Raw genomic sequence first — 230,686 nt, 5'->3', positions numbered from 1 at the left:
GGTAGCCCGTCCGGGCCGGGCGGCGCACGGTGCCCGTGTCGGGGCGCAGGTCCCCGGCCAGCACGCGCAGCAGCGTCGTCTTGCCCGCCCCGTTCGGGCCGGTGACGAGCAGGCGCTCGCCGGGCGCGACGGTCAGCCCGTCGAGGCGCAGGCGGTCGCCGACGGTGATGCCGGTCAGTTCGGCCAGGAGCCTGTCCGCAGACTCGCCCCTCTCGTTTCCCGACCCGTCCGTGCCCCCGCAGCCCGTCGCGCTTCCCGGCCCGTCCGGGTGTCCGCACCCCTCCACGTGCCCGGCCTCGTCCGTGTACGTGCTCAGCTCCGCGCCGAACCGGAGCGGTACGGGAGGCGGCGGCACCGGGTGGCGCCGGAGCCGGGCCAGCCGCTGCCTGGCCGCCCTGACCTGGCCGGACAGCTTCGCCTCGTGGGAGCGGCGGTGTTTGCCGAAGCCCTCATGGGGGTCCTTGCCGGTGCCGGCCAGACGGCGGCCGGCCGATTCCGCCAGCTCGGCGGTCCGGGCCACGTCCGCGCGCCACTCCTCGTGGTCCTGCGCCCAGCGGCGGCGGGCCGCGGCCTTCGCCGTGCGGTAGCCCTGCCAGCCGTCGCCGTAGCGGGTGACGGTGCGCAGATCGCGGTCGACTTCGAGGATGTCCGAGGTCACCGCTTCGAGCAGTTCCCGGTCGTGGGTGACGACGACCAGCGTGCCGCGATGGGCCTTCAGATGGGCCTCCAGCCAGGCGGTGGCCTGCTGGTCGAGGTGGTTGGTCGGCTCGTCCAGCAGCAGGAGTTCGGGGGCGGCGGCCAGGACGCAGGCGAGCGACAGTCGCGCCCGCTCACCGCCGGAGAGCGAGCCGAGCGTCCGGTCGCGGGTGAGGTGTGCCAGGCCGAGGCCGTGCAGGGCGGCGTCCACGCGGGCGTCCGCCTGGTAGCCGCCGCGCTCCTCGTACGCGGTCAACAGCTCGCCGTAGGCGTCGAGTTCGTCGGGTCTGGCGGTGGCCAGGGCGGCTTCCGCCAGCCGTATCCGGGCTTCGAGGCCGCGCAGTTCGGCGAGGGCGGCGTCGACGGCGTCCTGGACGGTGTCGCCCGGGTCGAGGTCCGGGGTCTGGCCGAGGTGGCCGACGCCGCCGGGGAAGGACACGGTGATCTCGCCCGTGTCCGGTTGCGCGTCCCCGGCCAGCAGCCGGAGCAGGGTGGACTTGCCGGAGCCGTTGTCCCCGATGACGCCGGCTCTGCCGCCGGGGCGCACGGTCAGTGACACCTGCTCCAGTACGGCGCGGTCGCCGTAGGCGAGGGAAACGTCCTTCATGGTCAATTGGGCGCGAGGGCGCACGGGAAATCCCTGGGTACGTCATGGCCGCGCCGTGCGCCGTCGGGCACGGGGGCCGGATTCCGATATGAGGCCGGGGCGCAGCACGGCGGTACGCGCGGCTGCGGGGAGAAAGTGACCGGGAATCGACGCGGCGGCCCGGCAGGTGTCGCTGCACGGGCGGCGGGCGTCGCCGTTCCTGCGGTGGGACGGCCGGGATCAGCCGTCCGCGGTCACGCCCGGACTCAGAGGAAGTAGTACCAGGAAGCCATGGGCCCACTGTAACCGACGGACGCGGCGGGCGAACGGGAATATCCGCGCCGTGGCGCGGTCACCGGGCGTTGTCCGCCGGTCCCGCGGCGTCCCGGCATTCCGGGCGGCGGTCCCAGTATTTGAGACGCCGGAGCGTTACGTTGCGAGGACGCGGACGCCTGACGGAGACTCCGACCGGGAACGCGTACGACCGTTCCCGTACCCCTTGAGAGAGTTCGGAATACCCACCGTGAGTCTGCTGCGCAAAAAGCCTTTGGAGCGAGCCGTCAAGGAGGCTCGCGGAGAAGGCGAACAACGCCTTCGCCGGGATCTTTCCGCTCTGGATCTGACCATCCTCGGGGTCGGTGTCATTCTCGGCACCGGAATCTTCGTGCTCACCGGTACGGTGGCCCGGAACATGGCCGGGCCCGCCGTGGCGCTCTCCTTCGTCGTCGCCGCCGCGGTCTGTGCCTGCGCGGCGCTGTGTTACGCGGAATTCGCCTCCTCGGTGCCGGTCGCGGGCTCCGCGTACTCCTACTCGTACACGGCGCTCGGCGAACTGCCCGCCTGGATCATCGGCTGGGCGCTGAGCCTGGAACTGACCCTGGCGACGGCGGTGGTGGCGGTCGGCTGGTCCGGCTACTTGCAGTCGATGCTCAACAGCGTCGGACTGCACCTGCCCGCCGCGCTGAGCGGCGGCGACGACGCCGTGCTGAATCTGCCCGCGGCGCTTCTCGTGCTCGTGCTGGGGGCGGTGCTCGTCGTCGGCGGAAAGCTGTCGAAGGGTGTCACCAATGTGCTGGTCGGCATCAAGTTCGCGATTGTGCTGCTGGTCATCGTCGCCGGGCTGTTCTTCATCGACACCGACAATTACCACCCCTTCGTTCCGGAGGCCCAGCACACCGCGAAGGTCTCCGGCCTCCAGGCCCCGCTATTGCAGCTGCTGACCGGCATCACCCCGACGGCATTCGGTGTCGCGGGAATTCTCAGCGCCGCCGCGATGGTGTTCTTCGCCTACATCGGTTTCGACATGGTGGCGACCTCCGCGGAGGAGACCCGCCGCCCGCAGCGCGATCTGCCCATCGGCATCATCGCCTCGCTGGTCGTGGTCACCGTGCTCTATGTCGCGGTGTGCCTGGTGGTCACCGGAATGCAGCACTATTCAGAGCTGTCGGTGAAGGCGCCGCTGGCCGACGCCTTCACCGCGAAGGGCCATCCTTTCTTCGCGACGGTCATCAGTCTGGGCGCGGTGGTCGGGCTGGCCGCGGTGAGCCTGATCTGCTTCCGTTCGCAGAGCCGGGTGATCTTCGCGATGGCCCGGGACGGGCTGCTGCCGAAGGCGCTGTACAAGGTCGATCCGAAGCACGGCACCCCGAAGATCAACCTGGTGGTGCTCTCGGTGATCATGGCGGCGCTGGCGGCCTTCATGAAGTTCGACGTGCTCGCCGAGATGGTCAACATCGGCACGCTGTTCGCCTTCGCCGCGGTCTCGGCCAGCGTGCTGATCCTCCGCCGCACCGCGCCCGACCTGCCCCGCGCCTTCCGCACGCCGTGGGTCCCGTTCATCCCGCTGGTCTCGCTGCTGTGCTGCCTCTACCTGATGCTCAACCTCCAGCTGATCACCTGGGTCGGCTTCCTGGTCTGGCTCGCGGTGGGCCTCGCGCTGTACTTCGGGTACGGGCGGCGCCACAGCAGGCTCGCCGAACGGACGCCGGAGGCGGCCGAGCAGGCCGGCGCCACCGTGTCGTAGCCGCCCCTCACCGACGTCGAGGGCCCGCCACGGGCCGGTTCCGCACCGGCCCGTGGCGGGCCCTTCCGTGTGCTCACTTCGCCGCGGGCAGCTCCGCCAGGAACTCCAGCAGCGCGGCGTTGACCTCGTCCGGCCGCTCCTGCTGCGTCCAGTGGCCGCAGCCGGGCAAGGCCGGGGCCTGCCGTACGTTCGGCATCGCCCGCTCCAGGGCGGACAGCAGCTCGGTCATGGCGGGGAAGGCCCGGACCAGGTCACGGTCGCCCGCCAGGTACAGCCCGGGTACGTCGATGCCACGGCCCTGGAACGGCGCCGTCAGCTCCCAGTTGCGGTCGATGTTGCGGTACCAGTTCAGGCCGCCGGTGAAGGCGCGGTCGCCGTGCCGGGCGTACTCGCCCACGAAGGTGTCGAGGTCCTCCTGGCTCAGCCAGGCGGGCAGCTCCTCCGGCTGCGGCATGGTGTCCAGCAGCTTGCCGCCCTCCGGGATGACCCACGGCTGGGGCGGATCGGTGAACGGGCTGTCGCCGGAGCCGTTGACCAGCATGGCGCGGAAGGTGGCGTTCAGGTCCTGGGCCAGCTCGGCGTCGGCGACGCCCGGTTCCTGGAAGTAGATCTGGTAGAAGCCGTCGCCCAGCGCCTCGCGCAGGCGCGGCAGCGGCGCCACGGGCGAGCGCGGGGCCGGCGGCACGCTCAGCCCGACGACGCCGCGTACGACGTCCGGGCGCAGCTGGGCCGTCGTCCAGGCCACCGGCGCGCCCCAGTCGTGGCCGACGACGACCGCCCGCTCCTCCCCCAGGGCGTGGATCAGGCCGATCACGTCGCCGGTCAGGTGCAGCATCGTGTACGCGTCGATGTCGGCGGGCTGCTCGCTGCGCGCGTAGCCGCGCTGGTCGGGGGCCACCACGCGGTAGCCGGCCGCGGCCAGCGGCGCGAACTGGTGCCGCCAGGAGTACCAGCACTCCGGAAAGCCGTGCAGCAGTACGACCAGGGGCCCTTCCCCCTGGGCGGCGATGTGCAGCCGGACGCCGTTCACCTCGACAGAGCTGTGCTCGACCTCGCTGGTCACATGTCCTCCTGCGGTCGCTCGCGGGTCCACCGTTCGGTGCGGGCACTGTACGTTCCGCACCGAACGGTACGGCCAACGGCCGCCCGGGGAAACGCCCTTGCCCGGCGAGCCGCCCGCCCCTGGCCCGGCGGCCCGCCCCGGCTCAGCCGGTGTACTCGACCGTGACCGGCGCCGTGTCGTTCTCCCGGTCCGGATCGGCCCTCGGTCCGGAGAGGGCGCGCACCGATCCCCGGGCGCCTTCGACCCGCCTGCCGAGGTGCACGCGCACCCAGGTGCCGCCGACCTCGTAGCCGTGGCACTCGGCCGAACCGCGCCCGGACCCGCCGGGCTCGCAGTAGACCATGTCGCTCGTGTGCTCGCCGCGCGGCACGGTGACGAGGCTGACGCCTTCGGGCAGGGTCACCGCCATCTCGGGATCGACGAAGTTCCTCGGATACGGCACCTGGGCGTCGACGGTTTCGCCCACCTTGCCCTTGATGGTGAAGCCGACCGCCTGGAGGTCGTCGATCCCCGTGGTGTCGAAGTCCAGGTCGCTCCGGGCCGCGTCGGCGTGCGAGTACATCGACGGCGCGAAGTCGCTGCCGCCGCCGTCGACGGGGCGCAGGCCGAGCGGCGCTCCGGTGCCGCGCGGGGCCGAGGCGGGCAGCAGCCGGTGCTCGCCGAACGTCTCGTGGGCGCGGAGCACGGTGTAGGAGACACGCCCGTGCATCGCCGTCGCGTCGGCCTGCGCCGTGAACGGGGCGTCCGTCTCGTACGCCGCACCGGGCGGCAGCGGCCCGGGGAAGTCGCACTGCGCCCTGGTGGGCGCCACGGCCTTGTCGTACCGGCAGTTGCCGTGGAGGCGCCGCAGCGTCGCCTCGGAAGCCTCGACGAGCACGGTCACCCCGTCGTCGATGCCGGTGTCCCCCCTGTTCCCGAACGCGGGTGTCAGCTCCACCCCGGAGCCCGGCCGGACGCCGGTCCTCTTGGGGACCTGACGGGCCGTGATGACGGGCGCGCCGATGACGACCTGGGTGGTGTGCCGGACGGTGGGCGTGGTGGGGCTGGTCACGGTGACGGTGACGGCCCCGGCCGGTCCCGGGGCGGCCCCCGGCTGCGGCACCAGGGTGAAGGGGGTGAAGACCGCGCCCGGCTCGACGTCGACCGTGCAGGTCATGACCTGGCCCGTCATGCCGCACTTGTTGCCCTTGTCCGCCCAGACGGGGCGCGCCTTGCCCTTGAGCACGGACAGGTCGATGCTGACCTTGACGTTCTTGACGACCGGGTGCGACTCCCGGGCCTTCAAGGTGATCTCGTACTTCCCCGGCGTGTCGTCCCGGACCGGTGAGTCGGCCCGGGGGATGTAGTACGTGTTCCGCATGCCGCTGAGCGTCAGTGCCGGCCCGGTGGCGGGTGCTCCGCCATCGACGGCGACCACCGGCGCCTTGCCGCCGACCGTCACCGCCACGGCCAGCGCCACCAGCACCACGGCCGCCGTGGCGCCCGCCACGCGCTGCGACCGTGTCCCCGTTGTCGATCCGTTCATACGAGGCCAGACCAGCGCGGGCACCGGATGGTTGCACGCAAAACGAATATTCGGCGCGGCCGGACCGGTGCGCCGCCCCTCACGGCTCGTCGTCCCCCTCCCGGGGCCGGGTGCCCGGCATGATCTGGATCAGGATCGAGTCGTCGTCCTCGATGACGAAGGTGGGGTCGCTGCGGGCCCGCCAGCCGACCGGCAGGACGTAGTAGCGGCGGTCGCGCTCCAGGATCAGGCGCAGTCCGGTGTAGCGGTACCGGTAGTGCATGCCCGGGAGCGTCTCGGTCGTCAGCCCGGGGCCGGTGAGGCTGAGGCGTTCGGTGCTCAGGACCACGACGGCGGAGCGGCGCACCAGGTGCGCGGCGGCCGCGCGGGCGTCCTGCCGGCCGAGCTGGCCCGCGACGAGGGCGATGGCCCACACCAGGAACAGCCCGGCCGCGGCGACCGGCAGGCCCCTGCGCCACAGCCCGCGCGCGGGGCGGGCCGGGTTCGCCGCGCCGCTCTGGCTCAGGACCAGGCCGGTGGCCACGAGCAGGGGTGCCGCCCAGCCGTACGGCTGGATGCGCTGCCACAGCAGCATCAGGCCGACGCCGGCCGCCACGAACAGCGCGTACTGCCGGGCGACGGCCCGGCCGGCGCGGCGCACGCGGAGCGTGGCACGGCTCGGCACGCGCAGGGCCACGAGGAGGTCCGGCAGGCGCGGCCCCACGGCCAGGACGGCCAGGCAGACGAGGACCGGCAGGGTCACCAGCCGCAGGCTCCAGATGATCATCTGTGGGAAGCCGAAGCCGAGGACGGACGCGCGGACGTGGAAGTACCCGAAGTAGGCGCTGCTGTGCATGACGCCCGCGTAGAACATCAGGCCCCCGACCAGCGACCCGGCGCCGAGGACGGTGTTGACGAACTCGAACCGCTGGTCGGGCTGCGGTGGTGTGCCGGGGGCGGGGCCGGGGCCGGAGGCGCCCGGCGGCGGGGCGGGCCGGGGGATTCGCCGACGGCGCCGGGCACGGGCTCGGGCGCGGGCAAGGGCTCGGGTTCGGGCGCGAGTTCGGGCACGGGCACGGGCGCGGGCGACGTCCGGATCACCCGGTGCGGCGGGCGGGGCGGCCATCGACGGTCACGGGGTGCCGGAGGCGGGCGGGGTGGGGCCGGGGCGGGTGGTGTCCGGCTGCGGAGCCACGTCGGTCTGCCGTTCGGCCTTGCCCGTCATGGGGTTGGGCGAGCCGTCACTCGTGGGGGACGGGCTGTCCGTGTCGGAGCACGTGGAATCGCCGTCGGAGGGCCCGGTGCACGAAGGGCCGGTGGTGGGGAAGCCGCCGCTGGGCGTGTTCCCGACGCCGGTCGGCTCGGGGTCGTCCGTGTCCTCAGGGGGCTGCGACACCGGCTTCACCGGATCCCCGCCCTGACTGTACGAGGCCTGGTCGCCACCGCCACCGCCCCCGCCTCCGTGGCCGCCGCCTCCCGTCCCGTCGGACGCGGAAGCGCCGTCCCCCAGAGACCCGGCGGGCGACGCCGTCCCGGTCGGCGCGCCACCGGGACCCGTACCGCCGCCAGGCCCCGTACCGCCGGGCTGCCCGCACGCCGTGACCCCGGCGAGCACCGTCAGGGCCACCGCCGCTGTGAGACGACCGGCTTTCGCTGCTGCGGACCTCATGTCGGACCCCCGTCCCCCGCGCGCCGCTGCTGTGAGGCTAGCAGCGGCCCGGCGGCCGGTCACCGGATCGCGACCACTCATGCGCCGCCGCTTGACACCACCGCGAACAGCGCTTCCCGGAAAGCCGGTTGGCCTAGCCTGAGCATGGGGCTGGGCCGCTTGCCGTGGAAGGGACGGGGCAGCGTGGACGGGTATCTCGTGACGGGGGATCTGCTGATGGCCGCCGCTCTGTTCGGCACGGTGCGGCGCGGCCGGCCGCTCGCGGGGCGCCGCCGTGGCACGCAGGCCGCCGCGCTGGTCGTCTTCGGCGGCCTGCTGCTGGGCGCGGGACGGGACCCGGCCGTGATGGTGTGCGCGGTCCTGGCGCTAGGCGCGGCGGCCGTGCTGCTGGCGGACATGACGACGGTGCGCCGGTCGGTCCTGGCCGTCGCCTGGGCCGTCGCCGCCGCGGCCCTGACGGCGCTGAACATCGGGCAGGAGCCGGGCGGTTCATGGGTGGCGGAGCGGAAGCCGTGGGTGACGGTCTCCGCGCTCGCGGTCCTGGGAGGGCTCACCGCCGCGGCGGTCGCGACCGCCCGGCTGGCGCGGGACCCCGATGTCGGGCCCGGGGGTGTGTGATGTCCGCCGCGCCCTCGACGGTGCTCCAGGTGGCGCTGGTGGTGCTCTTCGTGCTGCCCGGGGTCACCTACCAGTTCCTGCGCGAGTTCTGGCGCGGCCCGGTCCCGGGCGAGCGGAAGCTCGGCGAGCGTGTCCTGCGGGCGGTCGCCGCCTCGGTGGTGCTCGACGCGCTGTACCTGATCGCCTTCGGCCCCCACCTCGTCTCCCTGGTCCGGGGAGCCGGGCAGGACGGCTGGTCCCGCCTGGCCGCCGGGCCCCGGGCCGCCGGACTCGCGGGGCTGGCGCTGTTCGTCGTGATCCCGGCCGCTGCCGCCGCGGCCGTGACGTACGGGCAGCGGCGGCGGTTGAGCACCGTGCGCTACCGGGGCACGCCCACGGCGTGGGACCAGATGTTCCGGCAGCGCGGCTCGTGCTTCGTCCGGCTCCGGCTGCGCGACGGGGTGTGGATCGGCGGCTGGTACGGCACCCGCTCGTACGCCACCTCCTATCCGCACCCGCCGGAGCTGTATCTGGAGTCGGCCTGGCTGATGCGCCCGGACGGCAGCTTCCACCGCCGGATCGAGAACAGCGGCGGCCTGTTCGTACGGGCCGAGGACACCGACGTACTGGAGATCCTGCTGCCGCCCCGGGATGGGCCACAGGAGTGAGGCCGGAGCGCGGACACGACGGCACGGGCGGGGCCCGCGCCACGACGGACGGCCCGGACCGCGGACCGGAAGGAGCACCGATGGACACCGCCGATGACAGGGAACTGACCCCCTGGGAACGGGAGTTGCAGCAGGCGGACGCCTGCGAGGGGCGCGGGCACGTGCCGGACGACGGGGTGGCCGAGCCCTCCGCCGCACCCGCCGACCCCGCGAGTGCCTCGGCCCGTGCCGCGCGCGAGCCGCTGCCCGCCCCGGCCGACACCGGGGAAGCGCCGGACGACGAGTGACGGCGGGCCACCGGATCGACCGGCGGGCCACCGGACTGACGGGCGGTCAGGGGCCGACGTGCACCAAGGCCGCCCACACCCCGGGCAGGCGCGGGAACATCTCGTAGCGGGCCCGGCGGGTGACCGCGTGGACGGCGGCGGCCACGCCCTCGCCGGCCGCCAGGCGCTCTTCGAGAGCCTGGTACATCTCCTGGGCGAGTACGTACGCGGCGCGGTCGGGCAGTTGCCACAGCGTGGAGATCACATGGGGGAACCCGGCGAGCTGGAACGCGGCGGCCAGGTGGATCGCCTCGTCCCGGTAGCGGGGCCCGGCCACCGCGGTCTCGCAGGCCGACAGGTACGCGAGCCGGGAGCCGCGCAGGTCGAGGGCGGAGACATCGGCCACGGTCAGCGGCGTGCGGGCGTGGTCGTGCAGCAGCAGCCGGCTGTGTGAGGGCGCCTTCGGGTCGGGTACGGCGTGACAGGCGAAATGCGCCCAGGCGTGCCGCGGCAGTTCTTCCAGTACGCGTTCGCGGACCGCCGCCGTGTCCGTCAGCAGGGTGGTGGCACCGGGCGCGCGGCCGCGGACGAACTCCGCCTCCCGCGCGGCGCCGGCCAGCGGGGGCGCGCCCGGCGGCGCGGGCACGGCGACCACGAGCCGGCTGTCCCGGTCGGCCCGGGGGCCGGGCCGTGCGCGGGCCGCCATCAGGGCGTGCGCCGTGGGCGTGTACGACGAGACCGCCCGGTCGATCAGGGCGGGGCCGCCCTCGCGGTGGTGCCCGGCGGCGTGCAGCGGCAGCGCGGTCAGCGGCCCGGTCGGCACCCACCACACGTGCGGGAGCGGCCCCTCCGGCGCCTGCCGCGGCAGGGCCGCGTCGAGCGCGGGGGCGACCAGCGTGTCCCACATCCAGGCCAGCACGCGGTAGGCCGGTCCCTGCGCCTCGACATCGGCGACGGCCCCGGGGACGAAGCAGCGGTGCAGCACCCGCGCTTGTTCCTCGACCTCTTCGGGAGTGGTGTCGAGCGGCACCGAGCGGATGCCGTCGGGGGTGACGGCGATCGCGTCGCAGCGCCGGCCGGTCACGTTGAGATGGATCAGCGGGCCCCGCGTGCTCTGGGCGCGCAGCCGGGCGGCGGTGGGCGGACGCGCGAAGTCCTCGAAACCGGGCTGCTCGTGGATGCGCTCCAACAGCCGCTCCCAGCGCTCCTCCTGCTCACGGCGGGTCTGCCGGAGCAGTTCCGGGGTTCCGACGGGACCTTCCCGGGCGGGGCTTTCCCTGGCGGGGCTTTCCTGAACGGGGCTTTCCCTGGCGGGGCTTTCCCGGGCGGGGCTCGTGGGGTGGCCGCCGTCCGTGCCCGGGGCCGGGAGCGGTGCCGTGAGCTGCCCGCGCACGTCCTCCAGTTCATCGGCCAGCCGGGGGTGCGCGGCGCGCAGCGCGCCCAGGTCGGTGCGCAGGGCGAGGGTCCGGGCGAGGAGCACGCCGCGGCCGTGTTCGAGCAGGACGGCGGCCCGGGCGGGCTCGCCCGCCTCCAGGGCGCTGGTGGCGGCCGCCCGTGCGATGCCGGGCCACCGCACGATCTGCTGTTCCTGGTCGGCCCGCTCCAGCTCGTGCGAGGCCAGGCGCGGCAGCAGCCCGATCACCTCCTCGAACGCCGTGACCGCCGCGGCGTGCAGCCCCTCGCCGGCGGCGATGTCGCTGAGCGCGAGCCCGGCCCGTACCCGGGTCGGCACCTCGGCCGTGGGGTGCCGGGCCGCCGCGCGCGCGGCCTTCAGGGCCCGCTCCAGCCGGTCCGCGGAGGGCTCGGCGCGGTGCAGGCCGTGGAGGACGAGGGCATGGTTGAGGTGGTAGCGGGCGCCCTCGGGCGCGTCGTCGGCGACCCGCAGCAGGGCCTGCCGTGCGAAGGACTCCGCCTCCTCCAGGGGCGGGTCGGCGCTCCTGATGCGATACGTGCGGTGCGCGGTTCCCGGCGGGGCCGCGGGGGCGCCCGTACCAGCCGTGTGCAGGTCGTGGGCGGCGCGGAGCGCGACGGACAGGTGGTGCAGGCACGAGGGGTACAGGGGGTCGGCCGGGGCGATCCGTTCCAGGGTGCGGCGCCCCTGGGCCACGGCCTCGGCGAGGTCGTCCGGGTCTCCGGCGGTGCGGCCGCGCACGGTGAGCAGGTAGCAGAGGCGGATCTCGTCCGCCGTACGGCGGTAGCCGCGCTCGGCCGCCGAGCCGATGCCGCGCCGTATCCCGGCCAGGGCGGCGTCGAGGTCGCGCGGGTCGCCGCTGTGTTCGTACGAGCTGAGCAGGACCGCGCTGAGGCGGGAGCCGCACAGCGGGAAGTACAGGTGCCGGTCGTGGAGGAGGGACAGGGCGGACCTTCCGCAGGCCCGGGCCTGTACGAGGTCCGCGGAGGCGCCGGTGTGCTCGTGGCGCAGCCGCAGCGCCGTGCTCAGCTCGGTCAGCAGCAGCGCGCGGTGTGCTTTCGGGCCGCGCAGCGAGCGGGCCGTGCGGCCCACCCGGACGGCGTCGTCGAGGTCGGCACGGTTCCGGAGGCGTTCGTAGCGGATCCGCAGGGCCTTCACCAGGTCGGCGTGGTGGCGCAGGTGGGGACCGCTGCCCACGGTGTCGCGGACGGCCAGCCGGAAGGCGTCGACGGCGGCGTCCAGGGCGGCGGTGCTGTCCCGACCGAAGTACCGGCGCAGGTGCGCGGCGCCTTCGGCGGCGTGCAGCGGGCCGTCGTCACCGCTGTCGTGGCCGCGGCGGCGCCACTGGTGGCCCCGGTACAGGCCCGCCGCGCCGGCCAGGAGCATCGCCGCGGCGCCCAGCGGCTCGTACCAGGGCGGCCGGTCGCCCTCCGGTACGCCGAACTCGGCGGCCACCCAGGTCAGGAAGCCGCAGCCGAGCCCGAGCAGGCGGTAGCGCTCCAGGAAGGGGAAGCGCCAGTTGGCGCCGCCGAACACCCCCATGACCAGCGCGCCCAGGGCGCCGAGGGCCTGTGCCCACTGGGACACCGCCGCCTCACCCCACCGTCGGCGCGGCCACCCCGAGCAGCCGGGCCAGTTCCGTCAACTGCCGCCGGGCGCGGTCGAGTTCCGTACGGTGCCCGGGCAGCCCAGCCGCCAGCGCGGCGTGCAGGCGCACCGCTTCCCCGCCCAGCCGCAGCGCCTCGGCCTGCGGGTCCAGGCCCGCGCAGCCGGGCAGCACGGCGCGGCGGAAGCGCCGCCGGTCCCGGTAGACGGCCCGGAACCCGTCGCCCGAGTCGTCGCTGATGCACCACGGCGTGCCCGTGGCGCCGCGGGCGGGCGGCCGCTCGGCGATCACCGAGGCGAGCAGCAGCCGCACGTCGGCCGCGGCCGCGATCCGTTCCGCGGGCGGCACGTCCCCGGCGCCGTCGGGGTCGAAGCGCTCCAGGGCCGGGCCGTCCAGCGCCGCGCCGACCCGGCCGGGCTCGCCCCGTACGGGGTCGGCGAGGTGGGCGGCGGCCAGGGCGGTCCGGGCGTGCACCGCCACGTAGTGGGTGGCGCCCGAGGCCGCGACCTTCGGCACCGATTCGCGGCACAGGACGGACAGGGCGTGGCAGGTGGCGCTCAGCTCGTCCCGTACCTCCTCGCGGGGGCGGGGACCGGCCCGGAGCAGGCCGGCGTACATCTGCAGGTGGTTGACGGCTCGGTGGTAGGCGACGCCGGTGCGCCGGGGCGGGGCGCCGCTGCTCGCCGTGCTCCGCGCTTGCCGCCAGGCGGCGAGCGCGGTCTGCAAGGGGGCGCGCATGTGGTGTTTGCTCACTCCGGCCCCCGCTCCCGCCGACGTTTTCCTGTGCTTCGCTCCGGCACCCGGCCGCCTCCCGCTACGTCCTGCCCCGCTCGGGACGCGGCCCCGGGTCGAAGCCAGGAGCGACCCTGCGCAGCTCGGTGAACAAGGCGTCGGCCTCCTCCCGCAGGCGAAGGCGTTCGCGGATCTCGTCGAGCCCGGCGCAACTGGGCAGCACAGCCTGCATGTAGCGCTTCTTGTCCTGCCAGTAGCCGATCGGTCCCCGCCCCGTATCGCCGCCGCTGCCGATCGGCCAGAGCCCCTTGGCGCTGGGCCGGGTGGCGGTCTCGTCACCGAGCAGGGAGGCCAGCAGATCGCGCGCGTCCGCGGCGCCGGCGATCCGCATCTCGGCGGTCAGCACCTGGTCGCGGCGCCCCAGGGTCAGCTGGTACAGCGTGTGGTCACGGCCTGCGCGCACCTCCCGCTCGACCAGCTCGACCTGGCCGCGCGTCGGGTCGGCGAAGTGCGAGGCGGCCAGGGCCATGCGGGCGTTCTGCAAGGCACTGTGCCGGTTCAAGGTGGCGCACAGACGGGCGGTCTCCCTGCCGAGCGCCCCGAACGCGTAGTAAGCGGCAGCCAATTGGCCGGTCCGGGCGAGCTTCACATACGTCAGGAAGCTCCCGAGACCGCGCGTGTATCTTCGGGCGGCCAGGACCGGCCTGCCCTGGTCCTCGAACCGCCGTCCCTGTTCCCAGAACTGCAGCGCGGACTGAACACTCCGCTCGGCACCGGGCATGGCCACACCCCCGAATCCAGCCCTCGCGCCCGCACGCCGCCCCCGGCCGCGCGGACGCCTCCCGGCAGCGCTGACGGGCCGGGCGTACCCATCGAGTGTAGGGGTCCGCAGGACACGGCAGGCAGGACCGGGAACGGCAACGCCCCCGTGCGCCGCTTGAGTTCTAGTGGTCGTCGCAACACCCCAGCTCAGGGGACGCGATGGACTTCGAGATCCGGAAGAACCGGGGGCCCGGGGGCGGGCGCCAACTGGCCCGCGAGCGGGCCGCATACTTCCTGCTCATGGAGCAGGGGTACAGCACTCGGGAAGCCGCCCGGATAGTCGGCATCAACCTGCGCACCGGCAAGCGGTGGCGCAACGGCTGGCACTCGCCGCCAGGCGGCCGGAAGGCAGTTCCTCCGATCTACCCGGTGCCGGGACAGGCCCCGGCGACGGGATCGGAGGAACTGCCTCCCGCGCCGTCGCGGTATCTCCAGGAGCACGACCGCATCCACATCGCCGACCGTCTCCGCGAGGGGGCCTCGATCCGGCAGATAGCCGTCGAGCTGGGCCGCAGCCCGTCCACCGTCAGTCGCGAAATACGCCGCAACCGGCACACTCTGCACAACGGCGGCTGGTACTACCGACCGAGCATCGCCCACAACAAGGCCAAGGCCCGCCGGTCCCGTCCGAAACCCGGAAAGATCGGCCAGAATCCCGAGCTGCGGGACTTCATCCAGGATCACCTCACGATGCGCTGGAGCCCCGAGCAGATCTGCCAAGTCCTGCGGGCACGTTTCCCCGACCGGCCGGAGATGCACGTGACCCACGAGACCGTTTACCAGGCCCTCTACGTCCAGGGCCGCGGAGAACTCCGCCGGGAACTGACCCGAGCGCTTCGCACCGGCCGGGCCCGCCGGCGCCCGCACCGCCAGGCCCACAAGCGTGCCTCCCGCGCCATCAAGGCCATGGTCCTGATCAGCGAACGCCCCGCCGAAGCCGCCGACCGGGCCGTCCCCGGACACTGGGAGGGCGATCTCATCATCGGCAAGGACGGCCGTTCCGCCATCGGCACCCTCGTCGAGCGGTCCACCCGCTACCTGATGCTCGTGCACCTGCCGGTCGGCCACAGCGCCATCGCCACCCGCAACGCGCTCGCCACGACCGTCCAGACCCTTCCACGGCACCTCTGGCGATCCCTGACCTGGGACCAGGGCTCGGAGATGGCCGCCCACCGGGCGTTCACCGTTGCCACCGACATCCCGGTCTACTTCTGCGACCCGGCCAGCCCCTGGCAACGCGGCTCCAACGAGAACACCAACGGCCTGCTGCGGCAGTACTTTCCCAAGGGCACCGACCTGGCCGTTCACACCCCCGGGGACCTGGCGGGCGTCGCCGCCGAGCTGAACAGCCGGCCACGCAAAACGCTCGGCTGGCAAACCCCAGCCGAGCGTCTCGCTAAGCTCCTGGCGACAGCCAGTTGACCTCTGTGTTGCAACGACCCCTGGAATTCGCCGCCGCTCCGGGGGCGCGCCCTTCGGCGGGAGGCTGCCGCCGGCCCGGGGCCCCTCCCCTAGTCCAGGTAGTCCCGCAGCAACTGCGACCGCGACGGGTGCCGCAGCTTCGACATCGTCTTGTTCTCGATCTGGCGGATGCGCTCCCGGGTGACGCCGTAGACCTTGCCGATCTCGTCGAGCGTCTTGGGCTGGCCGTCCTTGAGGCCGTAGCGCATGGAGACGACGCCGGCCTCGCGGTCGGCCAGGGTCTCCAGGATGGCGCGCAGCTGCTGCTGGAGGAACGAGAAGCCGACGGCCTCGGCGGGGACGACGGCTTCGGTGTCCTCGATCAGGTCGCCGAACTCGCTGTCGCCCTCGTCGCCCAGGGGGGTGTGCAGGGATATCGGCTCACGGCCGTATTTCTGTACCTCGATGACCTTTTCCGGGGTCATGTCGAGTTCCTTGGCCAGTTCTTCCGGGGTGGGTTCGCGGCCGGTGTCCTGGAGCAGCTGGCGCTGAATCCGGGCCACCTTGTTGATGATCTCGACCATGTGGACCGGAATGCGGATCGTACGGGCCTGGTCGGCCATCGCGCGGGTGATGGCCTGGCGAATCCACCAGGTGGCGTACGTGGAGAATTTGAAACCCTTCACGTAGTCGAACTTCTCGACGGCGCGGATGAGCCCGAGATTGCCCTCCTGGATGAGGTCCAGGAAGAGCATGCCGCGGCCCGTGTAGCGCTTGGCGAGCGAGACGACGAGCCGCAGGTTGGCCTCGACGAGGTGTTCCTTGGCGCGGGCGCCGTCCGCGACCAGGATCTCCAGCTCCCGGCGGAGCCTGCCGGTGGGCTCGCCGGTGTCCAGCTTCTCCTGGGCGAACAGGCCGGCCTCGACGCGCTTGGCCAGCTCCACCTCCTGCTCGGCGTTGAGCAGCGGGACCTTGCCGATCAGCTTGAGGTAGTCCTTGACCGGGTCGGCGGAGGCCCCGGCGCCGGCGACCTGCTGCGCCGGCGCGTCCCCCTCGTCACCGTGGGACAGGGTGAATCCGCCGGCCGCCTCGATCGCCGTACCGTCGGCGGGTACGTCTTCCGGGGCCGGGGATCCGGTTATTTCCTGCGGTCGCGTGATGGCCGAGGTGAGTGACACGAGGAACCTCTCGATACACATAGGCAAGGTGCACGGCGGGCACCTCTGTATTCATCGCGCACTTACCCATGGTTTGTTACACGGTAATTCCCGTGATCTGAATCACGGTTTTCCGGGCGGCGGGCCCCCGGCGGGCCGCAAGGTGATCATGTGGGTGGTGTGCCGTTCGACCGCGGCGCGGCCGTACAGCAGCGGAAAGGCGCGGTCCGCGGCCCAGTCCGCGAACAGGTCGCGGTAGTGCGGGCTGCCCGGCACACCGGACTGGCCGGGCGCGTTCATGGCCACCGAGGCGTCCCAGTCGCCGACGTCGATCACCAGCCGGAAGGTCGCCCCGCCGGCCTGCCGGAAGTCCGGACCGTACGACGTGGCGCCCACCGTGTCGCCGCTGCCGCCGCGCGGCGCGGGCCCGGCCCGGGTCCAGTCCGGGGCCCGCTCCCCCAGCCACGCGGCGAGCGGATGCCGTGGTTCCGCCCGGTGCAGCGCTCCCCAGGTCCAGCGGGCGCGGTCCGGCCCCAGCAGCCTCCCGAGTTCGGTGAGCGCGCCGGGGAGGGAGCCGAGGACGGCCGTGCGCACGGCGCGGTCCGGGTCGGGGCCGAGCCGGTCGCCGGGCGCGCGCAGCAGGCCGAGCTCGGCCCGCGGGTCGGTGGTGGCGGCTTCGCCGGCGGGCAGGACGCGTGCCAGGGCCGCGGCGCGCCGGTCCGGCGGCAGCAGGCGGGCCAGCGCCCGTTCCAGCAGGGCCGGGCGCAGGTGACGCCGGTACCAGACCTCGAAGAGCGCGGCGGGTACGGAGTCGGGCGTCAGCCGCGCGTCCCAGGCGCGCAGCCGGTCCAGCGCCCACGCCACGGCCGGATCGTCGCTGGTCAGGCCGGTCAGCAGCGGCAGGACGCGGCGGGCGGCCGGGCTGGTGCAGTCGGTCTGGAGGCGGACGCAGTCCGCGACGGTCCAGCCGGTGCGGGCGTCCAGCTCGGCGGCGATGCGGTCGTGGCGGGCGGGTGCGTACCAGTCGTAGGTGATCGTCCGCCGGGCGTTCGGGTAGCCGGGCGGGAGGTTCATCTCGTTGGCCGTGGCGAACCAGCCCCGGTCGGGGTCGCGTACGGACGGCAGCGTGTCCGCGGGGTGGAAACCGGCCCACTCGTAGCGGCCGTCGCCGGGCACGGGCAGGGTGCCGTCCCAGTTCGGCCGGGCGGGGACGCGGCCGGCGGGCTGCCATCCGATGGTGCCGTCGGGGGCCGCGTAGACCTGGTTCTCGCCGGGCGCGCCCCAGCGGCGCAGCGCGGCCACGAAGGCGTCGGGTCCCTCCGCCGTCAGGTACTCCGTACTGCCCAGGTACGGGGCCATGCCCGGGCCGAGCCAGGCGGCCCGTACGGCGAAGGCCGTGCCGCGCTCCGGGTCCTCGTGGATCACCGGCCCGTGCCGGGTGAACCACAGCTCGACGGTGACCGGCCGCCCGTCGCGCACCGGGACCGTCTCGGTGACGCGGGTCATCGGCTCCCAGCGGCCGTCGTAGCGGTACTCGCGGGGCGCGTCCGGGTTGGTGCGGTAGACGTACAGGTCCTCCTGGTCGATGGGGAAGATGGTCAGTCCGAAGGCGATCCGGCCGTTGTGGCCGATGGAGATGCCGGGCAGCGCGGGCTCGCCCGCGCCGATGGCGTCGATGCCGGGAGCCGTCAGGTGCGCGAGGTAGCGCAGCGCGGGCAGGGTGACGGCGCGGTGCGGATCGTTGGCCAGCAGGGGCCGGCCGGTGGCGGTACGGGACGGGGCGATCACCCAGTTGTTGCTGCCGTCCGGGCCCTGGCGCGGACCGCCGTCCTCCCACGGCGCGGTGGTGGCCAGCCGGTAGACCCGCAGCACGTCGTCGGGGATGAGGGACAGGTCCAGGCCCTCCGGTACGCGCAAGGTGTGCGCGGGTTCCCGGGCGCGGCGCAGGTCCTCGACGGCGGGGCCGTGGTCGCGCAGGGTCAGCGCGCGGGCGACCTCCTGCTCCAGGTTGTAGTAGAGGCCGTGGCTGCGGATGCGGGCCACGTCGGCGGGCTCCCAGTAGGCGGGCCGGTGACCGAGCAGCGCGAACTCGGGCGGCAGCTGGGCCGGGTCGGCGCGGCAGAGCGCCACGAACGCGTTGACGCCGCGCACGAAGGCGCTGATGATGCGCTCCGTACGAGGTCCGTAGGCGGCCCATTCGGCGGCCATGTCGCCGCGGTACAGGAAGAGCCGGGCCGCCCGGTCGTGTTCGAGGCAGCTCTCGCCGAACACCTCGGAGAGCAGACCGAGGCCGCGGCGCCGCCACAGGTCGATCTGGAAGAGGCGGTCCCGGGCGGCGTTGAAGCCCTGGGCGAGGAACAGGTCGTCCTGAGAGGCGGCGTACAGGTGCGGCACGCCCCAGCGGTCGACGCGGATCTCGACGGGGGCGGCCAGGCCGGGGACGTCGTAGAGGGTGTGGTCGGAGGTGGCGTGATCGGAGGTCGCGTGGTCGGGGGTGGTGCCGTCGTGGCTGTGCGGTGGCATGTGGCTCCGTGGGGGTCGCGTTCGTGCCGTGCGCCGGGCCGGCCGTCCTCAGAGCGACGGATCGAACCGGCCGTCCACCGCCGTCCAGCCGCCGTCGACCGTCAGCACGCTGCCGGTGACGAAGGTGGACGCGTCGGACAGGAGGTAGACCACGGCGCCCGCGATCTCGTCGGCGCGGGCCCAGCGGCGCAGCGCGGACGCCTGGGCGTACGCGTCGTACCAGTGCGGATCGGCGGCGATCTGGTCGGTGAGCGGGGTACGGACCACACCGGGCGCCACCGCGTTGAACCGGACGCCGCGCGGCCCCCACTCCGCCGCGGCCGTCCGCAGGAACTGCACCAGCCCGGCCTTCGAGGCGGCGTACACGCTCTGCCCCGGCTCGACCTGGAAGGCGCGCATGGAGGCGAGGCCGACCACGCTGCCCCGGCCCCGCTCGGCCATGGCGGGGGCGACGGCCCGCACGAGGGTGAAGGCGGCCCGCAGGTTGAGGCCGATGACCCGGTCGAACTCGGCGGCGGTGTAGTCGGCGATCCGCTTGCGCACATTGACGCCGGTGGTGACGACCAGCCCGTCCAGCGCTCCCCACCGGTCCGCCGCGGCCCGTACCGCGTCCTCGTCCAGCACGTCGAGGGGGCAGGCGGTCGCGGTGCCGGTGCGGCTGCCGGGGGCCGGGGGCTCGGCGGCAGCGGCCTCCGCTGCCGCCGCGGCACCGGCCGCGTCCAGGTCGGCGACGATCACTTCGGCGCCGTGCGCGGCCAGGGCGCGTACCGCCTCCCGGCCGATGCCCCCGGCGCCGCCCACCACCGCGACGCGCCGCCCGTCCAGGCGGAACAGCTTCGCGTACTCGACCGCCCGGCCGGCTCCGTGCTCCGTCGCGTGCTCCATCGCCTGCTCCTTCGCCTGCTCCTGCGACCGATGCGTCCGGCTTCCGCGTCCCGCCGCCGTCATGCGCCGGCGCCTTCGCGGCGGGCGCCGCCGCCGTCGAGGAAGTGCCGGGCCGCCGCGGCGTACACCCGGGCGTACTCGCCGATCTCCCGCACCTCGACGTACTCGTCCTTCTGGTGGGCGATCCATTTGCCGCCCGGCCCGTAGACGACGGTCGGCAGGCCCGCGTCGCGGGTCAGTATCGTCCCGTCGGTCGTGCCGGGGACCGCGCCGAAGGCCGGTGCGCTGCCGTGCACCTGCCGGTGACCGGCCACCAGCGCCGTGACGACCGGGTGGCCGGCGTCGGTCTCGATGGCCGGCCGGTCGTCCACGACGGTCAGCGCGACGGTCACGCCCACACCCGCCGCGGCGTCCTCGGCCGCCTGCCGCAGGTGGCCGATCAGCTCGGCGTGGTCGGTGCCGGGGACCGTCCGCACGTCGATGCCGACGACCGCCCGGGCGGGGATGACGTTGAGCTGGTCGGGGTCGCCGCCGTGCAGCACCGTCGGGGTGACGGTGACCGTTCCGGCGTGCGGATGGGTCCCGTACCGGCGTACGGCCCACTCCTCCGCCCCGGCGAGCGCGGCGACGATGCGCGCGGCGGCGACGAGCGGGTTACGGCCCTCCTGGGGCATCGCGCCGTGCGCCATCACCCCGTGCAGCGCGAGCCGGAGGCGGATGCCGCCGCGGGCCGAGGTGCACACCTCGTAGCCCTCCGGCTCGCAGACGATGACGCCGTCCACCCCGGCGGCCGCCGGGGACGCGGCGAACGCCTTGGCGCCCAGCATCAGGCCCTCCTCGTCGCACAGCACGCCGACGACGATCCGGCCGGGGAAGGGACCGGCCTGCTGGAGCGCCCGTACGCCGTAGATCATGGCCGCGACGCCGGACTTCATGTCGGCGGCGCCCCGGCCCCACAGCCTGCCGTCGCGGATCTGCGCGCCGTACGGATCGACGGACCAGGTCTCCGGGTCGCCCTCGGTGACCACGTCCGTGTGCCCCTCGAACATCAGGGTGCGGCCCGGTCCGCCGCCGCCCTCGACGACCGCGACGACATTGGGGCGGCCGGGCACCACCTCGGTCACCTCGTGCGGCCAGCCGAACGCGGTGAAGAGGCGGGAGACGAGGTCGGCGGCGGGCTGTTCGACGGCGGTGGCACCGGCCGCGTTGACCGTCCGCAGCCGGATCAGGTCCCGCGCGAAGGCCACGGCGGCCGGTTCGTCCACGCGCACGGCACCCTCCAACGCCCCGCGTCCGAGGCCGCGGGATCGGTCTGCCCGGACGGTCCTCCGTACTGTGCTGGCATGCTCGCGCACGGGTCAAGAGGGGCACGGCGGGGCAAGCGGGGGGAATACCGGTCGGTCCCGCGCGCCCTCCGGAGATGTCGGCCGGGCCCGCGCGCCCTCCCGATACCGGTCAGTTCCGCGCGTCCTCAGGAGAGCAGCGGTAGAGGCTCTGGTTCGCGCCGCCCCCTGCCTGCGGCTGCCGGGTTCCGGCTTGCGGCTGTCCGGATCCGGCTTGCGACGGCCCGGTTCCGGTGCGCGGTCCCGACCCGTTCGCCTTGCCCGCCCCGGCCCCCGTCTCCCCGCCGTACGCCGACGGATCGACCTTCTCGCACGCCGAGCGGACCCACCGGTTGATCCGTGCCGTCTGCGACGTGCCGGCCGTGCTGCGGTCGCCGACGAGCGCGAAGCGCAGCTTCCCGGACGCGACCAGCCGCCGGTACGTCTCCAGGGTCACCGGCTCGGTCCCGGCCGCGAACCCGCCGAGCGGCAGGACGGCGGCACCGCCGAGGCGGATGTACGGCTCGGCGGAGAGCAGCGCGGCGGAGAAGGTGTACTCGGCGGTTCCCTTGCGCCGTTCCACGTAGTCGAGGATCTTGCGCTGGGTGTCCGTCAGGTGCGCGGGGGTGCCGATGGTCGTGTCCTGCGGGCCCGCGGAGGCCGAGTGGGCCGAGCCGGTGTACCGCGGGTCCAGTACGGACAGCGACCAGGTGGCGGGGGCGGCCGCCATCGTGAGGCAGCCCGCGATGAGCCCGGCGGTCCCGATACGGCGAAGGTGTACGCCTTGTTTGGCGCTTGACGGTGTGTCAGCGGGCTTCGGTCCGCTTCCCTCATGGCGGGCGCGTACGGCCCCGTACACCAGCAGACCGAGCGAGGCGAGCGCGGCCACGACGATCAGGGGGATCAGCCACGGCACCCAGTCGGCATGGCCGGAGACGAGGTGAACCGCCCAGGCCGCCTGCACCGCGACGGTGCCGGGCAGCGCCCACGCCCGGAGCCCTCCGGGCCGGGCCGCGGCGCCGGTCCCCGCCCCCGTCCCCGTCCCCTTGCGGTAGGCGCGCCACAAGGTGACGACTCCGGCGGCGGACAGCGCGGCGAGGCCGGGCGCCAGGGCGGACATGTACGTGGCATGCGGGACGTTGATGGCGCTCATGACCGCGGCCGCCGTCAGCAGCCAGCCGCCCCACAGGAGATAGCCGCCGCGCACCGGGTCCGTACGGGGCTGTTTGCGGCGGGTGACGAGGCCGAGGACGAGTGCGCACAGCGCGAGCGGGAAGAGCCACCCGATCTGCTGCGTGAGCGGCGCGCGGAAGAGCTTGAGCCAGCCGGTGGTGGGGGCGCCCACCGCCAGTTGCGACCCGTCGCCGCCGGCCGTCGGCCGACCGGACGTCCCGGCACCGGACTTGGCATCCGTCTGGGCGCCGCCCTGGGTGCCGGCCTGAGCACCGCCGCCCCGCACCGCGCCGCCCTGACCCGTGGCCGCGCCCGCCTGCACGCTGTTGGCGGCGTCCATGTTCCAGCCCGCGCCGAGCCGGTCGAAGCCGTTGTAGCCGAACACCATCGACAGGGCGCTGTTGTTCCGCGAGCCGTCCACGTACGGCCGTGAGTCCTGCGGTACGACGGTCATCAGCAGGACCCAGGAGAGCGAGACCGCGCACAGCACGGCGCCCGCGGTCAGCAGGTGGCCCAGCCGCTTGCGCAGCGTCGCCGGGGAGACCACGAAGTACGCGACGGCCATGGCCGGCACGATGATCCACGCCTGCATCATCGCCGCCTGGAAGGCCAGCCCCACCCAGACCGCCGCCAGCAGCAACGGCCGCAGCCGGCCGCTGACCATCGCCCGCGCGCCCTGGTCGGCCGCCAGCACCAGGCACATCGTCAGCGGCGCCTCCAGGAGCGCGTGCCCGAACATCGACGCCACCACCGGGGTGAGCGTCAGCGCGCCGGCCGCGAGCAGCCCGGCCGCCGGGCCGCGCCAGCGCCGTACGGTGCGGTGGACGACCAGCACGGAGACGACGCCCTCGACGCACTGCGGGAGCGTGAGCGCCCAGTTGCTGAAGCCGAAGATCCGCGCGGACAGCGCCTGCGGCCACAGGAATCCGCCGGCCTTGTCCAGGGTGACCGTGGAACCGGGGTCGAAGGAGGTGAACAGGAACGCCTTCCAGCTCTCCGACATGCTGCGGACGGCGGCGGCGTAGTAGCCGGCGTAGTCGCTGTCGGCGATGTTCCACGCGTACAGCAGGGCCGCGAGTGCGGCGATGCCCAGCAGCGCGGGCCGCTCCCAGCGCGGCCGGCCCGCGGGCGTGTGCCAGAACCGCCAGCGGGCGTGCGGAGATCGGAGCGCGGGGGGCCGGTCCACGAAGGTTGTGGCGGACATGGAGTCTCTCCCGTGAACGGTGGGTGGTAGGGGCACCGCAGGGCGACGGTGGGTGCCCGGCCCGGGCGGTCCCGGGCCGGTACCGGTGTTCGGGGGATCGGCGCGTCACCGGCGGCGTCGGCAACGGAACAGCGGGGCTTCCCGCGGGAAAGCGCGACTTCCTGTGGAGAAACGGCACTTCCCGTGGGGAAAAGGTGCGTACGTCCATGGCTCCGATGCCGCCGCGAGCATGCCGATCCACCGTGTCACGCGAAGATGAGAGAAACATGAAGCCAGGAAGCGGAATGGCGAATCCTGCTTCGTCCAGGGCTTTTCCGGTCAATCCCCCGGGCGGGAATCGGCGACCGGCCCGACCAGGAATTCTCCCCGCGCAGGAACGCTTCTCCCGAAGCCCTGCCGCCCGTGACCACCGGCCGCGACCTGCGCTTCCGTCCACACGTCGGCTTCCGGCCGGGCGGCCGGTTGGCCCACACCCGCACGTCAGCAGCCGTTACCCGGCGACCGCACCTCGGGCCCGCCCGGCGAAAGGCCGTACAGAGCATGGCCGATACCGGCCCCTCACAGGAGGTGAATACTTCACGCACAGGAATTTCACAGCCAAGTTATCCCCCGCGTGCCGAATAACCAGTTGGACAGGTGCGGGAAGGACGGATCGGCGCGCCGTGCCAACAGACCGGGGGCTTCGGACCGAAGACGCGGAACTCGCGATCCGCGCGGTTCCGGAGCGGCGGAGCGGCGGAGCAGAGCTTCGTTCCGGCGCGGTCCGGCATGCCGGACCGGCGTGCGGCCGGGAAGAACACCCGCGTGGATGATGTTGTCCGCTGCGAAGTCCATCCGCACGTCCGCGACAGCGGTCCCGTAACGAGGAGCCCGAGCGTGAGCCTGTACGACATCCCCCTGCGCACCCTGAACGGCGAGCCCGCCTCGCTGGCCGACCACCGGGGCAAGGCCCTCCTGGTGGTCAACGTGGCGTCCCGGTGCGGCCTGACGCCGCAGTACTCGGGCCTGGAGCGGCTCCAGCAGCAGTACGCCGACCGCGGCTTCAGCGTCCTGGGCTTCCCCAGCAACCAGTTCGCGGGCCAGGAGCCGGGCAGCGCCGAGGAGATCGCCACGTTCTGCTCGACCACGTACGGGGTCAGCTTCCCGCTGTTCGAGAAGACGGACGTCAACGGCCCGGACCGGCATCCGCTGTACGAGGAGCTCACCCGCACCCCCGACAGCGTGGGAGAGGCCGGTGATGTGCAGTGGAACTTCGAGAAGTTCCTCATCGGCGCCGACGGCACGGTGGTGGGGCGGTTCCGGCCCCGGACCGAGCCGGAGGCGGCGGAGCTGACGGAGGCGATCGAGGCGGCGCTGCCGAACTGAGGCGCGCGGCCGGGGCGGCGCCGCCAGGCCCGGGGCGGCACCGCCGGGCTCGGGACGGCACCGCCAGGCCCGGGACGGCACCGCCAAGCCCGGGACGGCCGGAGCCCGGCCCGGCCTGCCTGACGCTCCGTCAGGCGACGGCGCTGTCCGTGGGGGCGCCCGGAGTGGCCGGGTGCCCCGGGCCCTCGGCGTGCGGACGGGTGCACGGGCAGCCGTTCTCCGCCCGAAGGTCCGCACCGGCCTCGCCGACGAGGCCGAACACCGGGTCGGCGCCCGGGTCGGCGCCCGGGTCGAGGCAGAGGTCGAAGGTGGACAGCAGGCCGGTCAGCCGCAGCAGCCGCAGCACGCTCGGGCTCTCGGCGACTCCGGCCAGACGCAGCCGGCCCGCCTTGACCTGCGTACGCCGCCGGGCGCGGCACAGCATGGAGATGCCGCAGCAGTCGATGAACGTCACGCCCCGCACGTCCAGCACGAGATCGGGGTGGCCGCTACCGGTGATCTCGTCGAGCCGCAGCCCCAGCGCGGTCGCCGCGAGGATGTCCACTTCGCCACCCAGTTCCACCACCGTGGTCGCGCCCACCACGCGCTCCCGGCTCGTGAAGCTCCATCCCTGTTCCACCATTGCCTGTCCCCACCTCCGTGCCCGGGCGCGTACTGCCGTCGCACGCTGACGGTGGAGACGTACGGAAGTTGGGGGACTCGCCCGGTGCGGCCCGGGCGGCGACGACCACCGTCGGCGTTCGGCATCCGCGCGGCGCCAGCCTCCGGCGGGGTCCGGGTCGTCGGCTGTGCCCTTACGTGTCTACGGCTTACCCGCTGGCACCGGCGTCAGTCCGGACGGCACATACGTAAAGAAGTTGTCTCAAACTCAGGTCATCGGGGCGGCCGGTGGACATGCCCGCCCGTGGAGCGCGCGCATGTGACAGCGGTCATGTCATCCGGCACGGGACCGATGCGCCGGTCACCGGGCGGGACGGCGGCGAATCCGGCGGCGGCCGGGGCGGAACGGCACGGTACCGCCCCCCGCTCCGGCCCTGCGTGTCGGCCGAAAGACCGAGCGGTTTCCGGCCAGCACTTATTCTTTTCCTACGCACTCCTTGGGTAGCGTCTGCGTGCCCGGCCCCGCCAATCGGTCACAAGTTCCTGCATTTGGACGAACTAGACTCAAATTCGCCAATCAGTCACCAGGAGCGCGTTACGGACACGTGACCGTCCCCCGGCCCCGTACGGCGCCCCCGGCACACGGCCGCGGAGTGCGGCGCGCGGTGCCGGGCGGAGCAGCGACGCGAGAGAACAGGGCGAACGCCGGACCGATGCCGCACCATCCGCACTGCCATGACCCCGCCGCGCCGCACGCGTCCGGCCACCCCGCGGAGGGGACCGCGCGGAGCCTGCGCGACCTCCCCGACAGCCTTCTCCCCCGGCTCCCGCAACTCCTCGAAGCCATGGTCACGGTCGGTGCCGACCTCGACCTGCCGGGCGCGATGCGCCGCGTCGCGGACACCGCAGCGGCCCTGACCTCCGCCCGGTACGCCGCCGTCGGCCTGCTCGACGAGGACGGCGTCGCGCTGTGCGACCTGATCGCCCACGGCGTCTCCCCGAGGACGAGCGCCGGATCGGCCGCCTCCCGGAGCGCAGCCGGATCATCGGCGCGCTGCTGCACGGCACCGAAGCCGTCCGCATCGCCGATGTCACCCGGGACCCGCGCGCCTGCGGCCACCTGCCGCCCGGACATCCGCCGATACGTTCCTTCCTCGGTGTGCCCATCCGGGCCCACGGCGAACGGTTCGGGACCCTCTACCTCGCGGACAAGCGGGACGGCGCGGAGTTCGACGCCGAGGACCTGCATCTGGTGCGGGTGCTGGCCACCGAGGCCGGCATCGCCATGAGCAACGCCCGGCTGTACGCGGCGGCCCGGCAGCGCCGCCGCTGGATCGACGGCGCCGCGTCCGTCACGACCGCGCTGCTGGCCGGGCCCACGTCCGGCACGGCCCCCGGGGACGCGGTCGCGGTCGTCGCCGAGCGGGGCCGGGAGCTGGCCGAGGCGGTGACCGGGGCGGTCCTGCTGCCGCACTCCGAAGGCGGCATGGAGGTCGCGGCGCTCGCCACGGTCCTGCCGGACCCGGTCCGCGACGAGGCGTACCGGGGCGTGATCCCGCCGGAGAGCCCGGTCGTCCACCAGATACGCGCCGGGCTGGCCGTCCACTCGGACGACTTCGCCGCCGACCCGCGTTCGGTCTCCCCGCTCGCCCGCCACTACGGCCCGGCCATGCTGCTGCCGCTGCGCAGCGAGACGGGGGCCCACCCGGCCGGAGGCTGGGGGAAGGTGCTGGGCGCGCTCGCGCTGTGCCGGGCCCCCGGCGGGCGGCGCTTCACCTCCTCCGAACGCACTCTGGCGGCGCAGTTCGCCGGGCAGGCCGCGCTCGCGCTCGTCCTGGCGGGCGCGCAGCGCGACCGCGAACGGCTGGCCGTCTACGAGGACCGCGACCGCATCGCCCGCGACCTCCACGATCTCGTCATACAGCGCCTGTTCGCGACCGGGATGCTCCTGGAGGGCACCCAGCGCCGGACGGTGGTGCCCGAGGTGCGGGAGGGGCTGGGCATGGCCGTGGACGAACTGGACGCGACGATCCAGGAGATACGCACCGCGATCATCGCCCTGCAACAGGGTCCGGTCGACACACCGGCGGGCCTGCGCACCCGCGTCCTCCGGGAGGCCGGTGCCGCGGCCCCCGGCCTGGGCGTCCGGCCGTCGGTCCGGTTCGTCGGCCCGGTGGACGCACGGGTCGGCGAGGCGAGCGGCGACGCACTGGTCGAGGAGTTGCGGGCGGCCCTCACACACGCGTGCCGGCAGCGGGAGACGCCGGCACCGCACCGTATCGACGTGGTGGTCGACGCGACGGCCGTCCTCGGTGACGGCCGGGCGGGGGTACGGCTGACCGTGACGGCGGACGGTGCCGAGGTGGCGGGCTGGGAAGGGGCGCTGTAGGGCGGGGCCGCCCTGGGCACGCACCAGGAACCGATTGCCACCGGGGACCGATTGCCACCAGGGCCCGATGACCGCTAGGACCCGATGACCTGCAACGCCCCCCACAGCGCCAGCGTCGACAGGACCAGGCCCGCCGGTACGGTCAGCAGGCCGAGCCGGGTGAAGGTGCCCACGTCCGGCGCGTTGCCGCGGTCGTGGAGGGTGCGCCGCCACAGGAGTGTGGCCAGCGAGCCGACGTACGTCAGGTTCGGGCCGAGGTTGACGCCGATCAGTACCGCGAGGACGGGACCGGCGCCGCCGTGCGCCGCGACCGGCAGCAGCGCCAGTACCGCGGGCAGGTTGTTGATGACGTTGGCGAGCAGCGCGGCGGACGCGGCCACGCCGAGGAGGGCGGGCAGTGAGGCCCCCTCGGGCAGCAGCCGGTCGACGGCGTCGCCGAGACCGTTGTCCACGACCGCCTGCACCACGATGCCCAGGGCCAGCACGAAGAGGCAGAAGTACGGTTTGGCCGCGCCCACGACACCGGTCACGGTGGTCTCCCGGCGCGCGAGCGCGCGTATCCCGAGGACCAGTACGCCGGCCAGGGCCGCCCAGGCGGGGTTCAGCCCGGCGAACGAGGTGACCACGAACCCGGCGAGGGTGAGCGAGAGGACCACGAGCGCGAAGACGGGCAGCGGCGGCGGCTCCGCGGGCATGCCGTCCTCGCCCCCGCTCGGTTCCTCGCCCCCGCTCGGTTCCCCGTCCCGGTCCGTGCCCGTACGCGGCGCCCCGTCCCCGGCCCCCTCCCGCAGTTCCGCCCCGAAGAACCGCCGGAACACCACGTACTCGAAGACCACCGCCACGACCCACGGCAGCGCCATCAGGGCAGCGAAGCGGGTGAAGGACAGCCCGGCGGCGCCGAGCGCCAGCAGGTTGGTGAGGTTGGAGACGGGCAGCAGCAGCGAGGCGGAGTTCGCCAGGTGGGCGCACGCGTAGAGGTGGGGCCGGGCGCGGGCGCCGGCGTGCGCGGCGGTGGCCACGATGACCGGCGTCAGCAGCACCACCGTCGCGTCCAGGCTGAGCACCGCGGTGACCGCGGCGGCGAGCACGAAGACACCGGCCAGCAGCAGCCGCGGCCGCCCCGCACAGCGCCGCGCCAGGGCCGCGCCGGCCGCCTCGAAGAGCCCTTCCCGGGCGCACAGATGCGCCAGCACCAGCACGGCGGCCAGGAAGCCGACGACCGGCAGCAGCGTATGGACCTGCTGCCAGGCGGCGGACGGCGACACCGCGCCGGCCACCACGAGCAGGCCCGCCGCCGGCACGGCCACCACCGCCTCGGGAGCGCCGCCCGGCCTCCGTACGGCGAAGACCAGGACGCAGACCAGCAGCAGGAGGGAGACGGTCTCGGCGACGGCGGTGCTCACCCCCGCAAACTACAGGGGCCGGTCCGCGGCCGGAGATCGCCCCGTTTAGGGTGGATTCGTGCCGCCTCGGAGGTGTCCCTCCACCCGTGCCCCGCTCTCCTCCGGAAGGAGCCCCGGCCATGTCCGCCCCGCCCCCGCACGACCCCGGGATCACCCTGCGCCCGCTGCGGCCCGAGCACCTTCCGGCCGTGCTGGAGCTGGGCTCGCGTGTCTACGACACCGACGCCATGCCGTACACCGGCTGGTCGCTGACCGCCGTCGCCACCCACCTGGACGCGTCCGTGCCCGCGTGCCGGGTCGCCCTGGCCGGTGAGCGGCTCGCCGGGTTCGTGCTCGGCTCGATGACCTTCGAGCAGCGCGAGGACTGGGGCTATCTGGAGTGGATCGCGGTGGACCCGGAGTTCCAGGGGCGCGGGGTGGCCGGCCGGCTGGTCGAGGAGTGCTGCACGGCGCTGACCGCGGCGGGCGCCTCTTCCGTGATCACCGATGTCGAGGTGGGCAACACCGCGTCGGCCGCGCTGATGCGCCGCAACGGCTTCACCGAGGGCGTCACCGTCACCCTCTTCGTACGGCCCGGCACCGGCGCGGCCCCGCACCGCGGCGGCATCTCCCTGCCGCACTTCGCCCGCACCGGGCGCCCCCGGCCCACCCACCGCGACAGCCGCTGATCCGGCGGGCGGTGCGGACGGGCCGCCCGCCCCGGTTTCTCACCCGGTCGCAGGAAGCACCCGGCGGGCGCGGTGGCGGGCCGCGCCGCCGCGTGTGAGCGTGGCCGGGAGCCGACACAGCTGCCGACAGAGGCGAGGACGCGTCATGGAACGACCCAGAGTCCTGATCGTGGGCGGTGGCTTCGCCGGAGTGGAGTGCGCGCGGGGCCTGGAGCACGGCCTGTCCGCGGAGACGGCCGAGATCGTGCTCGTCACGCCCAACAACTACGAGCTGTACCTGCCGCTGCTGCCGCACGTCGCCGCCGGCGTGGTCACCCCGCAGTCGATCGCCCCCTCCCTGCGGCGGATCCTGCGCCGGACGCGCCTGGTGCCCGGCGGGGTGATCGGCATCGACACCGCGGCGAAGGTCTGCGTCGTACGGCTGATCACGGGTGAGATCACGGACGTGCGCTACGACCGCCTGGTGCTGACGCCGGGCAGCATCACCCGCACCTTCGACATCCCCGGGCTGACGGAGTACGCGCGGGGCATGAAGACGCTGGCCGAGGCCGCGTACATCCGGGACCACGTCATCGCCCAGCTCGACATCGCCGCGGCCTCGACGGACCCGGAGGAGCGGGCGGCGCGGCTCCAGTTCGTCGTCGTGGGCGGCGGCTACGCGGGCACCGAGACGGTCGCCTACCTCCAGCGGCTGACCAGCGCGGCCGCGAAGCGCTACCCGCGGCTGGACCCGACCCAGATCAAGTGGCACCTCATCGACATCGCACCGAAGCTGATGCCGGAACTGGGCGAGCGGCTCGGCCAGAAGGCGCTGGAGCTGATGCGGCGGCGCGGCACGGAGGTGTCGCTCGGTGTCTCGGTCGCCGAAGTGACCGAGGACTGCGTGGAGTTCACGGACGGGCGGGTGCTGCCGTGCCGGACGCTGATCTGGACCGCGGGCGTGGCGGCCTCCCCGCTCATCGGCACGCTCGGCGCGGAGACCGTGCGGGGCCGGCTCATCGTGGACGCCGACCTGACCGTACCGGGCATGCCGGACGTGCTGGCCTGCGGTGACGCGGCGGCCGTACCGGACCTGGAGAAGGGCGCGGGCGCGGTCTGCCCGCCCACCGCGCAGCACGCCTCGCGGCAGGGCAAGCACGCCGCCCGCAACATCATCGCCGGGCTGCGCGGGGCGCCGCGCACGGCGTACCGGCACAAGGACCTCGGCCTGGTCGTGGACCTCGGCGGCATCGACGCGGTGTCCAAGCCGCTGGGGTACGAGCTGACCGGGCTGCCCGCCCAGGTGGCGGCGCGCGGCTACCATCTGCTGGCGCTGCGCACCGGTGTCGCCAGGTTCCGCACCGTCGCGAACTGGCTGATCAACGCCACCGCCGGGGACGACTTCGTACGCACCGGCTTCCAGGCCGAGAAGCCCGCGACGCTGCGGGACTTCGAGCGGACCGATGTGTATCTGTCGCAGGAGGACGTGCGGGAGCGGCTGGCGGCGCACGGCACGGGGTGAGCGCCGGCGCGTACGCGGGCAGGTGAGGCGCCGGGCGGCGGCCGGGAAGTCCCGCGCGGGTCAGCGGCCGAGGGGTTTCGCCTCGGCGCGGGCCCCGGCGCGGGCTCGGGCGGCCGCACCGGCCTCGTCGGCCTCTTCCGCCTCCGCCGTGTCGGGCAGGTCGCGGGCGCCGAGCCGCAGGTGCTCGATGTGGTAGACGGCCTCGTCGAGGAGCTGGGCGACATGGGTGTCGTACAGGCTGTAGACGATCCGGCGGCCCCGGCGGGAGCCGGTGACCAGGCCCAGCGCCCGCAGCAGCCGCAGCTGGTGGGAGACCGCTGACTGCTCCATGCCGACCGCGTCGGCCAGCTCGCCCACCGGGCAGGGCCCCTGCCGCAGCCGGGTGAGGATCATCAGCCGCGACGGCGTGGCCAGCGCCTGAAGGGTGGCGGCGATGGTCGCGGCGGCGTCCGCGTCCAGATGCGCTGCCGGTGTGGTCCTGCCGTCGACTCCGTGTCCCATACGCCTCATCGTATCTTCGGCAATACTTGAAGACGTCTTCATGTATTCGGTTATGGTGTGCGGGTCCCGTCCCCTCCCCCGCCCCGAGGTACCGCATGACGTCCACGTCCAGTCACGGCCGTACGCACCCGGCACCGACCGCGCCGGCCGACGCGTCCACCCGCAGCACACCGGCCCCGGCGCCACCGCCTCCCCCGCGCCGCGGCCGGCTCCTCGCCCTGCCCGAGGTGCGCTGGGCCGCCCTCGCCGCGCTCACCTTCCTGTCGGCCTTCCCCCTCGACCTGATGGGCGCCCCGGCCTGGACATGGGGGCCGCTCTACGCGGTGTGCTACGCGGCCGGCGGCTGGGAGCCCGGCCTCGCGGGGCTGCGCGCGCTGCGCGAACGGACCCTGGACGTCGATCTGCTGATGGTCGTGGCGGCGGTCGGCGCGGCGGCGATCGGACAGTTCCCGGACGGCGGCCTGCTGATCGTGATCTTCGCGGTCTCGGGCGCGCTGGAGGCCCTGGCCACCCGGCGCACCGAGGACTCCGTGCGCGGCCTGCTCGACCTCGCGCCCTCCACCGCCGTACGGCTGACGGCCGACGGCCGGGAGGAGACCGTCGAGGCGGCCGCGCTACGGGTGGGCGAGACCGTCCTCGTACGCCCCGGGGAGCGGCTGCCCGCCGACGGCACCGTGCTGGACGGCGCGAGCGAGGTGGACCAGGCCACCATCACGGGTGAGCCGCTGCCGGTGGACAGGACGGCGGGCGACGAGGTGTTCGCCGGGACGCTGAACGGCACCGGAGCGCTGCGGATACGGGTCGGCAAGGACGCTTCGGAATCGGCGCTCGCCCGGATCGTGGCGATGGTCGAGGAGGCGGGCCGGACCAAGGCGCCCACCCAGGTCTTCATCGAGAAGGTGGAACAGCGCTACTCCGCCGTGGTGGTGCTGGTGACCCTGGCGCTGTTCGCGCTGCCGCTGCTGCTCGGCGCGGACTTCACCGCGACCCTGCTGCGGGCCATGACCTTCATGATCGTGGCGTCGCCGTGCGCGGTCGTGCTGGCCACCATGCCGCCGCTGCTGTCCGCCATCGCCACCGCCGGACGGCACGGCGTCCTGGTCAAGTCGGCCGTGGCGATGGAGGCGCTGGGCGCGGTGACGCGGGTGGCGATGGACAAGACCGGCACGCTCACCGAAGGCGCGCCGCGGGTCGCGGGGGTGCGCCCGCTGGGCGGCGCGGACGAACGGCGGGTGCTCGCGCTCGCCGCCGCGGCGGAGCTGCCCAGCGAACACCCGCTGGCCCGCGCCGTGATCGCCGCCGCACGGGAACGCGGACTGCGCGTGTCCGGCGCGCGGGAGTTCTCGTCCGTGCCGGGGCGGGGTGTGCGGGCCGTGGTGGAGGGGCGCGTCGTACAGGTCGGCAGTGCGGCGGCGCTGCTGAGCGCGGGGGCGCCCGGGAGCACCGACGGGCTTGCCGAGGAGCTGGTGCGCGAGGCGCGCGCCGGCGCGGAGGAGGTGGCGGCCGCCGGTCACACCGCGGTGGCCGTCCTGGTGGACGCCCGGCCCGTCGCCGTACTGGCCCTCACCGACCGGCTGCGCCCCGGCGCTCCCGGGGCGGTGGCCCGGCTGCACCGCCTGACCGGCACCGACGTGACCCTGCTGACCGGCGACCACGCGCGGGCCGCCGCCCGTACGGCCGAGGAGTGCGGCATCACGGACGTACGGGCCGGCCTGCTGCCGCAGGACAAGGTGGCCGCGGTCCGCGCCTGGCAGGACCGCGGGGAGAAGGTGCTGGTGGTCGGCGACGGCGTGAACGACGCGCCCGCGCTGGCCGCCGCCCACAGCGGCGTCGCCATGGGCCGGGTGGGCTCCGACCTGGCACTGGAGACGGCCGACGCGGTCGTGGTGCGCGACGAGACCGGGGCGGTGCCCACCGTCGTCGCGCTCTCGCGCCGGGCGCGCCGGCTGGTGGTGCAGAACCTGGTCATCGCATCGGTGTGCATCGGCGCGCTGGTCACCTGGGACCTCGCCGGACACCTGCCGCTGCCGCTGGGCGTACTGGGACACGAGGGTTCGACCGTCCTGGTCGGCCTCAACGGGCTACGGCTGCTGCGCACCACGGCCTGGCGACGGGCCGAGGCGGCCTGAGGCGGCCTGAGGAGTGCGGGCGCCCGGCGTACGTGCGTGCGCGCCGGGCGCGCCCCCCGACACCCCCGTACGCCCGCCCCGCCGCCCACCCCCGGCGCGCCGACAAGGGAATCCGTTGACCTCAACATTGGTTGAGGTCATAGCTTCTGGCATGTCGCCGGGCAGCACGGCCCGCGCACCTCACTCATGCCGACCACGCCGCCCCGGAGGACCGCGATGGACATGGAAGTCACCGCCTGGCATTCGCTGCACAGCACCATGAACGCGCAGCGCGACCGGCGCCCGTTCTCCCGCGCGACACTGCGGCGCATCGTCGCCTTCGCGCGGCCGCACCGCCACGCGCTGGCCTGGTTCCTGGTGCTGAGCACACTGACCGCGATGCTCGCGGTGGCCACACCGGTGCTCGCCGGCCGGGTGGTCGACGGCATCGTGGGCGGCGCGGCGTCCGGCACCGTCCTCGCGCTCTCCGGGCTGATCGCCGTCATCGCGGTGGCGGAGGCGGGGCTGGGCCTGCTGGCCCGCCGGCTGTCGGCGGGGCTCGGCGAGGGCCTGATCCTCGATCTGCGGACCACCGTCTACGACCACGTGCAGCGGATGCCGGTCGCCTTCTTCACCCGTACCCGTACGGGAGCCCTGGTCAGCCGTCTGAACAACGATGTGATCGGCGCGCAGCGGGCGTTCAGCGACACGCTGTCCAGCGTGGTCGGCAACATCGTGACACTGCTGCTGACACTCGTGGTGATGCTGAGCCTGTCGTGGCAGATCACGCTGATCGCGCTGGTGCTGCTGCCGGTGTTCGTACTGCCCGCGCGCCGGGTCGGCCGGCGGCTGGCCGGGCTGCGGCGGGAGGCGGCCGACCACAACGCCGCGATGGGCACCCAGATGACCGAGCGGTTCTCCGCGCCGGGCGCCACCCTCATCAAGCTGTTCGGCCGCCCGGCGCGCGAGTCGGCGGAGTTCGCGGCGCGGGCCCGGCGGGTGCGCGACATCGGGGTGCGCACCGCCATGGTCCAGACGTACTTCGTCACCGCGCTCACCCTCGTGTCCGCCCTCGCGCTGGCCGTCGTCTACGGACTCGGCGGCTTCCTGGCGCTGCGCGGCCACCTCGAAGCGGGCTCCATCGTGTCGCTCGCCCTGCTGCTGACCCGCCTGTACGCGCCGCTGACGGCGCTGTCGGGCGCGCACACCGAGGTGATGAGCGCGCTGGTCAGCTTCGAGCGGGTCTTCGAGGTGCTGGACCTCAAGCCGCTGATCGAGGAGAAGCCGGACGCCCGCGCGGTGCCGGACGGACCGGTCTCGGTGGAGTTCGACTCCGTGCGCTTCGGCTACCCGGCCGCCGACAAGGTCTCCCTGGCCTCCCTCGAAGAGGTCGCGACCCTGGACACCCGGGGCGGCGCCGAGGTGCTGCACGACGTGTCCTTCCGCGCCGAACCGGGACGGATGGTCGCCCTGGTCGGCTCCTCGGGCGCCGGCAAGTCGACCATCGCGCAGCTGCTGCCGCGGCTGTACGACGTGGACGCCGGCGCGGTGCGGCTCGGCGGCGTGGACGTACGCGACCTGACCGCCGACTCGATCCGCGAGACGCTCGGCATGGTGACCCAGGACGGTCATCTCTTCCACGACACGATCCGCGAGAACCTCCTGCTGGCCCGGCCGGAGGCGGGCGAGGAGGACCTGTGGGACGCGCTGCGCCGCTCCCGTCTGGACGGCCTGATCGCCTCGCTGCCGGACGGCCTGGACACGGTGGTCGGCGAGCGCGGCTACCGGCTCTCCGGCGGTGAGCGGCAGCGGCTGACCATCGCCCGCCTGCTGCTGGCCCGGCCGCGGGTGGTGATCCTGGACGAGGCCACCGCCCACCTGGACAACACCTCCGAGGCGGCGGTCCAGGAGGCGCTGACCGAGGCCCTGGAGGGCCGTACGTCCGTGGTGATCGCCCACCGGCTGTCGACCGTACGGGCCGCCGATCTGATCCTGGTGGTCGAGGACGGCCGGATCGTCGAACGCGGCACCCACGACGCGCTGCTCGCGGCGGGCGGGCGGTACGAGGAGCTGTACCGTACCCAGTTCGAGCAGGCCGAGGCCTCCGGAGAAGGCGCCGTCCGGGACGCGGCGGAGCCGACCGCGGCACGCTGACCGGCCGTACCACCCGCGGGCCCCCGTCTCCGGGCGGGGGCCCGCGGCCGTGCCCGCCCGTCCCCTTGGCGCCGCCCCGCGCATGCCGAACACTGAGGCGATGACCCAGCGCGTGGAACACACCACTGTCATGGACCGCCTCGCCATCGACGACCTGGTCACCGGCTACGCGATCGCCGTGGACGACGGCGACTGGGCCGCCTACCGGGCCCTGTTCGTTCCCGGGGGGCAGGTCGACTACCGCTCGGCGGGCGGCATCGCGGGCAGCGCCGACGCCGTCGCGGACTGGCTCGCCGAGATGATGCGGCGCTTCCCCGTACGCCAGCACCTGATCGTCAACCGGCGCATCGGCATCGCGCTGCGCGACGGCGGCGCGCCCGGCGACACGGCCACCGTGCAGGCCGACTACCTGAACCCGATGCACCTCGCGGGCCCGCACGACGCCCCGCCCGGCCCGTCCGGAGGGGCGTCGGCCGCTCCGAACTACACCTGCGCCGGACGCTACGTCTTCGCCGCCCGCCGCGCCGCCGAGGGCTGGCGGCTGACCGAGGTCGTCGTCCACGAGAAGTGGCGCCAACTGCTTCCGGCGCACACCTGACGGGCCTCCGCTGTCCATGATCGGCCGACGCGCGCACACTGGTGCTGCGTTCCGACGGAGGGTCCCGAAGGAGGAGACGGCATGCAGGTGTCGCCCGACGGCCGGTGGGAAGCGGGCCCGGGGAGGGTGCGCGAAGGGCGGGGCCGCGGACTCCCGTCGGCCGTCCGGAGGGCGGGGCTCACGTCGCCCTGGGGACGCGGCGCCGCGGCGGTCGTGTCCGGAGCGCTGCCCGCGCTCGCGTTCCCGGCGCCCGCCCTGTGGTGGCTGGCCCACGTCGCCCTCGTCCCGTGGATCCTGCTGACGCGCTCGGCCCGGACGAACCGCCGCGCGGCGCTGGACGGCTGGCTCGGCGGCGCGGGCTTCATACTGGCCGTCCACCACTGGCTGCTGCCGAGCCTGCATGTGTTCATCCTCGTGCTGGCCGCGCTGCTCGGCCTGTTGTGGGCGCCCTGGGGTCTGCTCGTACGGGTGCTGCTGCACGGCACGCCGGGCGCGGCCCGGTGCGCGGCGGCCCTCGTCCTCGTACCATCCGGCTGGCTGATGGTCGAACTGGTCAGGTCCTGGGAGTACTTGGGCGGTCCGTGGGGGCTGCTGGGCGCCAGCCAGTGGCAGGTGCCGCCCGCGCTGCGGCTCGCCTCGCTCGGCGGGGTGTGGCTGCTGAGCCTGCTCCTCGTGTCGGTGAACACCGCGCTCGCCGTGCTCGTCGCGGTGCCGCGGGCCCGCGTCGCGGCCGTGGCGGGCCTCCTCGTGTGCGCGGCCGGCGGCGCCGCGGCGTGGCTGTGGGCGCCGGTGCCGCGGCCGGCCGGCGCGGTCCGCGTCGGCCTCGTCCAGCCGGGAGTGATCGTGGGCCCGGAACCGCGGATAGCGCGCGGCGAGGAGCTGACCCGCTCACTGGCCGGACGCGGCGTCCGGCTGGTGGTCTGGGGCGAGAGCAGCGTCAACCGCGACCTGACCCGGCATCCGGCCATGTCGGACCGTCTCGCCGCGCTCTCCCGGGACGTGGGCGCCGACCTCCTGGTGAACGTCGACGGCCGGCACGCCGGCCGGCCCGGCATCTACAAGAGTTCGGTCCTGGTCGGCCCGCGCGGCGCGACCGGCCACCGCTACGACAAGATGCGCCTGGTCCCGTTCGGCGAGTACATCCCGCTGCGCTCCGTCCTGGGCTGGGCGACGCACGTCGGCAAGGCAGCCGACCAGAACCGGATGCGCGGCACCCGGCAGGTGCTGGTGCCGGTCGGCTCGGCGGGCGGACTGCGCGTGGGGCCGCTGGTCTGCTTCGAGTCGGCGTTCCCCGACCTGAGCCGCCAACTGGTGCGGGACGGCGCGCAGTTGCTGGTCGCGCAGTCCTCCACCTCGACCTTCCAGGGCAGCTGGGCACCCCGGCAGCACGCCTCGCTGGCCGCGCTGCGGGCCGCCGAGACCTGGCGGCCGATGGCGCACGCCACGCTGACCGGGGTCAGCGCGGTGTACGGGCCGCGGGGCGAACCGGTGGGCGGCCGGCTGGGCACCGAGCGGGGCGCGGCGGCCGTGTACGACATCCCGCTGGCCGGGGGCACCAGCCCGTACGTGCGCTTCGGCGACTGGGCCCTGTACGGCGCGATGTCGGCGCTCGGCGCGTACGTGGTCGTGGCGGGGGCGCGGGCCCTGCGGTCCCGGCGAGCGGCGAAGGGCCGGTAGGCGCCACCGTCTCACCCCGCCTGTGCCAGCGCCTCCTCGATCACCCGCTCGCACAGTTCATGCGTACGCAGCGCGTCCTCGGCCGGGACGAAGCGGCCCGCCCGCACCTCGTCCAGGAAGGCCAGCACGATCTGCTCGATGCCGCGCTGCCGGGCCACCGGCACCCAGTCGCCGCGCCGCCGCACGCTCGGCTGTCCCTTGTGGTCGATGATCTCGGCGAGGTTGACGACCTGGCGCTTGGTGTCCTGGCCCGACACGTCGAGGATCTCCTCCGCGGAACCGCTCAGCCGGTTCATGCTGCCGATGGCGCTGAAGCCGTCGCCGGAGAGGTGCAGCACCACGTGGTGCATCAGGCCGTCGCGGATCTTCGCCCGTACGTCCACGTGCTCGACGGTGCCGGGCGCCAGGAACCGCAGCGTGTCGACGACGTGGATGAAGTCGTCCAGGACCAGCGTCCGGGGGTCCTCCGGCAGGCCGACCCGGTTCTTCTGCATGAGGATCAGGTCGCGCGGGTGCTCCAGGCACTGCGCGTACCCGGGCGCGTAGCGGCGGTTGAAGCCGACCGCCAGGCTGACGCGGCGCTCCTCGGCGAGCCGCACGATGCGCTCGGTGTCGGCCAGGTCGTAGGCGATCGGCTTGTCCACGTACGTCGGCACGCCGGCCTCCACGAGGCGGGTGACGATCTCCGGGTGCGCGGTGGTGGGCGCGTGCACGAACGCCGCGTCCAGGCCGGCGGCGAGCAGCCCGTCCAGGTCGGTGTGGCACCGGTCGGCGGGCAGGCGGTAGGTGGCGGCGACCCGCTCCGACGTGGCCGGCGTACGGGTCTGGAGGTGCAGTTCGACACCGGGCTGCGCGCCGAGCACCGGCAGGTACGCCTTCTGTGCGATGTCGCCGAGTCCGATGCAGCCGACCTTCACGAAGGGCTCCCTGGGTTGTGCCGCCGTTTCCGGTGACGCGCCGGTCAGCGCGCCGGATGCGCCGGGCGTGCGCCGGGCGCTCCGGAAGCATACGTGCCGCCCGGTGGCCGCCAGTCGGCGATGCCGTCGAGCGGGCGCAGCGCGAGATCCGGGGCGAGCCGCGCGGTGCAGGCGATGGCGGCCCCGCGCAGCAGGACGGCGGGCGCGGACCGCCAGGTGGTGAGGCGGCCGACGCGCTCCGCCCGGCGCACTACCTCCGTCGTCCGCGGCAGCCGCTCCCGTGAGTACGCGTCGAGAGCCGCCGCCAGGGGCCGGTCCGACGCGACGCGGTGCGCCAGCACGACCGCGTCCTCGATGGCCTGGCAACCGCCCTGACCGAGGTTGGGCGTCATCGGGTGCACGGCGTCACCGAGCAGGGCGACCCGGCCGCGGTGGCAGGCGGGCAGCGGCCGGGCCGCCGTACGGACGTCGTTGCGCAGGACGGCGGCCGGGTCGGCGGCCGCCAGGATCTCGGGGATCGGCCGGTGCCAGCCGCCGAACCGGCGCAGCAGCTCGGACCGTTCGTCGTCGGGCGCCCGGCCTCCGGGCGGCACGGCCGCGGTGGCGTAGGCGTAGACCCGCCCGTCGTGCAGCGCCACGCTCCCCCACAGCCCGCCGGGCCCCCACGTCTCGTGCGCGGCGTACGGGCGGCGGAGCGCCGGGACGACGAGGCGCCAGCTGGTGAATCCGGCGTAGCGGGGCTCGGGGTGGCCGGGGAAGAGGGCGCGGCGGGCGGCGGAGTGGATGCCGTCGGCGGCTACGACGAGGTCGGCGGTCAGGTGGGAGGGGCGGGCGCTTCCGGCCGGGGCCGGGAGGCGGACGCGGGCCGGGTGGTCCGGTCGCGCGGGGTCGCCCGGGTCCACGACCTCGGCGGGCGCGCCGGTCCGTACGGCCCCTTCGGGCAGCCGCCCGGCGAGCAGGGCGATCAGCTCCGCGCGGTGGGTGACCACGACGGGGCCGCCGAAGCGCCGCACGGCCGCGCCGTTGTCCGTACGGGCCAGCCGTCGGCCGCGCGGAGTCCGGATCTCGCCCCTGAACTGGGGGACGGCCATGCCGCGTACGGCATCTCCCACGTCGATGGTGTCCAGCGCGCGCTGGGCGTTGGCGGCCAGGGCGATACCGGCCCCGACGGGTTCCAGAGCGGCGGCCCGTTCCAGGACGGTGACCTCCCAGCCCTGCCGGTGCAGGGCGACGGCGGCGGTGAGGCCGCCGATCCCGCCGCCGATGACGATCGCCGTGCGCTGCCGCATGAGCCCTCCCGTGGCACCGGGCAGTCGGAGCGGACGCCCGGCGGACCCGCCGTCGCCCTCCTTCGACTACACCTGTAGTTGCATGCGTCGACGGTACTACACGTGTAGTCGCAGCGGTAGGCTCACCTGCCATGACCCGCAGTGCCGCCACTCCCGACAAGGCCACGGCCGACCAGGCCGCCGACGACAGGGCCACGACCGACCGGACCGCCCCCGGTGAGACCACGCCCCTCGGGGCCGCGACCGGCAAGACCACGTCCGGCAGGGCCACCCCCGGCAAGGCCGCTCCTCCCGGGGCCGCGACCGGCAAGACCCGCCACGACCGCGTCGCCGACGCCGCGCTGTCCCTGCTCGCCGAGCGCGGGCTGCGCGGGCTCACCCACCGGGCCGTCGACGAGGCCGCCGGGCTCCCGCAAGGCTCCACCTCGAACCTCGCGCGCACCCGCGCGGCCCTGCTGGAAACGGCGGTACGGCGGCTGGCCGAGCGGGAGGCGGCCGTCCTGACACCCCATGAGATGCCCGGCGCGGCGGACAGCGGCCCGGCGGCCCTCGCCGACGCCCTCTCCCTCGGCCTGCACCGTTCGCTGACCCGCCACCGGGACCTGGCCGTCGCCCGGTACGAACTGGCCCTGGAGGCCACCCGGCGCCCCGAACTGCGCGCCTTCTACGACCGGGCCGGACAGCGGTTCCGCGAGCCGCTGGTGGCGATGCTGACCGCGGCCGGGTCCACCGCACCCGAACGGCATGCCCTGAACGTGCTCGCCTGGTGCGACGGCATGCTCTTCTCCTGTATCGCCGGACAGTTCCACGCCACGCCGCCGACCCGGCGCGAACTGCGCACCGGTGTCGAGGAACTGCTCACCGGCCTGCTCGGCCGCGGCTGATCCGGCGTCAACGGCCGCTCGGACCGATCACTCCCGCGGGTCCTTCCCAAAGGGGGCCGTGATCGGCAGAGTTGGCCGGTGTTCCGTATTCCCGCAGCGGCGGCCCTCGCGGTGACGACGGCCGCGGTCGCCACCGGATGTGTCACCGTCGCCCACCGCCCGGCCCCCGAGAGCCTCCAGCCGCGCCCCGTGGCGCCCGCCCCGTCCGTGGAGCCCATCGGCCCGGAGGTCACCCAGTCCCCGCGCCGCGAGCGTCCGGGAGCGCCACCGTCCGGCCCGGCCGCGCGGCGTTCCGTACCGGCCGGTCCCCCGGCCTCCGGCACACAGCGGACGAAGCGGCCGCAGCGGCCGCAGCCGGAGTCCGCGCGGAAGGGAAAGGGCACGGGCCGGGAGGCGGAAGGCGGCCCGAAGACGGGGGCCGGCCCCCGAGACCGCCGCTTCGGCTTCCCGTGGCAACGCTCCAAGACCCGCCGCCCGGCCGCACCGGCCCCCGGCCTCTGCGCCTTGGCCCGGGAGTACGGCCGCTGGCAGGGCGACGACCGAACCGACGAGATCTGCCGCCGGGTGTACGGGGGCTGAGCGACGGGCGGCCGGGGCGCCGGAGTGGTCGGGATGCCGAGGTGGTCGGGGCGCCGGGGTGGTCGGGGCGCGGGGTGGTCGGGACGCCGGAGTGACCGGAACGCCGACGCGGTTGGGGCGCCGGAGTGGCCGGGACGCCGACGCGGTTGGGGCGCCGGAGTGCCGGGGCGCCGGGGTGGTCGGGACGCCAGCGTGGCCGGGACGCCGACGCGGTTGGGACGCCAGCGTGACCGGAACCCCGACGCGGCCGGGACGCCAGCGTGGCCGAGACGCCGACGCGGTTGGGACGCCAGCGTGACCGGAACCCCGACGCGGCCGGGACGCCAGCGTGGCCGAGACGCCGACGCGGTTGGGACGCCAGCGTGACCGGAACCCCGACGCGGCCGGGACGCCAGCGTGGCCGAGACGCCGAGGCGACCGGGACGCCAGCGTGACCGGAACCCCGACGCGGCCGGGCCGCCCCCGTCCGCGCCGCCCACCTCGCTCCCGGCTCAGCCCAGGTCGGGGATACGCCAGTCGATCGGGGTGTGTCCCTGCGCGGCGACCGCCTCGTTGATGCGGGTGAAGGGCTTGGAACCGAAGAACTTCTTCGCGGACAGCGGGGACGGGTGGGCGCCCTCCACGACCGCGTGCCGCTCGGTGTCGATCAGCGGGAGCTTCTTCTTCGCGTAGTTGCCCCAGAGCACGAACACCGCCGGGTCCGGCCGGGAGGCCACCGCCTTTATCACCGCGTCGGTGAACTTCTCCCAGCCCTTGCCCTTGTGCGAGTTGGCCTCGCCCGCCCGCACCGTCAGCACCGCGTTCAGCAGCAGCACGCCCTGCCGGGCCCAGGGCATCAAATAGCCGTTGTCCGGGACCGGGTGGCCCAGTTCCTCCTTCATCTCCTTGTAGATGTTGCGCAGCGACGGCGGCGTCTTCACGCCGGGCCGCACGGAGAAGCACAGCCCGTGGCCCTGCCCCTCGCCGTGGTACGGGTCCTGCCCGAGGATCAGCACCTTCACCTGGTCGTACGGGGTGGCGTCGAGGGCCGCGAAGACCTCCTCGCGGGGCGGGTAGACCGGCCCCTTGGCCCGCTCCTGCTCGACGAACTCGGTGAGCTCCTTGAAGTAGGGCTTCTCCAACTCCTCGCCGAGGACGCCGCGCCAGGACTCGGGCAGCATGTCGGTCATCACTGAGCAACCTCCGGTGTGCGTTCCGTTCTCGACTACGAACTTACCGGCGACCACTGACAACGCCGCACGCCCGCCCACCGGCCGGCCCGCCCGGGCCGACTGCCCGCCCCGCGCCCGCTCACGCCGTGTCGAGCCGCGCCCGCTGCGCCGCGTCCAGCCGCAGGTCCAGCGCCGCCAGGCTCTCGTCCAGCTGCGCCACCGAACTCACACCGAGGACGGGGACGACCGGCACCGGCCCGTCCATCAGCCAGGCGAGCACCACCTGGTTCACGGTGGCCCCGGCCTCCGCGGCGACCTCGCGGAGGACCCGCAGGCGCGCCACCGAACCGGGGTGGTCGTACCGGTCCGGCAGCGGCTGTTCCGGCCGCGCGTATCCGCCGTGCATCAGCGTCGAGTACCCCAGCAGCGTCACATCCTCGTGTGCCCCGGCGTAATCGAGGAGTTCCCCGTCCGTCTCCCGCTGGAGCCCGGAGTCCGCGTCGGGCCGCGGCCGCAGGTAGGTGTGCCGCTGCTGTACGGCGCGGTAGCCGGGCAGGCCCTGCGCCTCGGCGATGCGGCGGGCCTCGGCGAGCCGCCACGTGGCGTGGTTGCTGGCACCGAGCAGGCCCACCGAGCCGTCCCGCACCAGGCCCGCCAGCGCTCCGACGGTCTCCTCCAGTGGTACGCCCCGGTCCTCGATGTGCGCGTAATACAAGTCCACCCGGTCCGTGCCGAGCCGCCGCAGGCTGCCCTCGATCCCGTCCCGTACGGTCTTCTCGCCCAGCCCCTCCAGGTTGGCGGGCCACTCCGGTCCGCGGGACGGGTCGGGGCGCGCGCCGACCTTGGTCGCCAGCACCGTCCGGTCCCTGGCGCCCCGGCTGCGCAGCCAGCGCCCGATCAGCAGCTCGCTCTCGTCGCCGGTCGCGCCCGGCACCCAGCAGGCGTAGTTGTTGGCGGTGTCCAGGAAGGTGCCGCCCGCCTCGGCGAAGCGGTCGAGGACGGCGTGCGACGTCTCCTCGTCCACGGTGGTGCCGAACGGCAGGGTGCCCAGGCACAGGGCGCTGACCTCGGGTCCCCGGCCGCCGCCGAGAGTGCGGTACCGCATGGCGGTCTCCTTCGCGGAGTCGCGTCACGGGCCCCGTCCGGCCCGTGACAGAAGTGGTGCCGGCCCCTTCCGGACCGGCACCACGGACCCTGCCTCTTGGAGTGCACGCGAACGCAAGTCGCTGCGCGCGCTTCCGTACGCGGTGCGCCCGCACCCACGCGGGGCGCGCCGCCCGGCGCGCGCAACCCGCGTACGCCCGCCCTCAGCCTCCCGCGCCCGTCGGCATCCTCAGACGTCCGCCCCCGTCGGCACCTCAGACGCCCGCGCCCGTCGGCACCTCAGACGCCCGCGTTCAGGAACAGACCGCCGTCCACCTGGAGCGTCTGCCCCGTGATCCAGCCGGCCGCGTCGGACAGCAGGAACGCCGCCGCGCCCCCGATGTCCGCGGGGATGCCGAGGCGGCCCATCGGGTAGCCCGCGGCGGCCTCCTCCTCACGGTTCTCGTACAGCGCGGCCGCGAACTTGGTCTTGACCACCGCCGGGGCGATCGAGTTGACCCGTACCACCGGCGCGAACTCGTGCGCCAGCTGGAACGTCAGGTTGATCATCGCGGCCTTGCTCATGCCGTACGCGCCGATGAACGGCGACGCGGAGACGCCCGCGATGGAGGCGATGTTGACGATCGCGCCGCCGTTGTCCTTCTGCCACGCGTGCCAGGTGCGCTGCGCGAAGCCCAGCGCGGAGACGACGTTGGTCTCGAACACCTTGCGGGCGACGTTCAGGTCGAGGTCCGCGATCGGGCCGAAGACCGGGTTCGTACCGGCGTTGTTGACCAGGTAGTCGACGCGGCCGAACGCCTCCATGGCCCGTTCCACGGCGACGCCCTGGTGGGCCTCGTCGTGGGCCTTGCCCGCGACGCCGATGACGCGGTCGGCGCCCAGCGTCTCGACGGCCTCCTTCAGGGCGTCCTCGTTGCGGCCGGTGATGCAGACCTTGTCGCCGCGGGCCACCAGCGCCTTGGCGATGCCGTATCCGATGCCCCGGCTGGCGCCGGTGACCAGCGCCGCCTTGCCGGAGAACGCGGGCAGCGGCTTGTCCTGTGCGGTCATGTCCGTAACCTCCGGCGTCAGTTGAGCGGGCCGCCGGCCACGTACAGGACCTGGCCGGAGACGAAGCCGGCCGCCTCGCCCGTGAAGAAGGCGATGGCGTTGGCGATGTCGTCCGGTACGCCGACGCGCTGCACCGGGATCTGGGTGGCGGCCGCGGCCTGGAAGTCCTCGAAGCCCATGCCGACGCGCTCGGCGGTGGCGGCGGTCATGTCCGTGGCGATGAACCCGGGCGCGACGGCGTTGGCGGTGACACCGAACTTGCCGAGTTCGATGGCGAGGGTCTTGGTGAAGCCCTGGAGGCCGGCCTTGGCGGCCGAGTAGTTGACCTGCCCGCGATTGCCGAGCGCCGAGCTGGAGGAGAGGTTGACGATCCGCCCGAACTTGGCGTCGACCATGTGCTTCTGGCAGGCCCGCGACATCAGGAAAGCGCCCCGCAGATGCACGTTCATGACCGTGTCCCAGTCACTGTCGCTCATCTTGAACAGCAGGTTGTCCCGGAGCACGCCCGCGTTGTTGACGAGGACGGTCGGCGCGCCCAGCTCCGCCGCCACCCGCGCGACCGCCGCCTCCACCTGCTCCGCGTCCGAGACGTCGCAGCCCACGGCCAGCGCCCTGCCGCCCGCCGAGGTGATCTTCTCGACGGTGCCCTTGCAGGCCGCCTCGTCGAGGTCGAGTACGGCGACGGCGCGGCCCTCGGCGGCCAGGCGGACCGCGGTGGCCGCGCCGATGCCACGGGCCGCGCCCGTCACGATGGCTACGCGCTGCTCGGTGGTGGACATGCGGGGTTCTCCTCACCCTCGAAACCTCGACGAGCGGTCCGCCGCACCGCAACCACAGGTGAGCAACCGCTTAGTAGCTTCAGCAGGCCCGACGCTAGAAGCCGCGCCACCCCCTGTCAACGCCTCCTCGGCACTCCACCGCACTTCAGAAGGCCCACCGAGTCCGCGCGAACCGGCGGCCACCCCTCACCGGGCCCCCTCTCCCCGCTCCCTCACCTCGTACCTCTCCCGCCCCCGCCTCACTTCACCTCACCAACAGATCGAGCAACCGCTCCGCCTCGATCGACGGGTCCGCGGTCAGCCCGGTGTGCACCGGGCCGGGCTGGACGACGGTGCTGCGCGGCGCGATCAGCCACCGGAAGCGCCGCCCCGCATCGTCGCCCGCAGCCTGCCCGGCGCGCTCGCCGCCCACACAGATCCCCTCGACGGCACGCAGAGCCGCCCTGACCCCTTCGACATCCGCGTGCGCGTCGAGCGCCCGCAACCGCCCCTCGTCCAGATGCGTACGCGCCTCCACGAAGCGCCGGGCGCGGCAGTACACGACCACCCCCGCGTTGATCATTTCCCCGCGCTCGACCCGCGGTACGACCCTGAGCAGGGCGTACTCGAACACGTCACGTCCGTTGTGCAGGCCGCTCACTTCACTGTCCTCCGCGGCAACTCGGTCGCCAGCCAGCCCGGTACCCGGGAGGGCCCGTCCTTCGTACGTTCCCCGATGCCGATCCGGTCCCCGATCACCGCGGCACGTCCCAGCAGCGCCCGTACGTAGGCGCCGCGCAGCTCGTCCGGCGAGTCGAAGCCGGGCTCGTCCGCCAGCCACTCGTCCGGCACGGCGGCCGCGACCTCGGTCAGCAGCTCCTCGGTGACCAGCGGCGCGAACTCGGCCGCCGCGGCCTCGATGTCCGGCCCGAAGCTCGCCAGCACATGGTCAGAGGCGTCGTACGGCTTGGCCGCGGACTTCTCGGCGGTGGGCCAGTTGTGCTGCCAGATCATCGTGGCGCCATGGTCGATCAGCCACAGCTCCCCGTGCCAGACCAGCAGGTTCGGGTTGCGCCACGAGCGGTCCACGTTGTTGACGAGCGCGTCGAACCACACGACCCGCCCCGCCTCCCGCGCCGACACCTCGAACGCGAGCGGATCGAACCCGAGCGACCCCGGCAGATAATCCATCCCCAGGTTCAGGCCCCCACTGGCCTTCAGCAGCTCCTGCACCTCCTGATCGGGCTCACTCAGCCCGATCACCGGATCGAGCTGCATCCGCACCAACTCCGGCACCCGCAACCCGAGCCGCCGCCCCAGCTCCCCACAGATGACCTCGGCAACCAGGGTCTTGCGCCCCTGCCCCGCCCCGGTGAATTTCATGACATACGTACCGAGATCATCACCCTCGACGATCCCCGGAAGCGACCCGCCTTCACGCAAGGGCGTGACATAGCGGGTCGCGGTGACTTCGGACAACATGCGGATCAGGCTACTTCCTGGTCTTCGTCGCAGGTCAGCGACGTGCGGTCGGTTCAGCCCACGCTTACTGATGCAAGTATATCGATACGGTTGCATCGAATCCATCCCGGCCGCCCCGCTCGCCCGAGAGACCCTCCGGAGGGGTCTGGGGAGATTTCGGGGTGTCAATTTTCAACCACACGCCTCAAACCCCCTCACACCTCGGTGACCGCGTCTGCTGGTCGGAGGCCGTGGGTGTCGGTCAGGAGGTCATGAGGTGACGGAGTGTTGCATGCGTGCGGCGGCCTGGTGGAGGTAGGCGGTCACCTCGGGGTCGGCATCGAGGGTGTAGTCGGCGTCGAGGGCGGCGAGGGTTTGGGCGATGCCGGGGAGGTGGTTGCTGGAGCAGTCGACGGTGCAGGTGGTCTCGTCGCGGGGGCGGACGCGGGTGGCCAGGGCCCAGGTGCGGCGGCGGACGGTGTCGGCGGAGGCGTGCACGGTCGCGATGGCGCGGTAGCGGGCGGGAGCGGTGGCGATCTTGTCGGCGACGTAGGCGGCCGGGTCGTCGCCGGGGACGGGGCGGGGGGCGAAGTGGTGGCGGGTGGGGGCCGGGTCGGTGATGCGGTCGAGGCGGAAGATGCGCCAGTCGTCTTTGCCGGTGTCGTGGGCGAGGAGGTACCACAGGCCGCCGGAGGCGACGAGATGGTGGGGGTCGACGCGGCGGGTGCCGTGGCGGGTGGTGTAGTCGAAGGTGACGCTCTCGTGGTCGCGGCAGGCGGTGGCCAGGCTGCCCAGCAGTTCGGGGTCGGCGCGCGGTCCGCAGGTTTCCCAGCCGATGGTGGCCGTCGTCTGCTGTACGGCCGCGACCTGGGTACGCAGCCGGGCGGGCAGGATCTGTTCGAGTTTGGCCAGGGCGCGCAGTGAGGTTTCCTCCATGCCGGTGAGGTGGCCGGCGGCGGTGCTCAGGGCGACGGCGGTGGCGATGGCTTCGCCGTCGTCGAGGATCAGCGGGGGCATGGCGGTGCCGGAGGCGAGGCGGTAGCCGCCGGCGTGGCCGGTGGTGCCTTCGACGGGGTAGCCGAGGTCCCGCAGGCGGTCGATGTCGCGACGGATGGTGCGACCGGTGACGTCGAGGCGTGCGGCGAGTTCGGTGCCGGACCATTCGCGGCGGGTCTGCAGCAGGGACAGCAGGCGGAGCATCCGGGCGGGCAGGTCGGTCGTCATGCTCTCCAGATTGCCCCTCTTTACGGACGCGAGGTGTCCTAAAAGGGTCCTAGCTTGGGCGGCATGTCCGAGAAGAAACATCCCCGAATCGCCATGAATGCGGTTGATCCGCGCCGGTGGGCGGCGCTGGCCGTGGTGCTGATCGCCTCGTTCATGGACGCGGTCGACGTCACCGTCGTCCACATGGCCGTTCCGCACATCCAGCAGGACATCGGCGCCTCGTCGGCGCAGGTGCAGTGGATCACCGGCGGGTATGCGCTGGCGTTCGCGCTCGGGCTGATCACCGGTGGCCGTCTGGGCGACCTGTTCGGGCGCAGGCGCGTCTTCCTGTTCGGCGTCGTCGGCTTCACCGTCACCTCGCTGGTCTGCGGCGTCGCCGGCAATGCGGAGATGCTGCTGGCCGGGCGCGTCGCGCAGGGCGCGATGGCGGCCCTGATGGTGCCGCAGGTGCTGTCGATCATCCACGTCACGTTTCCCGAGCGGGAGCGGGGCAAGGTCTTCGGCATCTACGGCGCGGTGATGTCGCTGGGTACGATCGCCGGTCCGCTGGTCAGTGCGCTGCTCGTGCAGGGGGATCTGTTCGGGCTGGGCTGGCGGCCGATCTTCCTGGTCAATCTGCCGCTGGGCATCGGGGGGCTGATCGCCGGCGCCCTGGTGATCAGCGAGTCGCGGGCCGAGCGCGCCGCCCGGCTGGACCTGGTCGGGGTGGTGCTGGCCGGTGCCGGGCTGCTGGCGCTGGTGCTGCCGCTGACCCAGGGCCGTGAGCTGGGCTGGCCCGCCTGGACCTACGTATCGATGGCCGTGTCCGTGCCGGTGCTGGCGCTCTTCGTCGCCTGGGAGCGGCGTCTGCTGCGGCGCGGTGGCTCGCCGTTGGTGGTGCTGTCGCTGTTCGCCCGGCGCAGTTTCGCCGGCGGGCAGGGCGTGCAGCTGATGTTCGGCCTCGCCTCGGGGGTGTTCTTTCTGGCCTGGACCCTCTACCTCCAGTTGGGGCTGGGCTTCTCGCCGCTGAAGGCCGGGCTGTCGGGGCTGCCGCTGTCGGCGGCGATGATGGCCGGGGCGGGGATGTCCATGCAGGTCCTGGTGCCCCGCTTCGGCCGCGTGGTCCTGCAGGCCGGCGCCCTGCTGGCGGCGGCGGGCATGGTGCTGTTCGCCTGCCTGGCCCAGCACTACGGCTCCGGCATCGCGTTGTGGCAGGCCATCGTTCCGCTGGTCCCGATGGGCCTGGGCATGGGACTGATCATCGCTCCGCTGACCGACGTGATCCTCTCCGAGGTCCCCCATGAGCACGCCGGCTCCGCGTCGGGGCTGACCAACACCACCGTCCAGCTCGGTCAAGCCGTCGGTGTCGCCCTGTCCTCGGTGATCTTCTTCGCCCGCCTGGGCCACGGCGGCCCCGCCACCCAGGCCGCGCGGATGCCGCACGCCTTCACCGGCTCCCTGTGGTACGTGGCGGTCGCATTCGTCGCCGCGTTCGCCCTGCTGGCCGCTCTGCCCCGCACCGCCGGAACCAAGAAGCCGGCTGTCGGCCCGGCCAGGCCGTCAGAGCAGCAGGAGACCACCGTTCCGGTGGCCTGACCCGCTGCGGGCCCCACGCGGGGGCACTCATCCGCTCCTGCACGCGGGCCCGCGCCTGGGGCTGCGAGCCAGGCTCGACGCGAAAGACCCGCCCCGCGGCACATGCCACGTTCGCGGGCTCACGAAAGGAACAATCATGAGCTTCATGTCTCCCGGCCAGGTCGTCTGGTTCGAGATCGGCACCACCACCCCCGAGGCCGTCACCGACTTCTACGGCCCCCTCCTCGGCTGGACGTTCGAAGTCGACCCGGACTCCTCCGTCGACGGCCGCACCTACACCCGCATCCTCGCCCCCGGCGCCCCGTGGCCGATGGGCGCGATCCAGCAGGGCGACACCGGCGACGAGGCCATCAACCTCTCCATCCTGTCCACCGATGTCCACGCAGACGTCGACGCGCTCACCGACCTGGGCGCCACGGTCGTCGTACCGGCCACGCCGGTGGGGGACGTGACGGTCTTCGCGCGGCTGCAGGACCCGCGCGGCAACCTGTTCTCCCTCTTCTCCCAGTCCACCTCCCAGCGGTTCGAGGAGCGCATCGCCGGGACCGAGGAGTACCTGCAGCAGGCCGCCTTCACCCCGAAGCCCGGGTCGATGGCCGGCTTCGAGATCGGCACCACCGACGTCAAGGCCACCACCGACTTCTACACCCAGGGCTTCGGCTGGCGATTCGAGAAGGCCGGCGCCGATGGCGACGTGCCCAGCCTGGCCGTCTTCGGGCCCGACGCCGCGTCCCCCTCCGGTCTCCTGCGGGATCACAGCGGCGGCAACGGCAGTACGGCGGACTACGCCATGCCCATCTTCCTGGTCACCGACGTCGCCGCCACCGCCGCAGCCGCGCAGGAAGCCGGCGCACGAGTCGAGCAGCAGCCGCGCTCGGCGCCTGCCGGTCCGGCCCGCGCCCGTATCCGCGACCCCCGCGGCAACCGCTTCGGCCTCCTCTCCCAGCCCACGGCCCGCTGATCCCCTCACGCCCCGACCGCACACGCACCGCAAGGAGACGAACGATGAAGATCGCACTGCTGGGAACCGGCTTCGGGCAGGCGCACGCCGCCGTCTACGCCGCCCGTGACGATGTGGAAGTGGTGATGTTCGGCCGGGATGCGGCCAAGACCGCGAAGGCAGCGGGCCAGTTCGGGTTTGCCTCCTCGACGAACATGGATGCCGCGTTCGAGGACGGCTCCTTCGACCTGGTGGACATCTGCCTGCCCATCCCGCTGCACGCCGAATTCGTGCTGCGCGCCCTCAAGGCGGGCAAGCACGCGCTGGTCGAGCTGCCGCTGGCCGACGACATCGAGGACGCGAAGCGGGTGGCCGAGGCCGCCGCCCGCAGTGACAAGCACGTGTTCGTGGACATGTTCGAGCGGTTCATCCCGGCCAACCAGGCCCTGTTCGACGCGGTGGACCAGGGCGCCCACGGGCGCCTGGAACAGCTGACGCTGTGGAACCTGACCGCGCACCTGTGGCCGGGCGCCTCACTCGGGCTGAAGGTCCTGCCCCTGGAGGCGCTGCACAGCGACATGGACATCATCACCCGCACCCTCGGCCTGCCCCAGGCCACCACCGTCACCACCGTGGCACGCGGCGCGGACTCCGGGGCCATCGACGCCGCCTTCCGCTTCGACGGCGCGGCGGCCCGCAGCTCGATCTCCTCCCTGATGCCCCAGGCGTGGGGAGCCCGCGGCGGCTATACCGCCACCTTCGAGCACGGCGTCCTGGACGCCACGTCCACGATGGGCTTCGACGGCAGGCCCACCGGCACCGTCACCGCCTACACCGCCGAGGGCGCGCACGAACTCCAGCTGCCGGCCGCCGACCAGTACACCGCCATGATCGGCCACGTCCTGGACGTGGTGCGCGGCGAGGCGGACAACCAGATCGCCCCCGCGAGTGTGCTGGACGCTCTCCAGCTCACCCTCGACCTGGACCGCAAGGTCAACGACCCGCGCTGAGCCCCGCTCTCCCGGTGTTCGCCCCAGCGGGCCCCGGGAGAGCGGCTCATGGCGCACCCAGCCCGCGCCGCATCCCGGAAGGGCGGGTCCACGGTGGCGAACCGGTTCCTGCGCCGTATGCGGTGGACGACTGTGGCCGGTGCCGCTCAGCTCGTCAGCGCGTCCGGCTTGCTGGCTTTGGCCTTCGCCTCGCCCGACAGCGCCCACCTCCCGCACATCCTGCCCAGCCTGCTCGTTCTCGGTCTGGGAACCATGGTGGGCGCCGTCGCATTCAACGTGGCAGCCGGCAAGGACATCGACGCGGGCGACAAGGGCGCGGGCTACGGGTGTACGAAGCGGCCAAATACACGGCGGGTGTCTTCGCCGTCGCCGGCCGTGGCAGGGATGGATCACCCCATTCCTGCAATAGAAGTTCGCCGGCCCGCCTGTCACCGCCACGGCGCAACGGTACGGATACCGGATGCTGCCTGCCAATGCAGTTAGAGCTGATGGGAGGGTCCGGAGGACCTGAGCCTGTGCAGGCGTCATGCGGCGATTCTCCTGTGTCCCTGGAAACCCCCGGCTGGACCACGTTCGCCTACGCACAGTTCCTCGACGCCCTGGCGGCCGGGGAGGCGCTCCAGCCCAGCAGGCCGAACCGGCCCAGCCGAGCAAGCCGGACAAGCAACAACCCGTCAATCTCGAAGCTTCGCAGGCGACTGGCGATCTCTCCAGCTTGATCGCTGGTACCGCACTGGCGAATCTCACGGATGTCAACGGAAAACTCGTCAAGGGGCAACGGGACGAGTTCTACGTCAAGGACAAGAAAGTCGGCGCCGGTATCACCGACGGCAACGGCGACGTGAAGGTGGGGTCCCCCAATACGTCGGAGACCCGCAGACGCGGATCAAAGGACTCGCTCACGGCTATACGGCAAGGTTCAGAGGCAATGACGAATACGTGCCCGCGGAAGCGAACGCCACGGCCGGTGTCGGCATCGGCTGACACAGCAGGCGCGTCCATGGAGGCGACCATACTCACCGCGCAGTCAGCCTGGATGTGCGTCGACCGCTGAAAGAGGCGAGCAGACGGCCCGCGAAATTGTGTGGCGGTGGGCCGACGGCCGGGTTGCCCGAGGAGGAGGACGCGCGTGTATCGCCGTCCAAGGCGGGCAGCGCGAATGCGCCGCCCGCCCGCAGGTTTTCCGAGGCCGTGGTGGTCACGGCAGGCCTCCTGTCTGTCGGGGGTGCGCTGCGGGGTCTCCCCCGCCCCTCCGGTGTCCCGATCCCGACGGATGCCGCCCGCTCTCCAACTCCTCTCCGACCACCCCTTTTTCAGCGATATGATCGCATCAGCAGCCCAACGGTGACATGAGAAGTCGCGCCGACGGCAGTTGTGTGCGGGAGTTCTCCGAAGAGGACTGCCGATGCCGTCCGAACACCTTGCGCAACGCGTCGCCGACACCGGGACCACCGGGGACAAGTGATCATGTCCCGCTTCCCGCACCACCAGGAGATCCATGAACAAGCGCCTCCCCCTGCTCGCCGTCTGCCTCACGGTCGCCGTTCTGGGCACTGCGGCATGCGGCGGGCCGGGCGGTGATCGGGCGAACGCCTCGGCGACGGCCTCCGCGACCCCCTCCGTCGCAGGTACCCCCAAAGGCACCCCCGCAGGAAGCCCGTCGTCCAGCCCTGAGCGGGGACGCGAGCTGACCAAGGTGGAGGAGGCGTTCTTCCTCAAGACGATCCGGGACCATGTGCCGGAGCTGGCGGGCATCGAACCCGACTCACTCGTCAAGCACGCCAACGCGCTGTGTACCGCGCGCGGTCAAGCACTCAAGGACCAGCTCGAAAAGACCAGGGAAGAGCTGAAGCTGGACAGGAACCAGATGGCCAAGCTCACCGCTCACGCGCTCGTCCGCTGCCGGCCGGGCATCATGCGCTGAGAGACTTGCGCAAGTCGGCGTCTCTTCATCAGACGGACAGGTTGGTCAACGGGCAGGCTGGTCAGAGGGGCAGGCCGGTCAGGCGGGCAGGTGGTCAGGCGCGCAGACGGACAGGCAGGCCGGTAGTGGACGACGGCCCGGTGGGGGGCTCCCGTGGGCTTCTCCGTCGCCGGAACCGCTCCCGGCCGTCACCACCCGGCAGCCGAGACCGCTGCCCTGCCCGACGACAAGGCCCGACGACAAGGCATGACGGCAAGGCACGACGACAACGCGCGACGACAACGCCCGGCCCGGACGACGCGGCAAGCGGGTTTCACAACCTCGACGCCCGCGAGGTGCGCTACCCGCCCGCAGCCGCCGCGCCCGGTCCCGGACTACGTCCGCACCGCAAGCTCCACGATGCGCTCCACCAGCTCGGGGTAGTCCCAACCGGCTCCGGCCGCCGCGCGTGGGAGCAGGCTCGTCGCCGTCAGGCCTGGGAGTGCGTTCACTTCCAGGCACATCGGCGCGCCGGCCGCGTCGTTGCGGAAATCGGTGCGTGAGTACGTGTCGCTACCGAAACCCAGGGCCCGGTGGGCGCGTACGGCCAGTTCCCGCAGCCTGGAGGCGAAGTCGGCCGGGATCCGTGCCGGGCACACCTCGTTGACCGCTTCGGGCTGGTACTTGGCGGCGTAGTCGAACACGGGCGTCGTCAGCTCGATCTCCACGACGGGGAGCGCCTGGCCGCCGAGCACGCCGACGGTGAACTCCCGCCCGGGAAGGAACGGTTCCACCAGCAACTCGGTGCCATCGGCGCGCACCTCGGCCGCGACCTGGGCCAGTTGTGACAGCGAGTCGACCCGGTGGACCGACACGCTCGAACCGTCCGCGACCGGCTTGGCCACCACCGGCCCGGCCTCGACCAGCCGTCGTACGTCCTGCGGCGCGCCGTCCCCGCTCGCGCCGGGCCGCCACAGCACCCGATCGACCACCGGCACGCCCGCCGCGCCCAGTACCGCCTGCGCCCGCCCCTTGTGCCAGGCCGCCGCGCACACCGCGCTGCCGGCGCCGGTGAAGCGTACGCCGGCCATCTCCAGCAACGCCTGCACATGTCCGTCCTCGCCCCAGCCGCCGTGCAGTGCCAGGAAGACCAGGTCCGCGTCGCGCAGGAGGTCCAGGACCGGGCCGCCGGTCAGTGCGGTGTGCATGCGCCGCCGCAGTTGCCGCTGCGCCGACAGGGAGGGCGGTTCCTTGCCGACGGCCACCGCGTCGACCGCGTCACCGGGACGCAGCGGCCCGGCCAGGACCGGGTCAGCGGCGGCCGGGTCGATCAGCACCACCTCGTGTCCCCGCCCGAGCAGGGCGCGGGCGACCGACCACCCCGAGGCCAGGGAGACATCTCGTTCCGCACTCTCTCCGCCGCACAAAATCACGATTCGCATGCCGGGATTCTTACGCATTGGGCCGATTTACGCACGTATGCCAGTCGGCGCTTGTGCCTGTCTCGCGCATGCCTGCCGCCGTGCATGCCTGCCACTGTGCATGCCCGTCGCCATGCATGCCAGTCGTCACGCATGCCTATCGCCACGCATGCCAGTCACCGAGTACGGCCTGGAACATCACCGCACGGGGCGGGCCATCGCATCCTCACCGCGCTTCGCGCAGTCGCTCCGCCAGTTCGCCGTCCCCTGTCACCTCGATCCGGCCGGATCTCACCCCTTCCCCGAAGGCGAGCCGTCCGCCGAGAAGGGCTTCACAAGCGTCGGACCGCAACACCACCCGCGCGTCGGCCTTCTCGGCCATCCCGTCGCCGTACAGCGGAAAGCCGCCACCGGTACGCAGATGGAAGGTCCCCGAGTCCAGCACCACGTCCACGACGCCCGTGAGGCCGCCCGCCGCTTCGGTCAGCGGCCGGAGGAGCGGGAGGGCATACCAGTGCGCGCGCACGGCGTCGGTGGGCCGCCGGTCCGGTAGGGCCGGCGCGCCCCATTCCGCGAGTGCGGTCAGGACGGGCTGCAACTGCCGCCCACGTGGGGTGAGTTCGTAGACGTAGGAGGCGGCGGGCGGAGGGAGGCGGTGGCGGGCGGCCAGTTCCTCGCGCTCCATGTCCTTGAGGCGGGAGGCCAGGACATCGGTGCTGATGCCGGGCAGGTCGGCGTGGAGGTCGGTGTAGCGGCGGGGACCCGCGAGGAGTTCCCGGACGATCAGCAGGGTCCACCGGTCGCCGACGGCGTCCAGGGCCCGGGCGGCGGCGCAGTAGTGGTCATAGCTTCGACGGCGAGGCATGGCAGCAGTCTAGAGAAGACATTGGACTTGCCAAGCTCATACTTGGTAAAACCAAGTACGCAACGAAGCCTTGGGAGGCCACCGCATGGAATTCCGGCAGTCGAGCAAGCTGAGCGACGTCTGTTACGAGATCCGCGGACCGGTGATCGAACACGCCAACGCCCTCGAAGAGGCAGGGCACAGCGTGCTGCGCCTGAACACGGGCAACCCCGCCCTGTTCGGGTTCGAGGCGCCGGAGGAGATCGTCCAGGACATGATCCGGATGCTGCCGCGGGCCCACGGGTACACCGACTCGCGCGGCATCCTCTCCGCCCGGCGCGCGGTCGCCCAGCGCTGCCGGGCGCAGGGCCTCCCCGAGGTCGGCGTCGACGACGTCTTCCTGGGCAACGGCGTCTCCGAGCTGGTCAGCATGGCGGTCCAGGCGCTGCTGGAGGATGGTGACGAGGTCCTCGTACCCGCGCCGGACTTCCCGCTGTGGACGGCGGTGACGACGCTCGCCGGCGGACGCGCCGTGCACTACCTGTGCGACGAGTCCGCCGACTGGTACCCGGATCTCGACGACCTGGCCTCGAAGATCACGGACCGCACCAAGGCCCTCGTGATCATCAATCCCAACAACCCGACGGGCGCGGTGTACCCGCGCGAGATCCTTGAGGGGATGCTCGACCTCGCCCGCCGCCACCAGCTGATGGTCTTCGCCGACGAGATCTACGACCAGATCGTCTACGACGACGCCGTGCACCTCCCCGCCGCCTCGCTGGCCCCGGACCTGGTCGTGCTGACCTTCGGCGGCCTGTCCAAGACGTACCGGGTGGCGGGATTCCGCTCGGGCTGGCTCGTGGTCACCGGCCCGCGGCAGCACGCGCGGAACTATCTGGAGGGGCTGACCATGCTGGCCTCCATGCGCCTGTGCCCCAACACGCCCGCGCAGTACGCCATCCAGGCCGCTCTCGGCAGCCCGAACTCGATCCGCGACCTGACCGCCCCCGGCGGCAGGCTGTACGAACAGCGTGACCGGGCCTGGGAGAAACTGAACGAGATCCCGGGCGTGTCGTGCGTCAAACCGAAGGGGGCGCTGTACGCGTTCCCGCGCATCGACCCCGCCGTACACAAGATCCACGATGACGAGCAGTTCGTCCTGGACCTGCTCCTGCGCGAGAAGATCCAGGTGGTCCAGGGCACCGGATTCAACTGGCTGTCCCCGGACCACTTCCGCATCCTCACCCTGCCGCACGCCGACGAACTGGAATCGGCGATCGGCAGGATCGGACGGTTTCTGACGGGTTACCGGCAGGGGTGACCGGCGGGTTACCGGCAGGGGTGACCGGCGGGTTACCGGCAGAAGTGACCGGCGGACAACCGGCAGCGGTGACCGAGGGGCTACCGGCAGGGGTGAGCCCGGGGTGGCGCTGTGGCGCGGCGGCTTGAAGACGATGCGCAACCTGCCGTATCCGGTTCGGTCCCGGCCTCGGCGCGGCCCAGATGCCGGTACGGTCCTGACCTCGGCGCGTCCCCACTGCCGGTACGGCGCGGCCCCACTGCCGGTACGGCGCGGCCCCAGTGCCGGTACGGACCCGCCGACGCGTACCCCGTCCGATCGGCCGCCTGGCCGGTCCCCTTCGCCTTCTTCGAAGGAGAAGCTCGATGAACTGGACACTTGAGGTCGTCCCCATCCCGGTCACCGACATGGACCGGGCGAAGGAGTTCTACGCCGACAAGCTCGGTTTCCACGTGGATCTCGACGCCGAGGCGGCCCCGGGCGCGCGCATCATTCAGCTGACGCCGCCCGGCTCGCGGTGTTCGATCGCGATACTCGGCGGAATGCCGCCGCTGCCCGGCGCGAAGGAGATGGCCCCCGGCACGCTGCATGGCCTCCAGTTCTGCGTCACGGACATCGAGGCGGCCCACGAGGAACTGGTGGCCCGTGGCGTTGACGTCTCCCCCGTACGCCATCTCGGCGCCACGGGATGGGAAGCGGGAAAGGGCGGCACCTGGAACTCGTTCATGTCCTTCGAGGACCCGGACGGCAACGGCTGGCTGGTTCAGGAGGCGCCGTCGGAGCTGTCGGAACGCTGAATCGGCGGGCCGAAGAACGCCGGGCGCGCCCCTCAAAGGGTGGCCCTCGACAGGGGCGGGCAGCGTACGAGCAGCATCCACGGCCAGAACACGTAATCGGAGATGAGATCCCCCCGGAATTGCGTCGCCGCCGTCTCCGCGTCGTCGAGCCGGGCTGTGCCGGCGACGTTCTCCGCTGCCAGACAGCGGCGGAAATGAACCCCGCAGAAGAGGACCGTCGCGCCCGATAGGACGTAACACCTGAACACATGTACACTTGTCGCTACGAAGCCCTGCGGTTCCCCCGTCCGCGGGGCTTCGTCGTACCGTCGGCCCGCGACTCCCCACGGCCGGGCCGCGGTTTCTGCCCCCGCCGACCGGGCGGCGAAAGCGGTGCAGCCGGGGCGGGTGGAATGAAAGAGTCCCGTCATGACGCCTGTTGATGACTCTTTCGGATTGTCCAGGACCGCTTCCATGCCTTCCGGGGGCTCTTTCACGCCTTCCAGAGTCTCTTCCACGCCTTCCTGGACCGCTTCCGTTCCTTCCGAGGCCCCTTCCACGTCTTCCGGGGCCGCTCCGGATCACTCCGCTTTTCCTCGCCAGTTCGCGCTCACCCAGCGCTTCTCCCTCGGTGTGCCGCGCCGGTTCAGCGTTTCCCCGGACGGGCGGAGGGTGCTGTTCGCCCGTACCGGCGGCGGCAGCGATCCCGTGAGCCGCTTGTGGCGGTACGAGGACGGGGCGGAGCGGGTGATCGTCGACCCGTTGCTCCTGGGAGGGGAGCCGGATTCCGAGGGCCGGTTGCCCGAGGCGGAGCGGGCCCGCCGGGAGCGGGCGCGTGAGCACGCCACCGGCGTGGTGGCGTACGCGACCGACGCGGCGGCGCGCGTGGTGGCCTTCGCGCTGTCCGGCGTGCTGTGGGCCGTCCGTACGGACGAGGGCGCCCCCTTCCGTGTACCGGCCGCCGGGCCGGTCGTCGATCCCCGGCCCTCGCCGGACGGGCGGTACATCGCGTATGTGACCGACGGCGCGCTGCACGTCGTCGGCCTGGAGGACGGGGAGGACCGGCGACTGGCCGCCCCGGAAGGTGCGGACATCACCTACGGGCTGCCCGAGTACGTCGCGAGCGAGTCGATGGGCCGTACGCGCGGCTACTGGTGGGCGCCCGACAGCCGCCGCATTCTGGTGGCCAGGGTGGACACGTCCGGTGTGGCACGGCGCTACATCAGCGACCCGGCGCACCCGGAGCGGGCGCCGCGCGTCATCCCGTACCCCTCGGCGGGGACGGCCAACGCGGATGTGTCGCTCCACATCGTGGCGGTGGCCGGCTCCGGCTCGCCGCGTGTCGAGGTGGCCTGGGACCGGGCCGCGTACGAGTACGTGGTGAGCGCCGCCTGGGACGGTCACGGGCCGCTCGTCGGCGTACAGAGCCGGGACCAGCGGACGCTGCGGACGCTGGCGGTGGATGAGTCCACCGGCGCTACCGAGGTGCTGCACGAGCGCACCGACGCCGCCTGGGTCGAGATCGTGCCCGGGACTCCGGCCCGTACGGCTTCGGGAGCGCTGGTCCTGCCCGAGGACACGCCCGGGACACGGCATCTGGTGGTCGGCGGCAGTACTGTCACGCCCCGCGGGCTACAGGTGCGTGAAGTTGTCGCCGTGGCGGGCGAGGAGGTGTGGTTCACCGCCAGTGAGGAACCGACGACGACCCATGTGTGGCGGTGGAACCCGGAGGACGGCCTGCGCAGGCTGAGCGGGCGGCCGGGGGTGTTCACGGCTGTGGCCGGAGGCGGCACGGTGGTGTTGACCGGGCTCACACCGGACGGGCCGGTGACCGACGTTTACGAGCATGGACTCGGCTCCCCCTCCGGAAGCATCGCCTCACTCGGCGAAGACCCGGTCGTCGCTCCGCGGCCCGAGCACCTCGTCCTCGGGGAACGGGAGTTGCGCGGTGCGCTGTACCTGCCCTCCTGGTACGACCGCGAGGCGGGCGGCAAGCTGCCCGTGCTGCTCTGCCCGTATGGAGGGCCGAGCATCCAGATGGCCGTACGGGCGCGTGAGTGGTTCGCCTGTGTGGCGCAGTGGTTCGCCGAGGAAGGCTTCGCCGTACTGCTCGCGGACGGGCGTGGCACCCCAGGCCGCAGCCCTGCCTGGGAGAAGGCCATCCACGGCGACCAGCTCACCCCCGTACTGGAGGACCAGGTCGACGCGCTGCACGCGGCCGCCGCGCGCTTCCCGTGCCTCGACCTGACGCGGGTGGCGATCCGCGGCTGGTCATTCGGCGGCTTCCTGTCGGCCGCCGCCGTCCTGCACCGCCCCGACGTCTTCCACGCGGCGGTCGCCGGTGCCGCGCCCACGGACCAGCGGCTGTACGACACCCACTGGAAGGAGCGTTTCCTCGGCCACCCCCAGGAGGCACCGGACCAGTACGCGCGCTCCTCCCTGGTGGGCCTGGGCCACCTGCTGCGCCGCCCGCTGCTCCTCGTCCAAGGGCTGGCGGACGACAACGTGGCACCCGCACACACCCTGCGCTTCTCCGCGGAACTGCTGGCCGCCGGCAAGCAGCACAGCGTGCTGCCACTGCCGGGGGCCGGTCACTCGGTGGGCGACCCGGCGGTCCGCGAGAACCTGCTTCGCTTCGAGCGCGATTTCCTGCGCGGGGCCTTGGGCGGGGCCCTGGGTGGGAACTGAACGGCCATACCTCCGTATCCGTATGGAACTTCCACAACGCCCATGGGACGCACGGACCACGTGGCGCGCACCCCTCACCCCTCACGTGACGGCGCGGCACCCATGGGCCTGGAAGGCACCGGAAGCGGGAGGCACACCATGACCCAGCAGGCAGCAACGGGGCGAACGGACGCGGTAACGGGACGCCGTACGGTCGTCGCGGCGGTCGGCGCGGCGGGGCTGGCCGCCGCGCTCGCGGCGTGCGGGAACGGCTCGGACGGGTACGGCGCGGACGGGAGCGGCGACGGCGCGTCGTCCGCACCGTCCGGGTCGGAAACCGGGTCGGCGGCGGGGAGTGACGGAGCCGGGGGCGGCGCGTCGAAAGGCGGCGATGCGTCCGGGGACGTGCTGGCGAAGACCGCGGACATCCCCGAGGGCGGCGGCAAGGTCTTCAAGGACCGCAAAGTGGTGGTGACACAGCCGGCAGCGGGCGAGTTCAAGGCGTTCTCGGCGGTGTGCCGGCATCAGGGGTGCTTGGTGGACGAGGTGGCGAACGGCACGATCAACTGCCCGTGCCACGGCAGCAAGTACGCCATCGACGACGGCAGCGTCCGCAACGGGCCCGCCACTCAGGGACTGTCCGCGGCCAAGGTGAGCGTGGCGGGCGGGACGATCAAACTGGTGTGACGGGGCCGTCCCGACGGCGCCTGTCGGGCGGGTTCACCTGGTGACGGGCCGGCGCGGGCGCTTCCAGCAGGTGAGCAGGTCTTCGGTGGTCGTCACCGTGGCGACGAGCGCGAGGGTGTGCCGGACCATCGCCGCGGTGTAGTCGGCCGGTACGCCCGCGATGGCGTCGGCCGGCACCACCGCCGTGTACCCGAGGTTGACCGCGTCGAAGACGGCGTTGGGGATCGCCACGTTCGCCGACACCCCGGCGATGACGAGCGTCCGGCAGCCGAGGTTGCGCAGCAGCGGGTCCACGTCCGTACCGGCGAGCGGTGACAGGCCGTGCAGCCTGCGGACGATCAGGTCGTCCTCGGAGACGGGCACCGGGTCGGCGATCCGTACCGCGGTCGTACCGGCGAGCTGTTGTACGGGCAGGCGCTCGGCAGCCATGAACAGGCGCGCGTTGCGGCTGGCGCCCCGGCCGTCGGGGCGGCGCTCGGCGACGGCGTGCAGAACCTGTACGCCCGCGTCGTGCGCGGCGGCGGCCAGCCGGGCCACCCGGCCCAGCGCACCCGACGTGCGGGCCGCGTCGGCGAGTTCCGGCAGCGCGCTGTCCGGTCCGACGACACCGCGCTGGCACTCGACCGTGAGCAGCGCCGTCGTCGCCGGATCGGTCAGTTCGAGAAGGCGCTCGCCTGGTGGCACCGGATCAACCCCCTCCTGTTGGCATCGGATCGGCCCTCCCAGTGGCATCGGGTCGGCCCTTCTGATGGCATCGGATCGGCCCTCCCAGTGGCATCGGGTCGGCCCTTCTGATGGCATCGGGTCGGCCCTTCTGGTGGTGGTCGTACCGCCGCGGGCCGCGTGAGCGTAGCCGCCATTGCATCCGTAAGGAAGAGCCCCCAGCATGCTTCCTTGGCACTCGGACAGGCCGGTGCGGGCCGCGCCCGGCCGCCGTACAGCGGAGGTGGTCCACGGATGACCGGCACACAGCGGCGCGGGCGCCGCGTCATGATGACGCCGCGGGAACTGGACGCCTTCCTGGCGGAGCAGCGCACCTGCCGGGTGGCCACGGTGAGCGAGGACGGTACGCCGCACGTCGGCCCCCTCTGGTTCGTCTGGGACGGCGCGGCGCTCTGGCTGTACTCGGTCACCCGCAGCAAGCGGTGGGCCCAGTTGCGCAAGGACCCGCGGATCGCGGTGGCCGTCGACGACGGGCACGACTACGGGGAGCTGCGCGGGGTGGAGCTGAGCGGCAGCGCGGAGATCGTCGGCGAGGTGCCGCGGACGGGCGGTGCCTGTCCGGAACTGGATGCGCCGGAACGGTTGTTCGCCACGAAGTACTTCGGGCTGGAAGGAATGCCGCATGACGGCCGGCACGCGTGGCTGCGGCTGGTTCCGGACGCGGTCGTGTCCTGGGACTTCCGCAAGATGGGGGCTCCCGCGGGATGACGGGGTGGGCCGGGCGCGCCTGGGCTGTGGGCCGGGTGCGCCTGGGCGCAGCGCGACCGGGCCGCCCTGGGCCGGACCCGGTACCGCCCGGGGCCCCGCGGCCGCGGCGTGCTTCCTCGCGGTGCCGTGTGATCGCGTTGTCGGTGGTCTCTGCCAAAGTGGTGGGGGTCGGCCCGTTCCGGCGGTTCGGGGCGGGCCACACCGACGTGGGACGACGAGGACGAGGGAGACCTGGTGAACGTGCTCTTTCCGGCGCTGAGCGACGCATCGCCGCAGCCCGCACTGCGCTTCGGCGAGCGTGCGCTCAGCTACCGTCAGCTGGCCGCGGTGGCGGGCCGGCTCGCCGACCGGCTCGGCGACGTGCCCCGGGTGGCCGTCTGGGCCACCCCCACCTTGGAGACCGCCGTCGCCGTGGTGGGCGCGCTGCTCGCCGGGGTGCCCGTCGTGCCCGTCAATCCGAAGATCGGCGAGAGCGAGCTGGCGCACATCGTCTCGGACAGCGGCCCGGCGCTCGTGCTGACCGAGCGGGACGCCGAACTGCCCGGCGCGCTGGCCGCACTCCCCCGCCTCGACGTGGACCTGTCCGGCGCCGACGAGGAGGTGCCGCCGCTGCCGTACGAGCCGGACCCCGAGTCCGCCGCCCTGATCGTCTACACGTCCGGCACGACTGGCCCGCCCAAGGGCGTCGTCATCCCCCGCCGGGCCGTCGCCCACACCCTCGACGCGCTGGCGGAGGCGTGGCAGTGGACCGCCGACGACGTGCTCGTGCACGGACTGCCGCTGTTCCACGTGCACGGCCTGGTGCTCGGCATCCTCGGCCCCCTGCGGCGCGGCGGCAGCGTGCACCACTTGGGGCGGTTCAGCACCGAGGGCGTCGCCCGCGAGCTGGCCGCCGACGGCACGATGCTGTTCGGCGTCCCGACGATGTACCACCGACTGGCCGTCGAGGCCGGTGAGAACGAGGCGCTGGCCAAGGCGCTGGGCCGGGCCCGGCTTCTGGTGTCCGGCTCGGCGGCGCTGCCGCGCAGCGACCACGACCGGCTCGCCGCGGCCGCCGGCTGCCGCGTCATCGAGCGGTACGGCATGACCGAGACGCTGATGAACACCAGCGTCCGGGCCGACGGCGAGCCCGCGCCCGGCAGCGTCGGCGTGCCGTTGCCCGGGGTGTACGTCCGGCTCGTCGACGAATCCGGCCGGGCCGTCGAGGCGAGCGACGGCGAGACGGTGGGCGAGATCCAGGTCCGCGGTCCGAACCTGTTCGTCGAGTACCTCAACCGCCCGGACGCCACCGCGGCGGCCTTCGACGGCGGCTGGTTCCGTACGGGCGACATGGCGACCCGCGACGCGGCCGGCAACTACCGCATCGTGGGCCGCAAGGCCACCGACCTGATCAAGAGCGGCGGTTACAAGATCGGCGCGGGCGAGATCGAGAACGCGCTGCTGGAGCACCCCGGCGTCAGCGAGGCCGCGGTGACCGGCGAGCCGGACGAGGACCTGGGCGAACGGATCGTCGCCTGGGTCGTGCCCGCCCCCACGGCCGACGGCGCCCCCGGCCCGACCCCGGCCGAACTGGCCGACCACGTGGCCCGGCAGCTCGCCCCGCACAAGCGCCCGCGCGTCGTGCACTTCCTGGAGGCCCTGCCGCGCAACGACATGGGCAAGATCCTCAAGCGGGACCTCCGTGCGTAGGGACTCACCGCCGGGCGGGTGGGACGGCCCGGGCGGGTCCGGCGATGCGAGCGGGTCCGGCGACCTGGGCGGGCCCGGCGACTTGAGCGGATCCGGCGCAGGCGGCCCGGGCCGGTCCGGTGCGGGCGGCTCGGGCGGATCCGGTGCAGACGGCCCGGGCCGGTCCGGTGCGGGCGGCTCGGGCGGATCCGGTGCGGGCGGCCCGTACGGAACCAACGGGGATGGCTCGCACGGGGCCAACGGCGGCAGCTCGGGAGGAACCAACGGGAGCGGCTCGGGCAGAACCGGAGGCGGCTCGGGCAGAACCGGAGGCGGCTCGGGCAGAACCGGAGACGGCTCGCGTGGGCCGTCACCGCGCTGGTCGGCGCGCGAGGCGGTGGCCGTGGTGGCGGAGGACTTCACCGAGTTCCCGGCACCGGAGACCGAGGACTCCACACCGGCCGACGGGAGTCCGGGCCAGGACCGGGCGGCAACGGCCGGCACGCCGCCCGACAGCACATCAGGCCGCGCACCAAACAGCACGTCTGGCAGCGCATCCGACAGAACTCCTGACAGAACACCTGACAGAACACCTGCCAGCAGACCCGACAGCTCGCCGGAAACCGACGACGGGCCGCTCGGTTGGGACGGCTACGGCGCCGCGCGGCAGCGGGCCCGGGCCCGTACCGGCGAACACGAGTCCGTGATCAGCGGCATCGCCCGGATCGACGGCATGGCGGCCGTGCTGATCTCCTTCGAGTTCGGTTTTCTCGGCGGCTCCCTCGGCCGGCGCACCGGAGACCGGCTGGTGGCCGCCTACGCCCGCGCCCGTGAACTGCGCCTGCCCGTCGTATCGCTGATCGCCACAGGCGGCAGCCGCATGCAGGAAGGCATGCGGGCACTGACCCAGCTCCAGCGCGTGGCCGCCCAGTCCGCACGGACCCGCGCCGCGGGCCTGCCGCAGATCGCCGTGGTCCGCGACCCGACGACCGGCGGCGGCTGGGCGACGCTGGGCGCGGGCGCCGATGTCGTCCTCGCGCTCCCCGGGGCGCAGATCGGCTTCGCCGGCTCACGGGTCCGCCCGGCGGACGCCGACCCGCACGCGTACAGCGCCGAAGGCCAGCTGGCCGCGGGCCAGATCGACGCCGTCGTCCCGCCGGACCATTTGCGCGCGAGGCTCGGACGCTGGCTGCGGCTGTTGACGTCCGAGGTTCCCGGGCCCGTGGATGCGCTCCCGCCCCCTCCCCCACCGCCGCACGCCCTCGGGTCGTCCGGCCTCCCGGCCTCCGGCTGGGCGGCGGTGTGCGCGGCCCGCGACGAGCGGCGACCGCGCGCCGCGGCGTATCTGGACGCGTACTTCGACTGGCGGGAGGAGATCATCGGTGATCGCTGCGGCGGCACCGATACGGGCATACGCTGCGGGTTCGGCCGGCGCGACGGCCGCACGATCGCGTTCGCCGCGCAGTGCGGTACGGCCGTGCGCCCCGCCGGATTCCGTACGGCCGCCCGGCTGATCCGGTTGGCGGACCGGCTCGGCATACCGGTGCTCACGCTCGTGGACACACCGGGCGCGGACAACGGCCCGGACGCCGAGCGCGCCGGCGCGGGCGCGGCCATCGCGGACGTCTTCGCCGTGCTGGCCTCGGTCCGTACGCCCGTCACCTCGCTGCTCATCGGGGAAGGCGGGTCGGGCGGCGCGCTGGCCCTGGCCGCGCCGGGCGCGCTGTGGGCGACGCCGGACAGCTACTTCTCCGTCATCGCGCCGGAATCCGCCGCCGCCATCCTCAAGCGCGACGCGGACGCGGTGCGCGACACGGCCGACCAACTCCGCCTGCGCCCACAGGACCTGCTGGACCTCGACATCATCCAGGGCATCGTCCCGTCCGCCCCTGCCGACTAACCAGCGCTCCCCTTCCCCGCCTTTCCCCTTCTCTTGCCGCACCGCTGCCCCGCAATGCCCCTGCGGACAACATCGCCATCCGCCCCGCCCTCCCGGACGACCTCGATGCCGTCGCGGAATTCTGGCGGCAGTGGGTGCGGGAGATCCCGGACGGTCAGGCCGTCGGAGCACCGGAAGTAGCGGCCGTCCAGGTCTTCCCCGGTCCAGGACGGGGCGCTTCCGGACGTCCGGGCCGCGCTCTTCCCTACTCCCAAACCGGAACCGACGGCAGCCCCCGCTCCGCGCGGGCGCGGTCGGTCAGTTCCTGGATCAGTTCGGTCTTGGCCTCCGTGTAGGCGTCGGACGATGCGCCGGTGGCGGCGAGGGACTGCTTGAGCCGGGCGTAACGCGCGGCGTCCGCCGGATAGGTGCGCAGGTGGTCGCGGAGGATGCGCTGGTTGCGGGAGGGCCAGCTCTCCAGGGTGACCACGTGCAGGTGATGCGTCCGGCGGCGGTCGTCGCCGCGGACGTACAGGAGGCGGTCGGCCATGCCGTTGTGGTCGCGCCGGTACCCGAGCCGGGACAGGGCTTCCCCGCGGGCTTCGACGGCGGCGAGGTCCTCGGCCGCGGCCATCAGGTCGATGATGGGCTTGGCGGCCAGTCCGGGGACGGCGGTCGAGCCGATGTGCTCGATCTCCGTGACGGTCCCGGCCAGCGCCTCACGTACGTCCGCGATCGCCTCGGCCGCCTGCGCCGGCCAGGCCGGGTCGTACGGTACTACCTCGATGATCCGCTCAGCCATGCGCGTCATTGTGCCACCGGAGCAGTGCCCGGTCCCCTGATTTTCTCAGCGCCCCTCGACCTCCTTGCCGGCCTCGCGCAGCGCGCTGACCGCGGCGCGGATGGACGGCCGGCGGTCGGCGTCGGTGCGCCAGATGGCGTAGACGTGCCGCCGCATCGTGTGCCGTACGGGCACCACGCTCACCCCGGCGGGCACCGGACCGCGCCCCAGCCGGGGCGCCACCGCGACGCCCAACCCGGCCTCGATCAGCGCGAGTTGTGTGTGGTGCTCCTCGACCATGTGTGAGATGCGCGGCTCGATGCCCTGGCCGCGCAGGGTGAACATCAGCCAGTCGTGGCAGAACTCGCCCTGCGGCCAGGAGACCCACTCGTCGTCGGCGAAGTCCTCCAGGACGACCGAGCGGCGCCGCGCCAGGGGATGGCCGGCCGGCATGGCCACGTCGGCCGGGTCGTCCAGGATCGGCGCCTTCGCCAGGCCCTCGGGGAGCGAGAGCGGCCGGTTGTGCCAGTCCAGGACGACGCCCAGGTCGATGTCACCGCGCACCACACTGCGCACCGAGGCGTCCGGCTCCATCTCCCGCAGCTTCGGCCGGAGTTGCGGGTGCTCGACGCGGAGCCGGGCCAGCGCTCCGGGGAACAGACCGCGCGCCGCGGTGGGGAAGGCGCCGAGCCGCAGCTCGCCGACGGCCTGCCCGCGGTGCGCCTCCAGGTCGGCCTGGGCCAGCTCGACCTGCGAGAGGATGCGGGCGGCGTGGTCGGCCAGCAGCCGGCCCGCATCGGTCAGCCGCACGCCGCGCCCGTTCTTGGCCAGCAGCTGCTGGCCGGTCTCACGCTCCAGCTTGGCCAGCTGCTGGGACACCGCGGAGGTGGTGACGTGCAGTCCTTCCGCCGCCGCGCTCACCGAGCCGTGCCGGGCCACCGCGCTCAGGGTGCGCAGACGATCGAGGTTCAACATGTAAGCAATGCTAAGTGGTGCCTCCCATAAAATCTCGCTTGTGCTACGAAATGGCGCACCGCATCGTAGGGGCCATGAGCACCACCGCCCCTTCCTCGACCCACGCGGCCCCCGCCGCTCCCGGAGCTGATGCGGCTCCCGTTGCCCCCGGAGCCGCCGCGCCTTCCACCACGCCGCCGTCCCCGGCACCGCCGGGCACCCGGCGTCGCGCCCTCGACTGGCGGCTGCGGTTCGGCATCCTCTGCCTCGTCTGGGGCTTCAGCTTCCTCTTCATCAAGGTCGGCACCCAGGGGTACGCGCCGCTGCAAGTCACCTTCGGACGGGTCGTGTTCGGCTCGGTGGTGCTCGTCGCCGTCCTGGTGGCCAAGCGTGAGCGGCTGCCCCGCTCCGCGCGCACCTGGGGCCATCTCGCGGTCGCCGCGTTCTTCCTGAACGCCCTGCCGTTCTCCCTGTTCGCCTATGCCGAGCTGACCATCCCCTCCACGCTGGCCGGCATCTGCAACGCCAGTTCCCCGCTGTGGGGCATGGCGCTGTCGCTGGTCGCCCTCTCCGAGGACCGGCCCACCCGCCGCCGCGTCGCGGGTCTCGGGCTCGGCTTCCTCGGCGTACTGACCGTGCTCGGCGCCTGGCAGGGCTTCTCCGGCACGGATCCGACGGGTACGGCGATGGCCCTGGGCGCGTCGCTGAGTTACCCGGTCGGCTGGATCTACGTCCGGCGTACGCTCGCCGGCGCGAAGGACTCCAACGTCGCCCTCTCCGGCACCCAGATGCTCCTCGCCACCGCCCAGGTCGGCGTGGTGACCGCGCTCTTCACCTCCGTTCCGGCCGCCTTCCCCGTCGTCCCCCTGCTGGCGGTGGTCGCGCTCGGCGCCCTGGGCACCGGATTCGCGTTCCTGTTGCAGTACGGTCTGGTGGCGGAGGTGGGCCCCACCACCGCCCAGATGGTCACCTACTTCGTGCCCGTGATCGCCACCGCGGCGGGCGTCGCGCTGCTCGGCGAATCGCTCAGCTGGAACACCCCCGTCGGCGCGTTGATCGTCCTGGCGGGCGCGGCCCTTACGCAGAGCCGTCCGCGGCGGCGTGACCGGCCGCCTCGGCCGTGATCGCCCACCGTTCGTGGTCGCGCCAGGCGCCGTCGATGTACTGGAAGCGCGGGGAGTAGCCCTCGCGCCGGAAGCCGAGCCGTTCGACGAGCCTGATGGACGCGGTGTTGCCGGGCTGGATGTTGGCCTCCAGCCGGTGCAGCCCCAGCGCGGTGAAGGCGTACGCGACGACGAGGCGCAGCCCTTCGGTCATATAGCCGTGCCCGGTGGTGGACGCGTAGGCGACGTAGCCGAGAGCGCCGCTCTGGATGCCGCCCCGCACGATGTTGTTGATATTGACGCCGCCGACGATCGCGCCACCGGCCCGCAGACAGACCACGAAGCCTTTGTGGGCGGGCCGGTCGAACTTGGCGACGTACTCGCGGAAGGCGTCCGGTGTGGTCTCCCTGGCGGGGATCCACGGGCGGTGCAGCGCGGCGCTCTCCTGGTCGAGGGCTGCGATCTCCTTCCGGTCCTGGAAGGAGACACGCCGGACAGCCACCCGAGGACCATGGACGAGAAAGCTCTGATCAGACATCGTGCGATCGTAATCACCGGCATCGTTCCCCCTCGTGGCCGTTCACCTCGTGGCCGTTCACCCCATGGCCGTTCACCTCGTGGCCGTTCACTCATGGCCGTTCCTGGCCGTGGCCCTCGTGCCCGTTTCCGGCCGTTGCCCTCATCGCCGTTCCTGGCCCTCACCCCTTGGCAGCTCCCCTGCCGCGGTCGGCCCTGTGACGTGGTCGCCGCACGGCCGTACCCGACGTCTCCCTGCGCGTCAGTCGTACCGGCGTGCCTCCTTCGGTGCGACGGCGGTCGCGATCGCGTCGGCCAGTGCCGGCAGCTCGTGCTCCGCGAGGCCGGCGATGGTGACGCGTATGCCGGGCGGTGAGTGCAGGCGGAAACGGGCGCCGGGCGCGACGGCCCAGCCCGCGTGCAGCAGCCGGGCGACCGCGCCGGTTTCGTCGGGGACCGGGATCCATACGTTCATCCCGCTGCGCCCGCGGGCCCGGACGCCGCGCGCCGCCAGAGCGTCCATCAGGGCGTCCCGGCGCCTGCCGTAGGCGTCGGCGACCGCTTTCGGGTCCACCGCTCCCGTGCGCCACAGGTGCACCACCGCGTCCTGGAGCAGATGGCTCACCCAGCCCGGCCCGAGCCGCTGGCGCCCGCGCACCCGGTCCACGGTCACGGCATCGCCGGTGAGCACGGCGAGCCGCAGGTCGGGGCCGTACGCCTTGGCCGTGGAGCGGACCAGCGCCCAGTGGTCGGTGGCACCGGCGAGCGGGTGCAGCGGGAGGTCGACGATGTCGTGGCCGTGGTCGTCCTCGATGAGCAGCACGTCCCGGTGGTCCGCCAGGACCTCCCGCAGCTCCTGGGAGCGCCCGGCGCCGAGCACCGCGCCGGTCGGGTTCTGCGCCCGGTCCGTGACGACCAGCGCCCGCGCGCCCTCCCGCACCGCACGGCTCACCTGCTCGGGCAGCGGGCCGTCGTCGTCCACCGCGACCGGCACGACCCGCAGGCCGAGCCCGGGGATGAGGTCCAGCAGGCTCCCCCAGCCCGGGTCCTCGACGGCGACCGCGTCGCCGGGGCGGAGATGCGCGCCGAGCACGCGCTCCACCGCGTCCAGCGCCCCCGAGGTGACGGCTATGGCGCCGCTCGGCACCCCGTCGGCCTCGAAGGCGGCGCGAGCCATCCGCTCCAGCTCCGTGCCGACCGTGGGGGCGCCGTACAGCGTGGGGTGCCGCGCGCTGCGGGCGGCGGCCGCGGCCAGCGCCTGCCCGAGGGCGGGCAGCAAGGCCGGGTCGGGATTGCCGTCCGACGCGTCGCGCACGCCGGGCGGCACGGGCCCCAGCGCGGCTTCCCTGGGTGTGCTCGCCGGACGCGGGCGCACCCGGCTCCCCCGGCGGCCGGCCGTTTCGATCACACCACGGTCCCGCAGCGTCCGGTACGCGGACGCCACCGTATTCGGATTGACCTCCAGATAGACGGCCAACTGCCGCATCGGGGGCAGGACTTCGCCCGGTTGGAGCTCGCCCGCACCGATGGCTCGCTCGACGCTGGCGGCAATCTCCGATGCGCGCCGCCCTTCGATCCGATACTCTCCTAGCACAAAACTCATTATGTACTAGTGCAATGGAGTTCGCAATGCCCCAGGCCCAGGATCCGTCCTTCGCCCGGACGGAGCGCACCGTGCCGACCCGCGCCCGCGAGCGTGCCGCCTACGACCACGCGACCGTGCACGCGATCCTCGACGCGGGATACGTCTGCCACCTCGGATTCGTCCGCGACGGCGCCCCGGTCGTCCTGCCCACGCTGTACGGCCGCGTCGGCAACCGCCTCTACCTGCACGGTTCGACCGGTTCGCGCCCCCTGCGGAGGGCCGGGGAGCCGGCCGGCCCGGGGCTGCCCGTATGCGTCGCGGTCACCCACGTCGACGGCCTGGTCCTGGCCAAGTCCGCCTTCCACCACTCGGTCAACTACCGCAGCGTCGTCGTCCACGGCACCGCTTACCAGGTCACCGACCCGGACGAGAAGACCGCTGCGCTCGACGCCCTGGTCGACCACGTCCTGCCGGGCCGCGCCGCCGACTCCCGGCCCGCGAACGCCAAGGAACTGGCCGCCACCGCCGTCATACGCCTCGACCTGGAGGAGGTCTCCGCCAAGGTCCGTACCGGCGGCCCGAACGACGAGCCCGAGGACGAAGCCCTCCCCTACTGGAGCGGCGTCCTGCCCGTCTCCCCCGCGTACGGAGCCCCGGTCCCGGCCGATTCCCTGGACCCCGCCATCGCCGAACCCGCCTACCTCTCCGCGCGCTGAAGGAGGACCGCATGCTGATCCACCCGTGGGACGCCCCCACCGACGACGCCGAGTGGCAGGACTGGCTGGCCGGCCACGACTTCGGCCAGCTCGCCGTCAACGGGCCGCCGGGCGCCGCGCCCCTCGTCCAGCCCCTGCATTTCGCCTACGACCGGGCCCGCCGGGAAGTCGTCACCCACCTCGCCCGCCCCAACCCGATATGGCCGGCCCTGGAGGCCGCCCCGACGGTGCTGCTGAGCGTGGTGGACGACTACGTGTTCATACCCGGGCCCTGGCAGGCCGCCGAGGAGGACCCGCCCGAGCACGGCGTCCCCACCAGCTTCTATGCCGCCGTGCAACTCACCTGCACGGCACACATCGTGGACGACCCGCAGGAGAAGGCCGCGCTGCTGGAGCGCCAGGTAGGCCATTTCCAGCCCGAGGGCGGCTCGGCGCCGGTCACCGCGGACGGCCCGCCTTACGGACGTCAACTGCCCGGCATCCGGGGGCTCCGGCTCGAAGTGGCGGACGTACGCGCCAAGTTCAAGTACGCGGGCAAGCGGACCGAGGCCGTGCAGCAGCGGATCTCGGCCCGCCTGGCCGAGCGGGACGCGCCCCGCGACGCCCAGGCGCGCGCCCATCAGCAGCGGCGGATGGGGGCTCGGCGGGGTTGAGGGCGGGCGGCGCCGGGGGACGTGAGGCGTCACGAGGGACGTGAGGCATCACGAGGGAGGTAAGGCGTCACGAGGGAGGTAAGGCGTCAGGAGGGGAGCTAAAGCGTCATCAGGGAGGCAAGGTGCCGCAGTGCCGCAGGGGCCGTAAGGATCCTGAGGGGGCAGACAGCACGGCCTCTCAGGACACGATCGGCCTCTTCGGGCACGATCGGCCTCCCCGGGTGCGGTCGGCCTCCCCGGGTGCGGTCGGCCTCCCCGGACAGACCTGCGCCCACTACGAACAGCCCGTGAAGACAACGCTCGCCGCCCGGCGCCGTGGGCACCGGGCGGCGAGGATGGTCGGCAGCCGGTTCAGCAGCCCGTGTTGTGCAGCCCCGGCGTCTCGAAGTTGCCCTGGTCCGCGACGGCCAGGAGACCGTAGATCGTGCTGCAGCCCAGGTTCTGGTTCTTGAACTTGTACGTCTTCGTGTCTCCCTTCTTGACCGTGTAGGCGTTGCTGAGGTGCTTCGTGTTGCCCTTGCGGTAACCGAACTTCACGGTCACCGGGGAGCCGCCGGTCTTCCCGTACACGACGTTCACGGTGCGGCCGCCGTCGAGGATGCCCACGCACAGCGTGCCGTTGGAGAGCGAGGTGCAGGAGGGACCCGCGTTGCGCACCGCGGCGGCCGACCCGGCGGCCGAAGCCGGAGCCGCCAGGCCCGCGGCGGCGAGGAGGGAGGCGGCGAGCACGACGCCGGCCCGAGTGTGGTTGCGCATGGGGAGAGTCCTCTTCCTGCAGGTCACTGAGTTGATCATCGGCTAGGTTACCCAGGCGAAAATGAGACAACAAGACGGATGGGCGGGGAAAAATCGGACTCCTCCCTTCCGGGTGGGTCGCGATACTCGGACACGTCCCCACCAGCGCCGTCACAGACGAGATGGGTGGCTGCGGCCGCCCGTCAGCCTCAGGTCCGTTCCGAGGAGGAGCGCGTCCGGGTGTCTTGAATTCGACGCGAGGAGCCCTCCGCCGCAACGCTTCCGGCTCCGGGTCCGCCCTCGACGGCTCCGTCTGCCGCCTCCCCCTTCGGAGTCGCGGACTGCGCGATGAACGCGCCGGCCAGGACGACCGCCCCGCCCACGAGCTGCGGCGTGGTCAGGTGCTCGCCGAGCAGCACCCAGGCCAGTATGGTCGCGATGACCGCCTCCAGGCACGCCACCACCCCCGCCACCTGCGGGGAGAGCCGGCGCACGGACAGGATGCCGGTGAGGTACGCCAGTACCGTGGCGATCAGCACGAGCCAGCCGAGCAGCAGCACGGCGGGCACCCGAACTCCGGCCATGTCCGTGCTGCCGCCGAGAACTGCCCAGTCCATCTCCCAGGGCCGCGTGACCACGGTCAGCAGCACCGCGCCGATCAGCAGCCCGTACGCGATCACGCCGAGCGGGTCCGCCGCGTCCTCGCCGTCGCCGCCGTGGTCGGAGAGGACGAAGTAACCGACCTGGCAGCAGGCGGCGCCGAGGGCCAGGACGAGCCCGACCGGGTCGAAGCCCAGCCCCGACCACACCTCGACCACACAGGCCAGACCGCCGACCGCCAGGACGACGCCGACGGCGGCGGCCCGGGTGACCGGCTTGCGCTGGACGAACCGGACCCAGCCGAGCACCAGCGCGGGCGCGAGGTATTCGATGAGGAGCGCGACCCCGACGGGGATACGGGACAGCGCGGCGAAATAGCACGCCTGCACGCCCGCGACCGCGAGCAGTCCGTAACCCAGGAGGAGGCCCGGGCGGCGCAGCAGCAGGCGCCGGTGCCGCCAGGTGACGGGCAGCAGGACGAGTGCGGCGCCCGCGACGCGCAGCCAGGTGACGTGCAGCGGTTCGAGACCCGCCGATATCAGGGGCTTGGCGGCGACGCCGGAGCCGCCGAAGGCGAAGGCGGATATCAGCGCCAGGACGAGGCCGAGGTTCCGGGCCCGCGCGGTGCCGCCGCCGGCCGCCGGTGCCTCCGGCATCCCGGGCCGCCCCCGGTTCCCTTCCGTCGCCGAGACGGCCTGAACCCCGGCCTGATCCCCCGTAGTCACGCGCATCGGCACATCATGACAGGAGCCGTCAGCAGCGTCACCCCTGTTGGGCCTGTCATTCCTGGTCGGTGACGTTTGGTCGGTGACGCCTGATCGATGACACTTGGTCGGCGACGCCTGATCGATGACGCCTCATCGGTGACGCGGTGCCCGGTCATTCCTGGCCGGAGCGCTCCCCGTCCAGCCGGGCGGCCAGCCGTACCGTGTCGACCGAGGCCCGGCGCAGCACCTCCACGGCGCGCGACTCGGGGTCGTCCACGAGGGCCGCGAGCAGGTCGAGACAGGTGGCGTGGGTCGCGTAACGGGCGTGCGCGCGGTCGAGTGCGCCGTCCAGGGCGGCGGCCGCCGCGGGTGACCAGCCCGGTACGACGCCCTCGGTCACCACCGGTACCGCGCCGGAGTCCTCGACCGTGCCGTGCCACTGGAGTCCGTATCCGATGCTGCGCTGGACGAGGTAGCCGAGCAGCCGGGCGACCTGCGGCCCGCCCTCGAACGCGGCCCGTACCGACGGATCCGACTCCAGGAGTCCGTGCAGCAGGTGGGCGGTGATCTCGTTCATGGCCTCCCAGTCGACGCCGCGGCCGGCCTCTTCCCAAGGGGCGTCGGCGACGTTCTCCGTCTCCGTACGTCCCGCCTCGGTGAGCGAGAAGAGCTTCTTGCCGCCCTCGCTGGCGCTGCTGATCAGCCCCTCGTCCTCCAGGAGCTGGAGGGTGGGGTACACCGAGCCGGGGCTCGGCTTCCAGGTGCCGCCACTGCGCTCGGCGATCTCCTGGATCATCTCGTAACCGTGCATCGGCCGGTCCTTCAGCAGGGCCAGGATCGAGGCGCGCACATCGCCGCGCCGAGCCCGGCCGCGCGGCCCGCCGCCGCGCCCCCGGCCGCCGAACGGCGGCCCTCCGAAGGGGGGACCGAACGGTCCGAAGGCGGCGCGCCGCCCCTCGAACCGTCCTTCGTAGTCGCCCCGGCCGCCGCGCCGGCCGTGTCCGTGCTGTTCATGTCCGTGGGAACGCATGACAACGCTCCTTCCTCGTCCGTGTGCCGCCTGGCCGGCGGCGCAATCTTGATCACTCGCGACATCACTTTGATCGTTCGCGATGCTTCAACGATATATCGGAACTGTTCGGATGGCAAGACCCGACAAGGCCCATGGCCGCCACGCGCGCCTGTCCCGCCTCTGCCGACCCGGTCCCCGTCTCAGGCGATCCGGCCTCTGTCTCAAGTGGCCTGGCACGATTCGCCGCCGGCCTCAATCGCTGGTTCGCGCGGTGTACGGAACGGGTGGCCGCTCGACCGGGTGACGCCTTCTGGATACCGGGCGCGGCACCGCGCCGGGTGGCCGACGCTCACTTCGTCAGCACACTCCGGACCACTTCGCGCGGCCGGCCGACGGGACTGGCGTGGTGGTTGATGTCCGGCCGGAGAATTCCGGAGTCGATGCGCGGCCAACCCGCGCGATCAGCGGCGGGCTCCGATCCGGGCTGGGGCTGGGGCTGAGGCTGAGGCTGGAAGAACATATCGGGCTCCCCGGGAACATGGGCATCATGTCCCTGAGGAGCCCGACGCAACGTCACGAGCATCAACTGCCCGTCCAAGATTCCCGAGAGAGTCCTTCAGCGCAGATCCGACCGGACCTCGGTCATTCGACGCCTTCGACGATGCGGAAGTCGCGCTCGACGCCGTCGGAGAGGGCGGCCAGCGCCTCCTGGTAGGCCGCACTCTCGTACGTCGCGACGGCCTGCTCGAAGCTGTCGAACTCGACCAGGACGGTGCGCTCGGCGATTCCGGCGTCATACGCCACGACCCGACCGCCGACGACGAGGGTCCGGCCACCCCCGGCCTCGACGGCCAGAGGGGCCAGCTTGTCGTAAGCAGCCAGCTTCTCAGGGTCGGAAATGGTGCGGTAGACGCTGACCCAGTAGCCCTTGGGCATGGGACCTCCAGTGTGGGAATGAGTGCATCTGACTTACGGGGTGGTCTCGGACGAGCGTCGGCGGGCGAGCGCGAGGCTCGTCAGCGTCGTGATCGCCATGGCACCGACGCCGACCAGCGCCGCGGTGGTGTAGGCGCTGTCGTCGGGGAAGAGGTGGCCGGGACCGGTGCCCGCGGCGAGGATCAGGCCGCCGATGGCGCTGCCCAGGGAGTACCCGACGCTGCGGACGACGTAGTTGAAGCTCATGGCGCTCGACGTCTCGCTCCTGGGGGTGACGGCCAGGATGACGCCGGGCATCGCGGCCGAGAAGCCGCCCACGCCGAAGCCGAGCACGCCCATCGCCGCGAACAATCCGGCCAGGTCCGACCGGGCCGCCGCGAACAGGGCGAACCCGCCGCCGACCACGACGGCGCTGCCCGCCAGGAGCAGGGGGTCGGCGATCCGCGTCCGGACCCGCGGCGTGAGCTTGCCGGCGACGAACCCCAGCACCGAGAACGGGATGAGGACCAGCCCGGCGACGAAGGTCGTCAGCCCGAAGCCGTAGCCCGCGCCGTGCGGCGTCTGCGCGTACCGGGTGATGAGCGTGAGCAGGAGGTACATGCCGATCCCGCCGACGAACATGGCGAGGTTCGCCCCGGCGACCGCCGGGTGCCGCACCGCCCGCACATCGACCAGGGGCGCCGTGCTGCGCACCTCGATGACGGCCCAGACGCAGAGCAGCACCACCGCGACGACGGCGAGGCCCGCCGCCACGGCGAGGTGCCGGCTCCACAGATTCCGTTCGCCGGCGAGGTACAGCACCAGGAGCAGCGCGGCGGCCAGGGCGACCGCGCCTGCCACGTCCACGTGGGCGGAGCGGCCTTCGGGGGCTTCGGGCATGGAGCGCCACGCGGTCAGGAGGGCGGCGGCGGTGACGACCAGGCCGAGGCCGTAGGCGGCCCGTACCCCGCCGAGCTCGGCGAGCAGTGCGGCCAGCGGGTAGCCGACGCCGGCCCCGATGATCGAGACCACCGAGATCAGGGCGATCACGGCCGCGCTGCGCTCCTCGGGGAGGTGGTCCCGGGCCACGCCCATCATCAGCGCCGTCAGCCCGAGCCCGACGCCCTGGGCCGCCCTGCCGGCCAGCAGCCACGCGAACGGCAGCGGCAGCACGGTGAGCGCGCTGCCGGCGACGACGACCGCCAGCGTGGCGAGGATCGTGACCCGCCGGTGCGGGCCGGCTCCGAGCCGCCCCAGGACCGGCGTGGCGACGGCGCCGCTGAGCAGCGCGACGGTCAGCGTCCACTGCGCACTGCCGAGCGAGACGTGGAACGAGGTCGCCACGCTGGTGATGAGCGGCGTCCCGAGGCTGGCGACCGCCGCCACGACCAGAGCGATGAACATCAGGGCGGGGACCAGCAGCCGCGCCTCGGAACGCGCCGCCGGGAACGCCGTCCCCGCGACTCCGCCGACCGGCTGTCCGGTCACTGCTTCGGCCCTTCGCGGTCCTGGCTTTCGAGTTCTGCCAGATGCTTCAGCGCCGGAAGGGCCGCCACCAGCGCCTCGATCTCATCGCCGGTGAGCTCGCCGATCAGCCGCTCGAACGCGTGGATACCCGCCTGGCGCCGCGTCCGTACGTAGGAGGCGCCGGCCTCGGTCAGACACACCAGCGTGACCCGCTTGTCGGACGCGTCGCCCCGCCGCTCGACCAGGCCGGACTCCTCCATCACCCGGACCAGGGCGGTCATCGCGGGCTGGGTGACGCCCTCGACCGCGGCCAGATCGGTGATGCGCCGCGGGCCGGTCCGGTCCAGGGTGGCGAGGGTGGCGGCGGACGTCAGGCTCATGTCCCGGGGCAGGCGTCTCGCGGCCCTGGTGGCCAGGCCGTAGAGGGCTGCCCCGATGGCGGTGGACGCGCCGGGAGCGGTGTCTTGACGACTCATGCCCGAAGCATAGCTTCTTTATATTCATAGTCTATGGAAATGGTCGACCGCGCCGGCTCCACGGGCTCCGCCCGACCCCGGCGCACCTCGCTCCCGCTCAGGGAAAGGTGCTGGTCAATGGATACGAACCGGCACCGACGAAAGGCCCCGGCCCCACCATGTCCGTCACCGGCAACACCGACGCTTCGAACGGCACCAACTCTTCGAACGGCACCGACGATTGCGACGACACCGGGAGATCCGCGACCTGATCGAGCGGTGGGCGGCCGCGGTGCACCGTGGTGACCTGGCGGCGGTCACGGCCGACCGTGCCGACGACATCGTGCCGACCGTGCCGACGACATCGTGATGTTCGATGTGCCCCCGCCCTACTAAGACAGCGTTTCCTTTGGTGCTGGCGAGTCGTTGAGCGGTTCTGGTGGGCTTGGTGGAACGGCTGGTTCCCGATGAGTTGTGGGAGTTGTTCCGGCGGGTGGTGCCGCCCACGGAGGTCAGGCGTCCGCAGGGCGGTGGCCGGCGGCGGTCCGGGGACCGTGAGGTGCTGGCCGCGGTCATCTTCGTGGCGACCTCGGGCTGCACCTGGCGGCAGCTGCCGCCGGTCTTCGGTCCGGCCTGGCCGACCGTCTACCGGCGCTTCGCCCACTGGAGCCGGGGCCGTGTCTGGGCCAGGCTCCACCGGGTGCTCCTCGACGAGCTGGGCGCCCGCGGTGAGCTGGACTGGTCGCGGTGTGCGATCGACTCCGTCAGCCTCAGGGCGGCAAAAGGGGGCCGTTGACCGGACCGAATCCGACCGACCGCGGCAAGAGCGGATCGAAAATCCACCTGATCACCGACCGCAACGGGCTGCCGCTGTCGCTGGGCATCTCCGCCGCCAACACGCACGACAGCCTGGGCCTGCAGCCGCTGGTGCGTGGCATTCCGCCCATCCGTTCCCGCCGCGGGCCTCGCCGCCGACGGCCGGCCAAGCTGCACGCCGACAAGGGCTACGACTACCCTCACCTGCGAAGATGGCTTCGTGAGCGGGGCATCCGTCACCGCATCGCCCGTAAGGGTGCCGAGTCTTCACAGCGGCTGGGCCGTCACCGTTGGGTGGTTGAGAGAACCGTGTCCTGGCTGGCCGGCTGCCGCCGCCTGCACCGCCGTTACGAGCGCAAGGCCGAGCACTTCCTCGCCTTCGTCGGCATCGCCGCAGCACTCATCAGCTATCGCAAGCTCACCAACTGAAACAACGTCTAAGGAGGAGAGCTGGTCACGGGGCACCCGGGTGTTCCAGCGGCGCGACGGCGAGTGGCAGATGATCCACCAGCGCGTCTCGTACCCGTACGACCTGGAGACCGGCGCGGCGCGGGCCGATCTGCGGCCGTGACGCGGCCCGCAGAAAACCGCTTCCTGCGGCGCGGGGCGGGCGGCTAGCCTCCCGGGCACACGATCCTGAGGAGCGGACATGCCCGGTGCGCGGAGACGGGCAGCCGCACCCGCCTCCGGCTTCGGACGCCCGGCCGCGCCGAGCCTGTGGCGCGACCGCGATTTCCGCCGCCTCTGGGCAGGTCAGGCCGCCTCCCAGTTCGGGGAGCGCAGCAGTCAGGTGGTGCTGCCGCTCATCGCCGTGCTGGCACTCGACGCCGACGCCATGGGGCTGGGCGTCCTGCGGGCGGTGGAGCAGGCGCCGGTTCTGCTGCTGTCGCTCTTCGTCGGCGCCTGGGTGGACCGCCGCCGGTCCCGCGATGTCATGGTGCTGGCCGACCTGGGCCGGGCCGTCGCGCCGGCCGTCGTCCTCGGCTCGTATCTGCTCGGTGTCCTCGGCATGCCGACGCTGGTCGTCGCCGCGTTCCTCATCGGCGTCCTGAGCGTCTTCTTCGACGTGGCGTACCAGACCTCTCTCGTACGTCTGGTGAGACGCGATCAGCTCGCGCGGGGCAACAGCGCGCTGGAAGGCAGCCGGTCCGCGGCGCAGACCGGCGGGCCGGCACTCGGCGGGGCGCTGGCGTCCCTGCTGCCGGCGCCCTTCGCCGCCGCGGCCTGCGCGTTCTTCTTCGCGCTGTCCTTCCTGTCGATACGCGGCATCCGCCGCCGGGAGCCGATACCCGAACATGCCGGGCGGCCCGCCCGCGTCCGGCACCGGATCCACGAGGGCCTGCGCCTCGTCTTCGGCCACCCCGTGCTGCGGGCCGTGTGCCTGGCCTCCGCCGCGTTCCAGTTCTTCTTCGCGGCCATGATGACCGTCTACCTGCTCTTCCTGCCGCGTGGACTGCACCTGTCGGCCACTGCCGTCGGCCTGGCGCTCGCCGCGACGGGCCCGGGGGCGGTCGTGGGGTCGCTGCTGTCGGCGCGGCTGCCGATGCGGTACGGCTACGGTGTCGTCCTGATGTGCTCGGCGGTACTCGCCGACGGCGTGCTGCTCTGTGTGCCGGCGCTGCACGGCCCGTCCGCCGTCACGGTCCTCGTCCTCGTGGCCGTCAACTTCCTCTTCGGTGCCTGCGGTCAGCTGGTGAACGTCACCATGATGTCCGTACGGCAGGCCGTCACCCCGGTGCCGGTACAGGGCCGGGTCGTCGCCACGGTCAACTGCGTCGGCATGGGGCTGGCCCCGCTGGGTTCGCTGCTGGGCGGGCGGCTGGCCGACCAGTGGGGGTTGCGCACCGCGCTGCTGGTGACCGTCGTCGGGCTTTCGCTGTCCCCGTTGTGCATGGCGCTTTCCCCGCTGGCGCGCCTGGGGAAGGACTTCGTGGGCAGCCCTTCCCCGCCGGTCTCCGGCACCACGCCCGCATAGCGGACGCGCGCCGCCGGCTCAGCCCTGCCCCAGGTACCCCGCCAGCGTGCTGCGGCTTCGCTGAAGATCGTCGATGCGCTCGTCCGTCGCCTCCAGCGCCTGGTTCAGGATGGCCTGTACGTCCACGCACATCTCGAACTCCGGCTGCTCGCCTCGGGCGCACGGGAGGACGGCGCGGATCACCTCGGTGGTCAGGCCCGCTTCAAGCAGGGCGCGGACCTGGCGGACGGTCAGGAGCGTGTCCTCGTCGTAGTAGCGGTAGCCGTTCGGGCCGCGCCGCGCCTCCAGCAGGCCCTGCTCCTCGTAGTACCGCAGCAGGCGCGGGCTGACTCCGGTACGCCGGGACAACTCCCCGATCAGCATGTGCCCTGTCCCATCCGAGATTGACCTTCTCATTGATGTGAAGCCTTAACGTCGTGCTCAGGAGCGAACATTCCGCGGTCCATCGGATGTCAGCCGAAGCCGACCGGACTCGACCGGACCGCTACTGTTCCTCCCTTTCGTTTCCGTACCACTGGAGTAGAGGACATGACCTCTTTCGTCGTCCACCGTAATGGCCAGGCCGCGACCACCGACGACCTGGCGCCGCTCGCCTTCGCGGGCTACGCGCACTTCACCGCCATGCAGGTGCGCGGCGGCCGCGTCCGGGGCCTCGACCTCCACCTGGAGCGGCTGCGGGCCGCTTCGGTGGAGCTGTTCGGGCGGGCGGTGCCGGACGAGCAGATACGGGCCTGCCTGCGGGCGGCGGTGGAGGCCGGGCCGGCCGATCTGTCGCTGCTGGCCTTCGTGTACGCGCCCGGGGGCGAGTTCGCCGCGTCCGGGGCCGATGCGCGGCTCGACGTCCTCGTACGTACGAGCCCGGCCGCGTCCGCTCCGGAAGGACCGCTCGCGCTGGACACCGTCGAGCACGAACGCGCCCTTCCGGCCGTGAAGCACGTGGGCGAGGTCTCCAAGAAGTACTTCCTCCGCCAGGCCGCCGGCCGGGGCTTCGACGACGCCGCCTTCGTCGACCGGCGCGGCCGCCTCAGCGAGGCGACGATCTGGAACCTGGCCTTCTGGGACGGCACCTCGGTGGTGTGGCCCGCGGCCGAGATGCTGACCGGCACCACGATGGGCATCGTCCGGCGGCAGCTGGAGCGGCTGGGCGTCCCCCAGCGCGTCCAGGAGGTCACGCCCGCCGACGTACCGGCGCTGGCCGGTGCGGTGGTCATGAACTCCTGGACGCCGGGCGTGGCCGTACACCGGATCGGCTCCGCGCCCGTACCGGAAGCACCGGACTTCCTTCGGCTGCTGCACCGGGCGTACGAGGCGGAGCCGCCGACCGCGCCCTGAGCGGAGCGGTGCGGGCGGCCGGCCACCGCAGGCTCGGCGCCGGTGGCCGCCCCACCCGCGTCCAAAACCAGTCCACTTTTCCGCGATTGGCCTTTCAGGCTGCCGATGCGGCACTCCTAAACTCCCCGATATGAGGATCCGCATCGTTGACGCCTTCACCGACCGCCCCTTCGGCGGCAACCCCGCCGGAGTCGTGCTGTTCGGCGCCGGCGGCTTCCCCGACACCGCCTGGCTCCAGCAGGTGGCCGCCGAGGTCAACCTCTCCGAGACCGCCTTCGCCCATCCGCTGCCCGCGGGCGGGGACGCCGACTGGGCGCTGCGCTGGCTCACCCCGGCCGCCGAGGTGAACCTCTGCGGCCATGCCACTTTGGCCACCGCGCACGTCCTGCACACCACCGGTGCCGCCACCGGCACGGTCCGCTTCGCCACCCGCAGCGGCGTACTGACGACGACGGCCGACCAGAGCGGCGCCATCACCATGGACTTCCCGACCGCCCCGCTGACCCCGGTCGAGGTGCCGCCCGTCGTGGCCGAGGCGCTGGGCGCGGAGGTCCTCGGCGCGTACGACACCGGTGCGAACCTCGGCGACCTCCTCGTCGAACTGGCCGACGAGAAGTCCGTACGGGCGCTGGCACCGGACTTCAAGGCGCTCGCCTCGCCCGGCGGCCGCGGTGTGATCGCCACCGCCGCGGCCGAAGCGCCCGACCGGGGCTACGACTTCGTCAGCCGTGGCTTCTTCCCGGCCGTGGGCATCGAGGAGGACCCGGTGACGGGCAGCGCCCACACCGCCCTCGCGCCGTTCTGGTCCGCCCGGCTGGGCCGTGACACGCTCGTCGGCCACCAGGGCCCGGCGCACCGCACCGGTCTCGTGCGCACCACGCTGCGCGGCGACCGTACGCTGCTGACCGGCTCGGCCGTCACCGTCATCGACGGCGAACTGCTCGCCGCGCCCTGAAGCTCCTCGCCGCGCCCTGAGAACGGGGGAAGGGCAACGGGGGGCGGGGATCGCAGGACGCGGATCGGGGGCGGGGGCCGGACCGGGCGGTCCGGCCCCCGGAACCGCCCGTTGTGTCCTCACACCGTTGGCAGCCACCCCACCTTCCCCGCCAGCAGCGCGTACCCCACGAACGCCACGGTGTCGATCAGCGCGTGCGCGGCGACCAGCGGGCCGACGCGTCCCCAGCGCCGGTACAGCAGTACGAAGACCACGCCCATCACCATGTTGCCGACGAGGCCGCCGATGCCCTGGTAAAGGTGGTACGAGCCGCGCAGCACCGCGCTCGCCGCCAGCGCCGTCACCGGGGTCCACCCCAGCTGCCCCAGCCGCCGCAGCAGGTAACCGACGACGATGACCTCCTCGACCACGGCGTTCTGCACGGCCGAGGCGATCAGTACCGGGACCTTCCACCACACGCCGGGCAGCGACTCCGGCACGACCGTGAGGTTGAAGCCGGCCGCCCGCGCGCCGAGGTACAGCAGCAGGCCGCTGCCGCCGATGACCGCCGCCACGCAGACGCCCCGGCTCAGGTCGAATCCGGGCCTGCGCCGGTCGAGGCCGACCGCCCGCAGGCCCCCGGCCCGCTCGCGCAGCAGCAGATGCGCCACCAGCGCCACGGGGACGAGCGCGGTGGCGATGCCGAACAGCTGCCACGTCAGATCGAGCCAGGGGCGGCCCGGCGCCTGCGAGGAGTTCATCATCGCGGCCTGGTCCTTGAGGCCGCCGGGCCTGGTCAGCGACCCGATGAAGCTGATGAGCGCGGACACGCCGCTGGCGCCGAGCGAGAGCGCCAGGACGAGCAGTGTCTCGTTGCGCAGGAGCCGCCGCGACAGCCCGCCGTCCGCGCCGTCTGCCCGGTCTCCGTCCGGCTCCCGCCGCCCCCGGCCCGGGGATTCCGTACCGGTCACGGGACTCGCGTCCGACTGCACAGCTGCCTCCAGTTCCGCACCACGACGTTCCGCACCACGGCGGTGTCCCGTCGCCGCGGTGTCCCACCACCGCGGATCGCCGGTCGGTGCTTCCGCGCTGGAACGTCATAGCTTGCCCGACGCGGACGGCGGCGAGCGGCACGGGGGCGCCGCCCGGCCCGGAGAGCCCCGGCGGCAGGCGGGAACACGCCGGAAGGCGGCGCACCGCGACGGAACGGGAACGGCTGCGGTACGGGGCCGGATCCGGCCTGGTCCGGAGGCGGTCGCGCCCCTCAGCCCCGTCCGGCCGCCGCCGGCCCCGGCGCCCACTCGACGGGCCACGCGTGCACCGGCTCACCCGAGTGCATCAGCTCGCTGTAGCGCCGCGTCATCGCCGCCAGCGCCGCGCCCCGGTCCAGGCCGCGGCCGAGCGCGTGGTGGTACGCGGCGGCCTGCCAGGACGCCCCGTTGACGCGGCGCCGGCAGCGGGCCTCGATCACGCCGAGGTAGTGGTCCCGGTCGGCCGGCTCGACGCCCCAGGCGTCCAGGCCGGCGGCGGCCATCGGCAGGAGTTCCTGGCGTACCAGGCGTACGGCGGGGATCGCGGCGAGCCCGCCGGCCCGGCGGCGGGGCCACGTCAGTACGGCGTCGATGCCCCGGCGGCACGCGGTGTCGAAGTTCTCGGCCGCGGCGGCGAACGGCAGGCGGGTCCACACCGGCCGCTGCTCCTCGGCCAGCGTCCGCACCAGCCCGTAGTAGAAGGCCGTGTTGGCGATGACGTCGGTGATGGTGGGGCCGGCGGGCAGCACCCGGTTCTCGACCCTGAGGTGCGGGACGCCGTCGGCCACGCCGTACACCGGGCGGTTCCAGCGGTAGACGGTGCCGTTGTGCAGGACCAGTTCCGCCAGGCTGGGGATGCCGCCCTCGTCCAGTACGGATAGGGGTTCCTCGTCCGAGTGGATCGGCAGCAGCGGCGGGAAGAAGCGCAGGTTCTCCTCGAACAGGTCGTACGGGGCGTCGATCCAGCGCTCGCCGAACCAGGTGCGCGGGCGCACCCCTTGGGTCCGCAGTTCCGGCGGGCGCACATCGGTGGCCTGCTGGAAGACCGGGGGGCGGGATTCGCGCCACAGTTCGCGGCCGAAGACGAACGGCGAGTTGGCGCCGACTGCTACCTGTACGGCGGCGACGGCCTGGGCCGCGTTCCAGACGTCGGGGAAGCGGCCCGGGGTGACCTGGAGGTGCAGTTGTACGGAGGTGCACGCGGCTTCGGGCGCTATGGAGGCCGAGGTGGACTCCAGCCGTTCCACGCCCTCCAGTTCGATCTGGAAGTCCTCGCCGCGCGCGGCCCGCATCTGGTCGTTGAGCAGGACGTAACGGTCGATCTCGGAGAGGTTGGAGGCGACCAGGTCCTCGGCGGCCAGGGTCGGCAGAATGCCGATCATCACGATGCGGGCGGCCACCTCGGCCGCCTTGCGGTCGGCATAGGCCAGACCGGTGCGGAGTTCTTCGGCGAGTTGATCGAGGACCCGTCCGGACAACCGGTGCGGCAGGATATTCACTTCCAGATTGCACTGGGCCAGTTCGGTCTGGAAATCCCGGCTCGCGATGCGCTCCAGGACCTGCGAGTTCATCATCCGCGGCAGCCCGTCGGGACCGGCGAGATTCAATTCGATCTCCAGCCCCATCAGGTTCTTGGGACGGTCGAACCGCTTCTCGTCCAGGAGTCTCCGCAATCCCGCCAGACACTCCCACAGCTTTCTTCGATAGCGTTGCCGGTCGGTGAGGTCGATCCCGCCCGCCGCAACCTTCTCCCCCATCGAAGCGTCCCTCCTCATGACGACGGGCCCGGCCCGGCGGGCCTCGCGGGCCCCGCCACGGCGCCCGGGTCCGCCGGTCCCCCGGCGGCGCCAGGGGATCGCGGTACGGTCGATGATGCCCGGCAATCCGATCGATAACGCCTCGGACATGCGCCGGAACCGATAGGCTCGACCAGACACGAAGGCTGGCACATTCCGAGGGCATACCGTCCGGTTCGGAGACCGGTTCGGCGCGCGGCGGTAAACGGCAGCGAGATCCGGAAAAAGACCGTCCAGATCCGGCCTACCATGTCCACGGCGAAATACGAGGCAGTCCAGCCGGGCACCGCACAAAGCCGCCGAAAACACCTCTCGGGCCGGTCCGGATTCCGCCTTGCCGACAATCTCCGATGCCGCTAGCCGAAACACTTGGTGAACACACGTCGTATAAACTCCGTTGACGAGGCAGAGAGTTGGCGCCCAGCGTCGCGGTGTTCCACCGGGGCTGCGGCAAAGCGGCTGACCCCGCCGGGCCGATGTCCCCGATCGGCCATGTACTGGCGCTCTGACCCCGACGCTGACGACGACGTCCGCACGTGCCCAAGCACCACCATGTCTCCCAAAAGTGAGAGGCGACCCACCATGCCGCTGCATGTTCCCCCTGCCCCCGCGCCCGCCCTCCGCAGCGTCCTCGCCGCCCTCGGTTCCCCCACCGCCGTGCGTGAGGCCCGCACCCCCGCCCTCCGTGCCCACCAGGGCCCGCTCACCCCCGAACTCCCGCTGCCCGTCCACGTGTTGGACGATGTCAGCCACCCCGCCGGGCCGCCCCGTACCCGGCTGGCCGGCTGGCGCTTCCTGATCCGCGACGGCGAACGCGCCGTGGCGACCGCGGAGGCGATGCTCACCGCGGACGGCTGGGCGTTCTCGCATTTCTGCGAGGGCCCCTACGTCACATCGACCGAACGGGCACTGCGTCAGGCGGAGTCCGCACCGACTCCGTACCAGCCCCGGCTGCTGTCCGTGCCGGAGCTGTACATGCTCACTTTGTGGTTGCACCATGACGTCGGCGCCGACGCCGCCGAGGGCGCGCCCGCGCCGGGCGACGTCCTCGTACCGCTGGCGCCGGCCCCGCCCGGCATCGCGGCGCACCGGCCGCACCGCGTGGCGGACCTGCTGCCCCGGCTGACCCTGCGCCTGGCCCCGGTACCACTGCTGGGGTCACCGGCCTGAGGCTCCACGGACAGGGGGTTCTCCGCGGCGAGCGGCCGAAGACACACCACCGCAACCGCGCACAGAAGCACACCGTTCCACAGGATCGCGCCCCGCGCCCTTTCCGGACGCGGGGCGCTCCGCTGCGCTCACCCACGCGGAGTACGTGACCGACGGCTCCCAACGCCCCGGCAACATCCCGTACTTGAAATGAACCGACCGCACGGGTGATGCGTCATTATCTAGTGAGTGCCGCTGCAGCCAAATCCCTGCGGAATCCGTCCCGTGGGGCAACACTGGTATCGACCTACTGAAACGGGGGAGCGGCCATGAGCATCGCGTCGAGCCGCAGGACGAATCAGACCACACCGCAGCGAAAGATCTCATCCATGTGCCAGCATCAACCGCCGTGTCCGACCGCAGACTCCGCCGACCGGGAGGCCGCCCACCTGGTGGCGCACCACCCGGAGCAGGGCTGGAGCCTGCTGTGCAACGGTGTTCTCCTGTTCGAGGACACCGGTGAACTGCTGCCGGACGGCCAGGTCATCGCGCCGCACCGGGTGCTGGGCACACCGAACGTGGCCACCGCCGCCTGATCCTTTCGGGCAGCGCCGCCGCGGTCGACCGCACAACACGGCACAGGGAACCGCACAATTCAGCACAACGGACAACAGGGCCCCCGGCGTCCACGCCGAGGGCCCTTCGCATGCCGCGCCGCCGCGAGCGGCGCGCACCGGCGGATCAGCCGTCGTACTCCTCCAGCGGCGGGCAGGAGCAGACAAGGTTGCGGTCACCGAACGCACCGTCGATACGGCGCACCGGCGGCCAGTACTTCTCCGCCGCCTCGACACCGGCCGGGAAGACCGCCTCCTCGCGGGTGTACGGGTGCGGCCACTCGCCGCTCAGCGCCGCCGCGGTGTGCGGGGCGTTGCGCAGCGGGTTGTCGTCCTTGTCCCACTCCCCCGAACCGACCTTCTCGATCTCCGCGCGGATCGCGATCATCGCGTCGCAGAAGCGGTCCAGCTCGGCAAGGTTCTCGCTCTCGGTCGGCTCGATCATCAGCGTGCCGGCCACCGGGAACGACATCGTCGGCGCGTGGAAGCCGTAGTCGATCAGGCGCTTGGCGACGTCGTCGATGCTCACGCCGGTCGCCTTGGTCAGCGGCCGTACGTCGATGATGCACTCGTGCGCGACCAGGCCGCCGGGGCCGGTGTAGAGCACGGGGTAGTGCGGCTCCAGGCGCTTGGCGATGTAGTTGGCGCCGAGCACCGCGACCTGGGTGGCGCGCTTGAGGCCCGCGCCGCCCATCAGCCGGACGTACGCCCAGGAGATGGGCAGGATGCCGGCGGAGCCCCACGGCGCCGCGGAGATGGGGCCGACGCCCGTCTCCGGGCCCGCGGTGGGCTGCAGCGGGTGGTTGGGCAGGTACGGCGCCAGGTGGGCGCGGACGCCGACCGGGCCGACGCCGGGACCGCCGCCGCCGTGCGGGATGCAGAAGGTCTTGTGCAGGTTCAGGTGCGAGACGTCACCGCCGAACTTGCCCGGCTCGGCGAGCCCGACCAGCGCGTTCAGGTTGGCGCCGTCCACGTACACCTGGCCGCCCGCGTCGTGCACCGCCGCGCAGATCTGGGTGATGTGCTCCTCGAACACGCCGTGCGTGGACGGGTAGGTGACCATCAGCACCGCGAGCTGGTCACGGTACTGCTCGATCTTGGCGTGCAGGTCGTCCGCGTCCACCTCGCCGTCCGCGCCGGTCTTGACGACGACGACCTTCATGCCGGCCATCACGGCGCTGGCGGCGTTGGTGCCGTGCGCCGAGGAGGGGATGAGGCAGACGGTGCGCTGCTCGTCACCGTTGGCGCGGTGGTAGGCCCGTACGGCCAGCAGCCCGGCCAGTTCGCCCTGCGAGCCGGCGTTCGGCTGGATGGAGACCTTGTCGTAGCCGGTGACCGTGGCCAGCCGCTCCTCCAGCTCCGCGATCAGGGTGAGGTAGCCCTGCGCCTGCTCGACCGGCGCGAACGGGTGCAGCTGCCCGAACTCGGGCCAGGTGACCGGCTCCATCTCGGTCGTCGCGTTCAGCTTCATGGTGCAGGAGCCGAGCGGGATCATGCCCCGGTCCAGTGCGTAGTCCTTGTCCGACAGGCGGCGCAGGTAGCGCAGCATGGCGGTCTCGGAGCGGTGCTGGTGGAAGACCGGGTGCGTCAGGTACGCGTCGCCGCGCAGCAGCTCCTGCGGCAGCGCGTCGGCCACGGCCGCGTCGAGCCGCTCGATGTCGGCCCGGACGCCGAAGGCGCTCCACACCGCGTGCACCTGAGCGCGCCCGGTGGTCTCGTCGCAGGCGACGCCCACCAGGTCCGCGTCGACCAGGCGGAGGTTGACGCCGGCCTCGCGGGCCGCGGCGACCACCTCGGCGGCCCGGCCCGGCACCCGTACGGTCAGCGTGTCGAAGTACGCGCCGTGCACCACCTCGACGCCGCCGGCCCGCAGGCCCTCGGCCAGGATGGCGGCGTAGCGGTGGGTACGGCGCGCGATGGCGGCGAGCCCGTCGGGGCCGTGGTAGACGGCGTACATGCCCGCCATCACCGCGAGCAGCACCTGTGCGGTGCAGATGTTGCTGGTGGCCTTCTCCCGGCGGATGTGCTGCTCGCGCGTCTGGAGGGCGAGGCGGTACGCCTTGTTGCCGTCCGCGTCCACCGAGACGCCCACCAGGCGGCCGGGCAGGCTGCGGGCGAACTTCTCCCGTACGGCCATGAAACCGGCGTGCGGGCCGCCGAAGCCCATCGGCACGCCGAACCGCTGGGTGGTGCCCACGGCGATGTCCGCGCCCAGCTCACCCGGCGAGGTCAGCAGGGTCAGCGCCAGCAGATCGGCGGCGACGGTGACGATCGCGCCCAGCTCGTGCGCCCGCTCGATCACCGCGCGGGGGTCGCGTACGGCACCGGACGCGCCGGGGTACTGGAGCAGCACGCCGAAGACACCGCGCTCGGCCACCTCCGCCGGTATGCCGTCGGACAGGTCGGCCACCACGACCTCGACGCCGGTCGGCTCGGCGCGGGTCTCGATCACGGCGATGGTCTGCGGCAGGCAGTCGGCGTCGACCAGGAAGACGCCCTCCTTGACCTTGCCCACCCGTCGCGCGAGAGCCATCGCCTCGGCGGCGGCCGTGCCCTCGTCCAGCAGCGAGGCGCCGGAGGTCGGCAGCCCGGTCAGGTCGGCGACCATGGTCTGGAAGTTGAGCAGCGCCTCCAGGCGGCCCTGCGAGATCTCCGGCTGGTAGGGGGTGTAGGCCGTGTACCAGGCGGGGTTCTCCATCACGTTGCGCAGGATCACCGGCGGGGTGAACGTGCCGTGGTAGCCGAGGCCGATCATCGGGGCGAGCACCTGGTTACGGTCCGCCAGCGCCCGCAGCTCGGCCAGCACCTCGGCCTCGGTACGGCCCTGGGGCAGCCCCAGCGCCTCCGCGCTCTTGATCACATCCGGTACGGCGGCCGCGGTGAGCTCGTCCAGCGATCCGAACCCGACCTGCGCGAGCATCTTGGCCTGGTCCTCCGGACCGGGACCGATGTGCCGCTGCTCGAACGGGGTACCGCGTTCCAGCTCGGTCAAGGAGATGCGGTTGGTGGTCATCTGCGGGGGCCTCCTGGTCGTTTCGACCTCTGCGGGGCACCACGGCGCTGGTGCCCGGACGGCCTCCCCCTCTGTCATCGCAACCTGAGAGCTTCACCGGTTCCGCGCGCGGGACCGGCTTTCACCGTCGGTGAGGAGGGGTTCCGGCGCTGTGCCCGTCCGTGGCCCGCCCTGCTTTCCAGAGTGACCTCGTCCATGCGGTACATGAGCCTGAGAGATTCCGGGGAGGAGTTGCTCCTTCGGCGCCTCCGCCATGATCGGCGAAGGACTCTCCCGCATGGGGTCGACAGCCGTTCGCCAGCCTACCAGCGCGGCGAACGGGCGTTCCTTCGAGTGGCCGGGGCATGAAATGTGCCGTTTGGTAGTTGTCACAAGGCAGTTGCGACCACTTGGAGGGACCGTGCAGACCGATATCGATCCCCGCAGCTTGATCGGCCGCAAGGCGTTCGACAAGAACGGAACCAAGATCGGCACCGTCGACGAGGTGTACCTCGACGACGCGACCGGAGAACCGGAATGGGCGGCCGTACGCACCGGGATCTTCAGCCGGGACGCGTTCGTGCCCCTGGAGCCCAGCGACCTGGTCGACGAGGCGCTGCACGTCCCCTACGACCGCAAGCTGATCAGGGATGCGCCGGACTTCGGGGTGGGCCGCCACCTCTCGCCGGAGCAGGAACTACAGCTCTACCACCACTACCGGCTGGACATCCCGGCCCCCGACTCCGTCTCCGGGCCCGTCCCCGGCTCGGACGCCGCGCGGGCCGACACGGAATTCGGGAGAGTGGCGGGGTCGGAGGACTGAGGGACCGGGGACTGGGGGGCGGGTGGCCGGGCGCTCGGACCACCGGGGCCGCCGGATCCCTCGGGCTCGCCGCCCGGCGGACCGCCCACCAGCGGCAGCGGATCACCGGGGCGCAGCGCCGGGTCGTCGACGGGGAAGGTGCGCACCCGGCCGGGCCCGGACCACGGCTGCTCGAACCGTACGGTCACCCGGCCGACGCCGCTGCCCTGCACCCAGCCGGCGCCGTGCTCGTCATGGACCACATCGAGCCCGGGGAGCCAGCGCCGGGGCCGCTCGGGCTCGTCGGCCGCCTCCCGGGCCGCCTCCGCCGCCACCCGGCGCTCCCGCTCGGCCGCCTCCTCGGCCGCCGCCTTCTCCGTCGCCAGCTGGGCGAACAGGTCCTCCTGGGTGAAGTCGGCGAGCCCGGTCACGCCCACGCCCAGCAGCCGCACGCCGCCCGTCGTGTCCACCAGGTCCAGCAGCCGGGCCGCCGCCTCCCGCACCACACCCGGGTCGTCGGTGGGCCCGCGCAGCGTCTCCGACCTGGTCAGCGTCGAGAAGTCGTAGTTGCGCACCTTGATCACCACGGTCCGGCCGGAGCGCCCGGCCGCCCGCAGCCGCTCCACGCACCGGTCCGCCAGCCGCATCACCTCGGACCGCACCCGCGTCCGGTCGGTCAGGTCCACGTCGAAGGTGTCCTCGACCGATATGGACTTCGCGTCCCGCTCGGCCACCACGGGCCGCTCGTCGCGGCCCAGCGCCATGGCGTACAGCCCGGTGCCGTGCGCCTTGCCCAGGAGGCGCACCAGCTCCGCCTCGCCCGCCTCCGCCGTCTCGGCGACCGTGTGGATGCCCGCCCGGCGCAGTGTCTCGGCCGTGGCCGGGCCGACGCCGGGCAGCGTACGCACCGTCATCGGGCCCAGCAGCTCCCGCTCCGACCCCGGCGCGATGACCACCAGGCCGTCCGGCTTGGCCTGCTCGGACGCGATCTTGGCCAGCATCTTGGCCCCGGCCAGCCCCACCGAACCGGTCAGCCCCGTCGTCCGCCGGATGTCCCGCCGCAGCCGCTCCCCCACGGCCCGTACGGCCGCCGTGTCGGCCGCGATGCCGCCCGCCTCCAGGTCCACGAAGGCCTCGTCCAGGCTGAGCGGCTCCACCAGCGGCGACAGCGCGTGGAGCAGTTCCATGACCTGGTCGCTCACCTGGCGGTACAGGGTGAAGCGCGGGGTCAGATACGCCGCGTTCGGGCACAGGCGGCGGGCCTGGGCCGTCGGCATGGCCGAGCGCACCCCGAAGACCCGGGCCTCGTACGACGCCGTGGAGACCACGCCGCGCGGGCCGATCCCGCCGACCACCACGGGTTTCCCGCGCAGGCTCGGCTTCGCCGCCTGTTCGGCGGACGCATAGAACGCATCCATGTCCAGATGCAGGATCGTCGGCGCACGTCTCACACGACCGATGCTCCCCCACACCACTGACAATCGCCCCGACCGGCCCCGCCACGCCAACCCCACGCGGCTCCGGCACACCCGCGACCCCTTGGACGACTCTGTGTGGCCCTGTGCGGCGCTTTCGGAAGCGGGTGGGGCCCTGTGGCCGTTGTGTGCCTCATGGTGCGGCAGAGGCGCGGGAAGCCGTCATAACGGGCGCACGGGGCGTCCTCGTACCGAACCGTACGCCGGACGCGCCGCCACTCGCCGGATACGGCCGGGGCTCGCGCCCGGTCGCTCGGCCCCCGGCACCGCGCCGTACGCCCCCGCTACCCCGCCCGGTTGCGCCGTCGCGCCAGTTCGTCGTGCGGGTTGTGCCGGATCAGCGTCTCGCCGGTGTCCACCCGCTCTCCGTGGAGCTGCGACAGTGCGCTTTCCACGTCGCGCCAGACCACGCCCACGGCGATGCCGAAGACGCCCTGCCCCCCTTGGAGCAGGTCGACGACCTCGTCGGGCGAGGTGCATTCATAGACCGTCGCGCCGTCGCTCATCAGGGTCATTCTCGCCAGGTCGGACAGTCCGCGGGAGCGCAGGTGCCGGACGGCGGTGCGGATGTTCTGGAGGGAGACCCCGGTGTCCAGCAGCCGCTTGACGATCTTCAGGACGACGACGTCCCGGAAGTTGTAGAGCCGTTGGGTGCCCGACCCGTAGGCGGGCCGTACGCTCGGCTCGACGAGCCCCGTACGGGCCCAGTAGTCGAGCTGGCGGTAGGTGATCCCCGCGGCCGCGCACGCCGTCGGGCCGCGGTAGCCGATGGTGTCCGCCCCGCGGTCCCCCGGTGTCCCGGCAGTCTGTGCCGGGGCGCGGTCAACAGCCCCGGGGTGGAGCGGCAACGCCCCTTCCGCCGCCGTACCGTCGCCGGTGATTGCCACGCCGACCTCCGTCCTCCACGTCCCGGACGGGACCTGCCCTATCGACGGTATGCAGTCACTCGGGGTGCGTCAACGATCGCCGCGCTCGCCACGCCGAGTGATAATCACCTTGCGAGTGGTTTCTCGTGTCCCCGCTCGGGGAAAGGCTAATCGGATGCGCGGAAGGCGGCCTTCCGCGCATCCGGCTCACTGGCTGTTGGTGCCGAAGTCCTCGGGCGAGATCTGGTCGAGGAACTCGCGGAACTTCTCCACCTCGTCCTCCTGCTCGTCCGGGATGGCGATGCCCGCGTCGTCGAGGACCCCGTCGGTCCCGTAGATCGGCGTGCCGGTACGCAGCGCCAGCGCTATGGCGTCGGACGGACGGGCACTGACCTCGACACCGCTGGCGAAGACCAGTTCGGCATAGAAGACCCCCTCGCGCAGGTCCGTGATGCGGACCTGGGTCAGTTCCTGGCCCACCGCTTCCAGCACGTCCTTGAAGAGATCGTGCGTCAGCGGCCTGGCAGGGGCCATCCCCTGCTGGGCGAAGGCGATGGCGGTGGCCTCCCCCGGCCCGATCCAAATGGGCAGGTAACGGTCGCCTCCTACCTCCCGTAGGAGCACGATCGGTTGGTTGGAAGGCATTTCCACCCGGACACCCACGACATCGAGCTCGTTCACACAGCAACCCTAGGACGTGCCCGGCCGGTTTGGGTAGTCGGGCCACCCATTGCTCACGTCAGGCGGACGCGCAGGGCGGACTGGACCAGTGCGGCGTGCAGCCGTACGGACAGCGTGGCCAGCTCTCTGGCCGTCGTCTCGGCATGCTGCCTGGTCTGCGGATTGCGGTGGCGGCGCAGCGGCGCCACGACCTGTTCGACCAGATTGGCCTCCCGCTCGGCCGCCGCCTTCACCGTCCGCAGATGGCGCGGTTCCAGACCGAAGCGCCCGAGCTCGGCGACGAGTTTGGCGACCGTGACGGCCTCGATGTCGTAGCCGCCCCCGTCGTCCGGGACGATGAGGCCGTACGACTCCCAGTCGGCGAGCTCGGCCTCCTCGACCTCCGCGGCGGCCAGCAGCTCGGCCCGGCCGATGCGGGCGGCCGTGGGCCGGTCGCCGGCCGGCTCGCCCAGCCCCTCGAACAGCTCCCCCGCGGGTGCGGCGGGCGCCGGCAGCTGCACCTGCTCGCCGCGCGCCACGGCGTCGAGATGCTCGCGGATCACTTTCAGCGGAAGATAGTGGTCACGCTGCATCCGCAGGACGGACGCCAGCCGGGCCACGTCGTCCGTGCTGAACTTCCGGTAGCCGGACGGGGTGCGCCGCGGCTCGACGAGCCCCTCGGCCTCCAAGAAGCGGATCTTGGAGATGGTGACCTCGGGGAACTCGTCGCGCAGCGTGTTGAGCACCGTACCGATGCTCATCAGCTTGCCGTCCGCGGCGGTGCCGGCCGACCCGGCACCGCCCGGCCCAGTGCGGTGCATATGCCTTCCTTGGCCGGTCAGAAGCCGACGCCCCGCTGGCTGGCGTAGAAGACCAGCCGGAACTTGCCGATCTGCACCTCGTCACCGTTGGCGAGCAGGACCGAGTCGATCCGCTCACGGTTGACGTAGGTGCCGTTCAGGCTGCCGACATCGGCGACGGTGAAGGTGCCGTCCTGGCCGCGGCGGAACTCCACGTGGCGACGCGAGACGGTGACATCGTCCAGGAAGATGTCGCTCTGCGGATGGCGGCCGGCCGTCGTCAGGTCGCCGTCCAGCAGGAAGCGGCTGCCCGAATTCGGACCGCGGCGCACCACCAGCAGGGCCGAGCCCATCGGCAGCGCCTCGACGGCCGCCTGTGCCTCGGGGGACAGCGACGGGATCGCCGTCTGCCCCGTGGTCTCCGCGTCGTAGGCCTCCAGCCCCGAGATGGAGATGGTCGAGGTCGTCTCGGAGGCACGCTCCGCCTGCGCGCCGGGGCGCAGCGGCGCTCCACAGTTGGAGCAGAACCGGCTCGCCTCGGCGTTGCGGTGACCGCACCTCGTACAGACCGGCAAGGAAACCCCTCCACCCGTGTTCGCGGCCGACGGTCCCTGGGAACCTATGCGGCCGGACATGGAGGGGTCAACAGAACCGGCGCCGGGCGCGCCGACCTGGTCACGGAAGAGCGGGCGCTCCTGAGCGGCGCCGCTCTCCTCGGGCTGGCGCGGGGCTCGGTGCTTCGCCGAGCCGGTGCCGCCCTCCTGGCGTGCGCTCTTGCCGAACAGCTTTGCAAACAACTTCACGGGCGATTCCCCTTGAACGAAACAGACCCGCCCGTGGGGCAGGACGAACCCTCGATGCACACACCGGCCGATCCGGACATCCGGTGAACGTCCGTGGCCTCCACACAGTTTCCACCACGCACCACCCGTACGGTGCGCCGACCCCCCGCTGCCTCATGCCCGACCCGGGCTGTCCCCATACGTGGCTCACTCACCGCGATGACGACCGAGCGTAGTCAGGCCGCTTCGCCTCCCGCAAGGCATCCACAATGATCTTCTCCTCACGGCTCACCGACACTGTGGCCTGCTCCTTTTCCAAAGTCTGCACCACTCCGCCCGGGATGTTCAGCGCGGGCTCCAGGTCCTCGGGCTTGCCGATCACCTTGAAGCGGTACGGCTGGGCGACCCGCTTGCCGTCCACCTCCACGCCACCACGGACGTCCGAGACATACGAACCGGCCACGATCCGCACGTCGTTGATCTGGATGGCCTCGGCCCCGGCCGCCCGCAACTCCTGGATGGTGTCCAGGAGTTTGTCCGCCTCGACGGAGTGCGTCGGGTCGTTGATGGTGAGGTTGATGCCCGGCCCCTGCGCCGCCACCGTCCCCGCCAGCACGCCGAGCTGCTGCTCCTTCTCCACGGTCTGCTTACGGGCCTCCTCGGCCTGGTCCGAGCTGTTCTCCAGCTCGGTCTTCTGCCCTTCCAGTCTGCGCTGTTCATCCGTCAGGCGCTGCGAACGGTTGTCCAATTCATCCAGGATGCGCACCAGGTCCTCCTGCCGCGCGCCCCGCAGCGCACTGCTGTCACTGGTGGAACGTACCTGAATTGCCAGGCCGAGTCCGAGAATGAACAGCAGCAGGGCCACGATCAGTTGAGCACGGGTCAGCCGCGGCGGCCACAGACCGGCCACCAGGCGCTGCCGCCCGGTCATCGCCGGCTCCGGCGCGTCAGCCTCCGTGGCCGGTTCCGTACCGTCCGGCGCCCCGTCCGCAGCATGTCCCCCGTCGGCCCTACGGTCCGCCGCCCTGCTCTCCGGCGGCATCGGCCGGCGGTCGGCGGGCCGGTCCGGCCCCGCGGGCCGTGCCGTACGGGGCTCCTCCGGCGTCCGGCCCGGCTCCGGCGTCGTACCGTCCCGCCCGGGATTCTCGTCGGTACCCATCGGCATCAGGCCCTGAAGACGTGCCGGCGGATGGCCGCGGCGTTGGAGAAGATGCGGATGCCCAGTACGACGACCACACCGGTGGACAGCTGGGCGCCGACGCCGAGCTTGTCGCCGAGGAAGACGATGAGCGCGGCGACCACCACGTTGGACAGGAACGAGACGACGAAGACCTTGTCGTCGAAGATGCCGTCCAGCATCGCGCGCAGACCGCCGAAGACGGCGTCCAGCGCCGCGACGACAGCGATCGGCAGGTAGGGCTCGACCACCGTCGGCACCACGGGTCGGACCACAAGCCCGACCACGACTCCCACGATGAGGCCCAGTACGGCGATCACGATGTGCCCTTCCCTGTGTCGGTGCCGCCCTGGGCACCGGCCTTCGGCTGTGCTGTACGTACGATCAAACTGGGCGCGGGCGGCAGCGTGACCCCGTTCTCGGCGGAAATCTTCGTACGGATCCCGTAGTTCTTCTGCAGTACGCGCAAGTACTGCCCGTCCGCACTGTCCTGGAACGCGGTGGCGAGCTTCTGCCCGTCCCCCACCGCCAGCACCGTGTACGGCGGCACCAGCGGTTTGTTGTCGACCAGTATGGCCTCTCCGGCGGCCCTGATCGCCGAGAGGGACGTGAGCCGCTGCCCGTTGACGGAGACGGCCTCGGCGCCGGACGCCCAGAGGCCGTTGACGACCCGTTGCAGATCGCGGTCGCGCAGCCGCCCGGTGTCCGAAAAGCCGCTGCTCTCGCGCGGGCCGCCGCCACTGGACTGCGCCGACTTCGCGTCGTCGACGACGAGTTTCACGCCGGGCCCGGTCACCTGGGTCGAGCCCGCCAGCAGCGCGAGCAGCTCGGCCTTGTCGCCGCCGTGCTTGCGCAGCGCCTCGCGCTGCATGGTGCCCACGTCGTCGCGGAGCTTGTCGACACGCTTCTGCACCGCGTCGGCGTCGGCCGTGCCGTGCTCGATGCGGCTGATCAGCTCCTCGCGCTCCTTGGCCAGCGTGGGCGCCGATATCCGCGCCTGGGCGGCACCGACCGTCACCACCACCGCGGCGAGCACCAGGCCCGCGGCCAGCCCCAACTTCGCCCGCAGCGTTCGGGGGAGGCCGCGCACCCCCGCCTCGCTCTTACGGGCCGCCGCTTCCGCGTACCCGTCGTCCAGGGCGTGGTCCATGACGTTGGTCAGCAGCGACATCGAGGCATCGGGGCGCGAGGCCTGCTGGGGGGTGCTCCGATCGGGGCGCTGCTGCGACATGCCGCACATCGTCGCACGTCGGCGCCGCAGTCACCCAATGGCCCCACCGGCGTGCCGAATCGCGGCACGCCGGTGGGGCCACGGGACGGTCCGGACGCGGTCACGCCCGGACGGCCGTGCTTCAGCGGCCGGCGCTGTCCACCACGGCCGACCACTCGTCCAGCAGCTGCTGGGCCGAGGCGTCGTCCGGGCCCTCCGCCCACAGATGGGTGACGGCCTCCGCCGGGTCCGGCAGCACCAGCACCCAGCGCCCGTCGGCCTCCACGACCCGTACACCGTCGGTCGTGTCCACCGACCGGTCGCCCGCGGCTTCCACCACATGGCGCATGACCAGGCCCTTGACCGCCCACGGCGTGGCCAGGTCCCGCTTGAGCACATGGGCCCGCGGGATCCGCGCGTCGATCTGGCTGAGCGTGAGCTGCGTACGCGCCACCAGCCCGATCAGCCGCACGAACGCCGCCGCGCCGTCGAAGACGCTGCTGAACTCCGGCACGATGAAGCCGCCCCGGCCGTCACCGCCGAAGATGGTGTCGTCCGCGCGCCCCACCCGGGTGAGGTCGTCGGGCGAGGTGGTCGTCCATTCCACCTGCGTACCGTGGTACGCGGCCACCTGCTCCGCGATACGGGTCGTGGTCACCGGCAGCGCCACCCGCCCGCTGCGCCGCTCGGCGGCCACCAGGTCGAGCATGACCAGCAGCGCCCGGTCGTCCTCGATGATCCGGCCGCGCTCGTCCACCAGGGACAGGCGCTCGCCGACCGGGTCGAAGCGCACCCCGAAGGCCGCCCGCGCGGAGGCCACGATCTCCCCGAGCCGGACCAGCCCGGCACGCCGCGCGTCGGCGGTCTCCGTGGGCCGGGACTCGTCCAGGCCGGGGTTGATGGTGAGCGAGTCGACGCCGAGCCGCCCGAGGAGGCTGGGCAGCACCAGGCCGGCGCTGCCGTTGGAGGCGTCGACGACCACCTTCAGGCCGGCCTCTCCGATGCCCTCGGTGTCCAGCGAGCGCAGCAGCGACCCGGTGTACGAGTCGTAGACGCTGGAGGGGAAGTGCAGGTCCCCTATCTCGCCGGGGAAGGCCCTGCGGTACTCCTGGCGCGCGTAGACCCGGTCCAGCTTGCGCTGGCCCGCGAGGGAGAGGTCGGCGCCCCGCTCGTCCAGGAACATGATGTCGACGGAGTCCGGTACGCCCGGTGTCGTGCGGACCACGATCCCGCCCGCGCTGCCGCGGGCCGTCTGCTGCCGGGCGACCGGCAGCGGCACGTTCTCCAGGTCCCGTACGTCGATGGCGCTGGCCTGGAGCGCGGAGATCATCGCTCGCTTGAGCGCCCGCGCGCCGCGGGAGTGGTCACGGGCGATGGTGACCGTGGAGCCCTTCTTCAGCGTCGTGGCGTACGCGCCGGCGAGGCGCACCGCCACCTCGGGGGTGATCTCGACGTTCAGGATGCCGGACACGCCGCGCGCGCCGAAGAGGTGCGCCTGGCCGCGGGACTCCCAGATCACCGAGGTGTTGACGAACGCGCCGGCCTCGATGGTCTTGAACGGATAGACCCGTACGTTGCCCTGAACAATCGATTCCTCACCGACGAGGCACTCGTCGCCGATGACGGCTCCGTCCTCGATCCGCGCCGCCCGCATGACGTCGGTGTTCTTGCCGATCACACAGCCGCGCAGATTGCTCTGCTGGCCGATGTACACGTTGTCGTGCACCACGGCCTTGTGGAGGAAGGCACCGCTCTTGACGACGACGTTGGAGCCCACGATGGTGTGCTCGCGCAGCTCCGCGCCGGCCTCGACCTTCGCGTAGTCGCCGATGTACAGCGGCCCGCGCAGTACGGCGTCCGGGTGCACCTCGGCGCCCTCGGCGACCCAGACGCCCGGCGAGATCTCGAAGCCGTCGATGTCCACGTCGACCTTGCCTTCGAGGACGTCGGCCTGGGCCTTCACATAGCTCTCGTGGGTGCCCACGTCTTCCCAGTAGCCCTCGGCGACATAGCCGTAGACCGGCTTGCCTTCCTTCATCAGCTGCGGGAAGACATCACCCGACCAGTCCACCGGGACATCGGGCTCCACGTAGTCGAATACTTCGGGCTCCATGACGTAGATGCCCGTGTTCACCGTGTCGGAGAAGACCTGGCCCCAGGTGGGCTTCTCCAGGAACCGCTCGACCTTGCCGTCTTCATCGACAATGGTGATGCCGAATTCCAGAGGATTGGGGACCCTCGTGAGGCAGACGGTGACGAGCGCGCCCTTCTCCTTGTGGAAGCGGATCAGATCGGTGAGATCGAAGTCGGTGAGCGCGTCGCCGGAGATCACCAGGAAAGCGTCGTCGCGAAGCGCCTCCTCGGCGTTCTTCACGCTGCCGGCCGTTCCCAGCGGCTTTTCCTCGTTGGCGTAGGTGAGCTCCATGCCGAGCTCTTCGCCGTCACCGAAGTAGTTCCTGACGAGGGACGCCAGGAACTGCACGGTCACCACGGTCTCACTGAGTCCATGCCGTTTCAGCAGCCGCAGCACATGTTCCATGATCGGCCGGTTGGCCACCGGCAGCAGCGGCTTGGGCATACTCGACGTCATGGGGCGAAGGCGGGTGCCTTCGCCACCGGCCATCACAACGGCCTTCATGTCGGAAGCGTCCTCCTCGAAAGAGACGACGGTCTTGCCGACTTCACCCGCCCGTGAGACTTATCGGTCTGCGCCCTCGGCACCTGGTTCCTGCCAGGTGCCGGTACGGCGGGATCAGCCGGCCTTGTTGTCCGCCTTGATGAGTCGGCGGACCTGGACCACATAGAGGATCCCTGCCCACCAGTACAGTGCTGTACCCCATCCGGCGAACGCCCATCCGAAAATCGCGGCGAGCGTGTGGAGCCAGCCTTCTCCGTCGCTGAGCAGCAGCAACGGGAAGGCGTACATCAAGTTGAATGTAGCCGCCTTGCCCAGGAAGTTCACCTGGGGAGGGCCGTACTTGTGCCGGGCGAGCGCGCCCACCGCGATCAGCAGCATCAGTTCGCGCGCCAGCAGGGCCGCGGTGACCCACAGCGGAAGGATTCCGCGCCAGGTCAGGCCGACGAGGGTGGACAGGATGTAAAGCCGGTCGGCGGCCGGGTCGAGGATCCGGCCCAGGCTGCTGATCTGGTTCCAGCGGCGGGCCAGCTTGCCGTCGAGGTAGTCGCTGACGCCGCTGAGCGCCAGCACGAGCAGCGCCCAGTACTTGGTGTCCGGGCCGCCGAACTCCTTCCACAGGATCAACCACAGGAACACCGGCACGCCGACGAGACGAGCCATGCTCAGAATGTTCGGGATGGTGAGGACACGGTCCGTCTGGACGCGCGTCTCCTGGACCTCCACCCGGGGGCCTCCTGTGGGGAACGTACCGACGATGCCCCCTGACCTTACCTGGCCACTACAGTTCGCCACACCGCGGGGCCCCTGTCCGGATACCACCCGATAACCACCAAAAAAGCGACCGCCGGCCGCCGGTGGTTCGGAAACAGGACCCGTAGAAGCCCGTAGGAGCCCGTAAAACGCGGAAAAGCCCCGCACCATACGGTGCGGGGCTTTCCCACAAAAACTGTTCGGCGGCGTCCTACTCTCCCACAGGGTCCCCCCTGCAGTACCATCGGCGCTGAAAGGCTTAGCTTCCGGGTTCGGAATGTAACCGGGCGTTTCCCTAACGCTATGACCACCGAAACACTATGAAGATGAACTCCAGCCAGCAAGGCGAGTTCGTTACTTCAGAACAAACACAGTGGACGCGAGCAACTGAGGACAAGCCCTCGGCCTATTAGTACCAGTCAACTCCAACCGTTACCGGTCTTCCATATCTGGCCTATCAACCCAGTCGTCTACTGGGAGCCTTACCCCATCAAGTGGGAGGGAGCCCTCATCTCGAAGCAGGCTTCCCGCTTAGATGCTTTCAGCGGTTATCCTTTCCGAACGTAGCCAACCAGCCATGCCCTTGGCAGAACAACTGGCACACCAGAGGTTCGTCCGTCCCGGTCCTCTCGTACTAGGGACAGCCCTTCTCAAGACTCCTACGCGCACAGCGGATAGGGACCGAACTGTCTCACGACGTTCTAAACCCAGCTCGCGTACCGCTTTAATGGGCGAACAGCCCAACCCTTGGGACCGACTCCAGCCCCAGGATGCGACGAGCCGACATCGAGGTGCCAAACCATCCCGTCGATATGGACTCTTGGGGAAGATCAGCCTGTTATCCCCGGGGTACCTTTTATCCGTTGAGCGACGGCGCTTCCACAAGCCACCGCCGGATCACTAGTCCCTACTTTCGTACCTGCTCGACCCGTCAGTCTCACAGTCAAGCTCCCTTGTGCACTTACACTCAACACCTGATTGCCAACCAGGCTGAGGGAACCTTTGGGCGCCTCCGTTACCCTTTAGGAGGCAACCGCCCCAGTTAAACTACCCACCAGACACTGTCCCTGATCCGGATCACGGACCCAGGTTAGACATCCAGCACGACCAGAGTGGTATTTCAACAACGACTCCACAACCACTGGCGTGGCCGCTTCACAGTCTCCCACCTATCCTACACAAGCCGAACCAAACACCAATATCAAGCTATAGTAAAGGTCCCGGGGTCTTTCCGTCCTGCTGCGCGAAACGAGCATCTTTACTCGTAGTGCAATTTCACCGGGCCTATGGTTGAGACAGTCGAGAAGTCGTTACGCCATTCGTGCAGGTCGGAACTTACCCGACAAGGAATTTCGCTACCTTAGGATGGTTATAGTTACCACCGCCGTTTACTGGCGCTTAAGTTCTCAGCTTCGCCCCACCGAAATGGAGCTAACCGGTCCCCTTAACGTTCCAGCACCGGGCAGGCGTCAGTCCGTATACATCGCCTTACGGCTTCGCACGGACCTGTGTTTTTAGTAAACAGTCGCTTCTCGCTGGTCTCTGCGGCCACCACCAGCTCACACCGCAAGGGTGATCACCAGCAATGGCCCCCCTTCTCCCGAAGTTACGGGGGCATTTTGCCGAGTTCCTTAACCATAGTTCACCCGAACGCCTCGGTATTCTCTACCTGACCACCTGAGTCGGTTTAGGGTACGGGCCGCCATGAAACTCGCTAGAGGCTTTTCTCGACAGCATAGGATCATCCACTTCACCACAATCGGCTCGGCATCAGGTCTCACCCTCAAGTGCCATCCGGATTTGCCTGGATGACGGGCTACACCCTTACCCCGGGACAACCACCGCCCGGGCTGGACTACCTTCCTGCGTCACCCCATCACTCACCTACTACAAGTCTGGTTCGTCGGCTCCACCACTCCCCTACACTCCGAAGAGCTCAGGGCGGCTTCACGGACTTAGCATCGCCTGATTCGATGTTTGGCGCTTCAAAGCGGGTACCGGAATATCAACCGGTTGTCCATCGACTACGCCTGTCGGCCTCGCCTTAGGTCCCGACTTACCCTGGGCAGATCAGCTTGACCCAGGAACCCTTAGTCAATCGGCGCACACGTTTCCCACGTGTGTATCGCTACTCATGCCTGCATTCTCACTCGTGAACCGTCCACAACTACCTTCCGGCGCTGCTTCACCCGGCACACGACGCTCCCCTACCCACCACGATCCCCGTTAGGAGTAATATCGCAGTGACATGACTTCGGCGGTGTGCTTGAGCCCCGCTACATTGTCGGCGCGGAATCACTTGACCAGTGAGCTATTACGCACTCTTTCAAGGATGGCTGCTTCTAAGCCAACCTCCTGGTTGTCTCTGCGACTCCACATCCTTTCCCACTTAGCACACGCTTAGGGGCCTTAGTCGATGCTCTGGGCTGTTTCCCTCTCGACCATGGAGCTTATCCCCCACAGTCTCACTGCCGCGCTCTCACTTACCGGCATTCGGAGTTTGGCTAAGGTCAGTAACCCGGTAGGGCCCATCGCCTATCCAGTGCTCTACCTCCGGCAAGAAACACACGACGCTGCACCTAAATGCATTTCGGGGAGAACCAGCTATCACGGAGTTTGATTGGCCTTTCACCCCTAACCACAGGTCATCCCCCAGGTTTTCAACCCTGGTGGGTTCGGTCCTCCACGAAGTCTTACCTCCGCTTCAACCTGCCCATGGCTAGATCACTCCGCTTCGGGTCTTGGGCACGCTACTCAACGCCCTCTTCGGACTCGCTTTCGCTACGGCTTCCCCACACGGGTTAACCTCGCAACATACCGCAAACTCGCAGGCTCATTCTTCAAAAGGCACGCAGTCACGACCATGCAGCAAGCTGCACGGCGACGCTCCCACGGCTTGTAGGCACACGGTTTCAGGTACTATTTCACTCCGCTCCCGCGGTACTTTTCACCATTCCCTCACGGTACTATCCGCTATCGGTCACCAGGGAATATTTAGGCTTAGCGGGTGGTCCCGCCAGATTCACACGGGATTTCACGGGCCCCGTGCTACTTGGGAAATTCTCAAGCGAGCCGTCAATGTTTCAGCTACGGGGGTCTTACCCTCTACGCCGGACCTTTCGCATGTCCTTCGCCTACATCAACGGTTTCTGACTCACCGACCGGCCGGCAGACCGATCAAGAGAACTCCCACAACCCCAACCACGCAACCCCTGCCGGGTATCACACGTAACTGGTTTGGCCTCATCCGGTTTCGCTCGCCACTACTCCCGGAATCACGGTTGTTTTCTCTTCCTGCGGGTACTGAGATGTTTCACTTCCCCGCGTTCCCTCCACACTGCCTATGTGTTCAGCAGCGGGTGACAGCCCATGACGACTGCCGGGTTTCCCCATTCGGACACCCCCGGATCAAAGCTCGGTTGACAGCTCCCCGGGGCCTATCGCGGCCTCCCACGTCCTTCATCGGTTCCTGGTGCCAAGGCATCCACCGTGCGCCCTTAAAAACTTGGCCACAGATGCTCGCGTCCACTGTGCAGTTCTCAAGCAACGACCAGCCACCCGTCACAACCCGCCGAAGCAGACCTATACCGGGGCCGGCGTTTGAAGGAACAGGCAAAGCCCGTGCCCTCAGACACCCAACAGCGTGCCCGACACAACCAGCCAACCGATCACGTTCCACGCCGAAGCAGTACTAGTCATCAACCAACCGAGTGTGCCGAGTAGTCAACGTTCCACCCATGAGCAAACCACCGTCGGACATTCGCCGACGTAGTGGCTCTGGACAACCTCACGGCTGCCTAGAAGCTCCTTAGAAAGGAGGTGATCCAGCCGCACCTTCCGGTACGGCTACCTTGTTACGACTTCGTCCCAATCGCCAGTCCCACCTTCGACGATTCCCTCCCACAAGGGGTTGGGCCACCGGCTTCGGGTGTTACCGACTTTCGTGACGTGACGGGCGGTGTGTACAAGGCCCGGGAACGTATTCACCGCAGCAATGCTGATCTGCGATTACTAGCGACTCCGACTTCATGGGGTCGAGTTGCAGACCCCAATCCGAACTGAGACCGGCTTTTTGAGATTCGCTCCACCTCGCGGTATCGCAGCTCATTGTACCGGCCATTGTAGCACGTGTGCAGCCCAAGACATAAGGGGCATGATGACTTGACGTCGTCCCCACCTTCCTCCGAGTTGACCCCGGCAGTCTCCTGTGAGTCCCCACCATCCCCGAAAGGACGTGCTGGCAACACAGAACAAGGGTTGCGCTCGTTGCGGGACTTAACCCAACATCTCACGACACGAGCTGACGACAGCCATGCACCACCTGTACACCGACCACAAGGGGGCACCCATCTCTGGATGTTTCCGGTGTATGTCAAGCCTTGGTAAGGTTCTTCGCGTTGCGTCGAATTAAGCCACATGCTCCGCCGCTTGTGCGGGCCCCCGTCAATTCCTTTGAGTTTTAGCCTTGCGGCCGTACTCCCCAGGCGGGGAACTTAATGCGTTAGCTGCGGCACGGACGACGTGGAATGTCGCCCACACCTAGTTCCCAACGTTTACGGCGTGGACTACCAGGGTATCTAATCCTGTTCGCTCCCCACGCTTTCGCTCCTCAGCGTCAGTATCGGCCCAGAGATCCGCCTTCGCCACCGGTGTTCCTCCTGATATCTGCGCATTTCACCGCTACACCAGGAATTCCGATCTCCCCTACCGAACTCTAGCCTGCCCGTATCGAATGCAGACCCGGGGTTAAGCCCCGGGCTTTCACATCCGACGCGACAAGCCGCCTACGAGCTCTTTACGCCCAATAATTCCGGACAACGCTTGCGCCCTACGTATTACCGCGGCTGCTGGCACGTAGTTAGCCGGCGCTTCTTCTGCAGGTACCGTCACTTGCGCTTCTTCCCTGCTGAAAGAGGTTTACAACCCGAAGGCCGTCATCCCTCACGCGGCGTCGCTGCATCAGGCTTGCGCCCATTGTGCAATATTCCCCACTGCTGCCTCCCGTAGGAGTCTGGGCCGTGTCTCAGTCCCAGTGTGGCCGGTCGCCCTCTCAGGCCGGCTACCCGTCGTCGCCTTGGTAGGCCATTACCCCACCAACAAGCTGATAGGCCGCGGGCTCATCCTGCACCGCCGGAGCTTTCCACACGGAGATCATGCGATCCCGTGTCGTATCCGGTATTAGACCCCGTTTCCAGGGCTTGTCCCAGAGTGCAGGGCAGATTGCCCACGTGTTACTCACCCGTTCGCCACTAATCCCCTCCCGAAGGAGGTTCATCGTTCGACTTGCATGTGTTAAGCACGCCGCCAGCGTTCGTCCTGAGCCAGGATCAAACTCTCCGTGAATGTTTCCGGGCTATCCCGGTTACACACACGGGAGCGGAACAGGAAGCGGAATAGGCTTCCCGTTCACAGCGTCCTCGCTGTGTGTGCCACCCGCACCACAATGGATGCCGGTGGGCTTTTCAAAGGAACCTCATCCTCCGGCTGCTGCCGGTGGACGGGGTATCAACATATCTGGCGTTGACTTTTGGCACGCTGTTGAGTTCTCAAGGAACGGACGCTTCCTTCGGTCCCGTTTCACCGGACCCTCCGGGCGCTTCCCTTCGGTGTTCCACCACTCTATCAGGCCGTTTCGGGCTTTCGATCCACCGTATTTCCGCAGGCATGCAGAAGCGCGGTCGAAAATCTCGATCAGTTCTGATGGAGTGCCGCCTCCGTCCGTGCCGCGAAGTGATCGCGTTCTGTCGGACCGGGGCAGGTGTCAGACAGTACAGGGCTGCGCCGGACGGGGCAAATCGAATCCCCGGGAGCCGGGGCTCCGGGGGCGGTGTTGCGCATGCGGAACCCTCACTTCTTATGACTTACGCTCTGATCGGCACGCCGTCCAGGACAGGTAGTGACGGCGGCCTGATACATCTCCACCCCTGGGAGGACTCCCATGACCACCGTGACGTCCCCGCTTGCTGGACGCGCCATCGGACTCGCGGCCGTGCCCGACCCGGTGTTCTCCGGCGCGATGGTGGGTCCCGGTACCGCCATCGACCCCGTCCGTGAGCCTTCCGAGGCCGTCGCGCCCGTGGACGGCGTCGTCGTCTCGCTGCACCCGCACGCGTTCGTCGTCGTCGACGGCGAGGGCCACGGCGTGCTGACGCACCTCGGTATCGACACCGTCCAGCTCAACGGCGAGGGCTTCGAGCTGCTCGTCAACAAGGGCGACACCGTCACCCGCGGCCAGGCCGTCGTGCGCTGGGACCCGGCCGCCGTCGAGGCCGCCGGCAAGTCGCCGGTGTGCCCCGTCGTCGCGCTGGAGGCCACCGCCGACTCCCTCGGCGACGTGGTCGAGGACGGCGAAGTGAAGGCCGGCGAGCAGCTCTTCAGCTGGCAGTGACCCGCCGCCGTCCCTGACGGCACGTACGACATCCACCGCGGCGGCAGTGGGCCGCCGCACCAACCGGAGACGGGTGAAATGGAGACAACGCTGCGAGGCGTCGGCGTGAGCCACGGTGTGGCGATCGGCGAGGTGCGGCACATGGGCACGGCGGTCCTGGAGCCGCCGGCCAAGCAGATCCCGGCGGAGGAGGCGGAGCGCGAACAGGGGCGTGCCCGCAAGGCCGTGGAAGCTGTGGCCGCCGATCTGATCGCGCGGGGCAACCTGGCGGGCGGCGAGGCCCAGGCCGTGCTGGAGGCCCAGGCCATGATGGCCCAGGACCCCGAGCTGATGGCCGACGTCGAGCGGCGCATCGCCGTGGGCAGCACCGCCGAGCGCGGTGTGTACGACGCGTTCGCCGCCTACCGGGCGCTGCTGGCGGGTGCCGGTGAGTACCTGGCCGGGCGGGTCGCCGACCTCGACGACGTGCGCAACCGCATCGTCGCGCGCCTGCTGGGCGTGCCGATGCCGGGCGTGCCGGACAGCGACGAGCCGTATGTGCTCATCGCGCGGGACCTGGCGCCCGCCGACACGGCGCTGCTGGACCCGACGCTGGTGCTCGGGTTCGTGACCGAGGAGGGCGGCCCGACCAGCCACAGCGCGATCCTCGCGCGGGCACTGGGGGTGCCGGCCGTGGTCGCGCTGCCGGGCGCGGGCGAACTGGTCGAGGGCACCGTCGTCGCCGTCGACGGCAGCACCGGCGAGATCTTCGTGAACCCGAGCCCCGAGAAGCGCGCGGAGCTTGAGCAGGCCGCCGAGGCCCGCAAGGCCGCGCTGGCCGCCTCGACCGGCCCGGGCGCCACCTCGGACGGGCACAAGGTGCCGCTGCTGGCGAACGTCGGCGGCCCCTCGGACGTGCCGGCGGCCGTGGAGGCGGGTGCCGAGGGCGTCGGGCTGTTCCGTACGGAGTTCCTCTTCCTCGACGACAGCAAGAAGGCGCCGTCGCAGGAGAAGCAGGCCGAGGCGTACCGCAAGGTGCTGGAGGCCTTCCCCGAGGGCCGGGTCGTGGTGCGCGTGCTGGACGCGGGCGCGGACAAGCCGCTGGACTTCCTGACGCCGGGCGACGAGCCGAACCCGGCGCTGGGCGTGCGCGGTCTGCGGACGCTGCTGGACCACCCCGAGGTGCTCCGTACGCAGCTGGCCGCGCTGGCCGAGGCCGCCGCCGGGCTGCCGGTCTACCTTGAGGTGATGGCCCCGATGGTGGCCGACCGGACCGACGCGAAGGCGTTCGCGGACGCGTGCCGCGAGGCCGGGCTGCAGGCGAAGTTCGGCGCGATGGTGGAGATTCCGTCCGCCGCGCTGCGTGCCCGGTCGATCCTGCAGGAGGTCGAGTTCCTGTCGCTGGGGACCAACGACCTGGCGCAGTACACCTTCGCCGCCGACCGTCAGGTCGGTGCCGTATCGCGGCTGCAGGACCCGTGGCAGCCGGCACTGCTCGACCTGGTGGCGGTCTCGGCCGAGGCCGCGAAGGCCGAGGGCAAGAGCTGTGGTGTCTGTGGCGAGGCGGCCTCCGATCCGCTGCTGGCGTGTGTGCTGACGGGCCTGGGCGTGACGAGCCTGTCCATGGGCGCGGCGTCGATTCCTTACGTGCGCGCGACGCTGGCCAAGCACACGCTGGCGCAGTGCGAGCGTGCGGCGGCCGCGGCGCGGGCCGCGGACACCGCCGAGGACGCGCGCGCCGCCGCGCAGGCGGTGCTTTCCGGGGAGTGATCGCCGGATAGCCGGAGCGCGGCTGAGCTGGTACGGACGGCCGTCCCGCCCTTGTGGCGGGGCGGCCGTCCGGCGTTTCCGGTGGGCGGCCATCCGGCGTTTTCGGCGGGCGCCGGGGGCGCCCGCTCCTCCCCCGCGGCTCCCGTCACCGGTGACCGTGGTGGTCGTGGCCTTCCGTCGGTGGCGGGTCGGGCAGGGTGAGCCCCGAGCGGTAGTCGACGCCGTGTTCGGGCGGGACCGGTTCGCCGGAGTCGGCGTCGGTGCAGTAGGCCGTGAAGACCTCGGCGGCGCTGAGCGGGTGCAGCCAGGCGTCGCGCAGGATCCAGCCGCGGACCGCGTCGCGGTCGTCGGTCCCGGTCGTGCGCGACACGATGCCGCCGGGGCTGCGCAGGGCGATGCCGACGGCGAGGACCGTGCAGAAGAGCAGTGTCGCGGCCTCGGACAGCTCCAGCCGCCCGTCGTCGTCGGTGGCGGCGTGCAGGACGGCGAGGAGCGGGGCGCCGCTCGCGGGGACGCTGCACACCAGGTGGTGGGTGCCGTCGCCGAGCGTGTCCAGGAGTGAGGTGACCGCGCGGGAGGCGCGGGCGAAGGCGGCGCGGGCCAGGTCCTCGCCGCAGTCGGCGCAGGCGCCGGTGCGGGCGAGGAGGGCGGTGGCGCGCTCCCAGGTCGCCTGGCGCTCCGCCTCGTCGATGAGCAGGGGCAGCAGACGGGTCAGGGACTCGCCGCGGTACGGCACGGTGGCGCCCGTGCAGGCCAGTTCGGCCGTGTAGCGGGAGCGGCTGTCGGGGCGGTCGGGGTCCAGGTCGGCGTCGGTGCAGAACGTTTCGTACGCGACCGGGTCGAAGAGGGTGACGGTGGTGTGGATGCCCTGGGCGGTCAGGGAGCGCAGCAGGGTCTCCATCTGCTGGAGGTAGGCGGTGTGGTCGTCGAACGGGAAGGTGCGGTAGCGGCGCATGGCCGCGAAGTCCTGCGCGTCCGCCAGGACGGCGGCGGTGCTGGGGACTTCGCGGCGCAGCATGCGGCGCGCGGCGGCGGGGCCGCCCGGGTCGGCGGGTGTGGTGTGTCGGGACGGTGCTGCCATGACTCCCCCTCGGTCGGTGGGTGCGACTCGCTCCATGCGCCGCACTGATTACTGAGAGTAGTCGGGGGGTCTGACAGCGGCCGCCCGGGACGGCCCGCGCGGCTACTTCCCGGCAGCGCCGGAGCCCTCCACCGGCCCGGCCGGACCAGAACGCGGCCCGGCCGAACCAGACCCCGGCTCGGCCGATCCCGGCTCAGCCGCCTCCCGCTCCACCGCCGTCGGCTCGACCGCCGATCGCTCCACCGCCGACGGCTCGACCGCTGCCCGTCCGACCGCTGCCCGTCCGGCCGCCTCCCGCTCCACCGTCGCCCGCTCCGCCGCGACCCTCTCGTAGAACCGCAGCAGTTCGATGTCGTCCACCGATCCCGGATTGACCGCCTTCTCCAGTGGCGTGCCCTGGAGGAGCCGCTTCACCGGGACCTCGATGCGCTTGCCCGTCAGGGTGTGGGGCACGCCGGGCGCCTCGATGATCTCGTCGGGGACGTGCCGCGGGGAGCACTGTTCGCGCAGGGTGCGCTTGACGCGGTCGCGCAGCGCGTCGTCCAGGACGGCGCCGGGCGCGAGGTGGACGAAGAGCGGCATCCAGTAGCCGCCGTCAGGCAGTTCGAGGCCGATGACGAGGGATTCGCGGATCTCGGGGAGGCGTTCGACGGCCTCGTAGATGTCGGCGGAGCCCATCCGTACGCCCTGGCGGTTGAGGGTGGAGTCGGAGCGGCCGTGGATGACGACCGAGCCGCGCGAGGTGAGGGTGATCCAGTCGCCGTGCCGCCAGACGCCGGGGTAGGTGTCGAAGTAGCTGTCGTGGTAGCGCGTGCCGTCGGGGTCGTTCCAGAAGCGGACGGGCATGGACGGCATGGGGTTGGTGACGACGAGCTCGCCGACCTCGTCGACGAGCGGCTTGCCGTGCGGGTCCCACGCCTGGAGGTCGGTGCCGAGGCAGGGCGCCTGGAGTTCGCCGATGTGGACGGGCAGGGTCGGCGCGGCGCCGGCGAAGCAGCTGCACACGTCCGTACCGCCGCTGACGGAGGCGATCCACAGGTCGGCGGCCACCTCGTCGTGCAGCCAGCGGAAGCCGTCGGGCGGCAGCGGGGAGCCCGTCGTGGCGACGCACTTGACGGTGGAGAGGTCGAGGTCGCGGCCGGGGTGCACGCCGGCCTTGCGGCAGGCCATGACGTACGCGGCGGAGGTGCCGAAGAGGGTGGTGCCGGTGCGTTCGGCGATGCGCCACTGGGCGGCGGTGTCCGGGTGGCCGGGGCTGCCGTCGTACAGGACGATCGTGGCGCCCACGAGGAGGCCGGAGACGAGGAAGTTCCACATCATCCAGCCGGTGGAGGTGTACCAGAAGAAGCGGTCGCCGGGGCCGAGGTCGCAGTGCAGGCCGGTCTGCTTGAGGTGTTCCAGGAGGATGCCGCCCTGGGACTGGACGATGGCCTTGGGCAGCCCGGTGGTGCCGGAGGAGTACAGGACCCACAAGGGGTGGTCGAAGGGGGCCTGCTCGAAGACCGGATCGGTGGCGGCGGAGGTCAGGTCGGCCCATTCCAGGGCGCCTTCGGGGGCGGGGGTGCCGAGGAGGGGGATGTGCACGACGGCCCGGAGGGTGGGCAGTTCGCGGCGGAGTTCGGCCACGGTGTCGCGGCGGTCGTGTTCCTTGCCGCCGTAGCGGTAGCCGTCGACGGTGAACAGGACGACCGGCTCAACCTGCTGGAAGCGGTCCAGGACGCTGCGGGCGCCGAAGTCGGGGGCGCAGGAGGTCCACACCGCGCCGACGGCGGCGGTGGCCAGGAGGGCGACGACGGCCTGCGGGACGTTGGGGACGTAGCCGCTGACGCGGTCGCCGGGCCGTACGCCGAGGCGGCGCAGCTCGGCCGCGAGGGAGCCGACCTGGGCGCGCAGCGCGGTCCAGGTGACGGTGGCCGGTTCGTGGGTCTCGTCCACGTACAGCAGCGCGGGCGCGTCCGCGCGGGCCGGGTCCTCGGCAGCGCGCAGGGCGTGTTCCGCGTAGTTGAGGGTGGCGCCGGGGAACCAGCGGGCGCCGGGCATCGCGCGGTCGGCGAGCACGGTCTCGTACGGGCTGGTGAAGCGGACGTCGAACCAGTCGGCGACGGCTTGCCAGAAACGGGGCAGTTCGGACACGGACCAGCGGTGCAGCGCGGCGTAGTCCGCGACCGGGTCGCCGGAGGCGCGCGCGGGGGCGCCGTGCTGGGCGGCCGCCCAGTCGTGGAAGCGGGTGAGCCGGGCGGCGGCGATGCGGTCCGGGCCGGGCTGCCAGAGGGGTTCCGGCTGCGGGACGGACGGCGGTGCGGTGGTCATGATCGGCTCCCGGCTGTACGCGGCGTTGCGTGGACGCGGTGTGGGCGTGCGGTACGCGGTTGCGTGGTCCCCGTACGGCCGGGGGATCACCCCGGGCGCAGCGCGGGGGCGCGTGCGTGTGACACGGCTGGGCAGGACGATGCCACGTGATCGACTTGTGCGCCAGGGTCGGCCGCACATTCGGGGGCGGCGGGCGGCTCCGGGCCTGCCCCGGCGGCCGGGGCGGGCCGCGCGGGCGGCACCGGTGTGCCATGGGTGGGCTCCCGGTGCTTCCCAGGTGAACGGCAGCTGAACGGGGCCCCCGCGCCGCACCGTCGATGGCAGGCTGAGCAGCATGGACGGGCGTGATCAGGGGCGGTCGGTGCGATGGCCGCGACGGGACGAGGCGGCCGGTGCGGTCCGGGCCGTCCGGGCCCTCACCTCAGTACGGGGACTGCGGACGTGGCGGTGGGCGTGGCGGCGGCGCCGGGCGGACGCGCTGGAGCTGCCGCGCCGCGGCCCGGAGCGGGCGCGGGTGCCGGGCGCGGCGGTGCGCGCGGAGCCGCGGCCGGGCGGCGGGGTGATCCATTTCGCGCGCTCGTCGCTGCGGGTGCGGGTGGCGGCGGGCGGCGCGGTGTTCTGCGGCTGGGACGGCGCGGCGCCGGAGCCGTCGTACGCGCTGGCCGGAGCGTGCCCGGAACCGGACGCGCGGGCGGTGCTGGAGCCCGATACGGAGGGCGGCTGGCGGGTGGTGGCGGAGCGGGTGACGGTGGCGGTCTCGCGGCACGGCGCGGTGGACGTCCGGACGCCGGGCGGTGTGGTGCTGCGGCGGGAGCTGCCGCCGCGCTGGTGGGACCGGGTGCCGGGGGACGGCGACGGCGTACCGGGCGACGGGAGCGGCGTACCGGGGGAACGGGCGGGGGACTCGCGGTGGGTGCAGCGTGCGGAGGTGGCGGCCGACGCGCGGTTCTTCGGGCTGGGCGGCCGGTCGGCCGGGCCGCGGCTGCGCGCCGGAACGTACCGCCTGTGGAACACCGACCCGGGCGGCGCGTTCGTGCCGGGCGACGATCCGCTGTCCGTCACGATGCCGGTGCAGTTCGTGGTGGCGGACGCCGGTACGCATCTGGTCTTCCACGACAACTCCTGGGACGGCGCGGTGACGCTGCGCGAGGGCGTGGAGGGGGCCGGGTCCGGGCACGACCGGCCGGGCCGCGCCGAGCTGCGGATGGACGGCGGCCCGTTGCGCTACTGGATCCTGGTCGGCACGCCGGCCCGTGTCCTGCAGTGCTGGACGGCGCTGACCGGGGCGCCCGCGCTGCCGCCCGCGTGGGCGCTGGGCCCGCAGCACGCCCGGTGGGGTTTCGGCAGCCAGGCGGAGGTGCGGCGGGTGGTCTCCGGCTATCAGGAGCGCGGGCTGCCGCTGTCCGCCGTCCATCTGGACATCGACCACTTCGACGGCCACCGCGTCTTCACCGTGGACCGCACGGCGTTCCCCGACCTGCCCGGTCTCGCGCGGGAGCTGCGCGCGGAGGGCGTACGGCTGGTGTCCATCGTCGATCCGGGGGTGAAGGCGGAGCCGGGCAACGCGGTGTACGAGGGCGGGGCGGCGGCCGACGCGTACGTACGGGACGCGCGGGGCCGGGAGGTGCGCGGGGTGGTGTGGCCGGGTGAGGCGGTCTTCCCGGACTTCACGGACGCGCGGGTGCGCAAGTGGTGGGGCGGGCTGTACGCGGAGCGGGTGGCGCAGGGCTTCTCCGGGGTGTGGCACGACATGAACGAGCCGGTGTCGTTCGCGGCGTTCGGCGATCCGTCGCTGCCGCGCTCGGCGCGGCACGCGCTGGAGGGCCGGGGCGGCGACCACCGGGAGGCGCACAACGTGTACGGGCTGGCGATGGCGCGCGCCGGTTATGAAGGGCTGCTGGAACTGCGTCCCGAGGAGCGGCCGTTCCTGTTCTCGCGCTCCGGGTGGGTGGGCATGCAGCGGTACGGCGGCACGTGGTCGGGCGATGTGGCGACCGGCTGGCCGGGGCTGCGGGCGTCGCTGTCGCTGGTGCTGGGGATGGGTCTGTGCGGTGTTCCGTACAGCGGTCCGGATGTCGGCGGGTTCTCCGGGGTGCCGTCGCCGGAGCTGTATCTGCGGTGGTTCCAGATGGCCGCGTACCTGCCGCTGTTCCGTACCCACTCGGCGATGACCGCGGGGCGGCGGGAGCCGTGGGAGTACGGGGCCGAGGTGCTGGAGCACGCGCGGGCGGCGCTGCTGGAGCGGGTGCGCCTGCTGCCGTATTTCGTGACGCTGGCGCAGCTGGCACGGCTGACGGGGGCGCCGTACGTGCGTCCGGTGTGGTGGCACGCGCCGCGCGACCGGAAGCTGCGCGACTGCGAGGACGCCTTCCTGCTGGGGGACGCGTTGCTGGTGGCGCCGGTGCTGGGGCCCGGGGTGACGCGGCGGGCGGTGCGGCTGCCGCGCGGCCGCTGGTACGACACGGCGAGCGGGCGCGCGTACGACGGGCCGGGGCAGGCGCTGGTGGACGCCCCGCTGTCACGCGTCCCGGTGCTGGCGCGCGCCGGTGCGGTCCTGCCGGTGGCGGGCGCGGACGGCGCCACGGAGCTGGAGGTGTGGGCGCCCGAGCCCGGCCGGCACGGTGGGGGTCTGGTCGTGCCGGACGCCGGTGACGGCTGGCGGCCTCCGGAGGTCGAGCGCTTCGGGACGCGGCTGGAGGACGGGCGGGTGGTGGTCGAGCGGCAGGGTGGCGGCGAGGTCGGATATCGCGTACGAGTACGCGGGCTTCCCGACGGCGCCTCATAGACGGCTGGTTATTCATTGGTCGGCCAGTCCGCCGAATCCGTAGATTGATGCGTTCGCACAGCGGAACCGGGGCGCACGGCGGGAAGGACGGACACGATGACCGACGGCGAGGACCACGGAATCGGCACGCTCGCGGACCTGGTCACACCGATGGCGGTACGGGCCGCGGCGACGCTGCGGCTGGCCGATCACCTGGCGGACGGGGCGCGGACGGCGCGGGAACTGGCCTCGGCCATTGGGACCGACGCCGGTGTGCTGGAGCGGCTACTGCGGCACCTGGTGACGGTGAAGGTGTTCAGCCGGGACGCCCAGGGGCGGTACGGACTGCTGCCGCGCGGCGAGGAGCTGCGCGACGGCCATCCGTCCGGCGTGCGGCGGCGCCTCGACACGGAGACCGCGCTCGGCCGGGGCGACCTCGCGTTCGTGGCGCTGCCGCATTCCGTACGGACCGGGGAGGCCGCCTTCCCCCGGCTCTACGGCCGTTCCTTCTGGGAGGACTTGCGGGCGGCCCCGGAGCGGACCGCCGAGTACGACGCGGAGATGGGCGCCGACGTGGCGGCGTGGGCCGAGGCCGTGGTGCCCGCTTTCGACTGGGGCTCGCTGGGACGGATCGTGGACGTCGGCGGCGGCAACGGCACGCTGCTGGCGGCGCTGCTCACCGCGTACCCCACGCTGCGGGGAACCGTGTTCGACCAGCCGGAGACCGTACGGGCGGCCCGCGCCACGCTGGCGGCGGCCGGGCTGGCGGACCGCGGGGACGCCGTGCCGGGGGACTTCTTCGAAGCGCTGCCTCCCGGCGCGGACGGCTACGTCCTGTCGGCGATCCTGCACGACTGGGACGACGACGCGGCGCGCACGATCCTGCGGCGGTGCGCCGAAGCGGCGGGGGCGCGGGGCCGGGTGCTGGTCGTGGAACGGGTCGGCGCGGACGGCGAGTCGGTGCACACGGGCATGGACCTGCGCATGCTCGTCTACTTCGGCGCGCGGGAGCGCGGGGTCGCGGAGCTGACGGAGCTGGCCGCGGGAGCCGGGCTGCGGGTGGCCGGGGTGCATCAGGCGGGCGATCTGGCGGTGGTGGAGATGGTGGCTGCCTGAACGGGCCGCCCGGCCGGTCCCTTACGCGCCGTACGGTGCCGGTGGTAGACGGGTGACATGCCGAGACTCGCTGCCGCGCTGCGCGGCCTCGCCGTAACCGCAGCCGCCGTCGCCCTGACCGCCGCCGCCGTGCCGGAGGCCGCCGGCACCGTACCGAAGACCGACGCCGCCGAACGCGGCGGTACACGGACGGCGCCACCGGAGTTCGTCGCGCTGCGCGACGTGGACCCGACGATCCGCCAGGAGATCCGCTACTTCACGCCGCACACCTTCATGGGCGTACCGGTCACCGGCTACCGGGAGCCGCTGTGCATCCTGACCCGGGACGCCGCCCGCGCCCTCCACCGGGCCCAGGTCTCCTTCCTCCGCCGCGGCTACACGCTCAAGGTGTACGACTGCTACCGGCCGCAGCGCGCCGTGAACCACTTCGTGGACTGGGCGAAGGACCTCAAGGACCAGCGCATGAAGGGCGAATTCTATCCCCGGATCGACAAGTCGACCCTTTTCCGTGACGGCTACATCGCCGAAAAGTCCGGGCACAGCCGCGGCAGCACCGTCGACCTCACCCTGGTCCGGCTGCCGGGCCCGCCCACCCGGCCGTACATCCCGGGCGAGCCCCTGCGGAAGTGCTACGCGCCGAAGGCGGAGCGCTTCCCCGACAACTCGCTCGACATGGGAACCGGCTTCGACTGCTTCGACACCCTGGCGCACACCCTCGACCCCCGGGTGCAGGGACGGCAACGGGCGAACCGGCTGCTGCTCAAGCAGGGCCTGGAGAGCGCCGGCTTCCGCAACTACGACAAGGAGTGGTGGCACTACACCTTCACGCCGGAGACCTTTCCGGAGACGTATTTCGACTTTCCGGTGTCACGGGGGGTGCTGAACGGTGGGCGCTGAGGGCGATGGAGCCGGTGCGCGGAACCACCCCCGTCGGCCCCGCGCCCGGCCCTGCCTTGGTGGACGCCGTGCGGAGCCAACCGGTTCAGCCGGAATCGGGGGGAAAGGCATGATTCTTTCTGTGCGGTGGGGAGGGACCGGGTGGGGTGGGGGTTCCGTGGGGTGAGCGGGGCGTGGCAGACTCCTGACGGGTCGTCAGGTTCGGTGCGGGTCCGTCGGGTTGTCGGGAGGTGCCGTGGCACGTACACGCAAGCCGGTGGTCCAGGGGTGGTTCACCGGAGACGGAGACGGGGTCGGGGACGGAAACGGACCGGGCTCGCCGGGCTTTCGGCTGCTGGGGACCCGGTGTGGTGACTGCGGGGCGGTCTTCTTCCCGCGGGTGGACTCCTTCTGCCGTAACCCGGGCTGCGCCGGTACGGAGCTGACGGAGGTACCGCTGTCGCGGCGCGGCACGGTGTGGTCGTACACGGACGGGCGGTACCGGCCGCCGCCGCCCTACGTCTCGGACCCGGCGGTGCCGTGGCGGCCGTACACCCTGGTGGCGGTGGAGCTGGCGGCGGAGCGGATGGTCGTGCTGGGGCAGGCGGCGCCGGGGGTGACGGTCGCGGATCTGCGGGTGGGGATGCCGGTCGAGGTGGTGCCCGGGGTGCTCGGGGAGGACGCCGGGACGGTGTGGACGACGTGGTGGTGGCGGCCGGTGCCGCATGACGGCAGGGGGCGGGTGTGACCGGTGACGTCGCGGTGCTCGGGGTGGGGCTGCACGCCTGGGGCAAGTGGGGCCGCGGCTTCGTCGAGTACGGGACGGTGGCGGCGCGGGCGGCGCTCGCCGACGCGGGCCTGGAGTGGGGCGACGTCCAGTCGGTCGTCGGCGCGGACACCGTGCGCGGCGGCTATCCCGGATATGTGGCGGGCGCGACGTTCGCGCGGGCGCTGGGCTGGCAGGGCGCGCGGGTGACGAGCGTCTACGCGGCCTGCGCGTCCGGGGCGCAGGCCATCGCCACGGCGCGGGCGCAGATCCTCGCAGGCCTGGCGGACGTGGTGCTGGTGGTGGGCGCGGACGCGGCGCCCAAGGGCTTCTTCGCGCCGGCGGGCGGCGACCGGCCCGACGACCCGGACTGGCTGCGCTTCCGGCTGCTGGGCGCGACCAACCCCGCGTATTTCGGGCTGTACGCGCGGCGCCGGATGGCCCTGTACGGGGACACGGCCGAGGATTTCGCGCGGGTGAAGGTGAAGAACGCGGCGGCGGGGGCGGCCAATCCGTACGCGCGCTACCGCAAGCCGGTGACGGCGGCGGAGGTCGCCGCGTCGCCCGTGGTCGCCGACCCGCTGCGGCTGCTGGACATCTGCGCCACGTCGGACGGCGCGGCGGCGCTGGTGCTGTGCGGCCAGGAGTACGCGCGCAGACGCGGGGTGGCCGATCCCGTACGGATACGGGCGGTCTCCACCGTGACGCCGCGCTATCCCCGTACGGACCTGGACCTGCCGGACATCGCGACCGACTCGGCCGCCGCCGTCCCCGAACCGCCCGTCGCCTTCCGGCCCTCCGTCGCCCGCGCCGCCTACGAGGAGGCGGGGCTCGGGCCGGACGATCTGTCGCTGGCGGAGGTGTACGACCTGTCCACCGCGCTGGAGCTCCAGTGGTACGAGGATCTGGGGCTGTGTGCCGAAGGCGAGGGGGCCGCACTGCTGCGCGAAGGGACCACGGCGCTCGGCGGGCGGCTGCCGGTGAATCCGAGCGGCGGGCTGGCGTCCTTCGGCGAAGCCGTGCCCGCGCAGGCGATCGCGCAGGTCTGCGAGCTGACCTGGCAGCTGCGCGGGCAGGCCGGGGCGCGGCAGGTGCCGGGGGCGCGGACGGGCATCTCGGTGAACCAGGGGCTGTTCGGGCACGGCTCGGCGGTGGTCGCGGTGCGGTGAGGACGGCCACGGGAGCGCGCGGCCGCGGGCCGCCGTCCGAGCGCGCCGGAAGCGTGCGTGAACAGTGCGTGAATCGCGCTCCGCCGGTGTTTCCGGTGGGCATGCTGCTGCCGTGCCTGCCTGGACGGACCAGCTCCGATTCGCCTTCCAGCCCGTCGTGAACCTGGCGACCGGCTCGGTCGCCGCCCTGGAGATACTCGCCCGCCCCGAGCGCGGCGACGTGCTGACGGCGGCCCGCCGGTCCGCCGACCTGGACGCCGAACTGGCCGGGCTGGGCGTACGGGCGGCCGCGCACCAGGAGACACTGCTGCCGCTGCACGTCAACGTGTTCGCGGCGACCCTCGCCGAGCAGCCGGGGCTGACCGCGCTGCGCAAGGCCGTACAGGACGTGGGCCGCCGGCCGTGGGAGATCACGGTGGACATCGGCGGGCCGTTCGCCCACGTACCGCGGCGGGCGCTGCTGGACGCGGTGGCCGGGCTGCGGCAGGACGGCTACCGGATCTGCGCGGACGGCGTCGGCGACGGCGATCTGCCGCTGCGGCTGCTCGGTGACCTCGGCCCCGACCTGGTGAAGCTGGACGCCTCGCTGTGCGCGGAGCTGGACGCCGACCGGGGCGGGCGGGCCGCCGTGGCGGCGGTGCGGCAGCTGTGCGAGGTGCTGGGGAGCCTGCTGGCGGTGGAGGGGGTGGAGACGGAGCGGCAGTACGCGGCGGTGCGCGCGGCGGGCGCGCAGCTCGCGCAGGGGTTCCTGTTCGCGCCGCCCGCGCGGCGGCCGGCGGCCGATGTCTTCCTGCCGGAGCCGTCCGACGGGTACGGGCCCGTGGCGAGCGGTTACGCGGGCGGCACGAGGGCGCTCCCGCCGCCGTCCGGGCCGCCGGTGACGCAGTTCCTCCAGCCCGCCGCCCTGCTGCCGATGTCCGCCTCGGCGGGCGCGGTCCGCAGCCATCTGACGGGCTTCCCCGGGGTCTCCGGCGTGCTGCTGGTGGACCCGGACGGCGTGCCCGTACGGGCCATCGACCGCGACCGGTTCCTGCTGTCGCTGTCCGGCCGCTACGGCCACGCGCTGTACGCCGACCGTCCGGCGCTGCGGCTGGCCGACCGGCCGCGCACGGTGGGCGCCGACGCCACCGCCTGGGAGGTGCTGGACGTGGTGACGGACGGCGACCGGGACCGGACCGGCGACGATGTGGCGGTGGTGGACGAGCAGGGCCGGTGCGTGGGGGTCGTGCACCTGGCCGACATCCTGCGGGCGCTGGCCGAGAGCCGGGTGGAGGAGGCGGCGCGGCTCAACCCGCTGACCCGGCTGCCCGGTTCGGACGCGGTGAACGCGGAGGTGGACCGGCGGGTCGCGGACGGCCGGGCGTTCGCCCTGAGCTGGCTGGACGTGGACGGGTTCAAGCAGGTCAACGACGGGGCCGGGTTCGCGGCGGGGGACGCGCTGATCCGTGCCGTGGGCCAGGCGCTGGCGCGTACGGCGGCGGAGCTGTCCACGGCGCGGGTGGGCCACATCGGCGGTGACGACTTCCTGGTGCTGGCGGGGCCGGAGGAGCTGGAGCCGTTCGCGGCGGCGGTGCTGGACGTGCCGTGGTCGGCGGGCGGACTGCCGGTGACGCTGTCGCTGGCGACGGTGGTGTGCGCGCCGGGCAGCGTGACCGGTCACGGGCCGGCCGCGGCGGCCCTGGCGCCGCTGAAGCAGGCGGCCAAGTCGCTGACCGGAGCGAGCAGTTGGGTGCTGGGGCGGCCCGGCGCGCCGGGGTACGAGGTGCGCCGGGGACGGCGGCGCGGCGACTGACGGCCTCCGCTCCCGGGCACCTTGACGGCCCGTCACCTGCGGTGAACACTTCCGGGTGTCCGCCGGAACACCGCCGCAGCCGGGCTCCCCGGCCGCGTGGCAGCGCTCCGCGCTGCCCGACTCCCCATGGGCGGCTCCGGCGCACCGGCACGCTCGACGCGGACGCCGCGCGGGGCACGGCGGCCGAGCGCCCGCCGTCTCCCGTGGCACGGGAAGTACGCACCCTGCACGGAGGACCGGGGGCCGCTCCCCCGGGCCGGGGACAAGGAGCCAGCCATGTATTCCAACGGGGACATCTTCGTCGGCGAGATCATCGGAACAGCCCTGCTGATCCTCTTCGGCGCCGGCGTGTGCGCCGCCGTCACCCTGCACCATTCGAAGGCGCGCGCGGCGGGCTGGGTGGTCATCGCGTTCGGGTGGGGCTTCGGCGTGCTCGCCGGTGCGTACACCGCGGCGCCGCTGTCCGGCGGGCACCTGAACCCGGCGGTGACGCTGGGGTCGGCGGTCGCGGGCGGCACGGAGTGGTCGAAGGTGCCGCTGTACATGGCGGCGCAGATGGCGGGCGCGCTGCTCGGTGCCGTACTGGCGTGGGCGCTGTACCACGCGCAGTTCGCGGCCAACGCGGAGGCGGACAAGGCGCAGCCCACGCTGGGGATCTTCGCGACCGCGCCGGAGGTCCGCAGCCCGGCCGCCAACCTGGTCACCGAGACCATCGCGACCATGGGCCTGGTGCTGCCGCTGCTGTTCTTCGGCGAGAACAAGGGCATCGGGATCGGGCAGGTGCCGGGCGCGGACGCGGGCGTCTACGGGTCCGGCATCAACGTCCTGCTCGTCGCGCTGCTGGTGGTGGGCATCGGCCTCTCGCTCGGCGGGCCCACCGGCTACGCCATCAACCCGGCCCGCGACCTCGGGCCGCGCATCGCCCACGCACTGCTACCCATCCCCAACAAGGGCACCTCCGACTGGTCCTACGCCTGGATTCCGGTGGCCGGCCCGCTGCTCGGCGCGGTGCTCTCCGGCCTGGTGTTCAACGCGGTCTTCTGACCGGCCACGGCAGGCGGCCCGGACCGGCAACGAGGAGTCAGGAGAGGCACATGACGGACGGCACCGCGCAGAAGTACGTCGCCGCGATCGACCAGGGCACGACCTCCAGCCGCTGCATCATCTTCAACCAGGACGGCGCGATCGTCGCCGTCGACCAGCGCGAGCACCGGCAGATCTTCCCCAAGCCCGGGTGGGTGGAGCACGACGCCGAGGAGATCTGGGCGAAGGTGCAGGCGGTGGTGGCGGGCGCGCTCGCCAAGGCGGGGCTGCGCGCCGACCAGCTGGCCGCGCTCGGCATCACCAACCAGCGCGAGACGACGGTGCTGTGGGACCGCGCCACCGGCAGGCCGGTGCACAACGCGATCGTCTGGCAGGACACCCGTACCGCGCAGCTGTGCCACGAGCTGGGCGGCACGGACGGCCAGGACCGCTTCCGCGCGGCCACCGGGCTGCCGCTGGCCAGCTACTTCTCCGGGCCGAAGGCGGCCTGGCTGCTGGACAGCGTGCCGGGCCTGCGGGCACGGGCCGAGGCCGGGGAGATCGCCTTCGGGACGATCGACTCGTGGCTGATCTGGAAGCTGACGGGCGGTACGGACGGCGGGGCGCACGTCACCGACGTGACCAACGCCGGGCGCACCATGCTGATGAACCTGCACACGCTCCAGTGGGACACCTCGATCCTGTCCGCGATGCGGATTCCGGAGGCGGTCCTGCCGGAGATCCGCTCCTCGGCGGAGGTGTACGGGACGGCGGTGGGCCAGCTGGCCGGGGTGCCGGTGGCCGCGGCGCTGGGCGACCAGCAGGCGGCGGTGTTCGGGCAGACGTGTTACCGGGTCGGCGAGGCCAAGAACACGTACGGCACCGGCTCGTTCCTGCTGCTGAACACCGGGCAGCGGCCGGTGCCCTCCAAGAGCGGACTGCTGACGACGCTGGGCTACCAGCTGGGCGGGGAGGCCCCGGTCTACTGCCTGGAGGGCTCGATCGCCATCACCGGGGCGCTGGTGCAGTGGTTCCGGGACCAGCTGGGCATCATCGGTTCGGCGGACGAGATCGAGAACCTGGCGGCGCAGGTCCCGGACAACGGCGGCGCGTACATCGTCCCGGCGTTCTCCGGCCTGTTCGCCCCGTACTGGCGCTCCGACGCACGCGGCGTGATCACCGGCCTGACCGGCTACGTCACCAAGGCGCACCTGGCCCGCGCGGTGCTGGAGGCCACCAGCTGGCAGACGCGTGAGGTGGTGGACGCCATGTACCAGGACTCCGGTGTGCAGATCACCGCACTGAAGGTGGACGGCGGCATGACCGTCAACAACCTCCTGATGCAGCACCAGGCGGACGTGCTGGGCGTGCCCGTGATCCGTCCGGTGGTCTCCGAGACGACGTGTCTGGGCGCGGCGTACGCGGCGGGCCTGGCGACCGGCGTGTGGCAGGACCTGGACGAGCTGACGGCGCACTGGAAGCGGGACACGGAGTGGACGCCGCACATGGACGGCCCGACCCGTGAGCGCGAATACGGCAACTGGCGCAAGGCGGTGGAGCGGAGCTTCGGGTGGCACGAAGGGGGTGCGGGCGCGTAGCCGCCCGGCCCCGGCGGACCGCGGCCTGGCAGCCTCCGCCGGCTGCCAGGCCCACCCTCCGGTCAGTACGCGCGCGCCACGACGGCGACATTGCCCGGCTGATCGCCCCTCTCGGGCACCGAGCCGTCCGCGGCGACCAGACACCGTACGGACACGCCCCGCTCGGCCAGTTCCGCCTCGCCCTCCGGACCCAGCGCGTCCCAGGGGATGCGCGCCCAGCCGGCGCTCGCGGCCTCCACGGCCTCGTCGACCGTGGTGACTTCGGCGGTGTGGTTCTCGCGGTGTGCGCGGGACTGCTCCAGCAGCAGCGCCTGCTCCGCCTCCAGCACCTCGGGCAGGATGGCGGGCAGCGCCTCGATCGCCGTCGGCTCCTTGCTTCCCGCGGCCCGGCGGACCAGTACGGCGGTGCCGTTCGCCAGGTCGCGGGGGCCGACCTCGATCCGTACGGGCACGCCCTTGAGCTCCCAGTCGACGGCCCGGCGCCCGAACGGCGTGCCGGTGCGGTCGTCGACGTGGACGCGGACCCCCGCGTCCTCCAGCCGGTCGCCGATCTCGCGCACCTTGGCCAGGACCTCCGCGTCGTCCCTGATGGCGAGGACCACCGCCTGCACCGCGGCCAGCCGCGGCGGGACGCGCAGTCCGTGGTCGTCCCCGTGCGCCATCACCAGTGCGCCGACCATACGCGTCGTGGAGCCCCAGGAGGTCTGCCAGACGTACTCCTGCCGCCCGTCGGCCGACAGGTACCGCGTGCCGAAGGCCTTGGCGAAGTTCTGGCCGAGTTCGTGGCTGGTGGCCAGCTGGAGGGCCTTGCCGTCGCCCATCATGCCTTCCAGGGTGAGGGTGTCGACCGCACCGGCGAACCGCTCCCTGGCCGTCTTGCGGCCCGGTACGACGTCCATGGCGAGGACGTTCTCCATGAAGTCGGTGTAGACGTCGCGGTGGATGCGCGCGGCGTAGTCCCGGGCGTCCTCGTAGGTGGCGTGCGCGGTGTGGCCCTCCTGCCACAGGAACTCCGTCGTGCGCAGGAACACGCGGGGGCGCAGTTCCCAGCGCACCACGTTCGCCCACTGGTTGACCAGCAGGGGCAGGTCGCGGTGGCTCCGCACCCACCGGGAGAAGGACGCGTTGACGATCGTCTCGGAGGTGGGCCGGACGACGACGGGCTCCGCCAGCTCCCTGCCGCCGGCGTGGGTGACGACGGCCAGTTCGGGCGCGAAGCCCTCGACGTGTTCGGCCTCCTTCGTCAGGTAGGACTGCGGGATCAGGAGCGGGAAGTACGCGTTCTGCGCGCCCGCCTTCTTGATGCGGGCGTCCATCTCCCGCTGCATCCGCTCCCACAGGCCGTAGCCGTACGGTCGGACGACCATGGTGCCGCGCACCGGGCCGTTGTCGGCCAGCTCCGCCTTGCCGATCAGATCCTGGTACCAGCGCGGGAAGTCGTCCGCCCGGGGTGTGAAAACGGGTGCTTTAGCCATGGCGCGCAGGGTAGGGCGCGGGACCGTCCGCGGGCGACGGGATTACGCCCTGCCCGGACAGCCGGACGACGGGCCGCCCAGGCATACGGCCCGTCCCCCGGGCGGCGGGGTACGGGCCGCGCTCGTGTGCCTCGGCACCGCTACGGGAGGGCCGGCTCGCGTTGGCGGGTGGACAGGTGCATCGCGTGTTCCACCACGGCGATCAGTACGTCGCGGACGGAGTCCTTCTCGCGGGCGTCGCAGAGCATCACCGGTACCTCGGCGTCCAGGTCGAGCGCCTCGCGAACCGTTTCGGCGGGGTAGCGTTCGGCGCCGTCGAAGCAGTTGACGGCGACCATGAAGGCGATGCCGCGGCGTTCGAAGTAGTCGACGGCGGCGAACGAGTCGGCCAGGCGGCGGGTGTCGGCCAGGACCACCGCGCCGAGGGCGCCGCGGGCCAGTTCGTCCCACAGGAACCAGAAGCGGTCCTGGCCCGGGGTGCCGAAGAGGTAGAGCACCAGGTCCTCGCGGAGCGTGATGCGTCCGAAGTCCATGGCGACGGTGGTGGTCCGCTTGCCCTCCACGCCCACCAGGTCGTCGACCGGGCGGCCCGCCTCGGTCAGCCGTTCCTCGGTGCGCAGCGGTTTGATCTCGCTGACCGCGCCCACCAGGGTCGTCTTGCCCACGCCGAAGCCGCCCGCCACCAGGATCTTGAGGGTGACGGGGTCGGGGGCGTCGTGCTTGCGGCGTCGTTCAGAGCGCCCGAAGACCATGGCCGTCTTCTCCCGGTTCGCCGCTGGTGCTGGTCTGTCGCATCTCTTGGTCCTTGCCGTTCATGGGTCCGTGCGGCCCCGCCCGGGGCGGGCCGGCGGCGCGTGCGCCGCCGGGTGCCGTCACAGCGCCCGCAGTCCGTCGATCACCTCGCGCAGGATCTTCTCGTCGGGCAGCTCGGCCGGTGGCACGGGCCGGCTCACATGGACCAGCTCCGCGTCCAGCAGGTCCCCGATGAGCACCCGTACGACGCCGAGCGGCAGGTCGAGTTCGGCGGCCAGCTCCGCGACGGACAGCGGCGCGTCGCGGCACAGGCCGACGATCTCCACGTGCTCCGGCGACAGGGTCTGGTCGTCGAGGGGCTCCTCCTGCCGGTCCTCGGCGATCACCAGCGCGATCAGGTCGAGCCGTTCCTCGGCCCCGGTGCTGGTCCGCCCGCGGGTCATCGCGTAGGGGCGCACCACCGGGCCCGCGTCGTCGTCGTACCACCTGGTGTCCGACCGCCCGGTCCTGGCCGGGCCGTCCGTGGTCATGGCGTCACCGTGCCGTCATCCCCCGGTCAGCCGCCGGCGGGCTGCCCGGCCCGGGGCGCGGTGCCCAGGTGGGCGCCCACCCGCTTGACGAGCAGCGTCATCTCGTACGCGACGAGCCCCACGTCGGAGTCGGCGTCGGCGAGGACGGCCAGACAGCTGCCGTCGCCCGCGGCGCTGACGAACAGGAACGCTTCCTCCAGTTCGACCAGCGTCTGCCGCACCCGGCCCGCCTCGAAGTGCCGGCCGACGCCCTTGGCGAGGCTGTGGAAGCCGGAGGCGACCGCCGCGAGGTGTTCGGCGTCCTCACGGGTGAGGTCCTGGGACGCTCCGGTGGCCAGGCCGTCGCTGGAGAGGATGAGCGCCTTGCGGATGCTGCCCACCCGGTCGACCAGTTCGTCCAGGAGCCAGTTCAGCTCGCCCGATCCCTGCGGGCCCTTCGACTCGGCACTGGCCGCTGCTGCCTTCGGTGCGGTCATCGACCGTCCCCTCCCGATGTGGTTCCTGGTGCTGTGCTCGGGCTGCCGTCCCGCCCGTCGTCCTCGCCGTTGTCCCGGCGGCCGCGCTGCCAGCCGCGCTGGAGCGAGGCCATCCGGGCGCGCACGTCCTCGGCGTCCCGGTCGTCGGCGGGGCCGGCCGGCCCGCCGGGCTCGTCCTGTGCGACGGGCTCCGCCTTGAGCTGGGGGGCGAGGCTGGCCTGCCGTACGCGGCGGGGCAGTCCGCCCGCCGTCGTCGCGGGCCGGCCGGCCGGGGCGGGGCCCGCGTCCGTCGTCGTACCGGTGTCCATGTCCGCATCCGTGTCGCCGTCGGTTTCCGCGTCGGAGCGTACGTCGGCGCCCGCTGCCGCGTCGACCGGTCGGCCGTGGTCGGAGACCAGCACGGGCGGGCGGTGCCGGCGCGGCAGCGGCGCGGGGCCTTCGCCGGCCGGTGCCTGGTCACGGGTCTGCTGGTGCTGTTCCGGGGCGCCGGGGGACGGCACGGGGGCGACCGGCGCCGCGCCGTCGCGGCGGGCCCGTGCCCGGCCCGTGCCCGCTTCGCGGTCGGTGCCGCGTGCGGTGTCCCGCAGGCTCCGCCGGCCGGTCCGGCCGCGGAAGACGCTGTCCTCGTCGTCGGATTCGGCGCGCTGTCCGCGCTCGGCGGGGTCCTGCGGGGCTTCCGGTTCGACGCGCCCGTCGATGACCTCCGGGAGGCGGCCGTCCGGTTCGGGCAGCGGTACGGGCACCTGGGCCAGCGCGGCCAGCTTGGCGCCGGGCGCCTCGATCTCGCCGGTGCGGCGCCCGTCGATGCGCCGGCTGCCGGTGTCCGCGCCGTCCTCGCGCTCGCCCTCGGTCAGCAGGGCGGAGGGGATGAAGACGACGGCGGTGGTGCCGCCGTACGGGGAGGGCTGGAGCGAGACCCGTACGCCCTGGCGCTGGGCGAGGCGGCTGACCACGAACAGGCCGAGCCGGTCGGTGTCGGACAGCTCGAACTCGGGGGTCTCGGCGAGCCGCAGGTTGGCGTCGAGCAGGACGTCGGGGGCCATGCCCAGGCCCCGGTCGTGGATCTCCAGGGTGAAGCCGTTGGAGACCCGCTCGCCGACCACCTGGACCGCGGTGTGCGGGGGCGAGAAGACGGTGGCGTTCTCCAGGAGTTCGGCGATCAGGTGGGTGAGGTCGGAGACGGCGGGGCCCTGGACGGCCAGCCGCGGCAGCCGGCGCACCTCGATGCGCTCGTAGTCCTCCACCTCGGCGACCGCCGCGCGCACCACGTCCATGAGCGGGATGGGCTTGCGCCACTGCCGTGAGGGGGCGGCGCCGGAGAGGATCACCAGGCCCTCGGCGTGCCGGCGCATGCGGGTGGTGAGGTGGTCCAGGCGGAACAGGTCGGCCAGCTCGTCGGCGTTCTCGGTACGCCGTTCCATGGCGTCCAGCAGGGTCAGCTGGCGGTGCAGCAGGACCTGGCTGCGGCGGGCGAGGTTGACGAACACCTCGGAGACGCCGCGGCGCATGTCGGCCTGCTTGACGGCGGCCTCGACGGCGGCCCGCTGGAGGGTGTTGAGGGCCTGGCCGACCTGCTCGGTCTCGCTCTGGCCGAACTCCAGGCGCGGCGCCTCGGTCTCCACGTCGACGTGTTCGCCCGCGGCCAGGCGGCGCATGACGCTGGGCAGCCGGACGCCGGAGACCTCGTGGGCGGCCTTGCGCAGCCGGATCAGGTCCCGGACGTGCTTGCTGCCGATGCGGACGGAGACGATGACCGAGACCAGCAGGGCGACGAAGCCGAGGACGCCCGCGACGCCGGCCTTGAGCAGGACGCCCGTGGCGACCGGCTCGACGCGCTCCTTGTAGCGGTCGCCGGCCTCCCGGCCCATGCGCTGGAGGTCGCCGAGGACCTTGCCCGCGGCGGCGTTCCAGCGTTCGGCGTTGACGGTGCGGGCGGCCGCGGCCGGTCCGGCCTCGATGACGCGGTCCTCGTACGAGGTCAGTTCGGCGCCGGGCGCGGAGCGCCAGTAGTCGGCGAAGGTGCTGCGCTCCTCGCCGGGCAGCAGCGGCAGGCTGGTGTCGTACAGCACGCGGCGCTCGGCGACCCGGTCGGAGAAGGCGCGCAGGTCCCGTTTGTCCATGGTGCCCGAGACGATCGCGGCGGACATCAGCGCGTCCTCGCGGGCGACCGCCTCGCGGGCGCGGGTGACGTTGACCAGGGCGCGGCCCTGCTTGTCCATCTCCACGTTCTCCAGCGCGTGCAGGGCCGCGAGGAAGTCGTAGTTGGGGTCGACGAGGTCGTTGTACGCCTCGAACGCCGCGTCGCGGGAGATGGTGTTGTCCTCGATCTGGGCGCGCAGTGAGGAGAGCCGGTTAAGAGCCCGGACGATGTCGTTCATCCGGGCGCCGGCGACGCCGTCGAGGTCGTCGCGCACGGCCGGGTCGTCGGCGTTGCCGCGCAGCTTGGCGACGACCTTGTCGGTTTCGCGGGTGCGCTCGCGCAGGGCGGCCAGGGAGTTGGCGCCGCGCCGGTCGGCCAGGTAGATCAGGCTCTGGCGGCGTTCCTGCTGGAGCGCCTGGACGGCGTCCTCGGCGGGATAGCCGAGTTTGGCGACGACGTTGCCCACGTCGAGCAGCTGGTTGGCCTCGCGTCCGGTCAGGTACGTGGCGAAGGCCCACATGGCCGTGAGGGACACCAGTGGCACGAGCAGCAGCGCTGCGATCTTCCGAGTGATCGTCTTCCCTCGAAAGCTGCGCATGGCCTCCCCTACGTCAACCCCGGCGCACGGGGATGGTGTTCCGTCAACAAACGGCGCGAGCCTACTACTGACGAGGGACCTGACCGAAGTCCTGTCCGGACGCCGGATCCGCAGGTCAGGGGCGGATCGTCCGCAGTTGTCGGCTGATTCCCGGACAACCCGCCCGCACATGTGGCCTCGAACACCTCCCCGGCGCGGGCGGGTGCGCCGGAGCGGTTGGCCGAAAATCACGTCGGCCGGGAACCCGGCGGCGTTCCCGTTCGTGACCATGGTGGGTGGTGGTGTCGGCACGGGTGTGGCCCTGGCGTGCCGACAGCACACATGCGACGGGCGGAAGCCGGGCAGGGACCTGGTGTGGCAGGCGGGTACGTGCGGGTACGGGGAGAGTGACGCCGACGATGGATCACGAGGACGGTGGCGCTTACCTGGGCGGCAGGCGCCCGCTGTGGGTGGAGGAGCCGGTGGCCCGGCGCCGGATGCCCGATCCGGTCCGCACGGCCGCGGTGCGCGCCGTCCTCATCGCGGCGGTGACGCTCATTCAGGCCATGGTGGCGTTCTTCTGCGCGATGGCCGGTGCCTGGTTCGCCTTCCCCGCGGTGCTCAGCACGGTCGCGAGCACGGTCGTGGCGACCTGGGCGGTGCTGGACGTGTGGGTCACGCGCCAGGTGTGGGTGCAGCGCAACGGTGTCCGCTCGCAGCCGAGCAGTACGGCCAGAAGGCTGCGCCGGGAGCGCCGGCAGGCGCGGCGGGCGTCCCGGAGGGCCCGGGAGAGCCGGGAGGGTCCGTCGCGAGTCGGCGGCGCAGCCGCATGAACGGCCGCGGCCGGTCGGCGGCGAACACGGCCGTGGTGCACCCGTCCCGTTCGTGGACGGCCAGGAAGCCGCCGTCGCCGGGGTCGCCCTCGACGATGCGCACGGCGTCCCCCGGCCCGGGCCGCCCGGCGAGCTGGAGGCGTACGCCGTACTGGTCCGACCAGAAGTACGGCGGCGTCTCGTGCCGCGCGACGGTGCGGCCCGCGAGCAGGTTGCGCACGGCGGTGGCGGGCTGTTCGGCGGCGCTCGTCCAGTGCTCGGTGCGCACGCCCGCGCAGCGGGCCACATCGCCCACCGCGACGACCCGCGGCACGGCCGTCACACCGCCCGCGTCGCACACCACCCCGTCGTCCAGGCGCAGCCCGGACCCGGTCAGCCAGCCGGTGGCGGGGCGCACCCCGATTCCGACGATCACGAGGTCCGCGTCCAGCAGCCGGCCGTCGGCGAGTTCCACGGCCCGGACGCGGCCCGTGCCGCCGTCGCGCAGCGCGGCGACACCGGTGCCGCACAGCAGCCGCACCCCGTGCCGGGCGGGCAGGTCCGCGCAGATCCGCGCCAGGTCGGGGCCGAGCTGGGGCACCAGCGGCAGCGGCGCGGCCTCGACGACCGTCACCGGCAGGCCGAGCGCGGCGCAGGACGAGGCGGCCTCGGCGCCGATGAAGCCGCCGCCGATGACGACGACGCGCGGCGTGCCGTCGTGCAGGGCGGTGCGCAGCGCGTGGGCGTCGTCGTAGGTGCGCAGTACGTGCACGCCCGCGAGCGGTGGTCCCGGCAGGGTGCGCGGGGCGGCTCCGGTGGCGATCACGACGCCGTCGGTGCGCAGGGTGCGGACCGTACGGCCGTCGTCGACGGTGACCGTGCGGCCCGCGGTGTCCAGCGCGGTGGCCCGGGTGCCGAGGTGCCATTCCGCGGCGAGCGCGTCCTCCTCCTCCCGGTCGCACAGCCGGAGATCCGCCAACTCCACGTCGCCGGGCGGGCGTTGCGTGAGGAAGCTCTTGGAGAGCGGCGGCCGGTCGTACGGGCGGTGGCGCTCGGCGCCGACGATCACCAGCCGGCCGTCGAAGCCTTCGGCGCGCAGCGCCCGCGCCGCGTGCAGTCCGGCGAGGGAGGCGCCGACGACGGTGACGGTCCTCATGCGTAGGCGTCTTCCCGTACGGTGTTCTCCCGCGCGGCGGGCCGGACATGGATCATGCCGTCCGCCTCGGTGACCTCGTGGGTGCGCACGGGCCGGCGCGCCGGGAGGCAGCTGGGCACCCCGGTGCGCAGGTCGAACAGGGCGGCGTGCAGCGGGCATTCGACCTGGCAGCCCTCCACCCAGCCCTCGGAGAGCGAGGCATCCTGGTGGCTGCACCGGTCGTCGAGGGCGTAGAGGGCGCCCTCGCTGCGGAAGACGGCGATGGCGGGTGTGGTGGCGTCGATCTCGATCCGTACGGCCCCGCCTTCGGGCAGGTCCTCGGTGCGGCAGACGGGAATCATCTGGCCCCCTCAGCGCTGATCGGTATCATGGCGTTCTGAATAACGCATCGCGTAGCGCATTGCGCAACAGAATCCAGTCCGGGGAGTGTGCCGTCAAGGGGCTGCCGACGCTTCTTGGCCGGGCCCCGCCGACGTGCCCCGCCGGGGCCAACGGGTGGTGACGCTAGAACCCATGCCGAAGACGACCGAGGCGGCCGACGACCGGTCCGAGGAGAAGCGGGGAGCGGCCGGATCCGTCCAGTCCGTGGACCGCGCGGTGAGCGTCCTGGAGATCCTGGCCCGCCTCGGCGAGGCCGGAGTCACCGAGATCGCCGAGGAGTTGGGGGTGCACAAGTCCACCGCCTTCCGCATCCTGGGCGTCCTGGAGCACCGCGGGCTCGTGGAGCAGGAGCACGAGCGCGGCAAGTACTACCTGGGCGCGGGGGTGCTGCGGCTGGCCGGCGCCGCCGCCATCCGGCTGGACATCTCGCAGGAGGGCCAGCCGGTGTGCCGGGCGCTCGCCGACGACACCGGGGAGACCGCCAACATCGCCGTCCTGGACGGGGACGCGGCGGTCAACATCATGCAGGCGCGCGGCGCGGCGGCGGTCACCGCGTACAACTGGCTGGGCCGGCGCACGCCCCTGCACGCCACCGCGAGCGGCAAGGTCCTGCTCGCGCACCTGCCGCGGGAGCGCCGCGAGCGCCTGGCCGAGCGCAAGCTGCCCCGCTTCACGCCGAACACCCTGACCGCGCCGGGCGAGCTGCGCCGGCAGCTGACCGCCGCGGCCGAACAGGGCTACGCCTGCTCCTGCGAGGAGCTGGAGGTCGGTCTGAACGCGGTGGCCGCGCCGGTACGGGCGCACGACGGCGCGGTGATCGGCGCGATCGGCGTGTCCGGACCGGCGTACCGGATGGCGGAGGCGCTGCTTCCGGAGCTGGCCGGGCGGGCGGTGAAGGCGGCCGCCGAGCTGTCCCGGCGGATGGGTTTCGCCGGGTGAGGGTCCGGCCGGGCACCCGCCGCCCGGCCGGGGTTTGAGCCGGGGCCCGGCGGCCACCCGGTCACCCCTTGACGGATCGCTCACGGACTTCCAGCATGTCTCTCATGGCGCAACGCAGCGCGCCATGAGCAACACAGGGGATTCCCAGGGGCGTTGTCCGTCCCCCGCGGCTCCCTGCGCCTCCCCCGGTTTCCCTTCCGTCCCGTGCGGTCGCCTGCTCCCCGCCGGTCCCGTACGCCGCGCCATCCCCCATAACGGCATCCGTGCCTGCTCCACGCACCCGCCCCTGCCCCGGCAGGCGCTGTTTAGGAGTTGAGTCATGCCGCACGAAGCACGCGCCGTCGTCGCCGCCAAGAAGGGCGCGCCCGTCGAGGTGCTGCCGATCATCGTCCCCGACCCCGGACCGGGAGAAGTCCTCGTCACCGTGCAGGCCTGCGGGGTGTGCCACACCGATCTGCACTACCGCGAGGGCGCGGTCGGCGACGACTTCCCCTACCTGCTCGGCCATGAGGCCGCCGGTGTCGTCGAGGCGACCGGCCCCGGCGTCACCGGTCTCGCGCCGGGCGACTACGTGGTGCTCGCCTGGCGCGCGCCCTGCGGCCGGTGCCGCTCCTGCCGCCGCGGCCGCCCCTGGTACTGCTTCGACTCGCAGACCGCGGCCCGGCCCATGACCCTGCTGGACGGCACCGCCCTCACCCCGGCGCTGGGCATCGGCGCGTTCGCGGACAAGACCCTGGTCGCCGCCGGGCAGGCGGTCAAGGCCGATCCGGCGGCCCGCCCGGAGGCCGCGGGCCTGATCGGCTGCGGGGTGATGGCCGGGTACGGGGCCGCCGTGCACACCGGGGGCGTGGGCAGCGGCGACACCGTGGCGGTGATCGGCTGCGGCGGTGTGGGCAGCGCCGCCATCGCCGGGGCGTCCCGGGCCGGGGCGCGCCGGGTGATCGCCGTGGACATCGACGACGGCAAGCTGGACGCCGCCGAGCGCTTCGGCGCCACCGACACCGTCAACTCCCGCGGCACCGACCCGGTCGAGGCGGTGCGCGCGCTGACCGGCGGGCACGGCGCGGATGTCGTGATCGACGCGGTGGGCCGCCCGGAGACCTTCCGGCAGGGCTTCTACATGCGCGACCTGGCGGGCACCTTGGTCCAGGTCGGCGTCCCGGAGCCGGACCAGCACATCGAACTGCCGCTGCTCGACGTGTTCGCGCGCGGCGGGTCCCTGAAGTCCTCCTGGTACGGCGACTGCCTGCCCAGCCGGGACTTCCCGGTCCTGATCGACCTCCACCTGAGCGGCAAGCTCAACCTCGACGCGTTCGTCTCCGAGACCGTCCGGCCGGAGGACGTGGAGGAGGCGTTCGCGCGGATGCGGCGCGGCGAGGTGCTGCGTTCGGTGGTGGTCCTGTGAACGCCCGGGGCGGTCCCGTGCCGCGCCGCATCGTGGTCATCGGGGCGGGCATCGTCGGCTGCGCGCTCGCCGACGAGCTGACCGCACGCGGCGCCCGGGACGTCACCGTGCTGGAGCAGGGCCCGCTGCACGCCCCCGGCGGCTCCACCTCGCACGCGCCCGGCCTGGTCTTCCGCACCAACGTCTCGAAGACGCTGAGCGACTTCGCCAGGTACACCGTCGAGAAGTTCACCGCGCTCACCGAGGACGGACGGCCGTGCTTCGACGCCGTCGGCGGACTGGAGATCGCCACCACCGGGGAGCAGTGGGCCGAACTGCACCGCAAGGCCGGGCTCGCCGCGTCCTGGGGCATCGAGGGCGAGTTGGTCGACGCGCGCCGGTGCGCCCGGCTGTGGCCGATGCTGGACGCCGCGAAGGTACTGGGCGGCTTCCACACCCCCGGCGACGGGCTGGCCAGGGCGCTGCCCGCGGCCCGCGCGCAGACCGCACGGGCGCGGGCCCGGGGCGCCCGCTTCCTGGAGCGGCACACCGTCACCGGCGTCGAGCGCGCGGCGGACCGGGTGACGGCGGTCGTCACCGACCGGGGCACCTTCCCCGCGGACGCGGTGATCTCGGCGGCGGGCTTCTGGGGCCCGGTGATCGGAGCGATGGTGGGCGTGTCCGTACCGCTGCTGCCGCTGGCCCACCAGTACGCGAAGACCTCCGCGCTCGCCGGTCCGGACGGCCGGCGGCCCATCCTGCGCTTCCAGGAGCGCGACCTGTACTTCCGGGAGCACGGGGAAGACACGGCGGACGGCGTGGGCCGGATCGGCATCGGGTCGTACGCCCACCGCCCCCTGCCCGTCGACCCGGCGGCCGTGCCCGCCTTCGACGAGGCGCCCGTCATGCCCTCCTCCCTCCCCTTCACCCCCGACGACTTCGCGCCGAGCTGGGAGGACAGCCGCCGGCTGCTGCCCGCCCTCCGGGAGGCGCGGATCGAGGAGGGCTTCAACGGGGTCTTCTCCTTCACCCCCGACGGCCTGCCGCTGCTCGGCGAGGTGCCCGGGCTGCGCGGGTTCTGGCTGGCCGAGGCGGTGTGGGTGACGCACTCGGCGGGCGTGGCCAAGGCGGTGGCCGAATGGCTCACCGAGGGGCGGCCCGCCACCGACGTGCACGAGTGCGCCATCGCCCGCTTCGAGGAGGCGCAGCTCTCCCCCGCCTATGTCACCGAGCGCGGCAAGCAGCAGTTCGCCGAGGTGTACGACGTCATCCACCCGCTCCAGCCGCTGCGCCGCCCGCGCCCGCTGCGCGTGAGCCCCTTCCACGAGCGGCAGCGGGAGCTGGGCGCGTACTTCCTCGAAGGCGCGGGCTGGGAGCGCCCGCAGTGGTACGAGGCCAACGCGCCGCTGACGGACGGCATCGAGCTGCCGGAGCGGGACGCCTGGTCCGCGCGGCACTGGTCGCCGATCGCCGTGGCCGAGGCGCGCGCCACCCGTGAGCGGGTCGCGCTCTACGACATGACGCCGCTGCGGCGCCTGGAGGTCGGCGGACCGGGTGCGCTCGACTTCCTCCAGCACCTGACCACCAACCAGCTCGCGAAGAAGCCGGGCTCGGTGACGTACACCCTGATGCTGGACGACGCGGGCGGCATCCGCAGCGATCTGACCGTGGCCCGGACGGCGGCCGACCGCTTCCAGGTCGGCGTCAACAGCGGCATGGACCTCGACCACCTGACCCGGCACGCCCCCGACGGCGTGCAGGTCCGCGACATCACGCCCGGCACCTGCTGCATCGGCGTCTGGGGCCCGCGCGCCCGCGATCTCGTCCAGCCGCTGACCCGCGCCGACTTCGGGCACCGCGCGTTCGGCTACTTCACGGCGCGGCAGGCGTTCATCGGCGAGGTGCCGGTGACCGCGCTGCGGCTGTCGTACGTCGGTGAACTGGGCTGGGAGCTGTACACGAGCGCGGATCTGGGCCTGCGTCTGTGGGACACGCTCTGGACGGCCGGGCAGCGGTACGGCGTGATCGCGGCCGGGCGCGGCGCGTTCGACAGCCTCCGCCTGGAGAAGGGGTACCGCGCCTGGGGCCGGGACATGACCACCGAGCACGATCCGTACGAAGCGGGCCTGGGCTGGGCCGTCCGGACGGACAAGGGCGACTTCACCGGGCGCGCGGCCCTGGAGGGACGGTCGGCGGACACCGCGCGGCGCAGACTGGTGTGCCTGACGCTGGACGATCCGGCGGCGGTGGTGCTGGGCAAGGAGCCGGTGTTCCTGGACGGCGTGCCCGCCGGATATGTGACCAGCGCCGCTTACGGCTGCTCCGTCGGGCGGACGGTCGCCTACGCGTGGCTGCCCGCGCGCGCCGCGGTGCCCGGGACCGCCGTGCACATCGAGTACTTCGGGGAGAAGGCCGCGGCGACGGTGGCCGCCGAGCCGCTGTTCGACCCGGGGATGGCACGCATCCGCAGATGATCCGCCGCAGGCAGCCCGCCACCCGCACGTGTTCCACCGATCCGGGAGGTCCGCTTGTCCCCCACCTATGACGTGATCGTGCTGGGCCTCGGCGGCATGGGCAGCGCCGCGGCCCACCACCTGGCCGCGCGCGGTGCCCGCGTACTGGGCCTGGAGCGGTTCGGGCCGGTGCACACGCGCGGCTCCAGCCACGGCGGCTCGCGCATCACACGCCAGTCGTACTTCGAGGACCCGGCGTACGTACCGCTGCTGCTGCGCGCCTACGAGCTGTACGAGGAGCTGGAGCGCGCCACGGGGCGGCGGATCGCCACGCTGTGCGGCGGGGTGATGCTCGGGCGGCCGGAGAGCCGTACCGTCGCCGGGTCGCTGCGCTCCGCCCGTACCTGGGACCTGCCGCACGAGATGCTGGACGCGCGGGAGGTCCGCCGCCGCTTCCCGACGCTGACGCCGGGCCCCGGCGAGATCGGGCTGTACGAGGCCCGCGCCGGGTTCCTGCGCCCGGAGAACACCGTGGCGGCACAGCTCCAGCTCGCCACCCAGAACGGCGCCGACCTGCGCTTCCAGGAACCGGTCACCCGGTGGGAGGCGCTGCCGGGCGGCCGGGGCGTGCGGGTGCACACTCCCGAAGACGCCTACACGGCGGGCCAGTTGGTGGTCTGCCCCGGCGCCTGGGCGCCGGAGCTGCTGGCCGGGCTCGGGGTGGCGTTCACCGTGGAGCGCCAGATCATGCACTGGTTCGAGCCCGCCGGCGGCACCGGCCCGTATGTCCCGGAGCGGCACCCCGTCTACATCTGGGAGGACGCCGACGGCGTACAGATCTACGGGTTCCCCGCCATCGACGGGCCGGGGCACGGTGCGAAGGTGGCGTTCTTCCGCCGGGGGGCCGTCTGCACGCCGGAGACCATCGACCGGACCGTGTACGACGACGAGGTGCGGGCGATGGCCGGGCAGGCGGCCCGGCTGCTGCCGTCGCTGCCCGGCCGCCACCTGAAGTCCGTCACCTGTATGTACACCAACACCCCCGACGAGCACTTCGTCCTCGCGCGGCACCCCGCGCACCCCGACGCCGTCACCGTGGCCTGCGGCTTCTCCGGCCACGGCTTCAAGTTCGTGCCGGTGGTGGGCGAGATCCTCGCCGATCTGGCGCTGAGCGGGCACACCGCGCACCCGGTCGGCCTGTTCGCACCCGAGCGCCTGGCCGCCGCCGCCCCGGCCACCGCCCCCTCGCCCGCCCCGTCCGCCCCAGGAGGCGTCCGATGACCCTCGCCCCCGAGACCGCCGGAGCCACCGGGTCCGCCCCGGCCGCCAGCCTCGCCGCCACGTTGCCCGGCGCCTTCTACACCGACCCCGAAACGTTCCGCCAGGAACAGCAGCACCTCTTCGAGTCGCTGTGGTTCTGCGCGGTGCGCGCCGCCGACCTGCCGCGGCCGGGCGCCTTCCGTACGGTCCAGGCCGGCCGCGAGAACGTGCTGATCGTCCGCGACCGGCGCGGCGGCTTCGGCGCGTACCTGAACGTGTGCCGCCACCGGGGCGCCCGGCTGTGCACCGAGGAGTCCGGCGAGGTGCGGCGCAACCTCCAGTGCCCGTACCACGCCTGGACCTACGACCTGGACGGGCGGCTGGTCGCCGCGCCCAACCTGCAACGGATGCCGGACGTGGACCGCGCCGAGCGCGGGCTGCTGCCCGTCCGGCTGCGCGAGTGGCTGGGCTATGTGTGGGTGTGCCTGGCCGACGAGCCGCCGTCGTTCGAGGAGACGGTGATCGGCGCGGTCAGCGAGCGGCTGGGCGGCGCGGAGGCGATCGGGCGCTACGGGATCGACGGGCTGGCCCTCGGGCGGCGCATCACCTACGACGTGCGCGCCAACTGGAAGCTGATCGTCGAGAACTTCATGGAGTGCTACCACTGCGCCACCATCCACCCCGAACTGACCGACGTCCTGCCGGAGTTCGCGGACGGGTTCGCCGCGCAGTACTACGTGGGGCACGGCGCGGCGTTCGCGGACGAGGCCGAGGGGTTCACCGTGGACGGCAGCGGCGGCTTCGCCCGCATCCCGGGCATCGGCGAGGACCAGGACCGCCGCTACTACGCCATCACCGTACGCCCGCAGGTCTTCCTCAACCTCGTGCCGGACCACGTCATCGTGCACCGGATGTTCCCGCTGGCCGCGGACCGCACGGTGGTGGAGTGCGACTGGCTCTACGCCCCCGAGGTGGTCGCCTCGGGGGCCGATCTGTCGCGGTCGGTGGAGCTGTTCCACCGGGTCAACACACAGGACTTCGCGGCCTGCGAGCGGACCCAGCCCGCGATGGACTCGCGGGCCTACCGGGCCGGCGGGGTGCTCGTCCCCAGCGAGCACCACATCGCCGACTTCCACCGGTGGGTCATCCGGCTGCTGCCGGGGGCTCCTGACCCTCCTGAGATTCCTGGTGTTCCCGGGACGCCTCGGGCTCCGGCCGCTCGTCCTCGGGACGGCGGTACATCCGCGTCGCCGTGATCTGCCCGTGCACCGGCTCCGACTCCGGGTCCTGCTGCGGCAGACCGGGGCGCAGATGCTCCTCGACGCTGATGTACTTCAGCCCGGCCCGCAGGTCCGCGTCGTTGCGCAGGCGGATGACCAGCGGGAACTCGGCGAGTGCGGTGGTGTCGAAGAGGCCGGTGGTGTAGAGGAGCTGGACGCCCAGCGCGTCGGCGACGGCACGCTGGAGCTCCAGCAGATACGTCGCGTTGGCGCGGCCGATGGGGTTGTCCAGGAACAGCGTGCCGGCGTGCCGCTGCTTGTCGCGGCCGCGGTCGTTGCTGCGCAGCGCGGCCATGGTGCAGTACAGGGCGATGGCCGCGGTCAGCAGCTGGCCGCCGGAGAACACGTCGCCCATCTGCCCGACCGGCACGCGCTCGGCGCGCAGCACCGCGTCCGGCTTGAGGATCTCCACCGCCACGCCGCGCGGCTGGAGCGCCGCGCTGACGCCGCGCAGCAGCAGGGACATGCCGTCCCGGCGCAGGTCGCTGTTCTTCTTGACCGCCGAGCGGGTGGCCTCGTCGATGACCTCGCCCAGCCGCTCGGTGAGGGTGGCCTGGTCCGGGTCGTCGAAGCGGATGCGCAGGAACTCCTGCCCGGACCACTCCCCCAGGCCCCCGGGCAACTGGGACAGGCGCTGGGCCGAGCGGAGCGTCGCCAGCGACGACTCGACCAGGCCGCGCAGCCGGTCCACGATGCTGTCGCGGTTGCGCTCCAGCTGCTCCAGCTCGTCGGTGAGCACCCGCAGCCGGGGCGCGAAGGCGTCGGCCCACTTGGCCGCGTGGTCGGGCAGCGCCGCCGCGGGCAGTTCCCGGATCTGCTGCCGGGCGGGCGTGCGGACCTGCTCGTACTTGGTGGAGTTGGCGTGGCGTACGAGCACGTCGCCGGCCTCGCGGACCGCCGCCTCGGCCGCCGACAGGTCGCTCGCGCAGCCGCGCAGCGACCGGCGGGACTCGGCCGCGGCCTGCCGCGCGTCCTCCAGGCGTCCGGCGTACGGCTCGGGGCGCTCGCCCTCGTCCTCCTGCGTGTCGCGCAGCAGATCGCGCAGCATGGCGGCGATCTCGTCGAAGCCGGCGGCGGCGTCCTCGGCGGCGCGGTGGGCGCGCAGCAGCTCGGTGTGGGTGGCGCGGGCGGTCTCCAGCGCGTCGTCGGCGGTGGCCAGTTCGGCGTTCGCGGTGCGCAGCAGTTCCTTCGCGCGGTCCGCGTCGGCGGGGATCATGTCCTCGGGCAGCTCGGTGTGCGCCTCGCCGTCGGCCGGGGCGAGCCGCTCGGCCTCGCCGCGCAGGCGGCCGAGCTGTTCGCTGGCGGCCGAGGCACGTGACTCCAGCCGGGAGACCAGGGCCTCGGCGCGGGCGGCGGCGGCCTGCCGGGACGGCCCGTCGGCGGCGTCCGGACTCTCCAGGAGCTGTTCGGCGCGCGTGCGGACCTTGTTGGTGAGACGGTTCAGCTCGGCCAGCGCGGCGCTCTCGTCGCCTTCCGCGCGGGCCTGTTCGGCGCGCAGGTCGGCGCCGACGCCCACCTTCTCGTACACCTGGGAGGCGGCGCGGTACGCCTCGCGGAGCGCGGGCAGGGAGGCGGCCGTGGGCTCGGTGCCGTCCTCGCCGATGTCGTCCGGCACGCCCGCGATCTCGGCGCGCTCGGCGCGCAGCGCGTGGGCCGTGCGCCGGGCGTCGTCGGCGGCGCGCTGGGCGGTACGGCGGTCCTCGTCCGCGGCCCGCGCCCGGTCCACGCACTCCTCGGCGCGCGCCTCCAACTCGGCGCTTTCATCGGCGAGTTCACGCAGCCGGGCTTGCCAGTTGGCGCGCTCGCGCAGCCGGTGGGCGAGCCCGGCGAGGGCGTCGGCGACCCGGCGGGCGCGCTGCGCGGCCTCCTGCCGCTGGTCGCGCACGCGCGCGGCTTCGGCGGCCTCCTCGTCGGCCTCGGCCCGTACGGCACGCACCTCGGCCAGCTCGGCGGCGGCGGTGTCCGCGGCCGTACGGGCTTCCTCGGCGGCGGTGGCCAGTTCGGCGAGGCGGCCGGGCGGGCAGCCGGTACGCCAGGAGGAGAGGCGGGCGGCGAGCGCGCGGTCACCGGCCAGCCGGGCGGCCAGCGTGCGGATCTCCTCGTCGCGCTCTATGGCGCGGGCCCGCAGCGCCCGGCGCTCCTCGTCGGCGGCGGACTCGTCGTGCATGGCCGGGTTCGGCGGGACGAGGAAGACGCCGCTGTCCTGGGCGTCGGGCGCCGGGGTGGGCGCGAGGAGGGCCGCGGCGGTGCCGACGGCGACGGTGGAGCGCGGCAGCAGCGCGGCCTGCGCGAGCACGTCGCGGGCCCGTGCGTGGGTCTCCGGGTCGGTGATGATGACGCCGTCGACCAGCTCGGGGCGGGCGGCCAGCACCCGGGTGTGGTCGGCGGGGTCGACGGACTGGGCCAGATAGCGCCAGCCGGGCAGCGCGGGGACGCCGTGCTCGCCCAGATACTCGACGGCGGCGAGCACATCGGGCCCCGGCGGCAGCAGGCCGCCATCGCCCAGCGCGCCGAGGATGCGGGCGTCGTCCGCGGCGGCGGTGCGCAGGTCGAAGAGCTGGCGCTCGGCGGAGGCCACGCTCTCGTCGAGCAGTTCGCGCAGGTCGTCGGCGTTGCGGTCGAGTTCTTCGGCGGTCAGGGGACCTTCGGAGGCGGGGCGGCGGACGCGGTGGGGTTCCTCCGGGCTGTCCGCGGGCTGTCCCGTACGGGGTCCGGGCACGCCCGCCTTGGGCGCTGCCTGCGGCAGTCCCAGCAGGTCGGCGAGGCGCTGCTCGGCGCCGATCGACTCGGCGGCCCGGCGCTCGGCCTCGTACGCCCGCTCCGCGGCCTGGGCGGCGTCCTCGGCGCGGGCGGCGGCCAGTTCGGCGGCGGCGAGCCGGGTGGCGGCCTCCCGGGCCCGGTCGGCGGCGGCGGTCGCGGCCTCGCGCGCCGCGTCCCAGCCCTCGACCGTGGACTTCTCCGCGTCCGACGCGGCGAGCGCGGCGCGGGCCGGGTCGGCGTCCGGCGCCGAGTCGTCGAGCCAGCCGGCCCGGACGGCCTCGGCGGTCTCCTGCTCGACCTCGGCGAGCCGCTGCTTGAGGTGTTCGGCCTCGCTGCGGGCGCGCTGGGCGTGGGTGGCGGCGGCGGTGGCGTCGCGGTGCGCGGTGTCGCTGGTCTCCTGGAGGGCGGCCGAGCGCTCCTCCTGCTCGTTGGCGATGCCCTCGCTGACGTCGGCGGCGGCCTGGAGGGCGCGCACCAGCTCGCCGGCGGCCTTCGAGCGGGCGGCGAGCGCGGGGGCGGCGTCCCGCTCGGCCTCGCGGATCGCGGCGGCGACGCGGGTGGCCCGGTCGGCGGCGGCACGGTGGCGCAGCACGATCTCGGCGGCCTGCCAGGCGGAGTGCAGCGTCCGGGCGTCGTTCAGCTCGCGGCGCTGGGCGGCGGCGCCCTTCTCGGCGGCGGCCAGGGCCAGCGAGGCGTGCCGGTAGGCCAGCTCGGCGGAGATCAGGGCGCGGCGCTCGCGCACCCGCTCGGCGTCGGTGACCGCGTGCGCGGCGGTGGCGACCTGCTCGGCGAACTCGGCGGCCCGGCCGCGCTCCTCGGTGCCGCGGGCGTGCAGCCGCTGGGCCAGCGTACGGGTGCGGCGCTCGGCACCGGCGTGCACGTCACGGGCGGTCTCGCGCTGCTCGGCGGCGTCCGCGATGCGCGACAGCAGATCCAGCGACCCGGCCGTGAAGTCGCGCTCGGCGGTCAGCTCGGCGCGGCGGCCCAGCTTGTGCGCGAAGCCGTGCACGAGGTCGGCGAGGCCGTCGGTGTCGCGGGTGTCGGTAACCGCGCGCAGCAGCAGGTCGGTGAAGTCGGAGTCGTTCTTGACCGCGAAGAGGCCGGCCGCCTCGCCCTCGTCGGCGTTCATCTCCCGCTGGTAGCGGAACAGTTCGGGGTCCAGGCCCAGTTCACCGAGGTGCTCGTTCCACCGCTCGTGGATCTCGACCCAGGAGACGTCCAGGTTGGGGTAGTTCTTGCCGGCCTCGACCAGGGCGTCGCGGAAGCCCTTCATCGTACGGCGGCGGCCCCGGGCCCCCGAGGCGCCCTCCGCCGACTCGCCGCGCGGCCGGACGACGGTGGCCTCGGCGACCGGCAGCGAGTCCAGGCTCATGCCGGGCCCGGGCCGGAAGCTGTACCACGCCTCGGCGAACTTGCGCGGGTCGTTGGAGACCTGCCGCCCGCGCCACTCGCTGACCTTGCCGACCACGATGGACTCGCCGGTGCGGGTGTGCTGCCACTCCAGGGCGACATGGCCGCAGTCGTCGGCGAGCAGGAACTTGCGCAGCACGCCGGAGCTGGCGCCGCCGAGGGTGTTGCGGTGGCCCGGCAGCATCACCGAGAAGATCAGCTTGAGCAGGACGGACTTGCCGCCGCCGTTCTCCAGGAAGAGGACGCCGGCGGGGGCGGGCCGGCGCGGCGGGCCGACCGGCTCGTCCTCGAAGAAGTCCGCCTGCGCCGGGGCCGGATCGGGCACCGGCGCGCCGACTCCCCGCAGGTCCAGCACGGTGTCGGCATAGCGCGCACCGGCGGGCCCGATGGAGTAGAGGCGGACCCGGGACAGCTCGTACATGGCGGCGGACTCTCGTTGTGTGGGCGGACGGTGGTCGGTGGACGGAAGGTCGGTGGGGCCGGTGCGCCCGGCCCCGGGCGGTCAGGAGGAGTGGAAGGGCAGGCCCGCGTCGGAGACCAGCTCCAGGTCGTCGGTGTCCTCGGCGGGCAGCAGGGTGGCGCTGCCGTCGCTGACGGGGACCACGCCCAGCTCCAGCAGCTCGGCCATGGCGGCGCTGCCCGCCATGTCGCGCACCTGGAGCTGGTAGCGGGCGGTGGTGCGGTAGGCGCCGCCGGCGTCGTCGCCGGTGCGCTGGAGGAAGCCGGAGTCGACGAGGAAGGCGACGGCCTTGGCGATGATGCCGGTGGTCGAACCGGCCAGCCGCCGCGCGTCCTTGGTGGCGCCGGTCGCGCTGCGCCGCGCGTACGTCCGCCAGGCGGCCTCCAGGCCGGGGGCGCCGGTGGCCGGGTCGGTGTTCTCGCCCTGCTCCTCGGCGCGCTCCTCCAGGCGGCGGCAGGCCTGCCGCACGAAGGCGTCCACGCCGTTGACGGTGATACGGCCGATGTAGCCGTCGTCGGCGAGGTCCTCGGGGCGGGGGAAGGCCAGCGCGGCGACGGCCAGGTGGGCCAGGCCGTGCAGGAAGCGGTCGGCGGAGTCGGCGGAGGCGCGGCGGGCGTAGTCGCCCATCCGGACGGCGAAGACGGAGTCCTCGTCGGCGGTGACGGCCATGCCGGCGCGCGGGGACACCTCCAGGACGACCAGGCCGAGCCCGGTGGCGACGGCGTCGGCCAGGCGCGCGAAGGCGGGCTCGTCGCGGTACCTGCGGAGCAGTTCGGTGTACTCGGCGTCGCGGGCGGGCAGCAGCTTGGGCTGGAGCCCGAAGGAGACGAGCCGGGCGGCGTCCGCGGCGTCGGCGGGCGTCACGGGCGTGGGGCCCGCGGGCTCGGCGGGCGCGGACCGGACCGGCTGCTCCGCCGGGGCGGACCACGCCGCCTGCTCCGCCGCGCCGGGCAGGTCCTCCCGCACCGGGTCCTCGGTGCCGTCCCCAGCGCCGGTTCCGTACTCACTCACGCCCGTACCTCCATGCGAACTTCCTTGGGACGCCGTGCCGTTGGCGTCGTGCGCGCTTCCCGTCCGGCCGGCATCACGCGACCTCCGAGCGGTCCGCGGCCATGCCCGCCGCGTCCAGCAGGGCCTTGCCGACGATCAGGTCGGCGCCGCCGAACTCCGGGTCGTCGAGCACGGTGCCGTCGTCGACGGCGAAGAGCAGCTGCTGTTCGCCCTGGCGGTAGGCGGTGCCGACCGGCGGGCTGGCCGCGTGCACCGCCAGCAGGGCGACCAGATACGCCAGGTCCGGATCGCCGCTGTCGCGGGCCTCGGCCAGCAGGCCGGACAGCCGGCGCGGCGCGTCGGCGGGCAGGTCGAGCAGCGCCTGGGCGGCTTCCAGCTGCTCCTCGGAGAAGCGGCTGTCGTCCGGGGTGGCGATCAGGTCCGGCTCGGGCATCTCGGCACCGAGGTGCTCGCGCTCGACGGGCGGCTGGAACAGCAGGCCGACGAGGTCGCCGAGCCGTACGGAAGTGCCCGTACGAAAGCCCGTGCCGCGCGCGAAGAAGGCGTCGGTGACCCGGATCGCCTGCTCCACGGGCAGCGGCAGGACCGGGGCGACCAGCTGGCCGTACAGGTCGAGGCCGGAGCGCCCCGCGGGCGGCGCGAACGCCTGGCGGTCCTGCTCGGCGCGGAAGAGGGGGCCGGCTTCCAGCAGCCGGGACTGGAGCTGGGTGTGCCGGCGGATGCAGTCCTTGACGATGTCGACCAGCTCGGCGGCGCGGCGCTTGTGCTCCTGGTCCTCGGCCTCGTCGCGGGCCTTGCGGATGTTGGTCAGGATGGCGTTCTCGTGGCGGTAGCGCTCGGCGACGTGGTCGAGGGCTTCGGTGATCATGTCGGGGACGGCGCGCAGCCAGTCCACCGCGCGGACGTTGCGGCGGGTGGCGTCGAGGGTGCGGCGCAGGGTCTCGGCGTACTGCACGGTGCGGTAGCGGGCCTGCTCGGCGGCGAGCTGGGCGTCCGCCAGCCGGCCGCGGCTGATGAGCACCTCCAGCTTGACCTCGGCGGCGATCTGGGCGCTCGTCACGTCCGTGTCCAGCGCGCCGACCAGGACGTTGACGGCCTCGTCGGTCGTACGGAGGTAGACACCGCCGCCGGGGCCCGGGACCTCCTCGATGAGCTTGAAGTCGTAGTCGCGGCGGATGTACTCGCCCTCGGGGCCGAAGGTGCCGTACACGGCGCGGAAGCCGCGGTCCACGCTGCCGACGTTGATGAGGTTCTCCAGCACCCAGCGGGCGACGCGCTCGTGCTCGGCGGCGGGGCGGTGCGGGGTCTGCGCGGCGACGCGCGGCAGCAGCCTGGCCACTATCTGCTCGTGGTCGGCGCCGGTGTCGAAGTCCATGTGCAGGGTGACCAGGTCGATGGCGGCGAGCGCCACCTCCGCCATCGCATACACCCCGTACTCACCGGCGAGGTTGGCCTTGCGCGCGTCCAGGTCGTGCAGCGGGGCCGTGCACGCGAGGGCGCGCAGCCGGCGGGCCAGGCCCTCGTCGGCGGCCGGGCCCGGCGCGGGCCGGGCGGCGCCTTCGGGCCGGGCCGGGCCGTTGAGCTGGGACGCAGCGGTCCCCGGGGCAGGAAAAGTCACGTCGCACAGAGTAGGCGCTCACACTGACAACGGACGAAACGGCACGGGCCCCGGCGTCAGTGCGTGGCGCCGCCGACGACCTTGATGTCCGTATTTGTGCGTGCGGCGGTGGCGGCGATCACACGCAGTCCCTCGGCGGCGGCGCTCACCGGGAGTGAGGGCAGCGACCGGTCGGTGACCTGTCCGGGAGCGTACGGCACGTGCACGAAGCCGCCGCGCAGCGCGGGCCGCTCGGTGGCGATCAGGTGCATCAGGTCGTAGAAGACGTGGTTGCAGACGAAGGTGCCGGCGGTGTTCGAGACGGAGGCGGGCAGCCCCGCCTCGCGCACGGCGGCCACGCACGCCTTGACCGGCAGCGCCGCGAAGTACGCGGCGGGGCCGCCGGGGACGATCGGCTCGTCGATGGGCTGGGCGCCGGAGACGTCGGGGATGCGGGCGTCGTCGATGTTGACGGCGATCCGTTCCACGGTCAGGTCGGGGCGGCCGCCCGCCTGGCCGACGCACAGCACGATGTCGGGGTCGTGCGCCGCGACGGCTTCGCGCAGCGCGGTGCGCGAGCGCCCGAAGACGCAGGGCAGTTCGACGGCGGTCGTCTCCAGACCGGCGGGCGGCTCGGCCGCGGCGGTCCGCACCGCCTCCCAGGAGGGGTTGGAGCTCTCGCCGTCGAAGGGCTCGAATCCGGTGAGCAGGACGCGGGTCGTGCGTGTCATGGCGTTCCCTGTGGTCCGTGAGCCACGCGGCGCCCCCGGTCGCGCGCGGTTCGGTTGTGCGGTGGGCGGGTCAGAAGGCGAACAGGGCCATGACCACGATGTTGCAGCCGAGCAGGATGCCGGCGGTGGGGAGTTGGGCCTTGATCGGGCCGTACTGGTCCTTCAGTTCCAGCAGGGCCGCCGGGACGATGTTGAAGTTGGCCGCCATCGGGGTCACCAGCGTGCCGCAGAAACCGGCGAGCATGCCGATGGCCAGGACGGCGGGCGCGCTGCCGTGGAAGTGCTCGATGAGCACCGGCCAGCCGACGGCCGCGGTCATCACCGGGAAGGCGGCGAACGCGTTGCCCATGATCACGGTGAACAGGGCCATGCCGACGCAGTAGACGATGACCGCGACGTACAGCGAGTCCTTCGGCAGGATCGAGGTGGTCACCTTGCCGACCTGGGTGCCGACGCCGGAGAGCTGGAAGATGGTGCCGAGGGTGGCGAGCAGCTGCGGCAGCAGCATCGCCCAGCCCATCGCCTCCAGCATGGAGCGCCCGGCCTGCACGGGCACCGCTATCCGCTTCTCGCGCAGCATGATCATGCCGACGACGAGGGCGACGACGGCGCCGATGCCGAGCCCGAGGATGGTCTCGCTGCCCTCCTGGAGGATCGGTTCACCGCCGATCGAGAGCTTCTTGACGACGACCGCGCACAGCAGCGCGACGACCGGGATGGCCAGCGCGGGCACGAACAGCCTGTTGCCCAGCTTCAGCGCGCTCGCCTCGCGCTGTCCGGGCGTGGTGGTGCGCGGTGTGCCGCGCCCGGTGAACCCGAAGCCGGCCAGCACGATCATGAGCAGCACGGCCGCGCCCAGCGGTTCGGCGGGGGCCTTCTTCTCGACCACCCATGTGCTGTAGACGAAGCCGGCGCCGAGCAGGCCCCAGAAGGCGGCGGTGCCGAAGCGCTTGGGGTTGCTGCGGTCGGTGAGCATCTGGGAGGCCATCACCAGGAAGCTCAGGCCGACGAGCCAGTAGAACCACTCTGCCTTGATCACTTGGCTGCTCCCTCGACGGCGACGGGCTCGATGTTGGCGGCGACCAGCTCGCGTTCCAGGTACCGGTCCAGGCGCAGCAGCCGCCAGCCGTGCACGGCCAGGGCGCACAGCGCGGTCGGGATGGCCCACAGCGCCAGGTGCAACGGCTCCAGGTGGGTGTTGTACGTGGTGTTGACGAAGCTGGTGATCAGCAGGATCGAGCCGACCGCGAGGAAGACGTCCTCGCCGAAGAACAGCCCCACGTTGTCCGCGCTGGCGGAGAACGAGCGGACCTTTTCCCGGGACTTCTCGGTCAGCCGCCCGTGCTTGCGCTCGGCGGCGCCCTCGGCCATCGGCACGGCCAGCGGGCGCACGGTCTGCGCGTGCCCGAAGACGTGGGTCAGGCCGACGGCCGCGCCGACCTGCCGCATGCCCAGGTACAGGGCGAGGAAGCGGCCGGTGGTGAGCTTGGCGAAGCGGGCGATCAGCCGGCGGGCCTGCTCCTGGAGGCCGTAGCGCTCCAGGAGGCCGATCACCGGCAGGGTGATCGCGAAGATCGTCACTGCCCGGCTGCTCGCGAAGCCGGAGCCGAAGGCCGCCAGGACCTCCCGCGGCGACAGACCGCCGAGCAGGCCGGTGACGATGCCCGCCACGCCCACGACCAGCAGGGCATTGCGTTTGGTGGCGAAGCCGACCACGACCACGAGCACGCCGAGAAGCACGATCATGGGTCCGCCTTCCGCATACGGGACCTCACGCGGACCGTGAGGAGGATGCGAGGAGGCTAGGTTATTGTTCAACGATCCGACAAGGGGTTGACGGAAGCGAAATATCAGTGCTCCGAGCGCCCTATCGAGCGGCGATGCGCTGGGCGTACGCCCCCGACAGCTGGGCCCGCGAATCCTCCAGATAGGACACCAGCAGCCGCTCCGCCTCGGCCGCGTCACCGGCCTGGAGCGCTTCGATGATCTGCCGGTTGCGGGTCAGGTACGGCGCGTGGAAGCGGCGCGGATCGTCCATGACGTGGAAGACCAGCCGCAGTTCGGCGAGCACGCCGCGCATCAGCTCGTCCATCCGCGGGCTGCCCGCCAGCCCCACCACCGCCTGGTGGAAGCGCAGGTTCGCGGTGCCCAGATCGCGCCAGGCGCGCTCCTCGAAGGCGGCCTCGCCGGCCAGCACGGCGGCCTCCATCGCGCCCACCGGGTGCGGCGGCTCGCCCAGGCTGCGGACCGCGGCGCACTCCACGAGCGTACGGACGCGGTAGATGTCGTCCAGGTCGGCCACCGTCACGATGCGCACGAAGACCCCGCGGTTGAGCTGGTGCACCAGCAGGCGTTCGTGCGTGAGCAGCCGGAACGCCTCGCGCAGGGTGTTGCGGGACACCCCAAGGGCCCCGCCGATGCTCTCCTCGGACAGCCGCGCGCCGGGCGGGAAGTAGCCCTCGGTGATGCGGTCCCGGAGAATGTCGGCGACCCGCTCCGCGGTGCTGGAGCGCCCCAGCAGCACCCGGTCCCCCGCCAGCTCCGAGACCTCGGCGAGCCGCCGCCGATCGTCCTTCGCCACCTTGCCCGCCATCGCCGTCCCCGCCTTCCGCCCCGGTGTGCACCCCGTGTGCTGTGAGCGGCAGTCAATCCCAGATGGCAGAACGAGACAACACACCTCTTGTCGGATCGTTGAACGATCGCCTACGTTGGCCCCATCACCGGTCGGCCCGAGTGCCCTCAGGGGGAGAGCCACTACGGATACGGGCCGACCGGTCCCGCAACCAGTGACCCGCCGCCCGTGCGCCAGCTCGCGCGGCCTCCTTCGGAACGGACGTACGACTTACATGAGCGACCCGGTGACCGCCCCCCTCGTCGACCTCAACGCCGACCTCGGGGAAGGCTTCGGACGCTGGCAGCTCACCGACGACGAGGCGCTGCTGTCCGTCGTCACCAGCGCCAACGTGGCCTGCGGCTTCCACGCGGGGGACCCGAGCACCATGCGCCGGGTCTGCGAGCTGGCCGCCGAGCGCGGCGTCGTGGTCGGCGCCCAGGTCTCCTACCGGGACCTCGCGGGCTTCGGGCGGCGCGCCATGGACGTACCGCCGCGTGAGCTGGCCGACGAGATCGCGTACCAGATCGGCGCGTTGGAGGTCTTCGCGCGCGCCGCCGGGACCCGGGTCGGGTACGTGAAGCCGCACGGCGCGCTCTACAACCGCTGTGTGCACGACGAGGCGCAGTCCGCCGCCGTCCTGGAGGGCGTGCGCACCGCCGGAACCCCCCTGCCCATCCTCGGCCTGCCCGGCTCCCAGTTGCACGAGGCGGCCCGCCGCGTCGGCTTGCCGGTCATCGGCGAGGCGTTCGCCGACCGCGCCTACACCCCAGAGGGAACGCTGGTATCGCGCCGCGAACCGGGCGCCGTTGTCCACGACCCCGACGAGGTCGTCAAGCGCGCGCTGGGCATGGCGACGGAGGGCACGGTAACGGCCGTCGACGGCAGCACCGTACGGATCGAAGCGCGCTCCCTGTGCCTGCACGGCGACACCCCCGGCGCCGCCGACCTCGCCCGGCGGGTGCGCGACGAGCTGACCGCGGCCGGCGTGCGGATCGGCAGCTTCGCGTGAGCACCGGCAACGGCGCCGCCCGTACCCGGCTGCCGCTGCGCCCGCTGCCGGTCGGCGACCACGGGCTGCTGGTCGAACTGGACGACGCGGCGGCCGTCGAGGCCTTCCACGCCGAGCTGCTGCGCCGCGCCGCCGCCGGCACCCTGCCCGCGGTCCGCGAGATCGTCCCGGCCGCGCGCACGGTCCTGCTCGACGGCCTGGCCGACCCCGGCCGGCTGGCCGCCGAACTGCCCGGCTGGGACGTGCCGCCGGCCACCGCCGACGACCGCCCGGCCGTCGAGATCCCGGTGCGCTACGACGGACCGGACCTCGCCGACGTGGCCGCCCTGTGGGACACCACCCCCGAGGACGTGGTGCGCATCCACTCCGGTACGGAGTTCCACGTGGCCTTCTGCGGGTTCGCGCCCGGCTTCGGCTATCTGACGGGGCTGCCCGAGCGTCACCACGTGCCGCGCCGGGCCACACCGCGCACCAGGGTCCCGGTCGGCTCGGTCGCGCTCGCGGGCCCGTACACCGGGGTCTACCCGCGCTCCTCCCCCGGCGGCTGGCAGCTCATCGGCACCAGCGACGTCGAGCTGTGGAACCCGGACCGCGAACCGGCGGCCCTGCTCTCCCCCGGGACACGCGTCCGCTTCATACCGGTCACGACGGAAACGTCCGCAGCGTCGCCCCGGGAGGCACGATGACCGACCGCGCCTTCTGCGTCCTCCGCGCCGGAGCCCTGACCACCGTCCAGGACCTCGGCCGCGCCGGGCACGCCCACCTCGGCGTGCCGCGCGCGGGTGCCCTGGACGAGCCGGCCCACCGGCTGGCCAACCGCCTCGTGGGCAATCCCGAGACGGCCGCGACCCTGGAGACGACCCTGACCGGCTGTGCCGTACGGGTCCGCACGGCCACCGTCGTCGCGGTGACCGGAGCCCCGTGCCCCGTCACGGTGGACGGCCGCCCCGCCCCCTGGGGCGCACCGGTCCCCGTCCCGGCGGGCGCGGTGATCGACGCCGGTCCCGCCACCGCCGGGCTCCGCTCGTACCTCGCCTTCGCCGGCGGCGTCGCGGCGGAGCCGGTGCTCGGCAGCCGCGCCGCCGACCTGCTGTCCGGGCTCGGGCCCGCGCCGCTGTCCGACGGCGGCGTGCTGCCGCTCGGCGACCCGTACGGCCCGCCCGCGCGGGTGGACGCCGTCGTGCGCGCGGGCCTGCCGGCCGCGGAGCTGGTGCTGCCGTGCGTCCTGGGGCCGCGCGACGACTGGTTCACCGAGGCGGGCCTGCGCACGCTGGCCACCGGGCGCTTCCGGGTGTCCTCGGCGAGCAACCGCATCGGGCTGCGCACGGAGGGCCCGCCGCTGGAGCGGCGCAAGGACGGCGAGCTGCCCAGCGAGGGCATGCCGCTGGGGGCGCTCCAGGTGCCGCCGGACGGCCTGCCGGTGCTGTTCCTCAACGACCATCCGACGACCGGCGGTTACCCGGTCGTCGGGGTGGTGCCGGAGCGGTTCCTCGCGGCGGCGGCCCAGGCGGTGCCGGGGACGCCGGTGCGGTTCGTGCCGCGTCCGGCGCGCTCCTCCGGACGGGGCTGAGCCGGGCGCACCCGGGTCGGACGGACCCGGGCCGGACGGCTAAGCCTCCGGCTCCTCCGGTTCCCCGTACCCGCCGCCCCCCGGTGTCCGGATCACCAGTACGTCCCCGACGCCGATCTCCGCCACGTCGCACCCCTGGAGCGCCTCCTCGGTGCCGTCCGCCCGCCGGATCAGGTTGGCGCCGGTCGCGCCCGGTCCGCCGCCCGCCATGCCGTACGGCGGCACCCGCCGGTGGCCGGTCAGCAGCGCCACGGTCACCGGCTCCAGGAAGCGCAGCCGCCGTTCGGCGCCCCGGCCGCCGCGCCAGCGCCCGCGCCCGCCGCTGCCCTCCCGTACGGCGAAGCTCTCGACCCGCACGGGATAGCGCCACTCCAGCACCTCGGGGTCGGTCAGCCGGGAGTTGGTCATATGGGTCTGCACGGCGTCCGCGCCGTCGAAGCCGTCGCCCGCGCCGGAGCCGCTGGCGACGGTTTCGTAGTACTGCACCCGGTCGTTGCCGAAGGTGAGGTTGTTCATCGTGCCCGAGCCCTCGGCCTGGACGCCGAGCGCGGCGTAGAGCGCGCCGGTGACCGCCTGTGAGGTCTCCACGTTGCCCGCGACGGTGGCCGCGGGGAACTCGGGCGCCAGCATGGAGCCGGGCGGGATGCGGACCTCCACCGGCTTCAGGCAGCCGCTGTTGAGCGGGATGTCCTCGGCGACGAGCGTACGGAAGACGTAGAGCACCGCGGCCATCACCACCGAGCTGGGCGCGTTCGCGTTGCCGGGCAGCTGGGGCGAGGTCCCGGCGAAGTCCAGCACCGCGCCGCGCGCTTCCCGGTCCACGGTGAGCGCGACCTGGATCACCGCGCCGCCGTCGGTCTCGTAGCGGTACGCGCCGTCCTCCAGGCGCGCGATGATGCGGCGTACCGATTCCTCGGCGTTGTCCTGGACGTGTCCCATGTAGGCGCGCACCACGTCGAGCCCGAACTCGCCGATCATCTTGCGCAGTTCGCGGATGCCCTTCTCGTTGGCGGCGATCTGGGCCCGCAGGTCGGCGATGTTGGCGTCCGGGGCCCGCGAGGGGTACGGCCCGGCGGCGAGCAGGGCGCGCGTCTCCTCCTCGCGCAGCCTCCCGTCCCGTACGAGCAGCCAGTTGTCGAAGAGGACGCCCTCCTCCTGGATGGTGCGGCTGAAGGCGGGCATGGAGCCCGGGGTGATGCCGCCGATCTCGGCGTGGTGGCCGCGCGAGGCGACCAGGAACAGCAGCTCCCGCCCGGCCTCGTCGAAGACGGGCGTGACGACGGTGACGTCCGGCAGGTGCGTGCCGCCGTGGTAGGGGTCGTTGACCGCGTACACATCGCCCGGCCGCATGTCGCCCGCCCCGCGCCGCCGCTTCAGCACCTCCTTGATGGACTCCCCCATCGACCCGAGATGCACGGGAATGTGCGGGGCGTTGGCGATGAGATTGCCCTCGTGATCGAAGAGGGCACAGGAAAAGTCCAGCCGTTCCTTGATGTTGACCGAGTGGGCGGTGTTCTCCAGGCGCACGCCCATCTGCTCGGCGATGGCCATGAAGAGGCTGTTGAAGACCTCCAACAGGACCGGGTCGGCGTCGGTGCCGACCGCCGTGCCGCCCGCGCGCGGCCGGGACCGGGTCAGCAGCAGATGGCCGCGCTCCCCCGCGCGCGCCCGCCAGCCCGGGTCGAGGACCGTCGTCGCGTCGTCCTCGGCGATGATCGCGGGGCCGGTGAGCGTGTCGCCGGGGCGCAGGTCGTCGCGGGCGTACAGCGCGGTGTCCTGCCAGCGCCCCTGCGCGAACATCCGGACCCGCGCCACCGGCGCCAGCTCGCCGGTCCGCTCCCCCGTCGGCACCTCGTGGTCGGCCGTGCCGCCCGGCGCGCCGACCGCCTCGACCGAGACCGCCTCGGCGATCAGCGGCTTGTCCATGGTGAAGGCGTAGCGCGCGCGGTGCGCCTCGACGAACTCGGCGGCCATCGCCCGCGGCGTGTCCAGCGCCACGGCGAGGGCCGAGTCGGTGCCCGCGTAGCGCAGCATGACGCGGGCCCGGGTGGTGATGCTCTCCTCCGGCACGCCGTCGGCGAGCAGATCGCGGCGGGTCCGGCCGGCGAGCCGGTCGCAGACGCCGTGCACCTCCGCGACGGCCGTGGCGTCCGACTCCGGGTCGATCTCCACCTCGACGGCCTGCTCGCGCATGGCCGTCGCGTCGGCGACCCCGATGCCGTACGCGGACAGCACGCCGGCCAGCGGCGGTACCACGACCGTGCCGATGCCCAGCGCGTCGGCGACCGCGCAGGCGTGCTGGCCGCCCGCGCCGCCGAAGCTGGTGAGGACGTAGCGCGTGACGTCGTAGCCGCGCTGCACGGAGATCTTCTTGACCGCGTTGGCCATGTTGAGCACGGCGATGTCCAGGAACCCGGCGGCGACCTCCTCCGGGCCGCGCCGGTCACCGGTGGCCGCCGCGGCCTCCTCGGCCAGGCGGACGAAACGCTCCCGTACCGTCGCGGCGTCCAGCGGCTGGTCGCCGTCCGGGCCGAACACCGCCGGGAAGTGCGCCGGCTGGACGCGGCCCAGCATCACGTTGGCGTCCGTGACGGTCAGCGGGCCGCCGCGGCGGTAGCAGGCGGGGCCCGGCACCGCGCCGGCCGAGTCGGGGCCGACCCGGTAGCGCCGCCCGTCGAAGTGCAGGACGGAGCCGCCGCCCGCCGCGACGGTGTGGATGTTCATCATGGGCGCCCGCATCCGCACGCCCGCGACCTCATTGCCGAAGATCCGCTCGAAGGAGCCCGCGTAGTGCGACACGTCGGTGGAGGTGCCGCCCATGTCGAAGCCGATCACCCGGTCGTACCCGTCGTCCGCCGCGGCGGAGGAGCGGGCCATGCCGACCACGCCGCCCGCGGGGCCGGAGAGCACCGCGTCCTTGCCGCGGAAGTGCGCGGCCTCCCGCAGCCCGCCGTTGGACTGCATGAACATCAGCCGCACGCCGGGGAGTTGGCGCGCGATGCCGTCCACGTACCGGCCGAGGATGGGCGACAGATAGGCGTCCACCACCGTGGTGTCGCCGCGCGGCACCAGCTTCATCAGCGGGCTGACCTCGTGGGAGCAGCTGACCTGGGCGAAGCCCGCCTCCTTCGCGAGGGCGGCCACCGCCTTCTCGTGGTCCGGGTGGCGGTAGCCGTGCAGGAGCACCACCGCCGCGCTGCGCAGCCCGTCCGCGTACGCCCGGGCCAGCTCCGCCCGCACCGCGCCGGTCTCCAGCGGCCGTACCACCGCGCCCCGCGCGTCCACCCGCTCCGGGACCTCGATCACCCGCGCGTACAGCGCCTCGGGGAGCACGATGCGCCGGTCGAAGATCCGCGGCCGGTTCTGGTAGGCGATGCGCAGGGCGTCCCGGAAGCCCTCGGTGGTCACCAGCACGGTCGGCTCGCCCGTGCGCTCCAGCAGGGCGTTGGTCGCCACGGTCGTGCCCATCTTGACCACGGCGATCCGCTCGGCGGGGACCGGCGCTCCGGGCGCCAGGCCCAGCATCATCCGGATGCCGGCCACGGCGGCGTCCTCGGCGTCGTCCGGGCGGTGCGAGAGCAGTTTGCCGGTGACCAGTCTGCCGTCGGGCCGCCGGCCCACCACATCCGTGAACGTGCCGCCCCGGTCGATCCAGAACTCCCAGCGTCCCGTCATGCCGCCATTGTGACAGCGGAGTTGGCGGGCCCGGCGATTTCCGCCCGGCCGCGCGCCTGCCCGGCCCGCCCGGCCCGGCACGGCGGGCCGTCCGGCACCGGCGGCACCCTCCGGCGTAATTCATCTCATCGCTTTTACGCCCCCTTGACCTTTCAGGGAAACGTTACTTCGGCGGTGTTTCCATCGCCCCATATTAATTCCACAAATACCGCCCTGGCCTGCGGCGTTTCCTCAAACGAGTGTTGCTGCCCGGAATCCTTTTACTCCCTCTTGGTTTCCTGGCACCGTCAATTCCACGACACCCCAAAGGCTCGCGACCGGCGAGTCCGGGAGGCGGGAGAAGCATGCAGTACGGCAGCGCCCTGCGCGAGGCGGTCCGATCGCCTCGTACGACACCGCTCATCGGCATCTACGACATGTATTCGGCTTCCATCGCGGCACAGCACTACGACGGGATGTTCGTCTCGGGGTTCGGCTTCGCCGCGTCCCATTACGGTCTGCCCGACATCGGTTTCATCGCCTGGCCGGACATGGTGCACTTCGTGGAACGGCTGCGCCTGGCCTTTCCGGCCCACCACCTGCTCGTGGACATCGACGACGGCTATGTGGACCACGAGGTCGCCTGCCACGTCGTCCAGCGCCTGGAGCGCTGCGGCGCCTCCGGGGTGATCCTGGAGGACCAGCGCAGACCGCGCCGGTGCGGTCACGCGGAAGGCAAGCTGATCCTCCCCCTGGAGGAGTACCTGGACAAGCTCAACCTGGTGCTCAGCAGCCGGAAAGACCTGGTCGTGGTGGCGCGTACGGACGCCACGGAGGAGGCGGAGATCATCCGGCGGGCGGCGGCGCTCGCCGAGACCGACGCGGACGTCGTCCTCGTGGACGGGGTGCGCAGCGTGGAGTGGATCGAACGGATCCGGTCCGTGGTGGGCGCCAAGCCCCTGCTGTTCAACCAGATCGCGGGCGGCAAATCACCCCGCCTGTCCCTCACCGAACTGACCGAACTCGGCGTCGACGTGGCGATCTACAGCACCCCGTGCCTGTTCGCCGCGCACGGCGCCGTCGAAGGCGCCCTGGTCGACCTGAAGGCCGCCGACGGGCGGCTGCCCGACACGGGCAGCAGCGGCAGCGTCGAACTGAAGGTGGCCACCGAGCTGTTGGAGCGCAACATCAGCAGGCGGCGGACGCACCGCGAACCGGCTCCCGTCTGAGACGAGGTTCCCGTATGGCACCGAACCCCTCCCGGGGCGGCGCCGGGCGGCTCCGGGACCGTGTACAGCGGTCCCGGGCCGTACGCCCGTCCACACTGGCCGTCGCCGTCGCGGTGGTCACGGGCGTGCTGTGGGGCGGCGCCGCCGCCCAGGCCGCCCCGCAGTCCCCGCCCCTCCCCCCGCACACCCCCCAGCCGTGCGCGCCCTCCGACGACGAGGAAGAGCCCCCGGCGCCGCCCCGCGGCGGCACGGCCGTCGGCCTGCTGGTGGTCGACAACTCCTCGGCCGACTCCTGGCTGGAGGTCGACCGGACGCTCAACACCCTGCTCGCCGGCAAGGGCACGGCGGGCAGCGACCACGACGGTGGCGGCGGCGCCATCGACGTACGGACCCGGGACGCGACCGGTCCCGGCGCCGACCCCGCCCGCGTCGGGCACCCGCCCTGGCAGACCGGCGACGATGAGTGAGGCGGCGCGCGGCTCCCGGCCCCGGGCCCGCCCGGGGCGGGCGGACCGGCCGGAGCGGGTGGGCCGGCCGAAGTGGGCGGCCCGGCTGCGGCGCGCGGTCGACCCGTACGTCGCCGCCCTCCTCGGTACGGTCCTGCTCGCCACCCTGCTGCCCGCGACCGGACGGGGCGCCGCGGCCGCCGGCACCGCCGCCGACCTCGCCGTCGGGCTGCTGTTCTTCCTCTACGGGGCGCGGCTCTCCACCCGGGAGGCGGTGCGCGGGCTGCGGCAGTGGCGGCTGCACCTGCTGACCGGGGCGAGCACCTTCGTCCTGTTCCCGCTGCTCGGCCTGGCGGCCGGCGGCCTCGTCCCGTTCCTCCTCACCGACCGGCTGTACGTGGGGCTGCTCTTCCTGTGCGTCGTCCCCTCCACCGTCCAGTCCTCGATCGCCCTGACCTCCACGGCCCGGGGCAACGTCCCGGCCGCCATCTGCGCCGGAACGTACTCCAGCCTGGTCGGCATGGCCGCCACCCCGCTGCTCGCGGCCTGGCTGATCGGCTCCGCCCTCAATTTCTCGGCGGCCGGGCCGGTGGCCATCGCCACCCAGCTCCTGCTGCCGTTCGCCGCCGGGCAGGTGCTGCGCCGCTGGGTCGGCGGCTTTCTCGCCCGGCACCGGAAGCCGCTCGGCCTGGTGGACCGCGCGTCGATCCTGCTCGTCGTCTACACCGCGTTCAGCAAGGGCGTGACCCAGGGCATCTGGCACCAGGTCACCCCCGCCCGGCTGCTGGCCCTGCTGCTCCTGGCGGCGGGCCTGCTGGGCACGGCACTCGTCACGACCTCGTTCGCCGCGCGCCGGCTGGGGTTCTGCCGGGAGGACCGGATCACCATCGTCTTCTGCGGCTCGAACAAGAGCCTGGCCACCGGACTGCCCATGGCGGCGGTGCTGTTCGGCGGCGCGGCGGGCCTGGTCATCCTGCCGCTGATGCTCTACCACCAGCTCCAGCTGGTGGTCTGCACGGTCATCGCCGCCCGCTGGGCCCGAGGGCCGGCCGCGCCGGCCGCACCGGACCCGTCCCCGCGGCTGCCGGCCCGGCCGGCCGGCCCGGGGGAATCTCCGGGCTGACGGCGGGCGGCGGGATCTTCGCGGACGCGTCGTGCGCCGCGAGGAAGGCCGCGGTCGCGGGCTGCCATCCGTACCCCTCCGCGCGCTGCCGGGCCGCCGCCCGGCGGTGCGCCTCGGGGCGGGCGAGGACGCGCAGCACGGCGTCGGCGTACGAGGCGCCGTCGTCGAGGGCGGTGTCGCCGCCGCTGCCGACCAGAGCGGCGAGGGCCGACGCGGCGCCGGCGACGACCGGGGTGCCGCAGGCCAGGGCCTCCAGGGCGGCCAGGCCGAACGTTTCCGCCGGTCCGGGCGCCAGCGCCACGTCCGCGGCCGCCTGGAGGGCGGCGAGTTCGGCCGGATCGGCGAGGTGTCCCAGGAACGCCACGGGCAGCCGCTCGGCCCGTGCGCGGGCCGCCAGACGGGACCGCAGCGGCCCGTCCCCCGCCACCACCAGCGCCGCGTCCACGCCCCGCCACCGCAGCTCCGCCAGGGCGTCCAGCGCGCGTCCCGGCCGCTTCTCCGGTGACAGCCGCGAGCACAGCAGCAGGAGCACGTCCGCCCCGCCCGCGCACCGCCGCCGCAACTGCGGACTGCGCAAACCCGGGTGACGAGCCGTCAGGTCCACGCCCAGCGGCGCGCGTACGACATTGCGCGCCCCCAGCCGGGTGAACTCGGCCGCCGCCCACTCCGTCGTGCAGACCACCCGGCTGTAGGAACGCGCCGTCCGCAGGTTGGTCCGGTCGGCGGCGGCGCGCGCCGGTCCGCGCGGTACGCCCCAGGCCCGCAGCACGCCGTCCACGCTTTCGTGGGACACCATCACCGCCGGGACCCGGGCCCGCCGCGCCCACTCGCCGGTCCACCGCAACGTCGTACGGTCCGAGACCTCCAGGCGGTCGGGGGCCAGCGCCTCCAGGACGCGCCGTACGCGGCGCCGGTCGGCCAGCACCCGGTAACCGCCCGTCCCGGGCAGGACCGGGCCGGGCAGGGTGATCACCCGGCCCTGGTCGGTGAGCTCGTCGCGTACGGCGGGGCCGGGAACGATCAGGACCGGTTCGTGGCCCGCGGCGCGGTATCCGGAGCCCAGGGCGCGCAGCGCGGTGCGCAGCCCGCCCGACTCCGGGGTCACGAAGTTCGCGAGCCGTACGATGCGCAGTCCGGCGCCGGTGTAGCGGGTCTCGTCGGGGACGTGGGGCGCGAAGGTGCCCGGTCGCGCCGTCATGCGGCCACCGCCGTCCGGCGCGCGAGCACGTCCTCGTAATGGCCCAGCAGTTCGTCGCCGACCACCTCCCAGGTGCGGTGCTCGACCGCCGCACGGCCGGCCGCGCCCAGCCGTGCCCGTGCGGCCGGATCCCCGGCCAGCCGCTCGACGGCGTCCCGTACCGCCTCCCCGTCCCCCGGCGGCACCAGCAGCCCCGTACGGCCGTGTTCCACGAGGTCCAGCGGGCCGCCCGCCGCCGGCGCCACGACGGGCACCCCGGCCGCCATCGCCTCCTGGACGGCCTGGCAGAACGTGTCGTAGCGGCCGGTGTGCACGAAGACGTCCAGTGAGGCCGTCAGACGGGCCAGCTCGTCGCCCGTGCGGCGCCCGAGGAAGCGCACACCGGGCAGGGCGGCGCGCAGGCCGGGGGCGCTGGGCCCGTCCCCGATCACCACGGTCCGTACGCCGGGCAGCCGCGAGACCGGGGCCAGCAGCCGCACCTCCTTCTCCGGCGCGAGCCGCCCGACGTACCCGACCAGCAGGTCCCGGCCCGCCGCGAGCGAGCTGCGCAGCACCTCGTCGCGCCGGGCGGGGTGGAAGCGCGTGGAGTCCACGCCGCGCGGCCACAGGCGTAGCCGGGGTACGCCGTGCGTGGCGAGGTCGTGCAGGGCGGAGCTGGACGGCGCCAGGGTGCGGTCGGCGGCGGCGTGCACGGCCCGCAGGCGCCGCCAGGCAGCGGCGCCGCCGGTGCCCAGGTAGGCACGGGCGTAGCGGGCGAGATCGCTCTGGTAGACGGCGACGACGGGCACGCCGCGCCGGGCGGCGGCCGTCATGCCCCGCGCGCCGAGGACGAAGGGACTGGCCAGGTGCACGACGTCCGGAAGGTGCCCGTCCAGCGCGGCGGCCAGCCGGCGGCCGGGCAGCGCCACCCGGACCTGCGGGTAGCCCGGCAGCGGCACCGAGGGCACGCGGACCACCGGGCAGGGGCCGCCCCGCCCGCCGTCCGGCGCCCCGTCGGCCCCGAGCGGGGCGACGACGAGCAGGTCGTGACCGCGCCGCACCAGGTGCCGGGCGGTTTCCAGGGCGCAGTGGGCGACGCCGTTGACGTCGGGCGGGAAGGACTCGGTGACGATGACAACACGCATAGGCCTTTTGTCGGCCCGCCGGGCGTGTCCCCGGCCACGGGGATCTGTCCAGCCGGGGAACGTCCCATGAGCGTTGACGCGCGCGCCGGAGCGGCGCCTCCCCCGCGGCCCGGCGGCGCCCCTCAGACCGCCGGTGCGTCCGGCCCGAACCGGGCCCGTACCGCCGTCTGCACCTCGGCCTCCTCGGCCGGATCGGCGGCCAGCCGCCGCAGCTGCTCCACGACCCGGTCGTCGGCGGTCGCCGCGTGGCGGGCGGCCAGCTCCCTGGTCGTCTCCTCGCAGTCCCACAGGCACTCGACGGCGAACCCCGCGGGGAAGCCGGGGTCGGTCACGGCCAGCGCGGCAGCGGCGCGGCCCCTGAGGTGGGACGAGGAGGTCTCGCGATAAATATGGCGCAATACGGGTGCGGCGCAGGCCACACCCAGCCGGCCCGCCCCGTCGACCAGCTCCCACAGCCCGTCCGCGTCCGGGCCCTCCAGCCGGACCGTACGGCGCAGCGCGGCCAGGACCAGATCGGCGTCGGCGCGCCCGCCGCGGCGGGCCAGCATCGTGGCGCCGGCCGCGCCGAGGCGGTCCGGGCGCGGGGCCCACCGGCGGGCCCGCTCGATGGCGGCCACGCCGCGCATCCGCTCGAAGGCGGCGATCGCGGCCTCGGCGAGCGGCCTGCTGGAGAGCGGGTCGGCGGCCGCGGCCTCGATGAGGTCGAGGGCCTCGGGATCGCCGCGTTCGGCGAGGTGGCGCAGGGCGGCGGCGCGGGCGGCGTCCGGTCCCGTACGCGCGGCGCGCAGCAGCTCGGGGCGGTCCTCGGGGGCCGCGACGGCCGCCAGGCAGCGCGCGGCCGGCACCTGCCGCCACTCCTCGGGGCGCAGCTCCAGGCCCTGCTGGGCCCAGTCCAGGATCTCGGTGACGCTCCAGCCGGGGCGCGGTCCGCCCGGCCGCAGCTGGCGCTGCCAGCGGTCGAAGCAGCCCTGCTCCTGGGCGGCGCGGATGCGCTCGCCGTAGCGCGGGTCGTCGGCCCACAGCCGCCACGGGCGGGGCTCGAAGGCGTCCCGGACGGCGGCGGCCAGCTCGGCGTCGCCCTCGGGGGTCAGGGGGAAGCGGGCGAGCACGGCGGGGGCGAGGGTCGCCAGGCCCGCGTCGTCGTCGCGCAGGGCCAGCTCGTCCAGGGCCCAGCGCCAGTTCGTACCGGCCGCGGCGTAGCTGCGCAGGAGCAGGAGGGCGGCGTCCCGGCCGTACGCGGCGAGGTGGCCGAGTACGGCGAGGGCGAGCCCGGTGCGCTCCTCGCCGGGGTCGGTGAGGTCGTCGGGGTGGAAAAGATGCCGTTCGATCTCTTCGAGGCCGCCGTCGAGCTGCATGTACAGGCGCGCGTAGTACAGGGAGCGGTTCTCGACCTGCCAGTCGCGGCGGGGGTCGCGCAGCACGCTGTCGTTCAGTGCCGCGAGCGCCTCGGCCCGCGGCGCCGCGAGGGCATGCAGGGTCCCGTCGCCGCGGCCTCGCTGCAGGAGGCCGAGCAGGGTGCCACTGGGCGCTATGTCTGGATCGAACATGAGGTCAGCATCCGGTGCGGGGGACAGGCTGGCAACGGGATTTCCGCTGACCGGCATTCTTGCCGGTGACCACGGGTCGTATGCGTCGTTCCCACCATGGATCGGTGGAGGCCGAGCGCGCTACGGCGGCGGAAGCCTAGCCTGGAACGCTCCGTTCCGCCGATTCGGCGGAAGGTTGCCCCAGGGAGGCCAAGGGCATATGCCGAGTGCACCACCGTATCGGGTAATGCCAAATCCCTTACGGGCGGTCGCAGCCTGTGCAACAGTCGTAACCGGCCCTTCCGTCAGACCTGGCCCCGGCGCCGCCTGATATCGGAGTACGTATGCCGTCCCACCTCTTCGCGGACCGATCAGCCGCCCAGCCCCCCGAGCGCGACGCGGTCGAGGCGCTGATCACCCAAGCCCGCCGGCTGCGCGGCGGCCTGGACGCCGTACGCCGGGAGACCTCGGCGGACGGCGACGAGCACCCGGACCCGCGGCTGCGCTGGCAGCGGGCGCTGTGCGACCTGGCCGTCCACCACCTCGACGACCTCGGCGGACATCTGGACCAGCTCCGGGAGGGCCTGCCCGCCGACCCCGACGCCCTGCCGGACGAGGAGCTGCTGCCCGCGGCCCCGCCCGAGCCCGCCGACCACCCGGGCTCGCTGCTCAGCCGGGTCGGCAGCGCCGAGTGGAATCTGCTCACCGACGGGGTGAGCTGGTCGGACGAGCTGTTCACGATCCTCGGCCGGGACCCGGCCGAGGGTCCGCTGACCCTGGACGAGCTGCCGTCCCTGGTCTTCGCCGAGGACCAGCAGCTGCTGACCACGATGGTCACGGACTGCCTGGTGGACGGCCGGCCGATCGACGGCGAGTTCCGCATCGTGCGCACCGACCAGTGCGTGCGTACGGTGCACATGGTGGGCGAGCCGGTGCTCGACGCCGACGGAAGCACCGCATGCATGTGGGCCGTGCTGCGGGACGTCAGCGAGCTGCGTCGCAGCCAGCGGGCGGTGCGCGAGACCCGTGACTCGCTGCAGCGCCAACGGCACCGGGCGCAGACGGAACACCGGCTTGCGGTCGAGCTGCAGGAAGCCGTGCTGCCGCCGTGGCGCGGCTCCCTGCGGTTCCCGCAGGGCGGGCCCGTCGCACTCGACCTGGCCGCCCGGTACCTCCCTTCCGGCACCAGCGCCCTGATCGGCGGCGACTGGTACGACGCCCTGCAACTCCCGGACGGCAAGACCCTGTTGAGCGTCGGCGACCTCACCGGCCACGGCGCCACCGCCACCTCCGGCATGGCCATGGTGCTCGGCGCGCTGCGCGGCATGGCGGTGTCCGGTCAGGAGCCGGGCCCGCTGATGGGCTATCTGAACCAGCTGCTGGACAGCTCCGCACAGCCCGCCCTGGGCAGCGCGGTGTGCTGCCGCTTCGATCCGGCCACCCGCCAACTGGTCTGGGCGCAGGCCGGGCATCCGGCGCCGCTGCTGTTCCGCGACGGCACCGGCAGCCCGCTGAACCCGCCGGAGGGTGTGCTGCTCGGCGCCACGACGGGCGCCCGCTACACCCAGCACCACGAGCAGCTGGCGCCCGGTGACCTGCTGGTGCTGCACACCGACGGGCTGGTGCCGCGCCGCTCGCACGGCCCGCTCGCCGCCCACGAGGGCTCCGAGCGCCTCCTGTCGCTGGCACCGCGGTTCGCCGCGGCCCGTGACGCGCAGGACTGCGTCCGCGTCGTCGCCGAGGAGTTCGGCGGTGCCGAGCGCGAGGACGACGCGTGTGTGCTGATCGCCAGAGTGAGCGGTTAGCGGAGCGGCGGCACCGTACGGTTACGGGGCACGGGAGCGCCCGCCAGAGGCCCTGGCCCTGGACGAGTAGGTCGCGAATGAGTCGTTCGAGTGGGTTGTCGTCGTTCGAGTGTCTTGACCGAGTGCGTAGTTGACGTGTTCCGTGCGCGGACACGGGCTCCGCGGGGTCCGGGCGGCCCGTGGACGTCACCCCCTCGTCAGATCCGCAGGCTCTTGCCCGCCGGACCCAGCCCCGGCCCCAGCCCCTGGCTCTTGGCCCTGGGCATCACCCGCTGGATCTCCTCCCGCAGGTCCTTGATCTTGGCGTAGTCCGTGTACTGGTTGGTGAGCCGGTACATCTCGCGCAGCCGGTCCCAGGTGCGGTGGGAGGAGTTCTCCTTGATGGACACCAGGGCCAGCCGGGCGTAACGGTCGGCCTGTTCGGGGTCGTTGCCGATGAAGCAGGCGGAGGCCATCGACAGGTAGTCGAAGATCGTCGACCGCTGCCGGCCGGCGTCCCGCAGCCGCAGCGCCTGCTTGGCGTGCACCTGCGCGATCCTGGCCGCCTTCGGGTCGTGCTCGGCGAGGGTACGGAAGGCCAGCGCCTGCATGCCGTGCAGGTCCGCCTCGTCGAACATCTGCATCCAGCTCGGCGGCGGTACGTCGCCACGGTCGGAGACGAACAGCTCCTCCGCCTCGCCCAGCGTGCGGCGCATGGCCTGGCCCTGTCCCTTGGCCGCCTGGGCCCAGGCCTCGATCGTGTAGAGCATGGCGCGGGTACGCGGCAGGGTCTCGCCGCCGGAGCCGGACTTGGCCAGCTTCATCAGGTCCAGGGCGTCGTCCGGGCGGCCCAGATGCACCATCTGGCGGGCCGCCCGGGAGAGCGCCTCGCCCGCGCGGGGCCGGTCGCCGCCCTCTCGTGCCGCGTGGGCCGCGATCACGAAGTACTTCTGGGCGGTGGGCTCCAGGCCCACGTCGTGGGACATCCAGCCGGCCAGCACGGCGAGGTTGGCCGCCACCCCCCACAGCCTGCGCTGCAGATGCTCGGGGTGGCGGTAGGCGAGCATCCCGCCCACCTCGTTGAGCTGGCCCACCACGGCCTTGCGCTGGAGCCCGCCGCCGCGGGCCGCGTCCCAGGCGCGGAAGACCTCGACCGAGCGCTCCAGCGCGTCGATCTCCTGCGACCCCACGGGGGCCGCCTCGTAACGGTCGAAGCCGATCTGGTCGATGGTGTTGTCGCCGAAGGGGTCGTCGAATCGGGGGGCGTCGGCTGCCAGCGCCGGATCGGTGTGCAGCCAGTCGTGCATGGCGCTGCTGAGTGCGGAGCCCGCGGCGAGCGCCGCGCCCGCGCCCACCAAGCCGCGTCGGTTGAGCATGAGGTCCATTCCCGTGAATTCCGTGAGGACCGCCGCCGTCCGCTCGGGCGGCCACGGGAGGCCGTCCGTGGCCTGTTTCCGCCCCGCGCGCCCGGAACGATCGAACCCGAGGTCCTCGATGGTTACGACACGGCCGAGACGCTCGGTGAACAGGGCGGCGAGCACCTTGGGCACCGGGTCCCGCGGGGTCTCCCCCGTGTCGATCCAGCGCCGTACCCGCGAGGTGTCGGTCGCCAGCTGCGGATGCCCCATGGCGGCCGCCTGCCGGTTGACCAGTCTCGCGAGTTCGCCCTTGGACCAGCCGGCCAGGCCGAAAAGGTCCGCGAGACGGGTGTTCGGCTCCCTGTCCACGTCAAGCCCCCAGGTTCCTCGACTGACTTGACAGTAACGGGCCGTCCGGGACGCTTGCGAGCATTCGCCAGGGTTCGCCAGGGTGCGCCAGATGGTCTGCCACCCGCGCCCGCGTGTTCTGTAGGAGTGCAGCCCCCGGCCCGGTGTCGGTACCGCATTCCCCAGGGTGCGGACACCGGATCCGGGCCTTCGGGCCCGGTCATCGGGCCGGGGGCCGCACCGCAACTCGTCGGCGCACGAAGGGATCAGTCTCACCCATGTACGCAGCATCGTCCGCCGTGAGCGCCCCGAACCGGCCGTACCGCCCGCAGCCTCCGGGAAGCGGGCCCTATCTGGATCCCTCCCAGTCTCCGGGGGCGGTGTCCGGCCTGGCCGGCGGACGGAATCGGCGGGTGCAAGGGGGAGGCCCCCAACCGCTCAGCGGGAGACTCGACTTGTCCGGCCCCCAGGGCGCCCAGCTGCGCGCCGCGGTCGCCTCCGTGCACCGCATCTGCCCCGAGTTCCATCCGGTCCAGGTGCTCCGCCGCAGCGGCAGGTCCGTCCTGCTGGTGGGCACCACCGGCCGTACGACCGCGGTCGCCAAGTGTTTACTGGACCACTCCCCCGCGTGGGCCGAGCGGTTCCGGCACGAAATAGCTGCTTATCGGGCCTTCGTACGCCACCGCCCGCCGGTGCGCGTACCGAGGCTCATCGCCGCGGACCCGGACAACTGCACTCTGGTCGTCGAGCGGATGCCCGGCCGGATCGCCTCCCTCCAACGGCATCCCACCGAAGCCCCGCCCCGCGCGGACGTACGGGCCGCGCTCGGCGCCATCTGCCGGGTCAACCTCTGGCGGCCGCCGGCCGGGATGTTCGACATGCCGCTGGAGTACGGCAAGCGCATCGCGCACTTCCACGGCCTCGGCCTGCTGACCGACCGGGACCTGGGCGACCTGCAGAAGCTGCTGCACGGCCTGTCCCACACCCAGGGCCAGTTCTGCCACGGCGATGCGCTGCTGAACAACGTGCTGCTGTCCCCCGCCGGGCCGGTGCTGATCGACTGGGACCACGCCGGCTGGTACCTCCCGGGCTACGACCTCGCCACCCTGTGGTCGGTGCTCGGTGACGCCCCCGTGGCGCGCCGGCAGATCAGCCAGCTCGCGCAGGCCGCCGGACCGGCCGCGCGGGACGCCTTCCTGGTGAATCTGATGCTGGTGCTCACCCGCGAAATACGGCGTTACGAGACCGCCGTGCAGCGCACGATGCGCGAGCCCACGCCGGCGGGCACGCCGGGGCCGGGACACCCCGGTGCGCCGGCGGCGGGTGAGGAGCAGCGGCTGCTGCTGCGCCGGCTGCACGACGACTGCCAGATGGCGCGGCGTGCGGTGCGGGCGGCGGTCGGCACCCGCTGATCCGTCAAGGGGGGTATGTGAGCGGCACGCCGTGCCAGGCGTGCCGCTCACGTGTGCGCGGGCTCGGCCGCGTCCGCTCGTACGGGGGTGCGGGACGCGTGCTGACATGCGGGTCCGCCGGTGCGCACGGTGATTGACGGATCGTCGGCCAGGCGATAGCTGTAAACAGGTTCCGTCCCGCACGGCCGTATGCACACCGTCCGCCGTACGCCCCGGCTCGCCCGGTCGGCCCCAGGAGGCTGCATTGCGAGGATCCGACGAGAAGAGAACCCCCCGCTCCAGAGCGCGCAGGGCCGCCACCGCCGTCGCGGCGGCGGCCTTCTTGGTGCCGCTGGTCTCCGCCACGCCGTCCGTCCCGGCCGGGCAGCAGCGCGCCTCGGCGGCGCAGCCCGCCGCCGGCGCCCTCCAGCGGGCTTTCGCCGACGCCGCCGCACAGTACGGCGTGCCGCGGAACGTGCTGCTGGCCGTCGCCTACCTGGAGTCGCGCTGGGACGGACACGGCGGCGCGCCCAGCGTCTCCGGCGGCTACGGCCCGATGCACCTGACCGACGCCCGTACGGCGCTGGCCGAGCGGCCGCACCACGGCGAGGGCGACGAGGACCCGCGCGGCGACGACTCCCGGGCCCGCAAGCGGGTCCGCGCCCAGCCGCCCGCCGCCTCCGCGGTCCCGGCCCGGCTGCGGACCCTGGAGCGGGCGGCGCGGCTGACCGGGCTGCCCGCCGAGCGGCTGCGCCGCGATCCGGCGGCCAACATCCGCGGCGGCGCGGCGCTGCTGGCCGCGGAGCAGCGCCGCCTCGGTCCGCTCTCCGCCGACCCGGCCCGGTGGTACGGGTCCGTGGCGCGCTATTCGGGCGCGGACGACGCCCGTACCGCGGCGGGCTTCGCCGACGACGTGTACGACGTGCTGCGGCAGGGCCGGTCCCGGACGACCGACTCAGGCCAGCGGGTGACGCTGCCCGCCTCCCCCGGGCTGACGGCCGACCGGGCCCAGCTGGGCCGCCTGGGCCTGCGGGCCGCCGCCGCACCGGCCGGGTCCCGCCTCGAATGCCCGCGCACGGTCTCCTGTGTGTCCGTACCGGCGCCGTACGAGGAGTTCGGCGACGGCGACTACGGCAACCACGACAAGGCGGACCGCCCGCGGGACCAGCGGGTGGACGCCATCGTCATCCATGACACCGAGGGGTCGTGGGAGACGACGCTGAAGCTCATCAAGGATCCGACGTATGTGTCCTGGCACTACACGATCCGGTCGGCGGACGGGCTGATCGCCCAGCATGTGCCGACGAAGGACGTCGCCTGGCACGCGGGGAACTGGTATGTGAACGCGCACTCCGTGGGGATCGAGCACGAAGGTTTCCTCGCGGCTCCGGACGCCTGGTACACCGAAGCGATGTACCGCGCCTCGGCGCGGCTGGTGCGCTATCTGGCGCGCAAGTACGACCTGCCGCTGGACCGGCAGCACATCATCGGCCACGACAATGTGCCCGGCACGACCCCGGCCACGATCAAGGGCATGCACACCGACCCCGGCCCCTACTGGGACTGGGCGCACTACTTCCGGCTGCTGGGCAGGCCGTTCGTCCGTACGGCGGGGCCCCGGGGCGGGCTGGTCACCATCCGCCCCGACTACGACGAGCACCGTCCCGTCTACACGGACTGCGGGAAGCCGGGGCAGCCGTGCGCGCCGCACGGCTCGACGGCCGTCCGCCTGCACACCGGTCCGAGCGAGAGCGCCCCGCTGGTCCGGGACATCGGCCTGCGGCCGGACGGCAGCCCCTCGACGACCGGCGTGAACGACACCGGCGCCCGCGCCACCACCGGCCAGCGGTACGCGGTCGCGGAGCGCCGCGGCGAGTGGACCGCCATCTGGTACCTCGGCCAGAAGGCGTGGTTCCACAACCCGGCGGACGAGCCCACCGCGGTCGACGCCAAGGGCCTGGTGATCACCCCGAAGGCCGGCCGGGCGGACATCCCCGTCTACGGCCGCGCGTACCCGGAGCAGGCGGCCTACCCGGCAGGCGTCCCCGTACAGGCCGTCACCCCACTGCCGTACAAGCTCCTGGCGGGCCAGCGCTACGCGATCGGCAACCGGGTGCGCGGCGAGTACTTCTACGCCCCGACGTACGACGTGTCCCAGCACGCGGTCGTCCGCGGCGAGGACGTCTACTACGAGATCCAGGTGGGGCACCGGGTGGGGTACGTACGGGCGGCGGATGTGGAGGTGCGGTCCTCGGCCCGGTAGGGCGGGAGGAGGCGGCGCCCGGCGTGCGGCCGGGCGCCGGCCTCGCGCGCACACCGAGCCCGTACGGACTGACCGCCCCGCGGCTCGCGACGGCCGCCCCGGTGCGCCGGACGGTTCACCCCTGCTGGAACATCTCCGCCGGCAGCGGCTTCAGCAGGGCGTACAGGTCGTCCGTGATCGGGCGGTCCCAGCTGGCGATGGTGACCAGGACGCCGTCGCTGCGGTCGAACTGGACGCAGGAGACGCGGCCCTCGGAGCACTTGATGCGCTTGACGATCAGCAGGTTGTCGTCGTGCATGACCGGGGTGTCCTCGGTCTCGACGACGGTGACCGGCTCGTCGTTGCCGAGGGCGGCGAGCAGCTGGGCCACCTCGAAGGGGACCTGGTCGTCCCCGAGGTCGCGCGCCGGTGAGCCCTCCGGGAGATTGCCGATGATCATCGCGGGACCGCGCCCGCCGAACAGGTCGTAGCGCAGGAAGACCCCCTGGCAGCTGCCGTCGGGGGCGGGCAGCAGCCCGGCTCCGAGATTGCCGGGCCAGTCCCCGGGGTCCATGGCGAGGACGTCGAAGTCAGGCCCGGCGGGCGTGGCTGCGCTGCGGCGGCGGAGGAAGGACATACCGCCATCGTACGTGGCCGCCGACGGCGGGCGGGCCCGGCGTCAACGCCGCGGCGGCCGGTCCGGCACGGTGGCCGGGTCGGCGGTCTCCAGGAGCCGCGGCAGCCCGGTGTAGTCCGTGCCCATCTTGCGGCAGACGCTGGACAGCAGGCGGGTGACGACGGTCTCCGGGGTGGCCAGCTCCTCGGCGATCCGGCCGGTGGACCAGCCCAGGGCGAGCCGCTCGGCCGCGGCCCGCTCCTGGGAGGTGAGCGCGTCGGTGCCGGTGCTGTGGAGCTGGAGCGGGCGCAGTCCGGCCGCGGACAGTTCGTCGCGGGCGCGCTCCGCCAGCGCGTCGGCGCCGCAGTGGACGGCGCCCTCCAGCCCGCGGTACAGGCGCTCGGCGGCGTCCTGCGGCAGACCGGCGCGGCGCAGGGCCGCGCCGTGGTCGACCAGGGCCTCGGCGAGCGCGTATCCGGCGGGTGAGTGCTCCAGCTCCCGTACGGCCTCGGCGAGCAGTTTCAGGGCGCGGCCGCCGCCGATCACGTTGGCGGCGCAGTGCAGCGCCTCGCCGATCGCCGTGGCGGTGCCGAACCGGCGGGCGCGGCGGACGCCTTCCTCCGCCAGCTCGACGGCGTGCGGACTGTCGGTGAGCGCGGTGGCGCGGGCGAGGTGCAGCTGCCAGGGGCACCAGGCGGGGTTGCGCATGCCACGGGCCTCCAGCCGCCTGCCGACCGCCTTGAGGTGGTGTTCGGCGTGCCGGTGCAGGCCGCGGGCCAGCAGCAGTTCGCTGTAGACGGTGCGGGAGTCGGGGTAGACCACGGCGTTGGGCACCACCTCGCCGTAGCCGAAGTGGTCGGCGGTCCGCTGGGCCTCCTCGACGCGGCCGCGGGCGAGCAGGATCTCGATGAGGATGCCGATGGCGTACCACTGGGCGGGCACCGCGCCGCCGACCCGCTCGGCGATCCGCAGCCCTTCGCGGACCAGGGCCTCCGCCTCGGCGAGCGCGCCGCGGCGGTAGCGGATGTAGCCGAGCAGGGCGTGGCCGAAGGCCAGGTGGGCGCCGCGCCAGCCCTTTCGCTCGCACTCGGCCATGCCGCGGGTGAACAGTTCCTCGGCGCGGCCGGGCTGGTCGCAGTACATGAACGTCATGGCGACGGCGACCGGGACCTCGAAGCCGCGGTTGTCCTCCGTCCAGCTCAGCCCGCCGACCAGGGCCGCTTCGGCGTAGCGCAGGGCGGTGGCGGCGGGCTCGCCGTGCACCACGCAGTCCCAGGCGCGCAGGCCCAGGATGTAGCGCTCGGCGAGGCTGTCGCCGGTCAGGTGGTCGGCGAGCCGGGCCAGCCGGCGGGAGCGGGCGGCGGAGTCCGGTTCGTCGGCCCGGAAGGCGCTCCACACGAAGTTCTCGGCCTGCATGCGCAGCCGGGTGGCGGGGATGCTGGTGCGCCGGGCCTCCTCGGCGGCCACCGCCGCGGCCTCGGCCACCTGGTCGGTGTGGGCCAGCGCCTGGGCCAGCCGGTAGGTGATGGCCTCGCGCAGCTCGGGGTCGACGTCCGGCTCGGCCAGCGCTTCGCGCAGGTAGTTGACGGTGATCTCGGGCGCGGCGAGGAAGGTGGCGGCGCCCAGTTCGAACAGGACGGCGGCGCGGTCCTCCGGGGAGGGCGGCTCGCGCAGGGCGCGGGTCAGGAAGCGGCGGGCGGCGTCGGGGGCTCCGGCGCGTACGTATTCCTGCGCGGCCTGGCGCAGCCGCTGGACGACCCAGTCGTCGCCTTCGCAGGGCACCTCCAGCAGATGCCGTGCGGCGACCGTCGGCCCGAGCCCGGCTTCCACCACGGCTTCGGCGGCGACGTTGTGCATGCCGACGCGCAGCGCGGTCGGGATCGCCCGGTGGACGGCGGCGCCGATCAGCGGGTGGGCGAACTGCAGGATGCCGTCCGGGCCCTCGTCGGGCGCCAGGACGCGCGCCTCGCGCAGCCGGGCGACGACGTCCACCCCGGATTCGCTGCCGAGCGCGGCGACTCCGGCGGTGATCTCCGGGGTGGCCGAGGTGCCCAGGACGGCGACCGCCCAGGCGAGCCGGACGGCGGCGCCGCCGAGCCGGTCCAGCCGCTCGACCAGGCCCTTGCCCTTGACCGCGGAGCCCAGTTCGCGCAGCGCGGGCAGGTCGTCCCGGCAGCCCTTGAGGCCGCGCTCGCGCAGTCCGGCGGCGAGTTCCACGGCTTCGAAGGGGTTGCCGTCGGTGACCGCCCAGCACTCGGTGCAGAACGTGTCCTCGGCCCCGTCGCCCACCGCGTCGCGGATGATGCTGCCGACCGCTTCGCGGGTGAGCGGGGTGAGGTCGTAGGGCCGGGAGGCGTGGCGTTCGGCGAGCTTGCGGAAGGGGTCGGCGCTGCGCGGCAGTTCGTCGGGCCGGTAGGCGACCACCATGAGCATCGGCAGGTCCTCGGCCCGCGGCCCGAAGGCGGTGAGCCAGCTCAGCGACTCCTGGTCGGCCCACTGCGCGTCGTCCAGGACCAGTACCGTGGGCGTCTGCTGTACGGCCAGGCGGGTCACCAGCCAGTCCAGGCCGTCGCGTACGCCGGTGGGGTCGGGTGAGCTGCCGCCAGGGTGGGCCACCAGGCCGAGGGCCGGGGCGACGATGTCGTACCAGCTGCCGAGGACCGTGCGGCAGGTGGCCTCGTCGTACCCGGCCAGGACGGGCTGTACGAGCTGGCGTACGACATGGAAGGCCATGCCGTGCTCCTGTTCGTTGCCGCGTGCGAAGAGCACGGTGCAGCCGCGGGCGGCGGCCCTGGGCGCGGACCTCGGCGAGCAGCGCGGTCTTGCCCATCCCGGCCGACCCGGCGAAGGAGAGCAGTCCGCCGCGCGGGACGGCCACCGGGCCGCCCGCCGTGCCGCGGAGCCGGGACAACGCCGCTTCCACCGCGTTGAGTTCGGCGTTGCGTTCGAGCAACTCCCGCCGTACGTCGCGTACGTGCTCCCACCCATGGGTCATGACCGGATCCGTTCGCCGCGCTGGGTCTCCCGCCCGCCGCGAGTGCGGGCCCGTCCGGCCGCACTCTGCCTGCGGTAGCGCAGAGCGTACGCCCATACGGACCCGCGGTAACCAGGATGAGTGACATGCCGTGCACGGCAGCCCGGGGCGTGCTAAACGCGCCCGCGTATAGCCGTTTCGGCCTGCCCGATCCACCCATAAGCGGCCACTCTTACGGGTGAACCGGTTGCGCGCAGGGGGAGTTGCGCCGCCCGGGGCGCGGGTCAGCCGCGCCCCGGCGCGAGCGCCCCTTCGCCGCGCAGCCGGGCCAGCAGGTTGCGGGCGGCCCGCTCCCCCGAGCACACGCTGCTGTTGGTGGTCGAGTGCCCCAGGTGGTCGCCCCCGGCGAGCTGGACGCGGCCGCGGGGATCGAATCCGGCCGCGAACCGGGCGATGGCGCGGTAGTCCCCCGGCCGCCGGCCGATCAGACAGGGCGAGACGCGCCAGATGTGCGTCATCGTGGTGTGGCGCTCCAGCTCGGGCAGGATGCCCAGCCGCCGGACGCCCGCCAGGACGTGGTCCACCACCTTGTCGTCCCCCAGGTCCCAGTTGCGGTCCGACCAGGCGCCGCGCAGATGCGTCATGACCAGCCCGGTCCCCTCCGGTACGCGCCGCGGGGAGAGGTTGTGCTCCAGCACGAACGCGCAGAGGTCGGGGTGCTCGACGCGGGACGCCTGCACCAGCATCGCCCGCTCCCGCGTGGGCCGGTCGAGCCCGAAGGCGACGTGGATGCTGCGGGCGTACGGCGCGTCGTCCAGGAACTCCCGCTGCTCCGGCGTGAGTTGCGCGTACAGCGGCGGCACCTGCGGCGGTGGTACGGCCAGGACGCAGGCCGCCGCCGTCTCGATGTGCTCCGGCTCGCCCGGCCGGTGCCAGGTGACGGCCACCTCGTCCCCGCGGTCCTCGACCGAGGTGACGTGGGCGCGGTATTCGACGGTGAGCTGCCGGGCCAGCCCCTTGGGCAGGAAGCCGACGCCCTCCTTGGAGGTGAAGAAGCCGCCGCCGCACAGGATGACGTCGATGAAGACGAACGGCATCGCGGCGGAGACCTCTTCCGGCTCGCCCAGGCACAGCCCCGAGACGAGCGGGTCGAGCAGGTACTCCAGGGTTTCGGGCCGCAGGCCGCGGCGGGTGGCGTACTGGGTCACGGACTCGAAGTCGGCCGTGGCCATCGGGGACATGTCGTGCGGCGTCAGCAGGGGGCGCACCCGCCGGTAGTCGCGCAGCAGCTTGCCGACGTCGCCGAGGGGGAAGCTGGTCAGCAGGCCGCCGGTGGCCAGCTGCCGGCGCGATCCCAGGCGCACCCGGCCCACCTGCCCGTCGCGTACCAGCCCGAAGAGGTCGGAGCCGGGCACGACCTCGCCCGCCAGGCCGGCCGCGGCGATCAGGCGGATCAGTTCGCGGTAACTGTTGATGAGGATGGTCGCCGCCCGGTTGACGGCGAATCCGCAGACGTCGACGGTGGCCATCCGGCCGCCGACCATCTCCGGTCCGGCGCTCTCCAGGACGTCGGCGTCGCAGCCGGCCTGCTGGAGCCGGAAGGCCGCGGACAGGCCGGCGACACCGCCGCCCACCACGACGACACGGGGCTGTGCACTCACACCGGTTCACCCTTCCTGCCGGTACCGGAGCGGGCCGCGACGGGGCGGCCCGGCACCCGGTACCGAGACGTTCCGACAAGAGCGGAGACCGAGGGGCCCGCCGGGAACGGGCCCCTCGGGGGCCGCGGACGAGGAGGCGTCACCACCGCCTCACACCGCGGGGCTCAGCTGGTCCCACCACCACGCCACCGTGCGCAGCGGCAGCGGTTCGAGGCTCCCATCGCTGGGCGAGTCCGCCCAGACGCCGTACGCGGGCGCCGGGTCGGGGGCGGCGCCCGGGTCGTCCCGGTAGCGGGGGCTGACGGCGCTGTAGTCCAGGTTGCCGCGGATGAAGTGGTCGAGCTGGCCGAGGTAGCGGCGCACCTCGGGGGCGGCCCGCACCGCGGTCCGCTCCCGCAGGGCGAGGTACAGGCACATCAGCCGGTCGTGCAGTGCCGCCGCCCTGGTCATGGCCTCCTGGGGCGGCACCCGCAGTTCGTGCTCCAGGATGCCGACGAGGTTGGACTCCAGCGACTGCTCCTTGACCTCGCGGTGGTAGGAGTAGACGTCGTTGGCGAACGTGACCAGGGCCGACGCGATCTGGGTCAGCGCTCGTATTCGGGGCGTCTCCGCCTCCTCGTTGGGCAGCGAGGTACCCTCCGCCATCTCGATGACGGCGATGGACGCCTTCGTACCGCGGTCCCGGGGGCCGATGACGAAGTACTCCTCCAGGCTCGGCACGGTGCCCGACGCCCGCTGGCCCATGCCGACGCACGCGGCGAGAAACCATTCGGCGACGCCGTCGACCCAGCGCCGTACGACCGTGCCGGTGGCGTGCCGCCGGTAGCGGTACGAGACCTCGCCGAACGCCGCGGTGTAGGGGTCGACCTCCTCGTCGTCGGTGGTCTCGGGGTGGTCGGCGCCGTGGATCACCTGGACGGCCATCGGGAGGAAACGTTCCGGGTTCCGGCTGAAAAGGCCGCCGTCCAGGTAGACGTCGTCCAGCAGCAGGCCCAGGCAGGACCAGTCGGCGCCGATCTGCAGCAGGCCGCTGCTGCCGTCGGGCGCGATCCGGCACGCCCACTCGGCGGTGCGGTTGGCCAGGACCTGGGCGTGGTGGAAGTCGTTGTCGCAGAAGCCGAACCGCGCCATCCAGTCCACCACGCGCCGCTCGATGCCGGCGGTCTCGTGGTGCGGCGCCGCCGGCAGGGGGCAGTACAGCTGGGGGACGACGACGGCGGCGCGCACCGCCATGGCGTCGCACGGGCCGTGCTCCGGACCGGCGCCCGTCAACGGGACGTGGCCCCAACGGCCGGTCGGCAGCTCGGATTCGGGGACGCCGTAGCCTGTTGCCTGCATGGTTCTCTCTCCATGGTCACGGTGCTTCAGATGGCACGGCCGGCGCTGCGCCGTCCGGTCCGCGGCGTGGCTCGCAGACCATGGGCAGCGGGCCCGGGCTCAGCACGGCCGCCGGGACCGGTCGTACGGTCCTGGCGGACGGCGGGCGCAGGCGCCAGCGCGCGGCGATGGCGGCAAGGGCGAGCACGGCTTCGGTCATCGCGAAGTGGTCGCCGATGCACTTGCGGTTGCCGGCGGCGAACGGGAGCATCGCACCGCCCGGAACGCTCCCCGCCCGTTCCGGCAACCATCGGTCGGGGTCGAAACGCTGGGGGTCGGGGAAGGCCACCGGGTCCTGGTGGAGCACGTACGCGCTGTACAGGACGGTGCTTCCCGCGGCCAGCCGGTGACCGGCCAGCGTGGTCTCGGTGGTGGTCACACGGGTCAGGGCCCAGCCGGGCGGGTACATGCGCAGGGCTTCGGTGACCACGCGCCGGGCGTGGCCGAGCCGGGGCAGGTCGTCCGGGGCAGGCGGCCGGCCGGCGAGCACGGAGTCGACCTCGGCGTGCAGCCGGCGTTCTTCCTCGGGGTGGGCCGCCAGGAGGTGGAGCGTCCAGGCGAGGGCCAGCGCGGTGGTCTCGATGCCGGCCACGAGGAAGGTCATCAACTGGTCGTGGGCCTCCTGGTCGGTGAGCGGATCCTGGGCAGGGGACGCCTCCTGGGGGGTGGGCGCGGTGCCGGAGTGGGGGCACTCCGGGACGGTGCCTTCGGGTACGGGGCGGCCGCCCGGTCCGGGGGCGTCGTCCGTCGCCCTCAGGAGGGTGTCCAGCAGGTCGCCGTGCCGGGCGGTGCCGCCGCGGCGCTCGGCGATGATCCCGTCGATGATGTGGTGCAGCCGGGCGAGGGCCCGGTCGAAGCGGCGGTTGCCGGGCGTGGGGAGCTTGTAGAGCGGGCCGAGCGGGACCACCGCGCGCAGCAGGACGCCGCGCATGACGGTCGACAGGCACGCGCGCACCTCGGCCGCGAGACCCGGGTCGAGGGAGGTGGACATCAGCACGCCGGTGGTCACCCGGGCCGAGAGGTCCATCATCGCGTCGGTGACGTCCAGCGTCCGTCCGGGCCGCCACTGTCCGACGGCGGCGTCGATCTCGGCGCTCATCACCTCCGCGTAGTCGGCGATCCGGGACGGGCGGAAGCAGGGCTGGGCCAGCCGGCGCTGCCGGCGGTGCACGCCCTGGGCGCAGGTGACCAGCCCGTTGCCGAGCACCATGCGCATCGTGTCGTAGAGCGGGCCGCCCTTGTCGTACGTGCGCGGGTCCATGAGGATCTGCTGCACCAGCGCCGGGTCGCAGGCCAGCCACACACGCTGCGGGCCGAGGCGGATCGCGACCAGGTCGCCGTGCGCGGGCAGGGAGGCGAGGAAGTCGAGCGGGCGCCGCCACAGCGGGAGCGCGTGCCCCAGCAGCGGTACGCCGCCGGGCGCCGTCGAAACGGTCCAGGTGTGCGGGGCGGCGGCCACGGGACCGCGGGTCGCGCGGCCGCCCGCCGCGCCACGTATGCCCATCGGGAATCCCCTCGTTCGGCCGGGATTCCGGGCCGCCGCGGGACGGCGTCCGGAACCGGGACGGACAGGTAGGTGAATCGGACCATTACCTACCCGGGCCGTCCTGCCGGTCCCGTGGTCACACCTTCTTGAGGGGGCGCGTCGGAGTGGGATTCAGCTCACCGGTGCGCATACGCTGAAACGGTCCGCCGCGCGCCGGAGCCGCCCCCACGTCGGCAGTAACGATTTGCCTCCGAGGTGAGCGCCCTGGGACGGACAACCGTTCGCGCACAGAGGATGGCGGGCCGGACCCGTCCCCGGCAAACACGCCGCTCGGTGCCGTGGTGACGCGTGGCGGGTGCCGGTGGTATGGGCCCCTGTCCCGGTGCCCGGCACCCGCGCCCCCGCAGGCCGGCCCGGCGGCGTCCGCAGCCCGCGGGCACCCCGCGCCGCGCCGGGGCGAACGGCCCGCGGAACCGGGCTGATTTTTCCACCTTTCCGATCACCGCCTCTTCGTACCCTCCACCTCTTCTTGAGTTCATTGCTACCGGCTACCCGTCCCTTTGTGTCCGGCGAATTCGTTCCGCATGTATGCCTGACTCTCCTGTGGAACAGCCGGTACGACGCATCGGCCGGCGCTTCTTCAAGCCCGTTGGCATCCCCGACTCCCCCGCGACCGACCGGCCGGTGGCCGCTCCGGAGCGCGAAAGGGAATACTTCCGCCCGGAACTCTCCGCGGACCTGCTGGACCGCCTCGGCGCGGAACTCGACCGCATCAAGGCGACGTTGTGGTCGCAGCAGCACGGCGACGCCGAATACGGCGCGGGCCCCCGGCGGTGCTGACGGCGGTCCGCGCCACTTGACCCCAGGGCCCCGACGCCGCCGCCCCGCTCGCAGGGAAGTAGCCGTGTACGATCCCCCCACCCTCCACCTGCTGATGCCGTCCACCGCGGACGGGTACCGGATCCCCGCCCAAGTCACCACCGAGCCCGACCTGACGGCCGCCTTCGGCCTCACCGACGGGCCGCTCTTCCGCGACCAGCCCGCCCACGAGAGCCTGGCCGACGCCTACGGCCACGGCGCGCCGCTGACGGTCCCCGACGACCTCGACGCCGAGCTGGCGCAGCTGCTGGACACCGCGGAACAGCCCCCCGTCGTCGAGGGGCTGCCGGCCGGCGAGCCGCACAGCCACCGCAAGCCGACCTTCCTGCACCCCGGCCGCGCCGCCAAGGAGAGCGGCACCCGGTCCTGGCGGCGCACCCTCAGCGTCGTCACCGTCGTCCTCACGTCCGTGATCGTGGTGGCGGTCGGCCTGCTCGCCGCGGTGGCGTCCTACCCGCCGCTGCGGGCGCTGGCCGGGGAGGCCACGACGCCGCGCATCGCCCAGCTGTGGCCGCTGCTGGTCTACGGGCCGTGGATGGCCGCCATCCTGTCCATCCTGCGGGCCCGCACCCACCGGCGCCGCACCGCCCACTCCTGGTGCGTGGTGATCTTCTTCGCCGCCGTGGCCACGGTGCTGTGCATCGCCAAGGCCCCCACCACCCCGGCGGGCATCACGGTGGCGGGCCTGCCGCCGGTCACCGCGCTGCTCTGTTTCCACCAGCTCATCCGCCAGCTCGACCCCGGCCCCTCGACGGCCCCCGCCACCCGGCACGCGTACTCCAACCGCGGCGCGCACCGCCACCGTTCCGGCCGCTGAGGCCCCGGCGGGCCGGCCGTGGTCCCGACGGGTCACCCGCCCCTGCGGCGGCCGGCCGTGGTCCCGGCCGGCCGTCCCTGAGGCGGGCCGGCCGTGGCTTCGGCACCGGCCGCAATCCGGCGGCCCGCCGTACCGGGGGCCGCCGGACCGCGGCGGTCCCGGTTCCGTCCCGCGGCCCGGAGTATCCGCGATCCGGACCGTTCCGTCCGCAGCCGGATTCGTTCCGCCTCCGGGGGCCATTGCCTCCGGAAGCGGACGGATATCCTCGCCCCCGGGGCGCCGCTTTCTCGTAACTGCCATTTCCGGAAGAGCTGTTGGTCCGCGGGGAGATGGCCCGTCCGGGGATATCACCGGCGCCGCCGGGCGCGTTCGGTGGCGTATTTCCGCGGCGGCGCACGAAGGTGCTCCGTGGCCCCGCCGGGGCGTCCCCCGAATGCGCCCGGCTATCCGGAGGAATTTCTTCAGCAGAAACGTTGCTTGTCCTTGCCGAGCGTATCCGACAATTCCATTGTTCGTTGGTGGAGGTGATGAGGCTCTGCGTCCGTGCCCCCGACGAAGGAGTGAGTAGCCATGGCCGTGAGCTGGGCGAAAAGGATCGCCGTCACGGAGCCCGCCCCGAAACCCGTCCGCTACGCCCGCTATCTGGCGCCCCACTGGCAGGGGCTGCTCCGCGTGGACAGCGAGAACGGAATCGGCATCGTTCCGGCGGTGGCGTTCTTCGGCGTGCTCGCCACGGTCCTCTTCGGTGCGGGCGGCGCGGCCGTGGCGCTGCTGGTCGGCGCGGCCCTGGAGCGCGACCACATGGCGCGCACCTGGGTGACGTTCGACCTCGTGGCGGCCGTGACGCTGTCCCTCTCGTACTGGCTCGTCGGCCGGTACGGGCTGCGGTTCTACGACACCGACCCGGGCACCAACGACCTGTGGCGGAGCATCACCGTCGCCAACACCGCCTGGCGTTCGCTGCCCCGGGCGCACCGCACGGCCCAGAAGCCCCGGCTGCGCGCCGTGAACACCGCCGCCCGCATCCTGCTGGCCGACCCGGCGGACACCCGCACCCACCAGATGCTCCACGCCCACGCGGACGTCCTGCGGCACCTGGCGACCACCGTGCTGGCCGACCCCCAGCAGGGCCAGCCCGTGGAGCCCCCCACCGCGTACGCGACCCGGACCGCCGACGCGGGGTTCCGCGCCGAGCACGGCGTCCCGCTGGCGACCTCTCTGGAGCGGGCCCCGACCATCCCCAACCAACAGTGAGGCGCGGCGTGCCGCGCGGGTGCCGGCCGCCGTCGCGGCGTGCTGTTCCGGTCGTTGCTGATGCGGGGCGGCCGGATCGGCGGAGGGCGCCCGCCGGGGATCCGGCCTTGTGGGCGGTGCGCACCCCGGCCGGGGCCGGGACCTGACCTTGGCCGGGTCTGGTGGCCGTACCGTCGCGTCCTCGGGAACGGGCTCATAGGGTGAGAACGCCGGAATCGGAAATTCTTCCGACCGTTCCCAGGAGGTTCCCGTGAGCGTCAGCGCCAAGGGCACGTACCTGATCAAGAACGCGAACAGCGGTCTGTACCTGACCGTCAAGGGCCACACCAAACAGTCCCCCGCGGACCTCGTCCAGGACCGGCTGCAGGACTGGCCGCAGCGGGCGGCGCAGGCGTGGCGGCTGGAGTCCGCGCCGGGCGGCGAGCGCACCTTCCGGATCCAGAACCAGCACAGCGGCGGGTACCTCCAGGTCCGCAGGTGGAGCAGGGACAAGGGCGCACCCCTGGTCCAGGAGCACCTGGAGGAGAACACCCCGGCGTACCGGAGCCAGTCGTGGCAGCTCACCGACGAGGACCCGTACCGCATCGTCAACCTGCACAGCGGTCTGTGGGTGAACGTCCGGGACCACTCCGCCGCCGTCGGGGCGGTGGTCGAGCAGTCGACGGAGAGCACGGGCACCTACCGCGGCGCCGAGCAGTGGATCTTCGAGCCGGTCGAGCCGCGCGGCGGCGACCCGGTCTTCGACGCGCTGTCGGGGGTCCTGGTGCAGCCGGGCGGCGGCATCATCTCCACCGTCACCCATGTCTTCAAGGCGTCGCTGGAGGCCGCCGGCGGAGTCTTCGGCACGTTCGCCAAGTACGTGCCGGGCGACACCACGCCGTTCGTGCGGTTCGAGGGCTTCCGCGGCGACGAGGTCATCCGGTTCTCCTCGCGCAACCGCGTCGAGGCGGGGCCGCGCAAGATCAGTACGCAGTTCCCGCACCTGCCCAAGGAGTTCCACGGCGGCTTCGACTTCGTCACCCGGGCCCCGCGCCACCGCGACCACGCGTACCTCGGCGTCAAGGGCGATCTGACCATCGCCTTCTCCGACAAGGGCAACGACGGCATCGACCGGACCGAGGAGTACTTCCCGTCCCGGGAGCTGGAGCCGTACGGCCGGGTCCTGGAGGCGGCGCCCGCCCGCCCCGACGACTCGCAGTACCTGCTCTTCTGCGAACAGGCCACGGTGCTGATCGACGGCCGGTTCCGCGCGCCGGACCTCCGCGAGGTGCAGCCGATGCCGCTGGGCCAGCTGCCCAAGGGCTGGGAGCGGCCGGACGCGGTCGCCTCCGCGACGGTGGGCGACGAGGTCCACTTCTTCGCCACCAAGGGCACCGAGTACACCGTCTTCACCCTGCGCGACCTTGTCCAGGGGCCCGCGCCGGTACTGAACGCCTATCCGTTCCTGCTGGGGCTGTGGGCGTAACGGGGCCGCGTACGGCCGGGTGGCCGGCGGCCGTCTCCGCCGGCCACCCGGCGCCGTAATCTGCGTCCATGACCACCGTCACCGGTTCCGCAGCGGCACCGTCCCCCGTACTCAACCTCTGGAAGGCCGGGCTGCGTTCGGTGCCCGCCGGGACCTGGGGGCGGACCGGGCTACGGGTGCTGATCCTCGCCGACAACGAGCTGACCTCGGTGCCGCCCGCCATCGCCCGTCTGCGGGAGCTGCACACCCTCGATCTCGGCCACAACGCCCTGACCCGGCTCCCCGAGCAGATCGGAGACCTCACCGGACTCACCCGCTGCCTCTACCTGCACGACAACCGCCTCACCGGGCTCCCCGCCGCCCTCGGCAGGCTCGGCCGCCTCGGCTACCTCAACGTCGGCGAGAATCCGCTCGGCCGACTGCCCGGTTCCCTCGGCGCCATGTCCGGGCTGCACGAACTCCGCGCGCAGCACGCCGCCCTGACGGAACTCCCCGCTTCCCTGGGCCGCCTCGCGGGCCTGCGGGAGCTGTGGCTGCGCGGCAACGAGCTGACCGGCCTGCCCGCCACCGTGAGCAACCTCCACGCCCTACGGGAGCTGGAACTACGGGAGAACGCCCTGCCCGAGGTACCGGACGCCCTGCGCGGGCTCCCCGCACTGCGCCGACTCGACCTGCGCGGCAACAAGTTGCGCGGCGTACCGCACTGGCTGGCCGAGCTGCCGGGCCTGGAGAAGCTGGACCTGCGCTGGAACTCCGTGGACTACGACGCGGCACCACTGCGCGCGCTGCGGGAGCGCGGCTGCATCGTCCTGGTGTAAGGGCCCGGCCCCGCACCCCATGCACAGCCTCAGGTGAGGTCGAACTCCCCGTCGCGCGCGCCGAGTACGAATCCGCGCCATTCGGCGGGCGTGAAGACCAGCGCGGGCACCTCCGGCGTACGCCGGTTGCGCATGGCGATCCAGCCTTCGACGAAGGCGACCTGAACGTCCCCCATCCCCTGACTGCTCGACTGCCACGCGGCGCCCGCCAGATCCAGCTCCGGCCTGCCCCCGTCCGCGAACCACTGTTCAGCGATGCCCTCGGCCACGTCGCCGCTCCTTCCGGTCCTCGTGGTCCCCCTGGTTCGGCGTGGCGGTCAGCCTAGTCATCGCCTACGGGGACGGACAGAGCGCGTTGCGCGGGAGACTCCCGCCAGGACCGGCGTCGGACCGCGTCGGACCGCCGTCGTTCGCCAATCGGGTGGGTGCGTTGCCGGGCGGCCCGGCTCGCCGCCGGTCAGGCCTGCGCGGTGGGCCGGACGACGATCTCGCCGACGTCGACGCCGGCGGGCTGTTCGATGGCGTAGCCGATGGCGGAGGCGACGGCGGAGGGGGGCATGGCGATCTCGTCGCGTTGCCGGGTCATCGTGGCCGCGGCCTCCGGACTGGCGCCCTTGCCGACGCCTTCGGTGTGGGTGAGACCGGGCGAGACGAGGGTGACGCGCAGGTCGGGACCCGATTCCTGGCGCAGGCCCTCGGTGAGTACTTTCACCGCCGTCTTGGTGGCCGCGTAGACCCCCTGGGGGGACTTGACGACGTGGGCCGCGGTGGAGCCGACGTTGACGAACTGGCCGGAACGCTGCCGGCGGAAGACCGGCAGGGCCGCCCCGATGCCGTTGAGCAGACCGGTGATGTGGGTGGAGACCATGGCGTCCCAGTCGTCCTGGCGCAGGTCGTCGAACGGCGAGACGGCCATCGTGCCCGCGTTGGAGACCAGGACGTCGAGCCGGCCGTACCGGTCGAGGGCCGTGTCCGTCAGGCGCTGGAGGTCCGCGCGGCGCGTGACGTCGACGATGACGCCGTCGGCGGTGCCGCCCTTCGCCGTGATGCGGTCCACGACCGCCTTCAGCCGCTCCTCGCGCCGGGCCCCGAGCACGAGCCGGGCGCCCCTTTCGGCGAGGTGGACCGCGGTCGCTTCACCGATGCCGCTGCTGGCACCTGTGATCGCGATGACTTTTCCCTGGATACCCGGCACGATCGGCTTCCTTCCACGGGTGCGTGCAGGTCGACGCCATGACCGGCCGGTGACCTACAGTGAAAGCGGAGGCGTCCCCGCTTGTCCCAGACTAAGTGGAGGCGCCCCCACTTAACAAGCCGCAAGGCTTCCGAGAGGGGATGGCGAGCACTGATGACCGACGAACCGCTTCGGCCGTTGCGGGCCGACGCACGGCGCAACCGGGAGAAGATCCTCGCGGCCGCTGTACGCGTGTTCACGACGGAGGGACTGGACGCACACCTGGAACGCATCGCCAAGGAGGCGGGCGTGGGCAGCGCGACCCTGTACCGCAACTTCCCCACCCGGGAAGCCCTGGTGGAGGCCGTCTACCGCAACGAGGTGGCCCAGCTGTGCGACGCCGCCCCCGCCCTGCTCGCGCAGCAGCAGCCGATGGAGGCCCTGCGCGCGTGGACCCGGCTCTTCCTGGACTACGTCACCGCCAAGTACGGCATGATCGACGCCCTGCGCGCCATCGCCGCGACGGGCGGCAACCCCTACGGCCACAGCCGGGAGATGATCCGGGACGCCATCACCTCGCTCATGGACGCCTGCAAGGCCGCCGGGGTGATCCGTACCGACGTCCGGCCCACGGACTTCAGCGCCGCCCTGGAAGGCATCGCCCTCACCTCGGCGGGCGCCGAACACCGGGAGCAGGCGGAGCGCCTGCTCGACCTCACTCTGGACGGCCTCACGGTCGGGCGGTGAGCCGTGCGGCGGTGAGGGCCCGTGCGGGCGTGCGGGGTCTTGCGCACGGTCTCAGGCGTAGTTCTCGCGCCTTCTTCGGTGCGGAGCCGGCGCATCCGCCAGGGACACGCGGCCCTCAGGCAGTGGGCGGCTCGCTCCCCACCAGCCACATCGAGAAGAACTGCGAGCCGCCCCCGTACGCATGTCCCAGCGCCCGCCGCGCGCCGGGGACCTGATGCTCCCCCGCCTGCCCGCGGACCTGGAGAGCCGCCTCGGCGAAGCGGATCATGCCGGAGGCGCCGATGGGGTTGGCGGACAGGACGCCGCCGGAGGGGTTGACGGGCAGGTCGCCGTCGAGTTCGGTCGCCCCGGACTCGGTGAGCTTCCAGCCCTCGCCCGGCGCGGCGAAGCCCAGGTTCTCCAGCCACATCGGCTCGTACCAGCTGAAGGGAACGTACATCTCGACGGCGTCGATCTCCCGGCGCGGATCGGTGATCCCGGCCTGCCGGTAGACCGCGGCCGCGCAGTCCTTGCCCGCCCGCGGGGAGACGAAGTCCTTGCCCGCGAAGAGGGTCGGTTCGCTGCGCATCGCCCCGCCGTGCACCCACGCGGCGGGCCGGGGCGCGCGCCGGGCGCCCGCGCGGTCGGTCAGGACCATCGCGCAGGCACCGTCGGAGGACGGGCAGGTCTCGGAGTAGCGGACGGGGTCCCAGAGCATCGGCGACGCCTGGACCTTCTCCAGGGTGATGTCGTGCTCGTGGAGGTGGGCGTACGGGTTCTTCAGCGCGTTGCGGCGGTCCTTGTACGCGACCAGGGAGCCGACCGTGGCGGGCGCGCCCGTACGGCGCATGTAGGCGCGTACGTGCGGGGCGAAGAAGCCGCCCGCGCCGGCCAGCAGCGGCTGCTGGAAGGGTACGGGCAGCGACAGTCCCCACATCGCGTTGGACTCGGACTGCTTCTCGAAGGCGAGGGTCAGTACGGTGCGGTGCACCCGGGCGGCGACGAGGTCGGCCGCGACCAGGGCGGTGGAACCGCCGACCGAGCCCGCGGTGTGCACCCGCAGCAGCGGTTTGCCGACCGCGCCGAGCGCGTCGGCGAGGTACAGCTCGGGCATCATCACGCCCTCGAAGAAGTCGGGGGCTTTGCCGATGACCACGGCGTCGACGTCCCGCCATGTCAACTCGGCGTCGGCGAGCGCGCGTTGGGCGGCTTCGCGGACGAGCCCCGCGATGGAGACGTCGCGGCGCGCCGCGACGTGCCGGGTCTGGCCGACGCCGACGACGGCGACGGGTTCTTTGACGGGTGCGGCCTTGGTGGGTGTGGTGTCGGCGGGCGCGGCCTTGGTGGGGGTGGCCTTGGCGGGTGCGGCCTTGGACGTTCCTCCGGCTTTGCTCATCGCGGGTCCCCTTCCAGTACGGCGACCAGGTTCTGCTGGAGGCAGGGGCCCGAGGTGGCGTGGGCCAGCGCCCGCCGGGAGGCGCCTTCCCGGATGCGCCGCGCGGCCTCGCCGATGCGGACCAGTCCGGTGGCCATCATGGGGTTGGCGGCGAGGGCCCCGCCGGACGGGTTGATCCGTACCCCGTCGGCCAGCCGCAGCGCCCTGCGGAGGATCACTTCCTGGGAGGTGAACGGCGCGTGCAGTTCGGCGGTGTCCACCGGCCGTTCGAAGGCTCCGGCGCGTTCCGCGGCCAGCCGGGTGGACGGTGAGTCGGTGAGGTCCCGTACGCCGAGTGCGTGGGCCTCGGTGCGGTGGTCCATGCCGCGGATCCAGGCGGGCCGGTCGCACAGCCGCCGCGCGGTGTCGCCGGCCGCGAGGACCACGGCGGCGGCGCCGTCGGTGACGGGCGGGCAGTCGCCGGTGCGCAGGGGCCGGACCACGTACGGACCGTGCGGTACGGGTCCCGTCGGCCGGGCGTGCGGACCGGCCGCCGCGTCGGCGCGGCTGCGTGCCGCGACCCCGGCCAGCGCCGCTTCGTCGGTGGCGCCGGCGTCGATGAGGGCCTGGGCCTGGAGGGCGGCCAGGGCGACGGAGTCGGGCCACAGGGGCGCGACGTAGTACGGGTCCAGCTGGCGGCTGAGCACGTCGCGCACCTCGCCGGACGAGGACTTGCCGTACGCGTAGACGAGCGCGGTCCCGGCGTCGCCGGTCAGCAGTTTGACCCAGGCCTCGTACAGCGCCCAGGCGCCGTCCGTCTCGACGTGCGACTCGGCGATGGGCGGCCAGGCGCCGACGCTGTCCAGCGCCATGGTGAAGGAGAAGGCCCGCCCGGCGAGGTAGTCCGACGACCCCGAGCAGGTGAAGTCGATCTCCCCGGCGCGCAGGCCCGCCTGGCCCAGCGCGTCCTGGAGGACGGGCAGCAGCAGTTCGGCTTCGGAGATCTCGGCGGTGTCGCGGGTGTGGCGGCTCTGCGCGAAGGCGACGACCGCGACCTCGCGCGCGGGCGGTGCGGCCGGGACCGGCGACGGCATTTCGGCGGGGCCGGGGGTCGCGGACATCAGATCAGCTCCTTGTAGCTGTCGTAGTCGGCGTCGGGTTCGCCGGTGGGCCGGTAGTGGTCCGGATAGCGGCTGCCGTCGCGCCACACGGGCTCGACCCGCAGGCCCATCCGTACCTCGTCGTACGGGATGCCGCCGATGCGCGCGTGCAGGGCCAGGTCGGCGCCGTCCAGGGCGATGTGCGCGTACACGTACGGCACCTCGATGTCGAGGTTCTTCGCCTTGATGTTGACGATGCAGAAGGTGGTGACCGTCCCGTTGGGGCCGACCTCGACCTGGTCGCGGGTGGCCACGCCGCAGGTGGGGCAGGCGCCGCGGGGCGGTACGTAGACCTTGCGGCAGGACGGGCAGCGCTCGCCGACCGTGCGGCGCTCGGCGAGGGCGGCGAGGTAGCGGGACTGGGCGCGGCCGGGCGCGTAGGTGTAGTCGAGGCGGGCGGGGGCGGTGATACCGGTGACGGGATCGGCGAACTCACCGCTGTGCGGGACTGGTTCCCTGGCCTCACCCCTGTGCGGAGCTGGTTCCCTGGTCTCACCCCTGTGCGGAGCTGGTTCCCTGATCGAATCGCTGTGCCGGGCCGGTGCGCCGGTCTCGCCGCTGTGCGGATTCTGTTCCCCGGCCTCGTCGCTGTGCGGCGTGGTCTCCCCGGCCGCCGCCCCGCCCTCGTACGGCTCGAAGCACGCGATGTCCGTGATGGCTCCCGTGCGCTCCCCGGCCCACCGGACGCGTACCCGCATCCCGGTGCGCACCGCGTCCGGCCCGGCCGCGTCCAGGGCGTGCAGCAGCGCCGTGTCCGCGCCGTCGAGGCGCACCAGCACCCAGGCGAACGGGGTGGCCAGCGGCTGGCCGCGGCGCGGGGCCGGGTTCCAGGCCCAGGTGGTGACGGTGCCGGTGGTGCCGACCTCGACGAGGTCGCGTATCTCCTCGGCGGTGACCGGGTCGTACTCGACGGGCGGCACCAGCACCCGCCCGTCGGTGGTCCGCACGCCGAGGACGGTCCGCTCGCGCAGCCCGGTGAGGAAGGCGCTCTGTACGGGCCCGAGCGACCGGGTGAAGGGGAACTCCACGACGAGCGGGGCCGACAGCGCCTCGGGAGTACCGGAGATCGGTGGCATTCGGGCTCCTCGCTTCCGTACGGGGTCGGGCGGGGCGGCGGTGAAGGGCGGGGTCAGGCGCGCCGGAAGACGGGCGGGCGCTTCTCGGCGAAGGCCCTGGAGCCCTCCTGCGCGTCGGCCGTACCGAAGATGGGCCAGCCGCGTTCCAGTTCGGCCTTCAGCCCGTCCTCCTCGGTCATCCCGGCGGTCTCGTAGACGGAAGCCTTGACCGCCTCGACGGCGAGCGGGCCGCACGCGTTGATCCGCCCGGCGATCTCCAGGGCCGTGCCGAGCGCGTCGCCGTCCGGCACGACATGGCCGATCAGGCCGATGCGGGCGGCCTCCTCGGCGGTGTACGGGCGCCCGGTGAGCAGCATCTCCAGCGCGTGGGTGCGCGGGATCTGGCGCGGGAGGCGGACCGTGGACCCGCCGATGGGGAACAGCCCCCGCCGCACCTCGAACAGCCCGAACGTGGCACCGCGCCCGGCGACCCGGATGTCGGTGCCCTGGAGGATCTCCGTGCCGCCGGCGACGCAGGCGCCCTCGACGGCGGCGATCACGGGCTTGCGCGGGCGGTGGTGGCGCAGCATCGCCTTCCAGTGCAGGTCCGGGTCGGCCGCCAGGCGGTCGCGGTACGGTCCGCCGTCCATGCCGCGGCCCGCCAGCGCCTTGAGGTCCATGCCGGAGCAGAAGGCGCCGCCCGCGCCGGTGAGCACGATCGAGCGCACGGTGTCGTCCTCGTCGGCCGCAATCCAGCCGTCGTACAGGCCCACCAGCATCGGCAGCGACAGCGCGTTCTTCGCCTCCGGCCGGTCGAGGGTGAGCACCAGGGTCGCGCCGTCGCGCGTCACCGTCAGATGTTCGGTCCCGCCCATGCGTCCTCCCGTCCGTACGGTCGCGCACCGGACCCGTCCGCCGCCGTCCGGGCGGAGCCGGTCCGCGACGGAACGTAGAACAGGTTGCAGGAGCCCGGGTCCGACTTCAAGAGTTTTCTGACAGGCAGTCAGTTTCCGGCGGTCCGCCCCCTTCCGCCGTGCGCCGCGCGGCGCTCTAATGACCGCGGACCGACGCCGCCGCCCGCCCTGGAGGAGACGTGGAATACAACCTCGCCGATCTGTTCGAGTCGGTCGTCGACACGGTTCCCGGCCGGGAGGCGCTGGTGTACCTGGACCACCCGGGTACGGGCGCGGAGCGCCGGCTGACGTACGCGGAGCTGGACCGCGCGGCCAACCGGCTCGCCCACCACCTGCGCGACCGCGGTGTCACCCCGGGCTCGCACGTCGGCCTGCACCTCTACAACGGCGTCGAATACCTCCAGGCCCTCTACGCCTGCCTGAAGATCCGCGCCGTCCCCGTGAACGTCAACTACCGCTACGTCGAGGACGAGTTGGCGTACCTCTACCGGGACGCCGACCTGGTCGCGCTGGTCTTCGACGCGGAGTTCACCGGCCGGGTCGCCGCCGTCCTGCCGCGCGCGGAGCGGCTGCGCCATCTCGTACGGGTGGGCACACCACCGCCGGGCACGCCGGAACCCGCCATCGCGCCGGTGCCGTTCGAGCGGGCCGAGGCGGCCGGCTCACCCGACCGGGACTTCGCGCCGCGCTCCGCCGGCGACCGGCTCGTGATCTACACCGGTGGCACCACCGGCATGCCGAAGGGCGTGATGTGGCGGCACGAGGACATCTTCTTCTCCGGCATGGGCGGCGGCGCGCCCACCGGCGAGCCGGTACGGCGCCCCGAGGAGCTGGCCGAACGCGTCGCCGCGGGCGGCGAGGGCCTGGTCTTCTTCCCCACTCCCCCGCTGATGCACGGCACCTCCACCCTCACCGCGTTCATCGCCTTCCACTTCGGCCAGAAGGTCGTCCTGCACCGCAAGTACGTGCCGGAGGAAGTGCTGCGCACCATCGAGCGCGAGAGGGTGACCAGTGTCTCGCTGGTGGGTGACGCGATGCTGCGCCCGCTCGCGGACGCGCTCGCGGGCCCGCTCAAGGGCACCGACTGCTCCTCGCTGTTCAGCGTCAGCAGCTCCGGGGCGATCCTCTCGGAGACCGTACGGGCCCAGTTCACCGCGCTGGTCCCGGGCGCCCTGCTGCTCAACAACTTCGGCTCGTCGGAGTCGGGCTTCAACGGCACCGCCACCGAGGACTCGGGACCGGACAGGGGCTTCCGGCTACGCGTCAACGCGCACACCGCCGTGGTCGACCCGGCGTCCCCGGCGCACGCCCCGGTGGCGGCCGGCGAGGTGGGGCGGCTCGCCCTGCGCGGGCATGTACCACTCGGCTACTACAACGACCCGCGCAAGACCGCCGAGACGTTCTTCGAGGCGGACGGCGAACGGTGGGTGCTGCTCGGTGACCTGGCCACCGTCGACGAGACGGGCATCGTCACCGTCCTCGGGCGCGGCTCGCAGTGCATCAACTCCGGTGGCGAGAAGGTCTTCCCGGAGGAGGTCGAGCAGGCGCTGAAGGCCCATCCGGACGTGTACGACGCGCTGGTGGCCGGTGTGCCGGACCCGCGCTGGGGCAGCCGGGTCGCCGCCGTCGTACAACTGCGGGAGGGGGCCGGGCCGCTGGACCTGGAGGCGGTGCAGGAGCACTGCCGGGCCCGGCTGGCCGGCTACAAGGTGCCCCGCTCGGTCGTCTTCACCGAGCGCATCCGGCGCTCCCCGAGCGGCAAGGCGGACTACCGGTGGGCGAAGGCGGTGGCGTCCGGCACGGGCGCCCCATGAGCCCCGGCGCCCCCGGCACGGACCGGGCTCCGGCCGCCGCCCCGACGGCGGCCGGAGCCCCTGACCGGCAGGTTCATCCGGTACGGCGGTGGAGACGGCGCGGCCCGCACACCCGGGAACGGGTGTGCGCCGCGCCGGGCCGGGGTATGACGGCGAGCTTCTTGGTCATGAGGAGTTCTCCTGAGTGGGAGGAAGGGGACATCCGCACGGTTGCCCGCACCCCGCGGCGGGACGACAACCCGTCCCCCCGCTTCACCCGCTTGGCACACGCCGCGCCGCCCGAATGCAGCAAGCCGGGGCCGGTGCCGGGGGCTGGGAAGGCACCCGGCGGCCCCTCTAGGCTGAAGCATGGACATCGACGGCGCGGAGCCCGACGGCGCCCCTTGCGGTGAGTACGGCCCGTGTGTGCGGCTCGACCCGGAGGCGCGCGATCCCCGCTCCGGCCCGGACCCGCTGTGCGCGGCGGGGCCGGTGGTGCCGGTCCTGCTGCCGGGCGGGGTGACGGCCTGGCTGGTGACCTGGCATCAGACCGGGAAGACGGTGCTGGCGGACAGCCGCTTCGTCAAGGACATCGGGGCCTGGCGCGCCTGGCGCAGCGGCGAGGTGCCGCGCTCGTGGCCGCTGGCGCCGCTGCTGACCGTCGCGAACATGACCACCGCGACGGCGGGCGACCACACCCGGCTGCGCGCGCCGCTGGCCCGCGCGTTCACCGCGCGCCGCGTGGCGCGGCTCCGGCCGCGCGTCGGGGAACTGGCCGGAGAGCTGCTGGACCGTCTCGCCGCCGACCGTCCGGCGGGCCCCGTCGAGCTGCGCGTCCGCTTCGCCCACCCGCTGCCGATAGGAGTCATCTGCGAGCTGTTCGGCGTGCCCGACGACCGCCGGCCCCGGCTGCGGTCGCTGTGCCAGGCCCTGTTCGCCACCCCGGCGGGCCCGGCCGACGCCCTGGCCACCCACCGCGAGCTGCGCGCCACGCTCGCCGGCCTGCTCCGCGCCAAGCACGACCGCCCCGGGGACGACCTGACGAGCGCGCTGGTGGCCCCCGGCCACGGCCTCAGCGGTGCCGAACTCGTCGACACGCTCCTGCTGATGATCGTCGCGGGCCATGAGACCACGGTGAACCTTCTGGTCAACGCGGTGTACGCACTGCTGGCCCACCCCCGTCAGCTGGCCCTCGTACGCAGCGGGCAGGTGCCCTGGAGCGCGGTGGTCGAGGAGACACTGCGCTGGGACCCGCCGGTCGCCAACTTCCCGTTCCGCTACGCGCTGTGCGACGTGGACCTGGCCGGCCGGACCATCCGCGCGGGCGACGCGGTGATGCTGTCGTACACCGCCTTCGGCCGCGACCCCCGGCAGCACGGGCCCGGTGCGGACCGCTTCGACATCACCCGGCCGCCCACCCGGCACCTGACGTTCGGGCACGGCATCCACCACTGCCTCGGCGCGCCGCTCGCCCGCCTGGAGGCGGCGGTCGCCCTCCCCGCGCTCTTCGACCGCTTCCCCGGCCTCGCCCTGGCGGACCCCGGGCGGCCGCCGCTCCGCCGCCCGTCCCTGGTCTTCAACGGCCTACGGGAGCTGCCGGTCGTCCTCGGCCCACCCGGCGGCTGACGACGCCGGGCGCGACGCGTCCGCCCCGCACACCGACCGTACGGAACGGACCAGCGCCACCGTGTGCAGGGCGTCGAGGTCCCGCTCCTGCCGTACGCCGGCGGTGTCGCGCACCAGGGAACGGAGGCAGCGCGGCGACGTACGGGCCGCGCCGGAGGCGGCGATCGCCCGTACCAGAGCGCCGTTGACGCGGTTGATCTCCTCGCGCACCCGGCCGAGATCCGGCCGCCGGGTGGGCGCCTGCGATGGGTCGGCGGTCCAGCGGCGGTGCAGCCCGCGCTGCACCATCTTGTTCGCCTCGATCTGGTCCCGGAAGATCCGCGCGGTCCGCCGCGGATCGGTGCCCAGCTCCGCGGCCTGCCGCGCGACGGCGTCCAGCACCTGCCGCTCGCGCACCGGGTCGTCGACCGGGCTGCCGGTCCCCCACTTCGCGGCGGCCACCAGGTCGGCGGTGGCCAGGCGTTGGGCGGACAGGCCGGCGAGGGGGCGCAGGGCGTGCGCCACGCCGGGCGTCGCCGGTGCCGCACCGGCCGCCGGGGCGGCGGTGAGGAGAACGGCCGCGGCGGCGCCCGCGGTGAGCAGCCGGCGCAGGGAGGTACGTAGGGTGCGTGCCACGATCGGCCTTTCCGTCCAGGGGCGTTGACCGGCCGATCGTACTGACGGATGCGGCCTCCCGCGTACATGCGAGGGCCTTCGGGCCCGGGGGCGGACCGCCGCGGCCGGCCCCCGGGCCGCCGATCAGCCCACCTTGGTCATCGTGGAGTCGTAACCCCCGCCGCCCGGGTAGACCCACGCTCCGGAGAGGCTGTTCCCGTCCGCGGCGAAGGTGCCCTTGAAGTGCGCGGGCGAGCCCTTCTCGCCGCCCCAGATGGTCAGGGTGTCCCCCTCGATCTCGTAGACGTAGTCGAAGGTGTGGCCCTCGCTCCCGTAGAAACGGGACATGATCTCGTCACCCGGTGTTTCCGCCCCGAAGGGCTTCTCCCGGCCGATCACCTCCAAGCCCGTGACCCGCCGTCCGTCCTGCGTCAGGTCCACCTCCTGCACCAGGAAGTGGCCCCCGTCCAGCCACCGGTAGGTGACGGTGCCTCCCGCACCGCCCTCGACCCGCCAGCGGCCCACCAGCCGGTCCAGGGCCCCGACCTGCTCGTCCGGGCCCGCACTCTGCTCCGTCATGCCGTTTCCCGCCTCTCCGTCCGCGCCTGTCGCGCTGCCGCGGCGCCGATGCCGTACGGGCTTCGTGCCCTGCCCGCCCACGGCGCCCTACGGCACATACGACCGGCGGCCCCACGAAAAGGGATCGGCGTACGGATGTGATGTGGGCCACTGCGCGACGGGCCGTCAGTGGACGTCGCCGGGCGCCACGGTGTCCGGGAGCCCGAGGGCGGGCAGCAGATCCGGCGCGAAGGTGGTGATCTCCGCGATCCGGCCGTCCTCGACGCGCAGCACGTCGATGTTGACCGGGGTGTACGCCGGCGACCCGGGCGTCCGGGCGTAGTTCACCACGGCCGGCTGCCGGTTCACCGCGACCGGTACGGCGTGCCAGTCGCCCCAAGCCCGCCCGTCCTCCAGGGCCGCACGCCACATGGCGATGACGGCCGTACGCCCGTCGAACACCAGGCGGGCGGGCGGCATGGTCTGCCGGGCATCCTCGCGCAACAGGGCGGCCAGCGCGTCGATGTCGGCGGCCCGGGAGGCCGCGACGAACCGCCGGAGGAGCGCGCGTTCGGCCTCACCGGGGCCGGTGGCTCCCCGGCCCCAGTCGGCGCGCCGCTCGGGCAACTGCTCGCGCAGCGTGGCGCGGGCGCGTTGCAGCGCGCTCTTGACCGCGGCGGTGCTCAGGTCGAGCGCCCCGGCCGTCTCCGCGGCGGGCAGGCCGACCACATCGCGCAGGATCAGCACGGCCCGCTGACGGGGCGGCAGGTGCTGGACCGCCGCCAGAAAGGCCAGTTCGATGGTCTCCCTGGCGATCGCCGCGGCCTCCGGGCCGCCGTCGGCCGGTGCGGCCAGGTCCAGCAGTGCGTCCGGATACGGCTGGAGCCAGGTGACCTCGGCCGGGGCGGAGCGCTTCGCCGCGCCCGTACTGTCGACCGCCACCACGATCTCCCGCGACCGGGCGGGACTGGCCAGCGCGTCCAGGCAGGCGTTGGTGGCGATCCGGTACAGCCACGCCCGGAACGTCGCCCGCCCCTCGAAGCTCCGCCGCTTGCGCCAGGCCCGCAGCAGCGCCTCCTGCACCAGGTCCTCGGCGTCGGTGAAGGAGCCGAGCATGCGGTAGCAGTGCACCCGCAGTTCGTGCCGGTAGCGCTCGGCGAGCCGCGCGAACGCCTCCTCGTCCCCGTCCCGGACCGCGGCCTCCGCCCGCGCGTCCGCGTCCGCACGCCCCCTCGTTCCCACGACCGTCCCCTCCCTGGAGCTGGACGCCAGGTTTGCCCGTGCGCACACCGCCGCCCGCCCGGTGACGATACGGCCGGGCGGGCGGCGGTGGCGGTGACACCCGGGAGTATCCCGGGGCGTCGGCTGACGGGGCGGGGGGAGGGGGCTGGTCGGGTCGGGGGTGGGGTGGGGTGGGGTGGAGTGGTCGTCCGGGTCGGTCAGTCGCGGTCGGACACGCTGTTGACGCCGACGTTGGCGTTCTTCGGGAGGCCGTCGAGCGGGAAGAGGAATCCGCTCTTCGCGGGGCGTCCGTCCGGCCCGTGGCTGCTCACGGCGGGGCGGTTCCCCGGCTCGTCGTCCGAGTCGGCGTGGGCCACGGCGGGCAGGACCGCGCCGGACAGGGCCAGGGCCGCGAGGAGACCGAGCGCCGCCCGCGCGGTCGTACGAAGCGATGTACGCATGGTGATCCTTTCGGAGGTTGCGGCCAGCGCACCACGGAAGGACGGCAGCACTTCGCCATTGGGCCGGCCGTGGGCGCGCCCGGCACCCGTACGGCAGACCCGCGCGCCCTCGCTCCTCCGGTCCGCCGCGCCTCAGGGCCCGGGGGCCAGGAACGTCCGGACCGCGTCCAGGAATTCCAGCGGGCGCTCCTCGTGGACGAGGTGCCCCGCGCCCTCGACCGTGACGAGACGGCAGTCCGGGATGTGTTCGGCCATGTCGTGGAGGTCCTGTTGCGGGATGTGGCTGGCGGAGCCGCCCCCGATCACCAGGGTCGGCGCGGTGATCTTCGCCAGGGCGTCCCACCACGCCGGGTCCGGTGCGTTGCGCTGCGCCACCACGGCGACCTTGGCCTGCCAGTCGAACCCCTGCGGCCCCGGCGGCGGCTCGGGCACCTCCTGCCGCGGAGCACCCGGCCGGGGCGGCGCCGCTTCCTCCACCACCAGCCGTTCCACGAGCTCGGGCCGGGCGGCGGCCAGCAGCAGCGCGACCAGGGCGCCGAGCGAGTGGCCGATGAGCGCCACGGGCCCCAGACGCAGCTCCTGGAGGAACCCGGCCACGTCGTCGCGCCAGCGCTCGAAGCCGTACTCCCCCGGCCGGTCGCTGGCGCCGTGCCCGCGCAGATCCAGGGCGTACACCCGGTGGGTGGTGGCGAGCTGACCGACCACGCCGCGCCAGTCCTCACCGTCCTCGCCGAGGCAGTGCAGCAGCAGCGCCGGGGGCGCGTCCGCGTCACCCCAGCACCGGTATGCCAAGCGGACGTCGCCGACCTGCACCTTCTGAACGTCACTCATGCGCTCGAAGCTACCCGGGTGGAACCGCGTCACGCCCCTTGACGCGTTCGCCGCCCGCTGATTACTTGGACCGCATTCAGCAACCGAATGATCGGTCGGGACACGGAACGGTGACGGACATGCCGGATGCGGACAACAGGGGCGAGCGGCGGGAAACGGACGCCGCGACGGAATCGACCGGCATCACCACGGAATCGACCGGCGCCGATACGAAATCGGCCGGTACCACCCCAGAGCCGTTCGGTGCCACCCCAGAACCCTTCGGTACCACCACGGAAACGATCGGTGCCGCCACGCGAACGATCGGCACCGCCACGGAACCGTTCGACGCGGTACGGCGACTGACCGCCGAGGAGCTGCGGGCACGGCAACTGGAGCGGCTGCGCGCCTCGTTGCGGCATGCGTACGAGAACGTCCCGTTCTACCGGCAGTCCTTCGACCGGGCCGGCGTCCGCCCCGAGGACTGCCGCTCGCTCGACGACCTCGCGCGCTTCCCGTTCACCGTGAAGGACGACCTGCGGGCCAACTACCCCTTCGGCATGTTCGCCGTCCCCCAGGACGCCGTGCGCCGCATCCACGCCTCCAGCGGTACGACCGGCCGCCCGACCGTCGTCGGCTACACCGAGCGCGACCTGTCCGTCTGGGCCGAGGTGGTGGCCCGTTCGATCCACGCGGCCGGCGGCCGGCCCGGCCACAAGGTGCACATCGCGTACGGCTACGGCCTGTTCACCGGCGGGCTCGGCGCGCACTACGGCGCCGAACGGCTCGGCTGTACGGTCGTCCCGGCCTCCGGCGGCATGACCGCCCGGCAGGTGCGGATCATCCAGGACTTCCGGCCCGAGATCATCATGGTGACGCCGTCCTACATGCTCACGCTCCTCGACGAGTTCGAGCGCCAGGGCGTCGACCCGCGGACCACCTCCCTCAAGGTCGGGATATTCGGCGCGGAGCCGTGGACGGAGGAGATGCGCCGGGAGATCGAGGAGCGCTTCGCCATCGACGCGGTGGACATCTACGGCCTCTCGGAGGTCATGGGCCCCGGCGTCGCCCAGGAGTGTGTGGAGACCAAGGACGGGCTGCACATCTGGGAGGACCACTTCTACCCGGAGGTGGTCGACCCGGTCACCGGCGAACCGCTGCCGGACGGCGAGCACGGGGAACTGGTCTTCACCTCACTGACCAAGGAGGCCCTGCCGGTGGTCCGCTACCGCACCCGGGACCTGACCCGGCTGCTGCCCGGCACCGCCCGCCCCGCCTTCCGCCGCATGGAGAAGGTCACCGGCCGCTGCGACGACATGATCATCCTGCGCGGCGTGAACCTCTTCCCCGCCCAGGTCGAGGAGATCGTGCTGCGTACCCCGGGCGTCGCGCCCCACTTCCAGCTGCGGCTGACCCGCGAGGGCCGGATGGACCACCTGACCGTACGGGCGGAGGCACGCCCGGACGCCACCCCCGAGGCACGCACGGCCGCCGTCGGCCGGATCGCCCGCGACGTCAAGGACGGCATCGGCGTCTCCGTGGCCGTCGAAATCGTCGACCCGGAAACGCTGGAACGCTCCGTCGGCAAGCTGAAGCGCATCGTCGACATGCGACCGTGAAGCGGGGCGTGAGGGGGTGGGCCGGGGCTGGACCTCCCAGGCGGAAGGAGTGGGACGGGAGGGCTGGGTATCCCCGGCCGGAGGGGATAGGCCAGGGCATCCCCGGCCGGAGGGGGCGGCCCGACAGGAACCACCCGCCGGAAGGCCCACCGGGGGCTTCCCCCCGCCCCACCCCTCCCCCGCTGAGCCCCTAGGCCGGCTTACGTGCCCGGCGCAGGCCGCCTCCCGCCCGGCCCGACGTCGGCGCCCTCACCTCCGCCCGCCACGCCCGATCCGGTACAGCACGCTCGGACGGAGCGGGCCTTCGGGCGCGTACGGGTCGTCGAAGTCGTCGGCCGGGTCCCGGGTCATGCCGATACGGCGCATGACGGCCCGGGAACGGACGTTGGCGGCCGTCGTCACCGCGAGGATCTCGGGAAGTCCGAGGACGTCGAAGCCGAAGTCCAGGCCCGCCCGGGCGGCCTCGGTGGCATACCCCTGTCCCCATGCCGAGCGCGCGAGCCGCCAGCCGATCTCCACCCCCTTGAACGGCATGTCGTCGTCCGTGTCGTCCAGTCCCGCGAAGCCGACGAACTCGCCCGTGGCCCGCACTTCGACCGCCCACCAGCCGTAGCCGCGCCGGTCGAAGTCGGCCTCGTAGCGCCGCACGGAGGCGTCGCTCCGGTCGCGGGTGAGCAGGTCGCCCAAGTGCTCCCGTACCTCGGGGTCGGCGTTCACCGCCGCCCAGGGGCCGAGGTCGGACTCCCGCCACCGGCGGAGGACGAGGCGTTCGGTACGCAGTTCAGCCATACCGGACAGCCAACGTGAGCGATCGCCCCGGGACAACCCGTTTACCCTGCGGTCACTTCGGTTGCCCGCTCCCCTGTCTCACCCAGCGCTGGGCTTGATCACCGCGTACACCGCCCCGAACGGGTCCCGCAGCATGGCCAGCCTGCCCACGCCCTCGGCGTCCGCGGGCGGGAGGAGGGCTGTCGCGCCGCGTTCCGTGGACGCGGCGACTATGGCGTCACAGTCCTCGACGGCGAAGTACGGGTGCCATTCCGGCGTCGCGTCCCCGGCGGGGGTCTCCGGCGCCATCTGCATGATGCCGGCGTGCCCGGCGTCCCCGTCCGGGTCGGTGCCGGCGGGCGAGGCGATCGTGTAGATCATGTTTCCGCCCATGTCCTTGTCGACCGTCTCCCACGAGAAGACCGAGCGGTAGAACGACTTCGCGGCGGCCGCGTCGGTGGTGTACAGCTCGGTCCAGCACAGGGTGTGCGTCGCGCCGACCACTTCCAGGCCCGGTGTGTCGCCGGGCTGCCAGGCGGCGAACTCGGCGCCGGCCGGGTCCGTGAACCCGGCCAGCCGGCCGGCGGTGAACACGTCGCACGGGCCGAAGCGGACCGTGCCGCCGGCCTGTTCGACGGACTTGGCCAGGGCGTCCACGTCCGGTGTGTGGAAGTGGACCGTCCAGGCCGGGCGGGCGCCCTCCTCGGTCAGCGGTCCGGCCCCGGCCACGGTCTTCCCGTCGAGCTGGAAGAAGCCGTACCCGCCGGCGTCCGGACCGGCCGACCGGAAGGTCCAGCCGAAGACGGCACCGTAGAACGCGGCGGCCGCGTCGATGTCCGGTGCGCCGAGGTCGAGCCAGTTCGGTGCGCCCGGTACGTACTGGGTGGTGAGCATGATGATCTCCTCCGGCGTCCTGTCGTCGTTGCTCGTCACCGAGCGACGCGGGCGGCCGCCGAGCGAGCACGTACGCCCTCGTCACCGGGGAACACGCGGTGCGGCTCGATGCCTCTCCCCCGGCGCTTTCAGCATGGCAGGGGGGTCTGACAATCGCCCTCCGCGAGCGAACGACCGGGGGAGGCCCCAGACGCGAGAACGACACCGCGACGCCAGGACACCGCGACGCCACGGCACCGCGACGCCACGACGCCAGGACGCCACAACACCAGACCCTCCCGCGAACGCCGTAAGCCGCGCCTTCACTCCCGCCCGGAGCCGTACCGCTCCCGCAGTTCGCGCTTGAGGATCTTGCCGCTGGCGTTGCGCGGCAGCGCCTCGGCGAACAGCACCCGCTTGGGCACCTGGAAGCCGGCCAGCCGCTCCCGCGCCGCCGCGATCAGTTCCGCCTCGTCCGGCGCCGTGCCCGCGCGCGGTACGACCACGGCCGTCACCGCCTCGATCCAGCGCTCGTCCGGCAGCCCGATCACCGCCACCTCCGCGACCCCCGGATGCGCGTACAGCGCGTCCTCCACCTGCCGCGAGGCCACCAGCACACCGCCCGAGTTGATGACGTCCTTGACCCGGTCGACGATGGTGAAGAAGCCCTCCGCGTCCCGCACGGCCAGGTCCCCGGAGCGGAACCAGCCGTCCCGGAACGCCGCCGCGGTCTCCGCCGGCTTGTCCCAGTATCCCGTGCACAGTTGGGGCGAGCGGTAGACGATCTCCCCGCGCTCGCCGTCGGGCACCTCCGTGCCGCCCTCGTCCACCACCCGCGCCTCCACGAACAGCACCGGCCGGCCGCACGAGTCCATCCGCCCCTCGTGTTCGTCCGGACCCAGCACGGTGGCCAGCGGCCCGATCTCGCTCTGCCCGAAGCAGTTGTAGAAGGCGAGGCCGGGCAGCCGGGCGCGCAGCCGCTCCAGGACGGGCACCGGCATGACGGACGCGCCGTAGTACGCCTTGCGGAGGCCGCCGAGGTCGCGGGCGGTGAATCCGGGGTGCTGGGAGAGGGCGATCCACACGGTGGGCGGCGCGAACAGGCTGTCCGCCCGCCCCGCCGCCACCACGTCGAAGATCCGGTCCGGGTCCGGCGCGTCGAGGATGACGTTCTCCGCGCCCACGGCGAGGTACGGCATCAGGAACACGTGCAGCTGCGCCGAGTGGTAGAGCGGCAGACTGTGCACGGGCCGGTCGGTCGCCTTCAGGTCGAGGGCGACGATGGCCGAGGTGTACGCGTGGACCAGCGCGCCGTGCGTCATCATCGCGCCCTTGGGCAGCCCGGTCGTGCCGGAGGTGTAGAGCAGCTGCACCAGGTCGTCGGAGCCGGAGCCGTACGCGTCGTCCGGTTCGCCGGTTCCGTGCGCCTTCCCTGACCCGCCCTCATCACCTGTCCGGAGAACGGCTGACTTCAGCACGCCCCGGCCTTCCTCCGCCCGTTCCACCAGCGATCCCGCCGCGTCCCGCAGCGGCATGGTCCGGGTTCCGGGCGGCAGCCGGTGTTCCAGCGCCGGGTCGGTGAGGACCAGGGAACTGCCCGACTGTTCGATGATGTAGCGCAGTCCGTCGCCGGTGAGGTGGTGGTTGACGGGTACGTGCACCAGCCCGGCCCGGGCGCAGGCCAGGAAGCCGATCAGGTAGGCGTCGGAGTTGTGGCCGTACGCGGCGACCCGGTCGCCGGGCTCCGCCCCGCTCATCAGCAGGGCGCACATCGCGGCCGTCACCGCGTCGTCCAGTTCGCCGTAGGTCCAGGACCGGTCGCCGTAGCGCACCGCCGTACGGCCGGGCGTCCGCCGCGCGCTGCGCCGCAGGATCCCGTCGACCGTGTTCGTCCGCACTCCCGCCATGGCGTGATCCTGTGCCCGGCCACCGGCCGGGTCAAGGGAGCGGGGCGGGACGTGTCACGGCTATGCTCGGTCTTCCGCTCAGTGTTCAACCTCCTCACCGTCCCCGCTAATTGGCACGTCTTCCGTGTACGGCATCTCCAGGACCACAGGGAGGATCACCCGATATGCGCGACCGATTCAGAAGACTCGCCGCGGCCGGGGTGGTGTTGCTGACCGCGGCGGCGCTGTCGCCCGCCCCGGGCACGGCCGCCGCCGCAGCGTCCCACCCGTCGGGCGGCGGCCTCTCGGCCGACATCCGCTACACCGAGTACGGCATTCCGCACATCGTCGCCGGCGACTACCCCGACCTGGGTTTCGGCGTGGGCTGGGCGCAGGCCGCCGACCAGGTCTGCACGCTCGCCGACGGCTTCGTCACCCTGCGCGGCGAACGCTCCCGGTACTTCGGTGCCGCGGGCCGCCCCGACGGTACGCACTCCTCCGCGAGCACCAACCTGGCCAGCGACCTCTTCTTCAAGGGGGTGCGGCAGGCCGGCACCGTCGAGAAGCTGCTGCGGCAGCCCGCTCCCGCCGGTCCCGGCGACGAGGTGAAGGACCTGATGCGCGGCTGGGCGGCCGGGTACAACGCCTGGCTGGCGCAGCGGAAGATCACCGATCCGGCGTGTGCGGGCAAGGAGTGGGTCAAGCCGGTCACCCAGGCCGACGTGGCGGCCGGCGCGTACGCCCTGGTGATCACGGCGGGGCAGGCCGACTCGGTGGACAGCATCGTCGCGGCCCGGCCGCCCGCCACCGGCTCGCGTACCCCCAGCGCGCGGCCGGGTGCCCGGAAGTCCGTGGCGTCCGTCCGTTCCCGCCTCGCGCGCGCCACCGGGGGCCTGGGCTCGAACGCCGTCGCCTTCCGCGGTGACACCACCGCCGACGGCCACGGCATGCTCCTGGGCAATCCGCACTACCCGTGGTCCGGCGGCCGCCGTTTCTGGCAGTCGCAGGTGACCATCCCCGGCGAACTCGACGTGGCGGGCGGCCTGCTCCTCGGCGCCCCCACCCCCTCCATCGGCCACAACTCCCGTATCGCCTGGAGCCATACGGTCGCCACCGGCGTGCCCATGAACTTCCACCAGCTCACCCTGGCCCCGGGCGACCCGACCTCGTACCTGGTGGACGGGAAGCCGGAGCGGATGACGCGGCGGACGGTGACGGTCCCGGTCGAGGGCGGCCCGGACGTGGTCCGTACGCAGTGGTGGACGCGCTACGGGCCGGTCGTCACCGAGTACGGTGACCTCGACCTGGCGTGGACGGACCGTACGGCGTACGCGCTGGGCGACCCCAACGCGGCGCAGCTGCGCATGTTCGACGCCTCGCTGAGCCTGGGCAAGGCCCGCGACGTGGCGGGCGTGCAGCGCGCGCTGCGCCGGACGCAGGGCCTGCCCTGGGTGAACACCGTCGCCGCCGACTCGGCCGGCCGTACCCTCTACACCCAGTCGCAGGTGGTGCCGCGCATCACCGACGACCTCGCCGAGCGGTGTTCCACGGCGCTGGGGCGGGTGCTGTACCCGGCCACCGGCCTGGCCGTGCTGGACGGCGCGCGCTCCGGCTGCGCGCCGGGCCGCGACCGGGACGCCGTACAGCCCGGCATCTTCGGCCCGTCCGCGATGCCCACGCTCACGGACGCCCCGTACGCGGAGAACTCCAACGACAGTGCCTGGCTGGCCAACGCGGACCGGCCCCTGACGGGCTACCCGCGCGTCTTCGGCGACATCGGCACCCCGCGCTCCCTGCGGACGCGCGGCGCCGTCGAGGACGTGTCCGCCCTGGCGGACCGGGGCGGCCTGACCCTCGCCGATCTCCAGCGTCAGCAGTTCACCAACCGGGTGCCCGCCGGTGAGCTGGCCGCCGCCGACACCGCGCGGGCCTGCGCCGCGCTTCCCGGGGGCACGGCGACCGGCAGCGACGGCAAGGCCGTGGACGTGTCGGAGGCGTGCCGGGTGATGGCCGCCTGGGACCGTACGGTACGGACGGACAGCAAGGGCGCGCTCCTCTTCGACCGGTTCTGGCGTCGCCTGACCGACACGGTGCCGCAGGCCGATCTGTGGAAGACGCCTTTCGACCCGGATGATCCGGTGCGGACCCCGCGCACCCTGAACACCGCCGCCCCGGGCCTGGCGACCGCGCTCGCCGACGCCGTGTCCGAGCTGCGCGCCGCGCGCATCCCGCTCGCCGCACCGCTTGGCGAGCACCAGTTCGTCGTACGCAACGGCAAGCGCATCCCGGTCAGCGGCGGCGTGGACGGGCTGGGCGTCTGGAACATGACCGTGGGCCGGTGGGACCCGGCGGGCGGCGGCTACACGGAGGTGCGGCACGGCTCCAGCTACATCCAGGCGGTGGGCTTCGCGGACCACGGCTGCCCGGTGAACGCCCGTACGCTGCTGACGTACTCGCAGTCCGCCAACCCGCGCTCGCCGCACTACAGCGACCAGACCGAGCTGTACGCGGCGGGCCGGATGATCCGGTCCCGGTTCTGCGAGCGGGACGTGCTCGCCTCGCCGCAGCTGCGGGTGGAGCACGTGCGCCAGCGGTAGGAAGACCTCACACGGCGCGCTCCCGGCCCGTCCAGTACGGGTCGCGGAGCCGCCGCTTGTAGAGCTTGCCGTTGGGGTCGCGCGGCATGGCCGCGGTGAAGTCGACGGACCTGGGGCACTTGTAGCCCGCCAGCCGCTGGGCGCAGTGCTCCAGGATCTCCGCGGCGAGGGCCGGGCCCGCCGGGTACCCGTCGGCGGGCTCGACCACGGCCTTGACCTGCTCGCCCCAGTCGTCGTGCGGGATGCCGAAGGCGGCCGCGTCGGCGACGGCGGGGTGGGCGAGCAGGGCGGACTCGATCTCGGCGGGGTAGATGTTGACCCCGCCCGAGATGATCATGTCGATCTTGCGGTCGCGGAGGAAGAGATAGCCGTCCGCGTCCAGGTAGCCGAGGTCGCCGACGGTGAAGAAGTCCCCGATGCGGTTCCGGCGGGTCTTGTCGGCGTCCTTGTGGTAGCTGAATCCGCCGGTGGTCATCTTCATGTAGACGGTGCCCAGTTCGCCGGGCGGCAGCCGGTTGCCGTCGTCGTCGAAGACCGCCAGTTCGCTGATCGGCCAGGCCCGGCCGACCGTACCGGGCTTCTTGAGCCAGTCCTCGGCCGTGGCGAACGCGCCGCCGCCCTCGCTCGCCGCGTAGTACTCCTCCACGCAGCTCCCCCACCAGTCGATCATCGCCCGCTTGACGTGGTCCGGGCAGGGCGCGGCGCCGTGGATGGCGTGCCGCATCGAGGTCACGTCGTAGCACGCCCGCACCTCCTCCGGGAGGGCGAGCAGCCGGTGGAACTGGGTGGGCACCATGTGCGTATGCGTGCAGCGGTACGTGTCGATCAGCCGCAGCATCTCCTCGGGCGTCCACTTGTCCATCAGGACGACCCGGTGCCCGATGTGCAGGGACGCGCCCGCGAACTGGAGCACGGCCGTGTGGTAGAGCGGCGAGCACACCAGGTGCACGTTGCCGTCGAACGGCCGGATGCCGAAGATGCCGAGGAAGCCGCCGAGGTGGGACTCCTCGGGCGGGCGGCCGGACAGGGGGCGGCGGATGCCGCGGGGGCGTCCGGTGGTGCCGGAGGTGTAGTTCATGACCCAGCCGAGGGCACGGTCCCCGGGCGGGGTCTCCGGCTGTCCGTCGAGGAGCGCCGCGTACGGCCGGAAACCGGCCACCGTGCCGACGGCGTACCGCTGTTCCGGCGGCAGTCCCGCCTCGTCGGCGGCGGCCCGGGCGGCGTCGCCGAACCGCTCGTGCGCGATGAGCGCCTTGGCCCCCGAGTCGGCGACGATCCAGGCGATCTCCGGGCCGACGAGGTGGTGGTTGACCGGTACGAGATACAGGCCCGCCTGGGTGGCGGCGAGGTAGGCGGTGAAGAACTCGACGCCGTTGGGCAGCACCACCGCGAAGGCGTCGCCGCGCCTCAGGCCCGCGGCACGCAGCCCGTGCACCAGACGGTTGCAGGCGGCGTGCAGCCGGGCCGCGGTCCATTCCCCGCCGTCCGGCGCGATCAGGACCGTACGGCCCGGGTCGGCGGCGGCCTGCGCCCAGAAGCCGTTCGGGGATGGTGACGCCATGGATGCCGACATGCGTGTCCTCCTCGGCTCAGCCACGTCCGGCGATGCGGTTGATGCGGTCGACGGCCCGTTCGAACCCGCGGGTGAGGTCGTCGAAGACCGCCCGCACACTGCGTTGTGAGTTCATCTGCCCGACGATCTGGCCGACCGGCGTGCCGAGCAGCGGCTCGACCTCGTACTTCTGGATGCGGGAGACGGCCTCGGCGACCAGCAGCCCTTGCAGCGGCATCGGCAGCGGATCGGGTCCCGAGGGGTCGTCCCAGGCGTCCGTCCACGCCGTACGGAGCTGGCGGGCGGGCTTGCCGGTCAGCGCGCGGGAGCGGACCGTGTCGCCGGGGCCCGCGGCGAGCAGCTTCTCGGTCAGGCGCCTGGAGTGCAGCCCGGCCTCCTCGGTGGTCAGCCATACGGAGCCGAGCCAGACGCCCTGGGCGCCCAGCGCCAGCCCGGCGGCGATCTGTTCGCCGGTGCCGATGCCGCCGGCCGCGAGGACGGGCAGCGGGTCCACGGCGCGGACGACCTCGGGTGTGAGCACCATGGTGGCGATCTCCCCGGTGTGGCCGCCGGCCTCGTAGCCCTGCGCGACGACGATGTCGATCCCGGCGTCCTGGTGGTGCCGGGCGTGCCGGGGGCTGCCCGCGAGCGCGGCGACGAGGATGCCGTGTGCGTGGGCGCGCTCGACGACATCGGCGGGCGGTGAGCCGAGCGCGTTGGCCAGCAGCCGGACCGGGAAGTCGAAGGCGACGTCGAGCTGCGCGCGGGCGACCTGCTCCAGCCAGCCCGTGATGCGCCAGCCGGACGCCTCGCCCGGCGGCAGCTCGGGCACCTGGTGCTTGGCGAGGGTCTCGGCGACGAAGCGGCGGTGTCCCTCCGGGATCATCGCCTCGATGTCGGCCTCCGTGACGCCTTCGACCTTCTTGGCGGGCATCACCACGTCCAGGCCGTACGGCGCGCCGCCGGTGTGCCGGTCGATCCATTCCAGGTCGCGGGCCAGTTCCTCGGCCGCCGCGTAGCGGACCGCGCCGAGCACGCCGAAGCCGCCGGCCCGGCTGATCGCGGCGGCGACCGCGGGGAACGGGGTGAACCCGAAGACGGCGTGCTCGACTCCCAGCCGGTTGCTCAGCTCCGTCTGCATGGCCGCAGGATGCCGCAGGGCGCCGTACGAGGGAAGAGATTTTCTGATGCCGTGTCAGTAAAAGTGCCGGCGCGGTGCGCGCCGCCGTGTCACACGCGTGGTGCCCGCATCCGTCCGGAGGGACGAGCACGCGCACGAAGAAGACGCACCCGCACAGCGGGCCGGCACCGGGAGGCACATCATGCGCACGGACATCACCGTCGTCGGCGGCGGTACGGCGGGCCTGGTGGCCGCCATCGCCTGCGCCGAGGCCGGAGCGGCGGTGACGCTGCACGAGGCGCACGGCTCGCCGGGCGGGCGGGGCCGGGCCACGGCCGCGCCGTACATCGCCCACGAGGGGCCGCACGTCTTCTACTGCGACGGCCCGCACTGGACCTGGCTGGCCGAACGCGGCCTGACCGGCCGGCTGGGCCGCCCGTCCGCCCGCGACCTGCTGCGGGTCTCCTTCGTACGGGACGGGCGGCGCACCCTCCGGCCGCCGGCCGGCTTCCTCCGGATGATCACGGTGGGCCGGTCCCGTACCGCGCCCGTCGGTGAGGACTTCCACAGCTGGGCGTCCCGGCACTTCGGCGAGGAGGCGGCGCGCGCCGCGGCCAACGCGATCGCCGTGGTGACGTACGACGCGGACACCGGCCGGCTGTCGGCGGCCTTCGTGTGGGGGCTGCTGCGCCGTGTGTTCGCGCCCGGGGTGCCGGCCGTGCGGTGGGTGGTGGGCGGCTGGCAGGCGGTCGTGGACCGGCTGGCGGCCCGCGCCCGGCAGCTGGGCGTACGCGTCGAACTCGGCTCACGGGTCACCGAACTCCCGGCGCACCCCACCATCATCGCGACCGAACTCTCCTCCGCCCGCGCTCTTCTGGGCGACGACTCGCTGCGCTGGGAGAGCGGCCACTGCGTCCTGCTGGACCTCGCGGTCCCGCGCGGCGGGCACGACCGGTTCCTCGCCTTCGACCTGGACGCGGGCGGCTTCCACGAGAGCTATTCGATGCAGGACCCGACGACCGCGCCGCGCGGCACGTCCCTGTTCCAGCTGGACATGCCGGTCCGCGCCGGGGAGAGCCCGGCCGACGCGCGGCGGCGGCTGGAACGGTTCGCCGAGCTGGCGGTGCCCGGGTGGCGGGACCGTGTGGTGTGGCGGCGGCAGGGCACCGCGCGCGGCCGCACCGGCGCCCTGGACCTGCCGGGGCTGACCTGGCGGGACCGGCCGGCCGTCGACCGCGGCAACGGCGTGTTCCTGGCCGGGGACCAGGTCGCGGCGCCCGGCATGCGCGGTGAGATCGCGATCAACAGCGCCGTACGGGCCGCCGCGGGCGCGGTGCGGGCGGCCGGGCTGCGGGGGCGGGGGCGGGGGCCGGCGGGGGCCGCCTGATGCGTACGGCCGTGTACGGAAGTGGTCCGGCGGCCGGGCCACACCCGTTCCAGCCCCGGTCGGCCGGTCACCCCCGCTCCAGCACCGCCATGGCCGCGTTGTGCCCGGGAATCCCGCTCACCCCGCCGCCCCGGACCGCGCCCGCACCGCACAGCAGCACATTGGCGTGCCCGGTGGCCACACCCCACCGGGCCGCCACGTCGTCCCCGTCGGCCTCCGTGCCGTACGGGAACGCCAGGTCCCGGTGGAAGATGTGGCCGCCCGGCAGCCCGAGGTCGCGCTCCAGGTCGAGCGGGCTCCTGGCCTCGATGCACGGGCGGCCGTCCGCGTCGGTGGCCAGGCAGTCGGTGAGCGGTTCGGCCAGGACGGCGTCCAGTTGGGCGAGGGTCGCCGCGAGCAGGCGCTCCCGGGTGGCGTCGTGGTCCTCCGTGAAGAGGCGCGCCGGGGTGTGCAGGCCGAAGAGGGTGAGTGTCTGGCAGCCCTGGCGGACCAGGTCGGTGCCGAGGACGGTGGGGTCCGTGAGGGAGTGGCAGTAGATCTCCGAGGGCGGTACGGCGGGCGGTTCGCCGGCCGCCGCCTGCCGGTAGGCGGTCTCCAACTGGCCGTACTCCTCGGCGACATGGAAGGTACCGGAGAAGGCGAGGCGCGGATCGACGTCCGGGTCGCGCAGCCGGGGCAGCCGCGTGAGCAGCATGTTGACCTTGAGCTGGGCGCCCTCGGCGGGCTCGGGCGGCCGCTCGCCGAGCAGCCCGGCCAGGGTGTGCGGGGCGGCGTTGACCAGCACATGGCGCGCGCCGACCGTGCCTTCGGCGCAGGTCACCTCGGCCGTGCTGCCGTCCGTGGCGATCCCGGTCACCGGGCAGCCGGTGACGATCTCGGCGCCCGCCGTACGGGCGGCGGCGGCCAGCGCGTCGGTCAGCGCGCCCATCCCGCCGACCGGCACGTCCCAGTCGCCGGTGCCGCCGCCGATCACGTGGTAGAGGAAGCACCGGTTCTGCGCCAGCGACGGGTCGTGGGCGTGCGCGAACGTGCCGATCAGCCCGTCCGTGAGCACAACGCCGCGCACCAGGTCGTCGGCGAACGCGGCCTCGACCGCCTCCCCGAGCGGCCGCTCGAACAGCGCCTCCCAGGCCGCCGCGTCGTCGATACGGGCGCGCAGCGCGGTCCGCGTCGGCAGCGGTTCGGTGAGCGTGGGGAAGACCCGCTCCGCGACCCGGCGCGTCGTCCCGTAGAAGCGCCGCCAGGCCGCGTACTCCCGGTCCGAGCCGGTGAGCCGGGCGAACGAGGCGCGGGTGGCGCCCTCGTCGGAGCCGACGAACAGCCCGGTGTCACGGCCGCCGCGCACGGCCGGGGTGTACGAGGAGACCGAGCGCTTGCGGACCGCGAAGCGCAGGCCGAGATCCCGCACGATCTTCCGCGGCAGCAGACTGACCAGGTACGAGTAGCGGGACAGCCGCGCGTCCACGCCGGGGAAGGCCCGGGTGGAGACCGCGGCGCCGCCGGTGTGGTCCAGCCGCTCCAGGACCAGCACACTGCGCCCGGCGCGCGCGAGATAGGCGGCGGCCACCAGGCCGTTGTGCCCGCCGCCGACGATGACCGCGTCATAGAACGTCCGTTCCGGCATGCCCCTTGGTAACACGCGTCGCCCCCTGCCGCCAGGTACGGACGGTTGAATTCCGGGCACCGGCGGGCGCGGCTGCTTGCCCCCCTGCTCCTACGTTCCTACGGTCCGACGATGCGTTGTATCGGCCCGCTCTCTCCCCCCACGAGGTCCTCTGTGCGCGATGCGTCGGCTCCGCGTTCCCCGAGACGCACCCTGATCGGTCTGAGCACCGCCGCCCTGTGCGCGGCGGGCGCCCTGTCCGCGACCGCCGCCGTCCCGGCCGCCGCCCTCCCCACGGCGGCGGACGCGGACGGCGCGCGGGCCGCGGCGGTCTACCCGAACCTCACCCCGAAACCCCCGATGGGCTGGAACAACTGGTCGTACTACATGTGCGACATCAACGAGAAGGTGATCCTCGACAACGCGCGGGCCCTGGTGAAGTCCGGTCTGGCGGCCAAGGGCTACGACACGGTCACCGTCGACGACTGCTGGATGAGCAAGCAGCGCGACGCCAGGGGCAACCTCGTACCGGACCCGGCGAGGTTCCCGCGCGGCATGGCGTACGTGGGCCGCGAACTGCACCGGATGGGCCTGAAGTTCGGAATCTACGAGGATGTCGGCCACCTGACGTGCGAGAAGTACCCCGGCAGCTTCGGCCACTACCAGCAGGACGCCGACCTCTTCGCCAAGTGGAAGGTCGACTACCTGAAGATGGACGGGTGCAACCTGTCCACCGCCCCCGGCCGGACCAAGGAGCAGACGTACCACGACGCCTACCGCGCGGTCAGCCAGGCCCTGCGCAGGACCGGCCGCGACATCGTCTTCTCGGTCTCGGCGCCCGCCTACTTCCAGTACGACGGCGACCAGGTCTGGCACCGGGTGATCCGCTGGTCCTCGCAGGTCGGCAACCTGTGGCGGGAGGGCCGTGACATCGCGGTGGAGAACCACAGCGGCGCCAGGAAGTGGTCCTCGATCAAGTACAACTACGCGTACAACGCCAAGCTGGCGCCCTTCCAGCGGCCGGGCCGCTGGAACGACCCGGACTTCCTGCTCGCCGGCGACTCCGGTCTGTCCACCCGGCAGATCCAGAGCCAGATGTCGCTGTGGGCCGTGATGGCCGCGCCGCTGATCTCCAGCACCGACCTGACGAAGATCTCCCCGGCCGCCCTCAAAGTGCTCGGCAACCGGGACGTCATCGCCGTGGACCAGGACCCGAAGGGCGTCCAGGGCCGCGTCGTCCAGCAGGGCACCGGCTACGACGTGCTGTCCAAGCCGCTGCGGAACGGGGACCACGCGGTCGCGCTCTTCAACTCCGGCGACTCGGCGCAGACGCTCACCACCACGGCGAAGACGGCCGGCCTGCCGAAGGTCCGCGCCTACGAACTGCGCGATCTGAACACCGGGCGCACGACCCGGACCGCGGGGAAGATCTCGGTACGGGTACCGGCGCACGCGACGGTGCTCTACCGGGTGCACCCGCGGCGGTGAGCGGACGCCGGGCCGGGCGCGCGGGGTACGTTCGGCCCGCCCTCAGCCCCGGCCCGGCGTACGCCGCTGCCGCAGTGCCGCGACCTGCCGGTACAGCGCCACCGCCTCGGCGGAGCGCCCGAGCTGCTCCAGGCACTGGGCCTCGTCACCGCGGCTGGCCAGCGTGTCCGGGTGGTCGGCGCCCAGCACCCGTTCGCGGGCCGCGGCCACCTGCCGGTAGACGGCCAGCGCGTCGGGCCAGCGGCCCAGCCAGCCCAGGGCCACGGCGATCTCCCGGCGGCTGACGAGCGTGTCGGGGTGGCCGGCGCCCAGCACCTGTTCGCGGAGTGCGGCCACCGACCGGGCCTCGGCCAAGGCTTCCTCCCAGCGTCCGAGGCGTCCGAGGTTGACGCCGAGGCCGTGCCGGGCCCGCAGCGTCTCCGGGTCGGCGGGCCCCTGCGCGGCCGTACGGGCCTCGGCGAGATCCCGGTACAGCTCCAGCGCCTCGCCGCTGCGGCCGAGCCGCCCGAGGCTTATGCCGACCTCGTACCGGGCGGCGAGGGTGTCGGGGTGCCCCGGCCCGAGCGCCTGGGCACGGTCGACGGCCACTTCCCGGTACGTGCGCAAAGCCTCCGCCCACCGCCCCAACTGCCCGAGCAGGTACGCGACCTCGTACCGCGTGACCAGCGTGTCCGGGTGCTGCGGCCCCAGCACCCGGGCCCGCGCCGACGCCACGTCCCCGGCCATCCGGTACGCGTCCTCCAGCCGGCCGAGGCGGCTCAGGTTGAAGGCGAGGTTGTGCCGGCAGCGCAGGGTGTCCGGGTGATCGGGGCCCGTCGTCCGCTCCCGGGCCGCGAGCACGGACACATACGCCTGGTGCGCCTCGAAGTGCCGCCCGAGCCGCCCCAGCGCGTACGCCGTCTCCTGGCGCGCGGCCAGGGTGTCCGCGTGATCGGGCCCCAGGCTCCGCTCCCGCCCGGCGGCGACCCGCTCGTACTCGCGCAGCGCGTCGGCGGGCCGCCCGGACCGGGCGAGGGTGACGGCCACCTCGAACCGGCTGGCGAGGGTGTCGGGGTGGTCCGGCCCGAGCGCGTGCTCCCGCTCGGCGGCGACCGCGCGGTGCACCTCCCCCGCCTCCGCCCAGCGGCCGAGCCGCCCGAGGCTGAGCCCGGCGTTGTGCCGGGCGGCCAGGGCGGCGAGGTGTTCGGGTGACGGCACGGGCCGCTCGGAGACGTACGGCGCCGGGGTTTCACGGCTGAGCGGCGGCAGCCCGCTGGTCCACGCTCCGGTGAGCCCGGAGGTCCGGTCGGCGGGACTCTCCTTCCGCGCCCGGGGAGCGGCCGGGGTTCCGACGGTCATCCCCCGGGTCCAGGACGGCAGGGGACGGACGGCACGCGTCGGCGTCCTCCCCGCGGGCCCGCCCTCCCCCGCGGCAAGCGGCTCCGGCGACCGCCTGGCCGAGACAAGTCGTTTCACCAACTCGGCGGCGTCCCGCGGCCGGTCCTCCGGATCCTTCTCCAGCAGGTCCAGCACCAGCCGCTCGTACGCCTCCGGCAGGTCGGGACGGCGGACGCGCGGCGGTTCCGGCGCGGTGTCGCGATGTCCGACCAGCACCGCCCAGGCATCGTCGAGGTCGAACGGCGGCACGCCCGTGGCCAGTTCGTACAGCACACACCCCAGCGAGTACAGATCACTGCGGTGGTCGACCGTACCGGCGCCGATCTGCTCGGGCGACATGTAGTGCGGTGTGCCCATCGCGATGCCGGTGCCGGTCAGCCGGGCGGTGAACCCGATGTCGTGGCCCAGCCGCGCGATCCCGAAGTCGCAGATCTTCACCGTCCCGTCGGCGACCCGCACGATGTTCGCGGGCTTGAGGTCGCGGTGCACGACGGACTGCTCGTGGGTGTACGCGAGGGCCGCCGCGACCTGCTCGGCGATGTCCGCGAAGTCCGGCACGGGCAGCGGGCCGTGCCGGTTGTCCTCCAGCAGCTGGCTCAGATTGCGCCCGTCGAGCAGCTCCATCACGAGGAACAGGATCCCGCCGTCCTCACCGAAGTCGTGGACGACCGTGATGCCGCGGTGCTGCAGGGCCGCCGCCACCCGCGCCTCCCGCCGGAAGCGCTCCCGCAGCACCCGCATGAACGACGGATCGTGCCGCGGCCCCAGCGGCTTGAGGCACTTGACCGCGACCTGCCGCCCCAGGGACTCGTCGCGCGCCCGCCACACCTCGCCCATGCCGCCGCGCCCGATCAGGTCGAGCAACCGGTAACGCCCCTGCACCAGCCTGCTCTCCGCCATCGCCCGCCCGCGCCCCCGTCCCCACCGCGCCCCGGCCCCTGCCCCGCCCGCCCAGTATGGCGGGGCGGGGACGGGGGGTGTAGGGCGCTGGAGGGGCGCCGGGCGGCCGGGGAGCGGCGCCGGGCACTACCTCCGCACCCGCGGCATCCCCAGCCCGATCCACGCGATGATCTCGCGCTGGATCTCGTTGTTGCCGCCGCCGAAGGTGAAGATGACCGCGGAGCGGTAGCCGCGTTCGAGGTCGCCGTGGAGGACCGCGCCCGCCGAGCCGTCCTTCAGGGGCCCGGCGGCGGAGAGGACCTCCATCAGCCAGGCGTAGGCGTCACGGCGGGCCTCGGAGCCGTAGACCTTGACGGCGGAGGCGTCCTGCGGGGTGAGGGTGCCGTGCTGGAGGGCGTCCACCATCTGCCAGTTCAGCAGCTTCATGGCGTCCAGCCGGGTGTGCGTACGGGCGAGCCGGCCGCGGACCCAGCCGAGGTCGATGACGCGCCGCCCGTCGGCCAGCTTCGTCTCCGCGGCCCAGCGGCGGACGTCGTGCAGGGCGCGGATCGCCATGGTGCCGTGGGCGGCGAGGGTGACCCGTTCGTGGTTGAGCTGGTTGGTGATGATCCGCCAGCCCTGGTTCTCCTCGCCGACGCGGCGGGTGACCGGGACACGGACGTCCTCGTAATAGCTGGCGGTGGTGTCGTGCGAGGCGAGGGTGTTGATACGGGTGCAGGAGTAGCCGGGCGCGGAGGTCGGTACGAGCAGCAGGCTGATGCCCTTGTGGGGCGGCACACCGTCCTCGACGGGCGCGGTCCGCACCGCGAGCCAGACCCAGTCGGCGGTGTCGCCGTTGGTGGTCCAGATCTTCTGGCCGTTGACGAGGTAGGCGTCGCCGTCGCGTACGGCCCGGGTGCGCAGCGACGCGAGGTCCGTGCCGGCGTCGGGTTCGCTGTACCCGATCGCGAAGTCGATCTCCCCGGAGAGGATTTTCGGCAGGAAGTACGCCTTCTGCTCGTCGGTGCCGTACCGCATGAGCGTCGGCCCGACGGTGTTCAGCGCCATCAGCGGCAGCGGGACGCCCGCCTGCGCGGCCTCGTCGAAGAAGATGAACTGCTCCATCGGGGACATCCCCCGCCCGCCGTACTCCTCGGGCCACCCGACCCCCAGCCAGCCGTCCGCGCCGAGCCGGCGGATGGTGGCGCGGTAGAAGCGCTTCTGGACGGTCGGGGCGTCCCCGTCCGGCGGACCGCCCGAGCCGTCCGGTCCGTGGAGGCGCGCGTACGCGCCGTCGGGGACCAACGTGGCGAAGTACTCCCGCAGTTCGGCCCGCAGCCGCTGCTGTTCCGGGGTGTATTCGAGGTGCACGGCCCCTCCTGGTCCGACGGGCGCCCGACCGGCCCGGGCGGCGCCCGCGGCCGGCACAGGGGCTCGGCGCGCGGGGTCGGCCGGCGTTTCTGACGGGCCGTCGGTTCATGGGTCGTGGGGCACAGTAGAACGTGTTCCATTGATAGGGAAGGGCGCGGAGGAAGGGGGAAGGACACGGAGGGCCTTCGCACCTCCAGGGTGCTCGCGGGCGGCGTACGGCACCCAACCGGGCGGCAGTTGGGCTCAGGGGGCGGTCGGCGTGGGGTGGCCGGCGGCGGCCGGAGGGCGGCTCTCCCAGAACGCTCCCGTCGTGCGTCCGCCGGTCCCCGGGCCCGCCGCGGCCGGCTTGGCCGCGGCGTCGACCAGGGCGCGCAGCGCCACCGTGTAGTGCGAGGGCACGGCCAGCCGGTCGAGCAGGTCGTGGGCCTGGCGGAGCAGGCTGTCGCGTGTCGCGAGTGTGGCGGCCTGGACGGCGGGGTCCAGCAGCATGGCCTTGATCTCCGCGCGGCTGCCGGGGCTGTCGGCCGCCTCCGCCAGGAGCCGCAGCGCCCGCCGCCGCTCGGCGCCGGTGAGCCGCCGTACGGCACAGACCAGGCGGTAGGTGGCGATGCCGTTGCGGAGGTCGTCCGCCCGCTCGTCGCGCAGGTCCTCCTCGTCGATACGGAACTGCAGCAGCGTGCCGACCGTGTACCCGAACTCGCGCCACGCCGCGGTCACGGCGTCGGCGCAGCCGGCGACGCGCGCGGTCATGCCGCAGGCCATCGCGTACGCGGAGCCGCCCTTGTGCTCGTACGTCGTCAGCACGGACTGCGGGTCGACCGTCGCCACGGTGTTGACCAGGTCCCTGATCCGGCCGTCGTTGGTCAGGGTCCAGCCGTCGAGGTAGTCGCTGATCAGGCTCTCCCGCAGGGCGGCCGGGAGGTCGAGGGCGGCGAGGGCGCGCAGCGGCAGGCCGTGGCCGCATTCGAGGGCGGCCATCAGGGCGGGCCTGGCACCGACGCCGTACAGGGTGGCGTCCGCGTGCCCGTCGGCGATGTCGTCGAAGGCGTTGGCGGCCCGCCACCACAGCACGTGGGCGGCGGCGACCGGGACGGCGGGCTCGGGGACACCGGTGATGGCCGCGTGGGTCAGCAGCGGCAGGGCGGTCTCGTTGCGTTCGTGACGGCCGCGGTCGATCACCTTCCGTACGGTGGTGCGCAGCGGTCCGCAGGCGTCGGGGTAGTCGTCCAGCTGCCGCTCGATGAACGCGGTCACTTCGGGCAGCAGCCGGGCGGTCACCTCGTCGGCCCGTACCGTAGTGCTGGACATGCGTACCTCCGGTGCGGCGTTTTCCGCAGCTGCTGTTGCGTCAACTGGGTCAGGACGTGCGCCGCTTGAGTACCCGGGTGGGCGGGGTCCATGCCCGGTACGTACGAGCCGGGTCCGTGTACGGCCGTACTCCTGCCGCCGCTACGCGGGGAGACGGAAGGCGAGCGCCGCCGCGGCGGCGGGACGGCCGCGACGGCCGCCGAGGTGAGCGTGAAGGCGGTGCCGGTCGCCGCTTCGGGGTTCCACCGCGCCCGATCTCACCGCCCGGCGCCCCGTACCCGCTGGAAGCGGGAGCAGTCCGCGACCGGGCCGCCCCTCACTCCGCCGCCTCCGCCAGCCGCCGCAGCAGCGGTCCCGCCTCGGCGATGCGGCGGATCTCGTCGGGACGCAGCGAGGCGAGGCGCTTGGCCAGCACCTCGGCCTCGCCGCGCGCGATGTCGGCGAGCGCGGCCGCGCCGCGTTCGGTGGCCAGGACGCGGCTGGCCCGTCCGTCGGTGGGATCGGGTTCGCGGCGGATCAGGCCGGCCGACTCCAGGCCCAGTACGGCCGCGGTCGCGGTCGGCTGGGAGCAGGGGACCCAGGCCGCGATCTCGCCGATCCGGGAAGGGCCCTGCTGGGTCAGCAGGGCCAGCACGGCGAGCTGGGTCGGCTGGATGCCGCCGGCCGCCGCGGCTCTGCGCAGACTCCGGGTCAGCCGGTGGAGGGAAATCACCAGTTGCAGTGCCGCATCGTCACCGATTGTCATCGCTCAGCCCATCGCGCCGCCCGGTTCGGGTTCAGGAAAGGGTAAGGCTGGGCCGGTACATGTCCAACCACAGGGCCAGGTCCAGCGTCTTTTCGAGGCCCTTGCGGGAGGCCTGGGTGATCTGCGGCGCGTCGTGCTCGACCGCCCGCTTGAGCCAGGCCCGGTCGACGATGTCGAAGACCGGGTGCGAGGAGTCGGCGAGCAGGTCCTTGGCGTGGTGCTGGAGCGCGACCGCGTACTTGGGGTCCTGCGTGGACGGGTACGGGCTCTTGACCCGGTCGTACACCGACTTCGGCAGCACATCGGCGGTGGCCTCGCGCAGCAGGCTCTTCTCGCGCCCGTCGAACGACTTCAGCGCCCACGGCGTGTTGTAGACGTACTCGACCAGCCGGTGGTCGCAGAACGGCACCCGTACCTCCAGGCCGACGGCCATGCTCGCGCGGTCCTTGCGGTCGAGCAGGATGCGGACGAACCGGGTCAGGTGCAGGTAGCAGATCTTGCGCATCCGGAACTCGAAGTCGCTCTCCCCGTCCAGCCGCCGTACGTCCTTGATCGCGGTCCGGTAGCCGTCCTGGACGTAGGAGCGCAGGTCGAGGGCTTCGGCCAGCGCGGGGGTGAGGACGCTGCCGTCGTCGCCGAAGTGCTCGGCGAAGTGGACCAGCCAGGGGAACGTTTCGGCGCGGCGGGCCTCCTCGTCGAAGAACTGCTTGTAGCCGCCGAAGACCTCGTCGGCCGACTCCCCGGACAGGGCGACGGTGGAATGCTGCCGGATCGCCTTGAAGAGGAGGTACAGGGAGGCGTCCATGTCGCCGAAGCCCATCGGTATGTCCCGCGCCCGGATGACCTTCGCGCGCACCTCGGGGTCGGCCAGCGAGTCCGAGTCCAGGACGATGTCCTGGTGGTCGGTGCCGGAGAGGCGGGCCACGTCGTGGACGTACGGCGTGTCCGGGGTGGCACGCAGCGCGTCGGCCACGAAGTGCTCGGTCTGGCCGACGAAGTCGACGGCGAAGCTGCGGACGGTCTCCCCCACCTCGCCGAGCTGACGGGCCGCCAGCGCGGTCATGGCCGACGAGTCGAGTCCGCCGGAGAGCAGGGTGCAGCGAGGAACGTCGGAGACGAGCTGGCGGCGGACGATGTCGTCGAGCAGCGACCGTACGTGGGCCACGGAGGTGTCCCGGTCGTCCTCGTGGGCACGGGTCTCCAGCGACCAGTACACGTGCCGGCGCAGCCCGCCGCGGTCGACGGTGACCACGGTGCCGGGCTCGACCTCGTACATCCCGTCCCACACGGCGTGGCCGGGCGTCTTGACGAAGGCGAAGAGCTCGCGGACACCGTCGAGGCCGACGGTGCGCCCGGCGAGCGGGTTGGCGAGGATCGCCTTGGGCTCGGAGCCGAACAGCACGCCGTCGGGCGTCTCGTAGTAGTAGAACGGCTTGATGCCCATCCGGTCGCGGATCATGACGAGCCGCTGCTGCCGCTCGTCCCAGACGGCGAACGCGTACATGCCGTTGAGCCGTTCGGCGACCGCCTCGCCCCACTCCAGGTAGCCGCGCAGGACCACCTCGGTGTCGGAGTCGGTGGTGAACCGGTGGCCGCGGCCGGTCAGTTCCTCGCGCAGCTCGCCGAAGTTGTACGCCTCGCCGGAGTAGACGATGACGACCGGGCTGCCGTCCTCCCGGTGCACGGTCATCGGCTGACGGCCGCCCGGGAGGTCGATGATCGCGAGGCGGCGGTGGCCGAGGGCGGCGGGCCCCTGCACCCACGTACCGCGGTCGTCGGGGCCACGGCAGGACATCGTCTCGGTCATCGCGTCCACGGTCTCCTGCTCGGAGCGCAGGTCACGATCGAAGGAAATCCAGCCGGTGATACCACACATGCCATGTCCTCCTGCTCCGGCCCGGGAAGGCGGTCCGCCGGACACGGCGCGCGGCGTGCGCGGGCACGGCGCGGCCCGGCGGCCCGACACCTCCACGGGTCAGTTGTATCGAGCACCTATATAACGAGGGTGTTCCTCGGGTGCCCGAACCGTCAACCTCGCCGTGACGGGCCGTCGGCTCGCGCAATCCGGGGCAAGAGGACGACAATTAAGCCGCGATCAGGGCTGTGATCTGCGGGTTTGCGGGAGCGGGGGCAGGGCGGGGCGCGAGGGCGGATGGGCTGGGGCTTACGGGGACGTGGGGAAGGCTTTACTCGTGGCTGCGGCGGAGGAACCGGGCGGACCTCGGGTGAGCCGTCCCCTGCGCCTCCCCCCCACCTCATGCGCCTCTCCCCCCTCCCCGCGGGTCTGCGCACCTCCCCCTTACCGCCGCCGGGACATGCCCATGGCCCGGGCCAGCGCCCTCCCCATCCGGCGGAACAGACCGCGGCGGCGCCGGGGCAGGGTGATGTCACCGGCCGCGCGCCAGTCGGCCGCCTGCGCCACCATCGCGGTCAGGCTGCGGTAGAAGGCCGAGGACCGGTCGACTCCGTCCAGGTCGGCCCAGACGAGCACGTGCGAGAGGACGCCGTCGTACTCGTGGTACGGGCGGGCCCGCATGTGGTCGGTCAGTTTGCTCCGTACCGCCCGCTGCCGTCCGGCCGGGAGGCCGGAGCCGCGCAGCTCGTCCAGCAGCCGCTGGACGTTGCCCACGACCAGGTCCACGAAGGCGTCGCGGCGCCGTGCGTCCGCCCGCCGGAGACCGGCGTTCTGGAAGTCCTCCTCGCGTCCGGGTGTCTCGTTGCGCACCCGGGCCTCCTCCGCCGCGGAGAGCGGGGGCACCGGGAAGTTCAGCATGCGGGAGTCGTACGCCTGGCCGACCGCGACATGGGTCAGCTCGTGGACCATCACCGCGAGGTGGTCGGTGCGGGTCATGTCCGGTGTGTGGGCGTAGGAGATGGCGTACCGGCCCTGGCCGAGGTCGCGCGTGTTGCCGCCGCCCGCGCCCGCCGTCCGTTCGAAGCCCGCCCGGTTGACGTGGCCGAGGAGCTCCGCGAGAAGCCGCTGGACGTACGGGTCGCGGGTCTCGCGGGAGTAGTCGTGCAGCAGCTGCCGGTCCTGCGCCGTCGAGTCGTTCGTCACGGTGCCCTCCGCTCGGTGCGGCCTGCGGTGCGGTGACGGGTGCTCCGGCGCCAGTCTGCGTACCGCGGCCCGCCGCGCGGTATACGTAAACCCGCCGCACCGCGCGGCTGCCGGGCTCCGGGGCCGCCGGACCGGACTCAGATGCCCGTGCTGCCGTCGATGCGCTCCCGTATGAGGTCGGCCTGGCCGCAGTGGCGGGCGTATTCGGCGGTCATGTGGGTGTAGATCCAGCGCAGGGTGACCGGCTCGCCCCGGTACGTGCCGGTGTCCTCCAGCGTGCGGGAAGCGCAGTTCTTCCGGGCGTGCTCGATCTCGGCCTGCCATATGCGCCGGGCGTCCTCGTAGGTGGCCGAGTCGTCGAGGTCGAAACCGCTGTTGGCGGAGCTGGCGTCCGGGTCGGAGCTGAAGAGCGTCGGTACGTCCTCCTGGGCCAGGGCCCTGCGGAACCAGAACCGCTCGACCGCCGCCAGATGCCGGACCAGGCCGAGCAGGGTCAGCGACGAAGGCGGCGCGGACGCCTCGCGGAGCTGCGGCTCGGTCAGGCCGTCGCACTTCAGGGCGAGAGTGGTGCGGTAGAAGTCGAGCCAACTCTCCAGCGTGGTCCGCTCGTCGGCGTTCATGGGAGGCAGGGTACGTCCAGGTGTGCTCATGTCCGTCATCGTGACACAAGGGTCTGACAACGCGGCCGGGCGACGGCCGCGATCACCGCCCCGGGCGGCACCCACGCCCCTCCCCGGCCCCGCCCGTCTGTCCGCCTACCCGCCCGTCCCTTCGTCGGCGGTCCCCCGGCCCGGCCCCGCCCATCGCCCTCCGGCCCCCTCCGCGATCGCCCTCAGCGCCGCCAGATGCCGCTCGTACACCACACGCCCCTCGGCCGTCAGCGAGAGCCAGGTGCGGGGGCGGCGCCCGGCGCGGCCTTTGGCGACGGCCACCCAGCCCGCCGACTCCAGTGCCGCCACCTGCTTGGAGAGCACCGAGTCGGTCACCTCGACCAGGTCCCGGACCAGGGCGAACTCGGCCTTCTCCACCGGCGCGAGGGCCGCCGCCACGGACAGGCGCACGGGCGAGTTGAGCAGCGGGGCGAGCGCGTGCCGGGGATGGCTGCCCGGCGGACCGGCCTCGCTCCGCCGCGCCGTCACGACGACCTCCGCATTTCGAACCACGCGCCCACGGCAAGCGGCAGCGCGCACACCACGGCCGCCGCTGCCGCGAAGGCCCGGCTGTCCGCGCACACCGTTGTCCCGAGGAGGACCGCGACGGCGTAGAGCGCCGCCCGGGAGCCGATCAGCAGTCCGTGCCGCGCCCCGAAGCCGCGTCGCACGATGCGCTGCCGTGCCGCGTACACCGAGAGCCCGGTGACGAGCCCCGCGTTGACCAGGGTGAAGAGCAGCGCGGCAACCGGGCCGCGCCCCAGCAGGGCGAGGGGTACGAGCACCAGTTGACCCGCTGCGAAGGTCCACAGGTACCGGGCGTACCAGCCGCTGCGCGACCGCGCCGCCTTCTCCGCCGCGGCGGCCCGCCCCAACGCGTCCACGGCATCGGTCGTCTCCCGCACATTTCCCCCTCGATCAGCAGCACGGCCACGAGCACCACGTCACCGTATTGCCAAGATGCCAACTACCTTCCAACTTGGCAAGTAAAAGGACGGAAGCGAACGGCAATTGCCCGTCGGCCGACCGAGAAGGATCCGGCGTCAGCCCTCCTCCACCCCCACCCCCAACGGCAGTTCCGTCCACACCGTCTTGCCCTCGCGGGTGTGGCGGGCGCCCCAGCGGTCGGTGAGTTGGGCGACCAGGAGGAGGCCGCGGCCGCCCTCGTCGGTGCTGAGGGCGCGTCTGAGGTGGGGGGCGGTGCTGCTGGGGTCGGAGACCTCGCAGATCAGGGAGCGGTCGCGGATGAGTCGCAGGGTGATCGGCGTGCCGCCGTACCGGTAGGCGTTGGTGACCAGTTCGCTCACCACCAGTTCGGCGGTGAACGCCAGTTCCTCCTGGCCCCATTCGGTCAGCGTGGCGGACGTCAGTTCGCGGGCCTCGGCCGCGGCGGTCGGTTCCGCGGGGAGTTCCCAGGTGGCGACGCTCTCCGGCGGCAGCGCACGCGTACGGGCGAGGAGCAGCGCGACATCGTCCTGCGGGTGCACCGGCAGCAGCGCCTCCACCGCCGCCTTGCAGCTGTCCTCCAGGCGGCAGGCGGGCTGTTCCAGTGCTCCGCGCAGCAGCGCCAGACCCTCGTCGAGGTCCCGCCTGTGGACCTCCAGCAGCCCGTCCGTGTAGAGCGCGAGCAGGCTGCCCTCGGCGAGTTCGAGTTCGGCGGACTCGAACGGGAGGCCGCCCAGTCCGAGCGGCGGCCCGGCCGGCAGGTCGGGGAGGGTCATCCGGCCGTCGGGGCCGACCACGGCGGGCGGTACGTGGCCCGCGCGGGCCATGGTGCAGCGGCGGGAGACCGGGTCGTACACCGCGTACAGGCAGGTGGCGCCGATGACCTGCGGGCTCTCCGGGCCGCCGGCGGCCGATTCCTGCTCCTCGGCCAGGCGGTTGACGAGGTCGTCCAGGTGGGAGAGCACTTCGTCGGGCGCGAGGTCGAGGGCGGCGAGCGTGTGCACCGCCGTGCGCAGCCGCCCCATGGTGGCCGCGGCGTGCAGCCCGTGGCCGACGACGTCGCCGACGACGAGGGCGACGCGGGCGCTGGAGACGGGGATGACGTCGAACCAGTCGCCCCCGACGCCCGCGGCGGGGTCGGCGGGCAGGTAGCGGTGGGCGACCTCGACGGCGAGCTGTTCGGGCAGTGCGCGCGGCAGCAGGCTGCGCTGGAGGGTCAGCGCGCCGTGGTGCTCCTGGGTGTAGCGGCGGGCGTTGTCGATGCAGATGGCGGCGCGGGAGACGAACTCCTGGGCCAGGACGAGGTCGTCCCGTTCGAACGGTTCGGAGCGCTCCGCCCGCCACAGGCTCACCAGCCCGAGTACGAGGCCGCGGGCGGCCAGCGGCACGACGATCAGCGAGTGGGCGCCCAGGCGCAGGGCCTGTTCCGAGCGCTCCGGGTCCTGGATGTACCAGCCGGTGCTGCGCCCCAGGTCGGATTCGAGGATCGGCTGCTGCTCGGCGAGGCACTGCGCCTGCGGTGTCCCCGGGGCGAAGCGGAACACCTCGCCGACGGGGTACATGACGTCCAGGCCCTCCGCCACGACGGACCGTACGGCCGTACGGTGGACGGGCACGTACGTCCCCCGGGTGGGATCCTGGCCGCGGGTGACCGGCTCCAGCAGGTCCACGGAGACCGCGTCGGCGAGGTCCGGCACCGCCACCTCGGCCAGTTCCCGGGCGGTCTGCGCGACGTCCAGCGTGGTGCCGATGCGGGCGCTCGCCCGGTTGAGGACGGCGAGCCGGTGCTGGGCCCGGTGCCGGTCGGTGACGTCTTCCACCATTTGGGTGACGCCGAGCACGTCCCCGGAGGAGGAGTCCCGCATCCGGAACGCGGATACCGACACCACCCGTTCCCGGCCGGGGTCGGTGCGCAGCCGGCACGACTGCTCGGTGAAGATCAGCGGCCGGCCGGTCTCCAGCACCCTGCGCAGCCGCTCCTCGATGGTGGCCACGTCCGGGCCGACGAGGAAGTCCGCCATGCGCAGGCCCCGGTGCGCGGGGGCCGGACGCCGGCTGATGCTCGCGATGGCCCGGTTGATCCGGAGGATGCTCAGGTCGGGGGCGTGGACGGACAGCCCGATGGGAGAGTTCCGGAACAGGCCCTCCAGTACGGACCGGTCGATCTCCCACTGGGCGACCTCGGCCGCGGGCGCGGCGACGAGGAACCACTCGTACGCGTCGTCGCCCCGGACGACGGGCCGGGCCCGGAAGCCCAGCTCGACGCGGTGTCCGTCGCGGTGCAGTACCGGCAGGACGCCGGACCAGCCCCCGTCGCGCCGGGCCGCGGCGACGGCCTCCGCGGCGGCCGCCCGGTCGTCGTCGTGCAGCAGGAAGGTGTCCGCGCGCCGCCCCAGCACGTCCCGCGGCCGGTGGCCGAGCAGGTCCTCGGCGCAGCCGCTCCAGCCCGTCACCGTGCCCCGCTCGTCGAGCACCGCCGAAGCCGCCCGGCGCAGCGCGAACGGGTCCTCCGGGCACTCGGCGGACTCCGGCACCGGTGCGTCCATCGCTTCGCCCCTTCGACTCGCCGACCGTGCCCCGGCCGCCGTCCGACGGCGACTCCCGAGGACGACCCGGAACTCCTGACTCGCGCAGCTCTGCCCCAGTATCGTTTCGCCTCGCCCGCCCCGCGCCCCGGGCCGGGGGCGGGAGGCCGGGCACTCGGCCGATCGGGGCCCTCCCGGCCCCGCACGGACCCGGGGCCTCTCGAACGTGCCGGGCCGGCCCGCGCACCCTTCGTCGTCGCGGCGCGGGAGGCGACCTGCCTGAGTGCGCCGGGAACGGCGGAGCTGTGAGCGCACGCGTGCGTGCGTCGTGCGCGGCCACGTTCACGTGCCGCAAGCCCCTCACCTGGATGCGGATCGGGCGGGGTGCCCCCTCGACGCCCGGCCGCCCGCCCCGCTCCCCGGCCCGGCACCCTCCCGTCGCACATCAGCTTGATAAGCCGCGCGTAAGATCCCCTTCCCGGCATGGGCGATATGCCGGAGAACCGGTCGTCATCCCTCTCGGAGAAACCATGCGACGTGCCCTCATCCCGCTCGGTGCCGCGGCCCTGCTGTGCGCCGGCTGCTCCGGAGGGGCCGCGGACAAGGCCGGGCAGTCCCCGAAGGCGTCCGCCTCCGCGCCGGCACCCGACGTCGATCACGGGGCGGCGGTGAAGGCCGCCGTGGCCGCCACCGTCAAGGGCAGTGCCCGGATCGACGAGACGATCGAGATGGGCGACGGCGCCACGACGATGTACAGCCTCACCATCAAGGGCGACTTCGACTGGGCGGGCGCCAAGGGGCGGCTCAAGACCGGGCTGCGCATGGGCCGTGCCTCGGATGCCGCCGGGGGCGGGCCGGAGATGGAGCAGATCTTCTCCGGCGGCACCGTCTACGTCGGCGGGTTCCCCGACCAGCACGGTGCCTGGGGGTCGGTGCGCCGGGACAAGGCGGAGGCCCAGCGGATCCTGCGGGCGCCGCTGAACGACCCCGAGCACGTCCTGAAGCAGGTGTCCCTGATGCGCGGGGCGAAGAAGGCGGGCGAGGAGCAGATCGGCGGGCGGCCGGCCGTGCACTACCGCGGACGGCTCGACAACGAGACGATCATGCTGCGGATGTCGGAGCGCGGCCGGACGAAGATCGCCCGGGCGCGGCAGAAGATCGGTGAGCTGGTCGTGTACGCGGACGCCTGGGTCGGCCGCGACGGCCGGATCGTCCGTACGCGGCTCTCCTGGCCGCTGGGCGCCGGCGGCTGCACGGCGACGATGAACCTGACCGACTTCGGCAAGGCGGTGCGGGTCACCGTCCCCGCGCCCGGCAAGGTCACCCCCATGCCGTCGGCCGACGGCCCGATGCTCGGCTGAGGACGGACGGCGGCCCGGCCCGTCGGGCAGCCGGCGGGCGGACCGCGGACCGGCCCGCCCGCCGGGCGTCGCCCTCCGCACAGGCGCGATTCAGCCTCCGTACAGCCGCAGTACGGTGACCGAATACGCCGGGAACGTATACGTGAACCGCGTCCCGAGCCCGTTCAGCGGCACCGACCGGGGCACGACCGCCGTCGGGTCGCCGAGCGTGTTGGTCGCTTCCGGGCCCGGCCCGGACAGGATCTCGGCCCGGCCGGCGGGGCCGACGGTCCGGACGCCGTCGACGCGTACGGATGTGGTGCGCGGTGTGCCTCCGGTGTTGACGACGGCGAGGTACAGCCGTCCGGTCCGGGTGTCGCGGGTGGTGACGGCGCTCAGGCCGGGCAGGGCGCGGACCCCGGTGGGCAGCACGGTGTCGCCGCGGTGGGTGCGCAGCAGCTGCTGCGCGTAGGAGCTGGGCGAGTGGTAGCTGGTCAGGCCGTCGTACGCGATGAGGTTGGTGGCCCAGGTGTTGTCGCGGACGTGGCTGAACAGGGGCGCGTAGCACTCCATCACCACGTGGTCGCTGTTGCGGATGATGCCGGTGAGCCAGGCGGCGTCGCCGAGCGCGGCCCGCAGGTTGGGGGTGGGGCGGCCTTCCTGGGCCGCCCATTCGCCCACGAAGACCTTCGGGGTGGCGCGGTCGCGCCGGTCGTAGAAGTGGGCGCCGGCCGCGAAGGCGGCGGGTGAGCGGTAGTAGTGCTCGTCGATGAGGTCGTGGGGGCGGCTGCGGACGGGGGTGGTCGCGATGAGCTTCAGATGCGGGTACGCACGGGTGAGCGCGTCGTGGAAGGCCGCGTAGCGCTCCTCGTACGAGCCGGAGGTGTCGAACCAGTCCTCGTTGCCGATCTCCACGTACCTGAGCGGGTACGGTGCGGGATGGCCGTCGGCGGCGCGCCGCGCGCCCCAGGTGGAGCCGGCGGGCCCGGTGATGTACTCGATCTGGTCCAGCGCGTCCTGCACGAAGGGCCGCAGGGCCTCGCCGGTGACGTGCTCGCCCTTGAGCGAGTAGCCCGCGTACACGCACAGCACCGGCTCGCAGTCCAGGTCCTCGGCCATCTGGAGGTATTCGGGCAGGCCGAGGCCGTCGGTGGACCAGTAGCCCCAGGCGGAGTTGCGGTGGCCGGGGCGCCGTTCGACGGGGCCGATGGTCTTCTTCCAGTCGAAGCGGTCGGCGATCACGTTGCCTTCGAGGTAGTTGCCGCCGGGGAAGCGCAGGAAGGCGGGGCGCAGCGCGGCGAGCGCGGCCATCAGGTCGGGGCGCAGGCCGTTGGGGCGGTTCCGGTGGGTCGGCGGGAAGAGCGAGACCTGGGCGAGCCACAGGGTGCCCGTGCGGCCGGTGGCGCCCGCGGTGGTCACGGTCAGCCGCGCGTCGGTGGTGGTCGGGGCGGTGGGCGGGGTGCGCAGGGTCAGGTCGTGGCGGCGCCAGTCGCGGCCGGGGGCCGGTGCGGCGGCCCGCGCGTACACGGTGCCGTCGGTGCCGGTGAGGGCGAGGGTGAGCGGGCCGGTGCGGCCGTCGGCCTTGGCGTAGTAGGAGGCGCGGTAGGTGGTGGCAGGGCGTACGGGGATGCCCCAGTAGCCGTCGTTGGCCGCGCCGGAGCCGGGGCCGCGCACGGTGATCCGCAGGGACCGGGTGAGCGCTTCGTTGAGGGGCGCGGTGGGGTCCAGGGCGATCGTGGCGCCGCCGAGGGCGCTCCAGTGCAGCGGGGTGCGGGGATCGGCCATGAAGCTGCGGTTGTTGACGAGTTCGGCGTACAGGCCGCCTTCGCCGCTGTGGTTGATGTCCTCGAAGAAGATGCCGCCGAGCCGGGGCGGGACGGTGGGGCCGGGGCGGCGGGCGTCGACGGTGAGCAGCGGTGTGGTGTCCCGCTCCGGCACGCCGGCCAGCCGGGCGATCTGCGCGCCGCTCAGGGCGGTGTCGTAGCAGCGCACGTCGTCGATCGCGCCCTGGAAGTGGTCCGCCTCGGCACCGGCGAACAGGCCGCGGCCGACGGTGGTGGCGCCGGTGGCCCGCCAGCCTCCCGGGGCGGGCGCCTCGCCCTCCGGTACGCCGTCGACGTACAGCCGTAAGACGCCTGCCGCCGCGTCGGCGACGCCGGCGAGGTGGTACCAGCGCCCCGCCTCGGGGGCGAAGCCCGCGCCGGCGATCGCGGCGGCGCCGTTGGCGTCGGCCGCGTCCCTGGGCAGCCGGGTGAAGGCGAACGCCCGGGTGTCGTCGCGCAGTTGGAGGTAGCAGGCGCTGACGGCGGTGCCGTCGAGGGCGACGGCGGTACGGAAGCCGTCGGTGGCGGTGAGGCGGACCCGGGCGGTGAGGGTGAAGCCGTGCGCGGTGTCGACGGCGGGTCCGGCGGCGGTGGCGCAGGCGCGTCCGGCCAGGGCGAGGCCGTGGCCGGTGTGGCCGTCGCCCCAGGCGGCCCCGCCGCGCAGGGTGAGGGTGCGGCCGTGGCCGGAACTGTCGGCGGCGGTACCGCCGCGGCCTTCCTCGAAGGCCCAGTGGGCGACGGGGGCGGGCAGCGCGGGGCCAGGTTCCGCCGCGGCGGACGGTGCCGCCCCGGTGCGCAGCGCTTCGGTCAGGGCCGTCGCGCCCAGCGCGGTGATCACGGTTCTTCGTCCGGGCCCGCCCGGGACCGCTCCCGGGCGCTGGTCGTCGCTCGCCATGGGTACCCCTCCACTCCGTTGTGTACGGGAAAGCCGCGTACGGGAAAGCCGCGTACGTACGGGACAGCCGGGTACGGCTGCACCGGAACACCGTGTACGAGATATCGAACGCCGTGCGGCATACCGCCCGGCCTGCGAGGGAGAATGCGCCCCGCGCGCCGCCACGTCAACACCCGTCCCCCACACCGCGCGTGAACGGCCCCGGCCGAACGGCGGCGGCCCGCCGCGCCCCCATTGACACCGCCCGGCGACCCTCACTACGGTCACGCCACCATTTCGGACGCGTGACGAAATATCGAACACGATGGAGGGTCAGCTCCCGTGCGCATCACCGGTATCAGCACGCAGGTCGTCGGCACCCCCTGGCGCAACCTCACCTACGTACAGGTCCACACCGACGAGGGCCTCACCGGCGTCGGCGAGACCCGCATGCTGGGCCGCA

At 73.1% G+C, this 230,686-nt stretch carries 180 protein-coding genes, 3 rRNA genes, 4 pseudogenes and 1 riboswitch (2 of these 188 running past the window's edge); of the genes and pseudogenes, 76 read left to right on the top strand and 111 right to left on the bottom strand.

The window, feature by feature from the left end; all coding sequences use genetic code 11:
- Positions 1-1,303: the 5' portion of an ABC-F family ATP-binding cassette domain-containing protein gene (locus CP973_RS17040; RefSeq protein WP_150241620.1), read on the bottom strand. Its footprint begins 404 nt before the window's first position; only the first 1,303 of its 1,707 coding nucleotides appear in the window; the start codon lies at positions 1,301-1,303; its stop codon lies off the left edge, out of view.
- A 526-nt stretch (positions 1,304-1,829) separates the two neighbouring features.
- On the opposite strand from CP973_RS17040, the gene CP973_RS17035 reads away from it, so the two are divergent.
- Complete coding sequence (locus tag CP973_RS17035; protein ID WP_150243680.1) at positions 1,830-3,305, top strand: amino acid permease; 1,476 nt, start codon at positions 1,830-1,832, stop codon at positions 3,303-3,305.
- Between the two features lie 73 nt (positions 3,306-3,378).
- On the opposite strand, the gene CP973_RS17030 is transcribed toward CP973_RS17035, so the two are convergent.
- From CP973_RS17030 to CP973_RS17015, 4 genes are all read right to left on the bottom strand, one after another.
- Entirely contained in the window at positions 3,379-4,368 is a 990-nt protein-coding gene (locus tag CP973_RS17030; RefSeq protein WP_150241618.1) for an alpha/beta fold hydrolase, read from the bottom strand.
- Between the two features lie 142 nt (positions 4,369-4,510).
- A complete protein-coding gene (locus tag CP973_RS17025; protein WP_150241616.1) occupies positions 4,511-5,857 on the bottom strand; it encodes a hypothetical protein in 1,347 nt (448 codons plus the stop codon).
- Positions 5,858-5,972: 115 nt separating this feature from the next.
- Complete coding sequence (locus CP973_RS17020) at positions 5,973-6,998, bottom strand: hypothetical protein (protein WP_150241614.1); 1,026 nt, start codon at positions 6,996-6,998, stop codon at positions 5,973-5,975.
- 6 nt (positions 6,999-7,004) lie between these two features.
- Positions 7,005-7,268, bottom strand: coding sequence for a hypothetical protein (locus CP973_RS17015; protein WP_150241612.1), 264 nt, complete (start codon positions 7,266-7,268; stop codon positions 7,005-7,007).
- A 456-nt stretch (positions 7,269-7,724) separates the two neighbouring features.
- On the opposite strand from CP973_RS17015, the gene CP973_RS17010 reads away from it, so the two are divergent.
- From CP973_RS17010 to CP973_RS17000, 3 genes are all read left to right on the top strand, one after another.
- Complete coding sequence (locus tag CP973_RS17010) at positions 7,725-8,159, top strand: hypothetical protein (RefSeq protein WP_150241610.1); 435 nt, start codon at positions 7,725-7,727, stop codon at positions 8,157-8,159.
- Positions 8,159-8,806 carry a DUF6338 family protein gene (locus tag CP973_RS17005; RefSeq protein WP_150241608.1) on the top strand — a complete coding sequence of 216 codons (648 nt, stop codon included), beginning with the start codon at positions 8,159-8,161 and terminating at the stop codon, positions 8,804-8,806. The genes CP973_RS17010 and CP973_RS17005 overlap by 1 nt, the downstream gene beginning before the upstream one ends.
- A gap of 80 nt (positions 8,807-8,886) precedes the next feature.
- A complete protein-coding gene (locus CP973_RS17000) occupies positions 8,887-9,093 on the top strand; it encodes a hypothetical protein (RefSeq protein WP_150241606.1) in 207 nt (68 codons plus the stop codon).
- A gap of 46 nt (positions 9,094-9,139) precedes the next feature.
- Here CP973_RS17000 and CP973_RS16995 read toward each other — a convergent pair whose 3' ends face one another.
- The 3 genes from CP973_RS16995 to CP973_RS16985 all read right to left on the bottom strand — a co-directional run bounded on the left by CP973_RS16995 (position 9,140) and on the right by CP973_RS16985 (position 13,602).
- Positions 9,140-12,070, bottom strand: a complete 2,931-nt coding sequence (locus tag CP973_RS16995; protein ID WP_150241604.1) for a CHAT domain-containing protein — start codon at positions 12,068-12,070, stop codon at positions 9,140-9,142.
- A gap of 7 nt (positions 12,071-12,077) precedes the next feature.
- Positions 12,078-12,842, bottom strand: a complete 765-nt coding sequence (locus CP973_RS16990; protein WP_150241602.1) for a hypothetical protein — start codon at positions 12,840-12,842, stop codon at positions 12,078-12,080.
- Positions 12,843-12,903: 61 nt separating this feature from the next.
- Positions 12,904-13,602 carry a hypothetical protein gene (locus tag CP973_RS16985; protein WP_150241600.1) on the bottom strand — a complete coding sequence of 233 codons (699 nt, stop codon included), beginning with the start codon at positions 13,600-13,602 and terminating at the stop codon, positions 12,904-12,906.
- A 200-nt stretch (positions 13,603-13,802) separates the two neighbouring features.
- On the opposite strand from CP973_RS16985, the gene CP973_RS16980 reads away from it, so the two are divergent.
- A complete protein-coding gene (locus CP973_RS16980) occupies positions 13,803-15,065 on the top strand; it encodes an IS30 family transposase (protein ID WP_150241598.1) in 1,263 nt (420 codons plus the stop codon).
- An 89-nt stretch (positions 15,066-15,154) separates the two neighbouring features.
- Here CP973_RS16980 and CP973_RS16975 read toward each other — a convergent pair.
- The 5 genes and pseudogenes from CP973_RS16975 to CP973_RS16955 form a co-directional block, all read right to left on the bottom strand.
- Positions 15,155-16,174 (bottom strand): annotated as a pseudogene (locus CP973_RS16975) (RNA polymerase sigma factor); the annotation flags it as partial.
- A gap of 150 nt (positions 16,175-16,324) precedes the next feature.
- On the bottom strand, positions 16,325-18,724 hold the full coding sequence (locus CP973_RS16970) for a penicillin acylase family protein (protein WP_150241594.1): 2,400 nt from the start codon (positions 18,722-18,724) through the stop codon (positions 16,325-16,327).
- A gap of 48 nt (positions 18,725-18,772) precedes the next feature.
- On the bottom strand, positions 18,773-19,609 hold the full coding sequence (locus CP973_RS16965; protein WP_150241592.1) for an SDR family NAD(P)-dependent oxidoreductase: 837 nt from the start codon (positions 19,607-19,609) through the stop codon (positions 18,773-18,775).
- Between the two features lie 59 nt (positions 19,610-19,668).
- A complete protein-coding gene (locus CP973_RS16960) occupies positions 19,669-20,874 on the bottom strand; it encodes a M20 family metallopeptidase (protein WP_244409547.1) in 1,206 nt (401 codons plus the stop codon).
- Positions 20,875-21,064: 190 nt separating this feature from the next.
- Positions 21,065-23,308 carry an ArnT family glycosyltransferase gene (locus tag CP973_RS16955; protein WP_150241588.1) on the bottom strand — a complete coding sequence of 748 codons (2,244 nt, stop codon included), beginning with the start codon at positions 23,306-23,308 and terminating at the stop codon, positions 21,065-21,067.
- A gap of 876 nt (positions 23,309-24,184) precedes the next feature.
- Between CP973_RS16955 and CP973_RS16950 the strand changes: the two genes are divergently transcribed.
- A complete protein-coding gene (locus CP973_RS16950; RefSeq protein ID WP_150241586.1) occupies positions 24,185-24,673 on the top strand; it encodes a glutathione peroxidase in 489 nt (162 codons plus the stop codon).
- Between the two features lie 130 nt (positions 24,674-24,803).
- Here the strand turns inward: CP973_RS16950 and CP973_RS16945 are convergent, their stop codons facing one another.
- Positions 24,804-25,295 carry an STAS domain-containing protein gene (locus tag CP973_RS16945; protein WP_150241584.1) on the bottom strand — a complete coding sequence of 164 codons (492 nt, stop codon included), beginning with the start codon at positions 25,293-25,295 and terminating at the stop codon, positions 24,804-24,806.
- 691 nt (positions 25,296-25,986) lie between these two features.
- Here CP973_RS16945 and CP973_RS16940 point away from each other — a divergent pair.
- A pseudogene (locus CP973_RS16940) lies at positions 25,987-27,662 on the top strand (GAF domain-containing protein).
- 74 nt (positions 27,663-27,736) lie between these two features.
- On the opposite strand, the gene CP973_RS16935 reads toward CP973_RS16940, so the two are convergent.
- Positions 27,737-29,065, bottom strand: a complete 1,329-nt coding sequence (locus tag CP973_RS16935) for an SLC13 family permease (RefSeq protein ID WP_150241581.1) — start codon at positions 29,063-29,065, stop codon at positions 27,737-27,739.
- Positions 29,066-29,184: 119 nt separating this feature from the next.
- Between CP973_RS16935 and CP973_RS16930 the strand changes: the two genes are divergently transcribed.
- Together CP973_RS16930 and CP973_RS16925 are read left to right on the top strand one after the other, a co-directional pair.
- On the top strand, positions 29,185-29,733 hold the full coding sequence (locus CP973_RS16930; RefSeq protein ID WP_150241579.1) for a GNAT family N-acetyltransferase: 549 nt from the start codon (positions 29,185-29,187) through the stop codon (positions 29,731-29,733).
- Positions 29,734-29,878: 145 nt separating this feature from the next.
- Positions 29,879-31,234 carry an NAD(P)/FAD-dependent oxidoreductase gene (locus CP973_RS16925; protein WP_150241577.1) on the top strand — a complete coding sequence of 452 codons (1,356 nt, stop codon included), beginning with the start codon at positions 29,879-29,881 and terminating at the stop codon, positions 31,232-31,234.
- Positions 31,235-31,294: 60 nt separating this feature from the next.
- Here CP973_RS16925 and CP973_RS16920 read toward each other — a convergent pair whose 3' ends face one another.
- Entirely contained in the window at positions 31,295-31,735 is a 441-nt protein-coding gene (locus CP973_RS16920) for an ArsR/SmtB family transcription factor (RefSeq protein ID WP_244409546.1), read from the bottom strand.
- 95 nt (positions 31,736-31,830) lie between these two features.
- On the opposite strand from CP973_RS16920, the gene CP973_RS16915 reads away from it, so the two are divergent.
- From CP973_RS16915 to lnt, 4 genes are all read left to right on the top strand, one after another.
- Positions 31,831-33,864: a heavy metal translocating P-type ATPase gene (locus CP973_RS16915; protein ID WP_150241575.1), complete on the top strand. Its 2,034-nt coding sequence runs from the start codon at positions 31,831-31,833 to the stop codon at positions 33,862-33,864.
- Positions 33,865-34,080: 216 nt separating this feature from the next.
- Entirely contained in the window at positions 34,081-35,997 is a 1,917-nt protein-coding gene (locus CP973_RS16910; protein ID WP_150241573.1) for an ABC transporter ATP-binding protein, read from the top strand.
- Positions 35,998-36,097: 100 nt separating this feature from the next.
- On the top strand, positions 36,098-36,595 hold the full coding sequence (locus tag CP973_RS16905; RefSeq protein WP_150241571.1) for a nuclear transport factor 2 family protein: 498 nt from the start codon (positions 36,098-36,100) through the stop codon (positions 36,593-36,595).
- An 81-nt stretch (positions 36,596-36,676) separates the two neighbouring features.
- Positions 36,677-38,272, top strand: a complete 1,596-nt coding sequence (lnt, locus tag CP973_RS16900; RefSeq protein WP_150241569.1) for an apolipoprotein N-acyltransferase — start codon at positions 36,677-36,679, stop codon at positions 38,270-38,272.
- Positions 38,273-38,283: 11 nt separating this feature from the next.
- On the opposite strand, the gene CP973_RS16895 is transcribed toward lnt, so the two are convergent.
- Together CP973_RS16895 and CP973_RS16890 are read right to left on the bottom strand one after the other, a co-directional pair.
- On the bottom strand, positions 38,284-39,189 hold the full coding sequence (locus CP973_RS16895; RefSeq protein WP_150241567.1) for a Gfo/Idh/MocA family protein: 906 nt from the start codon (positions 39,187-39,189) through the stop codon (positions 38,284-38,286).
- A gap of 44 nt (positions 39,190-39,233) precedes the next feature.
- Positions 39,234-40,478 carry an FAD-dependent monooxygenase gene (locus tag CP973_RS16890; RefSeq protein WP_150241565.1) on the bottom strand — a complete coding sequence of 415 codons (1,245 nt, stop codon included), beginning with the start codon at positions 40,476-40,478 and terminating at the stop codon, positions 39,234-39,236.
- A gap of 131 nt (positions 40,479-40,609) precedes the next feature.
- Between CP973_RS16890 and CP973_RS16885 the strand changes: the two genes are divergently transcribed.
- Positions 40,610-41,362 carry a TetR/AcrR family transcriptional regulator gene (locus tag CP973_RS16885; RefSeq protein ID WP_150241564.1) on the top strand — a complete coding sequence of 251 codons (753 nt, stop codon included), beginning with the start codon at positions 40,610-40,612 and terminating at the stop codon, positions 41,360-41,362.
- A 78-nt stretch (positions 41,363-41,440) separates the two neighbouring features.
- Positions 41,441-41,941, top strand: a complete 501-nt coding sequence (locus tag CP973_RS16880) for a hypothetical protein (RefSeq protein WP_150241562.1) — start codon at positions 41,441-41,443, stop codon at positions 41,939-41,941.
- A 491-nt stretch (positions 41,942-42,432) separates the two neighbouring features.
- Here the strand turns inward: CP973_RS16880 and CP973_RS16875 are convergent, their stop codons facing one another.
- The 7 genes from CP973_RS16875 to CP973_RS16845 form a co-directional block, all read right to left on the bottom strand.
- The gene (locus CP973_RS16875) at positions 42,433-43,110 is read right to left on the bottom strand and encodes a uracil-DNA glycosylase (protein WP_150241560.1); all 678 of its coding nucleotides are present in this window, start codon (positions 43,108-43,110) and stop codon (positions 42,433-42,435) included.
- Positions 43,111-43,231: 121 nt separating this feature from the next.
- On the bottom strand, positions 43,232-44,197 hold the full coding sequence (locus CP973_RS16870; protein ID WP_150241558.1) for an aldo/keto reductase: 966 nt from the start codon (positions 44,195-44,197) through the stop codon (positions 43,232-43,234).
- Positions 44,198-44,475: 278 nt separating this feature from the next.
- Positions 44,476-45,246, bottom strand: coding sequence for an SDR family oxidoreductase (locus CP973_RS16865; RefSeq protein ID WP_150241556.1), 771 nt, complete (start codon positions 45,244-45,246; stop codon positions 44,476-44,478).
- A gap of 17 nt (positions 45,247-45,263) precedes the next feature.
- Positions 45,264-46,025 (bottom strand): 3-oxoacyl-ACP reductase FabG, encoded by a 762-nt coding sequence (gene fabG / locus CP973_RS16860; protein ID WP_150241554.1) that lies wholly within the window; start codon positions 46,023-46,025, stop codon positions 45,264-45,266.
- Between the two features lie 244 nt (positions 46,026-46,269).
- On the bottom strand, positions 46,270-46,665 hold the full coding sequence (locus CP973_RS16855) for a DUF3037 domain-containing protein (protein ID WP_150241552.1): 396 nt from the start codon (positions 46,663-46,665) through the stop codon (positions 46,270-46,272).
- Entirely contained in the window at positions 46,662-47,486 is an 825-nt protein-coding gene (locus tag CP973_RS16850; protein WP_150241550.1) for a HipA family kinase, read from the bottom strand. Before CP973_RS16850 ends, CP973_RS16855 begins: the two co-directional genes overlap by 4 nt.
- Positions 47,487-47,735: 249 nt before the next feature.
- Positions 47,736-48,689 carry a helix-turn-helix transcriptional regulator gene (locus tag CP973_RS16845; RefSeq protein WP_150241548.1) on the bottom strand — a complete coding sequence of 318 codons (954 nt, stop codon included), beginning with the start codon at positions 48,687-48,689 and terminating at the stop codon, positions 47,736-47,738.
- A gap of 63 nt (positions 48,690-48,752) precedes the next feature.
- On the opposite strand from CP973_RS16845, the gene CP973_RS16840 reads away from it, so the two are divergent.
- From CP973_RS16840 to CP973_RS16830, 3 genes are all read left to right on the top strand, one after another.
- On the top strand, positions 48,753-50,264 hold the full coding sequence (locus CP973_RS16840; protein WP_150241546.1) for an MFS transporter: 1,512 nt from the start codon (positions 48,753-48,755) through the stop codon (positions 50,262-50,264).
- Between the two features lie 136 nt (positions 50,265-50,400).
- Positions 50,401-51,225 (top strand): VOC family protein, encoded by an 825-nt coding sequence (locus CP973_RS16835; protein WP_150241544.1) that lies wholly within the window; start codon positions 50,401-50,403, stop codon positions 51,223-51,225.
- Positions 51,226-51,269: 44 nt separating this feature from the next.
- Positions 51,270-52,214 carry a Gfo/Idh/MocA family protein gene (locus tag CP973_RS16830; protein ID WP_150241542.1) on the top strand — a complete coding sequence of 315 codons (945 nt, stop codon included), beginning with the start codon at positions 51,270-51,272 and terminating at the stop codon, positions 52,212-52,214.
- A 1,016-nt stretch (positions 52,215-53,230) separates the two neighbouring features.
- On the opposite strand, the gene CP973_RS16825 is transcribed toward CP973_RS16830, so the two are convergent.
- Positions 53,231-53,416 (bottom strand): hypothetical protein, encoded by a 186-nt coding sequence (locus tag CP973_RS16825; protein ID WP_150241540.1) that lies wholly within the window; start codon positions 53,414-53,416, stop codon positions 53,231-53,233.
- Positions 53,417-53,712: 296 nt separating this feature from the next.
- Between CP973_RS16825 and CP973_RS16820 the strand changes: the two genes are divergently transcribed.
- Positions 53,713-54,138, top strand: a complete 426-nt coding sequence (locus CP973_RS16820; RefSeq protein ID WP_150241538.1) for a hypothetical protein — start codon at positions 53,713-53,715, stop codon at positions 54,136-54,138.
- A 374-nt stretch (positions 54,139-54,512) separates the two neighbouring features.
- Here the strand turns inward: CP973_RS16820 and CP973_RS16815 are convergent, their stop codons facing one another.
- Together CP973_RS16815 and CP973_RS16810 are read right to left on the bottom strand one after the other, a co-directional pair.
- Positions 54,513-55,559: a D-alanine--D-alanine ligase family protein gene (locus tag CP973_RS16815; protein ID WP_150241536.1), complete on the bottom strand. Its 1,047-nt coding sequence runs from the start codon at positions 55,557-55,559 to the stop codon at positions 54,513-54,515.
- A 205-nt stretch (positions 55,560-55,764) separates the two neighbouring features.
- The gene (locus CP973_RS16810) at positions 55,765-56,403 is read right to left on the bottom strand and encodes a winged helix-turn-helix transcriptional regulator (RefSeq protein WP_150241534.1); all 639 of its coding nucleotides are present in this window, start codon (positions 56,401-56,403) and stop codon (positions 55,765-55,767) included.
- Between the two features lie 85 nt (positions 56,404-56,488).
- Between CP973_RS16810 and CP973_RS16805 the strand changes: the two genes are divergently transcribed.
- Entirely contained in the window at positions 56,489-57,703 is a 1,215-nt protein-coding gene (locus CP973_RS16805) for a pyridoxal phosphate-dependent aminotransferase (protein WP_150241533.1), read from the top strand.
- A 344-nt stretch (positions 57,704-58,047) separates the two neighbouring features.
- Positions 58,048-58,479, top strand: coding sequence for a VOC family protein (locus tag CP973_RS16800; RefSeq protein ID WP_150241531.1), 432 nt, complete (start codon positions 58,048-58,050; stop codon positions 58,477-58,479).
- 32 nt (positions 58,480-58,511) lie between these two features.
- Here the strand turns inward: CP973_RS16800 and CP973_RS40865 are convergent, their stop codons facing one another.
- On the bottom strand, positions 58,512-58,976 hold the full coding sequence (locus tag CP973_RS40865; protein ID WP_244409545.1) for a TetR/AcrR family transcriptional regulator C-terminal domain-containing protein: 465 nt from the start codon (positions 58,974-58,976) through the stop codon (positions 58,512-58,514).
- 154 nt (positions 58,977-59,130) lie between these two features.
- On the opposite strand from CP973_RS40865, the gene CP973_RS16790 reads away from it, so the two are divergent.
- Positions 59,131-61,146 carry a S9 family peptidase gene (locus CP973_RS16790; protein WP_167538345.1) on the top strand — a complete coding sequence of 672 codons (2,016 nt, stop codon included), beginning with the start codon at positions 59,131-59,133 and terminating at the stop codon, positions 61,144-61,146.
- Positions 61,147-61,284: 138 nt separating this feature from the next.
- Positions 61,285-61,812: a Rieske (2Fe-2S) protein gene (locus CP973_RS16785; RefSeq protein ID WP_150241528.1), complete on the top strand. Its 528-nt coding sequence runs from the start codon at positions 61,285-61,287 to the stop codon at positions 61,810-61,812.
- A 33-nt stretch (positions 61,813-61,845) separates the two neighbouring features.
- Here the strand turns inward: CP973_RS16785 and CP973_RS16780 are convergent, their stop codons facing one another.
- Entirely contained in the window at positions 61,846-62,496 is a 651-nt protein-coding gene (locus tag CP973_RS16780; protein WP_208853198.1) for an isochorismatase family protein, read from the bottom strand.
- A 273-nt stretch (positions 62,497-62,769) separates the two neighbouring features.
- Between CP973_RS16780 and CP973_RS16775 the strand changes: the two genes are divergently transcribed.
- From CP973_RS16775 to CP973_RS16765, 3 genes are all read left to right on the top strand, one after another.
- Entirely contained in the window at positions 62,770-63,243 is a 474-nt protein-coding gene (locus CP973_RS16775) for a pyridoxamine 5'-phosphate oxidase family protein (RefSeq protein ID WP_150241524.1), read from the top strand.
- Between the two features lie 234 nt (positions 63,244-63,477).
- Positions 63,478-64,932 (top strand): acyl-CoA synthetase, encoded by a 1,455-nt coding sequence (locus tag CP973_RS16770; protein WP_208853197.1) that lies wholly within the window; start codon positions 63,478-63,480, stop codon positions 64,930-64,932.
- Positions 64,933-65,308: 376 nt separating this feature from the next.
- Entirely contained in the window at positions 65,309-66,811 is a 1,503-nt protein-coding gene (locus tag CP973_RS16765; RefSeq protein WP_425281972.1) for a carboxyl transferase domain-containing protein, read from the top strand.
- A gap of 244 nt (positions 66,812-67,055) precedes the next feature.
- Here the strand turns inward: CP973_RS16765 and CP973_RS16760 are convergent, their stop codons facing one another.
- Positions 67,056-67,592, bottom strand: a complete 537-nt coding sequence (locus CP973_RS16760; protein ID WP_150241520.1) for a GrpB family protein — start codon at positions 67,590-67,592, stop codon at positions 67,056-67,058.
- Positions 67,593-67,637: 45 nt separating this feature from the next.
- Complete coding sequence (locus CP973_RS16755) at positions 67,638-68,546, bottom strand: LysR family transcriptional regulator (protein WP_150241518.1); 909 nt, start codon at positions 68,544-68,546, stop codon at positions 67,638-67,640.
- Between the two features lie 74 nt (positions 68,547-68,620).
- On the opposite strand from CP973_RS16755, the gene CP973_RS16750 reads away from it, so the two are divergent.
- Positions 68,621-69,649, top strand: a complete 1,029-nt coding sequence (locus CP973_RS16750) for a DMT family transporter (RefSeq protein ID WP_208853196.1) — start codon at positions 68,621-68,623, stop codon at positions 69,647-69,649.
- Here CP973_RS16750 and CP973_RS16745 read toward each other — a convergent pair.
- Together CP973_RS16745 and CP973_RS16740 are read right to left on the bottom strand one after the other, a co-directional pair.
- Positions 69,603-70,166, bottom strand: coding sequence for a GNAT family N-acetyltransferase (locus CP973_RS16745; RefSeq protein WP_150241514.1), 564 nt, complete (start codon positions 70,164-70,166; stop codon positions 69,603-69,605). The two genes, CP973_RS16750 and CP973_RS16745, sit on opposite strands and share 47 nt — an antisense overlap.
- A gap of 240 nt (positions 70,167-70,406) precedes the next feature.
- Positions 70,407-71,738, bottom strand: a complete 1,332-nt coding sequence (locus CP973_RS16740) for an aminotransferase class I/II-fold pyridoxal phosphate-dependent enzyme (protein WP_150241512.1) — start codon at positions 71,736-71,738, stop codon at positions 70,407-70,409.
- Between the two features lie 35 nt (positions 71,739-71,773).
- Between CP973_RS16740 and CP973_RS16735 the strand changes: the two genes are divergently transcribed.
- On the top strand, positions 71,774-72,445 hold the full coding sequence (locus CP973_RS16735; protein WP_150241510.1) for a pyridoxamine 5'-phosphate oxidase family protein: 672 nt from the start codon (positions 71,774-71,776) through the stop codon (positions 72,443-72,445).
- 11 nt (positions 72,446-72,456) lie between these two features.
- A complete protein-coding gene (locus CP973_RS16730; protein ID WP_150241508.1) occupies positions 72,457-73,098 on the top strand; it encodes an FMN-binding negative transcriptional regulator in 642 nt (213 codons plus the stop codon).
- Positions 73,099-73,449: 351 nt separating this feature from the next.
- Here the strand turns inward: CP973_RS16730 and CP973_RS16725 are convergent, their stop codons facing one another.
- From CP973_RS16725 to CP973_RS16700, 6 genes and pseudogenes are all read right to left on the bottom strand, one after another.
- Positions 73,450-73,854, bottom strand: coding sequence for a hypothetical protein (locus tag CP973_RS16725; RefSeq protein ID WP_150241506.1), 405 nt, complete (start codon positions 73,852-73,854; stop codon positions 73,450-73,452).
- 188 nt (positions 73,855-74,042) lie between these two features.
- Complete coding sequence (locus CP973_RS16720; protein ID WP_244409542.1) at positions 74,043-75,089, bottom strand: EamA family transporter; 1,047 nt, start codon at positions 75,087-75,089, stop codon at positions 74,043-74,045.
- A 616-nt stretch (positions 75,090-75,705) separates the two neighbouring features.
- Positions 75,706-76,170, bottom strand: a pseudogene (locus CP973_RS41600) (PadR family transcriptional regulator); the annotation flags it as partial.
- A 624-nt stretch (positions 76,171-76,794) separates the two neighbouring features.
- Positions 76,795-77,088 (bottom strand): DUF1330 domain-containing protein, encoded by a 294-nt coding sequence (locus CP973_RS16710; RefSeq protein ID WP_150241500.1) that lies wholly within the window; start codon positions 77,086-77,088, stop codon positions 76,795-76,797.
- Between the two features lie 33 nt (positions 77,089-77,121).
- Positions 77,122-78,555, bottom strand: a complete 1,434-nt coding sequence (locus tag CP973_RS16705) for an MFS transporter (protein WP_150241498.1) — start codon at positions 78,553-78,555, stop codon at positions 77,122-77,124.
- The gene (locus CP973_RS16700; RefSeq protein ID WP_150243676.1) at positions 78,552-78,914 is read right to left on the bottom strand and encodes a MarR family winged helix-turn-helix transcriptional regulator; all 363 of its coding nucleotides are present in this window, start codon (positions 78,912-78,914) and stop codon (positions 78,552-78,554) included. Before CP973_RS16700 ends, CP973_RS16705 begins: the two co-directional genes overlap by 4 nt.
- 316 nt (positions 78,915-79,230) lie before the next feature.
- Between CP973_RS16700 and CP973_RS41410 the strand changes: the two genes are divergently transcribed.
- The 4 genes from CP973_RS41410 (at position 79,231) to CP973_RS16685 (ending at position 81,780) form a co-directional block, all read left to right on the top strand.
- On the top strand, positions 79,231-79,359 hold the full coding sequence (locus tag CP973_RS41410; protein WP_280119019.1) for a hypothetical protein: 129 nt from the start codon (positions 79,231-79,233) through the stop codon (positions 79,357-79,359).
- Between the two features lie 75 nt (positions 79,360-79,434).
- Positions 79,435-80,234, top strand: a protein-coding gene (locus CP973_RS16695; protein WP_244409877.1) for an IS5 family transposase whose coding sequence is annotated in 2 segments (ribosomal slippage) — positions 79,435-79,773 and positions 79,776-80,234 — 798 coding nt in all. Because the reading frame shifts where the segments join, the coding sequence is not laid out codon by codon here.
- Positions 80,215-80,376: a nuclear transport factor 2 family protein gene (locus tag CP973_RS41405; protein WP_150243674.1), complete on the top strand. Its 162-nt coding sequence runs from the start codon at positions 80,215-80,217 to the stop codon at positions 80,374-80,376. Before CP973_RS16695 ends, CP973_RS41405 begins: the two co-directional genes overlap by 20 nt.
- A 78-nt stretch (positions 80,377-80,454) precedes the next feature.
- The gene (locus CP973_RS16685; RefSeq protein ID WP_150241494.1) at positions 80,455-81,780 is read left to right on the top strand and encodes an MFS transporter; all 1,326 of its coding nucleotides are present in this window, start codon (positions 80,455-80,457) and stop codon (positions 81,778-81,780) included.
- Between the two features lie 18 nt (positions 81,781-81,798).
- Here CP973_RS16685 and CP973_RS16680 read toward each other — a convergent pair whose 3' ends face one another.
- Positions 81,799-82,143 carry a MerR family transcriptional regulator gene (locus tag CP973_RS16680; RefSeq protein WP_150241492.1) on the bottom strand — a complete coding sequence of 115 codons (345 nt, stop codon included), beginning with the start codon at positions 82,141-82,143 and terminating at the stop codon, positions 81,799-81,801.
- A 165-nt stretch (positions 82,144-82,308) separates the two neighbouring features.
- On the opposite strand from CP973_RS16680, the gene CP973_RS16675 reads away from it, so the two are divergent.
- Positions 82,309-83,112, top strand: coding sequence for an aminotransferase class IV family protein (locus CP973_RS16675; RefSeq protein WP_150241490.1), 804 nt, complete (start codon positions 82,309-82,311; stop codon positions 83,110-83,112).
- 130 nt (positions 83,113-83,242) lie between these two features.
- Entirely contained in the window at positions 83,243-84,067 is an 825-nt protein-coding gene (locus CP973_RS16670) for a PhzF family phenazine biosynthesis protein (RefSeq protein ID WP_150241488.1), read from the top strand.
- Positions 84,068-84,186: 119 nt separating this feature from the next.
- Here CP973_RS16670 and CP973_RS16665 read toward each other — a convergent pair whose 3' ends face one another.
- Together CP973_RS16665 and CP973_RS16660 are read right to left on the bottom strand one after the other, a co-directional pair.
- The gene (locus CP973_RS16665) at positions 84,187-84,942 is read right to left on the bottom strand and encodes a CPBP family intramembrane glutamic endopeptidase (RefSeq protein WP_150243672.1); all 756 of its coding nucleotides are present in this window, start codon (positions 84,940-84,942) and stop codon (positions 84,187-84,189) included.
- A 368-nt stretch (positions 84,943-85,310) separates the two neighbouring features.
- Entirely contained in the window at positions 85,311-86,834 is a 1,524-nt protein-coding gene (locus CP973_RS16660; protein WP_150241486.1) for a glutamate-cysteine ligase family protein, read from the bottom strand.
- 621 nt (positions 86,835-87,455) lie between these two features.
- On the opposite strand from CP973_RS16660, the gene CP973_RS16655 reads away from it, so the two are divergent.
- Positions 87,456-88,043, top strand: coding sequence for a hypothetical protein (locus tag CP973_RS16655; protein ID WP_167538344.1), 588 nt, complete (start codon positions 87,456-87,458; stop codon positions 88,041-88,043).
- Positions 88,044-88,411: 368 nt separating this feature from the next.
- On the top strand, positions 88,412-88,618 hold the full coding sequence (locus CP973_RS16650; protein ID WP_030679809.1) for a DUF5999 family protein: 207 nt from the start codon (positions 88,412-88,414) through the stop codon (positions 88,616-88,618).
- A 145-nt stretch (positions 88,619-88,763) separates the two neighbouring features.
- On the opposite strand, the gene gcvP is transcribed toward CP973_RS16650, so the two are convergent.
- Entirely contained in the window at positions 88,764-91,649 is a 2,886-nt protein-coding gene (gene gcvP / locus CP973_RS16645) for an aminomethyl-transferring glycine dehydrogenase (RefSeq protein ID WP_150241480.1), read from the bottom strand.
- 188 nt (positions 91,650-91,837) lie between these two features.
- Positions 91,838-91,935, bottom strand: a riboswitch (glycine riboswitch).
- A gap of 114 nt (positions 91,936-92,049) precedes the next feature.
- Between gcvP and CP973_RS16640 the strand changes: the two genes are divergently transcribed.
- Complete coding sequence (locus CP973_RS16640; protein ID WP_150241478.1) at positions 92,050-92,451, top strand: PRC-barrel domain-containing protein; 402 nt, start codon at positions 92,050-92,052, stop codon at positions 92,449-92,451.
- Here CP973_RS16640 and CP973_RS16635 read toward each other — a convergent pair.
- The 13 genes from CP973_RS16635 to CP973_RS16575 all read right to left on the bottom strand — a co-directional run bounded on the left by CP973_RS16635 (position 92,343) and on the right by CP973_RS16575 (position 108,131).
- Entirely contained in the window at positions 92,343-93,881 is a 1,539-nt protein-coding gene (locus CP973_RS16635) for a DNA polymerase IV (RefSeq protein WP_150241476.1), read from the bottom strand. The two genes, CP973_RS16640 and CP973_RS16635, sit on opposite strands and share 109 nt — an antisense overlap.
- 308 nt (positions 93,882-94,189) lie before the next feature.
- Positions 94,190-94,792, bottom strand: a complete 603-nt coding sequence (locus tag CP973_RS16630; RefSeq protein WP_150241474.1) for a MerR family transcriptional regulator — start codon at positions 94,790-94,792, stop codon at positions 94,190-94,192.
- A 186-nt stretch (positions 94,793-94,978) separates the two neighbouring features.
- Positions 94,979-95,452, bottom strand: a complete 474-nt coding sequence (locus CP973_RS16625; protein ID WP_003984965.1) for a bifunctional nuclease family protein — start codon at positions 95,450-95,452, stop codon at positions 94,979-94,981.
- A 53-nt stretch (positions 95,453-95,505) separates the two neighbouring features.
- Positions 95,506-96,252: a transcriptional regulator FtsR gene (gene ftsR / locus CP973_RS16620; protein ID WP_150241472.1), complete on the bottom strand. Its 747-nt coding sequence runs from the start codon at positions 96,250-96,252 to the stop codon at positions 95,506-95,508.
- A gap of 17 nt (positions 96,253-96,269) precedes the next feature.
- Entirely contained in the window at positions 96,270-97,106 is an 837-nt protein-coding gene (locus CP973_RS16615) for an FHA domain-containing protein (RefSeq protein WP_244409874.1), read from the bottom strand.
- 118 nt (positions 97,107-97,224) lie between these two features.
- Positions 97,225-98,172, bottom strand: coding sequence for a DUF881 domain-containing protein (locus CP973_RS16610; protein WP_425282003.1), 948 nt, complete (start codon positions 98,170-98,172; stop codon positions 97,225-97,227).
- A 5-nt stretch (positions 98,173-98,177) separates the two neighbouring features.
- On the bottom strand, positions 98,178-98,510 hold the full coding sequence (locus CP973_RS16605; RefSeq protein WP_003984969.1) for a small basic family protein: 333 nt from the start codon (positions 98,508-98,510) through the stop codon (positions 98,178-98,180).
- Positions 98,507-99,421: a DUF881 domain-containing protein gene (locus CP973_RS16600; RefSeq protein WP_150241466.1), complete on the bottom strand. Its 915-nt coding sequence runs from the start codon at positions 99,419-99,421 to the stop codon at positions 98,507-98,509. The genes CP973_RS16605 and CP973_RS16600 overlap by 4 nt, the downstream gene beginning before the upstream one ends.
- A 121-nt stretch (positions 99,422-99,542) precedes the next feature.
- Positions 99,543-102,038: a mannose-1-phosphate guanyltransferase gene (locus tag CP973_RS16595; RefSeq protein ID WP_150241464.1), complete on the bottom strand. Its 2,496-nt coding sequence runs from the start codon at positions 102,036-102,038 to the stop codon at positions 99,543-99,545.
- A 114-nt stretch (positions 102,039-102,152) separates the two neighbouring features.
- Positions 102,153-102,761 carry a cardiolipin synthase ClsA gene (gene clsA / locus CP973_RS16590; RefSeq protein WP_150241462.1) on the bottom strand — a complete coding sequence of 203 codons (609 nt, stop codon included), beginning with the start codon at positions 102,759-102,761 and terminating at the stop codon, positions 102,153-102,155.
- A gap of 225 nt (positions 102,762-102,986) precedes the next feature.
- Positions 102,987-103,103 (bottom strand): 5S ribosomal RNA (gene rrf / locus CP973_RS16585).
- 74 nt (positions 103,104-103,177) lie between these two features.
- Positions 103,178-106,299 (bottom strand): 23S ribosomal RNA (locus tag CP973_RS16580).
- A gap of 301 nt (positions 106,300-106,600) precedes the next feature.
- Positions 106,601-108,131: ribosomal RNA gene (locus CP973_RS16575) — 16S ribosomal RNA — on the bottom strand.
- Together the 16S, 23S and 5S rRNA genes form the textbook arrangement of a ribosomal RNA operon.
- A gap of 595 nt (positions 108,132-108,726) precedes the next feature.
- On the opposite strand from CP973_RS16575, the gene CP973_RS16570 reads away from it, so the two are divergent.
- Together CP973_RS16570 and ptsP are read left to right on the top strand one after the other, a co-directional pair.
- Positions 108,727-109,176, top strand: coding sequence for a PTS sugar transporter subunit IIA (locus tag CP973_RS16570; RefSeq protein ID WP_150241460.1), 450 nt, complete (start codon positions 108,727-108,729; stop codon positions 109,174-109,176).
- Between the two features lie 78 nt (positions 109,177-109,254).
- Complete coding sequence (ptsP, locus tag CP973_RS16565) at positions 109,255-110,925, top strand: phosphoenolpyruvate--protein phosphotransferase (RefSeq protein WP_150241458.1); 1,671 nt, start codon at positions 109,255-109,257, stop codon at positions 110,923-110,925.
- Positions 110,926-111,070: 145 nt separating this feature from the next.
- On the opposite strand, the gene CP973_RS16560 is transcribed toward ptsP, so the two are convergent.
- Entirely contained in the window at positions 111,071-112,006 is a 936-nt protein-coding gene (locus CP973_RS16560) for a hypothetical protein (RefSeq protein ID WP_150241456.1), read from the bottom strand.
- A 306-nt stretch (positions 112,007-112,312) separates the two neighbouring features.
- A pseudogene (locus tag CP973_RS16550) lies at positions 112,313-114,316 on the bottom strand (acetoacetate--CoA ligase); the annotation flags it as partial.
- A gap of 334 nt (positions 114,317-114,650) precedes the next feature.
- Here CP973_RS16550 and CP973_RS16545 point away from each other — a divergent pair.
- The 8 genes from CP973_RS16545 (at position 114,651) to glpK (ending at position 125,420) form a co-directional block, all read left to right on the top strand.
- A complete protein-coding gene (locus CP973_RS16545) occupies positions 114,651-117,101 on the top strand; it encodes a glycoside hydrolase family 31 protein (RefSeq protein ID WP_150241454.1) in 2,451 nt (816 codons plus the stop codon).
- A gap of 96 nt (positions 117,102-117,197) precedes the next feature.
- Entirely contained in the window at positions 117,198-118,196 is a 999-nt protein-coding gene (locus CP973_RS16540; protein WP_150241452.1) for a methyltransferase, read from the top strand.
- A 57-nt stretch (positions 118,197-118,253) separates the two neighbouring features.
- Positions 118,254-119,093 carry a M15 family metallopeptidase gene (locus tag CP973_RS16535; protein WP_150241450.1) on the top strand — a complete coding sequence of 280 codons (840 nt, stop codon included), beginning with the start codon at positions 118,254-118,256 and terminating at the stop codon, positions 119,091-119,093.
- Positions 119,094-119,328: 235 nt separating this feature from the next.
- Positions 119,329-119,820 (top strand): Zn-ribbon domain-containing OB-fold protein, encoded by a 492-nt coding sequence (locus CP973_RS16530; protein ID WP_208853195.1) that lies wholly within the window; start codon positions 119,329-119,331, stop codon positions 119,818-119,820.
- On the top strand, positions 119,817-121,007 hold the full coding sequence (locus CP973_RS16525) for a lipid-transfer protein (protein WP_150241448.1): 1,191 nt from the start codon (positions 119,817-119,819) through the stop codon (positions 121,005-121,007). The genes CP973_RS16530 and CP973_RS16525 overlap by 4 nt, the downstream gene beginning before the upstream one ends.
- 112 nt (positions 121,008-121,119) lie before the next feature.
- Entirely contained in the window at positions 121,120-122,799 is a 1,680-nt protein-coding gene (locus CP973_RS16520; RefSeq protein ID WP_150241446.1) for a GGDEF domain-containing protein, read from the top strand.
- A 276-nt stretch (positions 122,800-123,075) separates the two neighbouring features.
- Positions 123,076-123,843 (top strand): MIP/aquaporin family protein, encoded by a 768-nt coding sequence (locus tag CP973_RS16515; protein WP_150241444.1) that lies wholly within the window; start codon positions 123,076-123,078, stop codon positions 123,841-123,843.
- Between the two features lie 50 nt (positions 123,844-123,893).
- Positions 123,894-125,420 carry a glycerol kinase GlpK gene (glpK, locus tag CP973_RS16510; protein WP_150241442.1) on the top strand — a complete coding sequence of 509 codons (1,527 nt, stop codon included), beginning with the start codon at positions 123,894-123,896 and terminating at the stop codon, positions 125,418-125,420.
- A 62-nt stretch (positions 125,421-125,482) separates the two neighbouring features.
- Here glpK and proS read toward each other — a convergent pair whose 3' ends face one another.
- The 7 genes from proS to CP973_RS16470 all read right to left on the bottom strand — a co-directional run bounded on the left by proS (position 125,483) and on the right by CP973_RS16470 (position 133,680).
- Complete coding sequence (gene proS, locus CP973_RS16505; protein WP_150241440.1) at positions 125,483-126,895, bottom strand: proline--tRNA ligase; 1,413 nt, start codon at positions 126,893-126,895, stop codon at positions 125,483-125,485.
- Positions 126,896-127,035: 140 nt separating this feature from the next.
- Positions 127,036-127,647 (bottom strand): GTP-binding protein, encoded by a 612-nt coding sequence (locus tag CP973_RS16500; RefSeq protein WP_150241438.1) that lies wholly within the window; start codon positions 127,645-127,647, stop codon positions 127,036-127,038.
- 120 nt (positions 127,648-127,767) lie between these two features.
- Entirely contained in the window at positions 127,768-128,178 is a 411-nt protein-coding gene (locus CP973_RS16495) for a DUF742 domain-containing protein (RefSeq protein ID WP_150241436.1), read from the bottom strand.
- A gap of 26 nt (positions 128,179-128,204) precedes the next feature.
- Positions 128,205-128,654: a roadblock/LC7 domain-containing protein gene (locus tag CP973_RS16490; protein ID WP_003986094.1), complete on the bottom strand. Its 450-nt coding sequence runs from the start codon at positions 128,652-128,654 to the stop codon at positions 128,205-128,207.
- Positions 128,651-131,392: a nitrate- and nitrite sensing domain-containing protein gene (locus tag CP973_RS16485; RefSeq protein WP_150241434.1), complete on the bottom strand. Its 2,742-nt coding sequence runs from the start codon at positions 131,390-131,392 to the stop codon at positions 128,651-128,653. Before CP973_RS16485 ends, CP973_RS16490 begins: the two co-directional genes overlap by 4 nt.
- 654 nt (positions 131,393-132,046) lie before the next feature.
- The gene (locus CP973_RS16475) at positions 132,047-133,339 is read right to left on the bottom strand and encodes an NAD(P)/FAD-dependent oxidoreductase (RefSeq protein ID WP_150241433.1); all 1,293 of its coding nucleotides are present in this window, start codon (positions 133,337-133,339) and stop codon (positions 132,047-132,049) included.
- Positions 133,336-133,680 carry a bifunctional 3-phenylpropionate/cinnamic acid dioxygenase ferredoxin subunit gene (locus CP973_RS16470; RefSeq protein ID WP_150241431.1) on the bottom strand — a complete coding sequence of 115 codons (345 nt, stop codon included), beginning with the start codon at positions 133,678-133,680 and terminating at the stop codon, positions 133,336-133,338. Before CP973_RS16470 ends, CP973_RS16475 begins: the two co-directional genes overlap by 4 nt.
- A 172-nt stretch (positions 133,681-133,852) precedes the next feature.
- Between CP973_RS16470 and CP973_RS16465 the strand changes: the two genes are divergently transcribed.
- From CP973_RS16465 to CP973_RS16445, 5 genes are all read left to right on the top strand, one after another.
- Complete coding sequence (locus CP973_RS16465; protein ID WP_150241429.1) at positions 133,853-134,659, top strand: IclR family transcriptional regulator; 807 nt, start codon at positions 133,853-133,855, stop codon at positions 134,657-134,659.
- A gap of 319 nt (positions 134,660-134,978) precedes the next feature.
- A complete protein-coding gene (locus CP973_RS16460; RefSeq protein WP_150241427.1) occupies positions 134,979-136,064 on the top strand; it encodes an S-(hydroxymethyl)mycothiol dehydrogenase in 1,086 nt (361 codons plus the stop codon).
- Between the two features lie 17 nt (positions 136,065-136,081).
- Positions 136,082-138,517 carry a GcvT family protein gene (locus tag CP973_RS16455; protein ID WP_425281971.1) on the top strand — a complete coding sequence of 812 codons (2,436 nt, stop codon included), beginning with the start codon at positions 136,082-136,084 and terminating at the stop codon, positions 138,515-138,517.
- Positions 138,518-138,571: 54 nt separating this feature from the next.
- Positions 138,572-139,777: an N-methyl-L-tryptophan oxidase gene (gene solA / locus CP973_RS16450; RefSeq protein WP_150241423.1), complete on the top strand. Its 1,206-nt coding sequence runs from the start codon at positions 138,572-138,574 to the stop codon at positions 139,775-139,777.
- Positions 139,774-141,012: an aromatic ring-hydroxylating oxygenase subunit alpha gene (locus CP973_RS16445; RefSeq protein WP_150241421.1), complete on the top strand. Its 1,239-nt coding sequence runs from the start codon at positions 139,774-139,776 to the stop codon at positions 141,010-141,012. Before solA ends, CP973_RS16445 begins: the two co-directional genes overlap by 4 nt.
- Here CP973_RS16445 and CP973_RS16440 read toward each other — a convergent pair.
- The 7 genes from CP973_RS16440 to CP973_RS16410 form a co-directional block, all read right to left on the bottom strand.
- Positions 140,900-145,627 (bottom strand): coiled-coil domain-containing protein, encoded by a 4,728-nt coding sequence (locus tag CP973_RS16440; protein WP_150241419.1) that lies wholly within the window; start codon positions 145,625-145,627, stop codon positions 140,900-140,902. The genes CP973_RS16445 and CP973_RS16440 overlap by 113 nt on opposite strands.
- An 81-nt stretch (positions 145,628-145,708) precedes the next feature.
- Entirely contained in the window at positions 145,709-146,620 is a 912-nt protein-coding gene (locus CP973_RS16435) for a hypothetical protein (RefSeq protein WP_150243669.1), read from the bottom strand.
- A 130-nt stretch (positions 146,621-146,750) separates the two neighbouring features.
- Entirely contained in the window at positions 146,751-148,295 is a 1,545-nt protein-coding gene (locus CP973_RS16430; protein WP_150241417.1) for a hypothetical protein, read from the bottom strand.
- Positions 148,296-148,351: 56 nt separating this feature from the next.
- Positions 148,352-149,005, bottom strand: coding sequence for a pyroglutamyl-peptidase I (gene pcp, locus CP973_RS16425; RefSeq protein ID WP_150241415.1), 654 nt, complete (start codon positions 149,003-149,005; stop codon positions 148,352-148,354).
- Between the two features lie 70 nt (positions 149,006-149,075).
- Positions 149,076-150,044 (bottom strand): DUF979 domain-containing protein, encoded by a 969-nt coding sequence (locus CP973_RS16420; RefSeq protein WP_150241413.1) that lies wholly within the window; start codon positions 150,042-150,044, stop codon positions 149,076-149,078.
- On the bottom strand, positions 150,041-150,751 hold the full coding sequence (locus CP973_RS16415) for a DUF969 domain-containing protein (RefSeq protein WP_150241410.1): 711 nt from the start codon (positions 150,749-150,751) through the stop codon (positions 150,041-150,043). Before CP973_RS16415 ends, CP973_RS16420 begins: the two co-directional genes overlap by 4 nt.
- Positions 150,752-150,872: 121 nt before the next feature.
- Entirely contained in the window at positions 150,873-151,598 is a 726-nt protein-coding gene (locus CP973_RS16410; protein ID WP_150241409.1) for a GntR family transcriptional regulator, read from the bottom strand.
- 253 nt (positions 151,599-151,851) lie between these two features.
- Here CP973_RS16410 and CP973_RS16405 point away from each other — a divergent pair, with 253 nt between their 5' ends.
- The 3 genes from CP973_RS16405 to CP973_RS16395 are packed head-to-tail and all read left to right on the top strand — an operon-like array spanning position 151,852 to position 154,198.
- Positions 151,852-152,628: a LamB/YcsF family protein gene (locus CP973_RS16405; RefSeq protein ID WP_150241407.1), complete on the top strand. Its 777-nt coding sequence runs from the start codon at positions 151,852-151,854 to the stop codon at positions 152,626-152,628.
- The gene (gene pxpB / locus CP973_RS16400; protein WP_244409526.1) at positions 152,625-153,314 is read left to right on the top strand and encodes a 5-oxoprolinase subunit PxpB; all 690 of its coding nucleotides are present in this window, start codon (positions 152,625-152,627) and stop codon (positions 153,312-153,314) included. The genes CP973_RS16405 and pxpB overlap by 4 nt, the downstream gene beginning before the upstream one ends.
- Entirely contained in the window at positions 153,311-154,198 is an 888-nt protein-coding gene (locus CP973_RS16395) for a 5-oxoprolinase subunit C family protein (RefSeq protein WP_150241405.1), read from the top strand. Before pxpB ends, CP973_RS16395 begins: the two co-directional genes overlap by 4 nt.
- 39 nt (positions 154,199-154,237) lie before the next feature.
- On the opposite strand, the gene CP973_RS16390 is transcribed toward CP973_RS16395, so the two are convergent.
- Positions 154,238-157,873, bottom strand: a complete 3,636-nt coding sequence (locus tag CP973_RS16390) for a hydantoinase B/oxoprolinase family protein (RefSeq protein ID WP_150241403.1) — start codon at positions 157,871-157,873, stop codon at positions 154,238-154,240.
- Between the two features lie 344 nt (positions 157,874-158,217).
- Between CP973_RS16390 and CP973_RS16385 the strand changes: the two genes are divergently transcribed.
- The 3 genes from CP973_RS16385 to CP973_RS16375 are packed head-to-tail and all read left to right on the top strand — an operon-like array spanning position 158,218 to position 160,650.
- On the top strand, positions 158,218-159,081 hold the full coding sequence (locus CP973_RS16385; RefSeq protein ID WP_150241401.1) for an isocitrate lyase/PEP mutase family protein: 864 nt from the start codon (positions 158,218-158,220) through the stop codon (positions 159,079-159,081).
- Positions 159,082-159,095: 14 nt separating this feature from the next.
- On the top strand, positions 159,096-159,548 hold the full coding sequence (locus tag CP973_RS16380) for a hypothetical protein (protein ID WP_150241399.1): 453 nt from the start codon (positions 159,096-159,098) through the stop codon (positions 159,546-159,548).
- Between the two features lie 58 nt (positions 159,549-159,606).
- Positions 159,607-160,650, top strand: a complete 1,044-nt coding sequence (locus CP973_RS16375) for a bile acid:sodium symporter family protein (RefSeq protein WP_150243665.1) — start codon at positions 159,607-159,609, stop codon at positions 160,648-160,650.
- Here CP973_RS16375 and CP973_RS16370 read toward each other — a convergent pair.
- The 3 genes from CP973_RS16370 to CP973_RS16360 form a co-directional block, all read right to left on the bottom strand.
- Complete coding sequence (locus CP973_RS16370) at positions 160,547-161,848, bottom strand: glycosyltransferase (protein ID WP_150241398.1); 1,302 nt, start codon at positions 161,846-161,848, stop codon at positions 160,547-160,549. The genes CP973_RS16375 and CP973_RS16370 overlap by 104 nt on opposite strands.
- Positions 161,845-162,972 (bottom strand): glycosyltransferase family 4 protein, encoded by a 1,128-nt coding sequence (locus tag CP973_RS16365; RefSeq protein ID WP_150241396.1) that lies wholly within the window; start codon positions 162,970-162,972, stop codon positions 161,845-161,847. The genes CP973_RS16370 and CP973_RS16365 overlap by 4 nt, the downstream gene beginning before the upstream one ends.
- A 122-nt stretch (positions 162,973-163,094) precedes the next feature.
- Positions 163,095-164,519, bottom strand: a complete 1,425-nt coding sequence (locus CP973_RS16360) for a HEAT repeat domain-containing protein (RefSeq protein ID WP_150241394.1) — start codon at positions 164,517-164,519, stop codon at positions 163,095-163,097.
- Positions 164,520-164,842: 323 nt separating this feature from the next.
- Between CP973_RS16360 and CP973_RS16355 the strand changes: the two genes are divergently transcribed.
- Entirely contained in the window at positions 164,843-166,303 is a 1,461-nt protein-coding gene (locus tag CP973_RS16355) for a PP2C family protein-serine/threonine phosphatase (RefSeq protein ID WP_150241392.1), read from the top strand.
- A gap of 197 nt (positions 166,304-166,500) precedes the next feature.
- On the opposite strand, the gene CP973_RS16350 is transcribed toward CP973_RS16355, so the two are convergent.
- On the bottom strand, positions 166,501-168,009 hold the full coding sequence (locus CP973_RS16350) for a DNA-binding protein NsdB (RefSeq protein WP_150241390.1): 1,509 nt from the start codon (positions 168,007-168,009) through the stop codon (positions 166,501-166,503).
- A 257-nt stretch (positions 168,010-168,266) separates the two neighbouring features.
- Between CP973_RS16350 and CP973_RS16345 the strand changes: the two genes are divergently transcribed.
- Positions 168,267-169,400: an aminoglycoside phosphotransferase family protein gene (locus CP973_RS16345; protein ID WP_150241388.1), complete on the top strand. Its 1,134-nt coding sequence runs from the start codon at positions 168,267-168,269 to the stop codon at positions 169,398-169,400.
- A 244-nt stretch (positions 169,401-169,644) separates the two neighbouring features.
- Positions 169,645-171,642 carry an N-acetylmuramoyl-L-alanine amidase gene (locus CP973_RS16340; protein ID WP_150241386.1) on the top strand — a complete coding sequence of 666 codons (1,998 nt, stop codon included), beginning with the start codon at positions 169,645-169,647 and terminating at the stop codon, positions 171,640-171,642.
- A gap of 115 nt (positions 171,643-171,757) precedes the next feature.
- On the opposite strand, the gene CP973_RS16335 is transcribed toward CP973_RS16340, so the two are convergent.
- From CP973_RS16335 to CP973_RS16315, 5 genes are all read right to left on the bottom strand, one after another.
- Positions 171,758-172,258 (bottom strand): hypothetical protein, encoded by a 501-nt coding sequence (locus CP973_RS16335; protein ID WP_150241384.1) that lies wholly within the window; start codon positions 172,256-172,258, stop codon positions 171,758-171,760.
- A 42-nt stretch (positions 172,259-172,300) separates the two neighbouring features.
- Entirely contained in the window at positions 172,301-175,225 is a 2,925-nt protein-coding gene (locus tag CP973_RS16330) for an ATP-binding protein (protein WP_483025198.1), read from the bottom strand.
- Between the two features lie 270 nt (positions 175,226-175,495).
- Complete coding sequence (locus CP973_RS16325) at positions 175,496-176,872, bottom strand: protoporphyrinogen/coproporphyrinogen oxidase (RefSeq protein WP_150241382.1); 1,377 nt, start codon at positions 176,870-176,872, stop codon at positions 175,496-175,498.
- 150 nt (positions 176,873-177,022) lie between these two features.
- Positions 177,023-178,210 (bottom strand): terpene synthase family protein, encoded by a 1,188-nt coding sequence (locus CP973_RS16320; protein WP_150241380.1) that lies wholly within the window; start codon positions 178,208-178,210, stop codon positions 177,023-177,025.
- 16 nt (positions 178,211-178,226) lie between these two features.
- Positions 178,227-179,753 carry a cytochrome P450 gene (locus tag CP973_RS16315; protein WP_150241377.1) on the bottom strand — a complete coding sequence of 509 codons (1,527 nt, stop codon included), beginning with the start codon at positions 179,751-179,753 and terminating at the stop codon, positions 178,227-178,229.
- A gap of 570 nt (positions 179,754-180,323) precedes the next feature.
- On the opposite strand from CP973_RS16315, the gene CP973_RS16310 reads away from it, so the two are divergent.
- The 5 genes from CP973_RS16310 (at position 180,324) to CP973_RS16290 (ending at position 184,968) form a co-directional block, all read left to right on the top strand.
- The gene (locus tag CP973_RS16310) at positions 180,324-180,575 is read left to right on the top strand and encodes a hypothetical protein (RefSeq protein ID WP_150241375.1); all 252 of its coding nucleotides are present in this window, start codon (positions 180,324-180,326) and stop codon (positions 180,573-180,575) included.
- Between the two features lie 64 nt (positions 180,576-180,639).
- Positions 180,640-181,431 carry a DUF2637 domain-containing protein gene (locus CP973_RS16305; RefSeq protein WP_150241373.1) on the top strand — a complete coding sequence of 264 codons (792 nt, stop codon included), beginning with the start codon at positions 180,640-180,642 and terminating at the stop codon, positions 181,429-181,431.
- 570 nt (positions 181,432-182,001) lie between these two features.
- Complete coding sequence (locus tag CP973_RS16300) at positions 182,002-182,685, top strand: hypothetical protein (RefSeq protein WP_150241371.1); 684 nt, start codon at positions 182,002-182,004, stop codon at positions 182,683-182,685.
- Positions 182,686-182,935: 250 nt separating this feature from the next.
- Positions 182,936-184,150: an RICIN domain-containing protein gene (locus tag CP973_RS16295; RefSeq protein WP_150241369.1), complete on the top strand. Its 1,215-nt coding sequence runs from the start codon at positions 182,936-182,938 to the stop codon at positions 184,148-184,150.
- 68 nt (positions 184,151-184,218) lie between these two features.
- Positions 184,219-184,968, top strand: a complete 750-nt coding sequence (locus CP973_RS16290; protein WP_150241367.1) for a leucine-rich repeat domain-containing protein — start codon at positions 184,219-184,221, stop codon at positions 184,966-184,968.
- Positions 184,969-184,997: 29 nt separating this feature from the next.
- On the opposite strand, the gene CP973_RS16285 is transcribed toward CP973_RS16290, so the two are convergent.
- Together CP973_RS16285 and CP973_RS16280 are read right to left on the bottom strand one after the other, a co-directional pair.
- Entirely contained in the window at positions 184,998-185,237 is a 240-nt protein-coding gene (locus CP973_RS16285; RefSeq protein WP_150241365.1) for a DUF397 domain-containing protein, read from the bottom strand.
- Between the two features lie 188 nt (positions 185,238-185,425).
- Positions 185,426-186,163: an SDR family oxidoreductase gene (locus CP973_RS16280; RefSeq protein ID WP_150241363.1), complete on the bottom strand. Its 738-nt coding sequence runs from the start codon at positions 186,161-186,163 to the stop codon at positions 185,426-185,428.
- A 153-nt stretch (positions 186,164-186,316) separates the two neighbouring features.
- On the opposite strand from CP973_RS16280, the gene CP973_RS16275 reads away from it, so the two are divergent.
- Positions 186,317-186,889 (top strand): TetR/AcrR family transcriptional regulator, encoded by a 573-nt coding sequence (locus CP973_RS16275; protein ID WP_150241362.1) that lies wholly within the window; start codon positions 186,317-186,319, stop codon positions 186,887-186,889.
- Between the two features lie 115 nt (positions 186,890-187,004).
- Here the strand turns inward: CP973_RS16275 and CP973_RS16270 are convergent, their stop codons facing one another.
- The 4 genes from CP973_RS16270 to CP973_RS16255 are packed head-to-tail and all read right to left on the bottom strand — an operon-like array spanning position 187,005 to position 191,333.
- On the bottom strand, positions 187,005-188,264 hold the full coding sequence (locus CP973_RS16270) for a thiolase domain-containing protein (protein WP_150241361.1): 1,260 nt from the start codon (positions 188,262-188,264) through the stop codon (positions 187,005-187,007).
- Positions 188,261-189,364 carry a thiolase domain-containing protein gene (locus tag CP973_RS16265; protein ID WP_208853194.1) on the bottom strand — a complete coding sequence of 368 codons (1,104 nt, stop codon included), beginning with the start codon at positions 189,362-189,364 and terminating at the stop codon, positions 188,261-188,263. The genes CP973_RS16270 and CP973_RS16265 overlap by 4 nt, the downstream gene beginning before the upstream one ends.
- Positions 189,364-190,479, bottom strand: a complete 1,116-nt coding sequence (locus CP973_RS16260) for an OB-fold nucleic acid binding domain-containing protein (RefSeq protein ID WP_150241359.1) — start codon at positions 190,477-190,479, stop codon at positions 189,364-189,366. Before CP973_RS16260 ends, CP973_RS16265 begins: the two co-directional genes overlap by 1 nt.
- Positions 190,480-190,532: 53 nt before the next feature.
- The gene (locus CP973_RS16255) at positions 190,533-191,333 is read right to left on the bottom strand and encodes a crotonase/enoyl-CoA hydratase family protein (RefSeq protein ID WP_150241357.1); all 801 of its coding nucleotides are present in this window, start codon (positions 191,331-191,333) and stop codon (positions 190,533-190,535) included.
- A 218-nt stretch (positions 191,334-191,551) separates the two neighbouring features.
- Here CP973_RS16255 and CP973_RS16250 point away from each other — a divergent pair, with 218 nt between their 5' ends.
- Together CP973_RS16250 and CP973_RS16245 are read left to right on the top strand one after the other, a co-directional pair.
- A complete protein-coding gene (locus CP973_RS16250; RefSeq protein WP_150241355.1) occupies positions 191,552-193,186 on the top strand; it encodes an acyl-CoA synthetase in 1,635 nt (544 codons plus the stop codon).
- Positions 193,187-193,534: 348 nt separating this feature from the next.
- A complete protein-coding gene (locus tag CP973_RS16245) occupies positions 193,535-194,791 on the top strand; it encodes a cytochrome P450 family protein (protein WP_150241354.1) in 1,257 nt (418 codons plus the stop codon).
- On the opposite strand, the gene CP973_RS16240 is transcribed toward CP973_RS16245, so the two are convergent.
- The 5 genes from CP973_RS16240 to CP973_RS16220 all read right to left on the bottom strand — a co-directional run bounded on the left by CP973_RS16240 (position 194,750) and on the right by CP973_RS16220 (position 198,456).
- A complete protein-coding gene (locus CP973_RS16240; protein ID WP_150241352.1) occupies positions 194,750-195,406 on the bottom strand; it encodes a chorismate mutase in 657 nt (218 codons plus the stop codon). The genes CP973_RS16245 and CP973_RS16240 overlap by 42 nt on opposite strands.
- Before the next feature lie 123 nt (positions 195,407-195,529).
- Positions 195,530-195,964, bottom strand: a complete 435-nt coding sequence (locus CP973_RS16235) for a hypothetical protein (RefSeq protein WP_150241350.1) — start codon at positions 195,962-195,964, stop codon at positions 195,530-195,532.
- A gap of 165 nt (positions 195,965-196,129) precedes the next feature.
- Positions 196,130-197,185: an RNA polymerase subunit sigma-70 gene (locus CP973_RS16230; RefSeq protein ID WP_150241348.1), complete on the bottom strand. Its 1,056-nt coding sequence runs from the start codon at positions 197,183-197,185 to the stop codon at positions 196,130-196,132.
- 197 nt (positions 197,186-197,382) lie between these two features.
- Positions 197,383-197,625, bottom strand: a complete 243-nt coding sequence (locus CP973_RS16225) for a hypothetical protein (protein ID WP_150241346.1) — start codon at positions 197,623-197,625, stop codon at positions 197,383-197,385.
- A gap of 132 nt (positions 197,626-197,757) precedes the next feature.
- Positions 197,758-198,456, bottom strand: a complete 699-nt coding sequence (locus tag CP973_RS16220; RefSeq protein WP_150241344.1) for an alpha/beta fold hydrolase — start codon at positions 198,454-198,456, stop codon at positions 197,758-197,760.
- Between the two features lie 302 nt (positions 198,457-198,758).
- On the opposite strand from CP973_RS16220, the gene paaK reads away from it, so the two are divergent.
- Positions 198,759-200,054 carry a phenylacetate--CoA ligase PaaK gene (gene paaK, locus CP973_RS16215; RefSeq protein ID WP_150243661.1) on the top strand — a complete coding sequence of 432 codons (1,296 nt, stop codon included), beginning with the start codon at positions 198,759-198,761 and terminating at the stop codon, positions 200,052-200,054.
- Between the two features lie 249 nt (positions 200,055-200,303).
- Here the strand turns inward: paaK and CP973_RS16210 are convergent, their stop codons facing one another.
- The 3 genes from CP973_RS16210 to CP973_RS16200 all read right to left on the bottom strand — a co-directional run bounded on the left by CP973_RS16210 (position 200,304) and on the right by CP973_RS16200 (position 203,602).
- Positions 200,304-200,843 (bottom strand): GNAT family N-acetyltransferase, encoded by a 540-nt coding sequence (locus tag CP973_RS16210; protein WP_150241342.1) that lies wholly within the window; start codon positions 200,841-200,843, stop codon positions 200,304-200,306.
- Between the two features lie 78 nt (positions 200,844-200,921).
- Positions 200,922-201,716 (bottom strand): VOC family protein, encoded by a 795-nt coding sequence (locus CP973_RS16205; protein ID WP_150243659.1) that lies wholly within the window; start codon positions 201,714-201,716, stop codon positions 200,922-200,924.
- 302 nt (positions 201,717-202,018) lie between these two features.
- On the bottom strand, positions 202,019-203,602 hold the full coding sequence (locus CP973_RS16200) for an acyl-CoA synthetase (RefSeq protein ID WP_150241340.1): 1,584 nt from the start codon (positions 203,600-203,602) through the stop codon (positions 202,019-202,021).
- 164 nt (positions 203,603-203,766) lie between these two features.
- Here CP973_RS16200 and CP973_RS16195 point away from each other — a divergent pair, with 164 nt between their 5' ends.
- Positions 203,767-206,178, top strand: coding sequence for a penicillin acylase family protein (locus CP973_RS16195; protein ID WP_150241338.1), 2,412 nt, complete (start codon positions 203,767-203,769; stop codon positions 206,176-206,178).
- Positions 206,179-206,185: 7 nt separating this feature from the next.
- On the opposite strand, the gene CP973_RS16190 is transcribed toward CP973_RS16195, so the two are convergent.
- Both CP973_RS16190 and CP973_RS16185 read right to left on the bottom strand, forming a co-directional pair.
- Positions 206,186-207,751 carry an acyl-CoA synthetase gene (locus CP973_RS16190; RefSeq protein WP_244409524.1) on the bottom strand — a complete coding sequence of 522 codons (1,566 nt, stop codon included), beginning with the start codon at positions 207,749-207,751 and terminating at the stop codon, positions 206,186-206,188.
- Between the two features lie 16 nt (positions 207,752-207,767).
- The gene (locus CP973_RS16185) at positions 207,768-208,871 is read right to left on the bottom strand and encodes an NAD(P)H-dependent flavin oxidoreductase (RefSeq protein ID WP_150241337.1); all 1,104 of its coding nucleotides are present in this window, start codon (positions 208,869-208,871) and stop codon (positions 207,768-207,770) included.
- Positions 208,872-209,052: 181 nt separating this feature from the next.
- Between CP973_RS16185 and CP973_RS16180 the strand changes: the two genes are divergently transcribed.
- Positions 209,053-210,237, top strand: coding sequence for an FAD-dependent oxidoreductase (locus tag CP973_RS16180; protein ID WP_150241335.1), 1,185 nt, complete (start codon positions 209,053-209,055; stop codon positions 210,235-210,237).
- A gap of 67 nt (positions 210,238-210,304) precedes the next feature.
- Here the strand turns inward: CP973_RS16180 and CP973_RS16175 are convergent, their stop codons facing one another.
- Complete coding sequence (locus tag CP973_RS16175) at positions 210,305-211,861, bottom strand: phytoene desaturase family protein (protein WP_150241333.1); 1,557 nt, start codon at positions 211,859-211,861, stop codon at positions 210,305-210,307.
- A 153-nt stretch (positions 211,862-212,014) separates the two neighbouring features.
- On the opposite strand from CP973_RS16175, the gene CP973_RS16170 reads away from it, so the two are divergent.
- Entirely contained in the window at positions 212,015-213,328 is a 1,314-nt protein-coding gene (locus CP973_RS16170; protein WP_150241331.1) for a glycoside hydrolase family 27 protein, read from the top strand.
- Positions 213,329-213,370: 42 nt separating this feature from the next.
- Here the strand turns inward: CP973_RS16170 and CP973_RS16165 are convergent, their stop codons facing one another.
- The 10 genes from CP973_RS16165 to CP973_RS16120 form a co-directional block, all read right to left on the bottom strand.
- Positions 213,371-215,605, bottom strand: a complete 2,235-nt coding sequence (locus CP973_RS16165) for a serine/threonine-protein kinase (protein WP_150241329.1) — start codon at positions 215,603-215,605, stop codon at positions 213,371-213,373.
- 126 nt (positions 215,606-215,731) lie between these two features.
- Complete coding sequence (locus tag CP973_RS16160) at positions 215,732-216,955, bottom strand: acyl-CoA dehydrogenase family protein (RefSeq protein WP_150241327.1); 1,224 nt, start codon at positions 216,953-216,955, stop codon at positions 215,732-215,734.
- A gap of 243 nt (positions 216,956-217,198) precedes the next feature.
- The gene (locus CP973_RS16155; protein ID WP_150241326.1) at positions 217,199-218,263 is read right to left on the bottom strand and encodes a polyprenyl synthetase family protein; all 1,065 of its coding nucleotides are present in this window, start codon (positions 218,261-218,263) and stop codon (positions 217,199-217,201) included.
- Positions 218,264-218,579: 316 nt separating this feature from the next.
- Positions 218,580-219,008, bottom strand: coding sequence for a MarR family winged helix-turn-helix transcriptional regulator (locus CP973_RS16150; protein ID WP_150241324.1), 429 nt, complete (start codon positions 219,006-219,008; stop codon positions 218,580-218,582).
- 31 nt (positions 219,009-219,039) lie between these two features.
- Positions 219,040-220,884 (bottom strand): asparagine synthase (glutamine-hydrolyzing), encoded by a 1,845-nt coding sequence (gene asnB, locus CP973_RS16145; RefSeq protein ID WP_150241322.1) that lies wholly within the window; start codon positions 220,882-220,884, stop codon positions 219,040-219,042.
- 423 nt (positions 220,885-221,307) lie between these two features.
- Complete coding sequence (locus tag CP973_RS16140) at positions 221,308-222,066, bottom strand: hypothetical protein (RefSeq protein WP_150241320.1); 759 nt, start codon at positions 222,064-222,066, stop codon at positions 221,308-221,310.
- 137 nt (positions 222,067-222,203) lie between these two features.
- Positions 222,204-222,686: a DinB family protein gene (locus CP973_RS16135; RefSeq protein ID WP_150241318.1), complete on the bottom strand. Its 483-nt coding sequence runs from the start codon at positions 222,684-222,686 to the stop codon at positions 222,204-222,206.
- A gap of 135 nt (positions 222,687-222,821) precedes the next feature.
- Entirely contained in the window at positions 222,822-223,205 is a 384-nt protein-coding gene (locus CP973_RS16130; protein ID WP_150241316.1) for a winged helix-turn-helix domain-containing protein, read from the bottom strand.
- Positions 223,202-223,621, bottom strand: a complete 420-nt coding sequence (locus tag CP973_RS16125) for a hypothetical protein (protein ID WP_150241314.1) — start codon at positions 223,619-223,621, stop codon at positions 223,202-223,204. The genes CP973_RS16130 and CP973_RS16125 overlap by 4 nt, the downstream gene beginning before the upstream one ends.
- Before the next feature lie 138 nt (positions 223,622-223,759).
- Entirely contained in the window at positions 223,760-226,207 is a 2,448-nt protein-coding gene (locus tag CP973_RS16120) for a SpoIIE family protein phosphatase (protein WP_150241312.1), read from the bottom strand.
- A gap of 509 nt (positions 226,208-226,716) precedes the next feature.
- Between CP973_RS16120 and CP973_RS16115 the strand changes: the two genes are divergently transcribed.
- Positions 226,717-227,547 (top strand): SCO4651 family lipoprotein, encoded by an 831-nt coding sequence (locus CP973_RS16115; protein WP_150241310.1) that lies wholly within the window; start codon positions 226,717-226,719, stop codon positions 227,545-227,547.
- A 90-nt stretch (positions 227,548-227,637) separates the two neighbouring features.
- Here the strand turns inward: CP973_RS16115 and CP973_RS41400 are convergent, their stop codons facing one another.
- Positions 227,638-230,244, bottom strand: coding sequence for an alpha-L-arabinofuranosidase C-terminal domain-containing protein (locus tag CP973_RS41400; protein ID WP_150241308.1), 2,607 nt, complete (start codon positions 230,242-230,244; stop codon positions 227,638-227,640).
- Positions 230,245-230,565: 321 nt separating this feature from the next.
- Here CP973_RS41400 and CP973_RS16105 point away from each other — a divergent pair, with 321 nt between their 5' ends.
- Positions 230,566-230,686, top strand: the start of a protein-coding gene (locus CP973_RS16105; protein ID WP_150241307.1) for a mandelate racemase/muconate lactonizing enzyme family protein. The gene runs 1,040 nt beyond the window's last position; 121 of the gene's 1,161 nt are visible here — the first part of the coding sequence; it begins with the start codon at positions 230,566-230,568; its stop codon lies beyond the right edge, outside the window.

It is taken from the genome of Streptomyces albofaciens JCM 4342, from assembly GCF_008634025.1.
In the GTDB taxonomy this organism is placed as follows: domain Bacteria; phylum Actinomycetota; class Actinomycetes; order Streptomycetales; family Streptomycetaceae; genus Streptomyces; species Streptomyces albofaciens.
This window is presented reverse-complemented; position numbering and strand designations above follow the sequence as displayed.

What these genes read in the sequence shown, in the direction of transcription:
- CP973_RS16260 (WP_150241359.1), bottom strand. Translation starts at nt 190,479, where the DNA reads ATGCCACCGATCTCCGGTACTCCCGAGGCGCTGTCGGCCCCGCTCGTC.
- CP973_RS16910 (WP_150241573.1), top strand. Translation starts at nt 34,081, where the DNA reads ATGGACATGGAAGTCACCGCCTGGCATTCGCTGCACAGCACCATGAAC.
- CP973_RS16655 (WP_167538344.1), top strand. Translation starts at nt 87,456, where the DNA reads ATGCCGCTGCATGTTCCCCCTGCCCCCGCGCCCGCCCTCCGCAGCGTC.
- CP973_RS16810 (WP_150241534.1), bottom strand. Translation starts at nt 56,403, where the DNA reads ATGCCTCGCCGTCGAAGCTATGACCACTACTGCGCCGCCGCCCGGGCC.
- CP973_RS16955 (WP_150241588.1), bottom strand. Translation starts at nt 23,308, where the DNA reads ATGTCCGCCACAACCTTCGTGGACCGGCCCCCCGCGCTCCGATCTCCG.
- CP973_RS16660 (WP_150241486.1), bottom strand. Translation starts at nt 86,834, where the DNA reads ATGGGGGAGAAGGTTGCGGCGGGCGGGATCGACCTCACCGACCGGCAA.
- CP973_RS16830 (WP_150241542.1), top strand. Translation starts at nt 51,270, where the DNA reads ATGAAGATCGCACTGCTGGGAACCGGCTTCGGGCAGGCGCACGCCGCC.
- CP973_RS16290 (WP_150241367.1), top strand. Translation starts at nt 184,219, where the DNA reads ATGACCACCGTCACCGGTTCCGCAGCGGCACCGTCCCCCGTACTCAAC.
- CP973_RS16180 (WP_150241335.1), top strand. Translation starts at nt 209,053, where the DNA reads ATGCGCACGGACATCACCGTCGTCGGCGGCGGTACGGCGGGCCTGGTG.
- CP973_RS16235 (WP_150241350.1), bottom strand. Translation starts at nt 195,964, where the DNA reads ATGACGGAGCAGAGTGCGGGCCCGGACGAGCAGGTCGGGGCCCTGGAC.
- CP973_RS16850 (WP_150241550.1), bottom strand. Translation starts at nt 47,486, where the DNA reads ATGTTGTCCGAAGTCACCGCGACCCGCTATGTCACGCCCTTGCGTGAA.
- CP973_RS41400 (WP_150241308.1), bottom strand. Translation starts at nt 230,244, where the DNA reads ATGGCGAGCGACGACCAGCGCCCGGGAGCGGTCCCGGGCGGGCCCGGA.
- CP973_RS16560 (WP_150241456.1), bottom strand. Translation starts at nt 112,006, where the DNA reads ATGGCAGCACCGTCCCGACACACCACACCCGCCGACCCGGGCGGCCCC.
- CP973_RS16320 (WP_150241380.1), bottom strand. Translation starts at nt 178,210, where the DNA reads ATGCAGGCAACAGGCTACGGCGTCCCCGAATCCGAGCTGCCGACCGGC.
- CP973_RS16500 (WP_150241438.1), bottom strand. Translation starts at nt 127,647, where the DNA reads ATGGTCTTCGGGCGCTCTGAACGACGCCGCAAGCACGACGCCCCCGAC.
- pcp (WP_150241415.1), bottom strand. Translation starts at nt 149,005, where the DNA reads ATGACACGCACGACCCGCGTCCTGCTCACCGGATTCGAGCCCTTCGAC.
- CP973_RS16390 (WP_150241403.1), bottom strand. Translation starts at nt 157,873, where the DNA reads ATGACGGGACGCTGGGAGTTCTGGATCGACCGGGGCGGCACGTTCACG.
- CP973_RS16730 (WP_150241508.1), top strand. Translation starts at nt 72,457, where the DNA reads ATGCTGATCCACCCGTGGGACGCCCCCACCGACGACGCCGAGTGGCAG.
- CP973_RS16570 (WP_150241460.1), top strand. Translation starts at nt 108,727, where the DNA reads ATGACCACCGTGACGTCCCCGCTTGCTGGACGCGCCATCGGACTCGCG.
- CP973_RS16415 (WP_150241410.1), bottom strand. Translation starts at nt 150,751, where the DNA reads ATGATCGTGCTTCTCGGCGTGCTCGTGGTCGTGGTCGGCTTCGCCACC.
- asnB (WP_150241322.1), bottom strand. Translation starts at nt 220,884, where the DNA reads ATGTGTGGTATCACCGGCTGGATTTCCTTCGATCGTGACCTGCGCTCC.
- CP973_RS16540 (WP_150241452.1), top strand. Translation starts at nt 117,198, where the DNA reads ATGACCGACGGCGAGGACCACGGAATCGGCACGCTCGCGGACCTGGTC.
- CP973_RS16945 (WP_150241584.1), bottom strand. Translation starts at nt 25,295, where the DNA reads ATGGTGGAACAGGGATGGAGCTTCACGAGCCGGGAGCGCGTGGTGGGC.
- CP973_RS16315 (WP_150241377.1), bottom strand. Translation starts at nt 179,753, where the DNA reads ATGGGCATACGTGGCGCGGCGGGCGGCCGCGCGACCCGCGGTCCCGTG.
- CP973_RS16760 (WP_150241520.1), bottom strand. Translation starts at nt 67,592, where the DNA reads ATGGCTGAGCGGATCATCGAGGTAGTACCGTACGACCCGGCCTGGCCG.
- CP973_RS16805 (WP_150241533.1), top strand. Translation starts at nt 56,489, where the DNA reads ATGGAATTCCGGCAGTCGAGCAAGCTGAGCGACGTCTGTTACGAGATC.
- CP973_RS16355 (WP_150241392.1), top strand. Translation starts at nt 164,843, where the DNA reads ATGCCGTCCCACCTCTTCGCGGACCGATCAGCCGCCCAGCCCCCCGAG.
- CP973_RS17020 (WP_150241614.1), bottom strand. Translation starts at nt 6,998, where the DNA reads ATGGCCGCCCCGCCCGCCGCACCGGGTGATCCGGACGTCGCCCGCGCC.
- CP973_RS16185 (WP_150241337.1), bottom strand. Translation starts at nt 208,871, where the DNA reads ATGCAGACGGAGCTGAGCAACCGGCTGGGAGTCGAGCACGCCGTCTTC.
- CP973_RS16195 (WP_150241338.1), top strand. Translation starts at nt 203,767, where the DNA reads ATGCGCGACCGATTCAGAAGACTCGCCGCGGCCGGGGTGGTGTTGCTG.
- CP973_RS16380 (WP_150241399.1), top strand. Translation starts at nt 159,096, where the DNA reads ATGGCACCGAACCCCTCCCGGGGCGGCGCCGGGCGGCTCCGGGACCGT.
- CP973_RS16840 (WP_150241546.1), top strand. Translation starts at nt 48,753, where the DNA reads ATGTCCGAGAAGAAACATCCCCGAATCGCCATGAATGCGGTTGATCCG.
- CP973_RS16515 (WP_150241444.1), top strand. Translation starts at nt 123,076, where the DNA reads ATGTATTCCAACGGGGACATCTTCGTCGGCGAGATCATCGGAACAGCC.
- CP973_RS16365 (WP_150241396.1), bottom strand. Translation starts at nt 162,972, where the DNA reads ATGCGTGTTGTCATCGTCACCGAGTCCTTCCCGCCCGACGTCAACGGC.
- CP973_RS16210 (WP_150241342.1), bottom strand. Translation starts at nt 200,843, where the DNA reads ATGGCTGAACTGCGTACCGAACGCCTCGTCCTCCGCCGGTGGCGGGAG.
- CP973_RS16720 (WP_244409542.1), bottom strand. Translation starts at nt 75,089, where the DNA reads ATGCCGGAGGCACCGGCGGCCGGCGGCGGCACCGCGCGGGCCCGGAAC.
- CP973_RS16885 (WP_150241564.1), top strand. Translation starts at nt 40,610, where the DNA reads ATGACCCGCAGTGCCGCCACTCCCGACAAGGCCACGGCCGACCAGGCC.
- CP973_RS16965 (WP_150241592.1), bottom strand. Translation starts at nt 19,609, where the DNA reads ATGGAGCACGCGACGGAGCACGGAGCCGGCCGGGCGGTCGAGTACGCG.
- CP973_RS16470 (WP_150241431.1), bottom strand. Translation starts at nt 133,680, where the DNA reads ATGATTCCCGTCTGCCGCACCGAGGACCTGCCCGAAGGCGGGGCCGTA.
- CP973_RS16750 (WP_208853196.1), top strand. Translation starts at nt 68,621, where the DNA reads ATGAGCACCACCGCCCCTTCCTCGACCCACGCGGCCCCCGCCGCTCCC.
- CP973_RS16700 (WP_150243676.1), bottom strand. Translation starts at nt 78,914, where the DNA reads ATGAGCCTGACGTCCGCCGCCACCCTCGCCACCCTGGACCGGACCGGC.
- CP973_RS16815 (WP_150241536.1), bottom strand. Translation starts at nt 55,559, where the DNA reads ATGCGAATCGTGATTTTGTGCGGCGGAGAGAGTGCGGAACGAGATGTC.
- CP973_RS16190 (WP_244409524.1), bottom strand. Translation starts at nt 207,751, where the DNA reads ATGTCGGCATCCATGGCGTCACCATCCCCGAACGGCTTCTGGGCGCAG.
- ptsP (WP_150241458.1), top strand. Translation starts at nt 109,255, where the DNA reads ATGGAGACAACGCTGCGAGGCGTCGGCGTGAGCCACGGTGTGGCGATC.
- CP973_RS16475 (WP_150241433.1), bottom strand. Translation starts at nt 133,339, where the DNA reads ATGAGGACCGTCACCGTCGTCGGCGCCTCCCTCGCCGGACTGCACGCG.
- CP973_RS16265 (WP_208853194.1), bottom strand. Translation starts at nt 189,364, where the DNA reads ATGTCCGCGACCCCCGGCCCCGCCGAAATGCCGTCGCCGGTCCCGGCC.
- CP973_RS16150 (WP_150241324.1), bottom strand. Translation starts at nt 219,008, where the DNA reads ATGACAATCGGTGACGATGCGGCACTGCAACTGGTGATTTCCCTCCAC.
- gcvP (WP_150241480.1), bottom strand. Translation starts at nt 91,649, where the DNA reads ATGACCACCAACCGCATCTCCTTGACCGAGCTGGAACGCGGTACCCCG.
- CP973_RS16460 (WP_150241427.1), top strand. Translation starts at nt 134,979, where the DNA reads ATGCCGCACGAAGCACGCGCCGTCGTCGCCGCCAAGAAGGGCGCGCCC.
- lnt (WP_150241569.1), top strand. Translation starts at nt 36,677, where the DNA reads ATGCAGGTGTCGCCCGACGGCCGGTGGGAAGCGGGCCCGGGGAGGGTG.
- ftsR (WP_150241472.1), bottom strand. Translation starts at nt 96,252, where the DNA reads ATGCACCGCACTGGGCCGGGCGGTGCCGGGTCGGCCGGCACCGCCGCG.
- CP973_RS16710 (WP_150241500.1), bottom strand. Translation starts at nt 77,088, where the DNA reads ATGCCCAAGGGCTACTGGGTCAGCGTCTACCGCACCATTTCCGACCCT.
- CP973_RS16310 (WP_150241375.1), top strand. Translation starts at nt 180,324, where the DNA reads ATGCCTGACTCTCCTGTGGAACAGCCGGTACGACGCATCGGCCGGCGC.
- CP973_RS16465 (WP_150241429.1), top strand. Translation starts at nt 133,853, where the DNA reads ATGCCGAAGACGACCGAGGCGGCCGACGACCGGTCCGAGGAGAAGCGG.
- CP973_RS16385 (WP_150241401.1), top strand. Translation starts at nt 158,218, where the DNA reads ATGCAGTACGGCAGCGCCCTGCGCGAGGCGGTCCGATCGCCTCGTACG.
- CP973_RS16495 (WP_150241436.1), bottom strand. Translation starts at nt 128,178, where the DNA reads ATGACCACGGACGGCCCGGCCAGGACCGGGCGGTCGGACACCAGGTGG.
- CP973_RS16535 (WP_150241450.1), top strand. Translation starts at nt 118,254, where the DNA reads ATGCCGAGACTCGCTGCCGCGCTGCGCGGCCTCGCCGTAACCGCAGCC.
- CP973_RS16155 (WP_150241326.1), bottom strand. Translation starts at nt 218,263, where the DNA reads ATGTCCAGCACTACGGTACGGGCCGACGAGGTGACCGCCCGGCTGCTG.
- CP973_RS16255 (WP_150241357.1), bottom strand. Translation starts at nt 191,333, where the DNA reads ATGGGCGGGACCGAACATCTGACGGTGACGCGCGACGGCGCGACCCTG.
- CP973_RS16115 (WP_150241310.1), top strand. Translation starts at nt 226,717, where the DNA reads ATGCGACGTGCCCTCATCCCGCTCGGTGCCGCGGCCCTGCTGTGCGCC.
- CP973_RS16800 (WP_150241531.1), top strand. Translation starts at nt 58,048, where the DNA reads ATGAACTGGACACTTGAGGTCGTCCCCATCCCGGTCACCGACATGGAC.
- CP973_RS16595 (WP_150241464.1), bottom strand. Translation starts at nt 102,038, where the DNA reads ATGAAGGCCGTTGTGATGGCCGGTGGCGAAGGCACCCGCCTTCGCCCC.
- CP973_RS16270 (WP_150241361.1), bottom strand. Translation starts at nt 188,264, where the DNA reads ATGAGCAAAGCCGGAGGAACGTCCAAGGCCGCACCCGCCAAGGCCACC.
- CP973_RS16685 (WP_150241494.1), top strand. Translation starts at nt 80,455, where the DNA reads ATGCCCGGTGCGCGGAGACGGGCAGCCGCACCCGCCTCCGGCTTCGGA.
- CP973_RS16245 (WP_150241354.1), top strand. Translation starts at nt 193,535, where the DNA reads ATGGACATCGACGGCGCGGAGCCCGACGGCGCCCCTTGCGGTGAGTAC.
- CP973_RS16725 (WP_150241506.1), bottom strand. Translation starts at nt 73,854, where the DNA reads ATGCGCAACCACACTCGGGCCGGCGTCGTGCTCGCCGCCTCCCTCCTC.
- CP973_RS16865 (WP_150241556.1), bottom strand. Translation starts at nt 45,246, where the DNA reads ATGACCGCACAGGACAAGCCGCTGCCCGCGTTCTCCGGCAAGGCGGCG.
- glpK (WP_150241442.1), top strand. Translation starts at nt 123,894, where the DNA reads ATGACGGACGGCACCGCGCAGAAGTACGTCGCCGCGATCGACCAGGGC.
- CP973_RS16610 (WP_425282003.1), bottom strand. Translation starts at nt 98,172, where the DNA reads ATGGGTACCGACGAGAATCCCGGGCGGGACGGTACGACGCCGGAGCCG.
- CP973_RS16345 (WP_150241388.1), top strand. Translation starts at nt 168,267, where the DNA reads ATGTACGCAGCATCGTCCGCCGTGAGCGCCCCGAACCGGCCGTACCGC.
- CP973_RS17000 (WP_150241606.1), top strand. Translation starts at nt 8,887, where the DNA reads ATGGACACCGCCGATGACAGGGAACTGACCCCCTGGGAACGGGAGTTG.
- CP973_RS16925 (WP_150241577.1), top strand. Translation starts at nt 29,879, where the DNA reads ATGGAACGACCCAGAGTCCTGATCGTGGGCGGTGGCTTCGCCGGAGTG.
- CP973_RS16920 (WP_244409546.1), bottom strand. Translation starts at nt 31,735, where the DNA reads ATGGGACACGGAGTCGACGGCAGGACCACACCGGCAGCGCATCTGGAC.
- CP973_RS16890 (WP_150241565.1), bottom strand. Translation starts at nt 40,478, where the DNA reads ATGCGGCAGCGCACGGCGATCGTCATCGGCGGCGGGATCGGCGGCCTC.
- CP973_RS16670 (WP_150241488.1), top strand. Translation starts at nt 83,243, where the DNA reads ATGAGGATCCGCATCGTTGACGCCTTCACCGACCGCCCCTTCGGCGGC.
- CP973_RS16875 (WP_150241560.1), bottom strand. Translation starts at nt 43,110, where the DNA reads ATGACCGACATGCTGCCCGAGTCCTGGCGCGGCGTCCTCGGCGAGGAG.
- CP973_RS16175 (WP_150241333.1), bottom strand. Translation starts at nt 211,861, where the DNA reads ATGCCGGAACGGACGTTCTATGACGCGGTCATCGTCGGCGGCGGGCAC.
- CP973_RS16275 (WP_150241362.1), top strand. Translation starts at nt 186,317, where the DNA reads ATGACCGACGAACCGCTTCGGCCGTTGCGGGCCGACGCACGGCGCAAC.
- CP973_RS16675 (WP_150241490.1), top strand. Translation starts at nt 82,309, where the DNA reads ATGACCTCTTTCGTCGTCCACCGTAATGGCCAGGCCGCGACCACCGAC.
- CP973_RS16410 (WP_150241409.1), bottom strand. Translation starts at nt 151,598, where the DNA reads ATGGCGGGCAAGGTGGCGAAGGACGATCGGCGGCGGCTCGCCGAGGTC.
- CP973_RS16330 (WP_483025198.1), bottom strand. Translation starts at nt 175,225, where the DNA reads ATGGGTGGGAGCACGTACGCGACGTACGGCGGGAGTTGCTCGAACGCA.
- CP973_RS16405 (WP_150241407.1), top strand. Translation starts at nt 151,852, where the DNA reads ATGAGCGACCCGGTGACCGCCCCCCTCGTCGACCTCAACGCCGACCTC.
- CP973_RS16985 (WP_150241600.1), bottom strand. Translation starts at nt 13,602, where the DNA reads ATGCCCGGTGCCGAGCGGAGTGTTCAGTCCGCGCTGCAGTTCTGGGAA.
- CP973_RS16930 (WP_150241579.1), top strand. Translation starts at nt 29,185, where the DNA reads ATGTCCGCCCCGCCCCCGCACGACCCCGGGATCACCCTGCGCCCGCTG.
- CP973_RS16820 (WP_150241538.1), top strand. Translation starts at nt 53,713, where the DNA reads ATGAACAAGCGCCTCCCCCTGCTCGCCGTCTGCCTCACGGTCGCCGTT.
- CP973_RS16835 (WP_150241544.1), top strand. Translation starts at nt 50,401, where the DNA reads ATGAGCTTCATGTCTCCCGGCCAGGTCGTCTGGTTCGAGATCGGCACC.
- CP973_RS16600 (WP_150241466.1), bottom strand. Translation starts at nt 99,421, where the DNA reads ATGTCGCAGCAGCGCCCCGATCGGAGCACCCCCCAGCAGGCCTCGCGC.
- CP973_RS16545 (WP_150241454.1), top strand. Translation starts at nt 114,651, where the DNA reads ATGGACGGGCGTGATCAGGGGCGGTCGGTGCGATGGCCGCGACGGGAC.
- CP973_RS16735 (WP_150241510.1), top strand. Translation starts at nt 71,774, where the DNA reads ATGCCCCAGGCCCAGGATCCGTCCTTCGCCCGGACGGAGCGCACCGTG.
- CP973_RS16905 (WP_150241571.1), top strand. Translation starts at nt 36,098, where the DNA reads ATGACCCAGCGCGTGGAACACACCACTGTCATGGACCGCCTCGCCATC.
- CP973_RS16440 (WP_150241419.1), bottom strand. Translation starts at nt 145,627, where the DNA reads ATGTACGAGCTGTCCCGGGTCCGCCTCTACTCCATCGGGCCCGCCGGT.
- proS (WP_150241440.1), bottom strand. Translation starts at nt 126,895, where the DNA reads ATGGCTAAAGCACCCGTTTTCACACCCCGGGCGGACGACTTCCCGCGC.
- CP973_RS16445 (WP_150241421.1), top strand. Translation starts at nt 139,774, where the DNA reads ATGACCCTCGCCCCCGAGACCGCCGGAGCCACCGGGTCCGCCCCGGCC.
- CP973_RS16775 (WP_150241524.1), top strand. Translation starts at nt 62,770, where the DNA reads ATGACCGGCACACAGCGGCGCGGGCGCCGCGTCATGATGACGCCGCGG.
- CP973_RS17005 (WP_150241608.1), top strand. Translation starts at nt 8,159, where the DNA reads ATGTCCGCCGCGCCCTCGACGGTGCTCCAGGTGGCGCTGGTGGTGCTC.
- CP973_RS16220 (WP_150241344.1), bottom strand. Translation starts at nt 198,456, where the DNA reads ATGAGTGACGTTCAGAAGGTGCAGGTCGGCGACGTCCGCTTGGCATAC.
- CP973_RS16680 (WP_150241492.1), bottom strand. Translation starts at nt 82,143, where the DNA reads ATGCTGATCGGGGAGTTGTCCCGGCGTACCGGAGTCAGCCCGCGCCTG.
- CP973_RS16135 (WP_150241318.1), bottom strand. Translation starts at nt 222,686, where the DNA reads ATGAACGCCGACGAGCGGACCACGCTGGAGAGTTGGCTCGACTTCTAC.
- CP973_RS16225 (WP_150241346.1), bottom strand. Translation starts at nt 197,625, where the DNA reads ATGCGTACATCGCTTCGTACGACCGCGCGGGCGGCGCTCGGTCTCCTC.
- CP973_RS16785 (WP_150241528.1), top strand. Translation starts at nt 61,285, where the DNA reads ATGACCCAGCAGGCAGCAACGGGGCGAACGGACGCGGTAACGGGACGC.
- CP973_RS16335 (WP_150241384.1), bottom strand. Translation starts at nt 172,258, where the DNA reads ATGTCCTTCCTCCGCCGCCGCAGCGCAGCCACGCCCGCCGGGCCTGAC.
- fabG (WP_150241554.1), bottom strand. Translation starts at nt 46,025, where the DNA reads ATGTCCACCACCGAGCAGCGCGTAGCCATCGTGACGGGCGCGGCCCGT.
- CP973_RS16755 (WP_150241518.1), bottom strand. Translation starts at nt 68,546, where the DNA reads ATGTTGAACCTCGATCGTCTGCGCACCCTGAGCGCGGTGGCCCGGCAC.
- CP973_RS16395 (WP_150241405.1), top strand. Translation starts at nt 153,311, where the DNA reads ATGACCGACCGCGCCTTCTGCGTCCTCCGCGCCGGAGCCCTGACCACC.
- CP973_RS16205 (WP_150243659.1), bottom strand. Translation starts at nt 201,716, where the DNA reads ATGCTCACCACCCAGTACGTACCGGGCGCACCGAACTGGCTCGACCTC.
- CP973_RS16490 (WP_003986094.1), bottom strand. Translation starts at nt 128,654, where the DNA reads ATGACCGCACCGAAGGCAGCAGCGGCCAGTGCCGAGTCGAAGGGCCCG.
- CP973_RS16165 (WP_150241329.1), bottom strand. Translation starts at nt 215,605, where the DNA reads ATGGCGGAGAGCAGGCTGGTGCAGGGGCGTTACCGGTTGCTCGACCTG.
- CP973_RS16200 (WP_150241340.1), bottom strand. Translation starts at nt 203,602, where the DNA reads ATGGCGGGAGTGCGGACGAACACGGTCGACGGGATCCTGCGGCGCAGC.
- CP973_RS16370 (WP_150241398.1), bottom strand. Translation starts at nt 161,848, where the DNA reads ATGACGGCGCGACCGGGCACCTTCGCGCCCCACGTCCCCGACGAGACC.
- CP973_RS16915 (WP_150241575.1), top strand. Translation starts at nt 31,831, where the DNA reads ATGACGTCCACGTCCAGTCACGGCCGTACGCACCCGGCACCGACCGCG.
- CP973_RS16360 (WP_150241394.1), bottom strand. Translation starts at nt 164,519, where the DNA reads ATGTTCGATCCAGACATAGCGCCCAGTGGCACCCTGCTCGGCCTCCTG.
- CP973_RS16845 (WP_150241548.1), bottom strand. Translation starts at nt 48,689, where the DNA reads ATGACGACCGACCTGCCCGCCCGGATGCTCCGCCTGCTGTCCCTGCTG.
- CP973_RS16300 (WP_150241371.1), top strand. Translation starts at nt 182,002, where the DNA reads ATGGCCGTGAGCTGGGCGAAAAGGATCGCCGTCACGGAGCCCGCCCCG.
- CP973_RS16650 (WP_030679809.1), top strand. Translation starts at nt 88,412, where the DNA reads ATGTGCCAGCATCAACCGCCGTGTCCGACCGCAGACTCCGCCGACCGG.
- CP973_RS16970 (WP_150241594.1), bottom strand. Translation starts at nt 18,724, where the DNA reads ATGCCACCGCACAGCCACGACGGCACCACCCCCGACCACGCGACCTCC.
- CP973_RS16485 (WP_150241434.1), bottom strand. Translation starts at nt 131,392, where the DNA reads ATGCGCAGCTTTCGAGGGAAGACGATCACTCGGAAGATCGCAGCGCTG.
- CP973_RS16120 (WP_150241312.1), bottom strand. Translation starts at nt 226,207, where the DNA reads ATGGACGCACCGGTGCCGGAGTCCGCCGAGTGCCCGGAGGACCCGTTC.
- CP973_RS16870 (WP_150241558.1), bottom strand. Translation starts at nt 44,197, where the DNA reads ATGCGGTACCGCACTCTCGGCGGCGGCCGGGGACCCGAGGTCAGCGCC.
- CP973_RS16745 (WP_150241514.1), bottom strand. Translation starts at nt 70,166, where the DNA reads ATGTCTGATCAGAGCTTTCTCGTCCATGGTCCTCGGGTGGCTGTCCGG.
- CP973_RS16980 (WP_150241598.1), top strand. Translation starts at nt 13,803, where the DNA reads ATGGACTTCGAGATCCGGAAGAACCGGGGGCCCGGGGGCGGGCGCCAA.